Genomic DNA, 223,150 nt, shown 5'->3' with positions numbered 1-223,150 from the left:
CTGGCTGTCCCTTGATCGGGACCCTTGCACTTGCCGATGAGTCTAGGCGGGTCGATTCGTGTCACCTGTAGGAGCCGAGGCCTGACGATTGTGGTGAACCAGGCTGAAGGCGCTCGCTGCGAGCCGTCTCCGCGGCTCCCCACCCTCAGACCGTGCGGAACTGCCTGCGGTACCCCAGCGGCGACACCTGGAGGTTGGCCGCGAAATGCTGGCGCAGCGAGGCTGGGGTGCCGAAGCCCGCTTTGTCGGCCACCGCGTCGATGGATTCCTCAGTCGTCTCCAGCAGGCGCTGGGCCAGGGCCAGGCGCTGGTGCAGCAGCCACTGGCCCACGGTGGTGCCCATGGCCTCGCGGAAGTTGCGCGTGAAGCTCCGGCGGCTCATGAGGGCGCGCTGGGCCAGGGCATCCAGGTCTTGCGGCTGCTGCAGGTTCTGCAGCATCCAGTCGACCACGGGGCCCAGGCGGTCGCGCTCGGGCGCGGCGCGCACGGGGGTCTCGATGTACTGTGCCTGGCCACCCTGGCGGTGCGGGGCCACGACCATGCGGCGGGCAGCTCGGTTGGCCGCATCCGCACCGTGGCGCACACGCAGCAGGTGCAGGCAGCAGTCGATGCCGGCTGCGGTGCCTGCGGATGTGAGCACGTCGCCGTGGTCCACGTACAGCACCTCGGGCTGCAGCACCACCTGCCGGTAGCGCTCGGCAAATCGCCCGGCCAGTTGCCAGTGGGTGGTGGCCGTGCGCCCCTCCAGCAGGCCTGCCTCGGCCAGCACGAAGGCCCCCAGGCACAGGCCCACGATGGTGGCGCCGCGGCGGTGGGCTTTGCGCAGCGCGTCCAGCAGCTCCGGTGGTGCAGCGCGCGTGTCGTCGAACCACGAGGGTACGACGATGATCTGCGCCCGGCGCAGTATCTCGAGCCCATGCGCGACATGGATCGCAAAGCCCGCGTTGGTGCGCAGCGCGCCGGGCGTTGCGGCGCAGACCGAGAGCGCGAAGCGGTGGCTGCGGTCCTCGTCGCGGTCCTCGCCGAAGACCAGGCACGGCACCGAAAGGTGGAACGGGCTGATGCCGTCGAAGGCGACCACGGCGACAGTTTCGGGCTGGGGGGCGATCATGGCCCGATTCTATCGATGATTGGCGTTCGGGCCGGTATCGGCAAAGGGCGCCGCTGCCTAAGATCCACTCCATCGCAACCCCAATGGAAACACCGACCATGTCCACCGCACCCCGCCGCGCCCTGATCGTCATCGATGTCCAGAACGAATACTTCGAGGGTGGCCTGCTGCCCATCGAATACCCGCCCGTGGCGCAAAGCCTGCCCAACGTCCTGCGCGCCATGGATGCCGCGCATGCCGCCGGCATCAAGGTGGTGGTGGTGCAGCACCATGCGCCCAAGGGCGCACCGGTGTTCCAGGCCGATGCCCACAACGGCCAACTGCACCCCGAAGTGGCGCGCCGCCACCGCGACCACCTCATCACCAAGGCTACGCCCAGCGCGTTCACGGGCACCGACCTGGCGCAGTGGATCGCCGACAACGGCATCGACACGCTGAGCATCGCCGGCTACATGACGCACAACTGCGATGCGTCCACCGTCTTCGAGGCCATGCACCGCGGGCTGGCGGTGGAGTTCCTCTCCGATGCCACGGGTGCGCTGCCGTACGAGAACGCGGCCGGTTATGCCAGCGCCGAGGAGATCCACCGGGTCTTCAGCGTCGTCTTCCAGAGCAATTTCGCGGCGGTGGCCAGCACCGAGGGCTGGCTGGCGGCGGTGCGCGATGGGCATGCCCTGGCCAAGGACAATGTCGTGGTGTCGAACCAGCGCGGCCGTGCACGCGCAGCCCGCGCCTGAGTTCGCCTTCAACCAGCCAGGTCGCGCAGCGCCCCGGCCAGGGTCGGGTGCTGGAACCGGTAGCCGGCCTGCAGCGCGGCCCGGGGCACCAGGTTCTGCCCGTCCAGCAGCAGCGTGGACATTTCCCCCATCAGCCAGCGCAGGGGCGCCCCGGGCATGCGCAGGAAAACCCTGCGGCCGAAGGACTGCGCGAGGGCGCGGCTGAAGCCCTCCTGCGATGGGGTGTCCGGCGCCACGGCGTTGACGGCACCCTGCAGCGCCTGGTGTTCCAAGCCGAAGCGGATCAGCCCCAGCGCATCGTCGAGGTGGATCCACGGGGCCGGTTGCCGCCCGGAGCCGAGCACGGAGCCCATGCCAAACCGGGCCGCCAGAGCCAGCATGGGGTAGGCCCCATCGCCCCTGCCGAGCACCACGCCCAGGCGCAGCCGGACCACGCGCACGCCCAGCGCCTCCGCGCGCCGGGCCTCGTGCTCGATGGCCACGCACAGGTCGGACTGGAACTGGCCAGGCTGGGGCGGGCCATCCTCGGCGAGTGCCTCGGCAGACACAAGATTGGCCGCACCGTAGTAACCCACCGCCGATGCGCTGACCAGCACCTCGGGCACCTGCTGCAGCCGCCGCATCAGCTGCACGAGGGCCTGCGCCACCTTCACCCGGCTGTCCAGCAGCTCACGCCGCCGTGCCGCCGTCCAGGGCCGGCCCACCACCCGCGCGCCGGCAAGGTGGACCACGGCATGGATGCGGGTCTCGCTGGGGATCTGGTCCAGGTGCTCCACCACCCACACGCCTTGGCCGAGCAGGGCTTGCGCCTGCCGCGCGTCGCGCGACAAGGCGATGACGCGCCGGCCATCGGCCTGCAACTGCCGCACCAGGGCACTGCCCACAAAGCCGGTGGCGCCGGTGACCAGCACCGTAGGCCCCCGGGGCGATGTGTCCGCCATGGGGGCGGGCGACGGCTCCTGCCGCGCGGCTGACTGCCCCAGCCGACGCACGGCGCGTACATTGCGCACGCTCCAGGCGAGAACGCCCAGGCCATACAGCGTGAAAAGCCAGGAGACCCAGCCATGCGGGCGAAAGTGCAATGCGGTGTTCATGGAGGCCCAATCATGCAGCACCGGCACCATGAGTGCCACGAAGCCCCCATAGCTGATGGTCAGCACCGTGTGCAGCAGGCGTTCGAGCGGCGGCAGCCGGCGCGTTCGGTCTTCTTCCAGAAAGTCGGCCAGGGTGACCAGCACTTCCGCAGCCAGGATGAGGGCCAGCAGCCCCGCCATGGCGCCGCGCCATTCGAACCAGGCCAGGCCCAGGAAGACCAGGCCGTACAGCGCCTCGCGCGCCGCGTGCAGCGCCAGTTCGCGGCGGGCTGACACGCGCTGGGGCAGGCGGGCCTGCCATTCGTGGTGCCAGAGGTTGTCGAAGGCGCCCAGCACCGACTGGAAGGACAGGAGGATGAAAACGGCCTGCATGGTGGTCATTCGACTTGGAGGGGATCGGCAAAGATGCCCGACTGGTGGAAGGTCTCGCCCCACAGCGGGTGTTGCATGGAGAGGGTGAAGCGGAAGTCGCCCCCGCCCAGGTCGGTGTGGGTCACGCGGCACTGCCCGGGTGACAGCCATTGCGGCACCGGGATGCGCAGCGGGCCCAGCGCCAGGAAGAAGCGGCGGCTCTGGAAGACCAGGGCGCCGTCCTCTTCGAAGACATCCAGGGCCATGGCCAGGCCACCGTCCGTGCGCTCGGTCAGTTGGCCGCCGGGGCCACCCATGCCGGGTTCCTTGGTCGAGCGCACGGTGGCCGCGCCGGCGGCGCCATTGGCGGCATCGCCGAACAGCCGCTCCCACACCACCCCGCCCTGGCCATTGCCCCGCACCCGCACGGTGGCCGCCAGGCCCCGGGCCTGCAGGCCGGTGAGCGGGCTGCCGAAGGCGCGCGACAGGCAGGCGTAGATGCGGCCGATGCCCGAGCAGCGCAGGTCCATGCGGCCCGTGTAGTCCACGTCCGGGTGGCCGGCTCCGAAGCGCCGCCGCACGGCCGCCGGCAAGCGGGCCCAGCCCGCGGCGCCCACGTAGTCGGACAGGTCGAGATGGCGGGCGGCGTGGGCCGCGGGGGCGAAGGAGGTCAGGGAGGTGGAGGGCATGGCGGGTTTCCTGTGGGGCTGCTTGATCCCTCTTTTGCGAAAACCGGGCCAGCCCTTCACACCACTGCAAGTCGTTGATTCATTGGACTTTTCGCCAACGGCCTGCATACTTCGTTTACAGTGCGCGCAGGCTGTGTTGTCAACGCTGGCAACAGGTCACCACCCACGCCGGCACCGCTTTTCATCCCATGCTCATCCGCGCCGTCCTCGGCTTCTCCATCGTCGAAACCCTGGCCCTGGCCGGCATGCTGCTGTGGTGGGCCGACCGGGTGGCCGGGGCCCGGCTGCTGGCCGCCTTTTTGAGCGGCATTGCCCTGTGGATGGCGGGCAACGAGCTGCCCAACTGGCTGGGGCCAGGCAGCGGCGACATCGCCATGGCGATGATCGGCTTCTCGCCGTTGACGTCGGCCTTCTTCTTTCACTTCTGCGTGGTGTTCTGCGGTGTGCGGCTGCCGCGCTGGGGCGTGGTGGCGGCGTACCTGCTGGGGGGGGCGGCCACCCTGGCCGTGCAGTTGATGACGCCGGGCGAGCTGGTCTGGCGTGAGCACGTGGGTCTCATCGCCATCGCCAACACCGTGGGCATGGTCGCCAGCATGGCCTGGGTGCTGCTGGGCCTGGGCGGCATCGCCGTGCTGCTGACAGCGCTGGCACGCGCCCGGCGGCCGGCCTTCAACCAGATCGCGGCGGTCACCGCGTCCTGCCTGTGGGGTGTGGGCTGCCTGTCGGGCTACGGCATCGTGGTGCTGGATTGGCCGCTCTATCCCTTCCCCCTGCTGGGCCTGCCGCTCTACCCGGTGATCCTGGTCTACGGCATCCTGCGCTATGGCGTCTTCGTGTCCAACGCCTGGGCGCGCCGCGCACTGGCCTGGGCCCTGCTGCTGGCGCTGGGGGCCGTGGTGGTGGCGCTGACGCCGCTGTTGCCCATCGAGTCGCGCTGGATCGGCGGCTTCGTGGTGGCCATCAGCTGCATCGCGCTCAATGGGCCGGTGCGCCAGTTCGCCGAGCGCTTGGTGTACCCGGGCGGCGCGGTCTCGGCCGGCGACCTGCAAGCCTGGCGCCAGGCGCTGCAATCGGCCGACAGCATGGCGGCGCTGGAAAGCGAAGCCAGCACCCTGCTCAGCCGCCGCACGGGCACCGAGGTACGGGTGCTGCTGGGCGCCGAGGGCGTGCAGCCCCCGGCGGCCGTGCCCTGCCTGCTGGGCGCGCCGTCCAGCCAGGGTTGGACCATCACGCTGCACGGCTGGGAGGCCGCGCCCCCTGGGCCGCGGCGCGTGGCCGAGCTTTTCGGCACGGTGGTGGCCGATGCCGCCGAGCGCGTGGCCCAGGGCGAGCAGATCGCCGCGCGCGAACGCGAGCGCCAGCTGCAGGCGCGCCTGGCCGAGCTGGGCTCGCTGGCCGCCACCGTGGCGCACGACATCCGCAACCCGCTGAACATCATCGCCATGGCGGTGGCCACGGCCTCGCCCGAGGTGCGCCGCGAAGTGGCCGGCCAGGTGGGCCGCATCGCCCACCTGAGCAGCGACCTGCTGGACTACGCCAAGCCCTGGAAGCTGGTGCCCCAGCGCTACGACCTGGCGGCCCAGGTGCGCGCCGCCGCCGGCCGACTGCCGCACTGCACGCTGGGGGCCGCGCTGCAGGCGCCGCTGCTGATCGACGGCGACCCGCGGCGCGTGGAGCAGGCACTGACCAACCTGCTGGAAAACGCGCGCGCCGCATCCGGTGCCGACACCCCGGTCGCCGTGCACATCGACGCCGAGCAGCGCGCCGATGCCGTGCTGCTGCATGTCTGCGACGACGGCCAGGGCGTGCCCGAGGAAATCCGCCACCGGCTGTTCGAGCCCTTCGCCTCGCGCAGCTCCGGTGGCACCGGCCTGGGCCTGGCCATCGTGGCGCGCACCCTGGCCGCCCATGGGGGCTCGGTGGCGCTCACACAGCGGCCGCCGTGGACCACCTGCTTCACTCTGACCTTCCCCCTCAAAGATGCAAACCCCTCCTGACGCTGCAGACCGTGGCCGCATCCTGCTGGTCGACGACGAGCCGGCCTTCCAGCGCCTGGGCGCCAACTTTTTGCGCGGGTTGGGCCACGAGGTGGTGGTCGCCGGCGACGCCGAGCAGGCCCTGGCCGCCTTCGCCACGCAACCGGCGCCCGATCTGGTGCTGCTGGACCTGGCCATGCCCCCATCGATGGACCCCGAGGCCGGGCTGGCGCTGGTGCCCCGCTTCGCGCGGGTGCCGGTGATCGTCTGGTCCGGCCACGGCGACCACGAGCTGGCCCTGCGCGCGGCCGAACTGGGCGCCTGGGACTTCCTGACCAAGCCCATCGACCCGGACATGCTGCGATTCGTCATTGCACGCGCCATGCGCAAGGCCAAGCTCGACGCCGAGCTGCGCAGCCTGCGCGCGGCGCAGGCCGGCGACGACGACATGGGCCTGGCCGGCCAGGCGCATGCCACCGTGCAGCTGCGCGCCATGGTGCGGCGCGTGGGGCCTACGCGGGTCAGCGTGCTGGTGCTGGGGCCCACCGGCAGCGGCAAGGAGCTGGTGGCGCGCGCCCTGCACGCCAGCAGTCCGCAGTCGGCCAGCGCCTTTGTCGCCATCCACTGCGGCGCGCTGTCGGCCGAGCTGCTGGAGAGCGAGCTCTTCGGCCACCTCAAGGGCAGCTTCACCGGGGCCTACCGCGACCAGCCGGGCCTGGTCGAGGTGGCCCATGGCGGCACCCTGTTCCTGGACGAGGTGGGCGAAATGCCCCCGCCCATGCAGGTCAAGCTGCTGCGCTTTTTGCAGGAGGGCACTTTCGTGCCCGTGGGCGGGCGCAGCCAGAAGAAGGCCGAGGTGCGCGTGGTGGCCGCCACCCACCGCGACCTGGAGGCCATGGTGCGCGACGGCAGCTTTCGCGAAGACCTGTACTACCGCCTCAAGGGCGTGGTGCTGCGCACCCCCGCGCTCAGCGAGCGGCCGGCCGACGTGCCGCTGCTGGCCACCCGCTTCTTGCACCGCGTGGCGCCCCGTGCCGGCCTGTCGGGCGATGCCCTGGCCTGGCTGGCAGCGCGCGAGTGGCCGGGCAATGTGCGCGAGCTCAAGGCCCTGGTCGAGGCCGCGGGTGCGCTGCTGCTCAAGGACCAGAGCGAGGTCGATGCACCGCTGCTGCGGCTGGCCGCAGGCGAGGCGGACGAGGACCACGGCGCCACCGAATCCGCCGCGCCGCTGGAAGGCTTGGGGCCGCTCGATGCAGCGCTGGCCGAGCTGGAGCGCCGGTTGGTCCGCGATGCCCTCCAGTCGGCCGGCGGCAACCAGTCCGAAGCCGCGCGGCGCCTGGGCATCTCGCGCGTGGGCTTGATCAAGAAGCTGGCGCGGTTGGGACTTCGTTAGGGCGCAGCCTTGGCCTTGCCCGGCAACCGCGCCACGCGCTCGGCCAGAAACTCCACCATCACCCGCACGCGCTGCGGCTGGTAGGGGCGGGCCGCGTAGAGCAGGTGCGCCTGCTGCGCCGGGCCCGTGTACTTGGGCAGCACGCGCACCAGGCGACCGTCGGCCAGCAGTTCGGCCACCATCCAGGTGGGCTGCAGCGAGATGCCGGCGCCGGCCAGCACGCTCTCGAGCAGGGCCACGGCGTTGTTCACGCGATAGCGGCTGTGCACCGGCACGCTCACGGTGCCGGCAGGGCCTTGCAGCAGCACACCGTCGTCACCCGCCGCATAGCGCAGGTAGTCGTGCGCCGGCAGGTCCTGCGGCTGGCGCGGCTTGCCGCGTGCTGCCAGGTAGGCGGGCGAGGCCACCAGCACGCGCGGCCAGGTGCCCAGGTGGCGGGCGGTCAGGTCCGGCGGCAGGGGGCCGCCCAGGCGCAGTGAGACGTCGATGCGCTCCTCCAGCGGGTGGATGAAGCGGTCGTCCAGCACCAGCTCCAGCGCGATGTCGGGGTAGGTGGCGAGGAACTCGCTGGCCATGGCGTTGAGCCGGCACTGGCCCAGCGCCACCGGCGCGCTCACGCGCAGCAGGCCCCGGGGCTGCGTGCTGCGCTGGCGCACGTCGGCCACCGCCTCGTCGTAGCCCTCCAGCGTGCGCCGCGCATGCTCGTGAAAGCGCTGGCCTTCTTCCGTCAGGCTCAGCCCCGCCGGGGCGCGGCGCAGTAGGCGCACGCCCAGCGACTGCTCCAGCCCGGCCACCAGCTTGCTCACAGTGGGCTGGGTGGTGTCCATGGCGCGCGCCGCGCCCGAGAGGCTGCCCAGCTCCACGCTGTAAACGAAGGCCGCGAGCGCGCGCAGGGTGTCCATGGGTATTCCGAAATCGAATGAATGGCATGCCATTTTGCCGTCTGTTCATGGATTGTGGAATGCAAGACAGTGGGCCCTTCTTTCAGCCCCCACGAGGATCGTCCGACATGAACAAGCCCCGGAATCTCACCGCGCACCTGCGCCGCGCCGCTCTGGCGCTGGCCATGGCTGCTGCCGCGCTCCCCGCCGCCGCAGCCGCCGAACACTGGAGCCCGAGCTGGATGGCCGCCACCCAGCCCCTGTGGGGTGGCGACTTCGTGTTGCCGCTGGGCCTGCCCCTGCGGTACCAGCAGCACACCATCCGCCAGGTGGCGCGCTTGAGCGTGGGCGGCACGCAGCTGCGCGTGGTGCTCAGCAACGAGGGCAGCACCGTGCCGCTGCACATCGGCGCGGCCCGCGTGGCAAGGCATGCCCGGGGATCGGCCACCGTGCCGGGCACGGACCGCCCGCTGCTCTTCGGCGGCCAGGCCGCCACCACGCTGCCGCCTGGTGCCCGCTGGGTAAGCGACCCGGTGGACCTGCCCCTGCCCGCGCTGGCCGAGGTCGCCGTGTCGCTGTACCTGCCCCGGCCCAGCCAGCCCGCAGGCTTTCACTTCGATGCGCGGCAGACGGCCTATGTGGCCAATGGCGACCACACCGCCGCCCTGCAGTTGCCCGCATCGGCCACCGAATGGAGCACCCGCGCCTACGTGAGCGGCTTGCTGGTGCAGGCGGCAACGCCGCCGGTAGCCGTGGTCGTGCTGGGCGACTCCCTCACCGATGGCAACGGCGCCACGCCCGGCGCCCACGCGCGCTGGCCCGATGTGCTGGCCGAGCGCCTGGCGGGGCAGGGCGTGGCCGTGCTCAACGCCGGCATCTCCGGCGGCCGGCTGCTGCGTGACGGCATGGGCCGCGCGGGACTCACGCGGGCCGCGCAGGACGTGTTCGGCCAGCCCGGCGTGCGCGCCCTCATCGTGCTGCTGGGCACCAACGACATCGGCTGGCCCGGCGGCCCCTTCGCACCTGGGGAGCCTGCGCTGCGCGCCGAGGAACTGGTGCAGGGCTACCGCCAGCTCATCGCCATGGCCCGCGCACACAACGTGCGCGTGGTGGCCGGCACCATCCCGCCGTTCGGCGATGCGTTGGCCGGCACGCCGCTGGCCGGCCACTACTCGCCCGAAAAGGACGCCGTGCGCCAGGCGGTGAACCGCTGGATCCGCGAGGGCGGCGCCTTCGATGCGTTGGTGGACTTCGATGCGCTGCTGCGCGACCCGGCCCGCCCCTCGCACCTGCGCGCGGCCTTGGACTCGGGGGACCATCTGCACCCGGGCGATGCGGGTTACCGGGCCATGGCCCAGGCCATCGACCTGGAGGCGCTGCTGGGCTGGTGAGGGTTGCCCCACCAAGAACCTGCTACAACCCCCGGACGGCCTGCGTTCTGGTCGCGGCGTTTTTCTGGAGGAGCCGATGTCCCACCACCCCCGCTTCAACGTCTTCGGCCGCATCGTCGAAGTGCAGCGCCAGGGCGCGCAGTGGCAGTCCTATCTGATCGGCACGGACGGCAAGCGCGCACCGGCCGGCTGGGTGGTGCCAGATTTCATCGAGGCGGACGAGCTGGCCCAGTACCTGGCCGACCTGTTCCATGAAAGCGCCATGCCGCACAACGGCGAGGTGCATCGGATCAGCTAGTCCACCGAAGCCGAGAAATCGGCTGTGGGACTTGGGTGCGGGATCACCCTGCGTCGGCGAGGTACACGTACAGCCGGTTGCGCCCCATGGTCTTGGCCTGGTACATCGCGTTGTCGGCCTGGCGCAGCACCTCGTCCACCGTCTGGGTGTGGCCGGAAACCAGGCTCACCCCGATGCTGGCTTCGCAGTGGTAGGGCTCGTCTGCAAGCGCGTACGGTTCGCGCAGCGCTGCCAGCATGTTCTCGCCCACCGCCCGTGCCTTGGCCGTGGCCTCGGGGGCTTCCTTGCCCAGGTTCTGTAGCAGCACGACGAACTCGTCCCCGCCCAGGCGTGCCACGGTGTCCTGCTCGCGCACGCAGGTGCGCAGGCGGGTGGCCACCTCGCGCAGCAGCAGGTCGCCCATGGCGTGGCCCCGACTGTCGTTCAGGGCCTTGAAGTGGTCCAGGTCGACGAACAGGGCGGCGGCGATCTGGCCGCTGCGGCTGCTGGCGGCCATCACCTGCTCCAGGCGGTCGGTCAGCAGGCGCCGGTTGGGCAACTGGGTGAGGGTGTCGTAGAGGGCCAGGTGGCGCGCCTCTTCCTCGGCGGCCTTGCGCCGGGAGATGTCGATGTCGATGCAGAACATCTCTGGCTCCTGGCCTGGCACGTGCACATAGGCGTGGCTCGAAAACACGTCCACCGGTGAACCATCCTTGCGTTGCAGGCGCAGCTCGCCCGCGGGGATGGGCTCGCCCGAGCTGAACATGTGCGCGACATGGGCCGTCACGGCATCGTGCATGGGCGCGGGGATGATCAGCTCCAGCAGGTTCCTGCCCAGGGCCTCCTGTTCGGTGTAGCCGTACAGTTCTTCCGAGGCCTTGTTCCAGTACGTGGTGGTGCCGTCGGCCCGGTAGCCCTGCACCGACACCGAGGGGATGCCCAGCAGCAGCGAGCGAAAGCGCAGCTCCGATTCGTGCAGCGCCTGCTGCGCCTGCCAGCGCTCGGTGATGTCGCGCGCCAGAAAGAGGGCGGCTGCCTGGCCATCCACCTTCGTGCCCAGGGGCTGCGCCCGCCCTTCGAAGTACCGAATGCCCGATGCGGTGTACACCGTGTACTCGAGCTTGCGCGGCACGCCCGCAGCCAGCGTGTCCTGCAGCAGCTGCACCAGCCGCTGCGCCTCACTCGAGGGCAGTACATCGTGCATGCGCTGCCCGACACGCTGGGGGGCCCCCGCAGCATGCACGCCGTCGTTGCGCGAGAACAGCTCCATGCAGCGGCCCTTGCTGTCGAGCACCATCAGTGCATCGGGAATCGCCAGGGTGATGGCCCGCAGGCGGGCAGCACTGCCGGCCAGGGCGAAGTCGGTGGCCTGGCGCTGCTCCACGTCGCGCAGCAGCACACCCAGCAGGGCGGTGGCGACCGGAAAGATCATCAGGTAGGGAACGGCGACGGTGTCGTTGATGCGCGCCGCCACCTCGGCCGGCAGCCCCTGGAACAGCCCCACCACGGCCAGGTGCAGCAGCACGCCAAAGACCAGCAGGGGCCAGATGCCCACGCCCAGGTGCCAGCGGTGGCGCGCATAGCGGTAGGCCAGGCCGGCGGCCACGCAGGTGGTGATGGTCAGCACCCCGATGAAGGCCCCTGCGCCGCCCAGCCACAGCCGCCAGCCGGCCGCCATGGCCCCGGCCACCAGGGCCACTGTGGTGCCGCCGAACAGGCCCGCCATGCACAGCACCACTGAGCGTGCATCGATGATGACGCCCGGGGCAATGGTCAGGGGCGAGAGCATGCCCACGATGCAGATGCCGCCAAACAGCAAGCCCGAGAAAGCTTTGCCCACCCGTGGCTGCCTGCGCCACAGCCGCAGGTTGGCCCCGTGCAGAAAGCATAGGGCGAGCAGCAGGGCTGCGCCTTTGACCAGTTCGACGAACAAGGAACCTCCCCGTAGCCTGTGGCGACGTTCCATCATGTGGCAATTGCTGCCAGCGGTAAATGCAAATTTGGTGGGGTTTACGCCTCCCGGCGCCCCGATCAGGTCAGCAGCGCCTGGGCGAACTCGCGCGCGTTAAAGGTTTCGAGGTCTTCGAGCTTCTCGCCCACGCCGATGAAGTACACGGGAATCGGGCGCTCCTGCGCGATGGCGGCCAGCACCCCGCCCTTGGCGGTGCCGTCGAGCTTGGTGACGATGAGGCCGGTGAGCTGCAGCGCATCGTCGAAGGCGCGCACCTGGGCCAGGGCGTTCTGGCCGGTGTTGCCGTCGATCACCAGCAGCACCTCGTGTGGGGCGGTGGCGTCGGCCTTGGTCACCACGCGGCGGATCTTCTTGAGCTCTTCCATCAGGTGCAGCTGCGTGGGCAGGCGCCCGGCGGTATCGACCAGCACCACATCCTTGCCGCGGGCCTTGCCTGCCGTGACGGCGTCAAAGCTCACGGCGGCGGGATCGCCCCCCTCCTGGCTGACGATCTCCACGGTGTTGCGGTCGGCCCAGACGCCGAGCTGCTCGCGCGCCGCTGCGCGGAAGGTGTCGGCCGCCGCCAGCAGCACCGCCGCGCCTTCGCCAGACAGGTGCCTGGTCAGTTTGCCGATGGACGTGGTCTTGCCCGCGCCGTTGACCCCCGCCACCATGATCACGGTGGGCGTGTACTGGCCGATGACCAGCGCTTTTTCCAGCGGGCGCAGCAGATCGGCCAGGGCGTCGGCCAGCAGGCCCTTGACCAGGGCCGGGTCGGTGGTTTTGCTGTCCTTGACGCGGCGCTTGAGGTCGGCCAGCAGGTGCTGCGTGGCCTTGACGCCGGTGTCGGCCATGAGCAGGGCCTCTTCGAGCTCCTCGTACAGCGCATCGTCGATCTGCGTGCCGGTGAACACCGTGGCGATGCTGCTGCCGGTCTTGCGCAGGCCGAGCTTGAGCCGGTCGAGCCAGCCCTTGCGCTCGGCCACTACGGGGGCAGCAGGCACCGGGGCCACCACGGGCGGCGGTGCGGGAATCGGCACCGGGGGGGGCACCACCGGTGCAGAGGCCGCCACAGGTGCCGCAACCGGGCGCGGCGCGGTGGAGGGCACCCAGGCGACAGGTGCTGCCGGCGTGGGGGCTGGCGTGGACGGCGGCACAGCCGTGGCGGGCGCCGGCGCAATGGTGACAGGCGGTGTCCAGGGTGCGGGTGCCCCAGGCACTGGCGCTGCCAAGGGGGCAGTGGCCGGGGCGGGTACGGCAGGTGCCGGGGCGATCGGCGGCGCTGGCGCGGGCTCCGCCTTCCCGCCAAAGGGATTGCGCAGCCAGCCCAGGCCGGGTATGGCCGGTGCGGGCGCTGGGGCCGAGGCCGGTTGCGGCGCAGGAGGCTCGGGCTGGGCCACGGGTGCAAAGACTCCGGGCGCGGCCGCAGATGAGGGCTCATCGGCAGGGGCGGGCGAGGTGGGGGGCTTTTTCTTGAAAAAACTGAACATTGGCGGGTTCTTAGAATCAGCCATTCTATGAAACGCGCTTTCACCCTACTGGGCCTGCTGGCCTGCCTCGGCGCCGGAGCCACCACCACCGTGGTTTCTCCGGGTTCCCATCCATCGTCTGCAGCGGGCGGGGCCGTCGTGGCGCCGCCGGGGCCGGGAGGTGCCGGGCCGCGTGCCACGGCCTCCGGCGCGCAGCAATTCACGCTGGCCAACGGCATGCAGCTCATCGTGCAGCCCGACCACCGGGCTCCCACGGCGGTGCACATGGTCTGGGTGCGGGTGGGCTCCATCGACGAGGTGGACGGCACCTCCGGCGTGGCCCATGCCCTGGAGCACATGATGTTCAAGGGGTCGAAGAAGGTGCCGCCCGGCGACTTCTCGCGCCGCGTGGCGGCCCTGGGCGGGCGCGAGAACGCCTTTACCAGCCGTGACTACACGGGCTACTACCAGCAGATCCCGGCCAACCGGCTGGAGGACGTGATGCGCCTCGAATCCGACCGTTTCGCCAATAACCAGTGGCCCGACGCCGAGTTCAAGAAGGAAATCGAGGTCATCAAGGAGGAGCGCCGCATGCGCACCGAGGACCAGCCCCACGCCGTGCTGGCCGAGCAGCTGTTTGCCGCCACCTTCAACGCCTCGCCCTACCGCCGGCCCATCATCGGCTGGATGAGCGACCTCGACTCCATGACACCCGGCGACGTGCGCGCCTTCCACCGCCAGTGGTACACGCCCACGAATGCGGTGGTGGTGGTCGCGGGCGACGTGGACCCTGCCAAGGTCCGCGCCCTGGCCGAAAAATACTACGGCAAGCTGCCCACGCACGCGCTGCCCGAGCGCAAGCCGCGCACCGAGCCCGAGCAGAAAGGCATGCGCCGGCTGGAGGTGAAGGCCCCCGCCGAGCAGGCCTACGTGGCCCTGGCGTTTCGCGTGCCGGGCCTCTCCCGTGTGGAGAACCTGCAGGAATCCGACCGCGACGCGCTGTCGCTGATGGTGCTGTCGGCGGTGCTCAGCGGCTACGACGGGGCGCGCCTCGAACGGGCCCTGAGCCAGGGCGACAAGCGCGTGGCCGACAGCGCCGACAGCTCTGCCATGCTCACCGGGCGCGGTCCCTCGCTGTTCATGCTGACCGGGGTGCCGGCCGACGGCAAGACCGCCCGGCAGGTCGAGGACGGCCTGCGCGCCGAAGTGGCGCGCCTGGCCAGCGAAGGCGTGAGCGAGGCCGAACTGGCGCGCGTGAAGACGCAGTGGATCGCCTCCACCGTGTACGAGCGCGATTCGGTGCACAGCCAGGCCCAGGAGCTGGGCGGCAACTGGATACAGGGCTACCCGCTCGACGTGCAGGAGCGCCTGCTGGAGCTGCTGCGCACGGTGACGCCGGCCCAGGTGCAGGCCGTGGCCGCCAAGTACTTCGGCGACGATCAGCTGACCGTGGCGACGCTGCTGCCCCAGCCGCTGGCCGCCAATGCCCGTCCCCGCCCGGCCATCGCCCCCGGCGCTGCCGTTCATTGAGAAAGCTGGGTCCCCTTCCATGATCAAGTTCAAGAAATTCGCGGCCAGCGCCTTGCTGGCCAGCACCTGCGCACTGCTCGCCAGCCCGGCCTGGGCGCTGCTGCCCATCCAGCAATGGACCGAGGCCAACGGCGCCCGGGTGTGGCTGGTCGAAAGCCCGGTCATCCCCATGGTGGACGTGCAGATCGACTTCGACGCCGGCAGCCGCCGCGACCCGGCCGGCCAGTCCGGCCTGGCCAGCGCCACGGCCTCCATGGCCTCCAAGGGCGTGAAGGCGCAGGGCGCCGAGCCCGCCCTGGACGAGAACGCCCTGGGCGAGGCCTGGGCCGACCTGGGCGCCAGCTTCGGGGCCGGTGCCGACAACGATGCCACGCACTATTCGCTGCGTTCGCTGACCGACCCGCCGCTGCTGGACAAGGCCGCGCGCCTGGCCGCACGCCAGATCGCCGAGCCCAGCTGGCCCGCCGACATCTGGGAGCGCGACCGCGCCCGCTGGAGCGCGAGCATCAAGGAGTCGAACACGCGCCCCGCCACCGTGGCCGAGAACGCCTTCGGCGCGGCGGTGTACGGCAGCCACCCGTATGGCGTGCGCACGACGGAAGAGACGCTGTCGCGCATCACCGTGCCGGACATGCAGGCCTTCCATGCCAGCGCCATCGAGGCCTGCCGCGCCAAGGTGAGCATCGTCGGCGCTGTGACGCGGGCCCAGGCGCAGACGCTGGTGGCCACGCTGCTGTCGCGCCTGCCTGCATCGGCGTCCTGCGCACCTCTGCCTGCCGTGGGTGAGATTGCTGCGCTGACCGCACCGGTGGAGAAGACCATCCCCTTCGCCTCCGCACAGGCGCACGTGCTGATCGGGCAACCCGGCTTTCCGCGCCGCGACCCCGATTTCATCGCACTGCTGGTGGGCAACCACATCCTGGGCGGTGGCGGCTTCGTCTCGCGCCTGACCAACGAGGTGCGTGAAAAGCGCGGCCTGAGCTACAGCGTGTACAGCTACTTCGCGGGCGGCCTGCACTCCGGGGCCTTCACCATCGGCCTGCAGACGCGGCCCGACCAGGCGGCCCAGGCTGTGAAGGTCTCGCGCGACGTGCTCGCCCGCTTCGTGGCCGATGGCCCCACCGCAGCCGAGCTGCGCGCCGCCAAGGACAACCTGATCGGCGGCTTCGCGCTGCGCATCGACAGCAACAAGAAACTCTTGGGCAATGTGGCCAACATCGCCTGGAACGACCTGCCGCTCGACTACCTGGACCGCTGGACCGAGCGCGTTGACGCCCTCACCGTGGCCGACATCCGCGCCGCCATGCAGCGCAAGCTGCAGCCTGAGCGCATGGTGACCGTGGTGGTGGGAGGCAAGCCATGAGCCGCTCCATACTGCGCACAGGCGCCATCAGCGCAGAGATCCGCAAGGCCCAGGCCGCAGCCGCTGTCGCGCCCACGGCCAAGAACGCCAAGCAAGGCGCTGCCACCAAGGACAAGGCAGCCGCTGCGGCTGCGCCCAAGGGTGCGGGCGAAATCCGCATCATTGGCGGGCAATGGAAGCGCACCCGCCTGCCGGTGGCCCAGCGCCCGGGCCTGCGGCCCACGCCCGACCGGGTGCGCGAGACCCTGTTCAACTGGCTGGGCCAGGACCTGACGGGCTGGCGCTGCCTGGATGCTTTTGCCGGCACCGGCGCCCTGGGCCTGGAGGCCGCCTCGCGCGGCGCGGCGGCCGTGCAACTGGTGGAGAGCGATGCCGCGCTGGTGGCGCAACTGCACACCCTGCAGCAGCGCCTGGAGGCCAGGGCCGTGCGCGTGCAGCGCGGCGACGGCATTGCCGCGCTGCGCCAGGCCGCCCCCGGCAGCCTGGACCTAGTGCTGATCGACCCGCCTTTCGACAGCAAGCTGTTCGAATCGGCGCTGGAGGCGGCTGGCAAAGCCGTGGCCGCCAGCGGCTACGTGTACCTGGAGGCCCCGGTCGCCTGGACCGATGAAGGCCTGGCCGCCAGCGGCCTGGTGGTCTACCGCCACCTCAAGGCCGGTGCGGTGCACGCCCACCTGCTGCGGCCCGTGGGCGCCGCGGCTGTGCCTGGAGAGGCCGGCTGAGCTTCGTTCGCGCTGGCGCGCGCCTTGATGTGTCAACTGGTGGGGCGAGAGCCTGGCTACAGCCTTTTCGGCGCTGCGCATGTGCCTTGCCGGGATGGGATGCTAGGCGCGGTGCGCAGCCAATAGCGCGGCTATTGGCAAGCGCCGCAACGCCGCAGACCGCCCGGCAAGGCACTTGCCCGAAGGGTCGGGGCGAAATCGGCGATTGAACGCTCCGGCTGTTTGAACGAGCGTAGCCCATGCGGCGCACCCGCAGCATCCACCCCTCCCGATTTCGCTCCGACGCAGCGCCGAAAAGGCTGTAGCCAGGCTCCATGTTGCAGTGCACTGCATAATGCGCCCAAGCGGCCCGGCAGGCCCACAAGAGGCCGGGGCCAGTGCCAATTCCGCCGTACAGGAGACAACCCGCCATGGCCCAGAACGTGCTCGCCGTCTATCCCGGAACCTTTGACCCCATCACCCTGGGCCATGAAGACGTGGTGCGCAGAGCCACCCAGCTGTTCGAACGCGTCATCGTCGCCGTGGCGGCCGGCCACCACAAGAAGACCTTGTTCAGCCTGGAAGAGCGCATCGACATGGTGCGCGAGGCGGTCAAGGGCTACCCCCAGGTGCAGGTGGAGAGTTTCTCGGGCCTGCTGCGCGATTTCGTCGTGTCGCGGGGCGGCAAGGCCATGGTGCGCGGCCTGCGCGCCGTGACCGACTTCGACTACGAATTCCAGCTCGCCGGCATGAACCGCAGCCTGATGCCCCAGGTGGAAACCGTGTTCCTGACCCCCAGCGACAAGTACCAGTTCATCAGCAGCACCTTTGTGCGCGAAATCGCGGTGCTGGGCGGCGAGGTGACCAAGTTCGTCTCGCCCTCGGTGCAGGAGCGCCTGGCGGTGAAGGTGCGCAGCCTGGCGCCCCAGACCTGAGGGGTCAGCCCGTCCAGCCGCCGCGCTGCAGCCACTGGGTGAGCAGCGTGTTGACCACCTCGGGCCGCTCCATGGTCAGCATGTGGCCGCAGTCGGCCACCACCTCGAATTCGGCGCCAGGGACCAGGCCCGCGATCTCCTCGGAGCAGACCAGCGGCGTGAGCTGGTCCGCTTCGCCGCAGACCACCAGCACGGGGCATTTCACCTGGGGAAGGTGCAGGCGGGCGTCCGGGCGCACGATGACAGCGCGGTTCTGGCGCACCAGTTGCTCGGCGCCTGCGCGCAACACGAAATCCAGGTAGTCCTGCACCAGGTCGGCCCGCGCCGCGCCGCTGGGGTGAAAGGCGAAGGCCACGTTGGGCTCGATCACCTCGCGCACGCGCCCCTGCTCGAACAGCGCGATGGCCGCTTCGCGCAGCGCCTGCATCTCGGGGGTCTCCGGTCGGGCGCTGGTGCCCAACAGGGCCAGCCCGACCACGCGGCCCGGTGCCTGCCGGGCTGCTTCCATGGCGATCATGCCGCCCATCGAGGCGCCGCACAGCAGCAGGGGGCCGGGGTATTGCGCGAGCAACAGGGCCGCCATGGCCTGCACGGTCGTGGCCTCGGGCCGGGTGTGCACTTCGGTGATCTCCGGGCGCAAGGCCGCTGGCAGTACCGCGCGCTGAAAGCGCCACATGGTCGCGTCGCCCGCCAAGCCTGGAATCAGCAGCAGTTGCGGAGCAGGGCTGGGAGGCGGATTGGTCGTCATGGCAGTCATCGTCGTCGGGGTCGTCATCATCAGGGACAGCGCAGGGGCGGGGCCTTCCTGCCGCTCACCCCACTGCGCTGGTGGCCGGGTGGGCTGGCGCGTTGCTGCTGCCGCTGGACTGTGCTCCCTGCACGATGTCGTGCACGAAGCGCAGCTTGACCATGGCCCCGGAAGACAGGGCAAACGGGTAGGCATCGTCCTGCCCGAGGCTGCGGTTGAGGCTGTTGAGCAGCAAGGTCAGCGGCACCCATTGGCGCACCATGTCGTGAAAGTCCGGGTGGTTGGCCACGAACGGGTCGGTCACATGGTGGCGCATGGCCATGTGCGGGTCGGGCACGGTCACTGCGGTCTGGTAGCTGGCAGCGGTTTCCAGCAGGTCCACCATGTGCAGGTAGTGGGCCCAGGTTTCGGCCCAGTCTTCCCATGGGTGGGCGGCGGCATAGGCGCTGACATGGTTCAGGAACCAGTCGTTGCCATTGCTGCCCTTGGCATAGTGCGCATCGAGCGCGGCGGCGTAGTCCTGCCGCTCGTCACCGAACACTGCGCGGAACGCGTCCAGCCGGTGGCCATCGCGCACCAGCTGGTCCCAGTAGAAATGGCCGGACTCATGGCGCAGGTGGCCGATCAGGGTGCGGTAAGGTTCGCCCAGCGCGATGCGCCGGCGTGCACGCTCGTCGTCATCGGCTTCGGCCACGTTGAGGGTGATGGTGCCGCCCTGGTGGCCGGTGAGGATGGCGGGCCCCCCCAGCATATCGGCCAGGAACTCGAACACCGGCCCGTAGCGGCCTGGGGCCGGCTCCAACCCCAGGCGGGCGAGGGTGTAGAACAGCTGGCGCTTGGCGCCCTCGATCTGTTTCCAGCGGCGCAGGTTGGCCATGTCCGACAGATCAGGCAGCAGGCGCGTCTGCCGGCACGACACGCACAGCTGGGCATAGTCGTTGGACGGCACGGCGAAGTTGCATGCGTCGTAGGTGGTGTGGTTGTGGCACATGCGGTACAGCCGGCCGCTGTACTGCGCTGTACCCCGCTCACCCAGGCGCCGCCACAGGTCCGGGCCATCCTGGGGGGCCGGCGTCAGCGCCGCCATCGTCTGCTGGTCGGGCAGAAAGGCCAGCGCGCTGCCACAGTGCAGGCATTGCACGCTATCGAAAAACACCAGATGACCGCAGTGGTCGCAATTGAATACCCGCATGGGCTGAGCTTAAACCCAGACGCCGTGCGACAGTGGACTCAATGGAGGGTCTTCCATGCAAATGGGGCTCCAAGCCATGCCGCAATGGCAAAAGCAGGCCCGGCGGTGAAGCCGGAGCCTGCTTTTGGGCCATCAGCGGTTTTCACCGGCCGATGGCGGGCGTCGTTCAGGGACGAACGACGATGCTGTTGCGCACTTCGCGCACATGCTTGGTGTTGCGGGCAATGTTTTCAGCCTGGTTCTTCTCGGAGGCGGACTTGGCGAAGCCCGACAGCTGTACCGTGCCGTTGAGCGTTTCCACGCTGATCGAGGTGGCGGAAACGGACTTGTCTTCAGCCATCTTGGCCTTCACGGCGGTGGTGATGCCTGCGTCATCGACGTAGGAGCCCACAGTTTGCTGGTCGCGTGCCACCGAGCAGCCCGTGGCGGTGACGATGGTGAGGCCGGCAACTGCGGCAAAGGCGAGGGCACGTGCGTATTTCATGGTTTTTCCTTCTTCAGTGGTATTGGGAACGCGGGTGCTTTGGCAATTTCAATCAACCGGTCTTTTGCACCCTCCATGACCGGCTGACTGTAGGTTCTGGAACACTGGCCTGTGGCCCCTGTCCCAGTAAATTTCGGGTTCGTCGGCGGTTGCTTGCCCGCCGGCTGGATTCAATAGCTGCGGCGGCGCGATGCCCACAGGATCAGGCTGGCGGTCAGGGCCCCCACGCCGGCAGCGATGACGATCGACTTGCCGGGCTGCTCGGCCACGTACTTGCTGGTCGCATCGGCCACGTCCTGCACCTGGCGGCGGGCGCGGGCGCTGGCTTCGGCCGCGTAGTCGATGCTGCGGCTGGCCAGTTCCTGGGCGCGTGCGGCCAGATCGTCGATGGCAGGGTCGGCTTCCCGGCGCAGCGCACGGACCTTGCTTTCTGCCTTGTCCAGTGATCCATTGGCGAGGTTGCGCGTGCTTTGCACTGCATCCTGGGCGCTTTGCAGCACGTCGTCGGTCAGGGTGCGGGCGCTTTCGGCAACCTTGTTGGTGGCGGATTGGATGGTCATTGGTTCACTCCTTGGTGTAGACGATGGGATGGTCGGCAAGCTGGGAGGGGGCTTTCAGCCCCTTCGCAGCAGGCCCACGACGAAGGTGACAACGGCCATGATCACGAACACGAAGAACAGGATCTTGGCGATACCCACGGCACCTGCGGCAATGCCGCCGAAGCCGAAGAGGGCTGCGATCAGTGCGATGACCAGAAAAACGACGGCGTAGTGCAGCATGTGCTTCTCCATTGGGGCCGGACATCCGGCGAGAGGTTCAGTCAGCGCCTTTCGTTGGCGCCTGACTCCAATGTAGGTGGCCGGTGTCGGGCAGGATGCCGGTGGCCGGCGCGCCGTTTTGTCGGTGGCTGGACGCCCGCCTTGTAGGACAGCGGCTTGCTGGATGGAGCCGGGCGGGTCGTGGGCTGGCGAACCGGGGGATTGCCCTTTCCCCAGTCCTGCTGTTGCGGCAGGGGAAAAGGCTTTCAGGACGGGGCAGGTGCGCCTGCTGCGCGCCGGTCAGGCGGGGCTGTGCTGCAGCGGCAGAATGGCCGAGACCAGCGCGCCATTGCCAGGCCGCGAGGTGATGGTCAGGCGCCCGCCGGCCGCCTCCACGCGGTGGCGCATGCCGGCCAGGCCATGGGAGGACGGGCTCACGCTGGCCGGGTCGAACCCCTGGCCATCGTCGCGCACCTGCACGGCCACGTGCTTGGGGTGGCTGTGCACAGAGACCAGCACCTTCTGCGCCTTGGCGTATTTGCCGATGTTGGTGAGCGATTCCTGCACCAGCCGGTAGACGGTCAGTTGTGTGGTGTCTGGCAGCTGCACGGGCTCCAGGCTGGTTTCCACCTCGATGCCGGCGCGTTCGCCGTACTCGCGCGCAAGGATCTCGATGGCGGCCGTCAGCCCCAGGTTGGACAGCGACGAGGGGCGCAGGTCTTCGATGATGCGGCGCTTGAGCGCAATGCCGCTGTTGAGTGTCTCGGTCAGGTGGCGCAGGCGCTCGGCGATCTCGGGCACCTGGATGTCGATCTTGGATTTGAGGCGCGCCACGTCGAGCTTGGCCGCCGTGAGCAGGGCGCCCAGTTCGTCGTGCAGTTCGCGCGCCAGGTGCCCCCGTTCGTCTTCGCGCACCTGCTGCAGGTGGCTGGCCAGCTCGGACAGCGTGGCCGTGCGCTCGCGCACCAGGCCTTCGAGCCGGTCGCGCTCGCGCTCCAGCAGCAGTTGCTCGCGCAGGCTGAACTGCTGCAGCGCGGTGGCCTGGCGCAGGTACATGAAGAACGCCAGCAGCCCGATGGCGGTGACGGTGGCGATGCCGATGCGCGAGAGCATCAGCGAGCGCAGCACCTGCGCCTGCCCCTGCTTGACAACGACCGCGCTGCGGTCGATGAGGGCCTGTGCATGCTTGCGGATGGCCTCCATGTTCTCCATGCCCACGTCGGTGTGCAGGATGAACTTCCAGGCATCTTCGTTGCCCTGGCGGCGCAGTTTGAGGCTGAGCTCCATCTCGGCGAGCTTGCGCGAGATCTGGCGCGACAGCAGCGACAGCTCCTGCATGTCGTCGGGCGAGTCGAGGAACTGGTTGCGCAGGTTGTCGAGGTCCTGCTGCACGCTGGCCAGCGCCTTGTCGTAGGGTTCGAGGTAGCGGTCGTTGCCGGTGAGCAGGTAGCCACGCTGCCCGGTCTCGGCATCGAGCATGCTCTGCAGCAGCCGGTTCAAGGCCCCGTGCGTCACCTGGCCATGGGCCATCTGCGTGACGGCGCCCTGCGATCGCATGTGGCCGACCTCGTTGATCCCCACCAGCACCATGGCCGCGAGCAGTGCCATCGGCAGGCTCAGGGCCATTTTGCGGACTTTGGGAAGCAAGTCCTTGGAGATCTCATGCAAATTCATATGCGTTATTCTGGATAATGTCCACAGACCAGCTGACGGCGCTGCCAAATGGCGGGTGATCTGAACGCAGGTGCATTCAACAAAAATTGGGAGGGGCAAGCCTTCTCCCCGAAAGAACGCTCAATGATCAAGATCGGCATTGTGGATGACCATGCAATTGTTCGCTCCGGACTTCGCCAGTTCCTGTCCGAGCACGTGGACCTGCGCGTGGAAGGCGAGGCCTCCAACGGCCGCGAAGCCATCGACCTGGTGCGCACCCACGAAATCGACGTGCTGCTGATGGATCTGTCCATGCCCGGCCAGAGCGGCCTGGATGCGCTGGCCATGCTGCGCGCCAAGGCGCCCGACATGGGTATTTTGATCCTCAGCGGCTACCCGGAGGAGCATTACGCCATCAATCTCATCCGCCAGGGGGCCAGCGGCTACCTGAACAAGGAATGCGACCCCTCCGAGATCGTGGAAGCCATCCGCATCATCGCCCTGGGCAAACGCTACCTCACGCCCGCCGTGGCGGACCTGCTGGCCCAGCAGCTCAACCGCAAGGACGACGCCCCGCCGCACGAGCAGTTGTCGGAGCGCGAGTTCCAGGTGTTCCTCAAGCTGGCCAAGGGCGAGACGGCCGGTGACATCGCCAAGTCGCTGTCGCTGAGCGTGAAGACGGTAAGCACCTACCGCACGCGCCTGATGGAAAAGATGAGCCTGTCGTCCAACAGCGACCTGACCTACTACGCGCTCAAGAACCGCCTGATCGATTGAGCGCAAGGCCACCTGGCTGCAAGGGGGCCGCAGCTTCCGCGCCGCCCTTGCCCTGCCCAGGCAGGCGCGCTTCTTCATCAAGGCTAGAGTGCGTGCTGGCGGTGCGCCAGCGCGCTCAAGGCGTGCCGCGCACGGGCGTGCGGGCGTCGGGGGAGGGGTGTACGCTGCCATGCTCTATGCAGTAGTCCACCAGGGCATCGATTTCGTTGGATTTGTCGAACACCGCATCCACGCCCAGTTGGGCGCAGCGCATGCGGATGTCGGGGGTGGCATAGTTGCTCAGCACCACCATCTTCTGGTGGGGCCTGCGGTCGCGGCAGGCGGCCAGCACGCCCAGGCCACTGCCTTGGCGCAGGAACAGGTCCACGATGGCCAGGTCCCACTGCTCCTGGTGGCCGGTGAGCCAGCCCTTGCCTTCGTCTTCGGTTTCCGCCACCCCCACCGCCTCGACGGATGCCAGTTCTTCCAGAGTACCGATGAGGTTCTCGCGGATGGTGGCATTGTCTTCAACGATGTACGTGCGGAGTTTCACTACGGATCCAGGTGACGGTCGGTGCAGCCAAGCGTTGGCCCGGTTCTGAATTTAACCGAAGTGCCTCTTACATTCTGACAGCGGCCGCACGCAGGCCATGTAGGAGCGTTCCTACGGTGACGCACACACAACACATCCGGGTGCTCGCTCCACGTGCATGGCGCTCCATTCCATCGAGCGGCCGTCCAGCATCATCAGCCGCCCGGCCAGCGTGGTGCCCACTCCGGTGATCAGCTTCAGCGCCTCAGCCGCCTGCATGGTCCCGATGATGCCGACCAGGGGCGCGAACACCCCCATGAGCGCGCAGCTGACCTCCTCGAACTGCGCGTCCGGCGGGAAGATGCAGGCGTAGCAGGGTGCCTTGGCGTTGCGCGGGTCGATCACCGTGATCTGGCCATCGAAGCGGATCGCCGCCCCCGCCACCAGCGGCACGCCGTGGCGCACGCAGGCTGCGTTGACCGCATGGCGCGTGGCGTAGTTGTCGCTGCAGTCCAGCACCACGCTGGCGCCGGGCAGCAGTTCGTTGAGCAGGGCCGCATCGGCGCGGGCCTCGATGGGCCGGACCTGGACTTCGGGGTTGATGGCCGCCACCGCCTGCGCGGCCGACTGCACCTTGGGCGTGCCCACGCGCGCCGTGGTGTGGGCGATCTGGCGCTGCAGGTTGGTCAGGTCCACCGTGTCGTCGTCTACCAGCGTGATGCGGGCCACGCCAGCGGAGCCCAGGTACAGCGCCGCAGGCGAGCCCAGCCCCCCGGCGCCGATGATGATGGCATGGGCGGCCAGCACGCGCTCCTGCCCCTCGATGCCGATCTCGTCGAGCAGGATGTGGCGCGAATAGCGCAGGAGTTGGTCGTCGGTCATGGGGCGAGGTTGGGTGCTGCAGGTCGGGCTGCGATTGTGGGGGAGATTGCCTGCGCACGATGGCAGGCGTGAAAAAGGCCGGACTCCCTGGGGAGGCCGGCCTTGTGCGGGTTTGGGCTGCGCTCAGCGAAGAGCTCAGTTTTCCTTCTTGTCTTCCTTGCGCTCGGTCAGCGTCTTGCTGACCAGCACGGGGCGGCCCTTGAGCTGGTTCAGGGCCTGCACGAGCTGGAAGTCCTTGTCGGTGCCGAACTCGGGCGCCTTGCGGTCGGCGGCAGGCTTCTTGGCCTCTTCTTCCAGGCGTTTGCGGGCTTCTTCGCGGGCCTTTTCACGGGCGGCGTCCTTCTTTTCTTCGCCCTGGCCGCTGCCCAGGTGCTTGTCCAGGTCGGCTTCGCGCATGCGCAGGGCGGCGAACACGTTGCCTTCCTCGGACTCGTCGATCATCACGTCGGGCACGATGCCCTTGGCCTGGATCGACTTGCCGCTCGGCGTGTAGTAGCGCGCCGTGGTCAGCTTGATGCCCGTGTCCGGGCCCAGGGGGCGCACGGTCTGCACCGAGCCCTTGCCAAAGGTCTGGCTGCCCATGATGGTGGCACGTTTGTGGTCCTGCAGCGCGCCGGCCACGATTTCGCTGGCCGAGGCCGAGCCTTCATTCACCAGCACCACCATGGGCACCGACTTGATGGAGGCGGGCAGGCGGCGCAGCGGGTCGCCGCCGCTGCGGCGCTGGTAGTACTCGGGCGCTGCCTTGTAGGTAGACTTGCTTTCGGCCAACTGGCCGTTGGTGGTGACCACCGTGACGTTGTCGGGCAGGAAGGCGGCCGAGATGGCCACGGCCGCGTCGAGCAGGCCACCCGGGTCGTTGCGCAGGTCGAGCACCAGGCCCTTGATGTTGGGGTCCTGCTTGTACATCTCTTCCATCTTGCGCACGAAGTCGTCGACCGTGCGTTCCTGGAACTGCGACAGGCGGATCCACGCGTAGCCGGGTTCGATCACCTTGCCCTTGACGGACTGGGTCTTGATCTCTTCGCGCGTGATGGTCACCGGGAAGGTGCGGCTCTCGTCCTTGCGGAAGATGGTGAGCGTGACCTTGGTGTTGGGCTCGCCGCGCATGCGCTTGACGGCGTCGTTGAGCGCCAGGCCCTTCACGGCCGTTTCATCGATCTGGGTGATCAGGTCGTTGGGCTTGAGGCCAGCGCGGAACGCGGGCGAGCCTTCGATGGGGGAGACCACCTTGATGAGCCCATCCTCCTGCGTGATCTCGATGCCCACGCCGACGAAGCGGCCCGACGTACCTTCGCGGAATTCCTTGAAGGACTTCTTGTCGAAATACTGAGAGTGCGGGTCCAGGCTGGCCACCATGCCGGAGATGGCATCGGTGATGAGCTTCTTGTCGTCCACCGGCTCGACATAGTCGGTCTTGACCAGGCCGAACACGGCCGAGAGTTGCTGGATTTCTTCCAGAGGCAGTGGGGTCATGGCGCCGCGCGCGACGGTCTGCAATGACACCGTGGTGAGCGCTCCGGCCACCACGCCTACCGATACCCATCCTGCAATTTTGAGTTTTTGGCCCATAGAACACCTCTTGCCGCGTCAATATACACCTTGGAAGGGCCAAACCCGCCGCAGTTCCGCGCCGGGACTCGCTTTCAGGCGTTTTAAGGGTTTTATCAGCGGGCTTTACACCCGCTTCACGCCCTTTCTTACGCCTTGCCTTGCGAAGCGACTGCCGCAGCGGCCTTGGCCGCCGCTTCAGCGTCACCCAGATAGTAGTGGCGTATGGGCTTGAGGTCGGCATCGAGCTCGTATACCAGTGGAATCCCGTTGGGAATGTTCAGGCCCACGATCGCATCGTCCGAGATGTTGTCCAGGTACTTGACCAGGGCGCGGATCGAGTTGCCGTGCGCCGCCACCACCACGCGCTTGCCGCCCTGGATGGCCGGAGCGATGGATTCGCTCCAGAAGGGCAGCACGCGCGCCACGGTGTCCTTGAGGCATTCGGTCAGCGGCACCTGGCCGGCGTCCAGCCGCGCGTAGCGCACGTCGCTGCGCTCGCTGCGTGGGTCCGTGGCTTCCAGTGCTGGCGGGGGGGTGTCGTAGCTGCGGCGCCACACCAGCACCTGCGCGTCACCGTACTGCTTGGCCATGTCGGCCTTGTTCAGGCCCTGCAGGGCGCCGTAGTGGCGCTCGTTCAGGCGCCAGCTGTGCACCACGGGCAGCCAGGTGCGGTCCATCTCGTCCAGGGTGTGCCACAGCGTGCGCGTGGCGCGCTTGAGCACGCTGGTGTAGGCCACGTCGAACTCGTACCCCTCCGCCTTGAGCAGGCGGCCAGCGTTCTTGGCCTGGTCCACGCCGGTGGGGGTGAGGTCCACGTCGGTCCAGCCGGTAAAGCGGTTTTCCAGGTTCCAGGTGGATTCGCCGTGGCGGATCAGTACGAGTTTGTGCATGGTTTCCCTTGGAGAAGCGGGTCAAAACCATACATTCTAAAATTGCGCTGTTCGCCAACCCAAGGAATCCCCGTGAAATTCATTATCGACAACTGGTATCTGTTCTTCGTTGCACTGGCTTCGGGCGGCATGCTGATGTGGCCTTTGCTCAAGAACGCCAGTGGTGGCACGCTTTCGCCCGCTGGTGCCGTGCAGCTCATCAACCGCGAAAAGGCCGTCGTCATCGACGTCTGCGAGACCGAGGAATTCGCGGCCGGCCACGTGGGTGGTGCCAAGAACGTCCCCCTGAACCAGCTCGAAGAGCGCCTGCCGACCACGGTGAAGAACAAGGCCCTGCCGCTGGTGCTGGTATGCGCCACGGGCGCGCGCGCCAACCGCGCCGTGGGCATCGCCAAGAAGCTCGGCTACGAGAACGTCCAGGCCCTGGCCGGTGGCCTCAAGGCCTGGCGCGAAGCCAGCATGCCGGTTGAAAAGGTCTGAGAAGCCCCTAGATAAAAGGCATGGGCGCCTTGCGCCCCCCCGCCGCCGCAGCAGCCCCTCTACGAAAGATGCCCGCCATGCAACCCGTGAAGATGTACACCACCGCCGTCTGCCCCTACTGCATCCGTGCCAAGCAGATCCTCAAGTCCAAGGGCGTGGAGCAGATCGAGGAGATCCGCATCGACACCGACCCAGCGGCCCGCAACACCATGATGGAGATCACCGGGCGCCGTACCGTGCCCCAGATTTTCATTGGCGACACCCATGTCGGCGGCCACGATGACCTGGTGGCGCTGGATGGGCGCGGTGGCCTGATGCCATTGCTGGGTGCGCAGTGATCGTTTAGGCCCGTTCCCGGGCGCTGCATAATGCAGCCCCATGTGCCCGCTGCGGGAGCTCTTCCCCGGCGGGTTTTGTTTTGCCACACACGCTCGTTCTGAGCACAAGAGACTTGTCAACCATGGCCGACCAAGAGAACCCCGTTTTCCAGATCCAGCGCGTCTACCTCAAGGACATGTCGCTGGAACAACCGAACTCGCCCGGCATCCTGCTGGAGCAGGAACAACCCAGCGTGGACATCCAGCTGGGCGTGGAAGCCACTCCCGTGGCCGAAGGCATCTTCGAAGTGGCCGTGACCGCCACGGTGCAGACCAAGGTCAAAGACAAGACCGTGTTCCTGGTCGAAGCCAAGCAGGCCGGCATCTTCGAGATCCGCAACATTCCTGAAGACCAGATGGGCGCCATCATGGGCATCGCCTGCCCGCAGATCGTGTACCCCTACCTGCGCGGCAACGTGGCCGATCTGATCAACCGCGCCGGCTTCCCGCCTGTGCACCTGGCCGAAATCAACTTCCAGGCCATGTTCGAACAGCAACAGGCTGCGGCTGCGGGCAATCCGTCGCCCATCATCACGCAGTAAGCGTGGTTCGCGGGGACGCAGCATGCCGTCCCCGCCGCTTGATCTCCCTATCGCGATGAAAATCCTTGTTCTGGGCGCTGGCGCCTGGGGCTCTGCCGTGGCCATGAGCGCCGCGCAGCACCCTGCCGGCCATGCCGTCACGTTGTGGGCGCGCGACGCCGCGCAACTGGCCGGCATGCAGGCGGGCCGCGAGAATGCGCGCTACCTTCCCGGTATGGCCTTTCCCCCCACGCTGGCGCTGGCCGGCGGGGACTTTGCCGCGCCCGCAGGCGCGGCCGATCTGGTCATTGTGGCCACGCCCATGTCGGCCCTGCGTGGCATGCTGCAGGCGCTGCGCGACTGCGCGGCACCCGTGGCCTGGCTGTGCAAGGGCTTTGAATCGGTGGCTGGCGACGCGCCTGGCCGTTTCGGCCTGCTGGCCCACGAGGTGCGGGCCGAGGTCGCACCCCAGCTCAAGGCCGGGGCCCTGAGTGGCCCCAGCTTCGCCCAGGAAGTCGCCCGAGGCCAGCCCACGGCCCTGGTGGCGGCCAGCGAGCACGCCAGCGTGCGCGATGCCCTGGTGGATGCATTCCACAGCCCCAGCGTGCGCGTCTATGCCAACGAGGACATCGTGGGCGTGGAAGTCGGCGGGGCAGTGAAGAACGTGCTGTCCATCGCCACCGGCCTGTGCGATGGGCTGGAACTGGGCCTGAATGCCCGCGCTGCGCTCATCACGCGCGGCCTGGCCGAGATGACGCGGCTGGGCCTGGCGCTGGGCGCGCGGGCCGATACCTTCATGGGCCTGTCGGGCCTGGGTGACCTCGTGCTGACCGCCACAGGCGATCTTTCGCGCAATCGCCGCGTGGGCCTGCTGCTGGCGCAGGGACAGACGCTTGCGCAGGCCGTGGAATCGCTCGGCCATGTGGCCGAAGGCGTCTACAGCGCACGTACGGTGGCGCAGCGCGCCCGGTTGCTGGGGGTGGACATGCCCATCACCGATGCCGTGGTGGCCCTGCTCGATGGCCGGCTGCAGCCTGCAGAGGCGGTCGCGCAGCTCATGGGCCGCGGCCCGCGCGAAGAAATTTGATCAATTGCCCGCCGAGAGGCGGCGCAGCAGCCCCTCCTCGTCATCGGGGTGGAAGAAATAGGGATAGAAACTGCGCTCCTGCGCCGACAGGCCGGGCCGGCCGCCGAACTGGTCGATCAGGCGGCGCCCCTTGTTGCCATCCATGTGCAGCAGCACGGCCGGGGCGCCCACGCGCTGGCACAGGCGCGCCGATCCCACCGGGTCGAAGCGCAGCATGCGCATGTAGAACGGTGCATGGCGCGGGTTCACCTCGATCACGATATCGGTCGCCCGGCGTGCGCGGAAGGCCACGATGAAGGCGATGTGGAAGATGGCGCCCAGCACCTGCTTGGAGCGCACGCCCGGGTCCATGGCGAGCTTGCCGATCTCGCAGATGCGGGCGCCGCGCGCGCGCAACTCGCCGATGAATTCGGGAAACTGCTCTGCCGCAGCCAGGTCTCCGTCATCGACCCGCACGGAGATGGTGCCTGCGGGCTGACCATCGATCTGCACCACCAGGCTGCTCAGGTCGAAGTCGTGCGTCAGTGTGGCCTGCATTTTGTAGCCCCTGCTGGCGTACATGCGCGCCAAAAGGCCCTGGCCCTTGCGCGACAGGCGGATCTTGCAGGTCTTGGTCTCGGTAGTGCCCAGGCGGCTCAGGTACTCGCCCGGGTATTCCAGTTCGAAGATGGTCCGTTCGTCCACTTGCATGGCAGGCTCCTTGCGGTGTCTCCATGTACCTTGTCTGACGCGCCGAAAGGAGTGGACCAGGGCATGGAAGCAACCAGCGTAGCGGCGACGGGGGCCATCGGCAAACATTAAAACGCAGGTGGCGATCAATGGTGAAGTGGCCTGCGCAAACGGTGCTGCACAGCAAAAAAGCCGCATCCGCCCTTGGGAGGCGGATACGGCTTTGTGCGGTGGGCACGGTGCCCCGTGGGGCACGGGATCAAAGCACCCCGAACAGCATCAACAACAGGACGAGGGACAGTGGGACGCCGAGCAGCCAGAGAATGATGGGCATGGTGATCTCCTTGGAAACGGGTGGAAGTGGATAAGTGACTTCACTGTATTCCCGCCCCCTGGCCTCGCCTGTCCTCCAACGCGGCGCCCGGGCGTAGGCCCGAGCCTACCGGCCTTGCAGGGGGCGGCGCCATGCTTGCGCGCCGTGTTTACAGACCTTCTTCCAGTGCCAGCAGCTCCTGCACGGTCTGGCGCCGGCGGATCAGCCTGGCCTGGCCCCCGTCTACCAGCACTTCGGCGATCAGCGGGCGCGTGTTGTAGTTGGAGGACATGGAGGCGCCGTAGGCGCCCGTGTCATGGATCACCAGCAGGTCGCCCACCTGGGCCGCCGGCAGGTCGCGCGGCAGCACCACGCCGCCATCGCCCTGGGTGAACACGTCGCCCGACTCGCACAGCGGGCCAGCCACTACCGTGGGGCGCGCGGCTGCCGTGCCGCCATCGCGGCGCAGTACCTGCATGGCGTGGTAGCTGCCGTACATGGAGGGGCGCATCAGCTCGTTGAAGCCCGTGTCCACCAGAACGAAGTGGTTGTTGCCCGCGTTCTTGGTGGCGCGCACCTCGCCCAGCAGAACCCCCGACTCGGCCACCAGGAAGCGCCCGGGCTCGATCTCCAGCCCGAGCTTGTGGCCGACGATGGCCTCGGCCTGCTGGCGCGCCGTGTCCCACAGGCCATGGTAGTGCTGCGTGTCGATCACCGGGTCGCCGCTGCGGTACGGGATGGACAGGCCGCCGCCCGCCGAGATGGCGTGCAGGTCGTGTCCGGCCGCATGCGCCGTGCGCACCAGCTCCACCATGGCGCCGCAGACTTCAGCCAGGTGGACGTAGTCCACGCCCGAGCCGATGTGCATGTGCAGGCCCGTGAGCGCCAGGCCGTGCTGCCTTATGGCGGCCAGCGCCGCGGGCAGGTCGGTGTGCCAGATACCGTGCTTGCTGTGCTCGCCGCCGGTGTTGGTCTTGTTGCTGTGGCCATGGCCGAAGCCGGGGTTGATGCGCAGCCACACCGCGTGGCCCGGCGAGGCCTGGCCCAGCTGGTGCAGCATGTCGATGGAGCCGGCGTTGACCGGCACGCCATGCTCGACCACGCAGGCCAGGGTGTCGGCATCGAACAGGTCGGCCGTGAACACGATCTCCGAGGGCTCACCACCGGCCTGGTAGCCGGCCGCCAGCGCGCGCAAGATCTCGCCGCGCGAGACCGCATCCACCTTCACGCCCTGCTCGCGCATGAGCTTCAGGATATGGATGTTGGAGCAGGCCTTCTGCGCGAAGCGCACGGTGTCGAAGTTGGACACCTGGGCGATGCGCTGGCGGATGGTGGCGGCGTCGTAAACCCACAGCGGGGTGCCGAACTGGTCGGCCAGGGACCACAGTTGTTCAGGCGAGAAAGGGTTGGACATGGCGGGCAGGCTCCAGGCGCAAAAAGTGGGAAGGGGAGAACGTCTGGGCAGAATCATGCCCCGCTGAAGTCATTCAGTCCAATGCCTTGTTTTTCATATCCATTCATTTTAGATATGCTTCTTGGTCATGAACTCCAGCGACGACAACGCCCTTCGCATCACCCACCGCCACATCGAGATCTTTCGTGCCGTCATGGTGGCCGGCAGCGTGACCGGTGCCGCCGAGCTGCTGCACACCTCGCAACCGACGGTGAGCCGCGAGCTGGCGCGCCTGGAGTCCCTGCTGGGCTACACCCTGTTCGACCGCGTGCAGGGTCGGCTGCGCCCCCATGCCCGGGCATTGGCACTGTGGGACGAGGTGCAGCGCTCCTGGCAGGGCCTGGATCGTGTGGTGGACCGGGCCTTGGCCTTGGGGCGCTCTGCGGACGCCGCGCAGTCCCTGTCGGTGCTGTGCCTGCCAGCCCTTAGCCATGCCCTGCTGCCCGGCGCGGCCGCGCGCATGCTCGCCGCCCACCCGGGCGCCCGCGTCTCCGTCACACCCCAGGAGCCGCCTTTGCTGGAGGAGTGGATGACTGCCCAGCGCTTCGACATGGGCTTGAGCGAGCAGATCTCCAACCCGCCCGGCACGCGCTCGCAGCTGTTGCTGACCCTGGACGAGGTGGCCGTGCTGCCCGAAGGCCATGCGTTGGCCGCGCGGCCGGTGCTGCAGCTGGCGGATTTTGCCGACCAGCCGTTCGTGAGTCTTTCAGCGGATGACCCCTACCGCCGCCAGATCGACGCCCTGTTCGCCGAAGCCGGCGTACAGCGGCTGATGCGCATGGAGACGCACAGCGCGGTGGCGGTGTGCGCGATGGTGCAGCGCGGGCTGGGGGTGGCTGTTGTCAATCCGCTCACGGCGCTGGCCGTGGCGGAGCAGGGGGTGGTGGTGCGCAGGGTGGGATTTTCGGTGCCGTTCAGTGTGAGCCTGGTGTTGCCGTTGTACCGGGCGGCGTTGGAGGAGGTGGGGTGGATGGTGGAGGCTTTGGGGTTGGAGGCTGATGATTTGAAGGAGAGACTTGGGCGGTTGGTTTGATGGGATGTTCGTCTGTTCGTCTGTTCGTCTGTTCGTCTGTTTGGTGGTGGTAGGTGCAGGCCTGGATTGAGGGCGGGAGCCGGGATGTGCGCCCGGCGGCGCACCTACTTTCTTTTTGCGCAAAAAGAAAGTAGGCAAAGAAAGAGCGCCCCACAGTCTGCGTCCCTTCGCTTCGCTGCGGGCAACCTGCGATGCTCGGGCCTGGGGTGGTGCCGCAGAACTCACTGCGTTCTCCCTTCGGGCGAACTCCGTTCAAGCAGCTGCGGCAAGCCAGATCACGAAGTGCGTGTGCCCTGCGGCACACGCACCCACCCCAGGCCCTGCGCTTCTCGGCGCAGCCAGAAGGGGTGGGGAGCGGGTACCACCCGGCTGCTGCTGCGCAGCTACGCCTGGGGTCGGTTACGCGCTGCGCGCTGCCGACGGCTGGGGCACGGTCACCCTGGCGAGCCGAGCGCAGCGAAGGGCCACAGGCCGAGCGAAGCAATGGCCCGAATGGAGCCCGCTCCCACCCCCTTCTGACCGTGCCGAGAAGCGCAGGGCCTGGGGTGAGCGCGTGCCGAAGGACACGCGCATCGTCATCTGGCTCGCCGAAGCTGTTTGACCGAGCTGCCTCGCAGAGGCAGCGCAGGGAGTTCTTCGGCGTCACCCCAGGACCGAGCATCGCAGGCTGCCCCCTCGCCACCGGCGAGGGGGACACGGGCAGCGGGGTCGCCTTTTCTTGGCCTACCTTCTTTTGGAGGGTGTAGAAGAAATCTATTGCAGTCGCCCCAACAACATCCGGGCCTGCGCAAGCCACACCCACGCCGCCGCATAGAACGGCTTGCGGTCGTGGTGCATCACCAGCCTGCGGTTGCGCTCCAGCCATGCATGGGTGCGCTCCACCACCCAGCGCTTCTTGTAGATGGTGGCCGGCTGCTCTTCGCTCCACAGCGGCTGCTGGGCATCGTCCCAGCGGTGGCGGGCACTGTGGCGCACGATGCGCACCTGCACCTGGTGCGCCTTCTCGATCTGCTGCGCGCATTGCCCAGCGTACGCGCTGTCGGCCCACAACGTCTTGAACGAGCCGTCCGTGCGCTTGCACGCCTGCGCTACAGCTTGCGCGGCCGCGTCGCGGTCCTGCACGGCTGCGCTGGTGACTACTACCGCAAGCAGCAGGCCCAGCGTGTCCACGACCAGATGGCGCTTGCGCCCCTGCACCTTCTTGCCCGCATCGAAGCCCAGCGTGCCGCCTTGAGGGCTACCCCGGTTGGATTGCGAGTCGATGATGGCCTCGCTGGGCTGCGCAGCGCGCTCCAGGCGTTGGCGCCATTGCTGGCGCAGACGCTCGTGCAGCGCTTCGAACTTGCCTTGGCGGGCCCAGTTGACGAAGGCCTTCTGCACGGATTGCCAGGGCGGATAGATCTGCACCGGCAGGTTGCGCCAGGACGTGCCGGTGCGCAGCACATAGCAGCAGGCATCGACAACGCTGCGCCGCGAGTAGGTGGCCGGTCTGCCGCGCGAGCCCGGTTGTTGCTCGAACAGGTCTTGCGCCAGAGCCCATTCGGCATCCGTCAGGGCTCCTGCGATGGAGCTGCCCGCTGGGCTGGTGGGTCGATGCCGGGCGTTGTAGCCGTAACGGGTGCCAGGCTGGCCAGGCTGCGAGCGAGACAGCTGCGGCTTGGGCCGCGTTCGCTGCAGGCCGGCAGCCTTCAGTGCCGCACGCAGAGTCACCGTGCTGGGTGCGCTGCGGCCCATGTGATCGGCCCAGGCCAGCGCCAACTCGGGCAGCGTGGCCTGCGGGTTGTCGCGTACTACCTCGCGCAAGATGGCGTACTCGCCAGGGGGGATCACGGGTGGTCGGCCTGTCTTTGCCATTGCGTTGCTCCTGCTTGGTCAATGCGGCGCTATTATAATTTATTTCTTCTACACCCTCTTGGCGAAGCAAAAGAAGGTAGGTGCGCCGCCGGGCGCACACCCCGGCTCCCGCCCTTCAATCAAGCATGCCATCCCAACAAAGAGTCAGAACTCCAAGTTGTCAATCAATCTCGTAGCCCCCAACCGCGCCGCCCCCAACACCAACAACGCCCCCACAGCATCCCCAGCCGTGGCCGGCTGCAAATCCACCCGCCGCCTTACCGTCAGATAGTCCGGCTGCCACCCCCGCGCCCGCAACCCATCCATCGCCTGCTGCTCCCACTCCACCCCTGGCTGCTGTCCCCAGCGCACAGCCAGCTGGCGCAAGGCCTGCGACAAGGCCACCGCCTCCTGCCGCTCCTGCAGGCTGAGGTAGCCATTGCGCGAACTCAGGGCCAGGCCGTCGGGCGCGCGGCAGGTCTCGCCGGCGACCACGGTGATGGGCAGTGCGAACTGGCGCACCATCTGGCGGATCACCAGGAGTTGCTGGTAGTCCTTCTTGCCGAACACCGCCGTGCCGCCGCTCTGGCCCAGCACGCAGGCGAACAGCTTCATCACCACCGTGGCCACGCCCGTGAAGAAGCCGGGGCGAAAGTGCCCTTCGAGCATGTCGGCCAGGGCCGGGTCGGGGTGCACCTTGAAGGTCTGGGGCTCGGGATACAGGTCGGCCTCGCGCGGGGCGAAGAGCACTTTGCAGCCTGCGGCCTGCAGGCGGTTGCAGTCGGCCTCCCAGGTGCGCGGGTAGCTGTCGAAGTCTTCGTGCGGCAAGAACTGCAGGCGGTTCACGAAGATGCTGGCCACTGTGACGTCGCCCAGGGGCAGCGCCTGTTCGACCAGTGTGATGTGGCCGTCGTGCAGGTTGCCCATGGTGGGCACGAAGGCCGGGTGGCGGTAGGGGGCCAGGGCCTGGCGCAGGTCGTCGATGGTGTGGGCAATCAGCATGGCGAATCAGCAAGCAAGAAAGAAGAAAGAAAAGAGCAAGGGGAAAAGCGTGTACGCCCGGCTACCAGGCATGCAGGGCGTTGTCGGGAAAACGTCCCTCTTTGACGGCCATCACATAGGCCTCGATGGCGCCGCGCACGCTGCCGGCGTCCTGCATGAAGTTGTGGACAAACTTCGGGTTCTTGCCCAGGTTCATGCCCAGCATGTCGTGCAACACCAGCACCTGGCCGGCCGTGCCGTTGCCGGCGCCGATGCCGATGGTGTGGCAGCGCAGCAACTCGGCCGTGAGGTCGGCGGCCAGCACGGCGGGCACCATCTCCAGCACCAGCATGGCGGCGCCGGCGTCCTGCAGCTCGTGCGCGTGCTTTCGCAAGGTGCGCGCTGCGTCGTCGCTGCGCCCCTGCACGCGGTAGCCGCCCAGGGCGTGCACCGTCTGGGGAGTCAGGCCGAGGTGCGCGCAGACCGGTACGCCGCGCTGCACCAGGAATTCCACCGTGGGCGCGGTCCACCCGCCGCCTTCGAGCTTGACCATGTGCGCGCCCGCCTGCATCAGCACGCAGGCGCTGCGCAAGGCCTGCTCGCGGCTCTCGGCATAGGTGCCGTAGGGCAGGTCGGCTACCAGCCAGGCTGTGCCCTGCACCCGGTGCAGGCCGCGCGCCACGCTGGCCGTGTGGTAGGCCATGGCCTCCAGCGTCACGCCCACGGTGCTGGGCAGCCCCTGGCAGACCATGCCCAGCGAATCGCCGACGAGGATGCACTCCACGCCTGCGGCATCGGCCACCGCCGCAAAGGTGGCGTCGTAGGCGGTAAGCATGCACATCTTTTCGCCCGCATCCCGCATCTGCGCCAGGCGCGGCAGGCTCATGGGGCGGCGCTGGGGAAGGGGCGAGGCTGGCGGCAGCGTGCCGTAGGGGGTGGCAGAAGGCGTTGGATCGGTCATGGGGCTCCCCTGGACAAAATTGCGCGAGTGTAGGGGGTATGCAGTCGGGACAGCGGTGTCCCAAACCCCGGTCCCGGAAGCCGCTATGCTCGCGCCCCATGACCCATCCCAGCGACGATGAAAAAAGTGCCGACGTGGCCGCCCTGGCCCGTGCCGATGTGGCCCGCGCCTTGGCAGAAGACGTGGGCAGCGGTGACCTGACCGCCGGCTTGATCGACCCCGCACGCCGCGCCCGTGCGCGCATCCTGGCGCGCGAGGCCGCCGTGATCTGCGGCACGCCCTGGGTCGAATCGGCCCTGCGTGCCCTGGATCCGGATGTACAGCTCACCTGGCAGGTTGCCGAGGGCCAGCGCTGCGCGCCCGACCAGGTGGTGCTGGAGATCGAGGGCAGCGCCCGCGCGCTGCTCAGCGCCGAGCGCACGGCGCTCAACTTTTTGCAGCTGCTCTCGGCAGTGGCCACCAAGACGGCCACCTATGCCTACGTGGTCGCCGGCACCCGTGCGCGCATCGTGGACACGCGCAAGACCCTGCCGGGCCTGCGCCTGGCGCAGAAGTACGCCGTGCGCGTGGGCGGCGGCACCAACCACCGCATCGGCCTGCACGATGCCGTGCTGATCAAGGAAAACCACATTGCCGCGGCCGGCGGCGTCACCGCCGTGCTGCGCGCCGCGCAGCAGCAGGTGGGCGCGCGGGCCGCCTTCATCGAGATCGAGGTCGAGACGCTGTCGCAGCTGACCGAGGCGCTCGACGCGGGCGCCACCATGGTGCTGCTCGACAACATGCCCTTGCCCCTGCTGCGCGAAGCCGTGCGCGCCAATGCCGGCCGCGCCATCCTCGAGATCTCGGGCGGCGTCACGCTCGATGGCCTGCGCGAATTGGCCGAGACCGGCGTGGACCGCATCTCCATCGGCACGCTGACCAAGGATGTCAAGGCCACCGATTTTTCGATGCGGCTGCAGGAACTGTCATGAGCAACACGGCCACGCTGAACCGCATCGACGTCGAATACGACCAGCCCCTGGACGTGCTGGAAGAAGGTGGTGGTTCTGTCTGCTCCACCAAACACGCCTGGGCCCGCGTGCCACCCGAGCCCTCGCAGGCCGAGCGCGCCGCGCTCAAGGACCGCATCCGCCGCCTGCTCCAGGAGAAGAACGCGGTCATGGTCTCGCACTACTACGTGCACCCCGATCTGCAGGACCTGGCCGAGGAAACCGGTGGCCTGGTCAGCGATTCGCTGGAGATGGCGCGCTTCGGCCGCGACCATGCGGCGCAGACCCTGGTGGTCTCGGGCGTGCGCTTCATGGGCGAGACGGCGAAGATCCTCTCGCCCGAGAAGACCGTGCTCATGCCCGACCTCGATGCCACCTGCTCGCTCGACCTGGGCTGTCCGGTCGAAGAATTCAGTGCCTTCTGCGACGCCCACCCGGACCGCACCGTGGTGGTGTATGCCAACACCAGCGCGGCCGTGAAAGCGCGCGCCGACTGGCTCGTCACGTCGAGCTGCGCGCTCGAGATCGTCGGCGCGCTCAAGGCGGCGGGCCACAAGATTCTGTGGGCGCCCGACCGCCACCTGGGCGCCTACATCCAGCGCGAGACCGGCGCCGACATGCTGTTCTGGAACGGTGCCTGCATCGTGCACGACGAGTTCAAAGCCTTCGAGCTGGAGGCGCTCAAGCGCGAGCATCCCCAGGCCAAGGTGCTGGTGCACCCCGAAAGCCCTGCCGACGTGGTGGCGCTGGCCGATGCCGTGGGCTCCACCTCGGCCATCCTCAAGGCCGCGCGCGAGATGGATGCGCGCGAGTTCATCGTCGCCACCGACAACGGCATGATGCACAAGCTGCGCGCCCTCAACCCCGGCAAGACCTTTTACGAAGCCCCCACCGCCGGCAACAGCGCCACCTGCAAGAGCTGCGCGCACTGCCCCTGGATGGCGATGAACGGCCTGGCCGATGTAGCGCGGGTGCTGGAGACGGGCGCCAATGCCGTGCATGTGGACCCCGCGCTGATCCCGCGCGCCCGCCAGCCCATCGACCGCATGCTGGCCTTCACGGCCGCGCTCAAAAGCGGCCATCCCGCCGCGGGGCTGGTGCCGCACCTGGGCGCGGCCTGATCCTGCAAACATGGCTGCCCCGGGGAACCGGGCGGCGAGATTCCTTCCTGTGACCACCGTTCATTCCCGCATCGATTTCACCCAGCCGCAAGGGCCCGGCGCCCCGCGCCTGCGCCACGCCTTCGGCCCGCCGCGCGAGGTACTGGTGGCCCATGCGCTGAACGAGGTGCGCGGCGTGCTCGATGCGGTGCACGCCGCCGCACAGGGCGGGGCCTGGTGCGTGGGCTATGTACGCTACGAGGCTGCGGCGGCCTTTGACACCGCCCTGCAGACCCACACGGCGCAGGGCCCGTTGGCTTGGTTTTCGGTGCACGATGAAGCCCTGCCCTGGCCGGATGGACCACAGCCTGACGCAAGCGCCGAAGTGACATGGGCCGATGGCCTGCCGCGTGCCGACTTCGATGCCTCGCTGGCCCGCATCCACCAGGCCATCCGCGATGGCGAGGTCTACCAGGTCAACTACACCGCACCCCTGCAGGGCCGTGCGCAGGGCAGCGCCCAGGCGCTGTTCGAGGCGCTGCACCGCACCCAGCCCGAGGGCTACTGCGCGCACATCGACGCGGGCGACACCCAGGTGCTGTCGGTCTCGCCCGAGCTGTTCTTCGACTGGACCACCGATGCGGCGGGCGGCGACATCCTTGCTCGCCCGATGAAGGGCACGGCCCCGCGTGGCGCCACGCCCGACGCCGATGCCGCCCAGGCCGAGCACCTGCGCACGGCGCCCAAGGAGCGGGCCGAGAACGTGATGGTCGTGGACCTGCTGCGCAACGATATCTCGCGCATCGCGCAGCCGCACAGCGTGCGCGTGCCCCGGCTGTTCCACACCCAGGCCCTGCCCACCGTGTGGCAAATGACGTCCGACGTGCAGGCGCGAACGCGCCCAGGAACCACGCTGAGCGACGTGTTCGCAGCACTCTTCCCCTGCGGCTCGGTCACGGGCGCGCCCAAGGTGCGTGCCATGCAGCTGATCCGCGATCTGGAGCCCGCGCCGCGCGGCGTGTACTGCGGCGCCGTGGGCGTGGTACGCCCGCACGGGCCACCGGGCCAGGGCGGCGTGGCCGCGACCTTCAACGTGCCCATCCGCACCGTGGTGCTGCAGGCGCGCGATGGCACGGTGCAGGCCACCTGCGGCATCGGCAGCGGCATCACCTCGGGTGCCGAGGCCGAGGCCGAATGGCATGAATGGCGCCACAAGCGCGCCTTCGTGGAGCGCGCCAGCGCAGCGTTCGACCTGCTCGAAACCCTGGCGCTCGAGGGTGGGCAGTTCCGCCACCTGGGCGAGCACTTGGCGCGCATGGCCGTGGCCGCTGGGCACTTCGGCTATGGGTGGGACGCCGATCGCGTTCATGCCCGCCTGCAGGCGCTGGCCGCGCAGCACGCCAGTGGCGCATGGCGCGTGCGCCTGCTGCTGGACAGCCGGGGCGCACCCCGCGCCGAGGCCTTCGCGCTGCAGCCCACGCAGGTGCCTGTGCGCCTGCAGCTCGCCGGCCGTGCCTTCGACGAGGCCGACAGCGAATTCGTGCGCCACAAGACCACGCGCCGCGCGCACTACGCGGCGTTTGCGCCCACCGCGCCCGGCGTGTTCGATACGGTGCTGTGGAACCGTGCCGGCGAGATCACCGAGGGCACCTTCGGCAACCTGGCCCTGCGGCTCGATGGCCGCTGGGTCACGCCGCCGCTGGCCTGCGGCCTGCTGCCTGGCGTGGGGCGTGCGGTGGCCCTGCGCGAGGGCCGCGTGGCAGAGGCCGTGGTGCGGCTCGACGACCTGCCGCATGTCGATGGCTGGGCCTTCATCAACAGCCTGCGCGGCTGGCTGGCCGCGCAATTGATAGCCTGAGCCGCAGGGCTGCACGCGCTTGCGTGCACTGTGCACTCGCCTTCGCGCTCGGGCGCTTGCCTGTGCGTATACACCAGGCTGCGAGAGGATCGCTATGCATGCTTATTTCCCGCACTGGTATGCAAGGGTTTACCCCAGGACTGTCACACAGCTTTTTTCTAATGAGCCCAGCGCCCCACCATGGGGTGCCGACCGGTAAGACGCCTGCCCTGCGGTATGCCCATGTCCCGGTGATCTGCCCATTTCGAAGAAGTGAACTCCATGAAACTCAAGCTCCTTGCCCTCGCGGCCCTGACCCTTGCCGCCGGCGCCCATGCACAGTCCAGCGTCACCCTCTTTGGCGTGGTCGACGCCTCGGTGGTCCACATGTCCAGCAACACCAACAGCGTCACCGGCCTGTCCAGCGGCGGTCAGTCCAGCAGCCGCCTGGGCTTTCGCGGCGTGGAAGACCTCGGTGGTGGTCTGAAGGCCGGCTTCTGGTTGGAGGGTGGCCTGGCCGCCGACAACGGCACCGCCGCTGGATTCCGCTTCGACCGCCGTTCCACCGTGAGCATTTCGGGCGGCTTCGGTGAAGTGCGCCTGGGCCGCGACAAGTCGCCCGCCTACCTGAACATCGAAACCTTCGATCCCTTCGGCGACTCGGGCGTGGGCGGCATCAACGGTGCCAACCTGGTCGGCAGCGCCACCTCGGCCGCCGGCACGCCCGAAGGCAGCGCCCCCAAGCGCACCAGCAACGGCCTGAACTACCTGCTGCCCGAACTGGGCGGCTTCTACGGCCAGCTGCAGTACGCCCTGGGCGAGCAGCTGTCCAACCAGGTCAACGACCGCATGGGCAACTCGCTGGCCCTGCGCGCTGGCTATGCCAACGGCCCCCTGAACGTGGCCGTGGCCTTCGGCGAGACGCGCGGCGGCGCCGCTACTGCCAACTCGGTCGACTACAAGGCCAGCAACGTGGGCGTGTCCTACAGCTTCGGCGTGGTCAAGCCCATGGCCTTGTTCGCCACCGAGCGCGGTGCCGGCCGCCGCGTGGACATGTTCGGCCTGGGCGCCACCGTGCCGCTGGGCGTGGGCGAGCTGCGCGTGTCGTACACCAACTTCAAGCGCAAGGACGTGAACAACGCCGACTCGCAGAAGTTCGCCATTGGCTATGGCCACAACCTGTCCAAGCGCACGCAGCTGTACGCCACCGTGGCGCGCATCAGCAACGACGGCGCCGCCACGCGCGGTCTGGCCGTGTCCTCCTCGTCGCTCGGCAGCCCGACGATCGGCGCCGGCAACGACGTGACCGGCTACGAGTTCGGCGTTCGCCACACGTTCTGATGGCGGACGGGCCGGGGCACCTGTTGCAGCGGGTGCCCTGGCCTTGAGGCCGTGCTGTGCGCCTTCCACCTGGTGGGGATGCGAGGGGGGCGCAGCACGGACTTTCCTGCGTTACAGCAATGACAAAGCCGCCCAGGGCAGTGCCCGGGGCGGCTTTGTCATTGGGGACTGCCTGCCAGGCAGATTCTTACAGCTTTTCCTTGGCGTACGAGCCGCGGTCCATGTCCACGATCTCCACGCTCAGCTGCACCAGCACGCCCTGCGGCTTTGGGGTGAGTTCGCGCAGCACGCCGGCGATCAGGTCCGACAGCTCCTTCTTGGCCTCGGGCGTGCGGCCCGAGAGCACGCGCAGCTGCGCGTGCACGAAGGCGCGCTGCGCCGGGGCGGTGCCGATCTCGAAACTGTCGGCCACCACGAAGCGGGTCTTGAGGTCCAGCTCGTCCAGCACCTGGGGGTGGGCGCACAGCGCGGCATTGAGCGCGGTCAGCGCTTCGGCCTCGGGGTAGTGCGGCAGGTTGCCGGAGTACTCGACGATGAGATGGGGCATGGCGGTTCCACGAAAAATCGGTGCACCCGGCAGAGGGCCGGTGCGGTGGGCGAAGACGCCACGGGGTGCGCGGCGCAGGGCCCGCCAGTTTATCGGCTTATCGGGGTGGTGCCGACGTTGGCCTGTGCCGCCTGCGTCGGCGCGTCGATGGACTGCACGAAGCCGTGCAGCGCCCGCAGCATGGCCATCGGGGCCTCGATCTGCGGCCAGTGGCCGATGCCATCGAGCGCGACCACGTCCGCATGGGGGACCACCTCGCGGTAGCGCTGTGCCATGTGGGCGCCCGAGTTGGGGTCGGCGCTGCCGTTGACGAGGCGCACCGGCACCGCCCCGGCTACCAGCGGTGCCACCAGGCGATCGCGCAGGGCCATGCGCTCGATGTAGAAGCGCCCCACCTGGTGCGAGATGCGCCGCCCGTTGCCGTGGTTGACCAGAGCCCAGAAATCGTCGAGCAGCCCGGCCGTGGGCTGCGTGCGCGCGCCGAACAGGCCTGCCACCGTGCGCTCGAATGCTCGCTGCGGAATGCGCGGGCCGATCCACCGCCCCAGTGGGGACGACAGCAGGTGCTGTATGGGGCGCGGCGCATACGCTTCGGGGCACACGCCGCCGTTGAGCAACAGCAGCGATTCGATGCGGCACCCCTCCCTTGGCCGCTCCACCCGGCGTGCCAGCATCTCCTGCGCAATGCTCACGCCCAGGTCGTGGGCGACGATGTGGCAGCGGTGCACGCCCCGTTGCGCGAGCAGGGCATCGAGCAGATCGGCATGGTCCTGTATACGGTAGGCGTGCGCCACCGGTTTGTCCGAAAAGCCCATGCCCAGCAGGTCAGGGGCGATCACGCGGTAGCGTGCCGCCAGGGCATTCCACACGCCGTGCCAGTCGTAGGAGCTCGTGGGGTAGCCATGCACCAGCAGCAAGGTGCTGCCCTGGCCGGCCTCGGCAACGAAGAGGCGCTGGCCGCGCACGGTGGCGAACTGGCCGTGGTCATGCCAGCGCTGCAGGGAGGGGGTCAACTGGTCCATGCCGCTCGCACCAGGAGCAGGGTGGCCGCCAACTGGCACAGCAGCGTGAGCGCATGGGCCGCCTGGCGCCAGGGCAGGCGGCGGCCCAGGGCGGCCATGCAATAGAGGAGACGGGCCAAGACAAAGGTGGTGCAGACCGCTGCCAGCGCGGTGGCGGCTGTGCCATCGGCCTGTGCCAGCGCCAGCACGAGCAGGCCGAACAGCAGCGACTGCTCCAGCGTGTTGCCGTGCGTGCGCACCGCCACGGCCAGGTCCTGGTGCCCGCCATCGCCCCAGGTCTGGCGGTGGCGCATGCGCAGGCGAGAGACATGCAAGGACAGGGCCGTGAGCAGCAGGGCCAGGGTGGCCAGCGTGGCCGCCGCAATGGTGAAAAGTGGAGGCATGTTCAGGAAGGGGGCGAACCGGATGAAGGAATCCCGCCAAGCTTAGAAAACCCGTGGCCTGTTGCCAATAGCACCAAAGGGCAGGTCGGGTGGCTGCTTTGCCCACCCATGCCACGTTCAGACGGGCGGTTGGCTTTGCAGAAAGGCGCGCAGTTTCATGGGCGCAATCGGCTTGGGCAGCAGCGGCAGGCCAGCCGCTGCGGCACGGGCCTGCAGCTCGGGTGTCGCCTCGGCGGTGACCAGCAGGGCCGGCACGGCACGGCCGATGGCGCTGCGCAGGGCGGCGACCGCCTCAGGGCCCTGCACGCCGTGTGGCAGGTGCCAGTCGACCACCAGGGCGTCTGGCAGCGTCTGCCCTGGCCATGGCTGCATCGCCTCCTGCAGGCTGGCCGCTGCGATGACTTCGCAGCCCCAGCCCTGCAAGACCTCGGTCAGCGCGAGCCGCGAGCCGGCATCGTCTTCCAGTACCAGCACCCGCTGCGCCGGTGGCCCTGGCTGCGGCGTCGCTTTTTCTTCCACTGTGGTGGTGGTGACGGCGGCGCCTGCGACACGGGGCTCCGGCGCGGCCAGCGGCAGGCACAGCGCAAAGCGGCTGCCCTGGCCCGGTTGCGATTGCACGGTGAGTTCCAGCCCCAGCAAGTTGCACAGGCGCCGGGCGGTTGCCAGCCCCAGGCCCAGCCCTTGGCTGCGGTCGCGCTCCGGATGGCCGATCTGGTAGTGCTCGTCAAAGATGCGCGGCAGCTCGGCGGCATCGATGCCCACGCCCGAGTCGTGCACGCAGACCTCCACCATGGCGCCCTGCTCGCGGGCGTCCAGCCGCACAAAGCCTGCCGGCGTATAGCGGACGGCGTTGGCGACCAGGTTGGACAGCACGCGCGCCAGCAGCGCGCGGTCGCCCTCCACATGGGCGGTGGTGGGCTCCACCGTGAACGCCAGGCCCTTGGCCTGGGCCTGCACGCCGAAGGTGCCGGCCATTTCGTCGAGCAGTGCCTGCAGCGCAAAGCGCGTGGGGCGGGGCGTGATGGAGCGGGCGTCCAGGCGCGACAGCTCCAGCAGCCCTTCCACCAGCGAGCCCATGCTCTCGGCGCATTCCATGAGGGTGGCCGCGAGGTATTCCACCCGGTCGCGCGATGCGGGCTGCTGCAGCGTGTACGCCAGCAACTGCATGGCATTGAGCGGCTGGCGCAGGTCATGGCCCACGGCGGCAAGGAACTGCGCCTTGGAGGCGTGGGCCGCCTCGGCTTCCTGGCGTGCCAGCCGCGTGGCTTCGTTCTCGCGCTGCAGTGCGGCAATCAGCGCCTGCCGTTCGCGCTGCTGGGCGGCGGCCTGCGCGATGGTGCGCGCCTGGGCCCGGCCGGCGTGCCAGACGTACAGTGCCATCAGCACCGACGCCAGCGCCAGCAGGGTGTGCAGCGGTTCTCCCACCAGCAGGTCGCGCGCGGCCAGCGGGCCGAACACACCGATCGCATAGGCGCCCAGTGCGGGCAGGTGGTGTGCCAGGTGGGCCACGCTGCCCAGCACCACGGAGGCCAGGCCTATGTGCAGGGCCATCTCGGCCACCAGGTTGGCGGGCGCCCACAGCACCCAGCTGCCGACGCCCCAGGCCAGGGCCTGCGCCAGTGCGCTTACCACCACCCAGCGCGCCCAGCAGGCAGCGCGCGTGCCGGGTGCGGCAGCGCGGCGGCGGTAGGCCATGCCCAGGCCTATGCGCAGGCAGCGCACGGCCGCAAACGCCGCCAGCCACAGGGCGATGGCGGTGGCCGGCACATCGCGCCAGAACAGCACGCTCAGGAAGAAGGCCTCCACCACCCCCACCAGTGCCGACAGGGGCGCTCCCCGGTACAGGGTGTCCAGGGCCTGTGCGTCGGGCGGGGCGCTGGGCGCTGCAGCCATCTACAGCAGCCCTTTTTCGCGCGCCGCCACCACCAGGTGCGTGCGGTTGCGCGCCTGCAGCGCACCGAGCAGTGCCGTGACGTGCAGCTTGACGGTGCGCTCGGCGATGCCCAGCGCCTGGGCGATGCGCTTGTTGGGCTGGCCCTGGGCCACCAGCAGCAGCACTTCCATCTGCCGGGCCGTGGGGCCTGCCAGGTCGCTAGGCAAGTCGCCTGGCACTGCCGCAGGCTGCGTGTCGAATGCCATGCCACCTGCTGCGACGGTGCCCAGGGCGGCGGCCATGGCCTGCACGGACTGCGACTTGCCGAGAAAGCCGCTGGCGCCCGCACCACGCGCCGCCGCCTGCAGGGCCGGGTCTTCATCCCCCGAGATCAGCACCCGCGCCACCAGCGGGAACTGCCGGGCAAAAAGCGCCAGGCCCTGCAGCCCCGTGTGGGCCCCCAGGCGCTGGTCGAGCAGCACGATGTCCAGCCCCGGCTGGCCGGCGGCAGCCCGCAGACCTTCCTCCAGCGTGCAGGCCGTGTCCACGCGCGCGCCCGGCCAGGCATGGGCCAGCGCATGGGCAAAGCCGACGCAGAACAGGGGGTGGTCGTCCACCAGCAGGAGTTGGGGCATGGTGCGGATTGTGTGGCAAGCCAGTCCCGCCGGAGCCGCCCCGTATGCTTGACTTGGGTCAAGGGGCTCTCGCCCCCAGGGGCCGCAGACAGGGCGTTGGTGTACAGAATCGCGGCAGTCTGGGGTGGTCCCCAGGCTGGCAGCGCACGCCTCTTTGCGTTGTTGATCCACTTCTTCCGACTGCCTGTCCCCGCCACCCCTGAACGATGCCGGATGCGCGTGCGCGCATGTTTTTTGCTGGGGCAGCAGCGGTATCCACAACTCTCGTCTTCAATATAACCATGACACAACAGAAATTGATCCGACGCGTGACCTTTGCCTGCCTGGCGCTGTGTGCCACCCTGGCGAATGCCCAGGGCCCGCACGCGCATTGGGAGTACAAGGGCAAGCATGGCGCCGCCCATTGGGGCGCGCTGGAAGAGGGCTTCGAAGCCTGCGCCCGCGGCACGGCCCAGAGCCCTGTCGACATCCGCAAGACGGTCAAGGAGGCCTTGCCGGCGCTCGACTTCCAGTACGCATCCGGGGCACCCACCCTGGTCAACAACGGCCACACGGTGCAGGTCAACGTGCCGGCCGGCAGCAAGCTGGTGGTGGGCGGCCGGGCGCTGGAGCTGCTGCAGTTCCACTTCCATACGCCCAGCGAGGAGGCCGTGGGCGGCAAGCGCGCCGCGATGGTCGCCCACTTCGTGCACAAGGCCGAGGACGGCGGCCTGGGCGTGGTGGCCGTGCTGATCCAGCCGGGCAAGAAGAACCAGGCCTGGGAGCCCATCTTCGCGCACCTGCCGCGCGTAGGCGAGCAGGTCACGGTCGATGGCCTGGCGCTGCATCCCGCCGCCCTGCTGCCGGAAAAGCACGGTTACTACAGCTTCGAAGGTTCGCTGACCACGCCACCCTGCTCCGAAGGCGTGCAGTGGATGGTGCTCAAGGAGCCCGTCAAGCTAAGCGCGCAGCAGATCAAGTCGTTCCGCCGGGTCTACAGCGCCAATGCACGGCCGCTGCAACCGCTGCATGGGCGCGTGGTCAAAGAGAGCACCTAATTTGACAGGAAGATCCGTGCAGCCACTGGCTGCACGGACTCAAGCCACGGCGGGTGCGTGCGCCGCGTGCCGGTGCAATGCCTGCAGCAGTTGGTCGACGTCCTCGGCGGTGTGCGCTGACGACAGCGCAATGCGCAGCCGGGCAGTGCCGGCCGGCACCGTCGGCGGGCGGATCGCGGGCACCCACAAGCCCTCTGTGCGCAGGCTTTCCATCACCGCCAGTGCGGCCTCGTTGCTGCCGATCACCAGCGCCTGCACGGCGGTGTGCGAGGGCAGCAGGCGCCAGCCCAGTGCGTCAGGCAGGGCTGCAAGCCCGGCGCGCAGTTGCGCGATCCGGGCGTCAAGCTGCTGGCGCCGGTCGTCCGCAGCCGCGATCAGCTCCAGGCTCTTGCGCAGTGCACTGGCCAGCAGCGGTGGGGCGGCGGTGGCGAAGATGTAGGTGCGCGTCTTTTGCAGCAGCCATTCGATGAGCGCGCCATCGCCCGCCACGAAGGCACCCGCCACCCCGGCGGCCTTGCCCAGCGTGGCCATGTAGAGCACCCGGCGCGATGCGGTGGCACCCGTGAGGCCTGCCTCGGCGAGGCTGCCACGCCCCTGGGGGCCCAGCACGCCAAAGCCATGGGCGTCGTCCAGCAGCAGCAGGGCATCGAAGCGTTCGCACAGGGCCAGCAGGGCCGGGATATCGATGAGGTCGCCGTCCATGCTGAACACGGCATCGCTGACCACGAGTTTGCGCCGTGCGGGGCTGGCCGCCAGGGCCGCCTCCAGTGCTACCAAGTCGGCATGCGGGTAGCGGTGGATGGTGGCGCGCGACAGGCGCGCACCGTCGATCAGGCAGGCGTGGTTGAGTGCGTCGGAGAACAGCGCATCGCCATTGCCCACCAGCGCCGGGATGATGCCGGTGTTGGTGGCATAGCCGGCGTAGAAGTACAGGGCCCGGGGCAACTGCACGAAGGCCGCCAGTTCCTGCTCCAGCGCATCGTTGGCGGCGCTGTGCCCGCTGACCAGGGGCGAGCCGCCCGAGCCCACGCCAAAGGCATGGGTGGCTTCGCGTGCAGCCGCGGCCAGCGCCGGGTGGCTGGCCAGGCCCAGGTAGTCGTTGCTGCAGAAGGCCAGCATGGGCTGCCCGTCCACCAGCAGGTGGGCGCCGCCTGCAGGCTGCACCACGCGGCGGCGGCGCAGCAGATGGGCGTGCTCGATGTCGGCCAGCCGTGCCGGGATCTCGTCGAGCCAGGAGGGTGGGGAAGAGTGAGCCAAAGGGGTCGTCATAGCCAGTGGGCAGGCAGTTCGAAGACCAGGCCGCGCGCTTCCGGCAAGGTCTGGTACGGTACGTCGGCCAGCAGGGGAGCTCCCAGGCGCGCACCCAGGTAGGCCTTGTTTTCCTCCACGGCTTGCATCGCGGGGTCTACCTGGTTGGCCACCCAGCCGGCCAGCGTGAGGCCGCGCGCGCGGATGGCCTCGGCCGTCAGCAGTGCATGGTTCAGGCAGCCCAGGCGCAGGCCCACCACCAGCACCACGGGCAGGGCCAGGGCCAGGGCCAGGTCGGCGCCGGTCGTGGTGTCCGACAGCGGCACGTGAAAGCCGCCCGCACCTTCCACCACCACCGCGTCGGCCTGGGCCGCCAGTGCCTGGTAGCAGTGCACGATGGCGGCGATGTCGATCTGCACACCGGCGCGGGCCGCCGCGATGTGGGGCGAGAGCGGGTCGGGCAGCAGCACCGGGTTGTCCAGCGCGGCCGGCACCGCCACGGTCGATGCGGCGCGCAGCGCAATCGCGTCCTCGCTGGCCCAGTCCTCGCCCCAGGGCACCACGCCTGCCGCCACCGGCTTCATGCCGACCACGCGGCGGTGGTGCGGCGCCAGCGCATGCAGCAGGCCGGCGGACACCAGCGTCTTGCCCACGCCGGTATCGGTGCCGGTCACAAAACATCCAATCATCAACAGGTTTCCTCTTGCAGGGTGGCGTTCAGCGCGTCGAGCGCGCCGCTGGCCAGGCAGTCAACCGCCTCGCCGTCGAGCACATACGGTGGCATGGCATACAGCGTGTTGCCGATGGGGCGCAATACCAGCCCGCGCGCCATGGCCTGCTGGTGGTAGCGGCGCGAAAAATCGGGCAGGGTGGTGGCGATGTCCCAGGCCCAGACCATGCCCAGGCGGCGGGCGTGGCGCACACGCGTGTGCTGGGTGAGGGGTGTGCAAGCCGCGTCGATACGCTGCGCCAGTGCCACATTGGCCGTGAGCGCATCCAACTGGTCGAACAGCTCCAGCGTGGCCAGGGCTGCGCGGCAGGCCAGCGGGTTGCCGGTGTACGAGTGCGAGTGCAAAAAGCCGCGCGCCACCTCGTCGGCATAGAAGGCCTGGTACACCATGTCCGTGGTCAGCACCGCCGACAGCGGCAGGGTGCCACCCGTGAGGCCCTTGGACAGGCAGATGAAGTCGGGCCGGATGCCCGCCTGCTGGTGCGCGAACATGCTGCCCGTGCGGCCGAAGCCCGTGGCGATCTCGTCCACCACCAGGTGCACCTCGTAGCGGTCGCACAGCGCGCGCGCCAGGCGCAGGTATTCCGGGTCGTGCATGGCCATGCCGGCCGCGCACTGCACCAGGGGCTCCACGATCAGCGCGGCGGTGTCGGCATGGTGTTCGGCCAGCCAGGCCCCGAGCGCGGCGGCGCTGCGCCGCGCCACGTCCTCGGGGGTCTCGCCGGGCGCGGCCTGGCGCGCATCGGGGCTGGGCACGGTGGCGGCCAGGCGCACCAGCGGGGCGTAGGCCTCGCGGAACAGCGCAATGTCGGTCACCGCCAATGCCCCCACGGTCTCGCCGTGGTAGCCGCCAGCCAGGCCCACAAAGCGGCTCTTGCCCGGGCGGCCCGTGTTGCGCCAGTAGTGGGCGCTCATCTTCAGCGCGATCTCGGTGGCGGCCGCGCCATCGCTGCCGTAGAAGGCGTGGCCCAGGCCCGTGAGTGCACCCAGGCGCTCCGACAGCTCGACCACCGGCGCGTGCGTGAAGCCGGCCAGCATCACATGGTCCAGCCGCTCCATCTGGTCGGCCAGGGCTGCCTTGATGTGCGGGTGGCTGTGGCCGAACAGGTTGACCCACCAGGAGCTGATGCCATCGAGGTAGCGCCGGCCGTCGGTGCCGTACAGCCAGGGGCCTTGCGCGTGCGCGATGGCCACGGGCGGCTGGGCCTCGTGCCGCTTCATCTGCGTGCAGGGGTGCCAGACGTGGGCCAGGCTGCGAGCGACCAGGTCTTTCCTGGCCGTCTTGGGTGCGGTGGTGAACGCCATCACTGCAGCGTGAAGTCGAGCGCGCAGCTGTCGCCCAGCGCCTCGCGCCACACGCGCACGCGGCTCACGCGCGGGCGCAGCTCGGCCGGCAGGGCCTGCGCGATGAACAGGCACAGGTTTTCGAGCGTGGGAATGCCCAGCCCGGGCACCTCGTCGAGCATGTGGTGGTCGAGCAGCTCGCGCACCACTTCCAGCCCACGGCGCAATTGGCCCAGGTCCACCACCATGCCGGTGGCCGGGTCGCGCGGGCCGCTGAGCGAGACCTCGGCATGGTAGGTATGGCCATGGATGCGGCGGCTGCCTTCGGCCTCAATCTCGCGGCGCAGGGTGTGGGCCGCGTCGAAGAAGAAGCGCTGGGAAATCGTGAACTGCATAGCTATCGGATGCCGCTGATCTTGTGGGTCTGCAGGCTCAGCCGCCACGCCGGCTGCTCCATGCAGGTGGCGATGCACAGGGCGATGTGGGCGGCCTGGTCGGGCCCGTCCATGGGCTGCAAAAATCGGTGGGCGAACTGCCCGGTGGCGGCGATGGCTGCCAGGTCCATCCCCGACTGGGGCCAGACGAGCTTGAGCTCCTGGCCCTGCTGCTGCACCCAGGGCGCGCCAGCCTTGGGGCTCACGCACAGCCAGTCGATGCCCGGCGGTGCGGCCACCGTGCCATTGGTCTCCACGGCAATGCGGAACTGCCGTGCGTGCAGTGCGTCGATCAGGGCCGCATCGACCTGCAGCAGGGGCTCGCCACCCGTGAGCACCACCAGGCGGTGATCGGCATCGTGGGCCGGCCACTGGGCCGCAATGCGTTCCGCCAGGGCATCGGCCGTGGTGAACTTGCCGCCCAGGGTGCCGTCGGTGCCCACGAAGTCGGTGTCGCAGAAGCGGCAGATGGCGCTGGCGCGGTCGGCCTCGCGGCCACTCCAAAGGTTGCAGCCGGCAAAGCGGCAGAACACGGCGGGCATGCCTGCCTGCCCGCCTTCGCCCTGCAGGGTGTAGAAAATTTCCTTGACGCTGTAGGTCATACCTTGTCAGGCCACTGGGGGCACGAGGATGGTGGGCGCGGCCGGGGCGGCCAGCTCGGGGTAGTCGCGGCTGAAGTGCAGGCCCCGGCTCTCGCGGCGCATTTGCGCGCTGCGCACGATGAGCTCGGCCACCTGCACCAGGTTGCGCAGCTCCAGCAGGTCGCGCGTGACGTGGAAGTGCGAGTAGAACTCGTGGATCTCGCCCTGCAGCAGCGCGATGCGGTGGGCCGCGCGTTCGAGCCGCTTGTTGGTGCGCACGATGCCCACGTAGTCCCACATGAAGCGGCGCAGCTCGTCCCAGTTGTGCGAGATGACCACGCATTCGTCGGCATCGGTCACGCGGCTGTCGTCCCACTGGGGCAGCTCGGGCAACTCCACGGCCGGTGCTGCGGCGATGGCCTGGGCGGCCGCTCGCGCGAACACCATGCACTCCACCAGCGAGTTGCTGGCCAGCCGGTTGGCGCCGTGCAGGCCCGTGCAGGCCGTCTCGCCGATGGCGAACAGGCCCGGCAGGTCGGTGCGGCCCGCCAGGTCGGTGAGCACGCCGCCGCAGGTGTAGTGGGCGGCCGGCACCACGGGGATGGGCTCCTTGGTGATGTCGATGCCCAGTTCTGCACAGCGCGCGAGGATGTTGGGGAAATGCTCCTGCAAAAACGCCGGGCTCTGGTGCGAGATATCGAGGTGCACGCAATCGAGGCCGCGCTTCTTCATCTCGTAGTCGATGGCGCGGGCCACCACGTCGCGCGGCGCCAGTTCGGCGCGCTCGTCGTGCTGCGGCATGAAGCGCGTGCCGCCGACCGATGCAGGCAGCTTGAGCAGGCCACCCTCGCCGCGCACGGCCTCGGTGATCAAAAACGACTTGGCGTGCGGGTGGTACAGGCAGGTCGGGTGGAACTGGATGAACTCCAGGTTCGCCACGCGGCAGCCCGCGCGCCAGGCGGCCGCGATGCCGTCGCCCGTGGCCGTGTCGGGGTTGGTGGTGTACAGGTAGACCTTGCCCGCGCCGCCCGTGGCCAGGATGGTCTGGGGTGCGCGGAAGGTGAGGACCTCGTCGGTGGCTTCGTCCAGCGCGTACAGGCCCAGGCACCGGTCGGCCCCCTTGGCACCCAGCTTGCGTGCCGTGATCAGGTCCACCAGCGTGTGCTGCTCGAACAGCGTGATGCCCGGCATGGCGCGCACCACGTCGATCAGCGTGCGCTGCACGGCCGCACCGGTGGCGTCGGTGGAATGCACGATGCGCCGCGCACTGTGGCCGCCCTCGCGCGTGAGGTGCAAGGCGCCGTCTTCCAGCGAAAAGGGCACGCCCAGCTGCTGCAGCCAGGCAATCGCATCGGGCGCGTTCTCCACCACGAAGCGGGTGGCGGCCAGGTCGCACAGGCCGGCCCCGGCCACCAGGGTGTCTTCCACATGCGCGCCAAAACTGTCCCCGTCGGCCAGCACGGCGGCAATGCCGCCCTGGGCCCAGGCGCTGGCGCCATCGTGCAGCTGGCGCTTGGTGATTACCGCCACCCGGTGCGTGGGCGCCAGGTGCAGGGCCGCCGAAAGCCCGGCGAGGCCGCTGCCTACGATGAGAACGTCGAAGTCGTGAGATGCCATGGCTTGCTGGGAATGGAGAGGTGGTGGGACCATGGCCGCCCGCCATGGCCAGAAATCAGGCGGCGGTGATCAGGCGGGCGTGTACGCCAGGCGCACGTAGATGGGCGCAAACGCCTCGGCCTGGGTGATCTCGATCAGCGTCTCTTTGGCCAGTTCCAAGAGGGCGATGAAGGTCACCACCAGCACGGTGCTGCCGCGCTCGGGCTCGAACAGCTCTTCGAACTCCACGAAGCGGCGGCCCTGCAGCGTCTTGAGCACCATGCTCATGTACTCGCGCACCGAGAGTTCCTCGCGCGTGATCTTGTGGTGCTGCACCAGCTTGGCGCGCTTCATGATGTCGTGCCAGGCCTCCTGCAGCTCCACCACGTGCACATCGGGGAAGCGCGGCTGCAGGCTCTGCTCGATGTAGACCTGGGCCTTGAGGAAGTCGCGTCCGTACTGCGGCAGCTGCGACAGGCGCATGCCGGCCATCTTCATCTGCTCGTATTCGAGCAGGCGGCGCACCAGCTCGGCCCGGGGGTCCACGGGATCTTCGCCCTCGGCCTGCTTCTTGGGCGGCAGCAGCATGCGCGACTTGATCTCGATCAGCATCGCCGCCATCAGCAGGTACTCGGCGGCCAGCTCCAGGTTGCGGCTGCGGATCTCGTCCACATACGCCAGGTACTGCTTCGTGACCCCCACCATGGGGATATCGAGGATGTTGAAGTTCTGCTTTCTGATCAGGTACAGCAGCAAATCCAGCGGCCCTTCGAAGGCTTCGAGGAAGACTTCGAGCGCATCCGGCGGTATGTACAGGTCGGTGGGCAGCGCGAACAAGGGCTCGCCATACAGGCGCGCCAAGGCGACCTGGTCCACCACGTCGGGCATGCCCTGATCCTGGCGGGCCGCGTTGGCTTCGCTCACGCTGCTCATCAAGTGCTATGAAATAGAGAGCTTCAAACGCTTTTCAGGAAAGCGCTGGATGCCATTTTCATGCCGATAACTCGCTCAGTCTGCGTTGGTCTGGTAGACGTAGGGCTTTTGCTCGACCTGGCCTTCGCGGTACTCGCCCCAGATCTTGCGGTCCACCTGCTTGTCCCACAGCAGGGCGCGGCCTGCCACCTGCTGGGCGTCCAGCTCGGGCCGGCTCGCCTTGAGCTGGTTGATGAACTGCGTGGTGTCGGATTGGTAATCGGGGCGGCGGAAAATGGACATGGACTGGTAACCTCTTTTCCTTGATTTTACCGGGATGACCCCATGCCCTCATTTTTTCGTGCCGCGGCAGCCGCCATCACCACCCTGGCGCTGCTCGCCGCCGCTGGCTGCGACCCCCAGCGCATCAGCGAACTGCAGCCCGGCGTGTCCACCGAGGCGGACGTGCGTGACCGCTTCGGCGTGCCCGAAAACACCTGGAACGAGGCCGACGGCACCCGCACCTTCGAGTACAACCGCCAGCCCGCCGGCCAGGTCAACTACATGATCGCCATCGGGCCAGACGGCAAGCTGGTCGCCGTGCGCCAGGTGCTCACGCCCGAGAACTTCGCCAAGGTCCAGCCCGGCATGGGCATGGATGCCGTGCGCCGCCTGCTGGGCAAGGCGGCCAAGGTGGTGCCCTACCCGCTCAAGGGTGAAACCCATGTGCAGTGGCGCTTTGCCAACGCGCGCAACGAGCCGCAGGTGTTCACCGTGGTCCAGGGGCCGGGTGCCCAGGTGCTGCGCACCGAGACCGGGCCCGATCTGGATGCCCCGGAGTTCAAGGGCGGCAAATGAAGGGGATCAGACGCTGACGCCGGCAGCGCCCTGCGCGGCGAGCCGGTCGGCAAAGCCCGAGCGTTCCATCAGCGAGCGCGGCTGCTCGTGCAGGTGCACGATCTGCAGGTGGCCGCCGCGCTGCGCCACCGCCTTGAGCACCTGGCCGAGCGCATCGAGGCCGGTGGTATCGAGCGCCACGAGTTCGCTGGCGTCCAGCACCACGTCCATGCCGGCGGGGCCGGCCTCCACCGCCTGCACGATGGGGTCGACCTTGGCGGCCGCGCCGAAGAACAGGGCGCCGTGCAGGCGCCAGGTCTGGGTGGCCCGCGCCGGCGTTGCCGTGGCAGGCGGCTGCAGCTCGGCCCGGAACAGCCCGCTCATGCGCCGCACGAACAGCGCGCAGGCCATGAACAGGCCCACCTCCACCGCCACCGTGAGGTCGAACACCACGGTGAGGAAGAAGGTGCCCAGCATCAGCAGCCGGTAGTGGTTGCTGAAGTGGCGCAGGCGCACGAACTCGTGCCACTCGCCCATGTTCCAGGCCACGAACAGCAGGATGCCCGCCAGCACCGCCAGCGGGATGTGCAGCGCCAGAGGGGCCGCCGCGAGCACGATGACCGCCAGCGTGGCCGCATGCACGATGCCTGCGATGGGCGAGGTGGCGCCCGAGCGGATGTTGGTCACCGTGCGCGCAATGGTGCCCGTGGCCGGCATGCCGCCGAAGAAGGGCACGACCAGGTTGGCCAGGCCCTGGGCCATGAGTTCCTGGTTGGGGTCGTGCTTGCGGTGGTGGGGGTCGGTGGCCAGCTGGTCGGCCACCCGGGCGCACAGCAGCGATTCGATGGCGCCCAGCAGGGCGATGGTGAGCGTGGGCGTGACCAAGAGGCGCACCGTCTCCCACGAGAAGTCGGGCAGCGCGAAGGCCGGCAGGCCCTGCGGAATGCCGCCAAAGCGCGAGCCTATGGTCTCCACCGGGAATTCCAGGCCCCAGGCCAGCAGGCTCAGCGTGACCAGGGCCACCACCGGCGCGGGCACCCGTGCAAAGCTGCGCACCCGGTAGCCGTCCATGAGTTTGATCACCGGCGAGCCGCTCATGAACAGGCGCGGCCAGACGAACAGCCCCACTAGGCACACGGCGCCCAGGCCGAAGGCATGGGGGTTGAAGCTGCCGATGTGCTGCGCCACCGTGCCCACCTGCGAGAAGAGGTCGCCCGGCATGCGCGCGATGGACAGGCCCAGCCAGTCCTTGACCTGCGACAGCGCGATCAGCACGGCGATGCCGTTGGTGAAGCCGATGACGATGCTCACCGGCACGAAGCGCACCAGCGTGCCCAGCCGGAACAGGCCCAGCAGCACCAGCAGCACGCCGGCGCAGGCGGTGGAGATGAGCAGGTTGGCCACGCCATAGCGCTCGACGATGCCGTAGACGATGACGATGAAGGCCCCTGCCGGCCCGCCGATCTGGGCATTGGTGCCGCCCAGGGCCGAGATCAGGAAGCCGGCGATGATGGCCGTCCACAGGCCCGCGCCGGGTGGCAGGCCGCTGGCGATCGCAAAGGCCATGGCCAGGGGCAGGGCCACGATGCCCACGGTGATGCCCGCACCCACGTCGGCCAGGCAGCGGCTGCGGTTGTAGCCGCTCAGGGCATCGATCAGCCGCGGGTGGAAGGCGAAGGACAGCTGCATGGGATGTGGGTTCCAGTGTATTCCCCAGGCCGGTGAGTGCAACCACCGGGTCGCCGGCCCGAACGGGTGGCGGGTGCCCCGAGAATGCAAGCATGTCCCGTGCCGGAGCTTGCGCCGCCCTTCTGGCGCAGTGCTTGCTTGTGCAAATGCATGCCCACAGTGGATTGCCGCTGTATCCTGACGAACCGACCATGCCTGACACCCCCGCCCCGACCTCCGAAACCGACACCTCCCCGTCGCTGCGCCATGGCACCTACGAGGACGCCCAGGCCATCTTCGCCGGCACGCTGTTCGTGGCCATGGCGCTCATGCTGTTCAACCAGGCGGGGCTGCTGGTGGGTGGCACGGCGGGCATCGCCTTCCTGGCGCACTACGTCACGGGCGTGTCGTTCGGCAAGCTGTTCTTTCTGGTGAACCTGCCGTTCTACTGGTTCGCCTGGACGCGCATGGGGCGCGAGTTCACCCTCAAGACCTTTGTCTCGGTGGCGCTGCTGTCGGGGCTGACCGAACTCTTCCCCCATGTGATGCATGTGGACTACCTCAACCCGCTGTTCGCCTCGCTGCTCGGTGGCCTGCTGCTGGGTACGGGCTGCCTGTTCCTGGCGCGGCACCGCTCCAGCCTGGGCGGTGCCACCGTGCTGTCGCTGTACATGCAGGACCGCTATGGCATCCGCGCCGGCAAGGTGCAGATGGGCATCGACTGCGCCGTGGTGCTGCTGGCACTGTTCATCGTGCCCGTCGACCGGGTGGCCTACTCGGTGCTGGCGGTGCTGGTGATGAGCGGCTTTCTGTGGATCAGCCACCGGCCAGGCCGCTACGTCGGGCACTGACGATCAGAACCGGTACAGGTAGCCCGCCACCACCGCCGGCTGGCTGGATTTGTCGACCAATGGGCTGTTCCTGATGGCGCTGCCCAGGCGCGTGCTGCTCAGGTCCACGAACACCCATTGCCGCGGCGCCAGGGTGTAGCCCACGCGCACGCCGGCCTGCAGGTTCACGGCCGAGCTGCCCTCATAGGCCGGGCGGCCCAGTCGGGCCTCGGTACCCTCGACGCCATAGTAGTAGTCCACATATTTGCGGTCCTGCTGCTGCACCTGCACGCGCGGCGTGACGTCCCAGGCGCCCAGCTGGAAGCGGCGCTCGGCCTTGAGCGTGAACTGGCGGCCCTTGCTGTGGCCCGAGGCATCGGCCAGCAGCTCGGCCGACAACTGCACCAGCCCGGTGTCCCAGGTCGCTGCCGCGCCCAGCCACAGGCTGCTCTTGCGCTCGCGCATACCGGCGAGCCAGGTCGAATCCTCGGCCTCGTAGCCATCGAAGCCGAAGCGCGAGCGCAGCCGCAGGCCCACCGGGCCCAGCGAGGGCAGCTTGAGGTCCACGCCCGGGCCGGCAATCTGGATCCAGCGGTTTTCGTAGGTGAGCAGGGGCAGCGGCTGCAGCTTGTCGTCGAAGTCGCGGTAGGGCTTGCGGTCGGCGGCCACGGCCAGGCCCAGGCCCCAGGAGGAGGCGGCGCCTGCCTCCTGGGCCTGGATGCTGGCGGGCGCCAGCAGGGGCAGCGTGGTGGCCAGTGCCGCCAGGGGGCGGAGGAGGGAGTGCGGGAGGCGAAGCGTCATGGTCTCAATTCCACAAGAAGATAGGGATTCGGGGCAGGGCGGACCTGCGTGGACAGGGGACCGCCGCGGTGGTAGCTTAGAGCGGCGGTCCTGTGGACTGTAGGAAGGCTTTCTTAGCCCGCTGTTAGCCCTGTGCGCCCATGGTCTGGCAGCAAGGGCAGGCGCTGCTCATGCCCGGCTAAGAATTGCGCACTACGCTGTGCTTGGCCCCCTGTTTCGAAGGAGAACCCCGTTGCGCGCATTGCTGGTGGAAGACGACGACATGATCGGGCGCGGCCTCACGCACGCCCTCAAGGGCGCGGGCTGGTCAGTGGACTGGGTGCGCAATGGCGAACTGGCCCACAGTGCCCTGGCCGACGGTGATTACAGCTGTGTGCTGCTGGACCTGGGCCTGCCCGGGCTGGACGGCACCGAGGTGCTGCGCCGCGCGCGGGCGCGCGGCGACCTCACGCCGGTGGTGGTGCTCACGGCGCGCGACGGGGTCGAAGACCGGGTGCTCGGGCTCGATACCGGGGCCGACGACTACCTGCTCAAGCCCTTCGAGATGACCGAGCTGCTGGCGCGCATGCGCGCCGTGGTGCGCCGGCGCAGTGGGGCCGCCCAGTCCGTGCTGGGCAACGGGGCAGTGCAATTGGACCTGGCCACGCGCGAGGTGCTGCAGGACGGCGTGCGCGGTGCCCTCACGGCCCGCGAATTCGCGCTGCTGCACGCGCTGCTGGAGCGGCCCGGCGCCATCCTCTCGCGCGAGCAGCTCGAAAACCGCATCTACGGCTGGGGCGAGGAGGTCAGCAGCAACGCCGTGGACGTGCTGATCCACGGCATGCGCCGCAAGCTCGGGCCCGATGCGATCCGCAACGTGCGCGGCCTGGGCTGGCGGGTGGCGGCGCCATGACGGGCGCTGTGCCCGAGGCGGGCGCGCGCTGGTACCGCCCCCGGTCGCTGCGCGGGCAGATCGTGCTGTGGCTGGCGCCCTGGATCCTGGCGGGCGCCGTGGTGGCAGGCGGGGCCTTCTGGGCCAGCTACAGCGCGCTGATCCATACCTTCATGCAGTACCAGATGGAGATACTGGCGCGCTCGCACCTGGCCGGCGGGCCGGTGCGGGCAGGCCAGGCAGAGGCTGTGGTCGAGCCGCTGCCGATGCTCAGCCGCACCAACATCGTGGAATGGGGGGCCTTCGTCGTGCAGGTCTGGTCCGCCGACGGGCGCCTGCTCGCCACCTCCGGCCCAGACATCGGCGTGCCCCTGCAGGCAGCGCCCGGCCACCAGCGCCTGCACACCAGAGATGCCTGGGCGCCGGGGTGGCGCGCCTACACCACCCCCACGGCCGGGCCGCACCAGCACCGCGTGCAGGTGCTGCAGAGCGAGCAGTTCCTGCAGGAAGAAGTGGCCGTGCGCACCCTGTACGCCGTCGTGCCCCTGGCCCTGCTGGTGCCCGCGCTGCTGTTCACGCTGTGGCGGGTGGTGGGGCGCGCGTCGCGCTCGCTGCGCACAGTGGCCGACGAGGTAGCGCAGCGCAACGACCGCAGCCTGGGCGCCATCCCCATGGGCCGCGTGCCCGAGGAAATCGTGCCGCTGGTTGGCTCGTTCAATGCCCTGCTCGCGCGCCTGGACGAGGCCTTTGCCGCCCAGCGCCGCTTCGTGCAGGACGCCGCGCACGAGCTGCGCACCCCCATGGCCGCCATGGCGCTGCAGATGGAGAACCTGCAGCCCCTGCTGCCCCTGGGCGAGGCGCAGCAGCAGTTTGCCCAGCTCGATGCCGGCATGCGCCGGGGCCGGCACCTGATCGGCCAGTTGCTGCGGCTCTCGCGCCAGGAGGCACCGGCGTCCACGGGGCTGGCTGCGCAGCCGCTGGACATCACGGGCCTGCTGCGCGAGAGCGTGGGCCAACTCATGCCGCTGGCGGACCAGCGGCGCATCGAGGTGGGTTTCAGCGGTGCCTGTGCCGTGCATGTCGACGCCGTGGCCAGCGACCTGCGCAGCGTGTTCGACAATCTGCTGGACAACGCGCTGCGCTACACCCCCGAGGGCGGCAGCGTCGAGGTGCGCCTGCACCCGCTGGCCAGCGGCCCGGTGGTGGACATCATCGACACCGGGCCCGGCATTGCTCCCGAGCTGCTGGAGCGGGTGTTCGACCGCTTCTTTCGCGTGCCCGGTGCCGCCGCCGACGGCAGCGGCCTGGGCCTGGCCATCACCCGGGCCGCGGCGCTGCGCCAGGGGCTGCGGGTGGAACTGCTGGCGCGCGACGATGGTGCGGTGGGCCTGGTGGCGCGGGTGCACCTGCTTGCTCATTCAGCGGTAAGCCAGGGCTAATTCCCGCCTGAGTCGCGCTTTCTAGAGTGGATGGATTCCCATTCTCTCAAGGTATCTGCGATGAAAACACGCCTCTTTTCCTCCCCCGCCCTGGCCTGGTCCTGGGGCCTGCTGGCGCTCTCAGCGCTGGCCATCGGCCTCTTTTCGCTGCGCTATGCGCTGCCCGGCATGCCCTTGCCGTCGGACCTGCCCAGCCTCGCACTGTCGCCTCGGCCCTTCGTCGTGCATGCGGTCAGCGCCTCGCTGGCGCTGGTGCTCGGGCCGCTGCAGTTCGTTCCGGCCTGGCGTGCGCGGTTTCCGGCCCTGCACCGCTGGGTAGGGCGCGCCTATGTGCTGTCGGTCGCTGTCGCCTGGCTGTCGTCGCTGCCGCTGGCCGTGAACGCCATGACGGGCGCGGTGGCCGCCGCCGGCTTCTTCGCGCTGGGCCTGGCGTGGATCGTGGCGACCGGCATGGGCCTGGCACGCGCGCTGCAGCGGCGCTTCGCCGAGCACCGGCGCTGGATGCTGCGCAGCTTTGCGCTCACGGCGGCCGCCATCACGCTGCGCATCTACCTGGGCGCCAGCATGGCAGCCGACATCGACGAAGCGCTGTCCTACCCTTTCATCGCCTGGCTGTGCTGGGTGCCCAACATGCTCGTGGCCGAGTGGTACCTGCGGCAAGGAGGCCAGCCGCAGCGCCCGCAGGCGCTGCAGTTCTGAAGGTCAGCGCACCCGCATGCCCGGCGTGGCGCCGGGCCAGGGGTTGAGCACGTAGATGCCGGGGTTGGCCTTCTCGTCGCCATGGCTGGCGGCGAGCACCATGCCCTCGGAGACGCCGAACTTCATCTTGCGCGGGGCCAGGTTGGCCACCATCACCGTCTGCTTGCCGATCAGGTCGGCCGGCTGGTAGGCGCTGGCGATGCCGCTGAACACGTTGCGCGTGCGGCCTTCGCCCACGTCCAGCGTCAGGCGCAGCAGCTTGGTCGAGCCTTCGACGGGCTCGCAGTTCACGATCAGCGCGATGCGCAGGTCGATCTTGGTGAAGTCGTCGATGGTGATGGTCGGCGCCAGTTCCTCGCCGCCCGGGGCTGCCACTTCGGGCGCTGCCTCTACAGGCTGCGCCGGGGCTTCGAACAGCGCGTCGAGCTGTTCGGGCGCCACGCGCTGCATCAGGTGCTGGTAGGGCTTGATTACATGGTCTTGGGGGAGGCAAGTTTTAGCATCTTCCCAGGACAGTGGCGTTGCCTCCAATCCGAGCATTTCCTCCACCCGTGCGGCTACGTTCGGCAGAACAGGCTTCAAGTAAATAGTTAACAGCCTAAAGCAGTTGATCAAAACGCTGCAGACAATCTGCAGTTGACCAGAGTCAGACTCATTTTTTGCCAGTACCCAAGGCTTCTTTTCATCGGCGTACTGATTGACTGCGTCCGTGAGGGCCATGATTTCACGGGCTACTCTGCTGAACTCACGGTTTTCATAAGCCTCCTTGATTGAGGGGGCTGCGTTCATCACAGTAGTGATCAGGTAATCCAGCTCATCTTCAGGGGCTTGAGGTCGCGTGTTTCCTTCCAGAAACATCGCAACAAGTTTGCCTTCAAATTTTTTGGTAATGAAGCCCGCTGCACGGCTGGCGATATTGACGAACTTGCCGATCAGGTCGCTGTTCACGCGCGCCATGAAGTCGTCGGCGTTGAAGTCGATGTCTTCGTTGCGGTTGGACAGCTTGGCCGCCAGGTAGTAGCGCAGCCACTCGGGGTTCATGCCCAGGCCCAGGTACTTGAGCGGGTCCAGGCCCGTGCCGCGGCTCTTGCTCATCTTCTCGCCGTTGTTCACCGTGAGGAAGCCGTGTACGAACACGTTGTCGGGCGTCTTGCGGCCGCTGAAGTGCAGCATCGCGGGCCAGAACAGCGTGTGGAAGGTGACGATGTCCTTGCCGATGAAGTGGTACTGCTCCAGGGCCGGGTCGGCCATGTAGGCGTCGTAGCCCTCGCCACGCTTTTCCAGCAGGTTCTTGAGCGAGGCCAGGTAGCCCACGGGCGCGTCGAGCCAGACGTAGAAGTACTTGCCCGGCGCGTCGGGGATCTCGATGCCGAAGTAGGGCGCGTCGCGCGAGATGTCCCAGTCGCCCAGGCCCTCGCTGGTCGTGCCGTCCGGGTTGGTGCGCACGGTGAACCATTCCTTGATCTTGTTGGCCACCTCGGGCTGCAGTTTGCCGTCCTGGGTCCAGTTTTCGAGGAACTTCACGCAGCGCGGGTCCGAGAGCTTGAAGAAGAAGTGTTCCGAGCTCTTGAGCTCGGGCTTCACGCCCGACAGGGCCGAGAACGGGTTGATCAGGTCGGTGGGCGCGTAGACCGAGCCGCAGACCTCGCAGTTGTCGCCGTACTGGTCCTTGGCGTGGCACTTGGGGCACTCGCCCTTGATGAAGCGGTCGGGCAGGAACATGTTCTTCTCGGGGTCGAAGAACTGCTCGATGGTGCGGGTCTCGATCAGCGAGCCGTCGGCACGGTCGCGCAGGTCGCGGTAGATCTGGCGCGCCAGCTCGTGGTTTTCCGGGCCGTCGGTGCTGTGCCAGTTGTCAAAGCTGATGTGGAAACCGTCCAGGTACTGCTTGCGGCCGGCGGCGATGTCGGCCACGAACTGCTGGGGCGTCTTGCCGGCCTTCTCGGCCGCGATCATGATGGGTGCGCCGTGCGTGTCGTCGGCACCGACGAAGTTGACCGCGTTGCCCTGCATGCGCTGGAACCGCACCCAGATGTCGGCCTGGATGTATTCCATGATGTGGCCGATGTGGAAATTGCCATTGGCGTAGGGCAGGGCGGTGGTGACGAAGAGTTTGCGTGCGGAGGACGGCATGGGACGGACTTTCTCAGGCGGAACCCGCGATTTTAGGCGCTCGGAACCCCCGTTGGCACGGCAGGGGCAGATGCCACAATGCCCGCCTCAAGAACAACAGGGGGACACCATGGCAAAAACGTGGCCAGGCAGACTGGGGTGGGGTCTGGGAGGCGCCGTGCTGGCGGGGGCCGCCTACCTGGTCTGGTGGCCGGTGCCGATAGCACCCGTGGCCTGGAGCGCGCCGGCCGCGCCCGGCTACCAGGGCGTGCATGCGCCCAACCAGCGCCTGGCTGGGCTGCGGATGATTGACCTGAAAGGCGAGGTCGGCCCCGAGCACATTGCGCTGGGCAAGGACGGCAAGCTCTACACCACGGTGCTCAGCGGCAATATTCTGCGCATGAACCCGGATGGGACGGACCAGCAGGTCTTCGCCAACACCGGTGGGCGCGTGCTGGGCTTCGATTTCGACGCGGCAGGCAACCTGGTCGCGGCCGATGCGGTCAAGGGCCTGCTGTCCATCGCCCCCAATGGCACGATCCGCCTGCTCACCGACCAGGTGGCCCCGGGCGACCCCATCCGCTACGCCGATGGCGTGGTGGTGGCCCAAAGCGGCAAGATGTACCTGAGCGACGCCTCCACCCGCTTTGCGCCCAGGGACTGGGGCGGCACCTTCGAAGCCAGCGTGCTCGACATCCTGGAGCAGGCCAGCACCGGCCGCGTGCTCGAATACAACCCCGCCACGCGCGCCACGCGGGTGGTGGCCCGGGGCATCAGCTTTGCCAACGGCGTGGCGCTGAGCCAGGACGAGAAGAGCCTGTTCGTCAACGAGACCGGCAAGTACCGGGTGTGGAAGATCGCCGTGGACGCGAACGACCTGGACATCGGCCAGCTCCCGGCGGGTGCGCAGGCGCAGGCCCGGGTGCTGCTCGACAACCTGCCCGGCTACCCCGACAACCTGATGCGCGGGCAGGACGGCCGGATCTGGCTGGGCTTTGCCAAGCCGCGCGGCGCCGCCATCGACAACATGGCCGGCAAGCCCTGGCTGCGCCGCCTCACGCTGCGCCTGCCGCGCGCGTTGTGGCCGATTCCGAAACCCTACGGCCATGTGGTCGCGTTCAACGACGAGGGAAAGGTCGTGGCCGACCTGCAGGACCCGGCGGGCGCCTACCCCGAGACCACCGCCATCACCGAGACGGCGGACCGGCTGTATGTGCAGAGCCTGCACGCGCACGGCCTGGGCTGGCTGCCCAAGGGCATTCTCAAGGCGCCGTAGCCGGCCGCATCCTCAGCTGTGCATGAGCGTTTGCACCTCGGCACCAGTGTCGGTCCAGCCAAAGAACTTGCACACCTCGGCACGCATGGCCAGGGTGTCCTCGCGCCCCAGGGCCATCAGCTCGCGTGTATAGCCCGACTCGAACAGCAGGTAGCTGGCCAGGGCCGCGCCGCGCACGTCGGCCATGTTGGAGGTGACGCCCAGGGCGCCGAGCATGGCGCGCACGGGCGTGGGCAGGTTGCCCACGTGGCGGGCGGCCACGGCGTCCAGCCGCTGTGAGGGGGCGATCACCAGCAGCTCGATGGGGCGCAAGGCGCTCTTGGCGCGCACCTCGGGCGGGATCAGCGAGAGCGTCTGGTTCACGCGCTGCACGCGCTCCACGTCCACCGAGAGCGCGTCGAGGAAGATGTTGGACAGCGCGTGTCCGGCGATCTGCGCCAGCGAGGGGTAGGTCGGCGTGGGGTTGGCCGTGGCGTCGCCCTTGGGCTCGTGCATGCGGCCCGCGCCCACCACCAGGATGCGTTCGGCCCCCAGGTGGATGGCCGGCGCGATCGGGGCCGACTGGCGCATGGAGCCGTCGCCGAAGAACTCCATGTGGTCGCCGATGCTGATGGCCTTGGCCGGGAACACGAAGGGGATGGCCGAGGAGGCCAGCAGGTGCTCGTGCGTGATGCGGTCGCGTGCTGCCTTGCGCTGCGAGCGCACCCAGGGCTGCAGCGGGGCATCGGTCTCGAAGAAGGTCACGTGCTCGCCCGAGCTGTAGCTCGACGCCGTGACGGCCAGGGCCTTGAGGTGGCCCTTTTTCAAAAGGCGCGGCAGGCGCACCAGCGGCACCATCTTGACCAGCAGCTTCTCGAGCGGCGCGTTGTCCAGCAGCGAGCGCGGGCGCATGCGCCGCCAGCGCGCCAGGGCCCAGCCCAGCGACAGCAGCGAGAGCCAGCGCGCGCCGCTGCGCAGCACGCTCAGCGAGTCGGCCCGGTACACCTGCTGCGCATGGAAGTCGCGCCATACGCGGGCTATGCGGCGCACGGCCCGGTCGAAGTTGTCGGCCCCGCAGGCCAGCGCCGCCGCATTGATGGCCCCGGCCGAGGTGCCGGTGATGATGGGAAAGGGGTTGGGCTCGTCACCCGCGCCGCAGGCCAGGCGCAGATCGGCAATGGCTTCGAGCACCCCCACCTGGTAGGCCGCCCGGGCGCCGCCGCCCGTCAGCAGAAGGCCCGTGGCAAGGGGGGCGGGCGCGGCGGGGCTGTCGGGTGATTGCATCGGTGGACGGGGTGTGTGGCGTCAGGGCCCAGTGTGCTGCGTTGCCCGCAGGCCGCCACTTGGGGAAACCCGCATGGCGGGCGGCCAGATCAGGCCTTTGCGAGAAGGAGGGCGGCGACGCCCGGGCCCTGCAGCACGGTGATGCCGTTGTCGCGCGCAAACAGGCGGGCGTTGTCGGAGAGCTGTCCCTGGGTCATCACATAGATCCCTGCCGAGGCCCCTTGCGCCTGCATGGCGGCCTGCAGTTCGCGCATCGGCTCGACGCCATGGGTCGCGGCCTTCCAGCGTTTGGCGCTGACCAGGGTGGCCTGGCCGCCCTTGGCCACGCGCAGGTCCACGGGGCCGGACCGGGGCTTTTCCACCGTGCAGCCATCGCGCACCCAGGCGGCCTCCAGCGCATCGCAGAAGGTGCGCCAGGGCATGCTGTTGATGGCGCCCAGCATTTCCTCGACCTTGGCGGGGCTCGGGGCCCTGAGCTGGCGCCAGGCCGCAATGCAGCCCACCACGAAGATCGGCAGCGTGCCCACGGCGCCGACATAGGCGTACTCGCGCGGCAGCAGCGCGCCGGCCGCCAGTGCGATCACTCCCACCACCAGGAAGCTGACCCACCAGGGCGAGCGCAGCAGCACGGCGAACAGGGATTTCTCGGCCATCTTGAATTTCACGGGGCGTCTTTCGGGAGTCTGTAACGGGAGGGAAGCGGGTGGGCGACGCGCATTGTCCCGCACTTACGCAGGGCGGGGTCCGTTGGATAGACTACCCGTCCCACAGGAGTTAATTGCATGGCAGTCACCGAACAAGGCCTTCTGGCCGCACTTTCCAGCGTACAAGACCCGCACACGGGCAAGGACTACGTCAGCACGCGGGCGCTGCGCAATGTGCAGATCAACGGCGGCGACGTGGCGTTCGACGTGGAGCTGGGCTACCCGGCCAAGAGCCTGGTGCCCGAGCTGCGCCGCAGCCTCGTGGCGGCAGCCAAGGGCGTGGCCGGGGTGGACAACGTGTCCGTGAACATCACCACCAAGGTGGTGGCCCACGCCGTGCAGCGCGGCGTGCAACTGCTGCCCCAGGTGAAGAACATCATTGCCGTGGCATCGGGCAAGGGCGGGGTGGGCAAGAGCACCACCGCCGCCAACCTGGCCCTGGCCCTGGCCGCCGAGGGCGCCAGCGTCGGTGTGCTCGACGCCGACATCTACGGCCCGAGCCAGCCCATGATGCTGGGTATCAGCCGCCGCCCCGAGAGCGAAGACGGCAAGACCATGGAGCCGCTGGAGAACTACGGCGTGCAGGTCATGTCCATCGGCTTCCTGGTCGACCAGGACGAGGCCATGATCTGGCGCGGCCCCATGGCCACCCAGGCGCTGGAGCAGCTGCTGCGCCAGACCAACTGGAAGGACCTCGACTACCTCATCATCGACATGCCGCCCGGCACCGGCGACATCCAGCTCACGCTGTCCCAGCGCGTGCCCATGACGGGTGCCGTGATCGTCACCACGCCGCAGGACATCGCCCTGCTCGACGCCAAGAAGGGCATCAAGATGTTCGAGAAGGTGGGCGTGCCCATCCTGGGCATCGTCGAGAACATGGCCGTGCACGTGTGCACCAACTGCGGCCATGTGGAGCATATCTTCGGGGCCGATGGCGGCAAGAAGATGGCGGCCGACTATGGCATGGACTACCTGGGCGCCCTGCCGCTGGACATGCAGATCCGCCTGCAGGCCGACAGTGGCAAGCCCACTGTGGTGGCCGACCCCGACGGCGACGTGGCGCAGATCTACAAGCAGGTGGCACGCACCGTGGCCGTGAAGATCGCCCAGCAGTCCAAGGACTTTTCGTCCAAGTTCCCCAGCATCTCGGTCAGCAAGGACACCTGACGCTTGCCGTGGCCGCTGCCTGAATGGCCTTTTGGGCGGGAAGGATTCAGGCGCCTGTGTGCCGGGGTGCAGGCGTCGGTTATCTTCGGGCCCACTCCTATAGAGAAGGGCGCTTGATCCGATGAACCTGCTGGCTGCCATGCGCTACCTGGTGTCGCTCGACGAGCACCGCCACTTCGGGCGGGCCGCGCAGGCCTGCCACATCACGCAGCCCGCCCTGTCCAATGCCCTGCGGGCCCTGGAGGACGAGTTCGGTGTGGTCATCGTGCAACGTGCGCGCACCTATGCGGGCCTCACGCACGAAGGCGAAGCGGTGCTGGCCACGGCGCAGCGCATGCTGCGCGACAACGAGGTGCTGCGCCAGGAGCTGCGCAGCACCGAGGCCGCACCCCGCGGCAGGCTGCGCATGGCGGCCACGCCCACGGCCATCCCCATGCTCTCGCGCTTTGCGGCGCTGCTGCAGGCCCAGCACCCGGGCATCCTGCCGGTGGTGCTGTCCATGAGTTCGCGCGAGCTGGAGCAGGGGCTCGAAGACCTGTCGCTGGACCTGGCCGTGGGCTACAGCGAACGCATGCAGGCCAAGGAGGGCAAGCTGCGCTCCTGGCAGCAGTGCAACGAGCACTACTACCTGCTGCGCCGCGCCAGCACCCCCGCACCCGACCGCATGCGCATCGGCGAGCCCATGCGCTGGCGCGATGCCGGCCAGCTGCCCCTGTGCCTGCTCACCACCGACATGCACAACCGCTTCATCATCGACGAGGCGCTGCGCGAGGCCGGCGTGCCCACGCCGCCGGCCATCGAGACCAACTCGGTGCTGACCCTGGTGCTCTCCGTGCTCTCGGGCGAGGTATGCAGCGTCTTGCCTAGTGCCATGGTGGCTGCCGCGCGCAGCGAGCGCAGCCTGGAGGCGCTGCCCCTGGTGGCGCCCGAGGTGCGCACGCCCATCGGTTTCATGACCCAGCGCGGCCCGCGCGTCTCGCGGGCGCTGGAGGCAGCGCTGGTGCTGCTGGACCTGCCGCAGTGGCGCGACCACGTCACCGAGTACTGCGGCGAGCTGCGCGACTGAAGCCAGGCCATCCCCTGGGGGCGCTGGGCACCTTCACCGTCCCCCGTCTCGCTGTGCGGTGCGGGAGCGGGACGCTCCCCGCCCATTGGATGCTGATTTGTGTGCTGTTCTTCATTCATGAGTTGAATAGCTACATGTGCTGATTCAATTTGACGCTATGGCGCTCCTCTTCGGACACTGCGCTGGGCGTCTTGACCGGCGTCAAGAACACAGCGCGTACGCACCAACAAGGGAGAGAGAACATATGACTGCTTCATCGGCGGCGACTGCACCCATGCCTGGGTCTTCCGCATCCCCTGGGTTCCTGGACAAGGAACGCATCATTGCGGGGCCTGGCTTCAACCGGTGGCTGGTGCCCCCGGCGGCCCTTGCGATCCACCTGTGCATCGGCATGGCCTATGGCTTCTCGGTGTTCTGGCTGCCGCTGTCCAAGGCCCTGGCCACGGCCGGTACCGGTGCGGCCTGCCCCAAGGACATGGGCTTCTTTGCTGAACTGTTCGCCAGTGGATGCGACTGGCGTGTGGCCACGCTCGGGTGGATGTACACCCTGTTCTTCGTCTTCCTGGGCTGTTCGGCCGCCATCTGGGGTGGCTGGCTGGAGCGCTCGGGCCCGCGCAAGGCTGGCGTGGTCTCGGCCGTGTGCTGGTGCGGCGGCATGCTGCTGTCGGCACTCGGCATCCACCTGCACCAGTTCTGGCTCATGATCCTGGGCTCGGGCGTCATTGGTGGCATCGGGCTCGGGCTCGGCTACATCTCGCCGGTGTCCACGCTGATCAAGTGGTTCCCTGACCGGCGCGGCATGGCCACCGGCATGGCCATCATGGGCTTTGGCGGCGGCGCGATGATCGGCTCGCCCCTGGCCGTGGACCTGATGAAGAACTTCTCCAGCCCCACCGACGTGGGCGTGATGCAGACTTTCGTGGTGATGGCGCTGGTGTACTTCGTGTTCATGATGGCCGGTGCCCTGGGCTATCGCGTGCCCCCCACGGGCTGGAAGCCTGCCGGCTGGACGCCTCCACCCCCCTCGGCCAATGCCATGATCACCCAGCGCCACGTGCACGTGAAGCGTGTCTGGGGCATTCCCCAGTTCTGGCTGATCTGGGTCGTGCTGTGCATGAACGTGAGCGCCGGCATCGGCGTGATCGGCATGGCCTCGCCCATGCTGCAGGAAGTCTTCGGCGGTGGGCTGATCGGTGTGCAACAGAAGTTCGGCGAGCTTGACAAGACCCAGCTGGCAGCCATCGCGGCCGTGGCGGGCGGCTTTACGGCGCTGCTGTCGCTGTTCAACATCGGTGGCCGCTTCTTCTGGGCCAGCCTGTCCGACAAGTTCGGCCGCAAGATGACCTATGTGATCTTCTTCGTGCTCGGCGGCTTGATGTACGCCAGCATTCCCAGCTCAGCCGGCGCCGGCAGCAAGCTGCTGTTCGTGGGCGCGTTCTGCGTCATCCTGTCGATGTACGGCGGTGGCTTCGCCACGGTGCCGGCCTACCTGGCCGACCTGTTTGGCACCCAGTTCGTGGGCGCCATCCATGGCCGCCTGCTCACCGCCTGGGCCACGGCCGGCATCCTGGGCCCCGTGGTCGTGAACTACATGCGCGAATACCAACTGGGCCTGGGCCTGCCGCGCGAGCAGGTGTACAACCAGACCATGTACATCCTGGTGGGCATGCTGGTCATCGGGCTCATTGCCAACCTGATGGTGCGCCCCCTGGCCGACAAGTGGTTCATGAGCGACACGGAACTGGCGCACGAGAAGAAGCTGGCGCACGAAAAGAGCGTGGCGGCCGAAGTGGGCGGCGGTACCGGTGGCGGCGGCACGACCAGCCCGGCGGTGGTGGCCTTCGCCTGGGCGGCGGTGGGCATTCCTCTCCTCTGGGGCATCTACAAGACCCTGGTGAGCGCCGCCAAGTTCTTCCAGTAGGCAGGCGACTGCATGCTGGTGCTGCCTGGCTCACTCAAGCGTCGGATCAATGCTGCGGCCGGGCGCTTTGCGGCCGAGCACAACGGAGTGTTCAGTCTGGCCGCACCGGCGGCTGCCGGGCAGGCGCCCGCGCTGCTGTGCAGTGGCCGGGCGCTCAATGGCGATTTCGCGGTGGCGGACCGCTTCACGGCCCAGACGGGGGTGCGCGCTACCGTCTTCGCCCGCCAGGGTGAGGATTTCGTGCGCATCGCCACGTCGGTGCGCAAGCAGGATGGCGAGCGTGCCGTGGGCACGCTGCTCGACCGCTCGCACCCTGCCTACCGCCAACTGCTGGCGGGCCAGCCCTACGCCGGCTACGCCACTGTCTTCGGGCGCCAGAACATGACCCGCTACGACCCGGTGCGCAACGCCACCTGCGAGGTGGTGGGCGTGCTCTACGTGGGGCTCGACGTGAGCGAGATCCCCTCCCTCGGGATGGCCGGGCGCCTGGCGCTGTGGGTGCTGGGCGGACAATACCTGCTGTGGACGCTGGCCTGGCTGGCGCTGCCTGCGCTGCCGACCGCCTGGCTCGCCTTCGGGGTGTGCCAGCCGTTGCTGCTGGCAGCGCTGGTCCATGGCCTGGTGCAACGCACCATCTCCACGCCGGTGGCACAGGGCCGCAGTGCCGCGCAGCGGCTCGCGGCGGGCGATCTCACCACGCAGATGCATGTCGCGCAGCGCGACGAGGTGGGGCAGATGCTGCAGGCCATCAACGGCATCGGCGTGGGCCTGGCCGGCCTGGTGGGCAACGTGCGGCGCGGGGCCGAAGGGCTGCGCCTGTCCACCCGCGAGATCGCCGACGGCAACAATGACCTGGCCACCCGCACCGAGCAGCAGGCCGGCGAGGTGAACACCACCGCATCCGCCCTGGAGCAATTGACCGCCACCGTGGCGCAGAACGCCGAGCATGCGCGCCGTGTCAATGGGCTGATGGGCGCCGTTGCCCAGGCCAGCGGCGAGAGCGGTGCGGCGGTGGAGCGCGTGGTCACCACCATGGCCGAAATCCGCGACGGTGCCCACCGCATCCGCGACATCATCGGCATCATCGACTCGATTGCCTTTCAGACCAACATCCTGGCGCTCAATGCGGCAGTGGAAGCCGCCCGTGCGGGCGAGCAGGGCCGGGGCTTTGCGGTGGTGGCCTCGGAGGTGCGGGGCCTGGCCACGCGCTCGGCGGGCGCTGCGCGCGAGATCCGGGGGCTCATCTCCACCTCGGTGGATCGTGTGGATGCCGGTGGGGGCTTGGTGCAGGCCGCTCGCACATCCATGCAGGGCATTGCACAATCCATCGGTGAGGTGACCCGGCTCATCGAGGGCATTGCCACCGCCAGCGGGCAGCAAAGCCATGGCATCGAAGACATCCACCACAGCGTGGGGCGCATCGAGCAGATGACGCAGCAGAACGCCGCCCTGGTGGAAGAAGCCGCCGCTGCCGCCATGCGCATGCGCGAGCAGGCGGCCACGCTGGCCGATGCGGCCGCCACGTTCAAGACCCCCACATAGACGACAGCAGGGGGTGCCGGGGACGCCGCAGGCGCAGCGGTGCGGCCGGCAACCTCAGTCCAGGAGACCATGATGAAACAGGAAAAGATCGAGTTCTACACAGGCCCCGCAGGCGGCTGGGGGGCGCTCAACAGCGTCAAGAATGCGCTGCTGCGCCAGGACATCCCGATCAAGGGCGCCAGGACGCTGCTGTCGGCCAACCAGCCCGACGGCTTTGATTGCCCGGGCTGTGCCTGGCCGGACCGCAACCATGCCTCTACCTTCGAGTTCTGCGAAAACGGCGTCAAGGCCGTGGCCGCCGAGGCCACGGCCCGGCGCGCGGGCCCGGGCCTGTTTGCCCAGTACACGGTGGCCGAGCTGGCCGAGCAGAGCGATTTCTGGCTCGAAGACCAGGGCCGGCTCACGCAGCCCATGGCCTACCATGCGCCCAGCGACCAGTACCGCCCCATTTCGTGGGACGACGCCTTTGCGCTGATCGCGCGCCACCTGAACGCGCTGCCCGACCCCAACCAGGCCATCTTCTACACCTCGGGCCGGGCCAGCAACGAAGCGGCCTTCCTGTACCAGCTGTTCGTGCGGCAGTACGGTACGAACAACTTCCCCGATTGCTCCAACATGTGCCACGAGCCCAGCGGCAGCGGCATGCGCCCGCAGATCGGCGTGGGCAAGGGCACGGTGACCCTGCACGACTTCGAGTGCGCGGACGCGATCTTCATCTTCGGCCAGAACCCCGGCACCAACCACCCGCGCATGCTCGGCGAGCTGCGCGAGGCGCACAAGCGCGGCGCGCGCATCGTGAGCTTCAACCCCCTGCGCGAGCGCGGGCTGGAGCGCTTTGCCGACCCGCAGGACAAGCTGGAGATGGCCACCTTCGGCTCCACCCCCATCAGCACGCACTACTTCCAGCTGCGCGTGGGCGGCGACCTGCCGGCCGTCAAGGGCATGATGAAGCATGTGCTGGAGCAGGAGGACGCGCGTGGCGGCGTGCTCGACAAGGCCTTCATCGCCGAGCACACCACGGGCTTCGAGGTGCTGGTGGAGAATCTGCGCGCGGAATCCTGGGCGCTGCTGGAGCAGGAGTCGGGCCTGACCGAGGAGCAGATGCGCTCTGCAGGCGACATCTACATTGGCGCCAAGAACGTGATCGCCTGCTGGGGCATGGGCATCACGCAGCACAAGCACGCGGTGGACACCATCCAGGCCATTGTGAGCTGGCTCATGCTGCGCGGCAACATCGGCCGCGAGGGTGCCGGCCCCTGCCCGGTGCGCGGCCACAGCAACGTGCAGGGCGACCGCACCATGGGCATCTGGGAAAAGCCCCCGGTGGCCCTGCTGGACAGGCTGCGCGACGTGTTCGGCTTCGAGCCGCCGCGCGAGCACGGCGTGGACACGGTGGAGGCCATCCGCCACATGCTGGACGGCAAGGGCAAGGTGTTCTTCGCCCTGGGCGGCAACTTTGCTGCCGCCACCCCCGACACCTACGAGACCTGGAAGGCGCTGCAGCGCTGCGACCTCACGGTGCACGTGACCACCAAGCTCAACCGCAGCCACATCGTGCATGGCAAGGAGGCGCTGATCCTGCCCTGCCTGGGCCGCACCGAGATCGACGTGCAGGCCAACGGCCCGCAGGGCGTGACGGTGGAGGACTCGATGAGCATGGTGCACATCTCGGTGGGCATCAACCCGCCTGCGTCCGAGCACCTGCTGTCCGAGCCGGCCATCGTGGCGCGGCTCGCTGCCGCCACGCTGGGCGCGCGCAGCAGCGTGCCCTGGGCCTGGCTGGTCGAGGACTATGCGCGCATCCGCGACCAGATCGAAAAGGTCTTCCCCGATTTCAAGGACTTCAACCAGCGCGTGGCCGTGCCCGGTGGCTTTCGCCTGCGCAACACGGCCAGTGAGCGCGTCTGGGCCACGGCCTCGGGCAAGGCCAGCTTCCATGCGCCCCTGGTGCCGCAGGACACGCCTTCGCACAAGGCGCGCGAGCGGTTCAAGGATTCGATCGTCTTCACCCTGCTCACCACGCGCTCGCACGACCAGTACAACACCACCATCTACGGCATGGATGACCGCTACCGCGGCGTCTACGGCCAGCGCCGGGTGGTCTTCATCAACGAGAAGGACATCCGCGCTTTGGGCATGCAGGACGGCGACTGGGTCGACATCCAGACCGTGTGGAGCGACGGCCAGGAGCGCCGGGCCGACCGCTTCAAGCTGGTGGCCTACGACATCCCGCGCGGCAACCTCGCGGCCTACTACCCCGAGACGAATCCGCTGGTGCCGCTGTCTGCCGTGGCCGACACGGCGGGCACGCCGACCTCCAAGTCCATCCCTGTGCTGCTGGAGCCGCACGTGCCGGGCGGGGCCGCCCTTGCGGCGTCTGCCGTGCCGGCGCAGGCCGAGGCCCCATGAGCGCGGTGGACCGCAGAAAGCCCATGCCATGACGGCCGTGCAAGAGACGCTGGCGGGCGCCATCCTGCGTGCGCTGGCCGAAGAGTCCCCGGACACGCCGGCCGGTGCGCCCGGCGTGTCGCTGCCGCGCCTGGGCAAGCGCCTGGGCCAGGGCGTGAGCGTGCTCCTGCGCGAGCTCACGCTGATGAGCGATGCCTCGGTGGGCGGCCAGCGCGGCCCCGGCTGGGTGCGCGTGGACCAGGTGGGTGAGCGCTGGGTGGCCCACCTGACCGACGCCGGCCGGGCCGTCGCCCGGGAGCTGCCTGCGGCGGGGGCGGCGCCATGAGCGCGCAGGTGTCCACGCCGCTCGATGGCGATGGGGGCGCCGTGGCGGACCTGTCGGCACTGGCCCAGCGCTCCGTGCGGGTGTTTGGCGAGGCGGGTGTGCCGCAGGGCGGGGCCCTGCGCTTCGACACCCTGGCGGCGGAGATCCCGGTGGCCCTGGTGTTCAACGGTGTCTCGCATGCGGTGATGATGGCCACGCCGGAAAGCCTTGGCGATTTTGCGATCGGTTTCGCGCTGAGCGAGGGCATCCTCGACCATGCGCAGGACTGCCGGGGCACCACGCTGCAGCTGGCCGATGCCGGCGCGGCGCACCTGCCACCCGGCGTGCCGGGGGTCGAGGTGCACCTGGAGATTTCGGCGCGCAGCTTCGAGCGCCTCAAGAACCGGCGCCGCAGCATGGCCGGCCGCACGGGCTGCGGTGTGTGCGGGGTGGAAAGCTTTGCGGCGCTGGATCTGGCCCCTGAGTGCCTGCCGGCGCGCGACTGGTTGGAGCGGGTGGACCTGCCCACCGTGCTGCGCGCCTTTGCCGACCTCAAGGCACTGCAGCCGCACAACGCGCAGTCGGGGTCGTTGCATGCCGCCGGCTGGGCCACGCTGGACGGGCGCCTGGCCCAGGTCTGCGAAGACGTGGGCCGGCACAACGCGCTGGACAAGCTCATCGGCTGGCTGTCGCGCAACGCGCGCCTGGCCGAGCCCGGCTTTGTCGTGCTCAGCAGCCGGGGCAGCCACGAGCTGGTGCGCAAGTGCGCCCGCGTGGGCCTGTCGGCACTGGCCACCATATCCGCACCCACCGCCACCGGCGTGCAGGTGGCCGAGCTGGCCGGGCTGCGGCTGTGGGGCCTGTGCCGCGCGCCGCGCGCGGTGCTGTACGCGCCGGGCGCGCAAGCGGGGTAAAAACCCTGACCCCTGCACGGCGCAGTACAGTCGGGCCATGTCTCTGCGCCCCACCATCGAAGTCGCCGTCATCATGCGCCGCGAGCGCCTGGACAACCGCTGGCAGCCCTGGCGCTGGGTGCTGGACGACGTGGTCCCCGCAGAAGCGGCCTTTGGCGATGTGCCGCGCCTCTTGCGCCAGGACGAGAACCAGGCCCTGTGGCTGTTCCCGGGCTTTGCCGTGGAACTGTTCAAGGACGACGGCGAGGGCTACCACCTGAACCTGTCCGCGCCCGCGCCCTGCTGGTTCGTGCTGTGGCGCATGGACGAGGAGGGCAGCGTGCCCGAGCCGCTGGCCCGCCCCGTGGCCGTGAGCCTGAGCTACCACGATGCCGGCCGCTGGCTCGATGCGCAGGAAACGGTGGAGCAGGTGCCCGCGCCAGCGGCCGTGCTGCAGGCGCTGCAGGCCTTCGTCGACGAGCACTACGCGCCCGAGCCCAAGCGCCGCAGGCGGCCCGACAGCTTCCAGTCGCTGACCGACCGCTTCGGCAACCCGGCATCGGTTTCCACCGACAAACAGCGTGGTGGCCGGGGTGGCCCACACCATGGCTGACGGCTTTCTCTCGCGCTGGTCGCGCCGCAAGCAGGAGGTGGCGGCGGGCAGGCCCGTGCAGGAGCCGGAGCCATCGCCCCCAGCAGAGGTCTTGCCATCCGCCGCCGCCATGCCTGCCCCGGAGCCGGTGGACGTGCCTGCCGCAGCCGAGCCGGAGCTGCCCACGCTGGCCGATGCCCAGGCCCTGACGACCGAGTCCGACTTCAAGCCCTTTATGGGCCGCGGCGTGGCGCCCGATGTGCGCAACACGGCCATGAAGAAGCTGTTTGCCGACCCGCATTTCAATGCCATGGACGGCCTGGACACCTACATCGACGATTACTCCAAGCCCGATCCGCTGCCTGAAGGCATGCTGCGCCAGATGGCCAGCGCCCATTTCATGGGCTTCTTCGACCATGAAAAAGACGCGGCCGGGGAGGCCGTGCCAGAGGCCGCGCAGGCAAAGGCCCCGCAAAATCCTCAGCCTCGGGATGATGCGGAGACGCCAGCGCTGCCAGACGTGGCACAGTCCGAGGTATGCACCGCCATTCCTAGCTCGCCAGAACTGGCCTCAGTCGACCCCGCAGGGGGCGATGGGGCCAGGGTAGCCAGCCATATCGAACATGACCACGCTGATCTGCGACTGCAACCAGACGATGCCCCTCGACGCGAAGGCGTTGGGCGCGGCCCTGCATGAGGAACTGACCCTCCATTCCACGCTGTGCCGGCGCGAGGCCGGCGCCTTCCAGGATGCGATCCGCACCGGCCAGGAGGTGGTGGTGGCCTGCACCCAGGAGCAGCGCCTTTTCGGCGAACTCGGCACGCAGACCGAAGGCGCGGTCTCACCGATCCGCTTCGTGAACATCCGCGAAACCGGCGGCTGGAGCCGCGATGCCCGCGATGCCGGCCCCAAGATCGCCGCCTTGCTGGCCGCAGCCCGGCTGCCCGAGCCGCCGCCGGTGGCCACCGTCAGCTACAAGAGCATGGGCCGCCTGCTGGTCATCGGCCCGCTCGATGCCGCCGAACAGGCTGCCGCCCTGGTGGCCGACGTGCTCGATGTGACCCTGTTCGCGCAGGGCCCGGGGCAGGCAGGCGGCGCGCAGGCGCGGCGTTTCCCCGTGCTCGGCGGGCGCCTCACCGGCCTGTCGGGCTGGCTCGGGGCCTTCGACGTGCAGTGGGCTGCCGACAACCCCATCGACCTGGACCTGTGCACGCGCTGCAACGCCTGCATCGTGGCCTGCCCCGAGAACGCCATCGGCCTGGACTACCAAGTGGACCTGTCCGCCTGCGATGCGAACCGCGCCTGCGTGCGCGCCTGCCAGGTGGCGGGCGCCATCGACTTCGGCCGCGAGGCCAGCGCACAGCAGGAACGCTTCGACCTGGTGCTGGACCTGCGCCCGGCCACGGCCGAGCCCACCTTCGTGCAGCATGCGCCGCCGCAGGGCTACTTCCGCAGCGACGGGCGCGACATGGCCGTGCTGCTCAAGCTGCGCGAGATGGTGGGCGAGTTCGACAAGCCCCGCTTCTTCGCCTACAAGCAAAAGCTCTGCGCCCACAGCCGCAACGAGACCGTGGGCTGCAATGCCTGCATCGACATCTGTTCTGCCGAGGCCATTTCCAGCGACAAGAGCCGCCAGCAGATCAAGGTCAACCCCCACCTGTGCGTGGGCTGTGGTGCCTGCACCACGGTGTGCCCGACGGGTGCACTCTCTTTTGCCTACCCGGGTGCCACAGAGCAGGGCGCGCGCTTCAAGGCCTTGCTGTCCACCTATGCGGCCGCGGGCGGCCAGAGCGCCGTGCTGCTGCTGCACAGCCAGGAGCAGGGCCAGGCCCTGGTCGAAGAATTGGGCCGTGCCGCCCAGCTGCGGCGTGCCCAGGGCGTACCCGCCAATGTGATCCCGGTGCCGCTGTGGCACACCGCCAGCACCGGCGTGGACCTGTGGCTCAGTGCGCTGGCCTATGGTGCTTCGCAGGTGGTGGTGCTGGCCACGCACGAGGAGGCGCCCCAGTACCTGGATGGTGTGCAGGCGCAGATGGAGGTGGCCCAGGCCATCCTGCATGGGCTGGGCTACACCGGCAGCCACCTGCGGCTGCTGCGCGCGGGCGATGTGGCGGCGCTCGATGCCGCCCTGCAGTCCCTGTGCAACACCCGCCAGCTGCGGCCGCCGGTGGCGGCGCGCCATGGCGTGGCCCAGGAAAAGCGCGCCACGCTGGAGATGGCGCTGGACCATTTCATCGCCCATGCGCCACTGCTCCAGGAGGGCTTGCCCGAAGCCATCGCCCTGCCCGCAGCCGGTGCGCCGCTCGGGTCCATCACGGTCGACAAAAACCGCTGCACGCTGTGCCTGAGCTGCGTGAGCGCCTGCCCGGCCGGTGCCCTGCAGGACAACCCGCAACTGCCCCAACTGCGCTTTCTGGAAAAGAACTGTGTGCAGTGCGGCCTGTGCGCCACCACCTGCCCCGAAGACGCCATCACCCTGCAGCCGCGCCTGCTGCTCACGCCCGAACGGGCGCAACTGCGCGTGTTGGCCGAAACCCAGCCCTGGGCCTGTGTGCGCTGCAGCAAACCGTTTGGCACGCTCAAGGCCATCGAAGCCATGCTGGAGCGGCTCTCGGGCCACGCCATGTTCCAGGGCGAGGCGCTGGAGCGCCTGAAGATGTGCGGCGACTGCCGCGTCATCGACCTCTATTCTTCCCAGAGCGAAGCGAAAGTGACGGACCTGTGAGCGCCACCGCACCCCTGACCATGGCCGCCAGCGCCGCCCTCGACGAGGAAACCGCGCGTGCCGAACTCTATGGCCTGCTGGCGCAGCTGTACTACAGCGCCCCGGCGCCCGGCCTGCTGGCCACCCTGCGCGTGGCCGTGACCCAGGCGCCGGCCGAAGGTGGCTTGCTGGAGGAGCCCTGGCAGCAACTGGTGGGGGCCGCCCGTGCGCGGGAGGACGCGGCCATTGCCGCCGAGTTCGAGCGCCTGTTCGGCGGCATGGGCAAGCCCGAGGTCTTCCTCTACGGGTCGCACTACCTGAGCGGCTTTCTCAACGAGAAGCCGCTGGCACGCCTGCGCAGCGACCTGGATGCCCTGGGCCTGGCGCGCAGCGAGGCCATGCCCGAGACCGAGGACCACCTGGCCTACCTGTGCGAGGCCATGCGCTACCTGATCGCTGGTGACGACATGGCGGTGTGCAACCTTACGACACAACGGGACTTTTTTGCCGCCCACCTGCAGCCCTGGGTGCCGGCCCTGTGCGATGTGCTGGAGGCCCACCCCGCCGCCCCCTTCTATGGCGCGCTGGCCCGCTTCACACGGGCTTTCGTGGCTGTGGAAGCCCAGGGTTTCGACATGCTGGAATGAGCCGCTGCGGGCGCCTGCGAAGGTGTGCCAAACCCGAGTGAAGTTCCATGGGGTGGCCATACCCGATTGCAGTGGGCCAGACACTCGCATAGACTGTATGAACGACATTGCATAGCCGCAAGCCCTCCTGGAGACAATGATGCAGGACAGCCAGCCCCAACCTTCTCGCCGCCGGTTCTTTGCAGGTGCAGCCACTGCGGGGGCTGCTGCTGCCGCCGTCGTGGCCTTGCCCCACATTGCAGCCCCAGGTGCCACCGCTGCAGCCGAGCCCGTGCCAGCACCGCCTGAGCGCGGTGGCGGCTACCGCCTCTCGGCACACGTGCAGCAGTACTACAAGACCACCCAACTCTGACCGCGGGGCGCGCCATGTTGCTCACCAAGAAGTCTTCCCACGCCCGAGAGGGCGCTGCGGCCACCTCCTCGTCCTCTCCCTTCGTCCACAGCCTGCAGCGCGGCCTGGCCAAGGCCCTGCCCACCATGGACCGGCGCGCCTTCCTGCGCCGCTCGGGCCTGGGCGTCGGCGTGGGCATCGCTGCCTCGCAGCTCACCCTGGTCAAGAAGTCCAGCGCCGCGGAGGGCGCCAAGGTCGGCCTGGGCGACAGCAAGATCGAGGTGCGCCGCACCATCTGCACCCACTGCTCGGTGGGCTGCGCGGTGGACGCCGTGGTCGAGAACGGCGTCTGGGTGCGCCAGGAGCCGGTGTTCGACTCCCCCATCAACCTGGGCGCGCACTGCGCCAAGGGCGCCGCGCTGCGCGAGCACGGCCATGGCGAGTACCGCCTGCGCTACCCGATGAAGCTGGTCAACGGCAAGTACGAGCGCATCAGCTGGGACACGGCGCTCACCGAGATCACCGCCCGCATGCAGGACCTGCGCAAGGCCAGCGGGCCCGACAGCGTGTACTTCGTGGGCTCGTCCAAGCACAACAACGAGCAGGCCTACCTGCTGCGCAAGTTCGTGAGCTTCTGGGGCACCAACAACTGCGACCACCAGGCCCGCATCTGCCACTCCACCACGGTGGCCGGGGTGGCCAACACCTGGGGCTACGGGGCCATGACGAATTCGTACAACGACATGCAGAACAGCAAGGTCGCCATGTACATCGGCTCCAACGCGGCCGAGGCCCATCCGGTGAGCATGCTGCACATGCTGCACGCCAAGGAGACCGGCTGCAAGATGATTGTGGTGGATCCGCGCTTCACGCGCACGGCGGCCAAGGCCGACGAGTACGTGCGCATCCGCTCGGGCACCGACATCCCATTCCTCTTCGGCCTGCTGTACCACATCTTCAAGAATGGCTGGGAAGACAAGCAGTACATCAACGACCGTGTCTACGGCATGGACAAGGTACGCGAGGAGATCCTGGCCAAGTGGACGCCCGACAAGGTCGAGGAGGCCTGCGGCGTCAAGGAAGAGCAGGTGTTCAAGGTCGCGAGCCTGCTCAACGCCCACCGCCCCGGCACCGTCGTCTGGTGCATGGGCCAGACGCAGCACACCATCGGCAACGCCATCGTGCGCGCCTCGTGCATCCTGCAGCTGGCGCTGGGCAACGTGGGCAAGACCGGTGGCGGCACCAACATCTTCCGCGGGCACGACAACGTGCAGGGCGCCACCGACGTGGGCCCCAACCCCGACTCGCTGCCCGGCTACTACGGCATTGCCGAAGGGGCCTGGAAGCACTTCGCGGCGGTCTGGGGCGTGGATTTCGAGTGGATCAAGGCCCGCTATGCGAGCCCGGCCATGATGACCAAGTCGGGCCTCACGGTCTCGCGCTGGATCGATGGGGTGCTCGAAAAGAACGAGCTGATCGACCAGGACTCCAACCTGCGCGGCGTGTTCTTCTGGGGCCATGCGCCCAACTCCCAGACCCGGGGGCTGGAGATGAAGCGCGCCATGGACAAGCTCGACCTGCTGGTGGTGGTCGACCCTTACCCTTCGGCCACGGCCGCCATGGCGGCCATGCCCGGCCGCGCTGAAGACCTGAATCCGAACCGTGCGGTCTATCTGCTGCCTGCAGCCACGCAATTCGAAACCAGTGGTTCGTGCACGGCATCCAACCGCTCGCTGCAATGGCGCGAGAAGGTGATCGAGCCGCTGTGGGAGAGCCGCTCGGACCACATGATCATGTACCAGTTCGCGCAGAAACTGGGTTTCGACAAGGAACTGGTCAAGAACTACAAGCTGCAGAAGGTGCAGGGCATGGACGAGCCCGTGATTGAGGACATTCTGCGCGAGATCAACCGCAGCGTCTGGACCATCGGCTACACCGGCCAGAGCCCCGAGCGCCTGAAGGCGCACATGAAGAACATGCACCTGTTCGACGTGAAGACCCTGAAGGCCAAGGGCGGCAAGGACAAGGAAACCGGCTACGACTTCACCGGCGACTACTTCGGCCTGCCCTGGCCGTGCTACGGCACGCCCGAGCTCAAGCACCCCGGCTCGTCCAACCTCTATGACACTTCCAAACATGTCATGGATGGCGGCGGGTGCTTCCGCGCCAACTTCGGTGTCGAAAAGGATGGCCAGAACCTGCTGGCCGAGGACGGCTCCTACTCGCTGGGCTCCGACATCACCACCGGCTACCCCGAGTTCGACCATGTGCTGCTCAAGAAGCTCGGCTGGTGGGACGAGCTCACCGACGCGGAGAAGAAGGCCGCCGAAGGTAAGAACTGGAAGACCGACCCCACGGGCGCGATCATCCGCGTGACCATGAAGAACCATGGCTGCCACCCCTTCGGCAACGCCAAGGCGCGCGCCGTGGTGTGGAACTTCCCCGATGCCATTCCGCAGCACCGCGAGCCGCTGTATGGCACCCGGCCCGACCTGATGGCCAAGTACCCCACGCACGATGACAAGAAGGCGTTCTGGCGCCTGCCCACCCTCTACAAGAGCGTGCAGGACAAGAACATCGCCGACAAGGTGCACGAGAAGTTCCCGCTGATCCTGACCTCGGGCCGTCTGGTCGAGTACGAAGGCGGCGGCGAGGAAACCCGCTCCAACCCCTGGCTGGCCGAGTTGCAGCAGGAGTCGTTCGTCGAGATCCACCCCAAGACCGCCGGCGAGCGTGGCGTGCGCAATGGCGAGCGGGTGTGGCTCAGTTCGCCCACGGGCGCCCGCATCAACGTGCAGGCCCTGGTGACCGAGCGCGTGGCGCCCGACACGGTGTGGATGCCGTTCCACTTTTCGGGCCGCTGGCAGGGCGCGGACATGCTGGACCACTACCCCAAGGGCGCAGCGCCCATCGTGCGCGGCGAGGCCGTGAACACGGCCACCACCTATGGCTACGACAGCGTGACCATGATGCAGGAAACCAAGACCACGATCTGCAACGTGGAACGGGCATGAACACGCAGCAGCGACCAGGAGACACCCCATGGCACGAATGAAATTCATCTGCGATGCAGAGCGCTGCATCGAATGCAACGGCTGCGTCACCGCCTGCAAGAACGAGCACGAAGTGCCCTGGGGCGTGAACCGCCGCCGCGTGGTCACGCTCAACGACGGCGTGCCGGGCGAAAAGTCCATCTCGGTGGCCTGCATGCATTGCAGTGACGCCCCCTGCATGGCCGTGTGCCCCGTGAACTGCTTTTACCGCACCGACGAAGGCGTGGTGCTGCACGACAAGGACGTCTGCATCGGCTGCGGCTACTGCAGCTATGCCTGCCCGTTCGGCGCCCCCCAGTTCCCCTCGCAGGGCACCTTCGGCGTGCGCGGCAAGATGGACAAGTGCACCTTCTGCGCCGGCGGCCCCGAAACCCACGGCAGCCAGGCCGAGTTCGACAAGTACGGCCGCAACCGCCTGGCCGAGGGCAAGCTGCCGGCCTGCGCCGAGATGTGCTCCACCAAGGCCCTCTTGGCCGGCGATGGCGACGTGGTGGCGGACATCTTCCGCAACCGCGTGGTGCAGCGCGGCAAGGGTGCCGAGGTCTGGGGCTGGGGCACGGCCTATGGCTCCAAGCAGGCCGGCCAACCCACCCCGGGAGCCAAGTCATGACCGGGCGCACTGTACTGATCCTGGGCGCAGCCTGTGGGCTGCTGGCGCTGGTGGCCTGCACCGAGAAGCCGCAGACCGGCGGCGGCGTGCGCATCGATGCGCCGCCCTATGCCGGCACAGGCAGCAATTTCACGCAGCCCGGCTGGAAGGCCGGCGACAAGGCTGGCTGGGAGCAGCAGCTCAAGGCGCGCCAGCAGTACGGCCAGAACGAATACACCCGCACCACCCGGTAGAGCGAGGCCTGCCATGAAAAACTTCCTGTGCAGCATGGCGCTGTTGGCCGGCCTGGCCTGGGGCACGGCAGGGGCCCAGGCCCCGGCCAGCGCGCAAGCGGCCTCTGCCGCGACGCCAGCGGCGGCGCCCGCGGTCGGCGGCATCCAGGGCCAGAACATCTTCCAGGTCAAGCCCGATGCCAGCGAAGAGCCGGGCTACGCCCAGCAGAACAACGGCGAACGCGCCAAGGTGCAGCCGGGCAACAACGCGCCGATGTGGCGCCAGGTGGGCGAGGGCGTCACGGGCTACAGCAGCCTGCCCAAGAGCCAGGCGCCCGAGGCCGGCAACCTGATCCAGCCCTTCGTGCAATACCCGGGTTCGCGCGTGACCAACGCGGGCGAGGCCTGGCGCCAGGTGCGCAACCAGTGGATCATTCCCTACGGCGGCTCGCTGCTGCTCATCGTGGCGGGGGCCATCGCCCTGTTCTATTGGCGCAAGGGCACGATGCAGCTGCACGGCGCCGAGACGGGCCGCAAGATCGAGCGCTTCACGCCCTTCGAGCGCTCCGCCCACTGGGCCAATGCCATCGCCTTCGTGGCACTGGCCATCTCGGGCCTGGTGATGGCCTTCGGCAAGTTCTTCCTGCTGCCTATCCTGGGTGGCACGCTGTTCGGCTGGCTGGCCTATGCCCTCAAGAACCTGCACAACTTCGCCGGGCCGCTGTTCGCGGTGTCGCTGGTCATCGTGTTCTTCACCTTCCTCAAGGACAACTTCCCGCGCCGGGGCGACCTCACCTGGCTGCTCAAGGGCGGCGGCATGCTTTCGGGCACGGAGGTGCCTTCGCACCGCTTCAATGCCGGCGAGAAGCTGGTCTTCTGGGGTGGGGTGCTGTTCCTGGGCGCCATCGTCGTGGCCTCGGGCCTGGTGCTGGACAAGCTCATTCCCGGGCTCATCTACGAGCGCGGCACGATGCAGATCGCACACATGGTCCACGCCGTGGCCACGGTGGTGATGATGGTCATGTTCATGGGCCATATCTACCTGGGCACCATCGGCATGCAGGGCGCCTACAAGGCCATGAAGACCGGCTACGTGGACGAAGCCTGGGCCAGGGAGCACCACCAGCTCTGGTACGACGATGTCAAGGCCGGCAAGATCCCATCGCAACGCAGCAGCAGTGCAGAGCCCGCGGGCGAGGCCGCTGCCGCCAAGCCCGTTCAGGCATGAGGCCCACCATGACGATGAACAACAAGCCTTCTTTCCTTCGCCCCTTGCTGCTGGCCCTGTGCGCCGCCTGCGCCTGCAGCGCCGCGCTGGCCAAATTGCCGCCGCCTGCGCCCGAGGCAGCCGCCAAGGCGGCCGAAGCCGCTGCCAAGGCCGCCTGGGCCGGCAAGGTCGACAACTACAAGCTGTGCCAGTCGCAGGACCGGGTCGCGGCCCACTACCGCAAGACCAACACCGCCGCCAAGCCTGCCGCCGCAGTGGGAGCCGCCTGTGCGGACCCGGGCCCCTTTGTCTACACACCGCCCGAGGCCAAGCCCCTGGAGGCCGCCGGCGCGCACTCGCCACCGGGCACGGCCAGCAGCCCGCCCAGCACCCAGACGCCTGCAGCGGCCGCTTCGGCGCCCAAGTCCTGAGCACCGCCCGGCACTGGCGGGTGCCTGTCCGCTGCATCGCGCGGGGATGCGCTACGCTGTCCCCATGACCATGCCCGTGCCCGCCACCGCCGCCCCCCGCCTGCCGCGCCTGACCCAGGCGCAGGCGCCGCTGACCCACCGCGTCGAGGTGGTCAACGAGCATGGCGAGCGCGAAGAGCTGTCCATCCCCGCCGAGCGCCCGCTGACCGTGTATGTCGACAACCGCGAGCTGGTCACGCTGATGACCCTGGGCGCGCACCCCGAGCTGCTGGTGCTGGGCTACCTGCGCAACCAGCGCCTGGTGGAGTCGGCGCAGGACATCGAGTCGATCACGGTGGACTGGGAGGTCAACGCCGCCGCCGTGCGCACGCGCCACGGCATCGCGCGCATCGAGGAGCGCACGGCCAGCAAGGTGGTCACCACCGGCTGCGGCCAGGGCAGCGTGTTCGGCGGCCTGATGGACGAGGTGGACCGCATCGTGCTGCCCGAGGCGCGGCTCACGCAGGGCCAGCTGTACGGCATCGTCAACGCCATCCGCCTCAAGGAGAGCACTTACAAATCGGCCGGCTCGGTGCACGGCTGCGCGCTGTTCCAGGGCGAGGAGCTGCTGGTCTTTGTCGAGGACGTGGGCCGCCACAACGCCATCGACACGATTGCGGGGTGGATGTGGATGGCCGCCGGGGACGCGGCACCGATGGTGGGCGCCGACAAGGTGTTCTACACCACGGGCCGGCTGACCAGCGAGATGGTCATCAAGTCCGCCCAGATGGGCGTGCCCATCGTGGTCTCGCGCAGCGGCATGACGCAGATGGGGCACGCCGTGGCCGAGCAACTGGGCCTGTGCGCCATCGGCCGCGCCACCAACCGGCGCTTCGTCTGCTACAGCGGCATGCAGCGGCTGGTGCTGCAGCCTGAACTGGCGCAGGCCACCACCCCTTCATCCTCCGCCACCTGACACCGGGCCGCCGCGCGGCGATGGCATGATCGGGCGATGCGCGATCAGAAATCCCCCAACGCATGGCCGGACACCCTGCCCAGCCAGTTTGGCCCCTACGACCCCGACGAGGTGCCGGACACCCATCGCATCCCCGTGCCCCAGGGGCCCGGGGAGCCCGATGCGCCCGTATCCGCGGTGACCGAAGCGGTAGATTTGCCGCGCCTGCCGCTCGGGCAGTGGTGGTGGCAAGGGCTGCGGGCCGCCGTGCTGTTGGCGCCCCGAACGGGTGCGGCCGTGCCCAGGCCCCTGCAGTTGATCGTTCTGGTGCTGCTGTGCAGCGGGGTTTTGCTGGGGTTGGAGCGTCTGCATGTGGCGGGCCCGGCCCATTTCAACCTGCGCGGCTGGCTGCTGACATGGTGGTCGCTGCCGCTGCTTGCCTGGTGTGCCTGGTGGGCGCTATCTCCCGCTCGGCGCCAGGATTCACCGGCGCAGGTGACCGGTGGCCTGGCTGCCTGGCTAGCGCTCACCAGCGTGGCCGTGCTGCCCGCGTCGGTGGTGGCCTACGCATTGATGGCGTGGGGGGCGCACCAGCCTGCTCGCTGGTCTTCGGGATACGGCCCCACGGTTTTCTGGGTCATCTATGCGGCGACGCTGCTGTGGATGCTGGCGGCCGATGTCCGGGTGCTGTCCCGCTTCGTGCGTTCGCATGTGCGCACGGGCTTGTACGCACTGTTGCTGCTGGCTGTGCTCGGGGTGGGTATGCAGTACGCATCCAGCCGCTCCTGGGTGCCCGACACCTCCGGCGACGACACGCCCGCCCCAGCCCGCCTGCATCTGTCCCAATCGCTGTTCGAATCTCAGCAGGACCTGATGCAGCAGCAGGTCGACGCCCTGGTGCCCGAGCGTCCTGGCGTGACCGATGTCTATGCCCTGGTGTTCGCTCCCTACGCCCGCGAGAACGTGTTCCGCCGCGAGAGCACCATGGTCAGCGACCTCTTGCAGGAGCGCTTCGACGCGCAGGGCCGGGTGCTGCACTTGCTGAACCACGCCGAAACCGCCGACACCCATGTCTGGGCCACGCCCGAGAACCTGGACCGGGCGGTGACGGCCCTGGCCGCACGCATGGACAAGGAGAACGACGTGCTTGTGGTCTACATGACCTCGCACGGCGCCCAGAACCACCAGCTCGCCGCCTCGCACTGGCCGCTGGAGGTGCCTCCCATCAGCCCCGAGATGCTGCGCGAGGCGCTGGACACGGCGGGCATACGCCACCGGGTGATCGCGATCTCGGCCTGCTACTCGGGCGGCTGGATCGACACCCTGGCCACGCCCTCGACGCTGATCATGACGGCGGCGGACGCGACCCACACCTCCTACGGCTGCGGCGCCCTGTCGGAGCTGACCTTCTTTGGCCGCGCCGTGTTCGACGAACAGCTGCGCAGTACGCATTCCTTCGAGGAGGCGTTCAAGAAGGCCGTGCCCCTGATCCAGCAGCGCGAGATCGAGGCCGGCAAGAGCGACGGCTTCTCGAACCCGCAGATCCGCGTGGGCGCCGAGATCACCCCGGTGCTCAAGGGCCTGGAAGAGCGGTTGAACGTCGCTCCCCGTTAGGGTAGAGGGCCCTTAGAGCCTGTTCAATGTCTTTTTGCAGCCGCGTTGGGGCGCAATCGGGATGAGTGGATGCTTCGGATGCGCCGCATGGGCTCATGCCCATGCAAGCAGCCTGGGCGTCCAATCGCCCGATTTCGCCCCAACCCTTCGGGCAAGTGCCTTTTCGGGCGGTCTGCGGCGTTGCGGCGCTTGCCAATAGCCGAGCTATTGGCTGCACTCCGCGCCTTGCATCCCATCCCGAAAAGGGACTTGCGCGGCTTCAAAAAGACGTTGAACAGGCTCTTAAAGGGCCTGCACGCCGGCTGGAAATGTTTCATTGCCGCGGATTGGCGGGCTTTTGCGCTAATGTCACGCCCATGAACCTTTCTTTTATCCGCCTGGGCTGGCGCACCTTGTTGCGCGACCTGCGCGCGGGCGAGCTGCGCCTCCTGGTCGTGGCCGTGACATTGGCCGTCGCCGCACTCACCTCGGTGGGCTTCTTTGCCGACCGCCTGCAGGGCGGCCTGCAGCGCGACGCCTTGCAACTGCTGGGCGGAGACGCCGTGGTGGCCAGCGACAACCCCACGCCTGCCACCTTCGTGGAGCGCGCCAAGGCCCTGGGCCTGCAGAGCGTGACCACCATGGGCTTTCCCACCATGGGGCGGGCCACCGATGCCAAGGGCGGTGCCAGCAAGCTGGTGGCCCTCAAAAGCGTGCAGCCGGGCTACCCGCTGCGCGGCACCCTCACCGTGGCCGTGGGCCCGGGGGCGGCCGAGCAGACCACGCGCGACATCCCGGCGCGCGGCGAGGTGTGGGTGGATGCGCCGCTGCTCGAATCGCTGGGCCTGGCCATGGGCGACCAGTTGCTGCTGGGCGATGCGCAGCTGCGCATCACCCGCATCATCGTCATCGAGCCGGATCGGGGCGCCGGCTTCATGAGTTTTGCACCACGCGTCATGCTCAACGAGGCCGACGTGCCCGCCACCGGCCTGGTGCAGCCCGCCAGCCGGTTGACCTACCGGTTTGCCGTCTCCGGCGCCCCGGCCGCCGTCAAGGCTTTCAGCCAGTGGGCTGCCGACGAGGCCAAGAAGCCCGAGCAGCACGGCGTGCGCGTCGAGTCGCTCGAAAGCGGCCGCCCCGAGATGCGCCAGACGCTGGACCGGGCGCAGAAATTCCTGAGCCTGGTGGCCCTGCTGGCCGCGCTGCTTTCGGCGGTGGCCGTGGCGCTGGCCGCGCGCGGCTTTGCCGCCGACCACCTCGATGCCTCGGCCATGCTGCGCGTGCTGGGGCAGAGCCAGCGCACCATCGCCGGCGCCTACACCACAGAGTTTGCGCTGATCGGGCTGTTCGCCAGCGCGCTGGGCGTGGCCGTGGGCTACCTGGTGCACTACGTCTTCGTGCTGCTGCTGGCCGGGCTGGTGGAGTCGGCCCTGCCCGCCGCCAGCCTGTGGCCCGTGGCCTTCGGGCTGGGCATGGGGCTCACGCTGCTGTTCGCCTTTGGCCTGCCGCCCGTGCTGCAACTGGCCCAGGTGCCGCCGCTGCGCGTGATCCGGCGCGATGTGGGTGGGCTCAAGCCGGCCTCCATGGCCGTGCTGGGCGTGGGCGTGGCCGGCTTTGCGGCCCTGCTGCTGGCCGTGAGCAGCGACATCAAGCTGGGCCTGATCGCCGTGGGCGGATTTGCCGCTGCCGTGGCGCTGTTCGCGGGCCTGAGCTGGGTGGCCGTGAAGCTGCTGCGCCGCAGCGTCAACGAGGCCACCGCACCACGCTGGCTGGTGCTGGCCACGCGGCAGATCTCGGCGCGCCCGGCCTACGCCGTGGTGCAGGTCAGCAGCCTGGCCGTGGGCCTGCTGGCTCTGGTGCTGCTGGTGCTGCTGCGCACCGACCTCATCAGCAGCTGGCGGCAGGCCACGCCGCCCGATGCGCCCAACCGCTTCGTGATCAACGTCATGCCCGAGCAGTCCGACGCCTTCCAGCAGAGCTTGAAGGATGGCGGCGTGAAGCGCTACGACTGGTACCCCATGATCCGCGGCCGCCTGCTGGCGGTGAACGGCAAGGCCGTGGGCCCGGCCGACTACACCGACGACCGCGCCAAGCGCCTGGTGGACCGCGAGTTCAACCTCTCCACCGCCGTGCAGCAGCCGCCCCACAACCAGATCGTGGCCGGCCAATGGACCGAGAACGAGCAGGGCACCATCAGCGTGGAAGAGGGCATTGCCGAAACCCTGGGCCTGAAGATGGGCGACAGGCTGCAGTTCGACATCGGCGGCGTGCAGAACGAAGCGCGCATCACCAGCCTGCGCAAGGTGGACTGGGGTTCCATGCGCGCCAATTTTTTCGTGATGTACCCCGTGGAGCACCTCGAAGGCGTGGCCGTGACCTACCTGGCGGCCTACCGCGCACCCGACAAGGCCGGTTTCGACAACGCGCTGGTGCGCCAGTTCCCCAACATCACCAATGTGGACATGGGCGCCACCATCACCCAGGTGCAGCGCGTGCTCGATCAGGTGATCCGCGCGGTGGAGTTCCTCTTCGCCTTCACCCTGGCCGCCGGCCTGGTGGTGCTGTTCGCGGCCGTCACCGCCACGCGCGAGGAGCGCGCGCGCGAGTTCGCCATCATGCGCGCCGTGGGGGCCCGCGCCAGCCTGCTGCGCCAGGTGCAGCGCGCCGAACTCATGGGCGTGGGCCTGCTCGCGGGTTTTCTGGCCAGCACGGTGGCCGTGGTCGTGGGCTGGGCGCTGGCGCGCTTCGTGTTCGATTTCACCTGGACGGCATCGCCCTGGGTGCCGCTGGCCGGTGCGCTGGCCGGTGCCGTGCTGGCGCTGGCTGCAGGCTGGTGGGGGCTGCGCGATGTGTTGCGCCGCCCCGTGGTGGAGACCTTGCGCCGCGCCTCGGAGTAGGGCGACCGGAGGCAGCACGCAGGCTACCCTTGGCAGCCCGGCGAGGTCTCCTTCCGGTGCATCGGCCAGGGCGGCTTCCAACTGAGAAATATGAACATCCCTGCTCTTGCAACCAAGCTCGCCAGACATGCCTGGCGCAGACTGTGACCCCCATGGACGACGACACCCCCGACAACACCACCCCCGCCACCACGCCCTTCGAATGGATCGGCGGCGAAGAACGCGTGCGCGCCCTGGTCGAGCGCTTCTACGACCTGATGGACCTGGAGCCCGGCTATGCCGAGCTGCGTGCCGCCCATGGCAGCGACCTCGCCAGCGCGCGGCAAAAGCTGTTCTGGTTCCTGTGCGGCTGGCTGGGCGGGCCGTCCTACTACACCGACCAGTTCGGCCACCCGCGCCTGCGTGCGCGCCACATGCCGTTTTCCATCGGCACGCAGGAGAGCCGCCAGTGGGTGGCCTGCATGGACCAGGCCATGGGCGAGACGGGCGTGCCCGAGGCGCTGCGCACGCGCTTGCGCGAGAGCTTCACGGGCACGGCGGACTGGATGGTCAACCAACCTCTGGTGACCAAGAAGCTGATGTGACCGGCACCAGCACGGCGACCGATTTTGTCGGTCGGCCTTGCGTCGGGGCATGTGCCCGCAGGCATACTGCGAGTCCATTCCACCGAAGGAGCCCGTGCCATGAAGCGTTCCGTTGTCCTTGCCGCCAGCTTGCTGGCCTGTGCCCTGACGCATGCCCAGCCGGCCCCCGCCGCTGGAGACACCTGGGGCAGTGCGCCGCCCGCGTCGGACGACCGCTTCACCAACCCCAAGAGCAAGCTCTACTCGGGCCCCAACGGCTGGCACAACTTCGGCGAGGTGCGGGCCGAGGTGGCCAACGCCGCCAAGACCCGCTATGCGTTCAAGACCGGGCTCAACTATCTGGCCACCTCCAAGTCCTTCGTGTTTGCCACCAACTCCCAGACGCAACTGGTCGAGGTGGACTTTGGCACCGACCAGCCCGCACCGGGCACCTACGAAGTGGCTGCCAAGCCCGATCCCGCCCAGAAAAAGGCGCTGGTCTCGCTCACCGATGCATCGGGCGGCAAGCTGCTGGGCTGGCAGAGCGGCGACAAGGCCGGCACCGTCACGGTGTCCAAGGTCAACGGCTACCTGTACTTCACCGCGCGCAACCTGCGCCTGGCGCCCGTGGGCATGAGCAACAAGGGCGATCTCAAGCAGCCCATGTCGCTGGGCTTCGAGGGCGCTGTCGCACCCGAAAAATGATCCTTGTTGGAAAGCACCCCGCCCATGTCATGCGATGAACGCTTCGCCCAGGAGGCCCAGGCGCTGGGCTACAGCTTCGACGGCGAGATCAAGATCGGCGGCAACTACGTGCCTTTGGTGCGCGATGGCCGCCATATCTACCTGAGCGGCCAGATCCCCCGCGTGGGCGACACCGTGGTGGTCACGGGTGCTGCCGGGGCCGATGCCTCGCTGCAGGACGCGCAGCGCGCCGCCAAGGTCTGCGCCATGCGGGCCCTGGCGCTGCTGCAGCGCGCCCTGGGCACGCTCGATGCGGTCACTGCCGTGCTGCGCATCACCGTCTACGTGCAGTCGGCCCCGGGCTTCACGCAGCAGAGCGAGGTGGCCGATGGCGCCTCGGAAGTGCTCTACCGCGTGCTCGGCCCGGTGGGCGCGCACACCCGCACCTCGGTGGGGGTGCTGCAGTTGCCCAAGAACGCCACGGTCGAGGTAGACCTGATCGCCGCAGCGGATTGACACCGGGGCGCAGTGCGCGCGAGCCCACCGCGCCTTCACGGGCCACTGCCCGAGGCGCGCGCGCGCCTATGGATTGCGTGGCCCCACGGGCTGCAACAGCACCAGCAATGCGCCTGCGCCACCATCGACGGGCCGGGCCTGCACGAAGGCCAGCACCTCGTTCTTCTGCACCAGCCAGCGCTGCACCCGGCCCTTGAGCACGGGGCTCTTGCCGGGCGAACCCAGGCCCTTGCCGTGCACCACGCGCACGCAGCGCAGCCCGTTGCGGTGCGACTGGCGGATGAACTGGCCCAGGGCCTCGCGCGCCTCGTCTACGCGCAGGCCATGCAGGTCGAGCTGGCCCTGGATGCTCCAGTAACCCGCGCGCAGCCGCTGCGTGACCTGCACGCCGATGCCATGGCGCCGGTAGCTCAGCGCGTCGTCGGTGTCGAGCAGGGTGCTCACGTCGAAGTCGTCGCTGATGGATTCGAGCAGCACGCGCTCCTCGTCCAGCCAGTGCTGCAGCGGCAGCGGCTGGGGCAGGCGGCGCTGCAGGCGCGCCAGGTTGCGCACGCGCAGCGGGGTGATGGGGCCCACGCTGCGGCTGAAGAACTGGTTCTCGGCCTCCTGGCGCGCGGCGGCCTCGCGCCGGGCCTTCTCTTCGGCCTGCTCGCGTTCGTGCTGCTCGCGCAGCTGGCGGGCCACCGTGGCCAGCTCCTGCAGATCGGCGATGCGCTGTCCGGCGCGCCGGGGCGCGGGGGCCGTCCGTCGTTTGGGTGTGGCTGTGGGACTCGGTGCTGTGGCGGGTGGCCTGGGCACGCGCGCCGGTCGGGCCGCCGCCAGCCGTGCCGCTGCCGATGCGCGCCGGGCGGCGCGCGTGGGTTCGGGCACCGGTGGCACCGGGACGGGCAGGGCTGCCGCCAGGCTGGGGGGCAGGGCTTCCTTGCCTGCGGTATCGGCGGCGCGGGCCAGGGCGGTCTGCAGCGCGGTGGGGGCCGCGGGCCGTGGACTGGGCGAGGGCGGGCGCGCCGGTGGTGCCGGGCTCACATCAGCCCCTTCTCGGCCATCGACAGCGCCTGGCCCGGCGCCACGATGACATGGTCGAGCACGCGCACGTCGATCAGCGCCAGCGTGGTCTTGAGCGTCTGGGTCAGCGCCTCGTCGGCGCGGCTCGGTTGCACGCTGCCGCTGGGGTGGTTGTGGGCCAGCACCACGGCGGCGGCCTGGTGGTGCAGTGCGCGCAGCACCACCTCCCGCGGGTAGACGCTGGCCTGGGTCAAGGTGCCGCGAAACAGTTCTTCGAGCGCCAGCAGGCGGTTCTGGCTATCGAGGAACAGCACGGCGAACACCTCGTGCCCCTTGGCGGCCAGGTGCAACTGCACATAGTGCTTGACGGTGTCGGGCGAGTCGAACACCTCGCGTTCGCGCAACTGCTGGGCCAGGGCGCGGCGTGCCAGCTCCAGCACGGCCACCAGCTCGGCGCGTTTGGCGGGGCCCAGGCCCTTGATGCGCGCCAGGTCGTCCGCACTGGTGTGCAGCAGGCCGGCGATGCCGCCGAAACCGCCCGTGAGCTTGCCGGTGGCGGCATCCAGCACCGGCGGGTCGAGCAGCTCCTGCGCCATCTGCAGCACGCCCTTGCCCACAATGCCGGTGCGCAGCAGAATGGCCAGCAGCTCTGCATCGGCCAGCGCGGCGGGGCCGCGCGCGAGGAGTTTTTCGCGCGGCTGGGCGTCCGGGGGGAGGTCTTTGATGGCCATGGCGTGCAGGAAATAAGGAGTCTCGGACACCCAGCCATGGGGGCTTGCCCGTTTTTCTACAATAGAGGCCAGTTTATCGGGACTTTCATGACCTCTACCGCCACAGCCCTTCCCACCGTACAGCCGGGCTCCTTTCTCACGCTGCACTATCGCCTGGCAGGCCCGGCGGGGGATGTGATCAACACCTTTGCCGACAAGCCGGCCACGCTGTCGCTGGGCACGGGCGAGCTGTCGCCCGCCATGGAGCAGCACCTGCTGGGCCTGGTGGAGGGCACGCGCGCCACCTTCGAGCTGCCTGCGGGCGAGGCCTTTGGCGAGCGCAACCCCGACATGCAGCAGTGGGTGGCCAAGAAGCTGCTCAACGAGCTGGGCAGTGCCGACGAAAAATACAGCCCTGGCGATGTGGTGCAGTTCCCCACTCCCGACGGCATGGGCAGCTATGCCGGTGCGGTGATGCAGGTGCGCGAGGACGGCGCCGTGCGTTTTGACTTCAACCACCCGCTGGCCGGCCAGCCCGTCACCTTCGAAGTGCTCGTGATCGGAATCCTCTGATGCAGACCCCCCAGGAAATCCTGCTGGCCGAGCCGCGTGGCTTTTGCGCCGGCGTGGACCGTGCCATCGAAATCGTCGAGCGCGCGCTGCAGAAATTCGGCCGCCCGATCTACGTGCGCCACGAGATCGTGCACAACACCTATGTGGTCAACGACCTCAAGGCCAAGGGTGCGATCTTCATCGAGGAGCTCTCGGACGTGCCCCCGGGCGCCACGCTGATTTTCAGCGCCCACGGTGTGAGCAAGGCCGTGCAGGAAGAGGCCGTGGCGCGCGGCTTTTCGATCTTCGACGCGACCTGCCCGCTGGTGAGCAAGGTGCACGTCGAAGTGGCCAAGCTGGCCAAGGAAGGCTACGAGTTCATCATGATCGGCCACAAGGGCCATCCCGAGGTGGAGGGCACCATGGGCCAGCTCGACCATGGCATCCACCTGGTGGAAGACGTGGCCGACGTGGCCCGCGTGCAGCCCAGGCAGACCGCTAAGCTCGCGGTAGTCACCCAGACCACCCTGAGCGTGGACGACGCCGCCGAAATCTCTGCCGCGGTGCGCGCGCGCTTCCCCCAGGTGCGCGAGCCCAAGCACCAGGACATCTGCTACGCCACGCAGAACCGGCAGGACGCAGTCAAGGTGCTGAGCCCGCAAGTGGATGTGGTCATCGTCGTGGGCAGCCCCACCAGCTCCAACAGCAACCGCCTGCGCGAACTGGCCGCCAAGCTGGGCACCACGGCCTTCATGGTCGACAGTGCCGAGGAACTGCAGGCCGAGTGGTTCACCGGCGTGGCGCGCGTGGGCCTCACGGCTGGCGCCTCGGCGCCCGAAATCCTGGTCAAGCAGGTCATCGACCGCATCAAGGCGCTGGGCGCCGTGTCGGTGCGCACCATGTCGGGCATTGAGGAGACCATCAAGTTCCCGCTGCCCAAGGGGCTCAAGATCGATGCTGCCACAGGCTTCGAGATCAAGGAGCGCCAGCCCGAGACAGGGCCGACCGGCCATTGACGCAACGCAAGTAGGCGCTCACAGCGCCACTGCCGGACCGCTCCACAGGTCCAGCGGCGGGTCGGCCGCCACGGCGCGCAGGATGTCGGTGCGCGAGATGAAGCCGGTGAGCCGGCCCGAGTCATCCGTCACCGGCAGGCCGGGCAGGCCCGTGTCCAACAGCACGGCCGCCACGCGGCGCAGTTCGGTGTCGGCCGCCACGGCGGGCACGGGGCTCACCATCACCTCGGCCACGGGCCGTCGGGCCAGGTCGATGGCCTGTTTCACCGCGCCGGGCTCGGGCAGCAGGTCCAGCGGCGCCATGTCGGCGCGCAGCAGCAGGCCCACCACGCGGCCCTGGGCGTCCACCACCGGCGCCTGCGCCACATGGTGCTCGGCCAGCGTCTGCCAGGCGGCGTTTACCATGGCGTCGGGCTGCACGGTCAGCGCCTCATGGGTCATCACGTCGCTCACCAGCGTCAGCGGCTTGCGGGCTTGCTGGGGGCCCTGTTCGGTCTGGGCATAGGCGCTCACCGCATCCTGCAGGCGCAGGTTCACTGGCACCGCAACGGAGGGTGACGGCTGGGCAGGCACCTCGGGCTGGGCCTGCTCGTCGAGCGAGCGGGTGCGCAGGGCCTGGGGGCGCTGCACGCGCCGCACCGGAGCCACGCTGGAGAGGTTTTCGGCCCCGCCGCGGTACATCTGCCCCGAAGGGCCGAACACAAAGAACATGCCACCAACCTCCTCGGGGCTGGCCTGCAAAAAAGTGTCGCCCCTGCCCATGTTATCGGCAGCAAAAAGGCCCGGGCACAGCCCAGGGTGTATCCGTGTGTGCGCCTGCATTGCGCAACGGGCATCTACACTCACCGATTGTCCTGAATCCGGCCCTTTCGGGCCCTTCGCACCCCATGATCGATCGCGCCGCCATCTCCGCCGCCCGCCAGCAACTGGCATCCCGCCCCGACTTCCTGCGCACCACGCCGCTGCTGCGCCTGAGCGGCCGATCCCTGGGCGTGGACTGCGCCGAGGTCTGGCTCAAGCTCGAGCACCTGCAGGTGGGCGGCAGCTTCAAGGCCCGCGGCATGCTGTACCGGCTGATGGCCAACCCCGTGCCCGAAAGCGGCGTGATCATCGCCTCCGGCGGCAACGCCGGCATTGCCGTGGCGGCGGCCGCCAAGGCCCTGGCCGTGCGCTGCGAAGTCTTTGTGCCCGAGGTCTCGCCCGAGGCCAAGCGCGCCCGCCTGCGCGCCCTGGGGGCCGACGTCGTCGTCACCGGTGCAGCATATTCCGAAGCCTTCGAGGCCTGCGTGGCGCGCCAGAAGACCACCGGCGCGCTGCAGGCCCATGCCTATGACCAGCCTGAGGTGGTGGCCGGTGCCGGCACCCTGGCGGCCGAGATCGAGGAGCAGGGCGGGCGCTTGCCCGACACCGTTCTCGTCAGCGTGGGCGGCGGCGGCCTGATCGGCGGCGTGGCCGCCTGGGTGGAAAGCCGCGCCCACGTGGTGGCGCTGGAGCCCGAGCGTGCCCCCACCCTGCACGCGGCCCGCGCAGCCGGCATGCCGGTGGACGTGGAGGTGGGCGGCATCGCCGCCGATTCGCTGGGTGCGCGCCGCATCGGCGCCATCGGCTGGGAGGTGAGCCAGCGCCATGTGCACGAATCCCTGCTGCTGCCCGACGAGGCCATCCGCTCGGCCCAGCAGTGGCTGTGGAAGGAGCTCAAGCTGGCCGTGGAGCCGGCGGCCGCGCTGGGCCTGGCAGCCCTGCAGACCGGCGCCTACAAGCCCCAGCCGCAGGAGACGGTCGCCCTCATTTTGTGCGGTGCCAATTTCGATCCCGCGAACCTGTAACCCCCTGAGTCGCTTCGCGCCTTCCCCCTGAAAGGGGGACGCCCCCAGTGCGGCGGGGCGGCCCTTGCACGGGGGCACTGGCTTGGGGCGCGCCAGTTGCAACGGTTGCGCGCGATGCTTGTCGCCATCACCCTGAATCAGGCTTTTTTGCCAGCCCTCTAAAATCCCCCCATGCTAGACATTCTTCTTCTCCGCAAAGACCTCGACACCGCCATCGCGCGCCTGGAAACCCGCAAGAAGCCCCAGGCCTTCCTGGACGTTGCCGCCTTCCAGGGCCTGGAATCCGAGCGCAAGACCCTGCAATCGCGCACCGAAGAGCTGCAGTCGCAGCGCAACCAGCTCTCCAAGCAGGTCGGCATGCTGATCAGCCGTGGCGACAAGGACGGCGCCGAGGCCGCCAAGGCCCAGGTCACCGCCTCCAAGGCAGAGCTGGAGCAATCGGCCGCGCGGCTGGAGCAGATCCAGGCCGAGCTGCAAACCATGCTGGCCGCCGTGCCCAACCTGCCGCACGAGAGCGTGCCCGTGGGCGCTGACGAATCGGGCAACGTCGAGGTGCGCAAGTGGGGCACGCCCGGCACCTACGCCTTCGAAGTCAAGGACCATGTCGACGTGGGCACGCCCCTGGGCCTGGACTTTGACATGGGCGTCAAGCTCTCGGGCTCGCGCTTCACCGTGATGAAGGGCAACATCGCCCGGCTGCACCGCGCGCTCGCCCAGTTCATGCTCGACGTGCAGACCCAGGAGCATGGCTACACCGAGTGCTACGTGCCCTACGCCGTCAACGCCGACTCGCTCAAGGGCACGGGCCAGTTGCCCAAGTTCGAGGGCGACCTGTTCGCCGCCAAGAAGGGTGGCCAGGACGGCGAGCCCGTGCCCGACAACGCGGCGCTCTACCTCATCCCCACCAGCGAGGTGCCGCTGACCAACTTCGTGCGCGACGTGGTCGTGGCCGAGACCGAGCTGCCGATCAAGCTCACGGCGCACACGCCGTGCTTTCGCTCCGAGGCTGGCAGCTATGGGCGCGACACGCGAGGCATGATCCGCCAGCACCAGTTCGACAAGGTCGAGATGGTGCAGATCGTGCATCCCGACAAGAGCTACGAGGCGCTCGAAGCCATGACCGGCCACGCCGAAGCCGTGCTGCAGAAGCTCGGCCTGCCCTACCGCGTGATGAGCCTGTGCACCGGCGACATGGGTTTCGGCGCCGCCAAGACCTATGACCTCGAGGTCTGGCTGCCCGCGCAGAACACCTACCGCGAGATCAGCTCGGTGAGCAACTGCGAGGCCTTCCAGTCGCGCCGCCTGCAGGCCCGCTTCAAGAACGCCCAGGGCAAGAACGAGTTGCTGCACACCCTGAACGGCTCGGGCCTGGCCGTGGGCCGCACCCTGGTGGCGGTGCTGGAAAACTACCAGCAGGCCGACGGCAGTGTGGCCATCCCCGAGGTGCTGCGCCCCTACATGGGCGGCCTGGCCGTGCTGGCGCCGCAGGCCTGAGCTGGATTCCTGCGCTCTTGGGGCAACGGGCCTTCTGGCCCGTTTTTCATGCCCGCTGCGGGTCTTGAGGCGCCGCGAGCAGCATCCGGCGCGTTGTGGTGCAATGCGCTTCCGACAGCGTGCCAGGCTCTGAGAGCGCGCGTCGTTCCCCTCACCCCCTTTCAGGATAGACCCTCCATGACCTACCCCATGCACACCTCCAGCATCCCCGTGTTCCGCCAGATGCTGGGCGCCCTGAAGGACGTGCTCGCCAAGACCGAGGCCCATGCCACTGCACGCAAGATCGAACCCGACGCGCTGCTGCAGGCCCGCCTGTACCCCGACATGTTCCCCATGGCGCGCCAGGTGCTGATCGCCTGCGACTTCGCCAAGGGCGTGTGCGCCCGCCTGGCTGGCGTCGAGGTGCCCTCGTTCCCGGACGGCGAGCACCCCGGCTTTGCCGACCTGAACGAGCGCATCGACACGGTGCTGGCCTTCATCGAAGGCCTGCCCGCCGAGAACTTCGCCGAGGCCGCCACGCGCCAGATCACCCTGCAACCCGGCACCCCGCGCGAAAAGCAGTTCGTGGGCCAGGCCTACCTGCTGCACTACGGCCTGCCGCAGTTCTTCTTCCACGTGACCACGGCCTACGCCCTGGCGCGCCACAACGGGGTGGAGCTGGGCAAGCGCGACTACATGGGCAAGGCCTGAATCTCAATGCACGCCGCGCTCGTTGCAGAGCGCAAAAAAAGCCTGCTATAATCGCAGGCTTCGACACACAGGAGAGGTGGCAGAGTGGTCGAATGTACCTGACTCGAAATCAGGCGTAGTGGCAACACTACCGTGGGTTCGAATCCCACCCTCTCCGCCACTGACAAAGCCCCGATGCTATCTAAACCATAGCTCGGGGCTTTTTCTTTTGCCGGGCTGCTGGCGACGGGGCTGGCCTGCCAGTTGGCCAGTTGGCCTGTTGGCAGTAGCCATGCCTTCACTGTCAAGAGCCAGCCCACGGGCCAGCGTTGCACGGTGGCGAGGGGCACAGGAGCACTGTCAGCGGACTCCCCTTCAGTGCTGCTCGAGTGCGCGCAACTGCCCAACGAGCGCAACACCCTGGGCGGCATCATCAGCGGCGTGCCCACTGGAACCTCAGTGGTATTGGCCAATGGCCGGGAAGATCTGCCGCCCACCGCCGACGGCGGCTTCACCTTCACCACTCCGTTGGCCGCAGGTTCTGCCTATGCGGTCACCGTCAAGACCCAATCTCAGGGCACTGGCTGCGTGGTGCGCAATGGCACGGGTGTCATCGGCGCCGCCTCTGTGGACACGGTTGCGGTGCGGTGCGCGGTCCTGGGATCCTTGCAACTGGCTTCTGGGAGCAGGACCAGTGCGTCCCCGGCCCGGACGGCACTGGCCTGAAGAACGGTTGGAGCCTATCGCAGGCCATGCCGGTGGTACTGGTGCGCAAGGGAAATCACCTGTGCTTGCTGGATCAAACAGCCACCCCCTCGATCTACCCCAATGTGGCCAGTACGGCGAGTGCGGTCACGGCGGCGATCGCGTCAGGCGCGTGCTACACGCCCCGTTGACCGCGGGGCACGCAGGGTGCGGCCATGTGCAAAAGGCCGTATGAAGATAGTGCCCACCGTGGCTTCCGCGCGGGCCTGGCTCGCCCATCGCCCGGCATCACCCAAATGGGTGTGCGCACCTCTTTGTGACACCCGGCACAGACGGATCACCACTGTTCGACAAAGATCGGTGCAGCCCTGCCTTGTGTGCGGGACTCACCGCACCGCCGCACCGCCGCACTGCTGCACTGCTGCACTGCTGCACGCGCTGCACAGGTGGACTGTCTTTTTTATCTTTTGAACCGAGAGGGTTTCGACCATGTCAGTGACGACCACCACACCGCCCCGATTACCCAGCCCTTCTCGCGGTCTCGCCAGCAGCAACAGCACCGCCGCAGCGGCCGCGTGACTGCAGCCCGCGTAGCGCTGGCGGCACTGCCGCTGCGTGAAAGACAGATATCCCATACAAGGCGACTCATGACACAACAAGCACCCAAAAAGCGACTGCAACGCGTCGGCCTTTTAGCCGTATTGATTCCCATGCTCTCCGCATGCGGAGGCGGTTCCGACAGTTCGGTCGAATCGCCTGCCCCACCACCCGCTTCTTCGGCCACCTTGTCCCTTCTTGCCGGTTATACGCTCAGTGAAGGCAATCAGGACGGCCCCACAAGCACGACCGCGAGCTTCAGCACGAACGTGGGGGGAATGGCCTTGACCAGTTCGGGGGAGGTGGTCATCGCAGATACCAACAATAACCTGGTACGCAAGCTAAGCGCCAATGGCGAGCAAGTCACTACCTTGGCCGGAGGCTGGGTGCCTTCGGGCGCCACTCCCGGCACCCCATCCAGTTATTCGGACGGCAATGGCCAGAACGCGCGGCTCTACCGCCCCGCTGCGGTTGCCGTGGACGCAGCAGGAAACACCTATGTGGCCGATACCGCGAACCACCTGGTGCGCAAGATCAGTGCAGCAGGACTCGTGACCACCCTGGCTGGCCGGGCAGGGGTATGTGGCAATCAGGATGGTGTGGGCAACGGCGCCGCCCTGTGCAACCCCAGCAGCATCGCCGTAGACAAGACAGGTACAGTCTATGTGTCAGAAGCTTATCTCCCTGGTCAAACTCAAACAGGGCGAATCCGCAAGATCACTGCGGATGGTGCAGTGAGCACAATCGCCAGCCAAACCAGAGGACGCAACCCACTCCTCGCCACTGATTCTGCGGGGACTCTCTACGCAGCAGACTCCGGACTGATCCTCAAGTACTCGGCAAACGGCCTGGCCACTGCGGTGTCGGGCACTGAAGGCCAGCTCGGCAACACCATCGTGGCCATCACATTCGACCCAGCGGATCGCCTGATCGTGCTGGACAAGGAGGTGACCACCCAACTTATGCTCGGCCCTCCGTCCATACGGTATGTACGGCTTGGCATTCGCCATGTCGGCAGCGATGGACGTGTCACGACCCTGGTCAGCGCCCCATCCGACTGCCACAATTACAGCGGACGCAGCAACGATGACCTGTGCCAGGCCATTACCATGGTGGCCAAAGCCGATGGCCAATTCCTGGTGGCCGAAGGCATCGGCGGCAGCAGTACCTCCTATAAATACGTGCAGTTGCGCAACTACACACAGCGGGGCACGTACACGGTGGTCGCAGGCCCGGTTTCTCCCACAGGTGCCAAAGATGGGCCAGGCGATGCCGCGCGCTTTGACCAGCCTTCGGCGCTGGCCTTCGATCCATCGGGGATGCTGTATGTGCGCGACAAGGGCAACGACACCATCCGCACTGTGCAAGCAGACGGTCTGGTAGGCACCCTGGGCCGGCCTGGAGGGCGGTGCACTTCGATCACAGGCCTGGCCAAGGAATTTCTTCCAAGTGGAATAGCCACAGTCCCCGGATCGGCCTTGGCCGCTGACGGAGCAGGCAACCTTTACACCTATATTGATTCCCGCATTCTGAAGTTGCGCAATTGCGAGGCCGTGCTTCTGGCGGATGTGAATCCATTGCTGATTGTGGATCCATCGACGGGCACGGGCAGACCCGCCGTCAACCCCATCACCGGCATTGCTGCGGACAGCACAGGCAACGTCTATGCGTCCTCCTACCAAGGAGTCATTTTCAAAATAGATACCAAAGGGACAGCCACATTGTTCGCAGGCAGCGAAGCGCAGTGGGGGCACAGGGATGGTCAAGGCCAAGCCGCAAGATTTTCGTGGCTGGGCAACATGACCACCGATGCAGCCGGTAACCTCTATGTGGTCGATAGCCTGAATAACTTCAAGAGCTTGGGTCCAACCATCCGCAAGATCACTCCGTCTGGGCTCGTCAGCACTTTGGCAGGTAACCCTGATGCCCCCCCCGGCCATGCCGATGGCCTTGGTTCAGCGGCACTGTTCTCGGTTGATTGGCAAGAGGAGCCAAAGACCGCCAGCCTCGCGGTGGACAACAAAGGCAACGTGTATGTCTCCGACCCTGCCAACAGTGTGATCCGCAAGATCACTCCTGACGGCCAGGTCAGCACCCCCGTGGGACAGGTGGGACGCCGGGGATTTGCTGCAGTGGATCTGCCAGGCAGCATCGGCCGCCCCGCCGGTATTGCAATCCGTGATTCCAGGCTCTACATCTCCGTCCCCCATGGGGTGATCCAGGTCAGGCTTCCTGATTGATCCCAGGAAACCGAATCTCCTCGATGGCTTCCTTCATGGGAGCCAGCGAGTGTCCCCCGGAGTACGGTCCGTAGGTGATGCGTGGCTTCTCATGGCCCAAGTCGGTCGCCATACGTGTTGAAGCTCAGGTTGGATAGGATGCATCGCCCTTTTGTCGGATGGCGGGGTTGGGTGAAAAGATGCATCCTTGGGTTCCTGTGCGTGACGCATGAACGGGCGGTTCTGCGCTGGTTGGGTTCGGGCCGCCCGCCTGCATGCTGGCTTGTGCAAGAATTTGTAGTTGCCGATACGTTTCACTTCACCGTTTCTTTCCCCGCAAAGGATGTGCTTCATGATCTCCCTCCGGAATTCCGCTCTCGCACTGGCCCTCGCCATGGCTGGCCTGGCAGCAGCACCCGCGCATGCGGCCGACCCTGCCGTGTTCGACGCGGCCACGGGCCGCCTGCGCTTTCCCATCCTGCAGATCGACGGCAACCTGAAGTTCCGCGACGTGGTGATTCAGCTGGTCTCGCCCGGCCAGTTGCGCCTCAACGATGCCAGCGTGGGGGCGGACATCAGCTTCACCTCGGCGGGCAATGTGCTGCGCATTCCGCAGCTGAGCTTCGGTGGCGTGGTCTACCCCGCCGTCAGCCTCACCAGCCCTGCCTTCTCGCTGGTGAGCTTCGGTGATGTGGTGATCGATGCAGGTTCGCCCAGCAACTACACGCTGGATGTCCGGGTGACGGCCCAGGGTACGCCCGTGCCCCTGATCACGATCAACAACGTGCCCAAGCCCGCGAACCAGACCGCGTTCTGCAACGACCCGGCGCTGCAGCAGACGGTGCTGCAGAACGCAGGCGCGGCGCAGGCCACCTGGACCATGTCGGGCTGCACCTTCAACGGCAACTCGGGCAGCATGACCGGCACGCTGACCATCACCACCCCCGTGGCGGCCGCCATCCCCATCGTCGCGAACTTCACCTACCGCTGATCGGCCGGCGCATCACCGAGGCGTGGGCCATTGCGGGGCAGGTCCACCTGCCCGGTTACGGGCCCCGTTCAGCCACTTCCGCCGCCTGCACCAGCGCCTTGTGCAAGGCCTTGGCAAAGCGCGGGTCGGTTACCGCGCCCACGTTGAAGCGCGACCAGCGCGAAGTCGCCGCGAAGTCCACCGAGAAGATGCGCCCCGGCGCCATGACGATCTTGCGCGGCAGCATCTGCTGGGCAAAGGCCAGCGAGTCCTGCACGCCCGGCAGGGCCACCCATTGGTACAGCGACTGCGGGTTGCGCGTGAACACCTCGGCGCCCACGGCGTCGAAGATCTGCAGCGCGCTCTGGGTGGCTGCGGCCAGACGCTCGCGCAGGCGCTGGATGTGGCGCTGGTAGTGGCCCTCGCTCAGGATCACGTCCACCGTGCGCTCGCTGTACTCCGAGCTGCTCACGTGGATCAGCGCCTTGAGGTCGGCAATGTCGCTGGCCAGGTCGGCACCGCAGGCGATGTACCCCACGCGCAGCGCCGCGGAAAATGACTTGGAGAAGCTGCCGATGTAGATCGTGCGTTCGAGCTGGTCCAGCGAGGACAGGCGTGGCGCGCTGGTGGGCTTGAAGTCGGCCAGCGGGTCGTTCTCCACGATCATCAGGTCGTACTTCTGCGCCAGCTGCAGCACCCGGAAGGCCTTGGCTGCGGTCAGATCCGACCCCGTGGGGTTGTGCGCCACCGACTGGGTGAAGAACAGGCGGGGCTTGTGCACGATGAGCAACTGCTCCAGCGCCTCCAGGTCCGGCCCGTCGGCCAGGCGCGGCACGCCCACGATGTGCGCCCCCGCCAGCTTGAGCTTGCCGAACAGCGGGTAGTAGCCCGGGTCGTCCACCAGCACCGGCGCGCCGGGCGGAACGAAGTAGCGGATGACGATGTCCATGGCCTCGTTGGCCCCGTGGGTCAGCACGATCTGCCGCGGCTCGGTACCGATGCCCAGGTCCGCCAGCTTGCGCACCAGGTGCTGGCGCAGCGGTTCGTAGCCGAAGCGGTTGCCGTAGCGGAACAGGGCCCCCAGGCCCGTGCGCACCACCTTGTGGTGGAACTTGTCCAGGCGCACGTCGGCCAGCCATTCCACGGGCGGGAAGCCATCGCCCACAGCCAGGGCCCCCGGCTCGGACTTGAGCTGCTCGCGCATCAGCCAGACGATGTCCATGGCGCGGCCGAGCGAGCCGGCTTCTTCCTCCTTGGCCTGGGCCCTGGGCTGCGCGCGCACGAAGTAGCCCGAGCCCCGGCGCGGCTCGATCAGGCCCCGGGCCACCAGCACCTCGAAGGCCGCGACGATGGTGTTCTTGGCATAGCCGTGCAGCTGCGCCAGCTCGCGCAGCGAGGGCAGCTTGTCACCCTCCTGGTAGGCGCCGTCGCGTATCTGCCGGTCGATGGAATCGGCCAGGGTGAGGGTCAGCGAGGCGGTCTTGGGCGCGGCTTTCATGGGGCATCCGGAGAGGTCTGACCACTATGACACAGCCCATGTGTACCTGGACAGTTGGCCCGACTGTCCCTTGAAACTGTACCCATTGCGACTGGTACAGATGGCCTAGAGTCCGCTCCATCACATCCCGAGGACATCCCACCATGGTCGCCGACTCCCGCCTCCCCAACTTTCGCGCACTGAGCCCTGCACAGCGTTTCGACCACGTGGTGCAGGCCGCCGGGCTCACGGCTGACGAGGCCGCGCTGCTCGGCCAGCCGGGCGCCCTGGGCGTGGAGCGGGCCAACGGCATGATCGAAAACGTGATCGGCACCTTCGAGCTGCCGTTGGCGGTGGCTGGCAACTTCCAGGTCAATGGCCGCGATGTGCTGGTGCCCATGGTGGTGGAGGAGCCTTCAGTGGTGGCCGCCGCCTCCTACATGGCCAAGCTGGCACGCGAGTGCGGGGGCTTCCAGGCATCGAGCACCGGCCCGTTGATGCGTGCCCAGGTACAGATCCTCGGGCTGGCAGACCCGCACGGCGCGCGCCAGGCCCTGTTGCTGCAGCGCGACGCAATCCTGGCCGTGGCCAACAGCCGCGACAAGGTGCTGATCGGCCTGGGTGGCGGCTGCCGCGACATCGAGGTGCATGTGTTCGACGATGCGCCGCGCGGCGCCATGGTGGTCATGCACCTCATCGTGGACGTGCGCGACGCCATGGGCGCCAACACCGTCAACACCATGGCCGAGGCCGTCTCGCCGCTGGTGGAGAAGATCACCGGCGGCACGGTGCGCCTGCGCATCCTCTCGAACCTGGCCGACCTGCGCCTGGCGCGGGCGCGGGTTCGCCTCACGCCCGAGGTGATGGCCACGGCAGAGCACAGCGGCGAGCGCATCATCGAAGGCATCGTCGACGCCTGCACCTTCGCCGTGATCGACCCCTACCGTGCGGCCACGCACAACAAGGGCATCATGAACGGCATCGACCCCGTCATCGTTGCCACCGGCAACGACTGGCGCGCGGTGGAGGCCGGCGCCCATGCCTATGCCTGCCGCAGCGGGCGCTACACCTCGCTCACGCGCTGGGAGAAGGACGCCAGCGGCGCCCTGGTCGGCACCATCGAGATGCCCATGCCCGTGGGCCTGGTGGGCGGCGCCACCAGGACCCATCCGCTGGCGCGCCTGGCGCTGCGCATCCTCGGCGTGCAGTCGGCGCAGGAACTGGGCGAGGTGGCCGTGGCCGTGGGCCTGGCGCAGAACCTGGGCGCCCTGCGCGCGCTCTCCACCGAAGGCATCCAGCGCGGCCACATGGCGCTGCATGCCCGCAACATCGCGCTGGTGGCAGGGGCCACGGGCGAGGAGATCGACCGCATCGCCAGGCAGATGGCGCAGGAGCACGACGTGCGCGTGGACCGCGCGCTGGTGTTGCTGGCAGAGATCCGGGGCTAGGGCGTCAACACGTTCTGGCCCGGCCGGGCAGGCCCGCAAGGGGCCGCCATTTTTACGATAACGACAGGAGACAAGACATGAAGCTGAACCCCCGCATCCCTTCCCTTGTGCGGCCGCTGATCGCGGCGGCTGCGCTGGCCCTCGGCCTGTCTGCGGCCCAGGCGCAGGACATCCGCTTCGGCTTCAATGCCGACCAGTCGGGCACCGGCGCGGCCGAGCTGGGCGTGGCCGCGCGCCACGGGTTCGATCTGGCCATCGAGGACATCAACAAGGCTGGCGGCCTGTTGGGCCGCAAGGTCGTGGGTATCGTGCGCGACGACACGGGCCAGCCGCCCAAGTCCATCCAGAACATGACCGAGCTGATCGACAGCGAGAAGGTGGCCGCCGTGGTCGGGCCCACCAACTCGGGCAATGCGCTGGCCTGGCTGCACATACCGCAGCAGAAGAAGGTGCCCGTGATCGTGCCCGTCGCCACGGCCACCGACATCACCCGGCGCTACGCCAATGAAGCGCAGAACTACATCTACCGCGTCTCCATGGTGGACCGCGAGCAGGTCGCGCTCCTGATCGCCTACGCCGTCAAGGCCACGAAGAACCAGAAGATCGCCTTCATCGCCGATTCCACGGGCTTTGGCCAGCAGGGCGTGAAGGACCTGACCGAGGTGCTGGCCCTGCACGGCAACAAGGCCGTGGCGGTGGAGAAGTTCGGCCCCAAGGACACGGACATGACCTCGCAGCTGGCCAAGATCCGAGACGCCGGGGCCGACACGCTCATCGTCTACGGCCTGGCCGACGCCAATGCCCAACTGCTGCGCAGCATGGAGAAGATCAACTACATGCCCACCACGCTCGGCACCTGGGGCAACATGAGCACGCCGCTGCTCAACACGGCCGGCAAGAAGCTGGCCGAGCACATCATCTTCGCCACCTCCACGGCCGAAGACAGCAACCCGCGCGCCGTGGCGCTGGCCGCCCGCGTGCGCGAGCGCTACCCGCAACTGCCCACCTTCGTGGCGGCCGCGCAGTCCTACGACTCGGTGATGCTGCTGGCCGCCGCCGTGAAGAAGGCCGGAAGCACCGATGGCGAGAAACTCGCCGCCACGCTGGAGAACGGCGTGCCCGACACCCAGGGCGTCGTGAAGCTCTACCAGAAGCCCTTTGCCAAGGGCGACCACGAGGCGCTCTCGGTGGCCGACTTCCACCTGGCCCGGTGGCGCGATGGCAAGGTGTCGGCCTATGAAGACGCCATCACCAAGGCGCTGACGCCGGCAGACTACAAGAAGTAAATCTGCCCCAGCATCGCAGGCCCCGGAGACAGCACCATCACCATGACCAACGTACTGCAAGCCTTGCTGAGCGGCCTGGCCCTCGGCGGAATCTATGCGCTCGTCGCCCTGGGTTTCAGCATCACCCACACGACGACCAAGACGCTCAACTTCGGCCAGGGCGAGTTCCTGGTCGCGGGCTCCTTCATCGCGGTCGCCACCCTGCTGCTGCTCTCGGGCAAGGGGCACACCGGGGTGCTGGCTGCAGCGGATGTGACCTTCGCCCGCTACGGACTGGCGCTGCTGGTCTCGCTGGTGGTGCTGGGCCTGCTCGGCGTGGTGCTGTACTTCACGGCGGTGCGGCCCTTCGTGGGCGCCACCGGCATGGCCTGGGTCATGAGCACCATCGGCTTCGGCATCATTGTGCAGAACACGGCGCTGGCCATCTGGGGGCCTGGCTCCATGGCCATGCCCTCGCCGCTGGGCGATGAGGTCATCCGCATCGCCGGGGCTGGTATCCGCGCGCAGGAGATCCTGGTGCTGGGCGTCACGGCGGTGGTCATGCTGGTGCTGGACTACGTGCTGCGGCGCACCAAGGTCGGCAAGGCCGTGCGCGCCGTGGCAGTGAACAAGCAGGCCGCGGCCCTCATGGGCATCAACGTGGGCGCCATCGTGGTGCTGGCCTTCGTGATCTCGTCGAGCCTGGCGGGGCTGGCCGGCCTGCTGATTGCGCCCATCACCACGGCCTCGGTCTTCATGGGCCTGGCGATCGCGCTCAAGGCCTTCTCGTCGGCCATCGTGGGCGGCCTGACCAACCCGCGCGGCTGCATTGCGGGGGGTTTCATGCTCGGCTGCATCGAGGCGCTGGTGGGCCTGTGGCGCGCGGAGATGCGCGAGATCACGGTCTTTGCGCTCATCATTCTGGTGCTGGTGGTCAAGCCCGAAGGGCTGTTCGGCCAGAAGCCGTTCGAGAAGGTGTGAGGCCGCCATGCGCATTTCCACCCATAACCTGGCGTTCATTGCGGTCGCCGCCGTTGCCGTGCTGGCGCCGCTGGCGATCAGCAACGACTTCTATCTCAAGATCATCTTCACGGCAGGCATGTACTACCTGGCCGCAGCCGGCCTGAACGTGCTGGTCGGCTGGAGCGGGCAGAAGTCGCTGGGCCATGCCGGCCTGTTCGCTGCCGGGGCCTACACAGCCGCCTTGCTCACGACGCAGGCGGGCTGGAACCCCTGGCTGGCGCTGGTGGCCGCGGCCGTAGTGGCGGGGCTCTTCGGTGTGCTGATCGCGCTGCCCTCGCTGCGCGTCAAGGGGCCCTCGCTGGCCATGGTGACCATCGGTTTCGGCATCGTGGTCGAGAAGATCGTGACCGAATGGCAGGTGCCCTTTGGCGGCCAGCAGGGCATCTACGGCATCGTGCCGCCGTCCATCGGCGGGCGCATGCTGGACATGCGCGGCTGGGCCTGGCTGGTGCTGGCCTTCGCCCTGGCCACGCACCTCATGCTGCGCACGCTGCTGGGCGGCAAGTACGGCCGGGCCTTCCAGGCCGTGCAGGCGGCCGAGGTGGCCGCCGAGAGCGTGGGCATCGACGTCTACCGCACCAAGGTGTTGGCCTTCGTCATCAGCGCCGTGACCTGCGGCGTGGCCGGGGCGCTGGTGGCTCAGCAGAACCAGTACATCAACTCCGACTTCATCAGCTTCAACCTGTCGATCTTCCTGCTGCTGATCGTGCTCTTCGGCGGGCCCTCCATCATGGGGCCGGCGGTGGGTGCTTTGGCGCTCACCTTGCTCGATGCCTTCCTGGCGCGCTGGCCGGGGCTGCAGCATTTCACCTACGGCGCGCTGCTGCTGTTTGCGCTCTATGCCATGCCGCAGGGCCTGGCCGGTGCGCTGCAGCGGCTGGGGCGGCGCCTGTGGCCTCGGCTGCACCAAGCGCCGCCATTGCCGGTGGTGCAGGGCGAGTGGTTGCCGCGCCAGGCGGCGGGTGCCCCTGCCGAGGGCGTGGTGCTGAGCGCCAGTGGGCTCTACAAGGCCTATGGCGGCGTGGTGCCGACCAACGGTGTCAGCCTGTCGCTGCGCTCGGGGCATGTGCATGCGTTGATCGGCCCCAACGGCGCGGGCAAGACCACGCTGCTCAACATCCTGTCGGGCATCGTGGCGCCAGATCGGGGGAGCATCGAATTCGCCGGGCAGAGCATCGCCCGCGTGCGCGCCAGCCAGATCTGCCGGCTGGGCATAGGGCGCACCTTCCAGAACCTCAAGCTGTTCACGCACATGAGCGTGCTCGACAACGTGCTGGTCGGCCTGCACCCGCACCTGCGCGTGGGTTTTGCGGCCAGCCTGTTCGGTCTGCCCGCGGCAAGGCGCGAAGAGCGCCAGGCGCGCGAGGAGGCCGTGCGCCTCTTGCAGTTCGTGGGCATGCTGGACCGTGCCCACGACGAGGCCGGCAGCCTGCCCTATGGCCTGCAGCGGCGGCTGGAACTGGCCCGTGCGCTGGCCACGCAGCCGCGCCTGCTGCTGCTCGACGAGCCGGCTGCGGGCCTGAACCCGCAGGAAACGCAAGAGCTGACGGAGCTGATCCGGCGCATCGGCGCCAAGGGCATCACCGTGCTGCTGATCGAGCACCACATGGACCTGGTGATGGCCGTGTCCGACCATGTGGTGGTGCTCGACTACGGCGCCAAAATCGCGGAGGGTGCGCCCGCCGCCATGCAGGTGGACCCCCGCGTGATTGCCGCCTACCTGGGTGTGGATGACGAGGACGAGAGCCCCGCTACACCAGACCATGCCCTAGCCTGAGGCGACCAATGCTCCACATCGAACAACTCGCAGTGAACTACGGCGCTATCCATGCCTTGAAGGGCGTGAGCCTGGAGGTGGCCGCCGGGGAGGTGGTCACCCTCATCGGCGGCAACGGCGCGGGCAAGAGCACGCTGATGAAGGCCATCTCGGGGCTGGAGCCCTGTGCTGGGGGCCGCATCGTGTTCGAGGGCCAGGACCTCGCGCGCACGCCGGCCCACCGGCGCGTGGCCCTGGGCATTGCCCAGTCGCCCGAGGGGCGCCAGGTGTTCCCGGACCAGAGCGTGCGCGACAACCTGCTGCTGGGCGCCTACCTGCGGCCTGCGGCCGATTCCGCGATCGAATCGGACATCGAGGAGCAGTTCACCACCTTCCCGCGCCTGCGCGAGCGCCAGCACCAGATGGCCGGCACCCTGAGCGGCGGCGAGCAGCAGATGCTGGCCATCAGCCGCGCGCTGATGGCGCGCCCGCGCCTGCTGCTGCTCGACGAGCCCTCGCTGGGCCTGGCGCCGCTGATCGTCAAGGAGATCTTCGGTGTGATCCGCGCGCTCAAGCAGCGCGGCATGACCATCCTGCTGGTGGAGCAGATGGCCAACCAGGCGCTCAAGGTGGCGGACCGCGCCTACGTGCTCAAGACCGGGGAGATCGCGTCTTCGGGACCGGCGCAGGCCTTGCTGGCGGATCCTGCCGTGCGCGAGGCCTATCTGGGCAAGCACTGATCGCGCTCCTTCGCGCCCGGTGGTCGCAGTCCTACAGGCCTATGCGCCTTCGAAGAGGTGGGAAAACCCGCAGTCGAAAATACGATGGAGCCAGCACACACAGACCTTGTGGTCGAAAGGCTCCTATGAAAAGTTGGTACAAATTGTCGCTGGGCAACGATGCCCAGGCCTTCGAGCCCACCCAGCGCATCCAGCAGATGTTCATGTCGCAGTTCCTGATTTCGCCGGCAGGCTCCAGGCGGGCGCTGTTCTCGTGCTACGACAAGCAGGCCGACAAGCTGTGGCTGTTCTTCTCGCCCGCCGCGCAGGACATTGCCTTGCGCGTGTACGCTGAGCCTTGCGATCCGCCCACGGCCCTCGATTGCATCGGTCTGCTGGCCGGTGAAGGCGATGCCCTGGCCGACCAGGTGCACCTGGAAGCCGAAGCCACGGCCTGATCGGCCTCGCTGCGATTCAATCGGGCGGTGCCTCGCCCTGCGGCAGCACCAGCCTGAACTCCGCGCCCTTTCCTTCGTCGCTCTCGACCTCGATGCTGCCGCCATGGCGCTGCACCACGGTGCGCACCAGGGCCAGCCCGAGGCCCACGCCGGCAATGCCGGGGTGGCTGCGGTCATGCAGCCGCTGGAACGGGGCGAACAGCTTGTCCTGCAGAGCCGGCGCAATGCCCGGGCCTTCGTCGCGCACGGCAATGGCCCAGTGACCCGGTCGAGCCACCAGGGCGCAGCGCACGGTGCTGCCGCGTGGGCTGTACTTGATGGCGTTGTTGACCACATTGGCCAGCGCCCGGCACAGCAGCGAGCGGTCGCCCATGCACGGGGCGGTTTCCGGCGCATCGGCCACCAGCACCTGCACGTCGGCATCGCGCGCCAGCACCCAGGCCTCGTCCACGGTCTGGTGCAGCACGTCGGCCAAGTCCAGGGGTTCCCGCCGCATCGCCTGTGACTCGGCGCTGGCCAACTGAATGAAATTCTCGGCCATGCCCAGCGAGCTCTTCGCGTAGCGCGCGATGAGCTGCATGAGTTCCGCGTCCGACATGCGGCCCGGGTAGGCCTGGTGCATTTCGAGCAGGGTGAGGATGGACGCATTGGGCGCGCGGATGTCGTGCGAGATGAAGTGCATGGCCTCGTCGCGCTGCTGCAGTGCGCTGCGTATCTCGGTCAGGTCCACCAGGGTCACGAGCCAGCCCGATTGCGCCAGGTCGGTGAACTGGCGGCTTTGCACCAGCACGCTGCGGCCCTTGGCATCGCGCCCCTCCCGGCGGGCCGGGAGGTTGCCGTTGGCCAGCCGCTCCTGCGTCACCAGTGGCTGTTCGGTGGCGATGTCGATCAAGTCGCCCAGCACGTCAGTGATCTGGCGGCCCTGCAGGGGCCAGACCATGGGGTCGCCCTCGACCTCGGCCATGCCCAGCACATGGCGCCGCGCAGCCGTGTTGGCCAGCAGGATACGGCCTTCGGTGTCGCAGACCATGGTCGGCGACGGCAGCTGTTGCAGGCTCTCGCTCACGAAATGGTGCATGTCGCGCAGCTGGCGCGAGGCGTATTCCACCGCGTTGATGCGCCGCTCCAGGAAGTCGCCGCTGCTGGCCGCCGGACCACGCAGCGGAATCACCAGGCCCTGGCGCTGCAGGGTCTCCATCTGCAGCCTGAGGAACTGGGCGGCTGCACTCAGGCGCCGCCAGCTCCACAGCGGATAGGCCAGCACCAGCCCGATGAGGGCGGCGGCGGGCGCGAACTGCAGGCCGCTCCACACCGGCAGCACCACGGCCATGGCCAGGGTCAGCGCGCCCAAGGCAATGCTGGTGAGCAGGGCCGCGAAGGGCCCGAGCAGCAGCAGCGCCACCAGCGCCAGCACCACCGGCAGCAGGTTGAAAGCCATGTTCAGCGCGGCCGGCGCGCTGTGGATCTGCACCCCCGCCAGGTCGGCGTCGAGCACCTGGGCGATCACTTCCACACCCGGCATCAGGCGCGATTCCTGGCCTACCGGGGTGGCGAACATGTCGCCCAGCCCGGCGGCAATCGAGCCCACGAGCACGTATTTGCCGCGAAAGGCATCGGCTGGCACTTCGCCGCGCAGCACGTCGATGTAGGAGTAGGTGGTGAAATGCCCCGGCCCGCCCGCATAGGGGATGAGGCGACGGCCTGCACGCTCCCAGCGGGCGCCATCCGCAGGCGGATCGCTCCAGCGCGCTGGCGGGCAGCCACCAAGCGACGGCGTGGCCACGCAGCGCATGGCGATGCTGAAGTGCTGCCAGGGTGCACTGGCCGGCCCTTCGCGCGCGTACAGGCTGCGCACCACGCCATCCTCGTCCGAGGCCACGTGCACATGCCCCAGCCGGGCGGCGGCCTGCTCCAGTGCAGGAATGGGGCGGTCCGCCCCGTCGCCCGGCTCGGACGGGCCCTGGCGCTGCATCACCGGCAGTACCACCCGGCCGCTTCGGGCCACGGCATCGGCCAGCAGCAGGTCGTCCTCGGGGTAGTCGAGGTCTTCCTCGTTGAACAGCACGTCCATGCCGATCACCCGCGGTGCCTGGCGCGACACGTTCTGGATCAGCTGTGCGTGCAGTGCGCGCCGCCAGGGCCAGCGGCCGATCACGCCGATGCTGCGGTCGTCCACCGCGATCACGGCGATATCGGCTTGCGCCGGGCGCGACACCAGGCGCAGCCCGGTGTCCTGCACCAGGTGGTTGGTGCGCGGCAGCATGCTGGGCGTGCTCAGCCAGGCGACCAGGGCCAGCAGCGTCAGCGCGATGGCGGCCCATTCGACCCGCCGCTGCTGGTTTCGCGTGCGGGAATGCGGCGTGGGCATCGACCGCAAGGGCTCAGGGGCGGCGCACGGGCTCACCGCCCATGGTGGACAGGGGCAGCCCGGAGCTGGTATTCAGCCCCGTGCCCACGCGGATGCTGCGCGGCGGTGAGAACTCGCTTTGCAGCCCCGAGGGGTCCAGCACCTGGATGCGCACGAAGTAGGTGCCTGCAGCCAAGCCATCCGCAGAGGTCCAGCGGGGCTCGTCGAGCTGGATGTCCTGGATGATGGTCTTGAACTCCAGGTCCGGTGCCAGCTGCACGCGAAAGCGCTGGCCGGCCTGGGCGGGCCAGTGCAGGCGCACGATGGTGTCGCCATCCGTCGCCTGCATGGCCGACAGGTCCAGCGCAGCGGGCTGCTGGGCCACGGCGAAGGGCTGCGCGGGTGCGAACGGTCCCTGGTCCAGTGCGCCACCGGCGGGCTCTGCGATGGTGGCCGCGCGCCAGAAGTAGTTGCCCAGGGGCAGTGTGGCCAGCGTCAGCTGGCAGGTGCCGAGGCGGCCCTCGTCCAGCAACGGCGTGGCGAAGTCGGCGCTGGCCGCCACCTGGATGCGGTACCAGCGGGCACCCGGGACCTCGGTGCAGCGCAGCGCGCCGGTCACGCGCGGCAGCACGGCGCCGGGGGCCGGCTGCTGGTACAGCGGCGGCACCGGCCGGGTCTTGATGGTGATGGGGCGCGTGGCCGGCAGGCCGGCAATGCCGGCCTCGTCAACGGCGCGCACGGCCAGGTGGTAGCTGCCATCGTCGAGTGCCGCCCAGCGCAACTGGCCATCGGCAAAGCGGCCGCTGCGCAGCACCTGCGTCATGGCCGCATCGCGCGCCACCTGGGCGGTGAAGGCCGTGGCGCCAGGGGTCGCAGGGACATTGATGGCCAGCAGGCCCAGGTCGTGCAGCTGGGCGGGTACGGTGGACAGATCGGGCGGCGCCAGCAGGTTGCGTGGTGCACCCAGCGTCCCATCGGGCGCGACGGACAAACCCTGGCCACGGGCCAGCAAGGTGGTGTCGGGGGCCGGTTGCGCGGCATTCTCGGCACGCGACTGCACGGCCACCGAGCCTTCCAGCACCGAGGCCGTGGCCTGGCCCGAGGCCGCCAGCGCCACGCCGAACTCGGTGCCGCGCACGCTGGTCACGGCGCGCGGCGTGCGGATCTCAAAACGGCGCAGGGCATCGGCGCTGGGCGTCACGCTCGACTCCACACTGCCGGCGCGCATCTCCAGCACCGATTGCACGCTGCCTGCGCGCCCGCGGCGGCGCAACTGGCGCAACTGCAGGTCGGACTGGGCCTGCACGCGCACCAGCGTGCCGTCGGCCAGGCGCACGGCGATATAGCTGTCCGGCCCCACCTGCAGGCGGGTGCCTTCGTCCAGGCGGGCACCTGGCGCCACAGGCTGGGCTGCGGCCTGGGCGCCGGGCTGTGCCGTGGCGCTGCCGTGCACGAATTCCACCTGGGCCGAGGCCTTGGGCTGCAGGCGCACGGGGATCCACACGGTGGAGCCCGGCTGCAGGCGCCTGGGGTTGGCCACCTTGTTGCGCTGCTGCAGCAGCAGCCACTGGCGTGGATTGTCCAGGTAGGTGTTGGCCAGGCCTTCGAGCGTGTCGCCGGCCCGCACGGTGTGCGGGATTTCGTCCGTCTGCGTGTCGGGGGTGGTTTGCGCATGCGCGCAACCGAGGCCCGCCGTGAGCAGGGCAACGGCCGACAAGGGCAATGCAAGGCGGTGGATGACCACGTCAACTCTCCTAGGTGCCGCAGAGGGCGGCAAAGCTTCATTCAGAACCGTTGTATCCATGGCGCCATGGGACGCCAGGTGCAGCACTAGCGACCAGGCTCGACCGCTTCGAACCGGTAGCCCACACCATACACGGCGGTGATGAAGTAGCCGTTGGCCGGGCGCAGGTCCAGCTGGGTGCGAAGGCGCGAGACATGGGTGTCGAGCGAGCGCGACAGCACGTCCGAACCCTGGCCCCAGATCACCTCCTTGAGGTGGTCGCGCGAGAGCAGGCGCCCCATGTTCTGGAACAGGAACAGGGCCAGGTCGTATTCGCGGTTCTTGAGTTCGGCAGGCGTGCCATTGATCTCCAGCGAGCGCGATTCGGGGAAGAACCTGTAGCGCCCGAAATCGAGCGCGCCACCGGTGCTCTGCGGGTAGGCTCGGCGCAACAGCGCGGCCACGCGCGCATTGAGCTCGCCAATGCGCACGGGCTTGACCATGAAGTCGTCCGCCCCGCTGCCCAGGCCTTCGACGATGTCGCGCTCTTCCTGCCGGTTGGTCACGAACAGGATGGGCAACTGCTTGCCCACGTTCTCGCGCACCCAGCGCACCACCTCGGGGCCGGTGGTGTCGGGCAGGTGCCAGTCCACGATCAGGAGGTCGAAGGTTTCGCGGCGCATCTCGCGCATCAGCGCGGCACCGGTCAGGTGGGTATGGCACACATGCCCCATCGCTTCGGTGGCCTGTTTGATCAGATCCAGCTGAAGCGCATCGTCGTCTAACGCCGCTATGCGCATGGTTCGTTCCATTCAAGATTAACTGTGCATTATTCGCGATGTGCGGCGGCCCATTCCATGCCCCATCTTGGGGATCGCCAGGTTTGACAGTTGTTCACCGTGCCACGGGCGATGACAGGCGGTGCGTGGCTGCCGGGCGCGGGCCGGGCCGGGCGGCTGCGGAGGGCGCGATTTCGCGCAGCAGCCGCATGCCCACCAGGGTGTAGCGGGTCTGCGGGCTGTTCCAGTTGCGGTAGCCACAGCGTGCGTAGAAAGACCAGGTGTGCCAGGAGCCCCCGCGGCGCACGCGCACGCTGCCCTCGGCCGGGCCCCCGGGGTCCACGACCGGTGATTCGGCGTAGTAGCTGTCCCCATGCCAGTCGGCCACCCACTCCCAGGCATTGCCCAGCATGTCCTGCAGGCCGAAGGCATTGGGCGCGTAGCTGCCTACGGGGGCGGTGAAGGCGTGGCCGTCGCTGCCGCGCAGCGCATGCTGCTGCCAGCGCAGCCAGTAGGGGGCTGCGTCCTGGTCGAAGGTGTTGGCGTTCTTCAGCAGCCCCTCCGGGTCGTCGCCATGCGGGTAGCGGGTGCGCGTGCCGGCGCGGCAGGCGTATTCCCACTCGGCCTCGGTCGGCAGGCGGTAGCGGTGGCCTTCGGTGCGGCTGAGCCACTGGGCCAGGGCCTGGGCGTCGTTCCAGGTGACGTTGACCACGGGGTGGTCGTCACCCTGCGGGAAACCCGGGTTGTGCCACGAGTAGCGCGGGTCGCGCCCTTCGAAGGCATCGCCGCGCCGCGTGGTGGCCGGGTCGTACAGAGCGTTGTAGCCATAGCCGCCGGTGCCGTCGGCCTCCGATTCGGGCTGGTAGCCCGACGCTGCGAGGAAGCGCCGGAACTGGCCTACCGTGACTTCGTGCTGCCCCAGGTAGAAGGCCTGGCCGATTATCACGCGGTGGGCCGGGGCCTCATCGGTCAGTTCGGCAAAGCGCTTGGGCTCCAGCAGCGGATAGGCTTGTGCGAGCACATCGGGGGCCTCGACACCGCCCATCACGAAGCTGCCCGCGGGCACCTGCACGAATGGCATGCCCAGGCTGTTGGTCCACACCGGGTGTTGCCGGTCGTGGCGCACCTGGGCCAGCGCGGGCAGACCCGTGGCCAGCGCGAGCACAGCGGCGACGGCAGCAGTTCGGCACCTGGCCATCGGGCTCAGCGATTGGGGTTTTCGCTCACGCACTCGAAGACGAGGCGCGAGCCCTCGTTGCGCAGCAGCTTGGGGAACAGGGCCAGCTTCTGGCATTCGCGGGTGGCCGCGTTGTAAGCCGGCGAGGCGTCGGCGCCATACACCGGTACGCTGAAGGTCCGGTCCCGGCCCGAGGCCATGGGGCCCGAGGGCGGGCGGGTGGTGGCCGATTCGCAGCCCGCGAGCAGAGCCAGCAGGGCGGCGGATGCAATCAAGGTTTTCATGGAAGTCTCCGGTAGGCGTCGGGCCAGTCTAAGCCAGTGTGGGCGGATAGACAGCAGGCTTTGCTGCAGCGGCGCCCTGGGATACAGTGCGTTACATATGATGGGAGTTGTATGGCCTGGATCCGGTCGGCGTTGGCAGGGGATGCGGGGCGCCAGTGGGCGCTGCGCCTGCTGGTGCCGCTGGTGCTGCTGGCCGTGCTGCACCTGCTGCCGGTCTGGCAGCCGCTGCAGCGCCTGGAATACGATCTTTTCAGCAGCCTGACGGCGCCCGTGCGGCCCGATGCCGGTGTGGTGGTCGTCGGTATCGACGAGCCCAGCCTCGCGGCCCTGCAGGCCGCGCCTCCGCTGCCCCGGCGGCTGCATGCGCAATTGGTCGACGCGCTTTCCGCGTCCGGCGCAGCGGGGCTCGGCATCGACCTGCTGCTGTCCACCGCCCAGTCCCCTGAGGACGACGCGGCCCTGGGCCGAGCCCTGCAGGGGCGTATGCCGGTGGTGCTGGCCAGCGCCCAGGTGGCCGTGCAGAGCGGGCAGGTGGCGCAGTACCAGCAGACGGTGATGTCCGTCTTCGACCAGGCGCGCCACGGCGACGTGGGCATGCACCCCGACGATGACGGCGTGCAGCGCAGCGCACCCGGGCACAGCGATGCCATGTGGCGTGTGCTCGCGCAGGCGGCGGGCCGCACCATCGTGGCACCGCCACCCGGCGCGCTGCTGCGCTACTACGCCCCCGAGGTGGCATTGCCTTACGTGCACTACACCCAGGCGCTGGACCCGGCGCGGCAGCTGCCGCCTGGCGCACTGCAGGGGCGCCTGCTGCTGCTCGGCCAGAACACACCGGTGGGCGGGGTGGACCAGTTCACCACGCCGCTGCGGGCGCTGGGCCAGGGCACGCAGTCGGGCGTGCTGCTGCATGCCACGGCACTCATCAACGGCCTGACCGGTGACTGGATCGTGCCCGCGCACCCGGCGGGCCCGCTGCTGCAGGCGGCAGCGGCCATTGCCCTGGTGGCGGCGCTCACGCGGCGCTGGCGCGCCTGGCTGGCCGTGTGGCTGAGCGTGGCACTGGCCCTGCTGGCGCTGATCGGCGGGCTGTGGGCCTACCTGCAGGGCGTGTGGTGGCCCACGCTGCCCACGCTGGTGGCGCTGGCGCTGCACTTCAATGTGGGCGCGACCGACAGCTACTGGCGTGAGCGGCGCCAGCGCGAGCGTCTGCGGCTGGATTTCGGGCGCTACGTGCCGCCGGCCGTGGTCAGCGCGCTGATCGCCAGCGGCGCCGCGCCGGCCATCAGCGGCGAGCGGCGCGTGCTCACGCTGCTGTTCTCGGACCTGGCGGGCTTCACCTCGGCCAGCGAGCACCTGCCACCCGAGGCGGTGGCGCGTGCGCTCAACGCCTACTTCACGCGCATGACCCATGCCGTGCACCGCCATGGCGGCACGCTCGACAAATTCATCGGTGATGCTGTGATGGCCTTCTGGAATGCACCCGTGGCCGAGCCGCAGCACGCGGCACGCGCCCTGGCCTGCGCGCAGGAGATGCAGGTGGAAATGAACGCCTTGCGCAGTCAGTGGGCAGGAACCCCCTTTGCCGGGCTGCAGCTGCGCATTGGCCTGCACACGGGCGAGGCGGCCGTGGGGCACCTGGGCTCCGAAGGCCGCTTCACCTACACCGCCGTGGGCGACGCGGTGAACACCGCCGCCCGGCTGGAAGGCGCCAACAAGGCCTTCGGCACCGGCATCCTGCTGTCCGAAGCCACGCGCAGCGCGCTGCCGCAGGAGGGGGACCAACCACTGCCCTTGCTCTGGCTCGACGCCGTGGTGCTGGCCGGCCGCAGCAGCGGCATCAATGTCTACACCCCGTGCGACGACGCGCCGCTCGTGGCCACCAGCCTGGCTTTGCAGGCCCATGTGCATGCGGGCCACTGGGACGAGGCCCTGGCGTGCTGCGCCGAATGGCGGGCACGGGCCGTGCACCTGGCGCCGCTGTGGGCCGCCCAGGCCGACCGGCTGCAGGCGCACGTGCAGGGCCTGGCCGATGCCCAGGGACCTGCTGCGGCCGGTGCTGAAGCATTTGCGCACGCGCTGGAAAAATAACCCTGAAAGGCCCGCTATGCCGTCGACACGCTTGTGGATCACGACCCCGGTTGCCCTGGGAGCGTGCGCCTTGTGCCTGCCCGGCGCCTGGGCCCAGTGCGCGGGGGTGTCCGCTGCGCCAGACGCCGTGGCTGCGCAGGTCGTGGCCCTGGCCGGGCAAGGCCAGACTCGGCCGGCAGGCCAGGGCCCCTGGTCACCGGCCGCACTGGCCCAGCAACTGGGCGCGGGTGCGGGCGTGCGCACGCTGGAGTTGTCGTCGGCCGCGCTGCTGCTGGCCGACCGCACGCAGATCCGCATGTCGGCCAACGCGCAGCTGCGCCTGTGCGAGTCGCAGCCCGAGCGCACCCTGCTGGAGCTGGCCGCCGGCCGGCTGTGGGCGCGCACCAAGAAAACCCCGGCCTCGCTGCAGCTGCAGACCCCGGCAGCCCTGGCCGTGGTGCGCGGCACCGACTGGGACGTGGAGGTGGATGCGGCGGGCCGCACGACGCTCACCGTGCTCTCGGGCCAGGTCGACCTGTCCAACGATTTCGGCCGGGTGGAGCTGGGCCCGTCGGAGCAGGGCACTGCGGAGCCTGGCAAGGCACCGGTCAAGCGCGTGCTGGTGCGCCCGCGCGACCGGGTGCAGTGGGTCATGGCCAACCCGGTGGATGCCGCGCGCTGGGCCGAGCTGCAGGGCCCCGATGTGGCGCCCCCGTTGTCCTCCATCCGCGACGACCTGCGCACGGGCCAGTGGCCGCGCGCACGCGAGCGGCTGCTGGCGTTGTCCGCCAGCGGGCAGGGCGGGGCTGTGGCCGAGCTGCTGCTGGCCGATCTGGAGGTTTTCGACGACCGCATGGACGCGGCCCAGCAGCGCCTGGCCAACGCCTGGCAGCGCACGCAGGACCCGCGCACGGCAGCGCGCCGGGCCGAGCTGCTGATGGTGCTGGACCAGGGCGCACAGGCACGCGCCTGGCTCGATGCCGCGCGCGCCCGGGCACCCGAGGCCACGGCGCTGTTGCTGGCCGATGCCGATTGGCACCGCCTGGAAGGGCGTGGCGAGGAGGCCATCGCCCTGTACCGGCGTGCCGTGGCCGGTGCCGAGGCACGCCAGGAGCCCGCTACCGACCAGGCCGCTGCCCAGTGGGGCTTGGGGCGCGCCCTGCGTGAGCGCGGCGACCTGCGCGGTGCGCGCCAGGCCCTGGCAAGCGCTGTAGCGCTGGCGCCAGAGCACCCGGCCTACCAGGGCGAGCAGGCCACGCTGGCGGCCGAGGCCTTGAGGTTGCTCGATGCCCAAAGCGGTTTCGCGGCAGCCCTGGCCCAGGCGGGTGACGACTATGTGAGCCTGGCAGGCGCGGGCCTGCTGGCACTGCAGCAGGGCGACCCCGCCGCCGCCCGCACCCAGTTGCTCAAGGCCCTGGTGATCGAGCCGCGCTACGCCCGCGCCCAGGTGTGGCTGGCCGTGGCCGAGTACCAACTGGGCGAGCGCGCGGCTGCGCTCGACTCGCTGGCGCGCGCCCGCGTGGCCGACCCGAACGACCCGCTGCCCTGGCAGATCGAGTCGGTGCTGCGCAATGACCAGGGTGAGCCGGTGCAGGCCATTGCCGCCGCGCGCGAGGCGCTCATGCGCCTGCCCTACCTCAAGTCGCTCGACCCGCTCACCAGTGACAGCCAGGGCTCGGCCAACCTGGGCAAGGCGCTTGGTGACTTCGGCATGGAGCACTGGGCGCGCGCCTATGCCAGCGCCTCGTACTACCCGCTGTGGGCGGGCAGCCACTTCTTCCTGGCCAATCGTTACGAGAGCGATTTCAGCCGCAATTCCGAGCGCTACCAGGGCTACCTGAGCGACCCGACGGCCTTCGGCGCCAGCGAAAAGCAGGCGCCGCTGATGCTCACGCAGGGGGGCGAGTGGCTGTGGATTGCCAGTGCCGAGCGCGGCCCGGTGCAGGACAAACTGGCCGCCGATGTCGGCCACCACGGTTTCTCTGCCGCGCCGGTGCCCCTGGCCTGGCAGGTGCGCACCAACGGCGTGCAGATGTGGCCGAACAACGGCGGCGCTCCCAGCTACCGCCTGTCCTCGCCGGGCTTCGATCTGGCGCTGGGCATGCGCCCCACGGAGAGCCTGGGCCTGTTCCTGCTGCACACCGAGGACCGGCTGCGCTACAGCTTTCCGCAAGGGCGCGATTTCGGCAACGGCATCACCTTCAATGGCCTGGCACGCCAGCGCTCTGAGCGCACGGACCTGGGTGGCTCCTGGCGCTGGTCACCCGATGCGCAGACCTGGCTCAAGCTGCACCGCGCACGCTTTGGCCAGGGCCTGGTGCTCGACGATGCCACCTACGGCCCGCAGGATTCACGCATCACCGATTCGGACGACGGCGTGCTGCTGCGCCACACCGTGCAGTGGGGCCCCCGTCGCCTGAGCCTGGGCTGGGAGGGTACCCGCGGGGCTTCCGACTCGGGCCTGTCCGACCCGGTGGTCACCTCCACCCAGCGCACGCAGGCGCGCTTTCAGATGCCCTGGCTGGCCGGCGAGTGGCGCGATGGCCCCTGGACCTGGCATGCCGAAGCCTACTGGCCGCGCCTGGCGGTGCGCTACGGCGAGCGCTTCTACGATTCGCTGACCGACGAGGACCTGGCGGACCCCACTGCCGAGCGCGGCGGCCACGCGCGCCACCCCTTGCCCCGGCTGGGCATGTCCTACAGCATGGGGCCGGGCCGGGCGCTGCACCTGGCCTACGTCGAAAACGTGCGTTCGCCGAGCGCGCACACGCTCTCGCCTGTCGCGCTGGGGGCCATCGCCATCGACCACCATTACCAGTTGCCCGGCAGCTTCGGGCGCAAGCGCGCGGCGCAACTGGATTGGGAGTTCGATGAACGCACCTTCGGCTTCGCCATGCTGTCCAGCCAGGACATCGTGAACCCCACGTTTGCCAACGGCAGCCTGGCGCTGCCGCCCCGGGGCCTGGTGAACCTGGACCGCGTGGGCAGCCTGGGCGCGCAGATCCAGACCGGGCAGACCGTGGTGGACCCGTACAACGAGAACCCGGTGTTCAGCCAGGGCCGGTTGCACCAGGCGGGCGTGGCGCTCAACCGGGTGCTGGCGCCGCGCTGGAGTGTGCTGGGCAGCTACGGCTGGGCGCAGTCGCGCAACCTGGGCAACCAGTTCGGGGGCAATGCGCTGCCGGGATTTTCACGGCATACACTGGCGTTGGCCAGCGTATGGAAGCATGGCGGGCGCGACCTGTCGGCCGGCTCGCTGGTCTACAGGGGCTCGCGTTTTGCGGACGAAGCCAATGGCATTGCCCGCAGGCCGGGCTGGGATCTGGTGCTGGTGCACTCCATGGATTCGGCGGACCGGCGCTGGTCCTTTATCGCCACGGCGCAGGCACCGCTCAATGGCGACACCCGGCCGACCCTGTGGGCGCGCGTGCGCTACAGGGATTGAAGGGGCGCGGCTGTATCAGCTGGCAGTGGCTGCATCCGCCAGTGCCTGCAGCGCCGCCGTCACATCGGCCGGTTCTACTCCGTCCACTTGCGCCAGCCGGGGTGCCAGCGCCTGCAGGGCATCGCCACCCTTTTGCAGTTGGCCGATGGCCTGGCCGGCCTCCTTGGGGGCGTCAAAGCCTGTGCTCTGCAGCAGCAGGCGGCCGTCGGCCGCCACGAGCTTGAAGTAGAACTTGCCATCGGCCTCGCGGTACTGCTTGAACGAGGGCAGGGCCACCTTGGCTGTCTTGGCCGCTTTGGTGGCTGTGCCGGCCTGCACCAGGCTGCGCAGGCCCACGGCCGAGCGCAGCTCGCGGATGAAGGGAGTTGCCAGCGCGCGGGCACGCTCGGCGCCGGCAAGCAGAGTCTGCTCAATGCGGGCGGGGTTGTTGATCAGCTCTTCGTACTGCGCACGCATGGGGGCGATCACCTGGTCCACGCGTTCGAGCAGCACCTGCTTGGCATCGCCCCAGGCAATGCCGTCGGCGTACTGCTGGCGCAGCGCGGCGGTCTCGGCCTCGGTGGCGAAGGCCTGGTAGATCTGGAACAGGGCCGAGCCCTCGACTTCCTTGGCCTCGCCAGGCGAGCGCGAGTCGGTCAGGATGCCGCCGATCAGCTTCTTGAGCTGCTCGCGCGAACTGAACAGCGGGATGGTGTTGTCGTAGCTCTTGCTCATCTTGCGGCCGTCCAGGCCGGGCAGGGTGGCCACATGTTCGTCGATCGCGGCCTCGGGCAGCACGAAGTGCTCGCCGTACAGGTGGTTGAAGCTGGCCGCCATGTCGCGCGCCATCTCGATGTGCTGGATCTGGTCGCGGCCCACCGGCACCTTGTGCGCCTTGAACATCAGGATGTCGGCACCCATGAGCACCGGGTACATGAACAGGCCGGCCGTCACGCCGTCGTCGGCATCGCGCTCGGCCGCCGTGTTCTTGTCCACGCTGGCCTTGTAGGCGTGGGCGCGGTTGAGCACGCCCTTGCCGGTCACGCAGGTCAGCAGCCACGTCAGTTCGGGAATCTCGGGGATGTCGGACTGGCGGTAGAACGTGACCTGCTCGGGGTTCAGCCCCGCCGCCAGCCAACTGGCCGCGATCTCCAGGGTGGAGCGCTGGATGCGTGCCGGGTCCTCGCACTTGATCAGTGCGTGGTAGTCGGCCAGGAAGTAGAAGCTCTGCACGCCGGGCGTGAGGCTGGCCGCCACCGAGGGGCGGATGGAGCCCACGAAGTTGCCCAGGTGGGGCGTGCCCGTGGTGGTGATACCGGTGAGAAAGCGCGTGGTGCTCATGGGGGAAACGAATTCAGCGAAAAGAGGGGAAAAGACAAGGCGCTCAGCGCAGCAGTGCCATCAAGGGCGTGAGCAGCAGGTTGATGGCAGCGTAGCCCAGGGTCATCAGCGGGCGCAGCCAGATCGTGCCCACCACGCCGGCCACTACCAGGCCCATCACGATGAAGAAGCCGAAAGGCTCGATGCGCGAGACCATGTGGGCCGCCTTCCAGGGGAGCAGGCCAACGAGGATGCGGCCGCCATCGAGCGGGGGCAACGGAAACAGGTTGAACGCCCACATCACGAGATTGACCAGCATGCCGGCGCGCGCCATCTCGATGAAAAAGCGCTCCTGTACTCCGGCACCGATCAGGCCCACCAGGACCAGGCCCCAGAAAACGGCCTGAACGAAGTTGGATGCCGGTCCTGCCAGTGCCACCCAGACCATGTGCCGCTTGGGGTTGCGCAGGTTGCCAAAATTCACCGGCACCGGCTTGGCATAGCCAAAAAGGAAAGCCCCCGAGGTCGCAAAGTACAGCACCAGCGGCATCAGGATGGTGCCGATGGGGTCGATGTGCTTGAGCGGGTTGAGGGTGATCCGGCCCATCATGTACGCGGTGTTGTCGCCAAAGTGGCGTGCCGCATAGCCATGGGCTGCCTCGTGCACGGTGATTGCGAAGAGCACCGGCAAGGTATAGATCAGAACGGTTTGGATGAGATTGGAGATGTCCACAGGGCCAATTGTCTCAGACGCGCGACATCCGCTCTTGCAAGCAGGTTCCTGGCGGGATTGTTACCATGCCATGGCTGTTTCAAATGGATACAGGCGTGGCAGACTGGGCGCAGGCCCTGCCCGCGCTACATTGAGCGCGACGGTCGCCGTATATATACATACAACATTGATATCGGAGATGAATCCCATGGGCCTGGATCGTTTGAAGATTGGAACCCGCCTCATATTGGCGTTCGGCCTCATCGGCCTGATGGTGGCCATCCTGATGGCCGTGGCCCTGAGCGGGGTCGGCAATGCGGAAGATGCGTACAGGGCCTCGGTGGCGGCCGCCACTGGTCTGACCGACGCGCAGCGCGGTCCGCTGGAGCAGGCCATCCGCCAGGGCCATGGCCACCTGCAGAGTGTGCGCACCTGGGTCTCGGTGCTGGGCGCGGGCGTGTTCTTCGTGGCGCTGGCGGCCTTCGTGCTGCTGCGCAACGGCATCGTGGCACCGCTGAACCAGGCCATCCTGATCGCCGAGACGGTGGCTTCAGGCGATTTGAGCCAGGAATTCTCGTCCGAACTCGAAGGCGACTTCGGCCGCCTGCTCACGGCGCTGGGCACCATGGAGGACACGCTGACCGAGCTGGTCTCGGGCATCAAGCAGTCCACGGACTCGATCACCGAGGCGGCGGCGGACATCGATTCGGGCAATTCCGACCTGGCGCGCCGCACCGACGACCAGGTCAGCTCCCTTGCCGACACGGCCGGCAGCATGGCCGAGTTGACCACCACCGTGCGCCAGAACGCCGAGCGTGCCCGCTCGGCCAGCAGCCTGGCCGTAAACGCCTCGCAGATCGCCGAGCGCGGTGGCGCCGTGGTGGGTGACGTGGTGCAGACCATGCAGGCCATCAGCGGCAGCTCGCGCAAGATCGTGGACATCATCCAGGTCATCGAAGGCATTGCCTTCCAGACCAACATCCTGGCGCTCAATGCCGCCGTGGAAGCCGCCCGCGCCGGCGAGCAGGGCCGGGGCTTTGCCGTGGTGGCCAGCGAGGTGCGCAGCCTCGCGCAGCGCAGTGCCGTGGCGGCCCGAGAGATCAAGACCCTGATCAGCCAGTCGGTGGACCAGGTCGAGAGTGGCGCCGGCCACGTGGGCCGCGCCGGCAAGACCATGGAAGAGATCGTGGGCGCGGTCGGTCAGGTCAGCACGCTGCTGGGCGAGATCTCGGGTGCGCTGCACGCCCAAAGCTCGGGCATCGAGCACGTGAACGGCGCCGTGGCGCAGATGGACAGCGCCACGCAGCAGAACGCGGCCCTGGTCCAGCAGGCAGCCAGCGCCGCTTCGGCCCTGTCGTCACGCGCACAAGACCTGCAGCGCGCCGTGGGCGCCTTCAAGCTGGATTGAGGCGGCAGGCCCTAGGCCTACAGGCCCAGCGCCTGCAGGCTGCCGCGGCCTTCGCGCACCACTTCGGGGTCGCCGCCCGTGCCCATGGGCGTCAGGTCCACCACCGTGGTGGGCTCGCGGGGGCAGGCCCCGGCATCCACGATGGCATCCACCAGCTTTTCGTAGCGCTCGCGGATTTCTTCCGGGTCGTTCAGGGGTTCGGTTTCGCCGGCAGGGATCAGCGTGGTGGCCAGCAGCGGGGCACCATGCAGCTCCAGCAGCAACTGCAGGCCCTTGCGGTCGGGCACACGCAGCCCGATGGTCTTGCGCGAGGGGTGGCTCACGCGGCGTGGCACTTCCTTGGTGGCTTCGAGGATGAAGGTGTAGGGCCCGGGCGTACCCAGCTTGAGCAGGCGGTACTGCCGGTTGTCCACGCGCGCGTAGTTGGCCAGCTCCGAAAGGTCGCGGCACAGCAGGGTCAGGTGGTGCTTGTCGTCGACCTGGCGGATGCGGCGCAGCCGGTCCACCGCATCCTTGTCATCGAGGTGGCACACCAGCGCATAGCTCGAATCGGTGGGTACGGCGACGATGCCGCCTTTTTGCAGCAGTGTCGCCGCCTGCTTGAGCAGCCGGGGCTGGGGGTTGTCGGGGTGGACTTCGAAGTACTGGGCCATGGAAAAGAAGAATTCAGGTCAGGCGGCGGCCGCCTGGCGGATGCGGTCGGCCAGCAGTTCCCACACGGGGGTCAGCGTGCCGGGCAGCGGGGGCAGCGTGCCCAGGTCGGTGTGCGACTCGTCCGGGCTGTGGAAATCGCTGCCGCGCGACGCGGCCAGGCCGAACTCCTGGGCCATCGCGGCGTAGGTCACATACTCCGGCGGGCTGTGGCTGCCGGTCACCACCTCCACGCCGCGCCCGCCATGGGCCTTGAATTCCGAGAACAGCGCATACTCTTCGTTCGCACTGAACTTGTAGCGTGCCGGGTGGGCAATCACCGCCACGCCCCCGGCCTCGGTGATCCAGCGCACGGCATCGCCCAGGCTGGCCCAGCGGTGTGGCACATAGCCGGGTTTGCCCTCGGTGAGAAAGCGGCGAAACACCTCGGAGGTGTCCCGGCAGACCCCCGTCTCGACAAGAAAGCGCGCGAAATGCGTGCGCGAGATCAGCGCCGGGTTGCCCACGAACTGCAGCGCACCCTCGTAGGCACCTGCGATGCCGACCTGGGCCAGTTGCTGCGCCATGTCCTGGGCGCGTTCGCCGCGCCCGCCGCGGGTGGCTGCCAGACCGGCGGCCAACTGGGTGTTGTCGGGATCGAAGCCCAAACCTACGATGTGGACGGTGGTGTCGGCAAAGGTCACCGAGATCTCCACACCCGTGAGGTAGGCCATGCCCTGTGCGCTGGCCGCCACTGCGGCCCGGTGCTGGCCGCCGATTTCGTCATGGTCGGTCAGCGCCCACAGCTCGACCCCGTTGGCCTTGGCACGGGCAGCCAGGTCTTCGGGGGTCATGGTTCCGTCGGATACCACGGAATGGCAATGCAGGTCGGCGTTGAGCAGGGTGGTCACGGGGTCATTTTAGGGCTTGTACCGATAACGCGGCGTGCTGATTCCAGCAACACTGGTTACAAGCAGGCCAAGGCACCTCCCGGTGCCCGCTTGCTGTCTTGGCAGCTATCGCTGGTTTGACGGTTTTCCTAAGGCAAATACCCACAGAGCCGGGCCAGTCCCCTGTCCCGGCAGAGCGTAAGGATCAACCATGAATTTCAACAACCTGCGCGTAGCCCACAAGATGTGGAGCGTGATCCTGGGCCTGCTGGCACTGATGCTGGTCACGGCCATCTGGACGCAGTGGTATGGGCGGCAGGTGACCGCCGAGACCGAGATGGCCGTCGGGAAATACGAGTCCGCCATCACCACGGCAGTCAGCTGGCGGGGGCTGGCCGAGGTGGCCGTCACCATGTCGATGGCCAGCTTCGTGACCACGGACGCAGCGCTCAAGGCCGATTTCGACACGCGCGTGGCGGCCCTCACGGCCCGCATCACGCCGGTGCAGGAAAAGATCGGCAAATCCTCGGTGTCGGCCGACGACAAGGCGGCCCTGGCCCAGGTGGCGGCCACGCGCGCCGACATCCGTGGCCAGACCGACAAGCTCAAGGCGCTGACCGATGCCGGTGACGCGGCCGCCAAGCAGGAGTACCTGGCCAGCGTCTACCGCCCGAAGGCGGTGGCCTACCTGGAGTCGATCGACAAGTTCGTGGCGGTCCAGGAGCGCCAGCGCGACCAGGCTGTGCAGGCAGCGCGTGATTCGCGCGCCAACTTGGTGCTGATCGCTGCTGCTGCAGCCCTCGCCGTGGTGGTTCTGGGCATGCTGATGGCCGCTCTGCTTGTGCGTTCCATCACGCGGCCGCTCGACCGGGCAGTGACCCTGGCCGAGGCCATTTCTGCGGGAGACCTGACGCAGGACATCCAGGACGAGCGCAAGGATGAGCTGGGGGTGCTGACCCGGGCCCTGTCCACGATGTCCACCCGCCTGCGCTCCGTGGTGAGCGAGGTACGGGTCGGCGTGAATTCCGTCTCTTCGGCCTCGGTGGAGATTGCCAACGGCAACCACGACCTGTCGGCACGCACCGAGCAGACGGCGTCCAACCTCGAAGAAACAGCGGCCAGCATGGAGCAGCTGACGGCCACGGTGTCGCAGTCTGCCGATACGGCGCGCCAGGCGAACCAACTGGCCGGCACGGCCGCTCAGGCCGCAGCGCGCGGTGGCGAAGTGGTGGGCCAGGTGGTCAGCAGCATGCAGCAGATCACCGACAGCTCGCGCAAGATCGCCGACATCATCGGCACCATCGACGGCATCGCCTTCCAGACCAACATCCTGGCGCTCAACGCGGCGGTGGAAGCAGCCCGCGCGGGCGAGCAGGGCCGTGGCTTTGCCGTGGTGGCCAGCGAAGTGCGCAGCCTGGCGGGCCGCAGCGCCGAGGCTGCCAAGGAGATCAAGGCCCTGATCAGCGCCAGCGTGGAGAACGTCGAATCGGGCTCGGCCCAGGTGGCGCAGGCCGGTCAGAGCATGGAAGAGATCGTCTCGAGCGTGCGCCGGGTGAGTGACCTGATCGGAGAGATCACGGCCTCGTCCACCGAACAGCGCGACGGCATTGCGCAGGTCAACCAGGCGGTGACGCACCTGGACCAGATGACGCAGCAGAACGCGGCGTTGGTGGAGGAGTCCACGGCGGCAGCGGCGTCGATGCGCGACCAGGCACAGAAGCTGGCCGAGGTGGTGGCGGTGTTCAACGTGGGGGCGATGCCTGCGCGGGCACCTTCGGCAGCCCCGCGTGCTGCCGCACCACGCCCCGCACCCGCCCCAGTCCGCCCTGCGGTCGCAGGCAAGCCCGCAGCGCGTCCGTCCGCCCCCGCGACTGCACGGCTGACGACTTCGGCGCCCAAGCCGGCAGCGGCCCACAAGCCTGCCGCTGCGGGGCCAGCCCCCGCACCGGCCCCGCGCGCCACCGCCAAGGGCGGAGACGACGACTGGGAAAGCTTCTGACCCAGGAGGGCAGGTGCCTCAGCAACCGGGTGGTGGTCATCCGCGGCCCAGCCCAGCTTGCGTGAGCCCGGCCTTCTTGGGCGGCCTTCTATCGAATTGGGGTTTGTCCCGGTGACCTGAAGCCCGTTGCACGCCCGTGGCTAGCGTAGGCTATGCCTGTTTGATGTAATTGAATGTTTCCGCCAATAAAGGTGGGAAATGCCAAGGCATCACAGGTCCACAAGGAAAAGAGCCATGCAATTCGACAATATCCGTGTCTCCCGCAAGCTGTGGGGGGCATTTCTGGGTCTGATGATCGCGATGCTGCTGCTCTCCAGCTTCGCCCAGAACCGGGGCAACAACTCCATGTCAGCGGCACTCGATGCCGTGGTCGAGGTCGAGGCCCGCATTTCTACCGCCATCCGCTGGCGAGGCGCCACCGAGACGGCCGTGAACATGGTCGTGGGCGGTGCGGTTACCACCGATGCTGCGCTGTCCGAGCAGTATGGCGTGAAGGTCAAGGAGATCATCGGCGCCATCAACAAGCTGCAGGAGAAGATCGTCGCCTCGGCCACGGACCCACAGGAGAAGGCGGCTGTCGACAAGGTCCTGGAGGCGCGCAAGGCGGTGCTGGCGGCCACGGCCCGAACGGGGGAGCTCAAGAAGGCGGGCGACGATGCGGCCACGCGTCAGTACGCGGACAAGGAGTTTGCGCCCCTGGTCACCTTGTACCTCAAGGCCCAGGACGACTTCGTGGCGGTGCTGGAAAAGCGCCGTGACGCCATCCGCGCCGAGGTGGTTACGCGGCGCATCGAGTACGCCATTTCGAGCATCATCCTGTCGCTGCTGCTGCTCGCGGTGGGCATCTTCCTGGCCTGGAGGCTGGTGCACTCCATCAGCGACCCGCTCAACCAGGCGGTGACCACCATCGACGCCATTGCCGCAGGCGACCTCACGCGCGAGCTGCAGTCCACCCGCAAGGATGAGTTCGGCCACATGCTGCGCTCGCTCTCGGCGATGTCGGCGCGCCTGCGCGGCGTGGTCAGCGAGGTGCGCTCGGGCGTCGACTCGGTGTCTTCTGCGTCCGTGGAGATTGCCAACGGCAACCACGACCTGTCGGCACGCACCGAGCAGACGGCGTCCAACCTCGAAGAAGCAGCGGCCAGCATGGAGCAGCTGACGGCCACGGTGTCGCAGTCTGCCGATACGGCGCGCCAGGCGAACCAACTGGCCGGCACGGCCGCTCAGGCCGCAGCGCGCGGTGGCGAAGTGGTGGGCCAGGTGGTCAGCAGCATGCAGCAGATCACCGACAGCTCGCGCAAGATCGCCGACATCATCGGCACCATCGACGGCATCGCCTTCCAGACCAACATCCTGGCGCTCAACGCGGCGGTGGAAGCAGCCCGCGCGGGCGAGCAGGGCCGTGGCTTTGCCGTGGTGGCCAGCGAAGTGCGCAGCCTGGCGGGCCGCAGCGCCGAGGCTGCCAAGGAGATCAAGGCCCTGATCAGCGCCAGCGTGGAGAACGTCGAATCGGGCTCGGCCCAGGTGGCGCAGGCCGGTCAGAGCATGGAAGAGATCGTCTCGAGCGTGCGCCGGGTGAGTGACCTGATCGGAGAGATCACGGCCTCGTCCACCGAACAGCGCGACGGCATTGCGCAGGTCAACCAGGCGGTGACGCACCTGGACCAGATGACGCAGCAGAACGCGGCGTTGGTGGAGGAGTCCACGGCGGCAGCGGCGTCGATGCGCGACCAGGCACAGAAGCTGGCCGAGGTGGTGTCCATGTTCAACGTCGGCGCCGTGGCTGTGCGCGCGCCTGCCGCGCCGCCGCGTGCGGCCGCCGCACCACGCCCCGCGCCGGCCGCCAGCCGGGCCGTGCCGGCACCGGCGCGCACGGCCCTTGCCGGCAAGCCCGCCGCACGGGCCGCTGCACCGGCCACTGCACGCCTGACCTCGTCCGTGCCCAAGAAGGCGACGGCTGCCCACAAGCCCGCTGCCGCAGGGCCCGCACCGGCGCCAGCCCCCCGCGCCACGGCCAAGGGCGGGGACGACGACTGGGAAAGCTTCTGACCGCAGGCGTTGCAACGGGGCAGCGCTCCCGCAGACAATCCACGAAGGCAGCGCAGGCTGCCTTTGTCCTTCCTGAGACAAAAAAACCCTCGACAGAAAGCCTTCCCATGCCCCTGATCAACATCCGCCTGGCCAACCGCGACATTCCCACCACCTCCGCCCAGAAGGCCGCGCTGATTGCCGGCGTCACGCGCCTCATGCAGGAGGTGCTCGACAAGAAGCCCGAGACTGTGACCGTCATCATCGATGAGATCGACCCCGACAACTGGGGCGTGGGCGGTGAGCAGGTCACGGTGGTGCGCCAGCGCGCGAAAGGCCCGTTGCAGGCCTGAGAGCGCCGCGCAATACGCTGGTCGTGCGTAGCGCAGTTGCCTCAACCTCGACCTTCAAGCCAAAGTGCAGTGGCCCCGTCGGCACCACTGCGCGTGCTGGGCGCGCAGAGCCGGCCCACTTTTCGTAGAGCTGATCGAACATGGGCCAGTTCGCAATGCCATCGACGTACACCCGCACCTGAAGCAGTTGGTCTATGCTTGAACCTGCGGCAGCCAGTACGGCCTGCAGATTGGACAGCACCTGCTTTGCCTGGTCCTCAAACGAGGCGTCGACCAGGCGCTCGCCATCGGGTGTGATGGGCAGTTGGCCAGAAATGAAGACCAGGTTCTCACTGGTGCAGGCATGGCTGTAGTGACCACTCGGCTTGGCAAGAGCCGGAACCTCGACATAGTCAGGCCGCGAGTTTTCGATCCCTGAAGCGCGCTGTTTACCAGCCATGAAAGCGCCCCCAGGTCTGAAGGGAGCCATCATCGGACAGCGCCTGGTACTCAGGAAACTGTGCACCGGTGGCGCAGGCATGGTTGGGCAGGATGCGAAGACGGGTGCCTGTCGGGAACCGCTCGGCGATGTCTGCGGACACCCCGCTGCTGAGGGAAAGAATGCCGTGCTCCTGGTTGGCGGCGGTCAGCAAGTAGCCCTCGATGGGCTGGCCATCTAGCGTGCACACCTGTCCGTAGCCGAAGTCGCGTTGCTGCTTGGCCGTGCCCCGATCCCGGCTCATCGCCATCCAGCCCGCATCGACAATTGCCCAGCCCTTGTCCTCCTGATGACCGATGACCGTTGTGAGCACGCTCAGGGCCAGTTCATCTCCACTGCAGACACCCACGTTGCGCATGACCAGATCGAAGAGCACGTACACCCCGGCGCGCAGTTCGGTGACACCTTCAAGCGACCTGGCTTCCAGGGCGGTCGGGGTGGAGCCGACGGACACCACCTGGCATGGCAAGCCCGCGCTGCGCAGCCGTTCGGCGGCCCTTACACAGCCGGCGCGCTCCTGCTCGGCCAGGTCTGCGAGCGCCTGGGGGGTGTTGAACTCGTAGCTGGAGCCCGCATGCGTGAGCACGCCGGCCAGCTTCATGCCTGCCTCATGGAGCACACGGCCCACCGGCAGCAGCGCTGCATCCTCAGGCTTGATGCCCGAACGGTGCCCATCGGTGTCGATTTCAATGAGCACCTCGAAGACATGCCGATGTTCGCGGCCGAAGTCGGCGATGGCCTGTGCACCTTGGATACTGTCCGTCAGGATCTGAAGCGCGCACCCGAGCTGGCGCAACTCCAGGGCGTGGGCAAGGCGATGCGGGGCCATCCCCACCGCGTAGAGAATGTCCGTGAAGCCGCGGGCGAAGAACTGGTCGGCTTCCTTGAGCGTGGATACCGTGATGCCGGTGGCTCCCGCATCGCGCTGCAGTGCTGCCACTTCAGCGCACTTGGTTGTCTTGACGTGGGGACGCAGGCGCACGCCCAGGCTGTCCGCTTTCTCCTGCATGCGCAAGATGTTGTGCCGCAGTTTGCGCTGGGAGATGACCGCGGCGGGGGTATCGATAGTAGCAAGGGTGTTCATGTGGTGAGATCGTCAATCAATCAATCAATCGAGGTATTCGCCCTTGGCCTTGAGCGCGGGAACGTCTTCGCGAAGGCCGCGCGCTATGAGCGCAGAGACCGTGGCGGGTGTCGTTTCGGCGGGCTTGGGAAGGTCTACGCCCAAGGCATCCATCTGCTTGCGAAGGCCCCCATCGGCGACTGCATGCTGGAGCGCTCCAGTCAAGCGGGCCACCACGGCTTGGGGCGTGTTCCGGGGAGCGAACAGTGCGTTCCATGAACGGACATCCAGTGCATAGCCAGCCTCCGATGCCGTGCCGGTTTTAGGCAGCTGTGCCAGGCGGGTTCTTGAAAGGGCCGCAATGGCCTTGATGCGGCCCCCTGCAATTTGCGGGAGAGCGGTGGTGGTCTGGTCGCACATGAAGTCGGTCGTCTGGCCACCCATCAAGTCGTTCATCGCGGGAGCGACGCCTTTGTAGGGAATATGCGTGACGTTCTGACCCATGGAAGACAACAGCAGCACACAGCCGTAGTGAGAAATCGAACCCACGCCCGCGCTTCCATATGTGGCTTTGTCCTTGTTCTTGGCAACCCATTCCACAAACTCTTTCAGGTTCGTGACCGGAAGGTTCGAGCGGGCCAACAGCACTATCGGAGCAGACCCAGCAGGACCGATGGGAGCGAAGTCCGCGACGGGGTCATAGGCAAGTTTCTTGTAGATGGCGGCATTGGCCACGTGGGTGCCGATGCCACCAAACGCAATGGTGTAGCCGTCGGGGCTGGCCTTGATGGCTTTCGTCAGCCCTATTGCGCCGTTGGCGCCTCCGATGTTCTCGATGACGATTGCCTGACCAAGGCTCTCCCCCATCTTCTGCGCGACCGCTCGCGCCAATGCGTCGCTAGGTCCGCCGGCAGGAAAAGGAACAATGAGAGTGACTGGCCGGCTTGGGAACGCAGGCTCTGCTGCGCTGCTCAGAAGCGGGAGTAGGCAGGCGCACAGGCTTGCGGCCGCCAGGGTCAATAGTTTGAAACGATTCATGTTCAATCCTTTGTGGGCAACGAGTCACCGGGCGCCAGCCGCAGAAAATCCTTGGAGCCAGGCCAGGGCTGCATCCAGGGTCGGTGATTCAACCTCTGCCAGCGGTGCCCCCGCAGGGAGAGCCAGGCCAACCCGGTTGTGCCAGTAGGTGCGAAGCCCCATCTTGGCCGTTCCAAACAGGTCGTAGCCCGAGCCCGCGACAAAGGCGGCGTCTTTCGCTTCCACGCCAAGATGGTCCAGCGCAAGCTGGTAGGGCCTGGGGTCGGGTTTGTAGAAGCCGGCCTCTTCCGAGGTGACGACCACGTCCCAGTCGATGCCCAGCCGAGATGCAGCACGTTCACCCAGATGGCGCGAGCAATTCGTGACCACGGCGAGCTTGCAGTGCGGCTTGAGCGCCACGAGCAGCTCCTTGGCACCACTCCACACGGGCAACTGGTCCCACAGCTCTTCAAGCGCCTGTGGTGCGCTTGCCGGCAGCCCGGTGTTCGCAGCGGCTTGCCGAACCAGTTGCTCATAGGGTTCGTAGGCGCCGCAGCCGTAGGTCAGCCGAAGGTACTCGGCGCGCCAGGTGCGCCCGAGCGCCTCCGAGCCTGCGGCGCCATTCCAAACCGTCCAGGAGTCCAGCAATGCGGTCAGCAGGTCGAAGAGAACGGCGCGCGGGTAGTGCGCATCCGTTGCGATGGGGGTGGAAGTGGTGTTCTGCATGGCGTCACTTTAGGTTGTCGCAGCGCCGCTGTCTCTTCACTATTGGGTCATCAATCGTTAAGCTCTGCTGAATATGCAAATCGATGACCTCCGCCTGGCGGCCGCACTCCTGAGGGAACGCTCCCTCAGTGCGGCGGCACGCTCATTGGGCGTAACCCCTCCCGCTCTGTCGATGCGCTTGCGCAAGCTGGAGGCCACTTTGGGCATGACCCTCGCCAACCGAAGTGCCCGCAAGCTGCACCTGACGTCGGAAGGCGAACGATTCGGCCGCGAGGCCTATGACCTCCTGCAGAAACTCGATAGCCTTCGGGAATCGCTCCAGCGCGACGACCATCGGCTCACGGGCACCGTGAAAATCGCGGCCCCCTTCGGTTACGGCCGGATCCACGTCGCACCGCTGCTGTCCCGGTTCTCGCGGCTTCACCCCGGCCTGCTCTTGCAGCTCGACTTGCGCGAGACCCCCTGGCCAGATCGGCACGACTCCGACGCGGTCGTGCACGTGGGGGTGATCAAGGACTCGTCCTGGGTGGCGCATCCCCTGGCAGACAATGAGCGGTGGCTCTGCGCGAGCCCGGCATACCTGCGTGAACACGGCACGCCACGCAGTCCCACCGATCTGGCCTATCACTCCTGCATCTGCATCCGGGAAAACGACGAGGACGTGACGCTATGGCACCTGCGCCCCCTTGATGGCAAGCGAAAGGGCGAGAGCCTGCGCATCCATCCCGCGTTCATCACCAATGACGGCAGCGTCGCGCGGCAATGGGCAGAGGATGGCATGGGTCTGGTGCTGCGCTCGCAGTGGGATGCAACTGCCGCTGTCGCAACCGGGCGGCTTGAACGCGTGATGGCGGACTGGAGCTTTGGTGCCGCTCCGGTGGTGGTCTTGGTGCCAACTCGAAAAGGACGTAGCCCCCGGATTCACGCGCTTCTTGCTTTCTTGCGGGAAGCGGGCACGGCATCAGGCGCATAGCCGAGGGCGCGCGAGGCTTTGAAGCCGCGCACAATGTGCGGCTTCTCCCATACGGCTCATGGCAGGGCCGCAGGGTATGGGGAGCTTTTTCGGGTTCCAACAAGAATCAAGCACCGCACTAGATTTCAGCGCCCTCGACCAGGAACTGCACCTTGCGCTCGCCACGCCATTCGTTCACATCCAGGCGAAAGGCCAGCAGCACGCGGGCGGGCAGTTGGTCGGTGTGGCCGAACCAGATGGCGTCGACGGGGTTGCCCTGGTGCATGAGCTTGATGGACAGGTGGTTCTTGCCCTCGCCCACCAGCCGCTGGCTCAGCACCACGACCTCTTCGCTGAAGGTGGGTGGCGCAAAGCCCTGGCCCCAGACCTCGCGGTGCAGGGTGTCCACCACATCGGCGCTGCAGTATTCGGGCGCCAGCGGGCCATCGGTCTCGATGCGGCGCGTGAGCGTTGAGGCATCCAACCATTCCTGCGCCACCTGGGCCAGGGCCTGTTCGAAGGTATCGAAGGCCTCTGCGGCCACGGTGCAGCCGGCCGCCATGGCATGGCCGCCGAACTTGAGCAGCACGCCGGGGTGGCGCTTGGCCACCAGATCCAGCGCATCGCGCAGGTGAAACCCGGGAATGGAGCGGCCCGAGCCCTTGAGTTCGTGCTCCTTGCCCGGCGCGCTGCTGGCGGCGAAGACGAAGGTCGGGCGGTGCAGCTTGTCCTTGATGCGCGAAGCGACGATGCCCACCACGCCCTCGTGGAAGTCGGGGTCGAAGACGCTGATGGCGGGCGGCGGGTCCTCGCTCTCGTCGAACAGGTTCTCGGCCATCAGCATGGCCTGTTCGCGCATGCCGCCCTCGATCTCGCGGCGCTCGCGGTTGATGGTGTCCAACTGGCCGGCCAGATCACTGGCGCGGCCCGCGTCGTCGGTGAGCAGGCATTCGATGCCCAGCGTCATGTCCGCCAGGCGCCCGGCGGCGTTGATGCGTGGGCCCAGTGCAAAACCGAAGTCGAAGGTGGTGGCCACGGGTGCCTTGCGGCCCGCCGCCGTGAACAGCGCAGCCACGCCTGCCGGCATGGCGCCGGCGCGGATGCGCCGCAGGCCCTGGGCCACCAGGCGGCGGTTGTTCGCGTCCAGGCGCACCACGTCGGCCACGGTGCCCAGGGCCACCAGCGTGAGCAGCGGCTCCAGCCTGGGCTGGCTGTCCATGTCGAACACCCCGCGCCTGCGCAGCTCGGAGCGCAGTTCCATCAGCACATAGAACATCACGCCCACGCCGGCCAGGAACTTGCTTTCGAACGTGCAGCCTGGCTGGTTGGGGTTGACCATGGCGTCCGCTGCGGGCAGTTCGGGGCCGGGAAGGTGGTGGTCGGTCACCAGCACCAGGAGGCCCAGGGCCTTGGCTTCGGCCACGCCCTCGACGCTGGCGATGCCGTTGTCCACGGTGATCAGCACGTCGGCGCCGCGCTCCTTCACGCGGCGCGCGATCGGCGGGGTGAGGCCATAGCCATCGGTCACGCGGTCGGGCACCAGGTAGTCCACGTGCTTTGCGCCCAGCAGGCGCAGGCCGCGCACGGCCACGGCGCAGGCGGTGGCGCCGTCGCAGTCGTAGTCGGCCACCACGCACAGGCGCAGGTCCTGCGCCATGGCGTCGGCGAGCAGGGTGGCGGCCTGCTGGATCCCTTTGAGCCCGGCGGGCGGCAGCAGGCGGTCCAGCCGCTCGTTCAGTTCCTCCTTGTCGCGCACGCCGCGCGCGGCGTACAGGCGGGCCAGCAGCGGGTGCACTCCGGCCTGCTCCAGCGCCCAGGCGGCGCGCGGGGGAATGTCTCTTGCCGTGATTTTCATAGCTGGGGTGCCACCTGGGCAAAACGGGTGGGCTGGAAGTAGGCATTTATGCGCTGCAGCAGGCCGCGCGGGGCGGTGTGGAAGGCCAGCGCAGCGCGTTCGCCGCACAGGGTCAGGCGCACGGCGGCGCCTTGCTCGGCCTGGCGCAACAGGTCGGCCAGCGGGCCCGCATCCAGCGCGCTCCAGGCGGCCGCCCAGGCACGCCAGTCCTCACGCAGCGCGGCGTTGCGCAGGGCCAGGGGCATCTGGGGCGCGGGTGCGGGCGCCGTGGCCGGCAAGGCGCCTGCGCCGTGCACCCAGAAGGAGTTGACCATGGGCAGGCCGCGCTCGGCCCGCTCGTCGTTGAAGGCATGGGTGTACAGCAGCATCTGCATCTCGCTGTTCAGGCGGTGCAGGGTGCGGGCTTTGGCGGCATCGGGCATCCAGGCACGCACGTCGCGCAGCAACACGCGGTCGAGCGAGGCGGTGGCCAGGTGGGCGAACAGGGGGCCTTCGGCAAGCCAGCGGGTGGGCTGGTCGTAGTGCAGGTGGATGCCGTCCTCGGCGAACCAGGGCGAGACGATGGCCAGCAGGGCGCGCGAGGATGCTTCGGTGAGGCCCAGGGCTTCGGGGTCGCGCAGCGTGATGTGGTCGGTCGTCACCTGCCACTGGCAGGGGGCGACAAAGGCCCAGGCCTTGCCGTCCGCAGGCTGGCCTTGCTGCAGGCGGTACCAGGCGGCCCAGGGCGTAAGCCCGTCCTCGGCGGGCAGGCCCAGGGCCTCGGCCAGGGCGCGCTCGTGGGGGGCAGAGAAACTGGTCTCCTCGGCCGTACTGGAGCCTGCAGGATCGGGCGCGAGGCGCGCCAGCAGGCGATCCAGGTGCGGCAGATCGAGCGTTGCCAGCGTTTGCCGGCACCCCTCGGAGGCGCTGGCAGCGTAGGGGATGAGCAAATGGGGGATGTCCGACATCCCTCTATTGTCCGGGATGCCACAATCGCTCCCGCCGGGCTCTGCTATCCCATCAGGGTCCAGGCACTTTTTTCCCATCCATGCAACTTCCCTACGAACTGGCCCTGGGCCTGCGCTACACCCGCTCGGGCCGGGCCACGCGGCGCAACGGCTTCATTTCCTTCATCTCCGGTGCGTCCATGCTGGGCATCGCCCTGGGCGTGGCGGCACTGATCGTGGTGCTCAGCGTCATGAACGGCTTTCAGAAGGAGGTGCGCGAGCGCATGCTGGGCGTGGTCGCCCACATCGAGGTCTTTGCACCCCAGGGCGCCGCCATGCAGGACGCGGCACGCACCATGGCCGAAACCCGCAAGAACCCGGCCGTCACTGGCGCCGCCCCGTTCGTGGCGGCCCAGGCACTGATCGCGCATGGCGACGACATGAAGGGGGCGCTGGTGCGCGGCATCGATCCCGCGCTCGAAGGCAGCGTGACCTCGCTGGCGCAGGCCAACGCCGAGGTGCTTGCCACCCTGGTGCCCGGGCAGTTCCGCGTGGTGCTGGGCAGCGAGCTGGCCAAATCGCTGGGCGTGAAGGCGGGCGATGCGGTGACCATGGTGGTGCCGGTGGCCCAGGGCGGCAGCGGCAACCAGGGCGGCCCGCGCTACCAGCCGCTCACGGTGGCGGGTACGGTGGATTCGGGCCATTTCCAGTACGACTCCACGCTGGTCTGGATGCACCAGGACGATGCCCTGGCCATCTTCGGCCTGCGCGGCCCCACGGGCATCGGCCTGAAGCTGCAGGACCTGCAGCAGGCCAATGCCGTGGCCATCGAGCTCGCGCGCACGCTCAGCGGCGATCTGCTGCTGCGCGACTGGACGCAGCAGAACCGTACCTGGTTCGAGGCGGTGCGCCTGCAAAAACGCATGATGTTCATCATCCTGGCGCTGATCGTCGCGGTGGCGGCCTTCAACCTCGTCTCCACGCTGGTGATGACGGTCAACGACAAGCGCGCCGACATCGCCATCCTGCGCACGCTGGGGGCCAGCCCGAAAAGCATCATGACCGTCTTCGTGGTGCAGGGCGCCATGGTGGGCGTGATCGGCACCCTGGCCGGCCTGGCGCTGGGCCTCTCCATCGCCTACAACATCGACGTGATCGTGCCGGCCATCGAGAAGGCGCTGGGTGCCACCTTCCTGCCCAAGGACATCTACCTGATCGACCGCATGCCCAGCGAACCGCAGGGTACCGATATCGTGCCCATCGCCCTGATCTCGCTGGCGCTGGCCTTCGTGGCCACCCTGTACCCGAGCTGGCGCGCCAGCCGCGTGAACCCCGCAGAAGCACTGCGCTATGAATGAATGAGCGCGGCCTGAACTAGCTATGCAAATCCCCTACGAACTGGCCCTGGGCTGGCGCTACACCCGCGCGGGCCGTGCCACGCGGCGCGATGGCTTCATCTCGTTCATTTCGGGCGTGTCCATGCTGGGCATCGCCCTCGGTGTGGCGGCGCTGATCATCGTGCTGTCGGTGATGAACGGCTTTCAGCGCGAGGTGCGCGACCGCATGCTCAGCGTGGTCTCGCACATCGAGATCCTGGCACCCCAGGGTGCGCCGCTGCCGGACGTGGCCACCACCCTGGCCGAGGTCCGGCGCAATCCGAACGTGACCGGGGCTGCGCCCTTCGTCTCGGCCCAGGCGCTGCTCTCGCGCGGCCAGGACATGCGCGGCGCGCTGGTGCGCGGCATCGACCCGGCGCTCGAAAGCTCGGTGACCGACCTGGCCGCAGGCAATGAAAAGACACTCAAGCTCCTGGTGCCCGGTGAATTCCGCGTGGTTCTGGGGGGCGAACTGGCCCGCTCCCTGGGCGTGCGCGCCGGGGATGTGGTGACGCTGATCGCGCCCGCCGGCCAGGTCACCCCGGCCGGCGTGGTGCCGCGCCTCAAGCAGATGACGGTGGCCGGCACCTTCGACTCGGGCCACTACGAGTACGACTCGGCCCTGGTGCTGCTGCACCACGAGGACGCGCAGCGCATCTTCCGCCTCGAATCGCCGACCGGCATCCGCCTGAAGCTCAAGGACGTGCACCAGGCGCGCGCCGTGGCCGCCGAGCTGGCGGGCACCGTGAGCGGTGGGCTGGTGGTGCGCGACTGGACGCAGCAGAACCGCACCTGGTTCGCCGCCGTGCAGCTCGAAAAACGCATGATGTTCATCATCCTCACGCTCATCGTGGCGGTGGCGGCCTTCAACCTCGTCTCCACCCTGGTGATGACGGTGACCGACAAGCGCGCCGACATCGCCATCCTGCGCACCCTGGGCGCCAGCCCCAAAAGCATCATGGGCGTGTTCGTCGTGCAGGGGGCCATGGTGGGCGTGATCGGCACGCTGGCCGGCCTGGCGCTGGGCCTGATCATCGCCTTCAACATCGACGTCATCGTGCCGGCCATCGAGCACGCGCTCAACGCGAGCTTCCTGCCCAAGGACATCTACCTCATCAGCAAGATGCCCAGCGAGCCGCAAAGCTCGGACATCGTGCCCATCGCCGTCATTTCCCTGGTGCTGGCCTTCGTGGCCACCCTGTACCCCAGCTGGCGCGCCAGCCGTGTGAACCCCGCCGAGGCGCTTCGCTATGAATAAGAACAACGCTCCATCCGCCGCATCCCTGCCCGCAGCATCGCCCGCCCGTGGCGAGGTGGTGCTGCAGGCCCAGGGCCTGACCAAGCGCTTCACCGAAGGCCGGCTGGACGTGACCGTGCTGCACGGCGTGGACCTGCAGGTGCATGCGGGCGAAACCCTGGCCATCGTCGGCGCGTCGGGCTCGGGCAAGAGCACCATGCTGCACCTGCTGGGCGGGCTGGATGCGCCCACGGCAGGCAGCGTGCGTCTCAAGGGGCAGCAGCTCTCGGCGCTGTCGCCTGAGCAGCAGGGCCGGATGCGCAACCAGCACCTGGGCTTCATCTACCAGTTCCACCACCTGCTGCCCGAGTTCACAGCGCTGGACAACGTGGCCATGCCGCTGCGCATCCGCCGCATGCCGCAGGAGCAATGCCGCGAGGAGGCAGCGCGCGTGCTGACGTCGGTGGGCCTCAAGGAGCGGCTGCACCACCGGCCAGCCGAGCTGTCGGGCGGCGAGCGCCAGCGCGTGGCGATTGCCCGCGCCCTGGTCACGCGCCCGGCCTGCGTGCTGGCCGACGAGCCCACCGGCAACCTGGACCGCAATACGGCGGACGGCGTCTTCGCGCTCATGCTGCAGCTGGCGCGCGAGCAGGGCACGGCCTTCGTGATGGTCACGCACGATGAATCGCTGGCCGCGCGCTGCGACCGCGTGGTGCACCTGGTGCTGGGCAAGCTGGGATAGCGCATATCCCCGGGCATGGCCCGGAGTGCCAGCGCACGGCATCCTTGCCGCTGTGATCGAAAAGTCTCCATCTGCGCCAGGACACTCTAAGATGGCCGAAATCCGCTCCAGGAGAGCCCGCAGATGACGGTTCCGGCATCCATCCCTTCCGACGAAGCGCGCAGGCTTGAGGCATTGCGCGCCCTGATGGTGCTGGACACCCCGGCCGAGCCTCTGCTCGATTCCATTGCGCGCATGGCGGCCGAGGTGTGTGGCGTGCCCATCGCGCTCATCAGCCTGATCGATGCCGAGCGCCAGTGGTTCAAGGCCAATGTCGGCCTGCCGGGGGTGAATGAAACCCCGCGCGACGTGGCCTTCTGTGCCCACGCCATCCACATGGACGACGTGATGGAGGTGCCCGACGCCACGCTGGATGCGCGTTTTGCGCACAACCCGCTGGTCACGGGTGCGCCGGACATCCGTTTCTACGCCGGTGCGCCGCTCATGACCGGCGACGACGGCGACCGCGTGGGAACCCTGTGCGTCATCGACCGCAAGGCGCACCAGCTCACGGCGCACCAGCGGGCCCTGCTGCGCTCGCTCTCGGCCATGGTGTCGCAGGCCCTGGACATGCGCCGCGACCTGATCGAGCGCGCGTTTTCCGTGCGCCAGGAGTATGAGAAGGCCCTGTCCGAAAGCGAGCGGCGCTACCGCACCATGGTCGAGGCGCAGACCGAGATGCTGTCGCTGGCCTGGCCCCATGGCGAGGTGTTCTACGTGAACCAGGCCTATGCCCGCCACTTCGGCCAGGAGCCGCAGGACATGGTGGGCAAGGACCTGTTCGCCTATGTCGAACCGGCCGACCGGGCGCTGGTCCGGGAGCGCATCGCCGAGGTGTTTCGCGGCGAGGGCAGCACGCAGGGGGAAAACCGCATGGTCAGTGCCGACGGTATCGAGCGCTGGATGGCCTAGACCAACAGCTGTCTGCTCGACAGCGAGCAGCGGCCCTATCTGCATTCCGTCGGGCGCGACATCACCGCCCAGAAGGCGGCCGAACGGGCACTGCTGGCCAGCCAGCAACTGCTGGAGCGCACCGGCCGCGTGGCCCGGGTGGGCGGATGGGAGTTCGATGTGCGCAGCGGCAGCATCTCCTGGTCCTCCGAAACGCGGCGCATCCACGAGGTGGGCCCCGACTACCTACCCACGCTGGAGAATGCGCTGGGCTTTTATGCTCCCGAGGCCCGGGATGCCATGACCGCGGTGGTGCGCAGCGCGCTGGATGCCGGCCAGGCCTGGGATCTGGAGCTGCCCCTGGTCACTGCCAACGGACGCCGCATCTGGGTGCGTGCCGTGGGCGAGGCCGAGTACGAGAGCGGTGTCGTGGTGCGCCTGTTCGGTGCCTTCCAGGACGTGACGGAGCGCCGTCGCATGGCCCAGCAACTGGCCGACAGCGAGCGCTTCGTTCGGCTGGTCACGGATGGCCTGCCGATCCGCATCGGCTATGTGGACCGGGAGCTGCGCTTTCGCTTCGCCAACCAGGCGGCTTGCCAGCGCTTTGGCTTGGGCCGCGAAGACGTCATCGGGCGCACCCGTGAGGATCTGCTCGGCGAGCCTACGCCGCCGGAGGTGGCGCAGCGTGTGCAGCAGGTGCTGGCGGGGACGGCGCAGCGCTATGAGTCCGATGAAGTGCGCCATGGAGTGCTGCACCGCATCGAAAGCCAGCTCGTACCCGACATCTCGGACGACGGCACGGTGCGCGGCTTTTTCTCCACCGGCATCGACATCACCCAGCGCGCTGCCGCCGAGCGTGGCCTGCGCGTGCTGACAGCCATCCTGGAAAACACCTCCGACTTCGTGGTGCAGACCGACCTCCGGGGCCAGGTCACCTACATGAACCCTGCCGCACGCCGCGCGCTGGGGTTTGCACCCGACGAAGACGTGGCCGGCCATGTGTTCACCGAGTTCAACACACCCGAGACGAATGCGCTGTATGCCCAGGCCATCTTGCCTGCCGTCCGGACTCACAGCATGTGGGTGGGCGAAACCACGGTGTACGCGGCCCACCGGCGGGTGGTGCCGGTGAGCCACATGGTCATCGCCCACCGCGACGGGGAGGGGCGCATCCAGCACTTCTCGGCCATCATGCGCGACATCTCGGAGGCGGCGCAGGCGCGCGCTGCCTTGCTCAAGCAGACCGCCACGCTGCGCTCCATCACCGAGGCGCTGCCCTCGCTGGTGGCGGTGGTGGGGCCGGATGAGCGCTACCAGTTCGTCAACAGCGCCTTCGAGCGCTGGCACCGCGTGCCGCGCGAGCAGATCGTGGGCCGCAGCATGGAAGAATTTCTCGGGGCCGCGGAGTACGCGCGCAGCAAGCCCATGGTGCAGAAGGTGCTTGGCGGCGAGACGCTCACCTTCGACAAGGATTTTCCGCAGCGCGTGCCAGCCGGCCACGTCACCATCCACCTCATCCCGCTGTGGTCCGAGCCGGGTGCGGTCGATGGCTTTGTGTCCATGGCCCAGGACGTCACCAGCTACCGCCAGGAGGCCGGCCGCCTGCTGGCACTGGCGCAGCACGATCCGCTGACGGGCCTGCTCAACCGGGCCGGGCTGCAGGCCTATGTGGGGCAGAAGGACCTGGCGGTGGAAGGCCCCCTGCTGGCCTTGCTGTACATCGACCTGGACCATTTCAAGCCCGTCAACGACCAGCATGGCCATCCCGTGGGCGACCAGTTGCTGCAGGCCTTTGGGCAGCGCCTGCTGGCGCTGGTGCGGCCCACCGATGCGGTGGCACGGCTCGGAGGCGACGAGTTCGCCGTGGTGCTGGCCGGCGTGCGTGCGCCGGCCCATGCCGAAGCCGTGGCCGGCAAGATCCTGGAGGCGGCGCACACGCCGTTCGAGATGGGCGGGCTGCGGCTGTCGGTGGGCGCCAGTGCGGGGCTGGCGCTGGGCACGGACGCTGCCAAGGGCTGGGCCGACCTCATGGCCCGCGCGGACGACCAGCTTTACCTGGCCAAGCGCTCCGGCCGGGGCCAGTTCAAGGGCGGCTGACGCACAGGGCGGTGTCTACATCACCCGCCCGTACCACCATACCGACAGGCTGGCTGCGAGCAGCGCCAGCACGGCCCCGGCCAGCGCCAGCAGCGCCGAGATCTCGGTTTCCTTTTTCTCTACCGTGAGGCGCGAGCTCAGGGTCTCGTAGACCTTCTTGAGGTCGGCTGCCGTGGCGGCGTGGAAGTATTCGGCGGCGGTGCGGGTGGCCACGGCCTTCAGGGTCTCTTCGTCCAGCCGCACGCGCATGGACCAGCCCTCGAAGCCGATGGTTTCGCCCTGCAGCGTGCCCACGCCCACGGTGTACACGCGCACGCCCCGGTCGGCAGCCCACTTGGCGGCTTCGAGCGGGTCCACCCCGGTGGTGCGCTGGCCATCGGTCAGCATGATGATGGCGGCCGAGTTGTAGGAGCCCGGGGCCACGGGGGTAAAGGGCTTGGCGGGGTCCTGCTTGTTGAGTTCTTCCAGGGGCCGTGGCTTCATCGCCTGGCGCCCGCCCAGGGCCGAGATGTCGATGCCGGCATCGGGGAAGAGGGTGGCCAGCGACAGCATGATGCCGTTGCCCGTGGCCGTGCCGCGCTGCAGCTGAAAGCTGTCGATCGCCTTGACCAGGTCGTCGCGGCTCTGCGTGGGCAACTGCGCCAGCTGGGCGCTGCCGGCAAAGGCCACGATGCCCACGCGCACATGGCGCGGCAGCTCGGCGATGAAGGCCTTGGCGGCGTCCTGCGCGGCAGTGATGCGGTCGGGCTGCACATCGGTGGCGCGCATGCTGCCCGAGACGTCCATGGCCAGCATGATGGTCTGGTCCTGCGAGGGCAGGGTGATCACCGCCAGCGGCCGGGCCGCGGCCAGCAGCAGGGCCACCAGCGCCAGCAAAAAGAGAAACGGCGGAATGTGCCGGCGCAGGTGCTGCGCCGGGCCCATGGCTTCGCGCACCAGCGACAGGCTGGAGTAGCTCAGTGCGGTTTTCTTGCGCCGGTGCAGCAGCCACCAGTACAGCAGTACCAGCAGCGGCACGGCCAGCAGCAGCCAGAGCAGGGAGGGCCAGAGAAAGACCATGGTGGCGTGTCCTGTGGTAGTCAGGCGGCGGCCCGTGGGGCCGTCCATTGGAAAAAGGGGTGCGTGGGGGGGCGCACGCGGTGCTGGCGCAGGTCCATGAAGCGCAGCAGTGCATCCACCAGGTCGTCGTCGGTGCGCAGCTCCAGGGTGTCGGCACCGGCCTTGGCCAGGCCCTCGCGCAGCACGGCCTCGCGCTGCGCCGCCAGGCGGGCAAAGCGGTGGCGAAAGCCGCTGTCATGCGTGTCCACCTGCAGTTGCTCGCCGCTCTCGGCGTCGCGCAGCGTGACCAGGCCCACGTCGGGCAGCTCCAGCTCCAGCGGATCGAGCAGGCGCACGCTCACCACGTCATGCCGGCGGGCCAGTTGGGCCAGGGGCTTTTCCCAGCCGGGGGCGCTGATGAAGTCGGACACCACGAACACCGTGGAGCGCCGGCGCAAGGTGCCCAGCGCCCCCTGCAAAAGCAGGTGCAGTTCGGTGCTGCCCGATTGCAGTGGGGGCGCGGGCTTGAGCAACTGATGCACCAGGTGCAGCACATGGGCGCGGCCGCTGCGCGGGGGCAGCACGGTGTCCACGGCGCGCGTGTCGGCACCCCCTGCGCCGTAGAGCATGGCGCCCACGCGGTTGCCGTGGCGCGTGAGCAGGCGCGAGAGCACGGCCACGAAGCCGGTGAGGATGTCGCGCTTGGCGTTGCCCTGCGGGCCGAAGTTGACCGAGGGGCTCAGGTCCAGCAGGAACCAGGCGGACATCTCGCGGTCTTCGGTGAACACGCGCACATGGGGGGTGTTCAGGCGCGCCGTCACATTCCAGTCGATGTGGCGCACGTCGTCGTGGGGCTGGTACTCGCGCAGGTCCATGAGGTCCAGGCCGGCCCCGCGCATCAGCGTGCGGTAGTCGCCCTGCAGCAGCCCGTCGAGCCGGCGGATGACACTCCACTCCAGCTGCCGCAGCAGGCGGTCGGCCTGGCCGGGCAGGGTGGGCAGCGCGCGCGCGGCGGTGGCTGCGGTGTCAGGCGGCTTTTTGCTCATGGTGCAAGGGCTTGGCAGGGGCGGGCACCTTGGCCATGATGCGCGTGATCAGCGCATCGGCGTCCAGGCCCTCGGACAGTGCTTCGTACGACAGCGACAGGCGGTGGCGCAGCACGTCGGCCGCCAGGTCGGTCATGTCCTCGGGCAGCACGTAGCTGCGTCCGCGCAGCATGGCCAGGGCCTGGGCGCCTTCGGCCAGGCAAATGGTGGCGCGCGGGCTGGCGCCGCAGGCGATGAAGGGCGCCAGGTCCTTGAGGTCGTGCCGGGCCGGTGCGCGCGTGGCGGCCACCAGCTTCACGGCGTATTGCAGCAGCGAAGGGTCGACATACACGCTGCGGCATTCGGCCTGCAGCGTGGCCAACTGGGCCGTGGTGGCCACGGGAAGCACCTGCACGGGATCAGCGAGCGCGCGCTGGGCGATCACGAACTCCTCTTCCTCGGTGGGGTAGTCGAGCAGCACCTTCATCATGAAGCGGTCCACCTGGGCTTCGGGCAGGGCGTAGGTGCCTTCGGTCTCGATGGGGTTCTGCGTGGCCATCACCAGAAAGGGCGAGGGCACCTTGTGTGTTTCGCCGGCAATCGTCACCTGGCGCTCCTGCATCACTTCGAGCAGCGCGCTCTGCACCTTGGCGGGTGCGCGGTTGATTTCATCGGCCAGCAGCAGGTGGGTGAATACCGGGCCCAGGGAGGTGCTGAACTCGCCCGTCTTCTGGTTGTACATGCGTGTGCCCACCAGGTCGGCGGGCACCAGGTCGGGCGTGAACTGGATGCGCTTGAAGCTGCCCTGGATGGTGCTGGCCAGGGTCTTCACGGTGAGCGTCTTGGCCAGGCCCGGCACGCCCTCGACCAGCAGGTGGCCCTGGGCCAGCATGGCTACCATCACGCGCTCCAGGAAGCGGTCCTGCCCGACCACGACGCGCTTGACTTCGTAGAGCACCTGCTCCATCAGCGTGGCGGTGGCGGCGTTCGATGCAAACGGCTGCGGGGTCGGTTCCATGGGACTCCTTGCGAGGATGGGGTGCGTATTGAAGGGTGGTCAGAAGGGCGACATGCCCACGGCCGACGCCGCGTTCTCGATGGGCACGGCAAAGCCGATGCCGATGAAGGTGCGTGCTGGCGTGGGGTTCAGGATGGCGGTGACGATGCCGATCACCTCCCCATCCATGGTGACCAGCGGGCCGCCCGAGTTGCCGGGGTTGGCCGCCGCGTCGAATTGGATCAGGTTGCCCAGCTCGCGCTTGCCTTCGGGCGAGGTGAACTGGCGCCCCAGGCCCGAGATCACACCCGCCGAGGCCGATGGGCCGATGCCGAAGGGAAATCCCACCACGGCGACCTGGTCGCCGGGGCGCAGGTCGTTGGTGGAGCGCAGGGAGGCGGCCTCCAGGTCGTCGGGCACCTTGTGGGCCTGCAGCACGGCCAGGTCGTTCTCGGGCTGTACGCCGGTGATGGTGGCCGTGGTCTGCAGCCCGTCGTGGAAGGTCAGCTGGATGCGGTCGGACCCCTGCACCACGTGCAGGTTGGTGAGGATGATGCCTTTGTCGACGATCACCACGCCCGTGCCCACGCCGCGCTCGACCTCGTCCTTGCCGTTCTTGCTGCGCCCGAAGCCCACCACGCGCACCACCGAAGGCGCGATGGTCTCCACGGCGCGTGCGGCCGCCGAGGGCAGGGTGGTGGTTTCCAGCGTGCGCAGCACCGCCTGGTCGATGTCTTCCTGGGTGAGTTTGCGGGGCACGCTGCGCTGGTTCAGCCACACGCTGGTGACGAGCAGGGCCGCCAGCACCAGCAAGGCGCCCCACAGGGCGTAGAGGTTGCGGCGCGAAAGGGTGACCGCCTGGGGCCTGCCGGCGGGCTGGCTGGTGGCTGGCGCCGTCGGGGCTACCGGTTCCGAGGGCGCAGCATCGCTCGGGGCCGCAGCCCCGGCAGGGCGGCGGGCGGGGCGGGAGCTGCTGTAGACAGTGGGTCTGGGCATCCTGTCACCTTCCGATACACCATGGCATGGCGCATGTTTTCACAGTAGCACGGATCGCGCCCCTGTGCATACCCCGGGGGTTTCCATCGTGCATCATGTTTGCCATGAACTTCTGGATAGATACCCATTGCCACCTGGATGCACCCGAACTGGCCTCCGACACCGACACCGTGCGCGAGCAGGCCCGCCAGGCCGGCGTTGGGCATTGCGTGCTGCCTGCGGTGGAGCAGTCCAACTGGGATGCCGTGCGCGCCCTTGCGCACCAGTATGGGGACAGCTACGCCTTGGGCATCCATCCCTTGTACACCGGACATGCCGCAGATGGAGACCTTGAACTGCTCGGGCAAGCGCTGGAGCAGCATCGGGAAGACCCGCGCCTCGTCGCCGTGGGCGAGATCGGGCTCGACTATTTCGTGCCGGGGCTGGATCCGGCCCGGCAGGAGCACTTCTACCGTGCGCAGCTCCAGCTGGCACGGCGCTTCGGGCTGCCGGTGATCCTGCACGTGCGCCGTTCGGCCGACAAACTGCTCAAGGGCCTGCGCGAGGTCCGGGGCCTGTCGGGCATCGCCCATGCCTTCAACGGCAGCGAGCAGCAGGCGCAGGCCTTCGTGGACCTGGGCTTCAAGCTCGGCTTCGGTGGGGCGGTCACCTACGACCGGGCCCTGCAACTGCGCCGCCTGGCCGCCCAGTTGCCGCTCCACTGCCTGGTGATGGAGACCGACTCTCCCGACATTCCCCCGCACTGGCTCTACACCACCGCCGCCGAGCGCGAGGCGGGCCGGCCCCAGGGGCGCAACACCCCGGGCGAGCTGCCACGCATCGGCGAGGTGGTGGCCGAACTGCGCGGCATGACCGTGCAGGCGCTGGCCGAAGCCTCCACCGCCAACGCGCTGGCGGCCCTGCCGCGCGTGGCCTCGCTGCTCCAGACCCGGCAAGGGGTGTCACGGTCTTTTACCGATTCGTGACGATAAATCTGGGTTTTTAGCTATATATTTGATAGTGATCGGGTGCCCGTGCATCCGGCCCTCCACGCCGCATGCCTGCCCCCACCACCCCGTTGCCACCCCACGATACCGACGCTCCCGCTCTCCGGCTGGTCGGACTGCCCGCCGTGGTGTCCGCCAGCACCGTCGTCCTGGTGCTGGGCAGCTTCCCTGGTGCCGCCTCGCTGCGCGCGCAGCAGTACTACGGCCATCCGCAGAACCACTTCTGGAGCATCCTGCAGGCCATCTGGCCGCAGCACCCCCTGCCCGGTCCTGCCGGACCCGCCAGCTATGCCGGGCGCTGCGAATGGCTGCTGGCGCGCGGCCTGGGCCTGTGGGACGTGTATGCCAGCTGCGAGCGCGAGGGCAGCCTGGACGCAGACATCCGCCATGCCGTGGTGAACGATTTCGCCTCGCTGCGCGCCGTGGCGCCGCGCCTGGCCGCCATCGCCCACAATGGGGGTGAGAGCTTCAAGCACTCCGCGCGCACCGCAGCCCTGGGCGTGCCGGTGTACAAACTGCCGTCCACCAGCCCGGCCAATGCCTCCTGGAGCTTCGAGCGCAAACTGAACGCGTGGGCCGAACTCATGGCCCGCCACCAATTGACCTGAATGACCCGCAAGAAAACCAGCCCCATCGAACTGCCCGAAGTCAGCGTCTCCGACGATGGCGAGGTGCGCCACCTGCACCTGGGAACGCCCTGGATCCAGGGCTCCATGCGCGTGGCCGAACCCTTCGCGCTGGAGCTCGAATACGTGCAGCGCATGATGGCCTGGCTGCTTTTCGTCGAGCCCGCTTCGGTGGGCAAGCGCCACGCCATGCAACTGGGCCTGGGTGCCGGGGCCATCACCAAGTTCTGCCACAAGAAGCTGCGCCTGTGCGCCACCGCCATCGAACTCAACCCGCAGGTGGTGGCCGTGTGCCGCCAGTGGTTCAAGCTGCCGCCCGACGGCCCCAAGCTGCGCGTGGTGCTGGCCGATGCGGCCCAGGAGATCCAGAACCCCATGTGGCTCGGCACGGTCGATGCGCTCGCCGTGGACCTGTACGACCACGATGCCGCCGCCCCCGTGCTCGACAGCCCCGACTTCTATGCCGATTGCCGCGCCCTGCTGTCCGAGGACGGCAGCATGACCGTGAACCTGTTCGGTCGCTCCTCGAGCTACGAGAAGAGCCTCAAGAGCATGGCCAGCGCCTTTGGCGACGATGCGCTGTGGGCCTTCAAGCCCACGCGCGAAGGCAACACCGTGGTGCTGGCCCAGCGCACGCCCAGGCGGCCCAAGCGCACCGAGCTGGCCGCCCGGGCCGAGGCCATCCAGGAGCGCTGGGGCCTGCCCACCACCAAGTGGATGCGCGTTTTCAAGCCGGTTGCCTGAACATGGTGCACCCGACTCCTTCGTCCTGCCCCGTCCACCCCCTCTGAGAGGTCTGCAGACATGAGCACCGCCGTCATCCCCCCCATCCCCGCCGCCAAGGCGGCCATCAAGCCGGTCAACCACATCGGGCCCGTGGACTGGCGCCGCATGGTCGAATGGCTGAGCGCCGATGGCGTGATCTCCCAGGAGGAGGCGCAGCGCACCATTGCCCGCTGCTCGCAGGCCGAAAGCTCGCAGCCGGCCCTGGTGCGGCTGGCTGCGGTGGCCATGACGCGCGCCTCCGATGGCAAGCCGCTGGACATCGAACTGCTCACCGAGTACCTGGCGCAGCGCGCCGGCCTGCCGTACATGCGCATCGACCCGCTTCGGGTGGACGTGGGCCGGGTCGCCGACACCATGAGCGCCACCTATGCCGAGCGCCACAAGGTGCTGCCTGTGCAGGTGACCCCCAAGGAGGTGGTGGTGGCCACGGCCGAGCCCTTCGTCGATGACTGGGTGGCCGAGGTCGAGCGCCAGGCGCGCCGCACGGTGCGCCGCGTGGTGGCCAACCCGCAGGACATCCACCGCTTCACGGCGGAGTTCTTTGCGCTGGCCAAATCCGTCCGCGCCGCGCAGAAGGCGGGTGGCGCATCGGGCGGTAGCAGCTTCGAGCAACTGGTGGAGCTCGGGCGCAGCAACAAGCAGCTCGATGCCAACGACCAGGGCGTGGTCAAGGTGGTGGACTGGCTCTGGCAGTACGCCTTTGACCAGCGAGCCAGCGACATCCACCTGGAGCCACGGCGCGAGCAGGGGGTGATCCGCTTTCGCATCGACGGTGTGTTGCACCCGGTCTACCAGATGCCCATGGGCGTGCACAACGCGATGATCTCGCGCATCAAGCTGCTGGGCCGCATCGACGTGGTGGAAAAGCGCCGCCCGCAGGACGGCCGCATCAAGACCCGCAACCAGCGCGGCGACGAGGTGGAAATGCGTTTGTCCACGCTGCCTACGGCCTTTGGCGAAAAGATGGTGATGCGGATCTTCGATCCCGACAACACCGTCAAGGACCTGGACGCGCTGGGCTTTGCGCAGCACGACGCGGCGCGCTGGGAGGCGCTGGTCAAGCGGCCGCACGGCATCATCCTGGTGACCGGGCCCACGGGCTCGGGCAAGACCACCACGCTGTACTCCACGCTCAAGCGCGTGGCCACGGAAGAGGTCAATGTGAGCACGGTGGAGGACCCGATCGAAATGATCGAGCCGAGCTTCAACCAGACCCAGGTGCAGCCGCAGCTCGATTTCAATTTCGCCGAAGGCCTGCGCGCGCTGATGCGCCAGGACCCGGACATCATCATGGTCGGCGAAATCCGCGACCTGGAAACGGCCGAGATGGCCATCCAGGCGGCGCTCACGGGCCATCTGGTGTTCTCCACGCTGCACACCAACGACGCGCCTTCGGCCATCACCCGCATGATGGAGCTGGGCGTGCCCTCGTACCTCATCAACGCCACGCTGCTCGGCGTGCTCGCGCAGCGTCTGGTGCGCACCTTCTGCAAGCAGTGCAAGCAAAAGGACGAGTCGGCCGACCGCGAGGCGCTCAGCGCCTTCATCAAGCCCTGGAAGCTCAGCGGCGCCTACCAGCCCTACAAGGCCGTGGGTTGCGTGGACTGCCGCATGACCGGTTTCCAGGGCCGCATGGGGCTGTACGAACTGCTCACGGTGAGCGAGGCGCTCAAGGACAAGATCACCACGGCGCCCTCGATGGAAGCCCTGCGCCGCCAGGCCATCACCGACGGCATGCGGCCCCTGCGCCTGGCCGGTGCGCTGCGGGTGGCGGAGGGGCTCACGACGATCGAGGAAGTGATGTCCGCAACGCCACCCATGGACTGATTTTCGCGCTTCGTACAGAGGGAAAACGCGCGGTCCCGAGTGTTACCGGGTGTAGGTGGAATCCACATCCGATAAGCCTCCTGTTGCCAGCACAATCGCACGGTTGTGAAATCCGCATAGGAGACATATCTTGCAAATCAAGAGTCAGAAAGACTTTTTTTCCGGCCTCATGTTCATGGGTGTCGGAGTCGCGTTTGCGTGGGGTGCCACCACGTACAACGTTGGCAATGGCGCCCGCATGGGACCCGGGTACTTCCCGCTCATGCTGGGGATCCTGCTGGCCATCATCGGCAGCGTGATCACGTTCAAGGCCACTGTGGTCGAAACAGTGGACGGCGACAAGATCGGCAAGTGGGCCTGGAAGCCCCTGTTCTTCATCCTGGCCGCCAACTTTGCCTTCGGCATTCTGCTGGGCGGCTTGCCCAGCCTGGGCATCCCGGCCATGGGCCTCATCGTCGGCATCTACGCACTGACCTTCATCTCCAGCCTGGCTGGCAATGAGTTCAAGGCCCGCGATGTTTTCGTTCTTGCCACCGTGCTCGCCATCGGCAGCTACGTCGCCTTCGTCTGGGCGCTGAAGCTTCAGTTCCCGGTGTGGCCCAGTTTCATTTCCGGTTAAGCCAGGAGCACCCACACCATGGAATTGTTTGACAACCTGTCGCTTGGCTTCAGCGTCGCGTTCACCTTTCAGAACCTGATCTATTGCTTTGTCGGCTGTCTCTTGGGCACGCTGATCGGCGTGCTGCCGGGCATCGGCCCCGTGGCCACCATCGCCATGCTGCTGCCCGCCACCTACGCTCTGCCCCCCGTGGCGGCGCTGATCATGCTGGCCGGTATCTACTACGGCGCACAGTACGGTGGTTCCACCACCGCCATTTTGGTCAACCTGCCGGGCGAGTCGTCCTCGGTGGTGACCGTGATCGACGGCTACCAGATGGCGCGCAAGGGCCGGGCAGGTCCGGCGCTTGCGGCGGCCGGCCTGGGTTCGTTCTTCGCCGGTTGCGTGGGTACGCTGATCCTGGCGGCCTTCGCTCCTCCGCTGACCGAAGTGGCCTTCAAGTTCGGCCCTGCCGAATACTTCTCGCTGATGGTGCTGGGCCTGATCGGTGCCGTGGTGCTGGCCTCGGGTTCGCTGCTCAAGGCCGTGGCCATGATCGTGCTGGGCCTGCTGATGGGCCTGGTGGGTACCGACGTGAACTCGGGCGTGGCCCGCTTCAGCTTCGACATCCCTGAACTGACCGACGGTATCGGCTTCGTGACCATCGCCATGGGCGTGTTCGGCTACGGTGAAATCATTGCCAACCTCTCGCGTCCCGATGACGAACGCGAAGTGTTCACGGCCAAGGTCGAGGGCCTGTTCCCCACCAAGGAAGACTTCAAGCGCATGATCCCTGCGGTGCTGCGCGGTACGGCCCTGGGCTCTGCCCTCGGTATCCTGCCCGGCGGTGGTGCCCTGCTGGCTGCTTTCGCTGCCTACACCATCGAAAAGAAGACCAAGCTCAAGCCCGGCGAAGTGCCGTTCGGCCAAGGCAACATCCGCGGCGTGGCATCGCCCGAAGCGGCCAACAACGCCGGTGCGCAGACCTCGTTCATCCCGCTGCTGACGCTGGGTATCCCTCCCAACGCCGTGATGGCGCTGATGGTCGGTGCCATGACCATCCACAACATCCAGCCTGGTCCCCAGGTGATGACGAGCAACCCCGAACTGTTCTGGGGCCTGATCGCTTCGATGTGGATCGGCAACGCCATGCTGATCATCCTGAACCTGCCGCTGATCGGCATCTGGATCAAGCTGCTCACCGTGCCTTACCGCTGGCTGTACCCTTCCATCGTGCTGTTCTGCGCGGTCGGCGTGTACTCCACGAACAACAACACCTTCGACATCTGGATGGTGGGCGCGTTTGGCCTGGTGGGTTACATCTTCCACAAGCTGGGTACAGAGCCTGCGCCCTTGCTGCTGGGCTTCATCCTGGGCCCGATGATGGAAGAAAACCTGCGCCGCGCGCTGCTGCTGTCGCGCGGCGACTGGAGCGTGTTCGTCACGCGTCCGCTGTCGGCCGGCTTGTTGGCGGCTGCCGCCCTGCTGCTGGTGATCGTGCTGCTGCCTGCGGTGAAGAACAAGCGCGAAGAGGCCTTCGTCGAGGACTGATAGCCTTGGCCTGCTCTGACTGTTGACACAACGGCGCCTTCGGGCGCCGTTGTTTTTTGGCGAGCCTGCCGGGCAGGGCCTGCAGGAGCCCGGTACACAATGGCGCAACGTTCCCAGAACTTCGCATGCCCACATCCACCACCGGTTTCCTGCAGCACCCGCACCGGACCCTGCTGCACAACGAGATCCACGCCCGCCCGCCGGAGGCCATGGCGGCGCCGCTGGCGATTGCCCACATCGTGATGCTGGCGGATGCCGCCGGGCGCGAGGCCAGCCGGGCCCATGTGGCCGCGCTCCTGCGCGACCACCACATGGCGCTGCCCGATGCCCAGACCACGCACCTGCGCATGGACCTGGGGGCCTTTCGCATGCGCTGGGAGCTGCACACGGAGTTCATCTCCTGGACCTTCATGGTGCCTGCGCAAGTGGACGCCTTCGGCGAGCGTGATCCGGCGGGCGCCACCGATGCCGTGCCCCAGGAGTGGCTTGCCGCCTTGCCCGGCCAGTGCCTGTGCAGCCTGAACCTCTGGGTGCTGCCCACGCACACCTTCGGCTCGGGCTCGCTGGTCAAGCATGTGCTGCACGAGGACACGCTGGTGGCTTCCACCGTGGCCGATGGCCATGGCGAGGTGTACACCGACTTTGCGATCCATGCGGACGGCTTCTCGCGCATGGTGCTGCTGGCCGGCGGCATGACGCCGCGCCGCCTGGGCCGGCTGGTGCAGCGCCTGCTGGAGATCGAGACCTACCGCATGGCCGCGCTGCTGGGCCTGCCCGCTGCGCGCGAGGCTGCCAGCGAACTGGCCTTTGCCGAGCGCGAACTGGCCGAGCTGGCCGATGCCATTCGCACCGCCAACCGCGATGCCGAGCCGGCGCTGCTGGACCGCCTGACGCGGCTGGCCGGGCAGGTGGAAAGCCAGTACGCGGCCACGCATTCGCGGTTTTCCGCCAGCAGCGCCTACTTCGAGTTGCTGGACAAGCGCATACAGGACATTGCCGAGTCGCGCCTGGCGGGCATGCAGACCATCCGCGAGTTCATGGACCGGCGCCTGACCCCTGCCCGCAGCACCTGCGAATGGGCGGCCCGGCGCCAGGATGCGCTGTCGCAGCGCGTCTCGCGCATGAGCAACCTGCTGCGCACGCGCGTGGAGATCGAGCAGCAGCAAAGCAGCCAGGCGCTGCTGGCCACCATGAACCACCGCCAGGACCTGCAGCTCAAGATGCAGTCCACGGTGGAGGGCCTCTCGGTGGCGGCCATCACCTACTACATCGTGGGCCTGGTGAGCTACCTGGCCAAGGGCGCGCAGAAACTGGGCTGGCCCCTGTCGGCCGAGACCACGGCGGCCGTGGCGATTCCACTGGTGGCGCTCGGGGTGTGGTGGTCGCTGCGGCGACTGCACCACCGCTTGTTCCGCAACCGGCACTGAGCAGGGTCTCGCTGGCCATCGCCGATGGCGGGGCCGCCCGCGCGCAGGTTCGATGGCACAAGCCCAGCTTCCCATGCCAAACTCATAGGCATGCACACGATGCAGGAGCGGCCACCGGCGCCTGCCATGCCCCTGATCTGAGAGAACCTTTTCTTGTCGAACCCCTCACCGCCCCAGCCACCGCAGCCCGCTGCGCACGCCAAAGCCGCCAGCAAACCCATCGCATCAGGCCTGCTGCTGGCGCTGTTCGGTTCGATTGCCTTCAGCGGCAAGGCCATCATCGTCAAGCTGGCCTACCGCCACGGGGTGGATGCGGTCACGCTCATCATGTACCGCATGCTGTTCGCGCTGCCCATCTTTGCCGCCATGGGCTGGTGGGCCAGCCGGGGCAAGCCGCCGCTGTCGCGCAAGGACTGGCTGGGCATTGCGGGCCTGGGCATCACGGGCTACTACCTGGCCAGTTTCCTGGACTTTGCCGGGCTGGCCTACATCAGTGCCAGTCTGGAGCGCCTGATTCTGTACCTCAACCCCACCCTGGTGATGATGCTCGGCTGGGTGCTGTACCGCCGGGGCATCCGCTGGGGCCAGGCCCTGGGCATGCTGGTGAGCTACTGCGGCGTGGTGCTGGTCTTCGGCCACGAGGCCAATCTGCAGGGCAGCAACGCCGCGCTGGGCGCGCTGCTGGTGTTCCTGAGCGCGGTGAGCTATGCCGTCTACCTGGTGTACAGCGGCGAGATGGTCCGGCGCATCGGCTCGCTCAGGCTCGTGGGCCTGGCGACCACCGTGGCCTGCCTGTGCTGCCTGCTGCAGTTCGTGGTGCTGCGGCCGTTCTCGGCGGCCATCGTGGCGCCCGAGGTGATCTGGCTATCGGTGCTCAATGCCACGCTGTGCACGGCGGTGCCGGTGCTCATGGTGATGATGGCCATCGAGCGCATCGGTGCCGGCACGGCCGCGCAGATCGGCATGGTGGGGCCCCTGTCCACCATCCTCATGGGCATCTGGATCCTGGGGGAGCCCTTCACCGTGTGGGTGGCGTGCGGCACGGCGCTGGTGGTTGCGGGCATCTTCGTCTTCACCCGCCCGGCCCGCCAGCCCGCCTGAGGGCCGGGGCAGTGCCCCGTTGTGGGCAGGGCCGTCCAAGTCCACTTATGATTTGGCGAGCGGGGGTGCGGTGTGCACCTCCTCATGAATCACGGAGTTGGACATGGATCTGGGTATTGCAGGCAAGTGGGCGTTGGTGTGTGGTGCGAGCAAGGGCCTGGGCTTCGGCTGTGCCCAGGCGCTGGTGAACGAGGGGGTTCATGTCGTCATCAATGCCCGCAATGCCGATGTGCTGGCCCAGGCGGTGTCCCGCCTGCAGGCGCAGGGCGCGGCCGGCAAGGTGCAGGTCCTGGCGGTGGCCGCTGACATCACCACGCCCGAGGGTCGGGCCGCCGTGTTCTCGGCCGCCGGTGGCCCGGGGCAGGGCTTCGACATCGTGGTCACGAACGCGGGCGGGCCGCCCCCGGGCGATTTCCGCAACTGGGACCGCGATGCCTGGATCAAGGCCGTGGACGCGAACATGCTCACCCCCATCGAGCTCATCAAGGCCACGGTGGATGGCATGGCAGAGCGCGGCTTTGGCCGCATCGTCAACATCACCTCCAGCGCCGTGAAGGCGCCCATCGACATCCTGGGCCTGTCCAATGGCGCGCGCAGCGGGCTCACGGGCTTCGTGGCCGGCGTGGCGCGCAGCAAGCTGGCTGCGGGTGGGGTGACCATCAACAACCTCTTGCCGGGCAAGTTCGATACCGACCGGCTGGCCACCACCATCGGCACCGCCGCTGCCAAGTCCGGCACCAGCGTGGAAGAATTTCGCAAATCGCAGCAAGCCCAGATCCCGGCCGGGCGCTATGGCACGGCCGAAGAATTCGGCGCCATCTGTGCCTTCCTGTGCAGCGTGCAGGCCGGCTACATGACGGGCCAGAATGTGCTGGCGGATGGGGGCGCGTACCAGGGCACGTTCTGAGGGGCTGCTGTCCGGCCTGGATGCCTGGGACATTCCAGCAGGGAGCACCCGGGCAGTGCCCTGCAGCCCCTTGATACCCATCAAGGGGTGTGGAGGGAGGCACGCCCTGTGTGTTGCAAGGGGCGCATTCCCGCGTGTTTTCCCGGTATCCAGTGGGGTTTGCAAAGGCACAATGGACTGATGGCCCTACCGTGGTCCGTTGTGTTTTGCGCACATTTTTTCCATACTTTGGGAAATTAGGACGAAAAATAAGGCCGGAGATACCAACGCCATGAACCTGTCCCGTGTCCTGACAAGCCGATTCGCCGCACTGGCCCTGCTGGGGGCCAGCGTGTGGGCGTGTGGCAGCGGCGCTGCCTGGGCCCAGGCGGGCGGGGCCGCACCGGCCGCCAAGACCCCTGCGCCCTACAAGCTGCGCATCGTGGGTGGCCTGGCCAGCATCAACCAGTACACACGGCAGGAAGAGCCTTTCTGGAGCAAGGACCTGGCGCGCCTGAGCGGCGGCAAGTTCGAGGCCGAGATCGTGCCTTTCGACCGCGCTGGCGTGCCCGGCGGGGAGATGCTGCGCCTGCTGCAGCTCGGGGTGGTGCCCTTTGGCACCACGCTGATGAGTTCCTTCTCGGCCCAGTACCCGGAGTACACGGCGCCCGACCTCGCGGGGCTCAACCCCGACATTGCCACGCTCAAGAGCACCGTGACCGCGTTTCGTCCCTATCTGGAAAAGGCCCTGCGTGACCAGCACGGGGTCGAGGCCCTGGCCATCTATGTCTACCCGGCCCAGGTGGTCTTCTGCAAGAAGCCACTGCGCAACCTGGCCGACCTGTCGGGCCGGCGCATCCGTGTGTCCTCGTCCAGCCAGGCCGATTTCGTCGGGGCGCTGGGCGGCATTCCTGTGCTCACGGGCTTTGCGCAGATCGTGACCAGCCTGTCAGCTGGCAACACCGAGTGTGCGATCACCGGCACCATGTCGGGCAACACCCTGGGCCTGCACACCATGACCTCGCACCTGCACGCATTGCCGGTGAACTGGGGCCTGGCGGTGTTTGCCGCCAACCAGGCCGCCTGGGAGGCCTTGCCGCCCGAGTTGCGGGCACTGCTGCGCCGCGAGCTGCCCCGCCTGGAGGCCGCGATCTGGGAGGAGGCCGAGCGCGAGACGGCAGACGGCATGGCCTGCAACCGCGGAGCGGCCAGCTGCAGCGGCGGGCGCAAGGGCAGCATGGTCATCGTGCCCGTGTCGGAGCAGGACGAGAAGAGCCGCCGCGAGATCCTGGCCTCCACGGTGCTGCCGCGCTGGGTGCAGCGCTGCGGCCCGCGCTGCGCCGATATCTGGAACCGAACCATCGGGCCCGTGCGCGGCCTGGCCGCGGCGCCTGGCAAATGAACCCATCCTCGCCCGCACGCATCAAGATCTACGTCTCGGGGGCGGTGGCCTTCTTCCTCGCGTCGGTGGCCCTGGTGGCGGCCGCGCTGGTCTGGAATGCACGCCAGGTGGCGCTGGCCGACAGCGCCACGCAGGCCACGCGCTTCGTGGCCGGGGCCGAGGCGGCGCTCAACCGTTCGCTGCTCTCCGTGGACGTGCTGCTGGCCAGCATGGACGAACTGCTGGGGCTGTCGGCCGCCATGGTGGACTGGATCGACTCCGACAGCGCCAGCCAGCGCCTGCGCAGCTCGGCCCGCCAGAACCTCATGGTGCGCTACGTGGCGCTGGTGGATGCCCAGGGCAAGGTGATCGCGTCTTCCGACGCGGCCGGCAGCCGGCTCGCGCTGGACCTGCCGTCCGGCTTTCTGGACGAGGTGCTGCGCCAGTCGGTCTCCACCCTCATGGTCAGCCAGCCGGTGGTGAGCTTTGCCAGCGCCGAGCGGGTGCTGTATTTTGCGCGCCACCTGAAGATGGCCGACAGCTCGCGCGTGGTGGCGCTGGCCGAGTTGCCCGTGGCCTCGCTCAGTTCGGTGCTGGTGCAGGGCGTGGACATCAGCGGCCTGCAGGTCACGATGGAGCGGGCGGGCGGGCAGATGCTGCTGAGCGTGCCCAGCCGCGAGGACGTCGTCACCCACACCCTGTCACCGCCGCTCGATACCCTGGACGAGAGCGGCCCGCAATGGCGCGCGCCGGCGCGCTTGAGCGGCGAGGTCGCGCTGGTGGTGTACCGGCCCATCCTGTACCAGGACCTGCGCATCTCGGCCAGCATTCCGCAGAGCGATGCCCTGGCCTCCTGGCGCACCGAGCGCAATGCCGTGGCCTTCACGGCGTTCGCGTTTCTGGCCATGATCCTGGCGGCAGGCGGGTTCGCCCTGCGCTACATTGACCGGATGACGCAGGCACGCCTGGCCATTGCCCAGAGCAAGGCCACGCTGGACCAGGCCCTGGAGTCCATGGTCAGCGGCTTTGTGCTGCTCGATGGCGCGCAGCGCGTGGTGCAATGGAACCGGCGGTTCGAAGAGATCTTTCCCTGGCTCCAGCCCATGCTGGCGCCGCAGGTGCCGTTCCGCAAGGTATTGGAAGAAAAGGCCCGGCACCACCTGCCGCACGCCTCCGATTCGGAGCGTGCGCTGTGGATAGAGCACCGCCTGGCGCTGCAATTGCAGCCGCAGGGGCCGCACGAGCAATCGCTGCCCGATGGCCGCGTGATCCAGATCACCGAGCGGGTGACGCCGGAGTCGGGGCTGGTCATCACCTACCACGACGTGACCGAATTGCGCCAGGCCAGTGCCGAGATCGAGAGCCTGGCCTTCTTCGACCCCCTGACCAACCTGCCCAACCGGCGCCTGCTGATGGACCGCATGCAGCAGGCCACGGCCGCCAGCGTGCGCAGCGGCCAGCATGGCGCCCTGCTGTTCCTGGACCTGGACCACTTCAAGACCCTCAACGACACCCTGGGCCATGAGGTGGGGGACATGCTGCTGCGCCAGGTGGCGCAGCGCCTGAAGGCCTGTGTGCGGCGCGAAGACACGGTGGCCCGCCTGGGCGGGGACGAATTCGTGGTGATGCTCAGCGACCTCTCGGAGCACAGCAGCGAGGCCGCCGCCTATGCGCGCCGGGTGGGCCAGAAGATCCTGCGCAAGCTCAACCAGCCCTACACGCTGGGCACCCACACTTACCACAGCACCCCCAGCATCGGCGCCACGCTGATGGGGGGCGCCATGCAGCCTTCGGTGGACCTGCTCAAGCAGGCCGACATCGCCATGTACCAGGTCAAGTCCCAGGGCCGCAATGCGTTGTGCTTCTTCGACCCGCAGATGCAGATCGCGATCAGCCAGCGTGCGCAGCTTGAGAGCGATCTGCAGGCGGCGCTGACCGGCCGCCAGTTCGTGCTGCACTACCAGCCCCAGTTCCACCTGGATGGCCGCATCGTCGGGGCCGAGGCGCTGATCCGCTGGCGCCACCCCGAGCGCGGCCTGATCGGGCCGGGCCACTTCATCGGCGTGGCCGAGGAGAGCGAGCTCATCGTGCCCATGGGCCACTGGGTGCTGCGCACGGCCTGCGAGCAGCTGGCCGCCTGGCAGGGCGACGCGCGCTACCGCCACGTGCAACTGTCGGTCAACGTCAGTGCGCGGCAGTTTCGCCAGCGCGATTTCGTGGCCCGGGTGGTCGAGGTGCTGCGCGAGACCGGGGCCCGCCCGCACCTGCTCAAGCTGGAACTCACCGAGTCCCTGGTGCTCGACAACGTGGACGACACCATCGCCAAGATGGGCCTGCTCAAGACCAAGGGCGTGCGCTTCTCGGTGGACGATTTCGGCACCGGCTACTCCTCGCTTGCCTACCTCACACGCCTGCCGCTGGACCAGCTCAAGATCGACCAGTCCTTCGTGCGCAACCTGGGCGTCAAGCACACCGACGACGTGATCGTGCAGACCATCATCGGCATGGCGCGCAACCTGGAGCTCGACGTGATTGCCGAAGGCGTCGAGACCCAGGCGCAAAAGGATTTTCTGGCCCTGCACGGCTGCCAGTTCTTCCAGGGCTACCTGATGGGCCGCCCCGTGCCCGTGGCCGACCTGGAGAGCCTGCTGGGCGCCAGCAGCACCGCGCTCACTGCCTGACCTCTGGGGATCGGCCCGGTCTTCAGCGCCGCGAGGAGACGACGATCCCGCCGACGATCAGCGCGAAGGCCACGCCGTGGAACAGCTGCGGCGTGTCGCCCAGGAAGGCCGCCGACAGCAGGGCCGCGAACAGCGGCGTGAGGTTCACGAAGAAGCTGGCCATCGCCGGCCCGGCCCGCTGCACCCCCACGCCCCAGAAACGGTAGGCCAGCACGGCCGGCCCCACGGCGATGAAGGCCAGCGCGGCGATCAGGGGCCAGCCCCATTCGATGTGCGTGCGCCCGGTGGCCCACTCGAGCCCCGCGAACGAGCCCGACCAGGCCAGGCCGAAGACCATCTGCGCCATCAGGAAGGCCGCCCAGTCGCCGCGGATGGCGGCCGGCTCGCGCGTGCCCGAGAGCATCCAGCTGTAGAACGCCCAGGAGATGGTGGCCAGCACCATGAACAGGTCGCCCAGCACCAGGCGCAGGGCCAGCAACTGGCCCCACTCGCCACGGCTGAGCACCAGCAGCACCCCGCACATGGACAGAAAGGCCCCTGCCACCTGGCGGCGCGTGACTGGCGCGCCGAAGAACAGCGCGCCCACGGCCAGCATCCAGACCGGCATGCTCGACCCTACCAGGGTGGCGTTGATGGGGGTGGAAGTCTGCAGTGCCATGTACTGCAGCGCGTTGTACAAGCCCACGCCGAGCAGGCCCAGCAATGCATAGCGGCGCCAGTGCGGCCACAGCGGGCTGTCCCGGCGCAGCACGCCGTGCGCCAGGGGCAGCAGGATGAAAAAGGCCAGCACCCAGCGGATGAAGTTCAGGGTGAGGGGCGGAATGAGGTCGTGCACCAGCCGGCCGACCACGGCATTGCCGGCCCAGAGCAGTGGCGGTACCACCAACAGCGCTGCAGTGCCGGGCGAGAGTCTTTGCGTCATGCCGTGACTGTATCTGCCCGCGGCGGGCAAGACTTGCAGATTCATGGCAGGATGGCCGCCGTTTGTCCCACCCGTTACAGGAGACCGATCCCATGAGCCTCGCCGTCCAGATCCGCCAGCATGGCGGTCCCGAAGAACTCCACCTCGTCGATGTCACTGTGGGCGAGCCCGGCCCGGGCGAGATCCGCATCCGCCACCATGCCATCGGCCTGAACTTCATCGACGTGTACCACCGCACGGGCCTGTACCAGTTGGGCATGCCCGCCACCATCGGCATGGAGGCCGCTGGCATGGTCGAAGCCGTGGGTGAGGGCGTGACGCACCTGAAGGTGGGCGACCGCGCCGCCTATGCCAGCCAGCCGCCAGGCAGCTACTGCGAACTGCGCGTGCTGCCAGCCAAGTGCGTCTGCAAGCTGCCCGATGCCATCAGCTTCGAGACCGGCGCAGCCATGATGCTCAAGGGGCTCACGGCGCAGTACCTGCTCAAGAAGACGCTGCCGGTGCAGGGCCTGCAGGCCGGCGACCACGTACTCTTCCACGCCGCCGCTGGCGGTGTGGGCCTGATCGCCAGCCAGTGGGCCAAGGCCCTGGGCCTGCAGCTCATCGGCACCGCCGGCACCGATGCCAAGTGCCAGCTGGCGCTGGCCAATGGTGCGGCCCACGCCATCAACTACAACACCGAAGACTTTGCGGCGCGCGTCAAGGAGATCACCGGCGGCCAGGGCGTGAAGGTGGTGTACGACTCGGTGGGCAAGGACACCTGGGACAAGTCGCTCGAATGCCTGCGCCCCTTCGGCCTGATGGCCAGCTTCGGCAATGCCTCGGGCCCCGTGCCGCCGTTCGCACCGGGCTCGCTCGGTGCCAAGGGCTCGCTGTACGTCACGCGCCAGACCCTGTTCACCCACATCGCCACGCGCGAAAGCACGCAGGCCATGGCCGACGACCTGTTCGCCGTGGTGGCCAGCGGCCAGGTGAAGATCCACATCGACCAGCGCTACCCGCTGGCCGAGGTGCAGCAGGCACACCGCGACCTCGAAGGCCGCAAGACCACCGGCTGCACCATCCTCACGCTGTGAGCACGCCCGCGCAGACCTTTGCCGGTTGGCTGGCGGCGGCCCGGGTGGCCGCGCAGCAACCTCCGGCGCAGGCCCGGTTGCCGCTGCTCGTGGCAGGGCAGGTCGTGGGCTCGGTGGCCGAAGGCGTGCTGGACACGGTCGCCCCCGCGCTGGAGGGCGGCCATCGCCTGCACAGGGAGGCGGGCGGCTGGCACCTCGACGTACCAGCGGGCCAGGCCACCGCAGGCCTCAATGCCATCGCCGCCGCGCTGCGCGCCCGGAGCCTTTGCGGCCCGTGGCGCAATGAGCAGTTGGCCGTGCCCAACGCCCAGGGCGAGGTGATCGCCACCGTGGAGCGTGGTGCCGTGCGCGTGCTGGGCATCGCCACGCGGGCCGTGCACCTGGTGGGCCTGGCGCCCGACGGGCGCATGTGGGTGCAGCTGCGCTCGCGCACCAAGCCCAACAACCCGGGCATGTGGGACACGCTGATGGGGGGCATGGTCTCGGCCGCCGATACGCTGGACGAAGCCTTGGCCCGAGAGACCTGGGAAGAGGCGGGGCTGCATGTGTCGGACCTGGCACAAGTCGCCCACGGTGGCCATGTGCTCTTTGGCCGCCCCAGCCGCGAGGGCGGCGGCATCGGCTACATGGTCGAGCGCATCGACTGGTTCCGGGCCACGGTGCCCGAGGGCATGGATCCTGCCAACCAGGATGGCGAGGTGGAGCGCTTCGAGTTGCTGGACCTCGGCGAAGTACGGCAACGTGTGGCCCAGGGTGGCTTCACCCAGGAGGCCGGGCTGGTCATCGGCGGCTTCCTGGATTCCAGCGCCTGACGGCGATCGCCGCCGTGCCTCAGTCGGTCGTGGTCGCCGCGCGCAGCCGACTCGGTGCCAGCGCCCCGGCCGATTCCAGGATCGGGTAGGCCACCGAGCACAGCAGCGAGTTGATGCGCTTGAGCTCGCTGATCAGGTCGATGTGCAGCGAGCTGGTCTCGATGCTCTGCACCGTGTTGTCCGACAGGCGCACCAGGTGGGTGGCCGAGTAGGCACGCTCCAGGTCGCGAAAGCGCGCCTTCTCTTCCAGCAGCTTCTGCGCATCGCGCACGTTGCCGTTGAGGAAGACGCTCATTGCCAGGCGCAGGTTGTCCAGCAGGCGGGCGTGCAGCTCGTTGATCTCCTCCATCCCGGCCTCGGAGAAGTGGCGGCCCTTCTTGATCTTCTTGTCCTCGATGTCGATCAGCACGCGCTCGATGATGTCGCCGATCTGCTCCATGTTGATGGTGAAGCTGATGATGTCGGCCCAGCGCCGGCCTTCGCGTTCGTCCAGGGCCTCGCGCGAGATCTTGGTCAGGTAGTACTTGATGGCCGAGTACAGGCCGTCCACCTCGTCGTCGAGCTTGCGCAGGTCCTGCGCGAGCTTGAGGTCGTCGGTGCGGATCACGGTGTGCAGGCCGATCATCATGGACTCGACCACGTCGGCCTGGTGCAGGGCCTCGCGTGCCGCGCACGAGATGGCCAGCGATGGGGTGGCCAGCGCCGAAGGGTCCAGGTGCTTGGGGCGTGCCCCGGCGGCGGACGCCTGTGCGTCCGGCTGCGGCAACAGCCGCTGCACGGCGCGGGCGACGGTGCCGGTCAGGCCGATGCAGATGATGCCCACCACCACGTTGAAGGCCAGGTGGAACAGCACCACCAGCGTGGCCGTGTCGGGAACGTACGGCCGCACATGCTGCAGCCACAGGCCGGTGAGGGGCGTCATGATGGCCACGCCGATGATCTTGAAGAACAGGTTGCCCAGGGGCACCTGGCGCGTCTGCACATTCGCCTTCATGGTGGTCAGCACGGCCAGCAGGCCACTGCCCAGGTTGGCGCCGATCACCAGGCCCAGCGCCACGTCCACCGGAATGCCGCCGGAGCCGGCCAGGGTGGCGGTCAGCAGCACGGTGGCCAGGCTGGAGTAGGCCACCACGGCCAGCACGGCGCCCGTGAAGATCTCCAGCAGCAGGTCGCTGGTGAGCGCGCCCAGCAAGGTGCGCACCGTGGGCGACTGGGTCAGCACGGTGGTGGATTCGGTGATCAGGCGCAGCGCCAGCAGCATCAGGCCCAGGCCGATCAGCACCCGGCCCACGCGGCCTGCGGCGGTGTCCTTGCGGGTGATGAACAGCACCACCCCGACGAAGATGAACAGCGGCGACAGCCACGACAGGTCCATGGCGAAGACCACGGCCATCACGCTGGTGCCCACGTCGGCCCCGAGCATCACGGCCAGGGCGGCGGGCAGGGTGACCAGCCCCTGGCCGACGAAGGAGGACACGATGAGCGCGGTGGCCGTGCTCGACTGCACCAGCGCCGTGACCCCGATGCCCGACAGCACGGCGGTGATGCGTGTGCTGACGCTGTGGGCGATCAGCTGGCGCAGGTTGGCGCCGAACACGCGCAGAATGCCGGTGCGCACCAGGTGCGTGCCCCAGATCAGCAGCGCAACGGCGGCCAGGAGATTCAGGAGATGCTTCATGAGTAAACGCTAACTTTTCTTATTTTTGACCTGCACTGTGAAGCACGTGCCATGCCCGCTGCGGCTGCCTTGGGGGCAGGCTGGTGTGGCCCGGAAGCGGGCGCGGGAAAGGTTTGCGAGGCCGAAAGGCCGGCACTGCAGCAAAAACGGCAGACCGCAAACCAGGGAAGCGCCCGTTTTAGTCACAAAACTGTCACATTGCGGACGCTCTAGCATACTCCTGAATCCATAGCACAGGAACCATGTCCATGACACGGCAAGGTGTGTTGCTCCGGCCAGGCTGGAAAAAGGGTGCGGTGCCCCCGGTGCCGGGCGGCCTCAGTCAATCAGCTGCCCACCGTCGTGGAAGGGGTAGGGCCCTTCGTACAGCCCGCTGGCAACGGTATGGCTCACCAGGCGCCCTCCCTGGGGTAGCGCATGCAGGCCGAAGCCGGGGGGCTCCAGCGTCCAGGCCGAGGCCGCATCGGGCGCCAGGTCCAGGCAGACCTGGTGGGCCGGCGAGGGCACGGTCATGGCGATGGAGCCGCCAAAGCGCACCTGGATGCTGCGGTGCAGGTGGCCGCAGACGATGCGCTCCACGTTCGGGTGGCGCGCCACCAGGGCTTCGAGTTCTGCCGCACCGCTCAGCAGCCCGATGGCGTCCATGTGGCCGATCAGCGTCTGGAAAGGCGGGTGGTGCATGGCGATCACCACGGGGCGGTGGCGGTGCGCATCGAGCGCTTGGGCCAGCCAGGCCAGCCGCGCATCGCACAGGCTGCCCTCGCTGGCGCCGGGTACCACGGTGTCGAGCGCGATCAGGGTCAGGTCGCCGACCGGCACGCAGTACTGCACGAACCCGTCCGTGCCCAGGTAGCCGTGCTCCGCAAAGCTCTGGCGCAACTGGGCGCGTTCGTCGTGGTTGCCGGGCAGCAGGTAGGTCGGCATGGCACCCAGCGGTGCCAGCAGCGCGCGCAGGTGTTCGTATTCCGCAGCCCGGCCGAAGTCCGTCAGGTCGCCGGTGATCACCAGCGCGTCGGGCCGTTGTGGCAGGCGCAGGATGGCCTGTACCGCTTGTGTGAGGTAAGGCGCGGTGTTGATGCGGCCATAGGCCAGGCGCCCAGGCTCGCGGATGTGCAGGTCAGACAGTTGCAGCAGCAGGGTGTTCATGGAAGTGCGTGGCAGGGGTCAGGAAGCCCCGTGGCTGGGCATAAGGTGCTCGGGGCGGATGCGGATGGCCACCTGTTGGCCCTGGCGGGCCGGGTGGTCCCGGGGCACCTCGGCCTGCATCGGGGGCTGGCCGTTCAGCGCCAGGGTGAGCTGTACGCGCTCGCCCAGGAAGCTGCGGCGCGTGACCTCGGCGCGGCCCCAAGCTTCGTCTCCTGGGTGGTCCAACTGGACTTCGATGTCCTCGGGCCGCACCAGCAGCACCGTGTCGGCGGCGCAGGCCGCGGGGCAGGGCAGCTCGATCCCGCCCAGGGGCAGCACCTGGCGCTGGCGGGCCGCCTCGTCGCGTTGCAGCCGGTTCACGCGGCCCAGGAAGGCGGCCACGAAGGGGTGGGCCGGCGTACGGTACAGCGTTTCGCCGTCGCCCACCTGCACGATGCGGCCGGCCTGCATCACCGCCAGGCGGTCGGCAATGACCAGGGCCTCCTGCTGGTCGTGCGTGACGTGGATGGCCGTGATGTGCAGGCGGCGCAGCAGCTCGGCCAGCTCGTCGCGCAGCGACTCCTTGAGCTTGGCGTCCAGTGCGGTCAGCGGTTCGTCCAGCAGCAACACGCGCGGGCGCACGGCCACGGCGCGTGCCAGGGCCACGCGCTGGCGCTGGCCGCCCGAAAGCTCGGCGGGGCGCTTGTTCTCCAGCCCATTCAGGCGCACCAGGTCCACCAGTTCGCCCACCACGCGGCGCTCTTCGGCCGCATCGGTGCTGCGGATGCGCAGGCCGTAGCCGATGTTGGCAGCCACCGTCATCTGCGGGAACAGGGCGTAGTGCTGGAACACCATGCCGATGCCGCGCCGCTCGATGGGCAGCTGCGTCACGTCCGTGCCGCCAAAGGCGATGCGGCTGCCCGCGTCGGGCGACTCCAGTCCCGCGATCAGGCGCAGCAGCGTGGTCTTGCCGCAGCCCGAAGGGCCCAGCAGCGCCAGCACCTCGCCGGGCTCCACCGTGAGGTCGGTGGGCTGCAGGCCGCGCGTGCCGTCGGCATAGGTTTTCGCGCACTGGACCACGTCCACGCGCGTGCGTTCAAGTTCCATGGTGTTTCTCGATGAAGGTGCCGACGGCCTGCAGGCCCCACAGCACGGGCAGGATGACGATCAGGAAGACCAGGGTGTAGGCCGAGCCGATCTCGATGCGCATGGAGGCATAGCTGTCGGCCAGGCCCACGGGCAAGGTGCGCGTGAGCGGGGTGTGCAGCATCCAGGTCAGGTTGAACTCGCCCACCGAGAGCGTGAACACCATCAGGCTGCCCGCCACGATGGCCGGCAGCACGGCGGGCACCAGCACACCGAGGAAGCGCTGCGCGAAGCTGGCTCCCAGCGAGCGCGCGGCCTCTTCGAGCGAGCGCAGTTCGTCCTTCTGGAAGGCCGAGCCCACGGTACGCACCATGAAGGGCAGCGTGAACACCATGTGCCCGACCAGGATGAAGGCGAAGCTCTGGCGAAAGCCCGAGAGCGTGCCGTAGGCCAGTATCAGTGCCAGCGCGCTGGCCAGCCCGGGCACGGCTACGGGCAGGGTCAGCAGTTCCTCGAACAGCCGCGCCCAGCGCGAGCGGCTGCGCGCCAGCGCATAGGCGCAGGGCACACCGATGAGCAGGTTGCCCAGCACGCACAGCAGCGCCAGCAGCAATGATGCACCGACGGTGCCGCCATAGTTCTCCCACACCTCGGAGAGCCAACGAAGCGTGAGACCGCTTTTCAGGCCCGCGCTGTAGTTGTTCACCAGCCCGGCCATGACCGACAGGGCGATGGGCGCCAGCATGAACAGGGCCACCAGCGCTGTGAGCGCCACCAGGGACCAGGGGGCTTGTCGTGCGTTTCTCATGGTCGATGCTTCAGAAGCCCGGGGTGCCGGACGCACGGCGGGCGGCCCAGAGCACCAGCCAGGTGATCAGCCCCAGCGTGATCGACAGGCTGGCCGCCAGCGCGAAGTTGGCGTAGTTGGTGAACTCGTTGTAGATGGTGATGGGCAGCACCTCGAACTTGCTGGCCAGCGTGAAGGCCGTGCCGAAGGCGCCCATGGCGGTGGCGAAGACGACGGCGCCGCAGGCCAGCGTGGTGGCGGCCAGTTCGGGCAGCCACACGTCGCGCGCCACACGCCAGCGCGAGGCACCCAGCGACCGCGCGGCCTCTTCCAGCGCTGCGTCCATGGCGCCCGCCGCTGCGGTATAGGTGGCAATCGCACGCGGCAGCGAGAAATACAGGTAAGCCAGGAACAGGCCCGTGAGCCCGTAGGCGAAGGTGGTGCGGCCCATGCCCAGGTGGTCCGAGATGTCGGCCACCAGCCCCTGGCGTCCGCCCAGCAGGATCATGAAGAAGCCCACGATGACCCCGGGGAAGGACAGTGGCAGTGTGAGCAGCGACAGCAGCAGCTGCCGCCCGCGAAAGCGCTGGCGCGCCAGCGTGATGCCCACCAGGGCGCCCAGCACCAGCGTGGCCAGCGTCACGGCAAGCGACAGGCCCAGGGTCTGCAGCAGGCTCTGCAGGTAGCGGGCATTGGTCAGCACCGCGAAATAGCTGGCCCAGCCCTTGCCTGCCGGCAGCGCCAGCAGCAGGGCCACGGGCAGCAGCCAGAAGGCCGCGAAGAAGGCCACGGCCGGCGCGGCGCAGGCAAGCAGCAGCGTGCGCGAGGGAGCGAAGCCGTGGCGCATCAGGATCACTTCACTTCTGCGAGGTAGCGGTCCGAGAACGCCTTCTGCACTGCGGCCATGCGGCCATAGTCCACCGTCTTGGCGCGTGCGTATTCGCTAGCGGGCAGGAAGCGCGCCTGCACCTCCTTGGGCATGGCGCTGGCGCGCACCGGGCGCAGGTAGGCATTCCCCCACAGCGCCTGGCCTTCGTCGGAGAGCACGAAGTCCAGCACCTTCTTGCCTTCGGCGGCGTGGGGCGCGCCGGCCACCAGGCTCATCACGTAGGGCACGACCAAGGTTCCTTCGGCAGGGATCACGAACTGCACGTTGGCCTGGTCCTTGTACTTGGCGCGGTAGGCGTTGAAGTCGTAGTCCAGCAGGATCGCGATTTCACCCGAGAGCACGCGCGCATACGAGGTCTGCTTGGGCACGATGGGCTCGTTCTTCTGCAGCGCCTTGAAGTAGTCGATGCCGGGGCCGAAATTCTCCAGCGTGCCGCCGCGCGCCTGGTTGGCTGCTACCGCACCCACGTAGCCCACGAAGGCCGAGGCCGGGTCCAGGTAGCCGATGAGGCCCTTGTAGTCGGGTTTGAGCAGGTCGGCCCACGACTGCGGCACGGGCTTGCCCTTGAGTGCATCCACGTTGACCATGAAACCGAGCGTGCCCGAGTGGATGGTGAACCAGTGGCCGGCCGGGTCCTTGAGGCCATCGGGAATTTCCTTCCACGCTGCGGGCGGCTGGTAGGTGGTGACCAGGCCATCCTTTTGCGCCTGGATCGCGAAGGTCACGCCCAGGTAGGTCACGTCGGCCACGGGGCTGGCCTTCTCGGCCGTCATCTGCGCCAGCGACTGGCCGGAGTTCTTGTTGTCCGGCGGCACGGTGATGCCGGTCTTGGCCTTGATGGCCTTGATCTGGCTGCCCCAGTCGGCCCATTCGGGCGGGCAGTTGTAGCAGATGGCCGTTTGCGCCATGGCCGCGCCGCTGGCCGCCAGGCCGAGGGCGAGCGCCGCGGCGCGCATGAAGGGGGTGAGCGGGAATGTCATCGAGAACTCCTGTGATCAGAGGTGGCGGGAAACGTGGGTGAAAGGGGTCAGGCGTGCGCGCAGGATTCGCCGGTGCGAAAGTGGTGGGCCAGCGTGAGCCCGGCGTCCGGTGCCAGCGGCGTGCCGCTGGCCATGGCCTGCACCAGCAGCTGCACGCTGCAGCGGCCGATGTCGGCGTTGGGCTGGGCGACGGTGCTCAGCATGGGCGTGAGGTCTTCGCCCAGGGCGATGCCGTCGAAGCCCGCCACGCTCAGGTCGCGCGGCACGGCCAGCCCGGCCAGGTGGGCAGCGCGGATGCTGCGGATGGCCAGCAGGTCGTTGGAGCACACCAGGGCCGTGGGGCGGCCCGGCGCCTGCAGCAGGGCCGTGACGTCCTGCACGGCGGTCTCGACAAAGGGCACTTCGAGCACCGGCCCCTCGGGCAGGCCGGCGGCGGCCATGCCGCTGTGAAAGCCCCGGCTGCGCTGCTGCGCCCGGTCCGATGCGGCGAGCTGGCCGCTGACCATGGTGATGCGCCGGTGCCCGAGCGAGACCAGATGGGCCACCAGTTCGGCCACGGCCTGCTCGCCATCCACAGAGACGCAGGGATGGTCCGGGTGCCGGTTATAGGCCAGCACGTAGGGCAGCCCGGCTTCGGCCAGGCGCTGCAGCGCGCTCGAAGTGGCGGGGTTGGAGACCACGAGGACCATGCCGTCCACGTTGCCGGCCAAGAGCAAGTGCACGGCACGGTCTTCCTGGGCGATCTGGTAGTCGGTGGCAAACGGCAGGATGGCGTAGCCGGCCGAGACGGCCGCCTGGGCGAGGCCCTGCAGGCATTCGGCAAACACCGGGTTGAGCAGGGTGGGCAGCACCACGCCGATGACGCGGCTGCGCTGGGTGCGCAAGGTGCGCGCGCTGGCGTTGGGCAGGTAGCCCAAGGCCTGGGCGACCTGCTGCACATGCCCGCGCGTGGCCGGCGTCACCTTGTCCGGCAGGTTGAAGACCCGCGACACGGTGGCGACCGACACGCCCGCCTGGCGGGCCACGTCCTGGATGCTCATGGAACCTCGTTGCAATGTAAACGTTTACATTGGAGCGAAGCCGTGTGACGCCCTTGTGACCAAGGCCCATGAAAAACGGCCCTCGATGGGGCCGTTCAGAAATGAAGTCGCGAGAGGTTTACTTCGACTTCTTCATCCGCAGCAACTCGTCCAGCACCAGGCAGACCGCACCCACGGTGATGGCCGAATCGGCCAGGTTGAAGGCCGGGAAATGGTAGCCGCGTGCGTAAAAGTCCAGGAAGTCGACCACGTAGCCGTGCATCAGCCGGTCCACCACGTTGCCCACCGCGCCGCCCAGAATGCTGGACAGTGCAAAGCAGAACAGCTTCTGTCCGGGGTGCGCGCGCAGCTGCCAGACGATGAACACCGTGGCCGCCACACCGATGCCGGTGAACGCCCAGCGCTGCCAGCCGCCCGCGTCTGCCAGGAACGAGAAGGCCGCGCCGGTGTTGTGCGCGCGCACGATGTTGAAGAAGCTGGTGATGGGGGTCGCATCCCCCAGCCGGTAGGCATCCAGAATCAGCATCTTGGTGACCTGGTCGGCGATGAAGATCACCGTCGCCCAGGCCAGCCACGGCCACATTTTGCCCAAGGCAGATCCGGCGGGCGCCGTTGTGCTGCCCGACATCACGCGTGCACCCGGCTCTCGCCGGCGCCGTACAGGTTGCTCGTGCAGCGGCTGCAGATCGTCGGGTGGGCGGCATCCTGGCCCACGTCGGCGCGGTAGTGCCAGCAGCGGTCGCACTTGGCGTCGGCGCTGGGCTTGACGCTGATCTGCAGGGCATCGCCCGCCACCAGCTCGATGGCCGAGGTGATGAACACGAACTTGAGGTCATCGCCCAGGCTGGCGAGCAGGGCATGGTCCTCGGGGGCTGCCGTGAGCACCACGCTGGCCTGCAGCGACGAGCCCACCTGGCCGTCGGCGCGCAGCACCTCGATCTGCTTGTTCACCGCATCGCGGATCTCGCGCAGGCGCGCCCACTTGGCCAAGAGGCCTTCGTCGCCACCGGCGATGGAGCCGTAGGTTTCCACGAAAATGGAGTCGGACTTGCCGAACACCTTCCATGCCTCTTCGGCCGTGAACGACAGGAACGGTGCCATCCAGCGCAGCATGGCGTGCGTGATCTGGTACAGCGCGGTCTGCGCACTGCGGCGCGCCAGGCTCTTGGGCGCCGTGGTGTACAGGCGGTCCTTGAGCACGTCGAGGTAGAAGCCGCCCAGGTCTTCCGAACAGTACAGCTGCAGCTTGGCCACGACGGGGTGGAACTCGTAGACCTTGTAGTGCGCGAGCACGGTGGCCTGGAACTCGGCCGCGCGCGTCAGGGCGTAGCGGTCGATCTCCAGCATCTGGTCGAACGGCACGGTGTCGGTGGCGGGGTCGAAATCGCTCACGTTGGCCAAGAGGAAGCGCAGCGTGTTGCGGATGCGGCGGTAGGCGTCGACCACGCGCGCCAGGATCTTCTCGTCGCCCGCGATGTCGCCCGAGTAGTCGCTGGCGGCCACCCACAGGCGGATGATCTCGGCGCCCAGCTTTTTGTTGATCTCCTGCGGATCGATGCCGTTGCCCAGCGACTTGCTCATCTTGCGGCCCTGGCTGTCCACGGTGAAGCCGTGGGTCAGCAGGCCGCGGTAGGGCGCGCGGCCTTCGAGCGCGCTGGCCAGCAGCAGCGAGCTGTGGAACCAGCCGCGGTGCTGGTCATGGCCTTCCAGGTACAGGTCGGCCTCGGGGCCGGTGTCATGGTGCACGCCGGGGTGCGTGCCGCGCAGCACGTGGAAGAAGGTCGAGCCCGAGTCGAACCACACCTCCAGGATGTCGGTGCTCTTGGTGTAGCAGGCCGCGTCCTCGGCGCCCAGGATCTCTTCGGGCGTCACACGGCTCCAGGCTTCGATGCCGCCCTTCTCGACGATGTCGGCCGCCTGGTCCATGATTTCCATGGTGCGCGGATGCAGCTCGCCCGAATCCTTGTGCAGGAAGAACGGGATGGGCACGCCCCAGCTGCGCTGGCGCGAGATGCACCAGTCGGGCCGTCCGGCGATCATGTCGTGCAGGCGGGTCTTGCCGTTCTCGGGGTAGAAGCTCGTGTGCTCGATGGCATCCAGTGCCGTCTGGCGCAGGGTCTTCTCGGCCTTGTCCTTGGTGAACACGCCTTCGCCTTCGTCCATGCGGATGAACCATTGGGCTGCGGCGCGGTAGATCACCGGCGTCTTGTGGCGCCAGCAGTGCGGGTAGCTGTGCGTGATCTCCTTGGTGGCCATCAGGCGGCCGGCACCGCGCAGCGCCTCGATGACGACCGGCACGGCCTTCCAGATGTGCTGGCCGCCGAACAGCGGGAAGTCTGGCGCGTAGGTGCCGTTGCCTTGCACGGGGTTCAGGATGTCGTCGAGCGCCAGGCCGTGGGACACGCAGGAGTTGAAATCCTCCAGCCCGTAGGCGGGCGAGGAGTGCACGATACCGGTGCCGTCATCGGCCGTGGCGTAGTCGGCCAGGTACACAGGCGACAGGCGGCGGTAGCCGGCATCCACGTCATACAGCGGGTGCTCGAACTCCAGGCCGCCGAGCTTTTCGCCCAGGGCCGTGGCCAGCACCTGGCCGGTCAGGCCGTAGCGCACCATGCAGTCCTCCACCAGCGACTCTGCCAGCACCAGCAGGCCGCGCTCGGTGTCCACCAGCGCATAGGTCAGCGCGGGGTTCAGGTTCAGCGCCTGGTTGGCGGGGATGGTCCAGGCGGTGGTGGTCCAGATCACCACGAAGGCGTCCTTGGCCAGCGCCGGCAGGCCGAAGGCGGCGGCCAGCTTCGCGGGCTCGTGTGCCTTGAAGGCCACGTCCAGCGTGGTGCTCTTCTTGTCGGCGTATTCGATCTCGAACTCGGCCAGCGAGCTGCCGCAGTCGAAGCACCAGTACACGGGCTTGAGGCCGCGGTAGACGAAGCCGCGCTCCATCACGCGCTTGAAGGCCCGGATCTCTCCCGCCTCGTTGGCGAAGTTCATGGTCTTGTAGGGGTTGTCCCATTCGCCGAGTACACCCAGGCGCTGGAAGTCGCCCATCTGCTGCGCGATCTGCTCGGTGGCAAAGGCGCGGCTCTTGGCCTGCATGTCGTCGCGGCTCAGGTTGCGGCCGTGCTTCTTCTCGATGGCGTTCTCGATCGGCAGGCCATGGCAGTCCCAGCCGGGCACGTACAGCGCGTCGAAGCCTTCGAGCTGGCGCGCCTTGGTGATCATGTCCTTCAAGATCTTGTTGACCGCGTGGCCCATGTGGATCTGGCCGTTGGCATAGGGCGGGCCATCGTGCAGGATGAACTTGGGCGCGCCGCAGCGTGCGTCGCGCAGGCGCTTGTACAGGCCCTTGTCCTCCCACTCCTTGACCCAGCCCGGCTCGCGCTTGGGCAGGTCGCCGCGCATGGGAAAGGGGGTGTCGGGCAGGTTCAGGGTGCTGCGGTAATCCGGGGCGGTGGATTCGGTGGTACTGGCGTTGTCGGACATGGGGGAGCCTTAAAACGGGGCAATCCGGGGCAGGCCCGGAGCAAAGCGGGAAAAGAGGAGGCGTGGAGAGGTGTCGGGCCTGCGGGGCAGGCGCTGCGCAGGCAGCCCCCTCAAATTCGGTCGCGCGTGGTCTGGCGCCGGGTCTCGGTGTGGTTGGTGGGTGCGTGGGCCGACGCGAAATAGGCGCGCGCGTCCGCACAGTCCTTGGCAATGCCCGTCGTCAGGGCATCCAGACCGTCGTATTTGAGCTCGTCGTGCAGTTTGTGCAGCAGTTCCACCCGTACGATTTTACCGTACGCCCCTTCGGCCCCCAGATCGGCGGGCCATTGCAGGCAATGCGTCTCCAGCAGCACGCGTCCGCCGTTCACGTCATCGGGGTCCAGCGAAGGGCGCACGCCCAGGTTGGCCACGCCTTGCAATGGGAACTCGCCCAGGCCATGCACCAACACGGCAAAGATGCCGCTGGCAGCGGGTTTCCAGTGGGCAAAGCGCAGGTTCAGCGTGCGAAAGCCATCCCCAACCCCTTCGGCCGTGGCCCCCAGCTCGCGCCCGAGCTTGCGCCCATGCACCACGTGGCCCGATATCGTGTAGGGCCGGCCCAGCAGGCGGGCGGCGGCCTCCATGTCTCCCTTGCCCAGCGCCTGGCGCACGGCCGAGCTCGACACGCGCAGCCCGTGCACCTCGTAGCTGTTCATGCGCGCCACGTCGAAGCCCCGGGCCTGGCCCGTGGCATCGAGAAGCGCGTAGTCGCCCGCGCGCTGGGAGCCGAAGCGGAAATCGTCGCCCACCAGCACGTAGCGCGCACCCAGGCCCTGGAGCAGCACCTCGTCGATGAAGGCCTGGGGCGACTGGGCCGCCAGCCGTGCATCGAAGGGCAGTACCACCGTCTGCTGCACGCCACAGCGCGCCAGCTCGGTGAGCTTGTCGCGCAGCGTGCCGATGCGTGCGGGCGCCAGCTCCGGCTTGTGCAGGGTCCCGGCGAAGTAATCGCGCGGGTGGGGCTCGAAGGTCAGCACGCAGCTCTCCACCCCGCGGTGGGCGGCCTCGCTGTTGAGCAGGGCCAGCATGGCCTGGTGGCCCCGGTGCACGCCGTCGAAGTTGCCAATGGTCAGCGCGCAGGCACGGGCAATGCCGGGGTGGTGGAATCCGCGGAAGATCTTCATTGCTTTGTTATCTTTTTGATAGCAGCGTGGGCCGATGGGTAAAGCACCAGACGCCAATCTGTCATGAAAACAGAGTATATTGTGTACTACGGACTTCACAGCGCAGTGGGGTCCGCGAGACATCCGCGTTCCGATTCCTTGTGTTCATTCTTGTTCCAGGAGGCGTGTTTTGAAGGTCTTGAAGCTGTCAGCCCAGGGGCTGCCCCAGTCGTGGATATCGCTGGAGCAGGCGGTCATCCACTACGCCGCGGGGGAGGTGCGCTGGGAGTCCGGCGGCCACATCGCGCGCTTTCGGGGTGGCTACAACGCCGTCACGGGCGAACAATCGGTGATTGCCATCAACAGCATCATCGGTACCAAGGGTGTGCCCAGCATCAACCCCTTCGATCTCAAGCCGGGCCTGACCAACAGCAAGCTCTTCGTTCGCGACCGCAACGTGTGCGCCTACTGCGGCGGGCACTTCCACGAAGACAACCTCACGCGCGAGCACATCGTGCCCTTTGCCCGCAACGGGCAGGACCACTGGATGAATGTGGTGACGGCCTGCCGGCCCTGCAACCACAGGAAGGGGCCGCGCACACCGGAGCAGGCGCACATGCCGCTGCTTTACGCGCCCTATGTGCCCAGCCTGTGGGAAGACTTCATCCTGCGCAACCGACGCATCCTGGCCGATCAAATGGAATTCCTGATGGCCCACGTCCCCAAATCTTCGCGTCTTCTTGCCTAGCGGGCGGAGCGGCCAATACGGCCCTTCTGGCGTCGTTGTTCCGTCTTGCCGTACTAGCGTACTGTCTGCGACATAACGCCTAGCCATAGGGGCCGTCTTGACCACTCTTGGGGATGTGCTGCACGGAATTCGGGTACCGCGCAGCGTCTGCTCATCAATACGTCAGTTCCAGAAACACCAGGTGCCCGCTGGCTGCGGGCCATGTCTGCCCCACCACCCGTTCGCCGTTGAACTGCGCTGCCACGCTGCGTTGTGCAGAGCCTTCGGGCTTGATCTTGGCCGATGCGGCGCCGGCGCCTGCCGGCACGCCCACGGGGGGCACGCCGTCGAACAGCATCTGGTCGCGTGCCGGGTCCAGGTAGCCGCGGGGGCGGGTCATGGTGACCACGGTGGCGGCCGCCTTATCGGCGTCGGCGATGCGTTCGGCGCGCAGGTGCACGATGGTGCTGCTGCGCGGGAAGCCGCTGCGGTAGATGTGGGTGGTGGCGTAGCCGTGCGCGGCGATGGCGAATTCCAGCGGGGAGCCGGTGGGTACGACCAGCGGGCCCCACTGGCCGTCGGCCGCCACGGTGGTGCGCAACAGGGCGTTGCCGGTGCGGGCACCCGTGGCCGGGTCGGTGGCATACACCTCCAGCTGCGCACCGGGCAGGGGCAGGTTGTTGCTGAAATTGCCGGTCTTGGCGTCCAGCGGGTCCACGCCCAGGCCGGTGACCTTGCCCGAGATCGCCACGCGCGCTTCGCTGGCGATGGCGGTGGCCGCAGGGGCCTTGCCGGTGATGAACTGGTAGGCCGCCGCAAAGGCGGCGGGTGAGAACGAGGTCTCTCGGTGGTCGATGCGCGGGATCACCACATTGGTCGCGCCCTTGAGTTCGGGGCCTGCCGCGGTGACGTTGGTGGCCGTTCCCTTCTGGCCGATCCACAGGCCGTCGGGTTGGGCGAACTTGTCGTTGCTGTCCGAGCGCACGGTCATCCACTGCACGGGGCCGGTGACTTCGTCGCCTGCGGCGTTCTTGGGTGCATTCAGGCCTTTGAGGAAGGGGCCGGTGCCGGCGAACTCGCTGCCTTCGCGAAAGCCGGGAATCGCCCACACCCCGTGGTTGGGCGTGCCGCCCAGGATGGCGTGGCTCACGGTCTGCTCGCCGCCGCCGTTCTGGATGTAGTTGCGGATGGCATTGCCGCCGCGCGAGTTGCCCATGAGCACGACCTTGCGCGCGCCCGTGGCCTTGAGCACCTTGTCCACTTCGGCCTTGAGGTAGGCCATGTGCTCGGCCGCCGAGGTGCGTCCGGGCTGGGCCTTGGTGTCGTCGTCACGGTTGATCGGGTAGGGCACGTCGATGGCGTGCAGGCGCTCGCGCGGCCAGCCGTTGGACTCGAATCGCCAGGCCGTGGTCTGCCACAGCGCAGCCGTGTCGCCATTGCCGTGCACGAAGACGATGGGGGGCAACGCCTGCTGTGAAGGGCCTTGCGTGGCGCAGCCGGCGAGGGCCATCACGGCAGTGGCTGCGGCGATCAGTGCGAACCGGCGTTGCAGGGGAATCATCATCATGGTGTTCTTCTCAGGAAATAAAAAATGCCCGTGGATCGGTCAAATCCACGAGCATGATCGATGGGTGTTACGCCCTTGCGTCAGTGGTTCTCAGGCAAACACGCCGGCCGTGTCCTGCATGCGGGCCGACACTTCACCGAGGTGGTGCAGCGTGTCGCCAAAGGTCATTTCAAGTTGCGTGAGCTTCTTGAAGTAGTGGCTGCCGATGTACTCGTCGGTCACGCCGATACCGCCGTGCAGCTGTACCGACTGCTGGCCCACGAAGCGCATGGACTGGCCCAGTTGCACCTTGGCGCGCGCCATGGCGGCGCGGCGCTCGGCAGCAGGCGCGCCCAGCTTGAGGCTGGCGTAGTAGCTCATCGAGCGGGCCAGTTCGAGCTGCATCTTCATGTCGGCCACTCGGTGGCGCAGGGCCTGGAAGCTCGAGATCAGCACGCCGAACTGCTTGCGCTGGTTCATGTACTCCACCGTGGCGGCCACGGTCTTGTCCATCACGCCCACTGCTTCGGCGCAGGTGGCGGCAATGCCGGTGTCCACGGCCAGTTCCAGCGCGGCCAGGCCGTCGGTGGTCACCAGGGTGGCGGGGGCGTTGGCCAGTTGCACTTCGGCGGCGCGGCTGCCGTCCTGCGTCACATAGCCCTTCGTGACCACGCCGCTGGCAGAGCGCTCCACCAGGAACAGCGCGATCTTTCCGTCCAGCTGGGCGGGCACGAGGAAGGCATCGGCCTGGTCGCCCGTGGCGACGATGCTCTTGGTGCCGGTCACGCTGTGGCCGCTGCCCGCTGCCGTGGCCTTTGCATCGCACACATCCAGGCGGTAGCGCGCCTTGCGCTCCTGCTGGGCCAGCACCACCAGGGCTTCGCCGCTGGCAACGCGGGGCAGCCAGGCACCCTGCACCTCGGCAGAGCCGTACTGCGAGAGCACGGCACTGGCGATGAAGGCCTGGGCGAGGGGCTCGAGCACCATGCCGCGCCCCAGCTCCTCGGCCACCACCATCGCGTCGATGGCGCTCTGGCCCAGGCCGCCGTTGTCCTCAGGCACGGTCAGCGCCGTCAGGCCCAGCTCGGCCAGTTCGGTCCAGGCGTCGCGCGAGAAACCGCCGGCCTCGACCGCCGCGCGGCGGCGCTCGAAGGTGTAGCCCTTGTCCACCCACTTGCGCACGGCGTCGCGCAGCTGTTCCTGGTCGTCAGAGAAATCGAAATCCATGTTTTTGTCTCCTTAGCCCAGAACTGTCTGCGCCACGATGTTGCGCTGCACTTCGTTCGAGCCGCCGTAGATGGTGGTCTTGCGCAGGTTGAAGTAGGTCGATGCCAGGGGCGCATTGGCCACCTCGCCGCCGGGAAAGTCGCCTTGCCAGCCGGCTTCCATGGCCTCTTCGATGAAGGGCAGGGCGAAGGGGCCGGCGGCCAGCATCATCAGCTCGGCGTAGCGCTGCTGGATCTCGCTGCCGCGGATCTTGAGCAGGCCGGCGATATCGAGCGAGTTCTTGCCCGACTTCTCGGCTGAAAGCACGCGCAGTACCAGCATTTCCAGGGCCACGATGTCCACTTCCAGCAGGGCGACCTGGTCGCGAAAGCGCGCGTCGTCCCACAGGCCTTCGGCCTTGGCGATGCGCTTCAAGCGCTCCAACTCGCGCTTGCTGCGGTTCACGTCGGCGATGTTGGTGCGCTCGTGGCTCAAGAGGTGCTTGGCGTAGGTCCAGCCCTTGTTCTCTTCGCCGATCAGGTTCTCGGCCGGCACTTCGACGTTGTCGAAGAACACCTCGTTGACCTCGCACTCGCCGTCGAGCAGCTTGATCGGGCGCACGGTGACGCCGGGCGACTTCATGTCCAAGAGCAGGAAGGAGATGCCGGTCTGCGGCTTGCCCTCGGTGCTGGTGCGCACCAGGTTGAACATCCAGTCGCCGTACTGGCCCAGCGTGGTCCAGGTCTTCTGCCCGTTGACGATGTACTTGTCGCCCACGCGCTCGGCGCGGGTCTTGACCGAGGCCAGGTCCGAGCCCGAGCCCGGTTCGCTGTAGCCCTGGCTCCACCAGACTTCGCCGCTGGCGATGCCGGGCAGAAAGCGCTTTTGCTGCTCGGCATTGCCGAAGGCCATGATCACCGGGGCCACCATCACGGGGCCGAAGGGGATGATGCGCGGAGCGCCGGCGAGGGCGCACTCTTCTTCGAAAAGGTGCTTTTGCACGGCGGTCCAGCCGGGGCCGCCGAACTCCTTGGGCCAGCCAAAGCCGAGCCAGCCCTTCTTGCCCAGTATCTTGGCCCAGCCCTGCAGGTCGTCACGGGTCAGGCGCAAGGCGTTGTGCACCTTGTGGGAAATGGCGGGCGGCAGATTGCTGTGGACCCATGCGCGAACTTCGTCGCGGAAGGCCTGTTCTTCGGGGGTGAATGCGAGATCCATGCGGCTTGTCTCCTGAGAAGTCGTGTTTGTAGCACGGTCGTTCGTTTTATTCCTGTCCGGGTGGCGACATCGCCGGCGCCACCGGCTCGATGCCCAGCTCGGCGCACAGCCGTTCCACCGTGGCGCGCAGACCGGCCACCTCGGTCTCCAGCGCCGCCACACGCGATTGCAGTGCCCCGGTTGCCCCGCCCGTGGCGGGCGCGGCAGCACTGCTGCTGGTGTCCACCGGCCCGCACAGCAGGTGCGTCCAGCGTGGCTCGCGTGCGCCCGGTGCGCGCGGCAGCAACACCACCAGCGGGCCGCCTTTCTCGGCACTGCGCTCCTGCAGCTCGTCCAGGAAGGCCTCGACCGAGGAGATATCGGCAAACCGGTACCAGCGCTCGGCGTTGATGCGCAGCTCGCCCGCCGTCTGCGGGCCGCGCAGCATCAACAGGCCCAGCAGCACCGCCGATTGCTCGGGCACGCCCACCCCGCGCTGGAAGTTGTGCTCCCAGCGCGTGGTGCGGTTGCCGCTGGTCTCGAATGCCAGGGTCAGCTGGCGCAGGGAATCGAGGGCCTCCTGCGCCTCGGCATCGCTCAGCGTCATCACCGGCTCGCGGCTGGTCTTCTGGTTGCAGCCGGTGAGCAGGCCGTTGAGCGACATCGGGTAGCTGTCGGGCACGGTGCGGGCTTTCTCCATCAGCGTGGCCAGCACGCGGGCCTCGTTCGCGGTCAGGGGGCGGTTTGCGGGGTCGAAGGGCATGGCAGGGATAATCCGGGGTTGAGCGTCGTCGTGCAATTTATGAAGAACATCGTGATTTTGATCTCCGGCAGCGGTTCCAACATGGCCGCCATCGTCCGGACTGCGCAACAGGAGGACTGGGCCCGCCGGTATGGCGCCCGCGTGGCCGCCGTGCTCAGCAACAAGGCCGACGCGGCGGGCCTGGCGTTTGCCCGCAGCGAAGGCATCGCCACCGAGGCGCTCGACCACAAGGCCTTCGACAGCCGCGAGGCTTTCGACACCGCGCTCGCGCAGGCCATCGACAGGTATGAACCCGCCCTGGTGGTGCTGGCCGGTTTCATGCGCATTCTCACACCGGGATTCGTGGCGCGCTATGCGGGCCGGCTGATCAACATCCACCCGTCCCTGCTGCCCGCCTTCACGGGCCTGAACACCCACCAGCGCGCGATCGATGCGGGCTGCAAGGTTGCGGGCGTGACGGTGCACCAGGTGACGGACGAATTGGACGTGGGCCCCATCCTGGACCAGGCCGTGGTCCCCGTGCTGCCTGGGGACACGGCCGAAGCGCTGGCGACCCGGGTGCGGGCGCAGGAGCATGTGATCTACCCGCGTGCCGTGCGGGCCTTCATGGCGGCCCTGGCGTAATCCCGGGCTACAGGGTGCGCACCACCTGGGCTTCGCTGCTGTCCAGCAGGTCCTGGGCCAGTGCCGCCTGGTGCGAATCGCTCGGGTGCGCCACCACCACCCATTGGCGCTTGCGCAGTGCAGACCGCACCCGGTTGACGACCCAGACGCGGTCGGGCCGCAGCGCGTTCAGCGCCCCCAGCATGAGGCCGAAGGTGGTGCCGAAACCCACGATGGCGAGGAAGGCCAGCAAGGGGTTGTTCAATAGGGCGGGATCATGGGTGGCGATCAGGTAGCAAAACGCCGTGAGGCCCAGCACTGTGCCCACCATGCCGGCAATGGCATGGGTACGCACCAGGGTGGTGAACACGCCGCGGGCTTCTGGCTCCAGCGCCCGGCTGAGCAGATCGCGGTTGCGCAGGTCCGCGTGCTGTGGCCCCAGCAGCCGGACCTGGCCGGGCTCCATGCCAGGCAGTCGCAGCAACCGGCGCACGGCAATGTCCGCATCGGCCTCCCGTAGGAAAAATCCGACGACCTTGTTCAGCGACTTTTCGCTGAACATTCCTTGCAATAGATAGTCCATGGTGTGCTCCGTGCCATGCGCACAAGGTGCGAGGCGTGCAGTGCTCCCGGCCTGGACTGGCGGGTCATTTCCGCGTTCAACCCGTGGCAGCATGGGACGTTGTGGGTGATGGCTCCCAAGATAACCCGGGCATAGCGCCCGGGCTGTAGGACAGTGCGGCATGGGGGCGCAAGCCCATTCCCTGCCTGCCTTCACCCATGCCTTCCTATCCTCAGGCCAGGGCGCTCAGCGTGCTACCGGTGCTCGACCAGGATCCTGCGGCGGCCTCGTACTGGCTGCGTGCGAATTGGGCCAGTTTCATCAAGTCCGTCTTCTGCCCGCTATCCGTGGTCTGGCCACCGGTACCGGTGTTGCTGACACTGGTGAGCTGGCTGGTCAACTGGTCGATGAAGGAGCGGGCCTCCTCGCTGCTGATACTGCTGTCGCCGTCGGTGTCGATGGTCTTGAACAGTGCCGTGATGGCGTCCGTCTGGGCGGCACCCGCAGCCTGCTCTGCGGCGGACACCACCCCGTCCTCGTTGGTATCGAGCGGGTCGTAGGTGGTGCCGCTGCTGGCCGAGGCGCCGCCGGGACCGCCTGGCCCACCGGGCGGCGGCGGGGGCATGCCGCCCACGGCACCGCCACCGACCTCGCCCGACGGCCGGCCGGCGTCGAATTCGGCCTCCGAAAGGCTGCCGTCGCCGTCCGCGTCGAGCTGGCTGAACAGTTCGTCACTGCTGACACCCGTCTTGCTGGCCGTGCCGCCGGACATCTTCTCCAGCAAGGCCTGCAGCTCGGTCTGGCTGACTGCGCCGTCGCCATCGCTGTCCACCTTGCCGAACAGGTCGTCGCCAGCCTGGCCTGTGGCACCCGTGCTGCTGCCGCTGTCGCTGCGCGACTGGGCAAAGGCCATGGTCGAGGGCGGTGGGGGCATGGCGCTGTGCATCGTCTTGCCCAGCTCGTCGGCATTGAGGCTGCCGTCCCCGTCGCTGTCGTACTGCTGGACCAGGTCGGCAGCGCTGGCCTGGCTGCTCACGCCGGTCTTCTTGGCCACATCGTCCAGCAGGCCCTGCAGTTCGGTACCGCTCACGCCGCCGCTGCCGTCGGCGTCTATTTTGGCCAGCAGCCGCTCCGGCGAGGGCCCCGGGCGTGGCGCCCGCTGCACACTTGCACTGGACCAGGCACTGCTGACGCTACTGATGCTCGTCATCGTCGTTCCTTCCAAGGGTTGCGGGCTGCGGCCCGTGCTCCCCGAAGTGGCGAACAATGCCGGCAACGGCCCGGATCCCATTCTTCAAAGGCCAGGTCAAGGCGGTTTGTACTGTTTGTGTCCATGGGGACACAATGGCGGCATCCATCTGCCGAACTGGCGGATGATTGCCGGCCAGTTCGGCGTTTTGGCCCCGTGCGGTTGTGCAGGTTGGCGATCAGGCCGGTGCCGACGGTGGGGGCAAAGCCTCGTCGGCGCATTTCTCGAAGCGCGGGCGCATGCGGCCGTCGATCAGCACGTCTTCGGCGAACATGGCCGCCGGGCGTACCCACAGGCCGCGCTGGCCGTACAGTGCGCGGTACAGCGTCATGGGCTCCAGGGTTTCGCTGTGGCGCACGGTGTCGATCACCTCGTACAGCATGCCCTTGTAGTGCCGGTACAGGCCGGGTGGGGTGGGGGTGATTTGGGGCAGGTCGTCGTCGGTCATGTTGGTTAGGATGGCAGGTGGTCAAAAAACAAGGTTGAGGGGGAAATCCAGTGGATCAGGCAGATTTTGTGCACCTGGTGCGCATGAGCGAGCATGCCAGCGCCGACAACAGCCGCCGTTATCGGCTCGGCGTGGCTGCGTTCGCCGCGCTGGGCTATGCCTGGGTGCTCGGTTGCCTGGCCGTGGGGGCCGGCCTGATCGCCTGGGTGATACCGCAGCTGTTCAATGGCCGGTTCCGGCTGGTGCTGGTGTTGGTGCTGCTGGGTGCGGCCAGCCTGCTGTGGGTGAGTATCCGCGCGCTGTGGGTGCGCGTGGACGAGCCCAAGGGCATGGAGATCACCGCGCTGGAGGCCCCCGAGCTGTTCGAGGCGCTCGAGCGCATGCGCCGCAAGATCAAGGGCCCGCCCATCCACCATGTGTACCTGAACGACGAATTCAATGCCAGCATCCAGCAACTGCCCCGCTACGGGCTGCTGGGCGGGGCGGTGAACTACCTGACCATCGGCCTGCCGCTGCTGCTGGCGCTGGACCGGCCGCGCTTTCTGGCCGTGCTCGCGCACGAATACGGGCACCTGCGGGGCGACCATGGCCGTTTTGCGGCCTGGATCTACCGCACCCGGCTGACCTGGATGCGTTTGAACAGCAGCCTCGAAGACGATGAAGGCGCCGTGGCCGTGGCCACCCAGGCCTTCATGCGCTGGTATTTCCCGCGCTTCGTCGCCAAGACCTTTGCGCTGGCGCGCCAGGACGAGTACGAAGCCGATCGCATCGCAGGCCGCCTGCTGGGGCGCGATATCACGGCGGCCGCGCTGATCGAGATCGAGGTGCGCGGAGAATGGCTGCACAGCACCTTCTGGGGTGACCACTGGTGCGCCGCAGCCGGCAATCCCTTGCCGGTGGGGCCTTACCGCGCCATGCGCAAGCGCCTGGCCGAAGTGCCGGATGCGGCCTTTGCCAATGATGCCCTGCGCCAGGCGCTCAAGCGCATCAGCAATGTGGACGATACCCACCCGGGCCTGCGCGACCGCATCGAGTCGCTGGATGCGGTGCCCACCGTGCCTGCCGAGTGGTCGCGCGGCAGTGCGCTGGCCCTGCTGGGCCCCGAGGCCAAGCGCTGGGTGGCGCATTTCGACAAGCAGTGGTGCCGCGACAACGCCAGTGAATGGAAGCGCCACCACGGCTGGCTGGGCCGGGTGCGCGACCGGGCCCAGACCCTGCAGGCGGGCATGCCCCAGGCCAGCGCCGCAGAACTGGTGGAGCTGGCTCGCCTGCAGCGCCACCTGGACCCACGGGCCGATGTGCGCGGCCTCTACGCCACGGCACTGCAGCGCAGCACCGACCACCCCGGTGCCCTGCGCGGCCTGGTGCAGAGCCTGCCCGCCGACGACCGCGAGGGCCGCATGGCCCTGCTGCACCGCCTGTGGGAGGCCGGCAGCAGCGACCGCTATTGGACCGCACGCACGGCCCTGGCCGAGCTCGAAACCCCGCGCATTGGCTATGACCACGACGCCACGGCCTTCAAGCAGTGGCGCAAGCGCCTGGAGCGCGCGCAGGAGTCCGAGGAGCGCGCCTGGGAGGAGCTTTCGGGCACCTCGTTCTTCAGCCAGACCACGCGCCACGACCTGAGCCCGTTCGAGCTCGAAGAACTGCAGGCCGAGCTGGTGCGTTATGCCGACGTGGAGCGCTGCTGGCTGGTGCGCAAGAACCTGCGCGAACACCCGCAGCGGCGCGCCTACCTGGTCTTCGTGGACCTGCCCGACCTGGACGACGGCAGCCGCTACCAGCTGTGCCGCGCCATGGAGCGCCAGCTCGGCTTGCCCGGCCCGGCGCTGGTGCTCTGGGCCGGTGAATCGCCCACACTCAAGGAAATCCAGCGCTCGGCATTCGATCCCGTGTTTACCCGCTGATTGAAGGTAGCTGATGCCGTAAAAGCGGGCGTTGGGGCCACAGTGGGACAATCGGGGGATGCATCCCAAAGTTCTTCTCGACGCCTGTGCCGAACTCGTCAGGCTCACCCTCACCTTTGAACACCCCGCCGACGCGGTGGTGTCGCGCTTTTTCCGTGACAACCGGGGCCTGGGGCCCCGCGAGCGGGCCACGCTGGCCGAAACGGTCTACACCGTGCTGCGCAAGAAGCTGTTGTTCGACCACATGGCGCCCTCGGGCTCCGGCCCCAAGGAGCGCCGCCTGGCCATTTTGGGCTTTTACGGCCCGCGCGATTTTCTGGAGGGCGCCCTGACCGACCAGGAGCGCAAGTGGCTGGACCAGTGCGATGGCGTCACGGTCGACGATCTGATGGAGCGCCACCGCCACAATTTGCCCGAGTGGCTGGTGCAGCCCCTCAAGGACCAGTTGGGCACCGGTTTCTGGCCGCTGGTGGAAAGCCTGTCGAATGCCGCGCCGCTGGACCTGCGCGTCAATGCCCTGCAGGACAAGCGCGCCGATGTGCAAAAAGAGCTGGCCAAGGCCGGCATCAAGGCCGTTGCCACGCCGTACTCGCCCTGGGGCCTGCGCATTGACGGCAAGCCGGCGCTGGCCAAGCTCGACGTCTTCACCCGCGGTGCCGTGGAAGTGCAGGACGAAGGCTCGCAGTTGCTGGCCTTGCTGCTCGATGCCAAGCGCGGCGAGATGGTCGTCGATTTCTGTGCCGGAGCGGGCGGCAAGACGCTGGCCATCGGTGCCACCATGCGCAACACCGGTCGCCTGTACGCCTTTGACGTGTCGGGCCACCGGCTCGACGCCCTGAAGCCGCGCCTGGCGCGCAGCGGCCTGTCCAACGTGCACCCGGCCGCCATCGCGCACGAGCGCGACGACCGCATCAAGCGCCTGGCCGGCAAGATCGACCGGGTGCTGGTCGATGCGCCGTGCTCGGGCCTCGGGACCCTGCGCCGCAACCCCGACCTCAAGTGGCGCCAGTCGCCCCAATCGGTCGAAGAGCTCGTGGCCAAGCAAACCGCCATCCTTGCCAGCGCCGCACGCCTGCTCAAATCCGGTGGCCGGCTGGTGTATGCCACCTGCAGCATCCTGCCGCAGGAGAACGAGGCGATTGCCGAGGCCTTCAGCGCTGCCCACCCTGATTTCGTGCCGCTGGATGCAGGCGAAACCCTCGCGCAGCTCAAGGTGGAGGGTGCTGAAAAATTGTGCAGTGGCGGTGCCTCGGGCACTGGTTATCTGCGCCTGTGGCCCCATATCCACCAGACAGACGGGTTTTTTGCCGCGGTCTGGATAAGGAAGTAAGCACCCCCTGAGGCGCTTCGCGCCTTCACCCCTCTCTCGACTCGCTGCGCGAGTCGGGAGGGGGACGCCCCCGGCGCGGCGGGGCGGCCCTTGCGCGGGGGCACTGGCTTGGGCCGCGCCAGTTTCGACGGTCTTGGGCGAGTGCTCGTTCTGGCAGAGGGGTTGCCTGGCCTTGTCGTCCAGGCGACGCAGGGGCCAATTCACTCTGGATACTGTGGATAACCTCTAATCAAAAAGAGGGGCCGCGCTTTAAAATCGCAGTACCCGCCATCGCTGGTGGCCGGGTACTTTGTACAAGGTTCTGTTGAATATGCTGTTACCCGACTGGGTTGTACTGAACGCGGCCATCGACTGGCTCGGCCATGGCCTGTGGAATCTCGCCTGGTGGGAGATCGTTCTGTACACGCTGGCCACCACGCACATCACGATTGCGGCGGTCACCATCTTTCTGCACCGTGCGCAGGCCCACCGCTCGGTGGACCTGCACGCGATTCCTTCGCATTTTTTCCGCTTCTGGCTGTGGCTCGGCACCGGCATGGTGACCAAGGAGTGGGTGGCCATCCACCGCAAGCACCACGCCAAGTGCGAGACCGTGGACGACCCGCACAGTCCGCAGACGCGCGGCCTCGATACCGTGATGTGGCGTGGCGCCGAGCTGTACCGCGCGGAGTCGAAGAACCTCGAGACAATGAAGAAGTTCGGCCACGGCACGCCCTATGACTGGATCGAGCGCAACGTCTACACCCGCTTCAGCTGGCAGGGCGTGGGCCTGATGCTGGTGCTCAATCTGGCGCTGTTCGGTGCCGTGGGCGCCGCCGTCTGGGCCGTGCAGATGCTCTGGATCCCGTTCTGGGCCGCCGGTGTGGTCAATGGTGTGGGCCATTATTGGGGCTACCGCAATTTCGAGGCGCAGGACGCCAGCACCAACCTCTCGCCCTGGGGTCTGGTCATCGGTGGCGAAGAGCTGCACAACAACCACCACACCTACCCCACCTCGGCCAAGTTCTCGGTCAAGCCCTACGAGTTCGACATTGGCTGGGCCTACATCAGCCTGATGAAGTCCATCGGCTGGGCCACCGTGAAGAAGGTGCCGCCCAAGCTGCAACGCGGCGACGTGAAGCCCGTGGCCGACGAGAAGACGCTGGAGGCGCTGATCGCCAACCGCTACGAGGTCATGGCCGGCTATGCCCGCGGCGTGCGCCAGGCGTGCAGGGAAGAGATCGCCGCGCTGCAGGCCCGCCAGGCCGACGCCTCGGTGCTCAAGGCCGCCAAGCGCTGGCTGCACCGCGACGCCGAGAAGGTGCCCGCCGGTGCCTTGCCCCAGCTGGCCCAGGTGCGTGCCGCCCATCCGGCCCTGGACAAGATGGTGACCATGCGTGAAGAGCTGCGCCAGCTGTGGCTCAACACCACGCAGTCGCGCGAGCAGCTCACCGCCGACCTGCAGGCCTGGTGCCGCCGGGCCGAAGAGAGCGGCATTGCCGCGCTGCGTGATTTCTCGATCAGCCTGCGGGCTGCGCGCGCCTGACGAGCAGTTTCCTCAGGCTGCGCCAAAGCCGCTGCAGGGCCCCGTGCCCTGGGCGGCTTTTTTCATGGGCCCCCGGTGATTCGGCAGGCTGCGTGAGGTCGGCGCCCGCTGGCATGGTCAGTGTGAGCGCGGCGGGTGACGACCCCTGGGCCTGAACGCCCACCCACATGCCCTGCGGGCTGCGCCAGGCCGCATGGGGTGGCAGGCAGGCCGGAGGCGCGGCACCCAGGTGGCCCGGCGCCGTGCTTTGCAGCAGGGCCGTGCCCGAGAGGCTGCGCAGTTCGCAGCCCGCGTCCAGCCAGACGAGGCGGCCCTGGCCAGCGGCCAGTGGCAGGTGCAGGACCTGCGGCGGGCCGCCGCTGGCCGCGAAGGAGGGGGTGGAGTGGTGGTGCTGTTTCATGCCTCCAGCGTAGGGTGGCAGCCTGCATCGCAACAGGCACAGAAACCGGCTGGGGGATGCAGAGCAGCGGATTGATTTTTGCTCTGTTCTGGTCGGTTTTCGGTAGTCCTGTATCTGTTCTGGTTGGCGGTTCGGGCGCATCATGGGCAGGCCATGCCCGTCACATCCACAGCGAACCTTCCCCTGTACCGCCAACTGGCCGACCACTACCAGCAGGCGGTGGCCCAGGGTGTGCTGCTGCCCGGTGCGCGCATGCCGTCGGTGCGCGAGCTGATGCAGCGCCACGGGGTGAGCCTTTCGACCGCGCTGCAGGCGCTGCGCACCCTGGAGGAGCAGGGTAGCGTGCAGGCGCGCCCCCGGGTCGGCTACTTCGTGCAGGACCCGCACGTGCACCTGCTGGACCACAGCAGCGAACCCGACCCCTGTTGCCCGGTGCAGCAGATCGATGGCACCCAGTTCGCGGGCATCAACGAACGCATTTCGCTGTGGCTGGAGCAGGGGCGGCGCGCGCAGGTGCGCGTGGACCTGGGGGCCGCCATGCCCGCGCCCGAACTCTTCGACCACCTCACCCTCAACCGGGTGGGCGCCGCGCTGCTGCGCGAGTTTCCCGACGTGCTGGTGCAGGGCCATTCGCGGCCCGGCACGCACCCGCTGTTCCAGGCTGTGATGGCCCGGCAGGCGCTGGAAGTAGGCGTCCACGTGGCGCCACAGGACGTGATGGCCACGCTGGGCAACTCGGATGCGGTGAATCTGGCGCTCGCGGCGGTGACCGAGCGCGGCGATGTGATAGCCGTGGAATCCCCCACCTTCTACGGCGTGCTGCAGGCCGTGGAAACGCAGAACCTGCGCGCGCTGGAGATCCCCAGCAGCTCGCGCACCGGCATCTCGCTCGATGCGCTGGAGCTGGCCGTGCAGCACGAGCCCCGCCTGAAGGCCGTGGTCGTCGTGCCGCACCTGCAGATGCCCAATGGCGCGCTCATGCCCGACAGCCACAAGGAGCGGCTGGTGGCGTTCTGCCGGCGCCACGGGCTGGCGCTGATCGAGGACGATATCTACCGCGAGCTGGTCGATGTGCCCGAGCTCCAGCGCCCGCTCAAGGCCTGGGACGAGACGGGCCAGGTGATCTACTGCGTGTCCTTCAACAAGACCCTGGCGCCGGGCCTGCGCCAGGGGTGGATGAATGGGGGGCGGTGGCATGAGCGCATCCAGATCCTCAAATTCGCCCGCACGCGCAACATGCAGGTCTGGTCCCAGTTGCTGGCGGCACGCACCGTGGGCACTGCCGCGCACGAACGCCACCTGCGCCGCTTTCGCAGTGCGCTGCGGGTGCAGCGCGAGCGCGGCGTGCAGATGGTGGCGCGGCATTTTCCGCAGGGCACGCGCCTGTCCGTGCCGCCCGGCGGGCTCAGCCTGTGGATCGAGCTGCCCGCAGGGGTGTCCTCGTCGCTGCTGTTCGAGCAGGCGCTGGCCCTGGGCATCCGCGTGGCGCCGGGGCCCATCTTCTCCAATTCGGGGCGGTACGAGGGTTTTCTGCGCCTGAGCTGCGGCCTGCCGTTCTCGCCCGAGGTGGAATGGGCCTACGGCGAACTCGGGCGCCTGCTGCATGGGCAGGTCCGGGCGCTGCGGCAGGCCGCCTGACGATGCAGCCAAAGAAAAAGCCGCCAGGCAGACTGCCGGGCGGCTTTTTCGGGGAGAACCAGCGCTGAATTACTTCAGCTTGATTTCCTTGTATTCGACGTGCTTGCGTGCCTTGGGATCAAATTTCATGATCAGCATCTTTTCAGGCATCGTCTTCTTGTTCTTGGTCGTGGTGTAGAAGTGACCGGTACCCGCAGTGGATTCCAGCTTGATCTTGTCGCGTCCGCCTTTGCTTGCCATGGTGTTTCTCCTTAAGCCTGGCCACGTGCGCGCAGGTCTGCGAGCACCGAGTCAATACCGTTCTTGTCGATCAAACGCAGGGCAGCGCTCGAAACGCGCAGGCGAACCCAGCGGTTTTCGGTCTCGACCCAGAAACGGCGGTATTGCAGGTTCGGCAGGAACCGGCGCTTGGTTTTGTTGTTGGCGTGGGAAACATTGTTCCCGACCATGGGCTTCTTGCCCGTTACGTCGCAGACGCGTGCCATGAGGACACTCCGATACTTTTTAACGGCCGTTCGCTGCGTGCTCGCGGGATGTTTCCCAAAAGCACAGCTTGCGACCTCACCTCGCCAGAAAGGGTGGCGGTAACCCCGGGCAGACCGATGTGGCCGGCCCGATTGGATTTTTGCCTGCAGAAAAAGCGGGTACGAAAATACCCGCCTGAATTCAGGAAAGCCTTGGATTATAGCGGCCCGCGCGCCGGGGCGTCAAATTGCGTCCCGGGCAGCGGTTTTCAGTCCTGCTGTTCGAGGAAGCGCTGGGCGTCGAGCGCGGCCATGCAGCCCGTGCCGGCGCTGGTGATGGCCTGGCGGTACACATGGTCTGCCACGTCGCCGGCCGCGAAGACGCCCGGCACGCTGGTCTGCGTGGCAAAGCCCTTGAGCCCGCCCTGCGTGATGATGTAGCCGCCTTCCATCTCCAGCTGGCCCTGGAAGATGTCGGTGTTGGGCGAGTGGCCGATGGCGATGAAGCAGCCGTGCAGCGTGATGTCCTCGGTGCTGCCGTCCTTGGTGCTCTTGATGCGGATGCCGGTCACGCCGGTGGCGTCGCCCAGCACCTCGTCCAGCGTGTTGAACAGCTTGAGCTCGATCTTGCCGGCGGCGACCTTCTCGTTGAGCTTGTCCACCAGGATGGGCTCGGCCTTGAACTTGTCGCGGCGGTGCACCACGGTGACCTTGCTGGCGATGTTGGAAAGATACAACGCTTCTTCGACGGCCGTGTTGCCGCCGCCGACCACGGCCACGGGCTTGTCGCGGTAGAAGAAACCATCGCAGGTGGCGCAGCCCGACACACCCCGGCCCATGAAGGCTTCTTCGGAGGGCAGGCCCAGGTACTTGGCCGAGGCGCCGGTCGCCAGGATCAGCGCGTCGCAGGTGTAGGTGCCGCTGTCACCGGTGAGGGTGAACGGGCGCTTGCTGAAGTCGACCTTGTTGATGTGGTCGAAGATGATCTGCGTCTTGAAGCGCTCGGCATGCTCCAGAAAGCGCTGCATCAGCTCCGGCCCCTGCACGCCATGCACGTCGGCGGGCCAGTTGTCGACCTCCGTCGTGGTCATCAGTTGGCCACCCTGGGACATGCCGGTGATCAGCACCGGGTTGAGGTTGGCACGGGCGGCGTAGACCGCTGCGCTGTAGCCGGCCGGGCCGGAGCCTAGGATCAGAACTTTCGCGTGTTGGGTGGTAGACATGGTAAAAGCCTGTGTTTTGCGCCCGCTGCACGGGGCGCTGTTGGGAAAGCTGGGGGGCAGGGCGCCAAGTATCAACTGCGCACGGTCTTCACACGCAGGCCCATTTTCAATCACGGCGATTGTAAGAACCCATCAGGGAGTGCGATGGCGCGCCCCTGTGATAACCCCGCTGCGGCACCGGTGGAGCCGCACCTTTTTGAGAGGAGAAGTTTCCATGTCAACAATGTTGTCCAACCTGGACCTGCTGCGCCGGGTACCGCTGTTCTCGCTGCTCACCGTGGCACAGGCCGAGGTGATCAGTGGCGCCGTTGTCAAGAAGCGCTTCAAGCGCGGGGAGGCGCTGGTCGAGCAGGGGCAAAAATCCAACGCACTGTTCATCCTGCTCACCGGGCGGGCGCGCGTGCTGACGACCGACAGTCGGGGCCGCGAGGTGATCCTGGCCAACCTGGCGCAGGGCGACTACCTGGGCGAGATGAGCATCATCGACAACGAACCGCACTCCGCCACGGTACGCGCCGAGGTGCAGACCGACGTGCTGATGCTCGGGCGCACCGAGTTCGCGCGCTGCCTGACCGAGAACGCCTCGATGTCACTGGTGGTCATGCGCGGCCTGGTCAAGCGCCTGCGCCATGCCGACCGCAAGATCGAATCCCTGGCCCTGCTGGACGTGTACGGCCGCGTGGCCCATGCGCTGCTGGATTTCGCGGTCACCGATGCGCAGGGCCAGCGCGTCATCCGCGACAAGATATCGCGCCAGGACCTGGCCAAGATGGTCGGCGCCTCGCGCGAGATGGTCAGCCGGGTCATGAAGGACCTGGAGGAGCGCGGTTTCATCGAGGTGCTGGCCACCGGCGCGACCGTGCTCAAGGACCGCCTGGACGCGCTGGGCTGATCCTGCGCGCCGGTTCCGGGCGGTGCTTGGGGTAAGCTTGCCCGGCTCCTTATGACCTATTCACTCAATACCCTGAACGCATCGTCCGCCGCGAAGTCGCCGCCCCGCACGGGAGCGGCCCGCTTCGGGCATGAAATCGGCCTGGTGCTGGGCCTGCTGGCCCTGGTTTTCTGGCTGCTGGCGCTGGTCAGCTACTCGGCGCAGGACGCCGCCTGGTCGTCCTCGGGGCCCTCGGACTCGCGTGCCGTGCTCAACTGGGCCGGGCGCATCGGTGCCTGGCTGGCCGACGGCAGCTACTTCGCCCTGGGTTTCTCCGTCTGGTGGTGCGTGGCGGCGGGCGTGCGCTCGTGGCTGTCGTCGCTGGCGCGCTGGATGCGCGGCGGCGAGGTGCTGCCCGGTGCCGTGAGCCCCATGGCACGCCGCGGCCTGTTCTGGGGCGGTCTGGTGGTGCTGATGTGTGCCAGCACCGCGCTCGAATGGTCGCGCCTGTACCGCTTCGAATCGCTGCTGCCCGGCCATGCCGGTGGCGTGCTCGGCTTCCTCACGGGGCCGGCCAGCGTCAAGTGGCTGGGCTTCACGGGTTCGGCCCTGCTGTGCATCGTGCTCGCCGTGCTGGGCGCGGCGCTGGTGTTCCGTTTCTCCTGGGGCCATGTGGCCGAGGTGCTGGGCGGGCGCATCGATGCGCTGGTGCAGTCGCGCCGCACGCAGCGCGAGGTGGCCAAGGACGTGGCCGTGGGCCGCAAGGCTGCGCGGGAGCGCGCCGTGGTGGTGCTGGAAGAGAAGACCGAGAGCGAGGAGCACCACCCGCAACCGGTGCAGATCATCGAGCCGATCCTGGTCGACCCGCCGCTGAGCGCCCGCGTGGTCAAGGAGCGGCAAAAGCCCCTGTTCACCGAGATGCCCGACAGCAAGCTGCCGATGGTGGACCTGCTCGACGGCCCGCTGCAGCGCCAGGAGACGGTGGCGCCCGAGACGCTGGAGATGACCAGCCGCCTGATCGAGAAGAAGCTCAAGGATTTCGGCGTGGAGGTGCGCGTGGTGGCGGCCATGCCCGGCCCGGTGATCACGCGCTACGAGATCGAGCCCGCCACCGGTGTGAAGGGCTCGCAGATCGTGGGCCTGGCCAAGGACCTGGCGCGCTCGCTGAGCCTGGTGTCCATCCGCGTGGTGGAGACCATCCCCGGCAAGAACTTCATGGCGCTGGAACTGCCCAATGCCAAGCGCCAGTCGATCCGCTTGTCCGAGATTCTGGGCTCGCAGGTCTACCACGAGGCCAAGAGCATGCTCACCATGGGCCTGGGCAAGGACATCGTGGGCAACCCGGTGGTGGCCGACCTGGCGAAGATGCCGCACGTGCTGGTGGCCGGTACCACCGGCTCGGGCAAGTCGGTGGGGATCAACGCCATGATCCTCTCGCTGCTGTACAAGGCCGAGGCGCGCGACGTGCGCCTCTTGATGATCGATCCGAAGATGCTGGAAATGTCGGTCTACGAGGGCATTCCGCACCTGCTGGCGCCCGTGGTCACCGACATGAAGCAGGCCGCCAACGGACTGAACTGGTGCGTGGCCGAGATGGAGCGCCGCTACAAGCTCATGAGCAAGCTCGGGGTGCGCAACCTGGCCGGCTACAACGTCAAGATCGACGAGGCCAAGGCGCGCGAGGAGTTCATCTACAACCCCTTCAGCCTCACGCCCGAGGAGCCCGAGCCGCTGCAGCGCCTGCCGCACATCGTGGTGGTGATCGACGAGCTGGCCGACCTGATGATGGTGGTGGGCAAGAAGATCGAAGAGCTGATCGCGCGCCTGGCGCAGAAGGCCCGCGCCGCCGGCATCCACCTGATCCTGGCCACGCAGCGCCCCAGCGTGGACGTGATCACCGGCCTGATCAAGGCCAACATCCCGACCCGCATCGCTTTCCAGGTGAGCAGCAAGATCGACAGCCGCACCATCCTCGACCAGATGGGCGCCGAAGCGCTGCTGGGCATGGGCGACATGCTCTACATGGCCAGCGGCACCGGCCTGCCGATCCGGGTGCACGGCGCCTTCGTGTCGGACGAGGAAGTCCACCGTGTCGTCCATTACCTCAAGGAGCAAGGGGCGCCGGACTACATCGACGGCGTGCTCGAAGGTGGAACTGTGGACGGCGACGGGGATCTGTCAGGGGAGGGCGGTGGCGGTGAAGGGGGTGAAAAAGACCCCATGTACGACCAGGCCGTGGAAGTGGTCCTCAAGGACCGCAAGGCCAGCATCTCCTACGTGCAACGCAAGCTGCGCATCGGCTACAACCGGTCCGCGCGCCTGCTCGAAGACATGGAGAAGGCGGGCCTGGTCAGCGGCCTGACCACCAGCGGCCAGCGCGAAGTGCTGGTGCCCGCGCGCCCCGAGTAAGCGGCGCAGCGGCTGCGAAACATGCGTTTCGCGGCCTGCAACCCCACAGACAGGAGCTTTTGTTGAAAAAAATTGTGACAGCCATCGTGATCGCCGCCAGTGCCCAGTGGGCCAGTGCGGACGGACTCAAGAGCCTGGAAGCGTTCATGAAGAGCACCCAGACCGGCCGTGCCGATTTCACCCAGGTGGTGACCTCGCCGCCCAAGGAGGGGCAGACGGCGCGCACCAAGAACTCCAGCGGCTCCTTCGAGTTCCAGCGCCCCGGGCGCTTCAAGTTCGTCTACAAGAAGCCGTTCGAGCAGACCATCGTGGCCGATGGCCAGACCCTGTGGCTGCACGATGTGGACCTGAACCAGGTCACGCAGCGCGCACAGGCGCAGGCCCTGGGCACCACGCCGGCTGCGCTGCTGGCGTCGGCGCCCGACCTGTCGGCGCTCAAGGCGGATTTCACGCTGGAGTCGGCGCCCGAGGCCGATGGCCTGCAGTGGGTGCTGGCACGCCCCAAGGCCAAGGACGGGCAGCTGCAGAGCGTGCGCGTGGGCTTTGCGGGTGAGCAGCTCGCCGCGCTGGACATCCTGGACAGCTTCGGCCAACGCTCGGCCATCCGCTTCAGCGGCATGCAGGCCAATGCGGCGCTGCCGGCCGGCACCTTCCAGTTCAAGCCGCCCGCTGGGGCGGACGTGGTCAAGCAGTAAATCTGCGGGCGGCGCTGGCGCCTACTTCTTCTGGATGACGCCGCGCGCGTAGCCCCCATGGGCGGAGGGCAGCACCATGCAGATCATGGCGCGGCCCTGCTGCTTGTTGAGCTGCTGCACCACCTTGTGCTGGTCGTCGTAGTCCTCGCCCGCGCGCAGGTCTGCTGCCGTCTTCTTGATGCGCTTGAGCAACTCTTGCACCTTGTCGTCATTGATGGCGAGGTTTGGGCAGTTCTTGGCCGCGAAATCAGCCGACGCGAGGGCCGAGCCCAATTGGGCCTCGATGGCTTCGGCTTCCGTCACATCGGCATGGGCGGTGCCGCACAGCAGTGCGAGAGACAGGCCGATCTGCAGGCAGGGTTTGGCGAGGCTTGGTGGGTGCGTCATGGTGCAGTTCTTGTGGGACAGGTGGGGAGCATGAAAAGGGGCCGTCGTCACCAGCGGTAGACGGCAGGCAACGGGCCCGAATGCCTGCGGTGCCGGGTTTTCTTCGCGCCGTTTTCGGTGAGGACCATCTCTGGCCCTTCAAAGGATATCTGCGCGCTGCGATTCAGGGTGCGCCCGAGAACGGTGAATACCATCTCGATGGTGGTCTGGTTGTTCTCCAGCTTCCAGGTGCCGTCCAGGGTGCGCAGCGCGCCGATCTCGTCCTTCTTCAGGTAGAGCCTGACGGTGCCATCGGGCAGGAACTGCACGATGTTGGACGAGGGAGAGTACTCCTCCCACCAGCCCGCCAGGGCGGTGGCCGCATCCGGTGTGCTGGCCCGGGTGGTGGGCTCCTGCGCATGGGCAGGGAGCATGGGCTGCAGAAAGCCCAGCAGGGCCAGTACGAGAAGTCGCAGGGCCCGGTGCCAGGGTGTCATGGTCATGGAAAAAACGAAGCCGGTGGTTGTTCTGCCGGGCTTTATAAGCGATGCAGGCACCGCCTGCCGCCAGTGCCTGCAAGCTTCTGTGACATTCTCGGCGTTTGGGGCATGTGCCTGTGTTGGAATCGGGGCCTGCCACCGGCTTGCAGTTTGCCGCCGGGCCTTCACCTGAATGCCATTCGCTGTTCCCTTTCTGCTCTTTCCATGAGTCCTTCCCGCAGTCCTTCGCCATCTCCCTCCTCTGGCGCAGCCCACCAGCCGCTGGCCGAGCGCCTGCGCCCGCGCACGCTGGGCGAAGTGATCGGGCAGCAGCAGGTGCTGGGGCCGGGCATGCCGCTGCGACTGGCGTTCGAATCGGGCCGTCCGCACAGCTGCATCCTGTGGGGCCCGCCGGGCGTGGGCAAGACCACCATCGCGCGGCTCATGGCCGACGCCTTCGACGCGCAGTTCATCAGCATCAGCGCCGTGCTCGGCGGGGTCAAGGACATCCGCGAGGCGGTGGAGCGGGCCGAGCTGGCACGCGATGGACTCATGCAGCAGCGCACCATCGTCTTCGTTGACGAGGTGCACCGCTTCAACAAGAGCCAGCAGGACGCGTTTTTGCCGCATGTGGAAAGCGGCCTGTTCACCTTCATCGGGGCGACCACCGAGAACCCCTCGTTCGAGGTCAACTCCGCGCTGCTTTCGCGCGCCGCCGTGTACGTGCTGCAGCCCCTGTCGACCGAGGACCTGCAGCAGCTCGTGGCGCTGGCCCAGGCGCAAGGCGCACTGCCCACTATCGAACAGGAGGCCATCGACCGCCTTGTGGCCTATGCCGACGGCGATGCCCGGCGCCTGCTCAACACGCTGGAAACGCTGGCCATGGCGGCCACGCAGGAGCAACTGGCCGAGATCACGGACGCCTGGCTGGTCAAGGTGCTGGGCGAGCGCATGCGCCGCTACGACAAGGGGGGCGAGCAGTTCTACGACACCATCAGCGCGCTGCACAAATCCGTGCGCGGCTCGGACCCCGATGCGGCGCTGTACTGGCTGGTGCGCATGCTCGACGGTGGTGCCGACCCGCGCTACATGGCCCGGCGCCTGGTGCGCATGGCCAGCGAGGACATCGGCCTGGCCGATCCGCGCGCGCTGCGCCTGGCGCTCGATGCGGCCGAGGTCTACGAACGCCTGGGCACGCCCGAGGGCGAGCTGGCGCTGGCCGAGTGCGTGGTCTATCTGGCCGTGGCGCCCAAGTCGAATGCCGTCTACAAGGCCTACAACGCCGCGCGCGCCTGGGTCAAGCAGGACGGGACGCGCCCGGTGCCCATGCACCTGCGCAATGCACCGACAAAGCTCATGAAGCAGCTCGACTACGGCAAGGGCTACCGCTACGCACATGACGAGGAAGGCGGCTTTGCGGCGGGCGAAAACTACCTGCCCGAGGGCATGCCGGCGCCTGGTTTCTACCAGCCGGTGGAACGCGGGCTCGAAATCAAGATCGCACAGAAATTGCGTGAGCTGCGCAATCGCAATACCACCGCCGATGGCGCCGACCTCCCCGAGGACTGATTGGCCGCAGGAGGAATAGCGAAAAATCGACGTTATGCCGATTTTGCATGATTCTGGTAATAAGTTTGCTCAGCAATATTCTTGCGTGTATCAAAAATACTTATGTGCCCGGCCCGTCACTGATGGACCCGCAACCCGAGGGAAAACCCCGCCAATCCTGAAGAGGGGCTCCTGACACTACTGGCTACAATCCCGTCCACAAACCCGCACAGCTGCATTTCTGGCGGGTTTTTTGCTAGATGGCAGTCGGGCCCACAAGGCTGTACCGATTCCGGTGCCTGCGCTTGGGGTGCGTTACAAACGAAGGACTTCTCTTATGGACATTTTGCTGCAACAGATCATCAACGGTCTGGTTCTCGGCAGCATGTACGCCTTGATAGCCTTGGGCTACACGATGGTGTACGGCATTATTCAACTGATCAACTTCGCCCACGGCGAGGTGCTCATGATCGGTGCACTCACCAGTTGGAGCTGTATCGGGTTAATGCAAGGGGCCATGCCTGGCGCGCCCGGCTGGCTCATCCTGCTGCTGGCCACCATCATCGCGTGCGTGGTCGCTGCCACCCTGAATTTCGTGATCGAGAAAGTCGCCTACCGGCCACTGCGCAGCAGCCCGCGCCTGGCGCCCCTGATCACCGCCATCGGCATGTCCATCCTGCTGCAGACGCTGGCCATGATCATCTGGAAGCCCAACTACAAGCCGTACCCGACGATGCTGCCCAGCACGCCGTTTGAGGTCGGTGGCGCTTACATCACCCCCACCCAGATCCTGATCCTGGGCGTGACCGCAGTGGCCCTGGCCTCGCTGATGTACCTGGTGAACCACACCAACCTGGGCCGCGCGATGCGTGCCACGGCAGAGAACCCCCGCGTGGCCTCGCTGATGGGCGTCAAGCCCGACATGGTGATCTCGGCCACCTTCATCATCGGTGCCATCCTGGCGGCCATCGCCGGCATCATGTACGCCTCCAACTACGGCACGGCGCAGCACACCATGGGCTTCCTGCCCGGTCTCAAGGCCTTCACGGCCGCCGTGTTCGGCGGCATCGGCAACCTGGCCGGCGCCGTGGTTGGCGGCATCCTGCTGGGCTTGATCGAAGCCATCGGCTCGGGTTACATCGGCACCCTCACGGGTGGCCTGCTGGGCAGCCACTACACCGATATCTTTGCTTTCATCGTGCTGATCATCATCCTCACGCTGCGTCCTTCGGGTCTGCTGGGCGAGCGTGTGGCCGACCGAGCCTGAGGACCTTGTCATGAAAAACAACAACCTTGCCAAATGGGTCATGGGCGGCATCGCGCTGCTGATTCTCCCGCTCATCCTCCAGTACTTCGGCAACGCCTGGGTGCGCATCGCCGACCTGGCCCTGCTGTACGTGATGCTGGCCCTGGGCCTGAACATCGTGGTCGGCTACGCCGGCCTGCTCGACCTGGGCTATGTGGCGTTCTATGCCGTGGGTGCCTACCTGTTCGCGCTGATGGCATCGCCCCATCTGGCCGATACCTTCACCGCGTTTGCCGCCATGTTCCCCAATGGGCTGCACACCTCGCTGTGGGTGGTGATACCGTTGGCGGCACTGGTTGCGGCGCTCTTCGGGGCGGTGCTCGGGGCGCCGACGCTCAAGCTGCGCGGCGACTACCTGGCCATCGTGACATTGGGCTTCGGTGAGATCATCCGCATCTTCCTGAACAACCTGGACCACCCCGTCAACCTGACCAACGGCCCCAAGGGCCTGGGGCAGATCGACTCGGTCAAGATCTTCGGCCTGGATCTGGGCAAGCGGCTGGAGCTGTTTGGCTTCGAGATCAACTCCGTCACGCTGTACTACTACCTGTTCCTGGTGCTGGTGATCATCAGCGTCATCATCTGCTACCGCCTGCAGGACTCGCGCATCGGCCGCGCCTGGATGGCCATCCGCGAAGACGAGATCGCCGCCAAGGCCATGGGCATCAACACCCGCAACCTCAAGCTGCTGGCCTTCGGCATGGGCGCTTCGTTCGGCGGCGTCTCGGGTGCCATGTTCGGTGCCTTCCAGGGCTTCGTCTCGCCCGAGTCCTTCAGCCTGATGGAGTCGGTCATGATCGTCGCCATGGTGGTGCTCGGCGGCATCGGCCACATCCCGGGCGTGATCCTGGGTGCCGTGCTGCTGTCGGCCCTGCCCGAAGTGCTGCGCTACGTGGCCGGCCCGCTGCAGGCCATGACCGACGGCCGCCTCGACTCCGCCATCCTGCGCCAGTTCCTGATTGCCGTGGCCATGATCGTCATCATGCTGATGCGCCCCCGTGGTCTGTGGCCTGCGCCCGACCATGGCAAGAGCCTCACGCAGAAGTCCTGAACACCACCGAAAGTTAGAACATGGCAGAGAAATCCAACGAAGTGGTGCTGAAGGTTGCCGGCATTTCCAAGCGCTTTGGCGGCTTGCAGGCCCTCTCCGACGTCGGCATCACGATTGAACGCGGCCAGGTTTACGGCCTGATCGGACCCAACGGCGCTGGCAAGACCACGTTTTTCAACGTGATCACCGGCCTGTACACCCCCGACGCCGGCACGTTCGAACTCGCAGGCAAGCCCTACGAGCCGACAGCCGTGCATGAGGTGGCGAAGGCCGGCATTGCCCGTACCTTCCAGAACATCCGCCTGTTTGCGGAGATGACGGCGCTAGAGAATGTGATGGTGGGCCGCCACATCCGCACCAAATCCGGCCTGCTGGGCGCGATATTGCGCACCAAGAGCTTCAAGGCAGAGGAGCTGGCCATCGCCAAGCGCGCGCAGGAACTGCTCGACTACGTGGGCATCGGCAAGTTCGCCGACTACAAGGCGCGCACCCTGAGCTACGGCGACCAGCGCCGCCTGGAGATCGCCCGCGCCCTGGCGACGGATCCCCAGCTGATCGCGCTGGACGAGCCCGCAGCCGGCATGAACGCGACCGAGAAGGTGCAGTTGCGCGAGCTGATCGACCGCATCCGCAACGACAACCGCACCATCCTGCTCATCGAGCATGACGTGAAGCTGGTGATGGGCCTGTGCGACCGCGTGACGGTGCTCGACTACGGCAAGCAGATCGCCGAAGGCACGCCTGCCACCGTGCAGAAGAACGAAAAAGTGATTGAGGCCTATCTGGGCACCGGAGGACATTGAGAATGGCCGAAAAATCCAACAAGGTACTGCTGCAGATCAAGGGCCTGAAAGTGGGCTATGGCGGTATCCAGGCCGTCAAGGGCGTGGACTTCGAAGTGCGTGAAGGCGAGCTGGTCTCGCTCATCGGCTCCAACGGTGCCGGCAAGACCACCACCATGAAGGCCATCACGGGCACGCTGCCCATGGGCGATGGCGACATCGAGTACCTGGGCAAGAGCATCAAGGGCAAGGGCGCCTGGGACCTGGTCAAGGACGGCCTGGTGATGGTGCCCGAAGGCCGTGGCGTGTTCGCGCGCATGACCATCACCGAGAACCTGCAGATGGGTGCCTACATCCGCAAGGACAAGGCGGGCATCCTGGCCGACATCGAGAAGATGTTCACCATCTTCCCGCGCCTGCGCGAGCGCAAGGACCAGCTGGCCGGCACCATGTCGGGCGGTGAGCAGCAGATGCTGGCCATGGGCCGCGCGCTGATGAGCCAGCCCAAGGTGCTGCTGCTGGACGAGCCCTCCATGGGCCTGTCACCCATCATGGTGGACAAGATCTTCGAGGTCGTGCGCGATGTGTACGCCCTGGGCGTGACCATCCTGCTGGTGGAGCAGAACGCCAGCCGCGCGCTGGCCATTGCCGACCGCGGTTATGTGATGGAGTCGGGCCTGATCACCATGACCGGGCCGGGCCAGGAGCTGCTGAGCGACCCCAAGGTGCGTGCCGCCTACCTGGGCGAGTAAGGGCTTGCCTGCGCCAGCAAAATGCCGTCCCTCGGGACGGCATTTTTCATGGAGAGGACGCAAGTCCTCCCGTTGCAGGTCAGTACTTGTACTGCACGCCCAGCGTCGTCATCTTCACGCCCGAGTTCTCATCCGAGAAGTGGAACTTGTGGCGCTCCCACTCCACCACGGCGGCCCATTGCTGGTTGAAGTTCCAGCGTGCGCCCACGCCGTAGGACAGCCCGAAGCCGCTGTCTTTGCCCGTCGCCACGCCCAGGCCCGAGAAGCCTGAAGTGCGCGTGCGGCCATAGGTGGTGCCGACCTTGCCGAACAGGTCGAACTGCTCGTTCAGCGGGGCGCGCCCGATCAGGCTCAGGTTGACGCCCTCGGCCTTGGTGGTGCCGCCCAGGCGGTGGGCCTTGCCGGCATTCAGGTAGCTCAGCTCCACGCCGGCATTGGGGTGGAAATAGCCCCCGGTGGAGAGTTTCCAGGCCGAGTCGGAGTCATCGAAGCCCAGGCCGGTGCCCGGCGGGCCGGCATTGAGGTCGTAGTTGGCGCGGCCGCCGCTCAGGCCGAAGTAGCCTTGCTGCGTATACGGAATGAAGGAATCGCGCTGCTTGGGCGAAGCGCTGCTGGTCTGTGCCTGCACGCCCGTGGCGGCGCAGGCGGCTGCAACCAGCCAGGGGATCAGGCGGAACGAGGATGGCATGGAAGGTGTCCTTGGAACGTGGGGAAATTCGGCGGGCAACGGATGCCCGCGGGGCGAACGCCCAATCTAAGGTGCTGCACCGACGCTTGCTGTAGGACGGAGGGTCTCCGGCGGGTAGGCCTCGCCCGGGGATGCCACCCCGGGCGAAGCCGCTGCCATCGACCCTGGGCCTGGTTGCAACGGCCCGGCGGTTAAACTCCCGGCAGTCACGTTGGCGTCATGGTTTTGTCATGGCACCGTCATTTCCAAGAAATCCGACCCCCCGTTCCAGGAGCCTCCCCCATGCTGTTTGCCAAGCTGTTGCCACGCGAAGGCAATTTTTTCGAAATGTTCAACCAGCATGCGGACCGCATCGTGGAAGCGGCCCGCGCCTTTTCGCAACTGGTGGCCAACTACAACGATCCCCACCTGCGTGACAAGTACAACCAGGATGTGGACAACGCCGAGCGCGCTGCCGACCGCGTGACGCACGAGGTCAACAAGGCCATCCACAAGACCTTCATCACCCCCATCGACCGTGAGCAGATCCACACGCTCATCAACACCATGGACGATGTGGCCGATCTGATCCAGGACTCGGCGGAAACCATGGCGCTGTACGACGTGCGCCACATGACGGACGAGATCACGCGCCTCACCGACCTGAGCCTCAAGTGTTGCGAGCGCTTGCGCGACGCCGTCAAGCTGCTCGACAAGATCGCCGACCCTGCCGTGGCCGAGGCCGCCCTCAAGACCTGCGAGGAGATCGACAAGCTCGAATCCGACGCCGACCGCGTGATGCGCAGCGCCATGAGCAAGCTGTTCCGCGAGGAGCCCGATGTGCGCGAAGTGATCAAGCTCAAGGCCATCTACGAGCTCCTGGAAACCATCACCGACAAGTGCGAGGACGTGGCCAACTGCATCGAGGGCATCGTCCTCGAGAACTCCTGATCGGCAGGGCCCAGCAGCATGGAAACCGTACAAGCAGCCCTGTGGGTTGTCGTTCTGCTCGTGGCGCTTGCGATCCTGTTCGACTTCATGAACGGGTTCCACGACGCCGCCAACTCGATTGCCACGGTGGTCTCCACCGGCGTGCTCAAGCCCGCGCAGGCGGTGCTGTTCGCGGCATTCTTCAATTTCGTGGCCATCTTCGTGTTCCACCTGAGCGTGGCCGCCACGGTGGGCAAGGGCATCGTGCAGCCCGGCATCGTGGACACGCACGTGGTGTTCGGCGCCCTGGTGGGCGCCATCACCTGGAACGTGATCACCTGGTACTACGGCATCCCCAGCAGCTCCTCGCATGCGCTGATCGGCGGCATCGTGGGCGCGGTGATCGCCAAGGCTGGCGCGGGCGCGTTGATCTCGGCCGGCATCCTGAAAACCGTGGCCTTCATCTTCGTCTCGCCGCTGCTGGGCTTTCTGCTCGGCTCGCTGATGATGGTGGCCGTGGCCTGGATCTTCCGGCGCGCCAGGCCGAGCAAGGTGGACAAGTGGTTCCGGCGGCTGCAGCTCGTTTCCGCAGGCGCCTACAGCCTGGGCCACGGCGGCAATGATGCGCAGAAGACCATCGGCATCATCTGGCTGCTGCTGATCGCCACGGGCTACGCTTCGGCCAGCGACGCATCGCCGCCCACCTGGACCATCGTGAGCTGCTACGTGGCCATTGGCCTCGGGACCATGTTCGGTGGCTGGCGCATCGTCAAGACCATGGGCCAGAAGATCACCAAGCTCAAGCCCGTGGGGGGCTTCTGTGCCGAAACGGGCGGGGCGATCACGCTGTTCCTGGCCACCACGCTGGGCATCCCGGTCTCCACCACGCACACCATCACCGGTGCCATCGTGGGCGTGGGCTCCACCCAGCGCGCCAGCGCCGTGCGCTGGGGCGTGGCCGGCAACATCGTCTGGGCCTGGGTGCTCACCATCCCGGCCAGCGCCTTTGTGGCGGCCATTGCCTACTGGGTGAGCCTGCAGTTGTTCTGAGTGCTCTGCAGCTCCATGAAGAAAGCCCTCCGGGAACTGTTTCCCGGAGGGCTTTTTGCGTTGTGGCGGATGCCTATTGCGAAATCTTGCGCGCTTCCTCGATCTGGTACTCGAAATAGCGCTGGAAGCTGAACGCCAGGCTGGCCATCAGCACCGTGGTGCCCATCAGCAGGGCCAGGACGATGGCGCCGATGGTGATCCACTGCGTCTGGCCGGCGGGCGCTTCCACCGGGGCGCTGGGGTTGTAGCGGGCATTCCAGCGTTCGGGCGTCATCAGGCCGTACAGGATGGCGCGCAGGGCGCAACCCGCGATCGTGAATCCCAGCAGGGGGATCAGGATCCAGCTGTAATGGTCGTCCTGCCCCAGTTGCTGCACGCGCTGGATGCCGTAGATCCCCAGTGCCGTGGGGATGGGCAGCAGCCAGCCCAGCATGTCCCCCATGCCGTGCAGGTAAAAGCGGTGCAGGCCCAGCGGGCCGCCCAGGAAGGCCAGCCAGGCAGCCAGTGTTTTGTTTTTCATGGGGGGATTATTCAGGCGAAGTGGTGTCGCCTGCGCCCAGGGTCTTTTCCATGAGCACGATGTCGCGCCAGGCGCCGAATTTCCAGCCCATGGAGCGCATCACGCCCACGTCCGTGAAGCCCACGGCGCGGTGCACGCCGATGGAGCCGGCATTGGCCGAATCGCCGATCACCGCCAGCAGCTTGCGCACGCCGGCCGCCTCGGCCTGCACCATCAGTTCGCTGAGCAACTGCCGGCCCAGGCCCATGCCGCGTGCGCTGTCGGCCACGTAGATCGAGTCTTCGGCCGAGAAGCGGTAGGCCGGGCGCGGCTTGAACCAGTTGGCGTAGGCAAAGCCCAGCACCTGGCCGTCCTGCTCGGCCACCAGCCAGGGCAGGCCCCGGCCCAGCACGTCGGCTCGACGGCCGGCCATGTCGGTTTCGGTGGGGGGATCGATCTCGAAAGTACCCGTGCCATGCAGCACGTGGTGGGCATAGATGGTGGTGATCGCGGGCAGGTCAGCGTCGGTGCTTGGACGAATAATGGGCATGGAATGGGGAATTGGATATAATCGCGGGCTTTGCAGCGTGTCGCTGGCCGGGTGGCCATGTCGCGTGTCTCAAGCGTTGCGAGAATATGGTTGCGAACACTGCGGCTTTCGGCAGGTATTGCCGGAACCCAACACCCGAAGGATAAATCATGGTCGTCATTCGACTTTCCCGCGGCGGCTCCAAGGGCCGTCCTTTCTTCAACATCGTCGTTGCTGACAAGCGCGTGCGCCGCGATGGCCGCTTCATCGAGCGCCTGGGCTTCTACAACCCCACCGCCAAGGAAACCGAAGAAGGCCTGCGCATTGCACAGGACCGCCTGACGTACTGGCAGAGCGTTGGCGCCCAGTCCTCGCCTACCGTGGACCGCCTGATCAAGCAAGCTGCCAAGAAGGCTGCTTAAAGCTCCCTGAAAAGGGCGGGTTCCGTCGGCTTGTCTGGCGGAACCCGCCCTTTTCCTATTTCCGAGACCCATTCCATGGCCACGAACCTGACCCTCGCACCCGCAGAACTGCCTGCCGACGCCGTCGAAGTGGGCCGCATTGCCGACGCCTGGGGTATCAAAGGCTGGTTCAAGGTGGTGCCCCACAGCAGCAACCCCGAGGCGCTGTTCTCTGCCAAAAGCTGGTACCTGCAGCCCTCCGAGCGCGGTGCCAAGACCTTCTCCGGCACGGTGCTGTTGCCGATTCGGCAGGCCAAGGACCACTCGGACACCGTGGTGGCCTGGGCGCAGGGCATCGACGACCGCAACGGCGCCGAGGCGTTGCGCGGCGCGCGCATCTTCGTGCCGCGCTCGGGCTTTCCGACCACCGCCACCGACGAATACTACTGGGTGGACCTGATCGGCCTGGCCGTCGTCAACCGCGAGGGCCTGGTCCTGGGTACCGTGCGCGAACTGCTGTCCACTGGCCCGCAGACCGTGCTGGTGCTCGAGTACGAGGAGGCAGGCAAGGTGCAGGAGCGCATGATTCCCTTCGTGGCCCATTTCGTCGACAAGGTGGAACTGCCCGAAAAGCGCATCACCGTCGACTGGCAGCCCGACTACTGAGCGACCGGTTGCGGTCCGCTGCGCACCATGCGCTTTGACATCATCACCCTGTTCCCCGAGCTGTTTGCGCCCTTTCTGGCCAGCGGCGTGACGCGGCGTGCCTATGCCGGTGGCCAGGTCGACGTACGGCTGTGGAACCCCCGCGACCAAGCCGAGGGCAACTACCGCCGCGTGGACGACCGGCCCTTTGGCGGTGGCCCGGGCATGGTGATGCTGGCCGAGCCGCTGGCGCGCTGCCTGGCAGCCATCCGCGCCGAGCGCGCCGAGCCTGCCGAGGGCCAGGCTCCGCTGGTGCTGTTTTCGCCCATCGGAGCGGCGCTCAACCACGCGGCGGTGGAGCGGTGGTCTGCCAGCACGGGCGCCGTGCTGTTGTGCGGGCGCTATGAAGGCATCGACCAGCGTTTCATCGATGCCCATGTGGACCTGCAGATCAGCCTGGGCGATTTTGTGCTCTCGGGTGGCGAGATTGCCGCCATGGCCCTGCTCGATGCCGTGGCGCGCCTGCAGCCCGGCGTGCTCAACGACGAGGGCAGCCACCAGCTCGACAGCTTCAACCCCGCGCTCGACGGCCTGCTCGACTGCCCCCACTACACCCGCCCCGAAGAGTGGGCGGGCCAGGCCGTGCCGGCCGCGCTGATGTCCGGCCACCACGCGCAGATCGAGCGCTGGCGGCGCGACCAGCGCCTGGCCATCACCGTGCGCCACCGCCCCGACCTGATCGCCGCAGCGCGCCAAGCGGGTCGCATCACGCCTGCCGACGAGGCCGTATTGGCCAAGTTGCGCTGACTTGTTATAATCAAAGGCTTTTCGATCCTCTGGCCGGCCGTTTTGCTGAGCAAACATGTGGAGCATGCAGGCTCCTGCCGTTTGTGCGAAACACTGAGACGTCAATCCCGACGCTGCCATTTTTGGCGCGGACATGATCGTTGGATGTAAAAATGAACTTGATTCAAACCCTGGAAGCGGAAGAAATCGCCCGCCTCAACAAGACCATTCCCGCATTTGCGCCTGGTGACACCGTCATCGTGAGCGTGAACGTGGTGGAAGGTACCCGCAAGCGCGTGCAGGCTTACGAAGGCGTGGTGATTGCCAAGCGCAATCGCGGCCTGAACAGCGGCTTCACCGTGCGCAAGATCTCCAGCGGCGAAGGCGTGGAGCGTACGTTCCAGACCTACAGCCCGCTGATCGCCGGTATCGAAGTCAAGCGCCGCGGTGACGTGCGCCGTGCCAAGCTGTACTACCTGCGTGACCGCAGCGGCAAGTCGGCACGTATCAAGGAAAAGCTGCCACAGCGCGTCAACAAGGCGGCTGTTGCCGCCGCCGCAGCAGCAGCTACTGCCGCCTGAGGACTGGACCCGTCCAGGCAAGCCGCTACAGCCAGCCTGTAGCGGCTTTTTGCATTGTGCCGCCTCACCAGCGTTCCCTTGGCCCCCTCATCCCGACTGCAGTGAAACCACCGATCAGCCCCGTGTCCTCCATCATCCCGCCCCTGTCCACGCTGCCCGATTTCGATCCGCGCAAGGTGCCCGTGGTGGGGGTGGATACGCACCTGGCAGCGGTGCCGCTGGCGGCCCAGACCCCCGAGGCGCTGCGCTTGCGCTTTGCGCACCCGCCGCAGTGGGAGCCCGAGGTGGTGCTGGAGCGCAAGTTCGCCCAGCGCGAGCCGGCCCATGCCTCGGTGCTGCTGGCCATCGTCCTGCGCGAGCAGCCCATGGTGCTGCTGACCGAGCGCACGGCGCATCTGTCCACGCACTCAGGGCAGATCGCCTTTCCCGGTGGCCGGGCGGACCCCGAGGACGCCACCCCGGCCGACACCGCGCTGCGCGAGGCCTTCGAGGAAGTGGGCCTGGAGCGCCAGTACGTGGAGGTGTTGGGTTCCTTGCCCATCTACGTGACGGGAACCTCCTTCATCATCACGCCCGTGGTCGCGCTGGTGCAGCCCGACTGCGTGCTCACACCCAATCCCTACGAGGTGGCGGATCTGTTCGAGGTGCCGCTGGCCTTTCTGCTCGACCCGGCCAACCACCAGCGCCACCGGCTGGAGTGGGAGGGCGTGGCCCGCGAATGGTTCTCCATGCCCTACCAGGACGGTGAGAAGAACCACCACATCTGGGGCGCCACCGCCGGCATGCTGCGCAATTTCTACCGCTTCATGCAAGCCTGACCTTATTGGTGCACGGCGGCATGCAGCGCCAGTATCATTGGCGACCATGAGTTTCTTCGCCATCCTGTTCGCTCTGCTGATCGAGCAGGCCCGCCCGCTGGCCCGCAGCAACCCCATCCATGCAGGCCTGCGTGCCTGGGCTCTGTCGGTAAGCCGCAATTTCGACGCCGGCAAGTCGCACCACGGCTGGGTGGCGTGGGGCCTGGCGGTGCTCGTCCCTTCCCTGGTCGTGCTGGCCATCCACTGGCTGCTGCTGTGGGGGCTGGGCTGGCCGTTCGCCGTGCTCTGGAGCGTGGCGGTGCTGTACGTCACCCTCGGTTTCCGCCAGTTCAGCCACCATTTCACCGGTATCCGCGATGCGCTGGAAGAAGGCGATGAAGACGCCGCCCGCGAGCGCCTGGCCCATTGGCAGCAGGTGGACGTGGGCCTGCTGCCGCGCAGCGAGATCGTGCGCCACGTGATCGAGTATTCGGTGCTGGCCGCCCACCGCCACGTGTTCGGTGTCCTGGCCTGGTTTTCGGTGCTCGCGGCGTTGGGTCTCGGCCCCACGGGGGCGGTGCTGTACCGGTTGGCCGAATTCGCCTCGCGCTACTGGCATTACCGCCAGCGCATGGGCGCCCAGCCCGCGAGCGAATCGCTGCAGCGGGCTTCGGCCCAGGCCTGGACGGTGATCGACTGGGTGCCTGCGCGCCTGACCGCGCTGAGCTTTGCGGTGGTGGGCAGCTTCGAGGAGGCCATCGAGGGCTGGCGCTTCCATGCCCAGCGCTTTCCCAATGACAACGATGGGGTGGTGCTGGCGGCTACTGCCGGGGCCATCAACGTCCGGCTGGGGGGCGAGGCGCTCAAGGCCCGGTCGGTGTTGCATACGCCGCAGGGGCTGGAGATCGATGCTGATATGGGGGACAGTGACTCCACCCCTGGGCGGGAGCCTGAAGTCGGGCATTTGCGCAGTGTCGTGGGGTTGGTTTGGAGGTCGGTGGTGGTGTGGATGCTGCTGCTGGCTTTGCTGACGTTGGCTCGGTTGTTGGGCTGATCTCGGGTCTCTCCTCGGGTTTTCGCTGGCTGGCAGGCTTGTTTGTGCGGCATGCCTGTGCTGAGTGCGGAGGCCGGGATGTGCGCCCGGCGGCGCACCTACTTGTCTTTTGCTTCGCCAAAAGAAAGTAGGCAAAGAAAAGGCGACCCCCAGTCTGCGTCCCTTCGCTTCGCTGCGGGCAACCTGCGATGCTCGGATCTGGGGTGGGCGTCGCTGAACTCGCTGCGTTCTTCGAACTCCGCTCAGACAGCAGCGACGAGCTAGACAACGAAGTGCGTGTGTCCTTCGGCACACGCACCCACCCCAGCCCCTGCGCTTCTCGGCGCAGCCAGCAGGGGTGGGGAGCGGGGTCAAAAACGGCTGCTGCTTCGCAGCTGCGCCGGGGGTCGGTTCGCGCTGCGCGCTGCCGACGCCGATGCGCAGCGAAGGCGCAACGGGCCGAGCAAAGCAATGGCCCGTATGGAGCCCGCTCCCACCCCCTTCTGACCGTGCCGAGAAGCGCAGGGCCTGGGGTGAGCGCGTGCCGAAGGACACGCGCCTCGTTGTCTGGCTCGCCGAAGCTGTTTGACCGGAGCTGCCTCGCAGAGGCAGCGCAGGGAGTTCTTCGGCGTCACCCCAGGACCGAGCATCGCAGGCTGCCCCACTTGCCGCCAGGCGAGTGGGGACACGGGCAGCGGGGTCGCCTTTCTTTTGGGTACTTTTCTTTGGCGAAGCAAAGAACAAGTACCTCGGCCGCGGGGCCGAGACCCGGCTTCCGCCTTCAGCAAAGACATGCGGCTAAAAAAAGCACTGTGCCGCCGGAAGCGCACCCCGGCTTCCGCCGCCAGCACACAGCAGAAGCAACCAAGAAGCCGAAACTTCAATACCGCGTATGGCTCAACTCAGCAAACAGATCCCCATAGATCCGGTACCGGTTCTCGCTGATCCCATCATCCGCAGGCCCGCGCTTGACCGCATCGATCACCCCACAGCCCGGCTCGTGCAGATGCGTGCAGTTGTAGAACTTGCAATCCGTGGCATGCGCCGCGATGTCGGGCATGCAGGCCGCCAGCTGCATGGGTGCAATGTGGTGCAGGCCGAATTCCTGGAAGCCCGGCGAGTCGATCAGCGCCGTGGTGCGCTCCTTGTCCATCCAGTACCAGTGCGTGCTGGTGGTGGTGTGCTTGCCGGAGTTCAGCGCCTGCGAGATCTCATTCGTGAGTACCGTGGCGCCGGGCACCAGGAGGTTGATCAGGGTGCTCTTGCCCGAGCCTGACGGGCCCAGCACCAGTGTGATCTTGCCCTTGAGGTGCTCCATCAGCAGGGCCCGGTCCACGTCGCTCGACAGGCGCAGCGACAGCGGCAGCACGCCGTAGTGCTTGCCTGAACCCATGTGGCGGTAGGGCAGCAGCCGCTCCCAGGCCCGTGCGAAGGGTTCGACCAGATCGCTCTTGTTGAGCGCGATGATGGGTTGGATGCGTGCCGCCTCGGCCGCGATCAGTGCGCGCGAGAGCTGGCTTTCGGAGAACACCGGTTCCGCTGCAATCAGGATCAGCACCTGGTCCAGGTTGGCGGCAAACGACTTGGTGCGGATCTCGTCCTGGCGGTAGAACAGGTTGCGTCGCTCCTTGACCTTTTCGATGGTGCCTTCCTCGCCCTGGCCGGGTGGGGGTGCCTGCCAGAGCACATGGTCGCCCACCACGGCCTGGCTCTTCTTGCCGCGAGGATGGCAGATGCGGCGCTCCCCATCGGGGGTTTCAACCATGCAGTGGCGCCCGTGGCTGGCGACCACCGTGCCTTCCATGAGGGCGCTGCGCTCAGCCATGGTGTTGCGGCCTCATGAGGAAGTGACCAGTGCGTCGAAGCGCGTGGCGCATTCGAAGTCGGTGCTGGAGATGCCTTTCACGTCGTGCGTGTTCAGGCGCACCACGCAGCGGTTGTAGTGCACCGACAGGTCGGGGTGGTGGTCTTGCACGTTGGCCACGAAGGCCACCGCATTCACGAACGAGATGGTCTCGTGGTAGTTGGCGAAGTAGTAGGTCTTCTCGATGGCCACGTTGGCGCCATCGCCGGTCAGGCTCCAGCCCTCCAGCTTGGCAAGCTGGGTGACCACTTCGGTCGCCGTCAGCGCGCGGCGCGTGATGGCCGACCAGTCTTTTTTCTTGAGCATCGAGGAGGGGGCTGTCATGGGGTCAGAGTCGGTGTGTGCATGCGTGCCAGCCGTTCGGTGGCAGGCGGGTGTGAATAGTAGAAACTCACGTAGAGCGGGTCTGGCGTCAGCGTGGAGGCGTTGTCCTCGTACAGCTTGAGCAGGGCCGAGGACAGATCCGCACCACTGGCCTGGGCGACGGCATAGGCGTCGGCCTGGAATTCATGGCGGCGCGATTGCCGTGCGAAGAGCGGGGAGATGAAGAAGGTGAACACCGGCACGGCCAGCATGAACAGCAGCAGTGCCAGGGCATCGTTCGGGGCGGACGCCACACCCGCGTCGAGCGAGATGCTGGGCCGCACGCCCAGGCCCGTGTAGAACCACACCTGGTTGGAGAGCCAGCCCAGCAGCGCGAAGCCCGCCAGGCTCATGGCGAACAGGCCCACAATGCGCTGGATGATGTGGCGGTGCTTGAAGTGCCCCAGTTCATGGGCCAGCACGGCTTCCACCTCGCCGGGCGCGAGCTGGCGCAGCAGCGTGTCGTAGAACACCACCCGCTTGGCCGCGCCAAAGCCCGTGAAGTAGGCGTTGGCGTGCGCGCTGCGGCGGCTGCCGTCCATCACGAACAGGCCCTTGGCCGAGAAGCCGCAGCGCTGCATGAGGGCGGTGACGCGTGCCTTGAGCGACTCGTCTTCGAGTGGCTGGAATTTATTGAACAGCGGGGCGATGAAGGTCGGGTAGACCACCATCAGCAGCAGGTTGAAGCCCATCCAGAAGCCCCAGGCCCACAGCCACCACATCGGGCCGGCAGCCCCCATGAGCCACAGGATCAGCGCCGCGATGGGCAGCCCGATGAGGGCGCCCACCAGCAAACCCTTGAGCGCGTCGGCCAGCCACAGGCGCAGCGTCATCTTGTTGAAGCCAAAGCGCTCCTCCACCACGAAGGTCTGGTACAGCGAGAGCGGCAGGTCGATGAGCCCGCTGATGGCCGCAAACGCCGCCAGCAGGGCGAGCTGCTGCCACATGCCGCCGCCCAGCACGGCGAGCAGGGCCTGGTTCAGGGCATCCAGGCCGCCAAGCAGCGTCCAGCCCAGCAACACGGCGGCACCGAGTGCCATTTCCAGCAGCCCCAAGCGTGCCTTGGTGATGGTGTAGTCGGCCGCCTTCTGGTGCGCGGCCAGGGGAATGCGTTCGGCAAACGCCGCTGGCACGCTGGCACGGTGGCCTGCCACGTGGCGGATCTGCCGGCTGGCCAGCCAGAACTTGAGCGCCAGGCCGATGACCAGGGCCGCGGCAAAGGCCAGCGTGAGCAGCATCGAGGGGGAGAAGTCTTCTGTGTTCGGCATGTACCGGGGAGTTTAGGGGATAGGAGACAATGCGCGCCATGTCAGAAGCCAACAACCCCACCCCCGCAAAGCTCGCCAAATCGGACCAGAACCTGGTCTGGCTCGATTGCGAAATGACCGGCCTGGAGCCCGACACCGACCGCCTGCTGGAGATCGCCGTGGTCGTGACCGGTCCCACCCTGGAGCCCCGCGTCGAAGGCCCGGTGTTTGCGATCCACCAGTCGGACGAATTACTCAATGGCATGGATGCCTGGAACAAGGGTACCCACGGCCGCAGCGGCCTGATCGACAAGGTCAAGGCGTCCACCGTGACCGAGGCCGAGGCCGAGCAGCAGATCATCGCCTTCCTCGCCCAGTACGTGCCCAAGGGCAAGGCGCCCATGTGCGGCAACAGCATCGGGCAGGACCGGCGCTTTCTGGTGCGCTACATGCCCAAGCTGGAACAATTTTTCCACTACCGCAACGTCGATGTGAGCACCCTCAAGGAACTGGCCAAGCGCTGGAAGCCCGAGGCCTACACCAGCTTCAAGAAGGCGCAAAAGCACACGGCCCTGGCCGACGTGCATGAATCCATCGACGAGCTCGCGCACTACCGCCAGCACCTGCTGTCGGTGGAGGTGAAGTAGATCTCCTAGGCGCTCGGGTTCCCTTCCCGGTCATGGGAGGGGCCGTGCGGCTTGCAAGTTTTCGAAGTTGAGGGGTATTGCGGGGAAACCCTTAATCGTGCCATAATCGCTGGCTGCGCAGGAATCCCTCGCAGATTGTGCATCTCCCCTCACACACCGGGCTTGCCAGCCGACTGTCCAAGACAGTGCAGGACTGGCGAATAACGCCCACCCGCCTTGACCTTCTGAGTCAGCGCAGGTTTCGTTTGATGGTTGATGTTTTTTAACCATTTAACGAAGCCAACCGTGGGCTCCGCCTGCGGCCGTCTTCGTGAGAGAAAAATCATGACCGACACCTCCTTGGTGCAGGGCGAATTCGCGCCTGCCGACACTTCCTTTGCTGCCGACATTTCCGTGCAGTCCTCCCCCCTCGACGCCGTGGTGGAATCCGCCGCTGAAGCCGATGCCGCCGTGACCGCCGAACCCAATGGTTTCGTGGAACTGGGCCTGGCCCCTGAACTCGTGCAGGCCGTGGCCGACCTGGGCTACACCCAGCCCACCAGCGTGCAGCTCAAGGCCATTCCCCTGGCCATGGGCAGCGATGCCTCGAAGTTCATCGACCTGATGGTCTCCAGCCAGACCGGCTCGGGCAAGACCGCCGCCTTCCTGCTGCCCGTGCTGCACACGCTGATCAACCAGCAAGCCGCTGCCGAAGCCGAAGAACGCGCTGCCTTTGATCGTTCCGTGGCCGAAGCCGCCGAGCGTGGCGAACCTGCTCCCAAGCGCGCCAAGCGCAAGGACCCCACCAGCTCGCGCAACTTCAAGGCCGCCACTCCTGGCGCCCTGATCCTGTGCCCCACGCGTGAACTGGCGCAACAGGTGGCGCACGACGCCATCGACCTGGTCAAGCATTGCCGTGGCCTGCGCGTTGCCAACGTGGTGGGCGGCATGCCTTACCAACTGCAGATCGCCAAGCTGCAGAACGCCGACCTCGTGGTCGCCACCCCCGGACGCCTGCTGGACCTGCAGCGCTCGATGCAGATCAAGCTCGACAAGGTGCAATTCCTGGTCGTCGACGAAGCCGACCGCATGCTCGACCTGGGCTTCTCGGACGACCTGGCCGAACTGAACCAGCTGACCAGCCAGCGCAAGCAGACCATGATGTTCAGCGCCACGTTCGCGCCGCGCATCCAGCAACTGGCCATGCGCGTGATGCACGACGGCGGTTCGTCGGTGCAGAAGGTGACCATTGATTCTCCACAAGAGAAGCACGCCAACATCAAGCAGATGCTGTACTGGGCCGACAACGCCCAGCACAAGCGCAAGCTGCTGGACCACTGGCTGCGTGACACCACGATCAACCAGGCCATCGTTTTCGCCAGCACCCAGGTGGAGTGCGACGGCCTGGCCAACGACCTGCAACAGGAAGGCTTCTCGGCCGTGGCACTGCACGGTGCCCTGAGCCAGGGCCTGCGCAACCGCCGCCTGATGGCGCTGCGCGCCGGCCAGGTGCAGATCCTGGTGGCGACCGATGTGGCTGCCCGCGGCATCGACGTGCCCACGATCACCCACGTGTTCAACTTCGGCCTGCCCATGAAGGCAGAGGACTACACCCACCGCATCGGCCGTACCGGCCGTGCCGGCCGCGACGGCCTGGCTGTGACCTTCGCCGAGTTCCGCGATCGCCGCAAGATTTTCGACATCGAAAGCTACAGCCGCCAGCAGTTCAAATCGGAAGTGATCGCCGGCATGGAACCCACGCAGCGCTCGCCCCAGGCACCGCGCGGTGGCGACTTCGGCGGTGGCCGTGGTGCCCCAGGCCGTTCGTACGACAACCGTGAAAACCCATCGCGCGGCCGCTTCAATGGCCCCGCACGTGGTAATGACCGCGGTGGCAACGACCGTGGCGGTTTCGGTGGTGGCTTTGGCGGCGGCTTTGCCGGCCGTGGCAGCGACAACCGCGGCGCCCCCCAGGGTGGCGGCCGTGAAGGTGGCTACCAGGGTGGCAACGGTGGCGGCGGCTACGGCGCTCCCCGTGAAGACCGTGGCTTTGGTGGTGGCGCTCCCCGCCGCGATGCCGATGGCTATGGCCGCAAGCCAGGCTTTGGTGACGCGGGCCAGGGCCGCTTTGCCCCCCGTGCCGACGCCGGTGCACCGCGTGGTGACTTTGCTCCCCGCAAGCCCGCATTCTCCAAGCCAGCCGGCGCTGGCGGCGCCAAGCCGTTCGTGGCCCACGACGCACGCAAGCGTCCTGCCCGTCCTGCACGCTGATCACACAGACACCCTGGTCTGAAGGTCATGAAGGGCTGGCACCGCAAGGTGCCAGCCCTTTTTTGCGTCGGCAGATTGCACAGGCCCGGTTTTCCCTGGCCATGTCGTCAATAATTGCCCACGGAGGAAATTGTCGTGGTGTCATCTCTATCCTCGGGGGCCGACTACGAGCACATGTTCGAGTTGACGCCCGTGTCGTTGTGGCTTGAGGACTTCAGCGAACTCAAGCAGCTGTTCGACGGCTGGCGCGCGCAAGGGGTGACCGATATCCGCGCGCACCTGTCCGAGGACCGGGCCCGCCTGCGCCAGTGCAGCGCATCGCTGCGCGTCCTGCAGGTCAACCGCCGCACACTCGAGCTGTTCTCTGCCAACAGCCTGGAGCACCTGGTCGCCAACCTGGACAAGGTCTTTCGCGACGACCGGCACGACACCGCCGCGCACGAGCTGGCGCAGCTGTGGGACGGGCAGCTGGAGTTCTCCAACCAGACCGTGAACTACGCGCTCGATGGCCGGCGCCTGGACGTGCAGGTGCGTGCGCGCATCCTGCCCGGCCACGAGCACGACTGGAGCCGCGTGCTCGTTTCGCTCGAAGACAACACCGTGCAGTTCAACGATGCGCGCCGCATCCAGCGCAGCGAGCAGTACGCGCGCGACCTGTTCGAGCATTCGCCCGTGTCGCTGTGGGTCGAGGACTTCAGCGCGGTCAAGAACCTGCTCGATGGCGTGCGTGCCCAGGGCATCGGCGATTTCAAGACCTTCCTCAAGGTGCACCCGGACTTCGTGGCCCGCTGCATGCAGGAGATCCGCGTCATCGACGTGAACCAGCAGACCTTGCGCATGTTCGGTGCCTCCAGCAAGGAGATGCTGCTCAACAGCATCGGCCGCGTGTTCCGGGGCGAGATGCACGAATCCTTCGGCGAACAACTGCAGGACCTGTGGGAGGGCAAGACCTTCCAGCAGCGCGAGGTGGTGAACTATTCGCTCTCGGGCGATGCGGTGAACATCCACATGCAGTTCTCGGTGCCCGACAGCCACCGGCACGACTGGGGCCTGGTGCTGCTGTCGCTGGTGGACATCACCGCCCGCAAGAAGGCCGAAGCCTACCTC

At 67.9% G+C, this 223,150-nt stretch carries 206 protein-coding genes and 1 tRNA gene (1 of these 207 cut by a window edge); 114 read left to right on the top strand and 93 right to left on the bottom strand.

The genetic code is table 11. The features are described 5' to 3' along the window. Positions 1-145: 145 nt before the first annotated feature. On the bottom strand, positions 146-1,111 hold the full coding sequence (locus ACSQ3Y_RS28185) for a GlxA family transcriptional regulator (RefSeq protein WP_436179560.1): 966 nt from the start codon (positions 1,109-1,111) through the stop codon (positions 146-148). A 98-nt stretch (positions 1,112-1,209) separates the two neighbouring features. Here ACSQ3Y_RS28185 and ACSQ3Y_RS28180 point away from each other — a divergent pair, with 98 nt between their 5' ends. Continuing rightward, positions 1,210-1,848: a cysteine hydrolase family protein gene (locus ACSQ3Y_RS28180; protein WP_436179559.1), complete on the top strand. Its 639-nt coding sequence runs from the start codon at positions 1,210-1,212 to the stop codon at positions 1,846-1,848. 8 nt (positions 1,849-1,856) lie between these two features. Here the strand turns inward: ACSQ3Y_RS28180 and ACSQ3Y_RS28175 are convergent, their stop codons facing one another. Both ACSQ3Y_RS28175 and ACSQ3Y_RS28170 read right to left on the bottom strand, forming a co-directional pair. After that, complete coding sequence (locus ACSQ3Y_RS28175) at positions 1,857-3,314, bottom strand: TIGR01777 family oxidoreductase (RefSeq protein ID WP_436179558.1); 1,458 nt, start codon at positions 3,312-3,314, stop codon at positions 1,857-1,859. Positions 3,315-3,319: 5 nt separating this feature from the next. After that, a complete protein-coding gene (locus ACSQ3Y_RS28170; protein ID WP_436179557.1) occupies positions 3,320-3,982 on the bottom strand; it encodes a DUF4166 domain-containing protein in 663 nt (220 codons plus the stop codon). 188 nt (positions 3,983-4,170) lie between these two features. On the opposite strand from ACSQ3Y_RS28170, the gene ACSQ3Y_RS28165 reads away from it, so the two are divergent. Both ACSQ3Y_RS28165 and ACSQ3Y_RS28160 read left to right on the top strand, forming a co-directional pair. Then, positions 4,171-5,979, top strand: a complete 1,809-nt coding sequence (locus ACSQ3Y_RS28165) for a sensor histidine kinase (RefSeq protein ID WP_436179556.1) — start codon at positions 4,171-4,173, stop codon at positions 5,977-5,979. Continuing rightward, the gene (locus tag ACSQ3Y_RS28160) at positions 5,963-7,351 is read left to right on the top strand and encodes a sigma-54-dependent transcriptional regulator (RefSeq protein WP_436179555.1); all 1,389 of its coding nucleotides are present in this window, start codon (positions 5,963-5,965) and stop codon (positions 7,349-7,351) included. Before ACSQ3Y_RS28165 ends, ACSQ3Y_RS28160 begins: the two co-directional genes overlap by 17 nt. Here ACSQ3Y_RS28160 and ACSQ3Y_RS28155 read toward each other — a convergent pair. Then, complete coding sequence (locus ACSQ3Y_RS28155; protein ID WP_436179554.1) at positions 7,348-8,253, bottom strand: LysR substrate-binding domain-containing protein; 906 nt, start codon at positions 8,251-8,253, stop codon at positions 7,348-7,350. The two genes, ACSQ3Y_RS28160 and ACSQ3Y_RS28155, sit on opposite strands and share 4 nt — an antisense overlap. A gap of 107 nt (positions 8,254-8,360) precedes the next feature. On the opposite strand from ACSQ3Y_RS28155, the gene ACSQ3Y_RS28150 reads away from it, so the two are divergent. Both ACSQ3Y_RS28150 and ACSQ3Y_RS28145 read left to right on the top strand, forming a co-directional pair. After that, the gene (locus ACSQ3Y_RS28150; protein WP_436179553.1) at positions 8,361-9,623 is read left to right on the top strand and encodes an SGNH/GDSL hydrolase family protein; all 1,263 of its coding nucleotides are present in this window, start codon (positions 8,361-8,363) and stop codon (positions 9,621-9,623) included. Between the two features lie 76 nt (positions 9,624-9,699). Continuing rightward, positions 9,700-9,921: a DUF7661 family protein gene (locus ACSQ3Y_RS28145; protein ID WP_322596870.1), complete on the top strand. Its 222-nt coding sequence runs from the start codon at positions 9,700-9,702 to the stop codon at positions 9,919-9,921. A gap of 43 nt (positions 9,922-9,964) precedes the next feature. Here ACSQ3Y_RS28145 and ACSQ3Y_RS28140 read toward each other — a convergent pair whose 3' ends face one another. Together ACSQ3Y_RS28140 and ftsY are read right to left on the bottom strand one after the other, a co-directional pair. Further along, positions 9,965-11,833: a diguanylate cyclase domain-containing protein gene (locus ACSQ3Y_RS28140; protein WP_436179552.1), complete on the bottom strand. Its 1,869-nt coding sequence runs from the start codon at positions 11,831-11,833 to the stop codon at positions 9,965-9,967. A gap of 98 nt (positions 11,834-11,931) precedes the next feature. Further along, positions 11,932-13,341: a signal recognition particle-docking protein FtsY gene (ftsY, locus tag ACSQ3Y_RS28135; RefSeq protein ID WP_436179551.1), complete on the bottom strand. Its 1,410-nt coding sequence runs from the start codon at positions 13,339-13,341 to the stop codon at positions 11,932-11,934. A 27-nt stretch (positions 13,342-13,368) separates the two neighbouring features. Between ftsY and ACSQ3Y_RS28130 the strand changes: the two genes are divergently transcribed. The 4 genes from ACSQ3Y_RS28130 to coaD all read left to right on the top strand — a co-directional run bounded on the left by ACSQ3Y_RS28130 (position 13,369) and on the right by coaD (position 17,849). Next, the gene (locus ACSQ3Y_RS28130; protein ID WP_428003708.1) at positions 13,369-14,850 is read left to right on the top strand and encodes a M16 family metallopeptidase; all 1,482 of its coding nucleotides are present in this window, start codon (positions 13,369-13,371) and stop codon (positions 14,848-14,850) included. 19 nt (positions 14,851-14,869) lie between these two features. Beyond that, positions 14,870-16,213, top strand: coding sequence for a M16 family metallopeptidase (locus ACSQ3Y_RS28125; protein WP_057268007.1), 1,344 nt, complete (start codon positions 14,870-14,872; stop codon positions 16,211-16,213). Continuing rightward, complete coding sequence (gene rsmD, locus ACSQ3Y_RS28120) at positions 16,210-16,935, top strand: 16S rRNA (guanine(966)-N(2))-methyltransferase RsmD (protein WP_057268008.1); 726 nt, start codon at positions 16,210-16,212, stop codon at positions 16,933-16,935. The genes ACSQ3Y_RS28125 and rsmD overlap by 4 nt, the downstream gene beginning before the upstream one ends. A 410-nt stretch (positions 16,936-17,345) precedes the next feature. After that, the gene (coaD, locus tag ACSQ3Y_RS28115; protein WP_057201858.1) at positions 17,346-17,849 is read left to right on the top strand and encodes a pantetheine-phosphate adenylyltransferase; all 504 of its coding nucleotides are present in this window, start codon (positions 17,346-17,348) and stop codon (positions 17,847-17,849) included. 4 nt (positions 17,850-17,853) lie between these two features. Here coaD and ACSQ3Y_RS28110 read toward each other — a convergent pair whose 3' ends face one another. From ACSQ3Y_RS28110 to ACSQ3Y_RS28085, 6 genes are all read right to left on the bottom strand, one after another. Further along, the gene (locus ACSQ3Y_RS28110) at positions 17,854-18,597 is read right to left on the bottom strand and encodes an alpha/beta fold hydrolase (RefSeq protein WP_436179550.1); all 744 of its coding nucleotides are present in this window, start codon (positions 18,595-18,597) and stop codon (positions 17,854-17,856) included. Positions 18,598-18,661: 64 nt separating this feature from the next. Continuing rightward, positions 18,662-19,789 (bottom strand): zinc-binding metallopeptidase family protein, encoded by a 1,128-nt coding sequence (locus ACSQ3Y_RS28105; RefSeq protein ID WP_057201859.1) that lies wholly within the window; start codon positions 19,787-19,789, stop codon positions 18,662-18,664. A 166-nt stretch (positions 19,790-19,955) separates the two neighbouring features. Beyond that, positions 19,956-20,273, bottom strand: a complete 318-nt coding sequence (locus tag ACSQ3Y_RS28100; protein ID WP_057201860.1) for a BON domain-containing protein — start codon at positions 20,271-20,273, stop codon at positions 19,956-19,958. Positions 20,274-20,443: 170 nt separating this feature from the next. Next, positions 20,444-20,833 carry a DUF883 family protein gene (locus ACSQ3Y_RS28095; RefSeq protein ID WP_057201861.1) on the bottom strand — a complete coding sequence of 130 codons (390 nt, stop codon included), beginning with the start codon at positions 20,831-20,833 and terminating at the stop codon, positions 20,444-20,446. 54 nt (positions 20,834-20,887) lie between these two features. Further along, positions 20,888-21,052 carry a DUF1328 domain-containing protein gene (locus ACSQ3Y_RS28090; RefSeq protein ID WP_082604153.1) on the bottom strand — a complete coding sequence of 55 codons (165 nt, stop codon included), beginning with the start codon at positions 21,050-21,052 and terminating at the stop codon, positions 20,888-20,890. A gap of 279 nt (positions 21,053-21,331) precedes the next feature. Further along, on the bottom strand, positions 21,332-22,705 hold the full coding sequence (locus ACSQ3Y_RS28085; protein WP_057201862.1) for a sensor histidine kinase: 1,374 nt from the start codon (positions 22,703-22,705) through the stop codon (positions 21,332-21,334). Positions 22,706-22,828: 123 nt separating this feature from the next. On the opposite strand from ACSQ3Y_RS28085, the gene ACSQ3Y_RS28080 reads away from it, so the two are divergent. Beyond that, positions 22,829-23,461, top strand: coding sequence for a response regulator (locus ACSQ3Y_RS28080; protein WP_057201863.1), 633 nt, complete (start codon positions 22,829-22,831; stop codon positions 23,459-23,461). 115 nt (positions 23,462-23,576) lie between these two features. Here ACSQ3Y_RS28080 and ACSQ3Y_RS28075 read toward each other — a convergent pair whose 3' ends face one another. The 4 genes from ACSQ3Y_RS28075 to gpmA all read right to left on the bottom strand — a co-directional run bounded on the left by ACSQ3Y_RS28075 (position 23,577) and on the right by gpmA (position 27,298). After that, complete coding sequence (locus ACSQ3Y_RS28075; RefSeq protein WP_057201864.1) at positions 23,577-23,993, bottom strand: response regulator; 417 nt, start codon at positions 23,991-23,993, stop codon at positions 23,577-23,579. Between the two features lie 111 nt (positions 23,994-24,104). After that, on the bottom strand, positions 24,105-24,854 hold the full coding sequence (locus tag ACSQ3Y_RS28070; protein WP_436179549.1) for a HesA/MoeB/ThiF family protein: 750 nt from the start codon (positions 24,852-24,854) through the stop codon (positions 24,105-24,107). A gap of 135 nt (positions 24,855-24,989) precedes the next feature. Further along, entirely contained in the window at positions 24,990-26,426 is a 1,437-nt protein-coding gene (locus tag ACSQ3Y_RS28065; protein WP_057201866.1) for a S41 family peptidase, read from the bottom strand. Between the two features lie 128 nt (positions 26,427-26,554). Next, entirely contained in the window at positions 26,555-27,298 is a 744-nt protein-coding gene (gpmA, locus tag ACSQ3Y_RS28060; RefSeq protein ID WP_057268010.1) for a 2,3-diphosphoglycerate-dependent phosphoglycerate mutase, read from the bottom strand. Between the two features lie 72 nt (positions 27,299-27,370). Here gpmA and ACSQ3Y_RS28055 point away from each other — a divergent pair, with 72 nt between their 5' ends. From ACSQ3Y_RS28055 to ACSQ3Y_RS28040, 4 genes are all read left to right on the top strand, one after another. After that, on the top strand, positions 27,371-27,778 hold the full coding sequence (locus ACSQ3Y_RS28055) for a rhodanese-like domain-containing protein (RefSeq protein WP_057201868.1): 408 nt from the start codon (positions 27,371-27,373) through the stop codon (positions 27,776-27,778). 77 nt (positions 27,779-27,855) lie between these two features. Further along, positions 27,856-28,116: a glutaredoxin 3 gene (gene grxC / locus ACSQ3Y_RS28050; protein WP_057202502.1), complete on the top strand. Its 261-nt coding sequence runs from the start codon at positions 27,856-27,858 to the stop codon at positions 28,114-28,116. 122 nt (positions 28,117-28,238) lie between these two features. Further along, positions 28,239-28,697, top strand: a complete 459-nt coding sequence (gene secB / locus ACSQ3Y_RS28045) for a protein-export chaperone SecB (RefSeq protein WP_057201869.1) — start codon at positions 28,239-28,241, stop codon at positions 28,695-28,697. Positions 28,698-28,752: 55 nt separating this feature from the next. Further along, positions 28,753-29,763: an NAD(P)H-dependent glycerol-3-phosphate dehydrogenase gene (locus ACSQ3Y_RS28040; RefSeq protein ID WP_057268012.1), complete on the top strand. Its 1,011-nt coding sequence runs from the start codon at positions 28,753-28,755 to the stop codon at positions 29,761-29,763. Here ACSQ3Y_RS28040 and ACSQ3Y_RS28035 read toward each other — a convergent pair whose 3' ends face one another. Continuing rightward, positions 29,764-30,453: an N-acyl amino acid synthase FeeM domain-containing protein gene (locus tag ACSQ3Y_RS28035; protein WP_436179548.1), complete on the bottom strand. Its 690-nt coding sequence runs from the start codon at positions 30,451-30,453 to the stop codon at positions 29,764-29,766. A 461-nt stretch (positions 30,454-30,914) separates the two neighbouring features. After that, a complete protein-coding gene (gene lysA, locus ACSQ3Y_RS28030) occupies positions 30,915-32,159 on the bottom strand; it encodes a diaminopimelate decarboxylase (RefSeq protein WP_436179547.1) in 1,245 nt (414 codons plus the stop codon). Positions 32,160-32,286: 127 nt separating this feature from the next. Between lysA and ACSQ3Y_RS28025 the strand changes: the two genes are divergently transcribed. Further along, the gene (locus tag ACSQ3Y_RS28025) at positions 32,287-33,231 is read left to right on the top strand and encodes a LysR family transcriptional regulator (protein ID WP_436179546.1); all 945 of its coding nucleotides are present in this window, start codon (positions 32,287-32,289) and stop codon (positions 33,229-33,231) included. Between the two features lie 753 nt (positions 33,232-33,984). Here ACSQ3Y_RS28025 and ACSQ3Y_RS28020 read toward each other — a convergent pair. From ACSQ3Y_RS28020 to panB, 3 genes are all read right to left on the bottom strand, one after another. Then, positions 33,985-35,085, bottom strand: a complete 1,101-nt coding sequence (locus ACSQ3Y_RS28020; protein WP_436178131.1) for an IS5 family transposase — start codon at positions 35,083-35,085, stop codon at positions 33,985-33,987. Positions 35,086-35,229: 144 nt separating this feature from the next. Next, positions 35,230-36,066 (bottom strand): pantoate--beta-alanine ligase, encoded by an 837-nt coding sequence (gene panC / locus ACSQ3Y_RS28015; protein WP_436179545.1) that lies wholly within the window; start codon positions 36,064-36,066, stop codon positions 35,230-35,232. 61 nt (positions 36,067-36,127) lie between these two features. Beyond that, the gene (gene panB / locus ACSQ3Y_RS28010) at positions 36,128-37,006 is read right to left on the bottom strand and encodes a 3-methyl-2-oxobutanoate hydroxymethyltransferase (RefSeq protein WP_436179544.1); all 879 of its coding nucleotides are present in this window, start codon (positions 37,004-37,006) and stop codon (positions 36,128-36,130) included. Between the two features lie 98 nt (positions 37,007-37,104). On the opposite strand from panB, the gene nadC reads away from it, so the two are divergent. The 4 genes from nadC to ACSQ3Y_RS27990 all read left to right on the top strand — a co-directional run bounded on the left by nadC (position 37,105) and on the right by ACSQ3Y_RS27990 (position 42,273). Beyond that, the gene (nadC, locus tag ACSQ3Y_RS28005) at positions 37,105-37,977 is read left to right on the top strand and encodes a carboxylating nicotinate-nucleotide diphosphorylase (RefSeq protein WP_436179543.1); all 873 of its coding nucleotides are present in this window, start codon (positions 37,105-37,107) and stop codon (positions 37,975-37,977) included. Beyond that, positions 37,974-39,116, top strand: a complete 1,143-nt coding sequence (gene nadA / locus ACSQ3Y_RS28000) for a quinolinate synthase NadA (RefSeq protein ID WP_436179542.1) — start codon at positions 37,974-37,976, stop codon at positions 39,114-39,116. The genes nadC and nadA overlap by 4 nt, the downstream gene beginning before the upstream one ends. Positions 39,117-39,126: 10 nt before the next feature. Next, positions 39,127-40,953 carry a chorismate-binding protein gene (locus tag ACSQ3Y_RS27995; protein ID WP_436179541.1) on the top strand — a complete coding sequence of 609 codons (1,827 nt, stop codon included), beginning with the start codon at positions 39,127-39,129 and terminating at the stop codon, positions 40,951-40,953. Between the two features lie 261 nt (positions 40,954-41,214). Continuing rightward, complete coding sequence (locus ACSQ3Y_RS27990; RefSeq protein WP_436179540.1) at positions 41,215-42,273, top strand: porin; 1,059 nt, start codon at positions 41,215-41,217, stop codon at positions 42,271-42,273. A gap of 187 nt (positions 42,274-42,460) precedes the next feature. On the opposite strand, the gene ACSQ3Y_RS27985 is transcribed toward ACSQ3Y_RS27990, so the two are convergent. The 5 genes from ACSQ3Y_RS27985 to ACSQ3Y_RS27965 form a co-directional block, all read right to left on the bottom strand. Then, a complete protein-coding gene (locus ACSQ3Y_RS27985; RefSeq protein WP_057201879.1) occupies positions 42,461-42,820 on the bottom strand; it encodes a 5-carboxymethyl-2-hydroxymuconate Delta-isomerase in 360 nt (119 codons plus the stop codon). An 89-nt stretch (positions 42,821-42,909) separates the two neighbouring features. After that, entirely contained in the window at positions 42,910-43,842 is a 933-nt protein-coding gene (locus tag ACSQ3Y_RS27980; RefSeq protein WP_057201880.1) for an alpha/beta fold hydrolase, read from the bottom strand. Then, entirely contained in the window at positions 43,830-44,225 is a 396-nt protein-coding gene (locus tag ACSQ3Y_RS27975) for an MAPEG family protein (protein ID WP_436179539.1), read from the bottom strand. Before ACSQ3Y_RS27975 ends, ACSQ3Y_RS27980 begins: the two co-directional genes overlap by 13 nt. A gap of 117 nt (positions 44,226-44,342) precedes the next feature. Next, positions 44,343-46,118, bottom strand: coding sequence for an ATP-binding response regulator (locus tag ACSQ3Y_RS27970; RefSeq protein ID WP_057201882.1), 1,776 nt, complete (start codon positions 46,116-46,118; stop codon positions 44,343-44,345). Further along, positions 46,119-46,733, bottom strand: coding sequence for a response regulator transcription factor (locus tag ACSQ3Y_RS27965; RefSeq protein WP_057201883.1), 615 nt, complete (start codon positions 46,731-46,733; stop codon positions 46,119-46,121). It lies immediately after the preceding gene. Between the two features lie 281 nt (positions 46,734-47,014). Here ACSQ3Y_RS27965 and ACSQ3Y_RS27960 point away from each other — a divergent pair, with 281 nt between their 5' ends. After that, a complete protein-coding gene (locus ACSQ3Y_RS27960; protein ID WP_057201884.1) occupies positions 47,015-47,770 on the top strand; it encodes a carbonic anhydrase in 756 nt (251 codons plus the stop codon). A 39-nt stretch (positions 47,771-47,809) separates the two neighbouring features. On the opposite strand, the gene bioF is transcribed toward ACSQ3Y_RS27960, so the two are convergent. From bioF to ACSQ3Y_RS27920, 8 genes are all read right to left on the bottom strand, one after another. Then, the gene (bioF, locus tag ACSQ3Y_RS27955; protein WP_436179538.1) at positions 47,810-49,039 is read right to left on the bottom strand and encodes an 8-amino-7-oxononanoate synthase; all 1,230 of its coding nucleotides are present in this window, start codon (positions 49,037-49,039) and stop codon (positions 47,810-47,812) included. Further along, on the bottom strand, positions 49,036-49,707 hold the full coding sequence (gene bioD / locus ACSQ3Y_RS27950) for a dethiobiotin synthase (protein ID WP_436179537.1): 672 nt from the start codon (positions 49,705-49,707) through the stop codon (positions 49,036-49,038). The genes bioF and bioD overlap by 4 nt, the downstream gene beginning before the upstream one ends. After that, positions 49,707-51,053 (bottom strand): adenosylmethionine--8-amino-7-oxononanoate transaminase, encoded by a 1,347-nt coding sequence (gene bioA / locus ACSQ3Y_RS27945; RefSeq protein WP_436179536.1) that lies wholly within the window; start codon positions 51,051-51,053, stop codon positions 49,707-49,709. Before bioA ends, bioD begins: the two co-directional genes overlap by 1 nt. After that, positions 51,053-51,427, bottom strand: coding sequence for a 6-carboxytetrahydropterin synthase (locus ACSQ3Y_RS27940; protein WP_436179535.1), 375 nt, complete (start codon positions 51,425-51,427; stop codon positions 51,053-51,055). Before ACSQ3Y_RS27940 ends, bioA begins: the two co-directional genes overlap by 1 nt. 2 nt (positions 51,428-51,429) lie before the next feature. Then, a complete protein-coding gene (queE, locus tag ACSQ3Y_RS27935) occupies positions 51,430-52,068 on the bottom strand; it encodes a 7-carboxy-7-deazaguanine synthase (protein ID WP_436179534.1) in 639 nt (212 codons plus the stop codon). A gap of 6 nt (positions 52,069-52,074) precedes the next feature. Next, positions 52,075-53,664 carry an L-aspartate oxidase gene (gene nadB / locus ACSQ3Y_RS27930; RefSeq protein WP_436179533.1) on the bottom strand — a complete coding sequence of 530 codons (1,590 nt, stop codon included), beginning with the start codon at positions 53,662-53,664 and terminating at the stop codon, positions 52,075-52,077. A gap of 69 nt (positions 53,665-53,733) precedes the next feature. After that, entirely contained in the window at positions 53,734-54,576 is an 843-nt protein-coding gene (locus tag ACSQ3Y_RS27925) for a segregation and condensation protein A (protein ID WP_436179532.1), read from the bottom strand. Between the two features lie 75 nt (positions 54,577-54,651). Continuing rightward, positions 54,652-54,858, bottom strand: a complete 207-nt coding sequence (locus ACSQ3Y_RS27920) for a DUF3460 family protein (RefSeq protein WP_007861239.1) — start codon at positions 54,856-54,858, stop codon at positions 54,652-54,654. 42 nt (positions 54,859-54,900) lie between these two features. Here ACSQ3Y_RS27920 and ACSQ3Y_RS27915 point away from each other — a divergent pair, with 42 nt between their 5' ends. Beyond that, on the top strand, positions 54,901-55,413 hold the full coding sequence (locus ACSQ3Y_RS27915) for an outer membrane protein assembly factor BamE (protein WP_436179531.1): 513 nt from the start codon (positions 54,901-54,903) through the stop codon (positions 55,411-55,413). A 6-nt stretch (positions 55,414-55,419) separates the two neighbouring features. On the opposite strand, the gene ACSQ3Y_RS27910 is transcribed toward ACSQ3Y_RS27915, so the two are convergent. Further along, positions 55,420-57,081, bottom strand: a complete 1,662-nt coding sequence (locus ACSQ3Y_RS27910; protein WP_436179530.1) for a SulP family inorganic anion transporter — start codon at positions 57,079-57,081, stop codon at positions 55,420-55,422. Between the two features lie 191 nt (positions 57,082-57,272). Here ACSQ3Y_RS27910 and ACSQ3Y_RS27905 point away from each other — a divergent pair, with 191 nt between their 5' ends. Beyond that, a complete protein-coding gene (locus ACSQ3Y_RS27905; RefSeq protein WP_436179529.1) occupies positions 57,273-57,911 on the top strand; it encodes a YitT family protein in 639 nt (212 codons plus the stop codon). 3 nt (positions 57,912-57,914) lie between these two features. Here the strand turns inward: ACSQ3Y_RS27905 and ACSQ3Y_RS27900 are convergent, their stop codons facing one another. Then, the gene (locus tag ACSQ3Y_RS27900; RefSeq protein ID WP_436179528.1) at positions 57,915-58,691 is read right to left on the bottom strand and encodes a MipA/OmpV family protein; all 777 of its coding nucleotides are present in this window, start codon (positions 58,689-58,691) and stop codon (positions 57,915-57,917) included. Positions 58,692-58,923: 232 nt separating this feature from the next. Here ACSQ3Y_RS27900 and ACSQ3Y_RS27895 point away from each other — a divergent pair, with 232 nt between their 5' ends. Genes ACSQ3Y_RS27895 through ACSQ3Y_RS27885 form a run of 3 tightly spaced genes read left to right on the top strand, consistent with a single transcriptional unit; the run spans position 58,924 to position 61,700 of the window. Then, positions 58,924-59,583: a response regulator gene (locus ACSQ3Y_RS27895; RefSeq protein ID WP_436179527.1), complete on the top strand. Its 660-nt coding sequence runs from the start codon at positions 58,924-58,926 to the stop codon at positions 59,581-59,583. Next, a complete protein-coding gene (locus tag ACSQ3Y_RS27890; RefSeq protein WP_436179526.1) occupies positions 59,580-61,001 on the top strand; it encodes a sensor histidine kinase in 1,422 nt (473 codons plus the stop codon). The genes ACSQ3Y_RS27895 and ACSQ3Y_RS27890 overlap by 4 nt, the downstream gene beginning before the upstream one ends. 60 nt (positions 61,002-61,061) lie before the next feature. Then, complete coding sequence (locus ACSQ3Y_RS27885; protein ID WP_162262273.1) at positions 61,062-61,700, top strand: DUF2306 domain-containing protein; 639 nt, start codon at positions 61,062-61,064, stop codon at positions 61,698-61,700. A 3-nt stretch (positions 61,701-61,703) separates the two neighbouring features. Here ACSQ3Y_RS27885 and metG read toward each other — a convergent pair whose 3' ends face one another. Continuing rightward, entirely contained in the window at positions 61,704-63,833 is a 2,130-nt protein-coding gene (gene metG, locus ACSQ3Y_RS27880; RefSeq protein ID WP_436179525.1) for a methionine--tRNA ligase, read from the bottom strand. Between the two features lie 109 nt (positions 63,834-63,942). Here metG and ACSQ3Y_RS27875 point away from each other — a divergent pair, with 109 nt between their 5' ends. Further along, entirely contained in the window at positions 63,943-65,088 is a 1,146-nt protein-coding gene (locus tag ACSQ3Y_RS27875; protein ID WP_436179524.1) for an SMP-30/gluconolactonase/LRE family protein, read from the top strand. Between the two features lie 12 nt (positions 65,089-65,100). Here ACSQ3Y_RS27875 and ACSQ3Y_RS27870 read toward each other — a convergent pair whose 3' ends face one another. Together ACSQ3Y_RS27870 and ACSQ3Y_RS27865 are read right to left on the bottom strand one after the other, a co-directional pair. Next, positions 65,101-66,351: a patatin-like phospholipase family protein gene (locus ACSQ3Y_RS27870; RefSeq protein WP_436179523.1), complete on the bottom strand. Its 1,251-nt coding sequence runs from the start codon at positions 66,349-66,351 to the stop codon at positions 65,101-65,103. An 89-nt stretch (positions 66,352-66,440) separates the two neighbouring features. Continuing rightward, positions 66,441-67,016, bottom strand: a complete 576-nt coding sequence (locus ACSQ3Y_RS27865) for a restriction endonuclease (protein ID WP_436179522.1) — start codon at positions 67,014-67,016, stop codon at positions 66,441-66,443. Positions 67,017-67,133: 117 nt separating this feature from the next. Between ACSQ3Y_RS27865 and apbC the strand changes: the two genes are divergently transcribed. The 23 genes from apbC (at position 67,134) to ACSQ3Y_RS27750 (ending at position 93,335) form a co-directional block, all read left to right on the top strand. Beyond that, positions 67,134-68,225 carry an iron-sulfur cluster carrier protein ApbC gene (gene apbC / locus ACSQ3Y_RS27860; protein ID WP_057201899.1) on the top strand — a complete coding sequence of 364 codons (1,092 nt, stop codon included), beginning with the start codon at positions 67,134-67,136 and terminating at the stop codon, positions 68,223-68,225. A 121-nt stretch (positions 68,226-68,346) separates the two neighbouring features. Next, positions 68,347-69,291 carry a LysR family transcriptional regulator gene (locus tag ACSQ3Y_RS27855; RefSeq protein ID WP_436179521.1) on the top strand — a complete coding sequence of 315 codons (945 nt, stop codon included), beginning with the start codon at positions 68,347-68,349 and terminating at the stop codon, positions 69,289-69,291. A gap of 244 nt (positions 69,292-69,535) precedes the next feature. Beyond that, positions 69,536-71,212: an OFA family MFS transporter gene (locus tag ACSQ3Y_RS27850; RefSeq protein ID WP_436179520.1), complete on the top strand. Its 1,677-nt coding sequence runs from the start codon at positions 69,536-69,538 to the stop codon at positions 71,210-71,212. A gap of 12 nt (positions 71,213-71,224) precedes the next feature. Then, positions 71,225-72,754, top strand: a complete 1,530-nt coding sequence (locus tag ACSQ3Y_RS27845; RefSeq protein WP_436179519.1) for a methyl-accepting chemotaxis protein — start codon at positions 71,225-71,227, stop codon at positions 72,752-72,754. Between the two features lie 72 nt (positions 72,755-72,826). Then, positions 72,827-75,163, top strand: coding sequence for an FdhF/YdeP family oxidoreductase (locus ACSQ3Y_RS27840; protein WP_436179518.1), 2,337 nt, complete (start codon positions 72,827-72,829; stop codon positions 75,161-75,163). 28 nt (positions 75,164-75,191) lie between these two features. Continuing rightward, the gene (locus tag ACSQ3Y_RS27835) at positions 75,192-75,488 is read left to right on the top strand and encodes a hypothetical protein (RefSeq protein ID WP_305742051.1); all 297 of its coding nucleotides are present in this window, start codon (positions 75,192-75,194) and stop codon (positions 75,486-75,488) included. Beyond that, positions 75,485-76,381, top strand: a complete 897-nt coding sequence (gene fdhD, locus ACSQ3Y_RS27830; RefSeq protein WP_436179517.1) for a formate dehydrogenase accessory sulfurtransferase FdhD — start codon at positions 75,485-75,487, stop codon at positions 76,379-76,381. Before ACSQ3Y_RS27835 ends, fdhD begins: the two co-directional genes overlap by 4 nt. A 37-nt stretch (positions 76,382-76,418) precedes the next feature. Continuing rightward, positions 76,419-76,973 carry a DUF3305 domain-containing protein gene (locus tag ACSQ3Y_RS27825; RefSeq protein ID WP_436179516.1) on the top strand — a complete coding sequence of 185 codons (555 nt, stop codon included), beginning with the start codon at positions 76,419-76,421 and terminating at the stop codon, positions 76,971-76,973. Then, positions 76,966-77,649, top strand: coding sequence for a DUF3306 domain-containing protein (locus ACSQ3Y_RS27820; RefSeq protein ID WP_436179515.1), 684 nt, complete (start codon positions 76,966-76,968; stop codon positions 77,647-77,649). Before ACSQ3Y_RS27825 ends, ACSQ3Y_RS27820 begins: the two co-directional genes overlap by 8 nt. Further along, entirely contained in the window at positions 77,609-79,678 is a 2,070-nt protein-coding gene (locus ACSQ3Y_RS27815; protein ID WP_436180183.1) for a 4Fe-4S binding protein, read from the top strand. The genes ACSQ3Y_RS27820 and ACSQ3Y_RS27815 overlap by 41 nt, the downstream gene beginning before the upstream one ends. 20 nt (positions 79,679-79,698) lie before the next feature. Continuing rightward, complete coding sequence (locus ACSQ3Y_RS27810) at positions 79,699-80,304, top strand: TorD/DmsD family molecular chaperone (RefSeq protein WP_057268481.1); 606 nt, start codon at positions 79,699-79,701, stop codon at positions 80,302-80,304. 139 nt (positions 80,305-80,443) lie between these two features. Next, on the top strand, positions 80,444-80,656 hold the full coding sequence (locus tag ACSQ3Y_RS27805) for a formate dehydrogenase (protein ID WP_057202518.1): 213 nt from the start codon (positions 80,444-80,446) through the stop codon (positions 80,654-80,656). A 14-nt stretch (positions 80,657-80,670) separates the two neighbouring features. After that, the gene (locus ACSQ3Y_RS27800; protein ID WP_436179514.1) at positions 80,671-83,649 is read left to right on the top strand and encodes a formate dehydrogenase subunit alpha; all 2,979 of its coding nucleotides are present in this window, start codon (positions 80,671-80,673) and stop codon (positions 83,647-83,649) included. Between the two features lie 28 nt (positions 83,650-83,677). Beyond that, positions 83,678-84,298 (top strand): formate dehydrogenase FDH3 subunit beta, encoded by a 621-nt coding sequence (fdh3B, locus tag ACSQ3Y_RS27795; protein WP_007861300.1) that lies wholly within the window; start codon positions 83,678-83,680, stop codon positions 84,296-84,298. Next, positions 84,295-84,531 (top strand): hypothetical protein, encoded by a 237-nt coding sequence (locus tag ACSQ3Y_RS27790; RefSeq protein ID WP_057201908.1) that lies wholly within the window; start codon positions 84,295-84,297, stop codon positions 84,529-84,531. Before fdh3B ends, ACSQ3Y_RS27790 begins: the two co-directional genes overlap by 4 nt. Positions 84,532-84,544: 13 nt before the next feature. Next, positions 84,545-85,738, top strand: a complete 1,194-nt coding sequence (locus tag ACSQ3Y_RS27785) for a formate dehydrogenase subunit gamma (RefSeq protein ID WP_436179513.1) — start codon at positions 84,545-84,547, stop codon at positions 85,736-85,738. Between the two features lie 8 nt (positions 85,739-85,746). Continuing rightward, a complete protein-coding gene (locus ACSQ3Y_RS27780; RefSeq protein ID WP_200961106.1) occupies positions 85,747-86,148 on the top strand; it encodes a hypothetical protein in 402 nt (133 codons plus the stop codon). 64 nt (positions 86,149-86,212) lie between these two features. Beyond that, positions 86,213-87,103 carry a formate dehydrogenase accessory sulfurtransferase FdhD gene (locus tag ACSQ3Y_RS27775; RefSeq protein ID WP_057268310.1) on the top strand — a complete coding sequence of 297 codons (891 nt, stop codon included), beginning with the start codon at positions 86,213-86,215 and terminating at the stop codon, positions 87,101-87,103. A gap of 36 nt (positions 87,104-87,139) precedes the next feature. Then, positions 87,140-88,696 (top strand): C13 family peptidase, encoded by a 1,557-nt coding sequence (locus ACSQ3Y_RS27770; RefSeq protein ID WP_436179512.1) that lies wholly within the window; start codon positions 87,140-87,142, stop codon positions 88,694-88,696. Between the two features lie 356 nt (positions 88,697-89,052). Continuing rightward, positions 89,053-91,572 carry an ABC transporter permease gene (locus ACSQ3Y_RS27765; RefSeq protein ID WP_057268312.1) on the top strand — a complete coding sequence of 840 codons (2,520 nt, stop codon included), beginning with the start codon at positions 89,053-89,055 and terminating at the stop codon, positions 91,570-91,572. 152 nt (positions 91,573-91,724) lie between these two features. Further along, positions 91,725-92,156: a group II truncated hemoglobin gene (locus ACSQ3Y_RS27760; RefSeq protein ID WP_057201912.1), complete on the top strand. Its 432-nt coding sequence runs from the start codon at positions 91,725-91,727 to the stop codon at positions 92,154-92,156. Between the two features lie 99 nt (positions 92,157-92,255). After that, positions 92,256-92,840 (top strand): hypothetical protein, encoded by a 585-nt coding sequence (locus ACSQ3Y_RS27755; RefSeq protein WP_427999572.1) that lies wholly within the window; start codon positions 92,256-92,258, stop codon positions 92,838-92,840. A 24-nt stretch (positions 92,841-92,864) separates the two neighbouring features. Further along, positions 92,865-93,335: a RidA family protein gene (locus tag ACSQ3Y_RS27750; protein WP_057201914.1), complete on the top strand. Its 471-nt coding sequence runs from the start codon at positions 92,865-92,867 to the stop codon at positions 93,333-93,335. 66 nt (positions 93,336-93,401) lie between these two features. On the opposite strand, the gene ACSQ3Y_RS27745 is transcribed toward ACSQ3Y_RS27750, so the two are convergent. Beyond that, the gene (locus tag ACSQ3Y_RS27745; protein WP_428003795.1) at positions 93,402-94,037 is read right to left on the bottom strand and encodes a Smr/MutS family protein; all 636 of its coding nucleotides are present in this window, start codon (positions 94,035-94,037) and stop codon (positions 93,402-93,404) included. A gap of 320 nt (positions 94,038-94,357) precedes the next feature. Continuing rightward, on the bottom strand, positions 94,358-95,071 hold the full coding sequence (gene radC, locus ACSQ3Y_RS27740; protein ID WP_057268314.1) for a RadC family protein: 714 nt from the start codon (positions 95,069-95,071) through the stop codon (positions 94,358-94,360). Between the two features lie 87 nt (positions 95,072-95,158). Here radC and ACSQ3Y_RS27735 point away from each other — a divergent pair, with 87 nt between their 5' ends. Continuing rightward, on the top strand, positions 95,159-95,623 hold the full coding sequence (locus ACSQ3Y_RS27735) for an FKBP-type peptidyl-prolyl cis-trans isomerase (protein ID WP_057268315.1): 465 nt from the start codon (positions 95,159-95,161) through the stop codon (positions 95,621-95,623). Next, the gene (gene ispH, locus ACSQ3Y_RS27730; RefSeq protein WP_057268316.1) at positions 95,623-96,618 is read left to right on the top strand and encodes a 4-hydroxy-3-methylbut-2-enyl diphosphate reductase; all 996 of its coding nucleotides are present in this window, start codon (positions 95,623-95,625) and stop codon (positions 96,616-96,618) included. The genes ACSQ3Y_RS27735 and ispH overlap by 1 nt, the downstream gene beginning before the upstream one ends. A gap of 18 nt (positions 96,619-96,636) precedes the next feature. Here ispH and ACSQ3Y_RS27725 read toward each other — a convergent pair whose 3' ends face one another. Continuing rightward, positions 96,637-97,329: a CBS domain-containing protein gene (locus ACSQ3Y_RS27725; protein ID WP_436179511.1), complete on the bottom strand. Its 693-nt coding sequence runs from the start codon at positions 97,327-97,329 to the stop codon at positions 96,637-96,639. Positions 97,330-97,505: 176 nt separating this feature from the next. Between ACSQ3Y_RS27725 and ACSQ3Y_RS27720 the strand changes: the two genes are divergently transcribed. From ACSQ3Y_RS27720 to ACSQ3Y_RS27700, 5 genes are all read left to right on the top strand, one after another. Continuing rightward, entirely contained in the window at positions 97,506-98,444 is a 939-nt protein-coding gene (locus ACSQ3Y_RS27720) for a threonine/serine dehydratase (protein ID WP_436179510.1), read from the top strand. Between the two features lie 171 nt (positions 98,445-98,615). Continuing rightward, complete coding sequence (gene serS / locus ACSQ3Y_RS27715; RefSeq protein ID WP_436179509.1) at positions 98,616-99,938, top strand: serine--tRNA ligase; 1,323 nt, start codon at positions 98,616-98,618, stop codon at positions 99,936-99,938. A 177-nt stretch (positions 99,939-100,115) separates the two neighbouring features. After that, complete coding sequence (locus ACSQ3Y_RS27710) at positions 100,116-100,628, top strand: DUF1993 domain-containing protein (protein WP_057268320.1); 513 nt, start codon at positions 100,116-100,118, stop codon at positions 100,626-100,628. 70 nt (positions 100,629-100,698) lie between these two features. Beyond that, a tRNA-Ser gene (locus tag ACSQ3Y_RS27705) sits at positions 100,699-100,788 on the top strand. A 197-nt stretch (positions 100,789-100,985) separates the two neighbouring features. Continuing rightward, the gene (locus tag ACSQ3Y_RS27700; RefSeq protein ID WP_436179508.1) at positions 100,986-101,333 is read left to right on the top strand and encodes a hypothetical protein; all 348 of its coding nucleotides are present in this window, start codon (positions 100,986-100,988) and stop codon (positions 101,331-101,333) included. 365 nt (positions 101,334-101,698) lie between these two features. Here ACSQ3Y_RS27700 and ACSQ3Y_RS27695 read toward each other — a convergent pair whose 3' ends face one another. After that, positions 101,699-101,947 (bottom strand): hypothetical protein, encoded by a 249-nt coding sequence (locus tag ACSQ3Y_RS27695; protein WP_436179507.1) that lies wholly within the window; start codon positions 101,945-101,947, stop codon positions 101,699-101,701. A 12-nt stretch (positions 101,948-101,959) separates the two neighbouring features. On the opposite strand from ACSQ3Y_RS27695, the gene ACSQ3Y_RS27690 reads away from it, so the two are divergent. Together ACSQ3Y_RS27690 and ACSQ3Y_RS27685 are read left to right on the top strand one after the other, a co-directional pair. Then, a complete protein-coding gene (locus ACSQ3Y_RS27690; protein ID WP_436179506.1) occupies positions 101,960-104,149 on the top strand; it encodes a hypothetical protein in 2,190 nt (729 codons plus the stop codon). Between the two features lie 331 nt (positions 104,150-104,480). Beyond that, entirely contained in the window at positions 104,481-105,119 is a 639-nt protein-coding gene (locus tag ACSQ3Y_RS27685; RefSeq protein ID WP_157412456.1) for a hypothetical protein, read from the top strand. Positions 105,120-105,174: 55 nt separating this feature from the next. Here the strand turns inward: ACSQ3Y_RS27685 and ACSQ3Y_RS27680 are convergent, their stop codons facing one another. Continuing rightward, a complete protein-coding gene (locus ACSQ3Y_RS27680; protein ID WP_436179505.1) occupies positions 105,175-106,596 on the bottom strand; it encodes a PLP-dependent aminotransferase family protein in 1,422 nt (473 codons plus the stop codon). Positions 106,597-106,739: 143 nt separating this feature from the next. Here ACSQ3Y_RS27680 and ACSQ3Y_RS27675 point away from each other — a divergent pair, with 143 nt between their 5' ends. From ACSQ3Y_RS27675 to ACSQ3Y_RS27650, 6 genes are all read left to right on the top strand, one after another. Further along, on the top strand, positions 106,740-108,023 hold the full coding sequence (locus ACSQ3Y_RS27675; protein ID WP_436179504.1) for a hydroxymethylglutaryl-CoA reductase, degradative: 1,284 nt from the start codon (positions 106,740-106,742) through the stop codon (positions 108,021-108,023). A 77-nt stretch (positions 108,024-108,100) separates the two neighbouring features. Then, positions 108,101-109,309 (top strand): ABC transporter substrate-binding protein, encoded by a 1,209-nt coding sequence (locus ACSQ3Y_RS27670; RefSeq protein ID WP_436179503.1) that lies wholly within the window; start codon positions 108,101-108,103, stop codon positions 109,307-109,309. A gap of 42 nt (positions 109,310-109,351) precedes the next feature. After that, the gene (locus ACSQ3Y_RS27665; RefSeq protein WP_179681775.1) at positions 109,352-110,269 is read left to right on the top strand and encodes a branched-chain amino acid ABC transporter permease; all 918 of its coding nucleotides are present in this window, start codon (positions 109,352-109,354) and stop codon (positions 110,267-110,269) included. A 7-nt stretch (positions 110,270-110,276) separates the two neighbouring features. Further along, positions 110,277-112,088 (top strand): branched-chain amino acid ABC transporter ATP-binding protein/permease, encoded by a 1,812-nt coding sequence (locus ACSQ3Y_RS27660; RefSeq protein WP_436179502.1) that lies wholly within the window; start codon positions 110,277-110,279, stop codon positions 112,086-112,088. Positions 112,089-112,096: 8 nt separating this feature from the next. Further along, complete coding sequence (locus tag ACSQ3Y_RS27655; RefSeq protein ID WP_436179501.1) at positions 112,097-112,807, top strand: ABC transporter ATP-binding protein; 711 nt, start codon at positions 112,097-112,099, stop codon at positions 112,805-112,807. Positions 112,808-112,932: 125 nt separating this feature from the next. Further along, positions 112,933-113,244 carry a hypothetical protein gene (locus ACSQ3Y_RS27650; protein WP_057201932.1) on the top strand — a complete coding sequence of 104 codons (312 nt, stop codon included), beginning with the start codon at positions 112,933-112,935 and terminating at the stop codon, positions 113,242-113,244. Positions 113,245-113,260: 16 nt separating this feature from the next. Here ACSQ3Y_RS27650 and ACSQ3Y_RS27645 read toward each other — a convergent pair whose 3' ends face one another. The 5 genes from ACSQ3Y_RS27645 to ACSQ3Y_RS27625 form a co-directional block, all read right to left on the bottom strand. Continuing rightward, positions 113,261-115,612 carry a CHASE2 domain-containing protein gene (locus ACSQ3Y_RS27645; protein WP_427999586.1) on the bottom strand — a complete coding sequence of 784 codons (2,352 nt, stop codon included), beginning with the start codon at positions 115,610-115,612 and terminating at the stop codon, positions 113,261-113,263. Between the two features lie 13 nt (positions 115,613-115,625). Next, positions 115,626-117,335, bottom strand: coding sequence for a FecR domain-containing protein (locus ACSQ3Y_RS27640; protein ID WP_082608186.1), 1,710 nt, complete (start codon positions 117,333-117,335; stop codon positions 115,626-115,628). A gap of 86 nt (positions 117,336-117,421) precedes the next feature. Beyond that, entirely contained in the window at positions 117,422-118,114 is a 693-nt protein-coding gene (locus tag ACSQ3Y_RS27635) for a response regulator transcription factor (RefSeq protein WP_057201934.1), read from the bottom strand. Positions 118,115-118,208: 94 nt separating this feature from the next. After that, complete coding sequence (locus ACSQ3Y_RS27630; RefSeq protein WP_436179500.1) at positions 118,209-119,291, bottom strand: formylglycine-generating enzyme family protein; 1,083 nt, start codon at positions 119,289-119,291, stop codon at positions 118,209-118,211. A gap of 5 nt (positions 119,292-119,296) precedes the next feature. Beyond that, a complete protein-coding gene (locus tag ACSQ3Y_RS27625; RefSeq protein WP_057201936.1) occupies positions 119,297-119,554 on the bottom strand; it encodes a hypothetical protein in 258 nt (85 codons plus the stop codon). Positions 119,555-119,665: 111 nt separating this feature from the next. Between ACSQ3Y_RS27625 and ACSQ3Y_RS27620 the strand changes: the two genes are divergently transcribed. After that, positions 119,666-121,645 (top strand): CHASE2 domain-containing protein, encoded by a 1,980-nt coding sequence (locus ACSQ3Y_RS27620; protein ID WP_436179499.1) that lies wholly within the window; start codon positions 119,666-119,668, stop codon positions 121,643-121,645. A gap of 16 nt (positions 121,646-121,661) precedes the next feature. Next, complete coding sequence (locus tag ACSQ3Y_RS27615; RefSeq protein WP_436179498.1) at positions 121,662-125,069, top strand: FecR domain-containing protein; 3,408 nt, start codon at positions 121,662-121,664, stop codon at positions 125,067-125,069. Positions 125,070-125,084: 15 nt separating this feature from the next. On the opposite strand, the gene ACSQ3Y_RS27610 is transcribed toward ACSQ3Y_RS27615, so the two are convergent. Both ACSQ3Y_RS27610 and ACSQ3Y_RS27605 read right to left on the bottom strand, forming a co-directional pair. After that, positions 125,085-126,389 (bottom strand): tryptophan--tRNA ligase, encoded by a 1,305-nt coding sequence (locus ACSQ3Y_RS27610; protein ID WP_436179497.1) that lies wholly within the window; start codon positions 126,387-126,389, stop codon positions 125,085-125,087. A gap of 43 nt (positions 126,390-126,432) precedes the next feature. After that, positions 126,433-127,101: a site-2 protease family protein gene (locus ACSQ3Y_RS27605; RefSeq protein ID WP_436179496.1), complete on the bottom strand. Its 669-nt coding sequence runs from the start codon at positions 127,099-127,101 to the stop codon at positions 126,433-126,435. A gap of 187 nt (positions 127,102-127,288) precedes the next feature. Here ACSQ3Y_RS27605 and ACSQ3Y_RS27600 point away from each other — a divergent pair, with 187 nt between their 5' ends. Next, on the top strand, positions 127,289-128,488 hold the full coding sequence (locus tag ACSQ3Y_RS27600; RefSeq protein ID WP_436179495.1) for a methyl-accepting chemotaxis protein: 1,200 nt from the start codon (positions 127,289-127,291) through the stop codon (positions 128,486-128,488). Between the two features lie 17 nt (positions 128,489-128,505). Here ACSQ3Y_RS27600 and ACSQ3Y_RS27595 read toward each other — a convergent pair whose 3' ends face one another. Beyond that, positions 128,506-129,141: an L-threonylcarbamoyladenylate synthase gene (locus ACSQ3Y_RS27595; RefSeq protein WP_057268335.1), complete on the bottom strand. Its 636-nt coding sequence runs from the start codon at positions 129,139-129,141 to the stop codon at positions 128,506-128,508. Between the two features lie 18 nt (positions 129,142-129,159). Continuing rightward, positions 129,160-130,029: a 3',5'-nucleoside bisphosphate phosphatase gene (locus tag ACSQ3Y_RS27590; RefSeq protein WP_057268336.1), complete on the bottom strand. Its 870-nt coding sequence runs from the start codon at positions 130,027-130,029 to the stop codon at positions 129,160-129,162. A 190-nt stretch (positions 130,030-130,219) separates the two neighbouring features. On the opposite strand from ACSQ3Y_RS27590, the gene ACSQ3Y_RS27585 reads away from it, so the two are divergent. The 3 genes from ACSQ3Y_RS27585 (at position 130,220) to ACSQ3Y_RS27575 (ending at position 134,388) form a co-directional block, all read left to right on the top strand. Further along, entirely contained in the window at positions 130,220-132,007 is a 1,788-nt protein-coding gene (locus ACSQ3Y_RS27585; protein ID WP_436179494.1) for a methyl-accepting chemotaxis protein, read from the top strand. 234 nt (positions 132,008-132,241) lie between these two features. After that, on the top strand, positions 132,242-134,056 hold the full coding sequence (locus ACSQ3Y_RS27580) for a methyl-accepting chemotaxis protein (RefSeq protein ID WP_436179493.1): 1,815 nt from the start codon (positions 132,242-132,244) through the stop codon (positions 134,054-134,056). A gap of 107 nt (positions 134,057-134,163) precedes the next feature. Then, positions 134,164-134,388 carry a tautomerase family protein gene (locus ACSQ3Y_RS27575; RefSeq protein WP_436179492.1) on the top strand — a complete coding sequence of 75 codons (225 nt, stop codon included), beginning with the start codon at positions 134,164-134,166 and terminating at the stop codon, positions 134,386-134,388. Here ACSQ3Y_RS27575 and ACSQ3Y_RS27570 read toward each other — a convergent pair. From ACSQ3Y_RS27570 to ACSQ3Y_RS27555, 4 genes are read right to left on the bottom strand one after another with little or no spacing between them, the layout of a single operon-like run. Further along, positions 134,345-134,827: a RidA family protein gene (locus ACSQ3Y_RS27570; RefSeq protein ID WP_436179491.1), complete on the bottom strand. Its 483-nt coding sequence runs from the start codon at positions 134,825-134,827 to the stop codon at positions 134,345-134,347. The two genes, ACSQ3Y_RS27575 and ACSQ3Y_RS27570, sit on opposite strands and share 44 nt — an antisense overlap. Then, positions 134,817-135,950 (bottom strand): DSD1 family PLP-dependent enzyme, encoded by a 1,134-nt coding sequence (locus tag ACSQ3Y_RS27565; protein ID WP_436179490.1) that lies wholly within the window; start codon positions 135,948-135,950, stop codon positions 134,817-134,819. Before ACSQ3Y_RS27565 ends, ACSQ3Y_RS27570 begins: the two co-directional genes overlap by 11 nt. A gap of 24 nt (positions 135,951-135,974) precedes the next feature. Continuing rightward, complete coding sequence (locus ACSQ3Y_RS27560) at positions 135,975-136,967, bottom strand: tripartite tricarboxylate transporter substrate-binding protein (protein ID WP_436179489.1); 993 nt, start codon at positions 136,965-136,967, stop codon at positions 135,975-135,977. 24 nt (positions 136,968-136,991) lie between these two features. Continuing rightward, on the bottom strand, positions 136,992-137,672 hold the full coding sequence (locus ACSQ3Y_RS27555) for an HAD family hydrolase (RefSeq protein WP_436179488.1): 681 nt from the start codon (positions 137,670-137,672) through the stop codon (positions 136,992-136,994). Between the two features lie 73 nt (positions 137,673-137,745). Here ACSQ3Y_RS27555 and ACSQ3Y_RS27550 point away from each other — a divergent pair, with 73 nt between their 5' ends. Further along, positions 137,746-138,645, top strand: coding sequence for a LysR family transcriptional regulator (locus ACSQ3Y_RS27550; RefSeq protein WP_436179487.1), 900 nt, complete (start codon positions 137,746-137,748; stop codon positions 138,643-138,645). 118 nt (positions 138,646-138,763) lie between these two features. Here the strand turns inward: ACSQ3Y_RS27550 and recJ are convergent, their stop codons facing one another. Next, positions 138,764-140,479 (bottom strand): single-stranded-DNA-specific exonuclease RecJ, encoded by a 1,716-nt coding sequence (recJ, locus tag ACSQ3Y_RS27545; RefSeq protein ID WP_436179486.1) that lies wholly within the window; start codon positions 140,477-140,479, stop codon positions 138,764-138,766. After that, on the bottom strand, positions 140,476-141,426 hold the full coding sequence (locus tag ACSQ3Y_RS27540) for a phosphoglycerate mutase (RefSeq protein ID WP_436179485.1): 951 nt from the start codon (positions 141,424-141,426) through the stop codon (positions 140,476-140,478). The genes recJ and ACSQ3Y_RS27540 overlap by 4 nt, the downstream gene beginning before the upstream one ends. Positions 141,427-141,506: 80 nt before the next feature. On the opposite strand from ACSQ3Y_RS27540, the gene ACSQ3Y_RS27535 reads away from it, so the two are divergent. From ACSQ3Y_RS27535 to ACSQ3Y_RS27515, 5 genes are all read left to right on the top strand, one after another. Continuing rightward, entirely contained in the window at positions 141,507-142,763 is a 1,257-nt protein-coding gene (locus ACSQ3Y_RS27535; protein WP_057268340.1) for a lipoprotein-releasing ABC transporter permease subunit, read from the top strand. Between the two features lie 22 nt (positions 142,764-142,785). Beyond that, positions 142,786-144,039 (top strand): lipoprotein-releasing ABC transporter permease subunit, encoded by a 1,254-nt coding sequence (locus ACSQ3Y_RS27530; protein WP_057268341.1) that lies wholly within the window; start codon positions 142,786-142,788, stop codon positions 144,037-144,039. Then, positions 144,032-144,760, top strand: coding sequence for a lipoprotein-releasing ABC transporter ATP-binding protein LolD (gene lolD / locus ACSQ3Y_RS27525; protein ID WP_436179484.1), 729 nt, complete (start codon positions 144,032-144,034; stop codon positions 144,758-144,760). Before ACSQ3Y_RS27530 ends, lolD begins: the two co-directional genes overlap by 8 nt. Before the next feature lie 123 nt (positions 144,761-144,883). Beyond that, the gene (locus ACSQ3Y_RS27520) at positions 144,884-145,711 is read left to right on the top strand and encodes a GAF domain-containing protein (RefSeq protein WP_436179483.1); all 828 of its coding nucleotides are present in this window, start codon (positions 144,884-144,886) and stop codon (positions 145,709-145,711) included. 129 nt (positions 145,712-145,840) lie between these two features. Then, entirely contained in the window at positions 145,841-147,787 is a 1,947-nt protein-coding gene (locus ACSQ3Y_RS27515) for a PAS domain-containing protein (protein WP_436179482.1), read from the top strand. 15 nt (positions 147,788-147,802) lie between these two features. Here the strand turns inward: ACSQ3Y_RS27515 and ACSQ3Y_RS27510 are convergent, their stop codons facing one another. The 4 genes from ACSQ3Y_RS27510 to ACSQ3Y_RS27495 are packed head-to-tail and all read right to left on the bottom strand — an operon-like array spanning position 147,803 to position 151,843. Then, entirely contained in the window at positions 147,803-148,846 is a 1,044-nt protein-coding gene (locus ACSQ3Y_RS27510) for a VWA domain-containing protein (protein ID WP_057268485.1), read from the bottom strand. A 20-nt stretch (positions 148,847-148,866) separates the two neighbouring features. Beyond that, the gene (locus ACSQ3Y_RS27505) at positions 148,867-149,871 is read right to left on the bottom strand and encodes a DUF58 domain-containing protein (protein WP_427999597.1); all 1,005 of its coding nucleotides are present in this window, start codon (positions 149,869-149,871) and stop codon (positions 148,867-148,869) included. Next, positions 149,852-150,868: an AAA family ATPase gene (locus tag ACSQ3Y_RS27500; protein ID WP_057201951.1), complete on the bottom strand. Its 1,017-nt coding sequence runs from the start codon at positions 150,866-150,868 to the stop codon at positions 149,852-149,854. The genes ACSQ3Y_RS27505 and ACSQ3Y_RS27500 overlap by 20 nt, the downstream gene beginning before the upstream one ends. A gap of 39 nt (positions 150,869-150,907) precedes the next feature. Next, positions 150,908-151,843: a S1C family serine protease gene (locus ACSQ3Y_RS27495; protein ID WP_057268344.1), complete on the bottom strand. Its 936-nt coding sequence runs from the start codon at positions 151,841-151,843 to the stop codon at positions 150,908-150,910. Between the two features lie 104 nt (positions 151,844-151,947). Between ACSQ3Y_RS27495 and ACSQ3Y_RS27490 the strand changes: the two genes are divergently transcribed. From ACSQ3Y_RS27490 to ACSQ3Y_RS27440, 11 genes are all read left to right on the top strand, one after another. Next, entirely contained in the window at positions 151,948-152,808 is an 861-nt protein-coding gene (locus ACSQ3Y_RS27490; RefSeq protein WP_057268487.1) for a TatD family hydrolase, read from the top strand. A gap of 71 nt (positions 152,809-152,879) precedes the next feature. Beyond that, a complete protein-coding gene (locus tag ACSQ3Y_RS27485) occupies positions 152,880-153,437 on the top strand; it encodes a DNA-deoxyinosine glycosylase (RefSeq protein WP_427999598.1) in 558 nt (185 codons plus the stop codon). Next, positions 153,438-154,199, top strand: coding sequence for a spermidine synthase (locus tag ACSQ3Y_RS27480; RefSeq protein WP_436179481.1), 762 nt, complete (start codon positions 153,438-153,440; stop codon positions 154,197-154,199). A gap of 60 nt (positions 154,200-154,259) precedes the next feature. Continuing rightward, positions 154,260-156,068, top strand: coding sequence for a GspE/PulE family protein (locus tag ACSQ3Y_RS27475; protein WP_057201955.1), 1,809 nt, complete (start codon positions 154,260-154,262; stop codon positions 156,066-156,068). A gap of 130 nt (positions 156,069-156,198) precedes the next feature. Beyond that, positions 156,199-156,687, top strand: a complete 489-nt coding sequence (locus tag ACSQ3Y_RS27470) for a tripartite tricarboxylate transporter TctB family protein (protein WP_057201956.1) — start codon at positions 156,199-156,201, stop codon at positions 156,685-156,687. An 18-nt stretch (positions 156,688-156,705) separates the two neighbouring features. After that, on the top strand, positions 156,706-158,217 hold the full coding sequence (locus ACSQ3Y_RS27465) for a tripartite tricarboxylate transporter permease (protein WP_057201957.1): 1,512 nt from the start codon (positions 156,706-156,708) through the stop codon (positions 158,215-158,217). A gap of 125 nt (positions 158,218-158,342) precedes the next feature. Continuing rightward, positions 158,343-159,644 carry a DUF3422 family protein gene (locus tag ACSQ3Y_RS27460; protein ID WP_057201958.1) on the top strand — a complete coding sequence of 434 codons (1,302 nt, stop codon included), beginning with the start codon at positions 158,343-158,345 and terminating at the stop codon, positions 159,642-159,644. Between the two features lie 153 nt (positions 159,645-159,797). After that, a complete protein-coding gene (locus ACSQ3Y_RS27455) occupies positions 159,798-160,745 on the top strand; it encodes a DMT family transporter (RefSeq protein WP_057201959.1) in 948 nt (315 codons plus the stop codon). A 103-nt stretch (positions 160,746-160,848) separates the two neighbouring features. Continuing rightward, positions 160,849-161,652 carry an SDR family oxidoreductase gene (locus tag ACSQ3Y_RS27450; protein WP_057201960.1) on the top strand — a complete coding sequence of 268 codons (804 nt, stop codon included), beginning with the start codon at positions 160,849-160,851 and terminating at the stop codon, positions 161,650-161,652. 271 nt (positions 161,653-161,923) lie between these two features. Continuing rightward, the gene (locus ACSQ3Y_RS27445) at positions 161,924-163,033 is read left to right on the top strand and encodes a TRAP transporter substrate-binding protein (protein ID WP_436179480.1); all 1,110 of its coding nucleotides are present in this window, start codon (positions 161,924-161,926) and stop codon (positions 163,031-163,033) included. Beyond that, a complete protein-coding gene (locus ACSQ3Y_RS27440) occupies positions 163,030-165,693 on the top strand; it encodes a bifunctional diguanylate cyclase/phosphodiesterase (RefSeq protein WP_057201962.1) in 2,664 nt (887 codons plus the stop codon). Before ACSQ3Y_RS27445 ends, ACSQ3Y_RS27440 begins: the two co-directional genes overlap by 4 nt. Before the next feature lie 22 nt (positions 165,694-165,715). On the opposite strand, the gene ACSQ3Y_RS27435 is transcribed toward ACSQ3Y_RS27440, so the two are convergent. Further along, positions 165,716-166,615 (bottom strand): DMT family transporter, encoded by a 900-nt coding sequence (locus tag ACSQ3Y_RS27435; protein WP_436179479.1) that lies wholly within the window; start codon positions 166,613-166,615, stop codon positions 165,716-165,718. A 92-nt stretch (positions 166,616-166,707) separates the two neighbouring features. Between ACSQ3Y_RS27435 and ACSQ3Y_RS27430 the strand changes: the two genes are divergently transcribed. After that, positions 166,708-167,691, top strand: a complete 984-nt coding sequence (locus ACSQ3Y_RS27430; RefSeq protein ID WP_436179478.1) for a quinone oxidoreductase family protein — start codon at positions 166,708-166,710, stop codon at positions 167,689-167,691. After that, positions 167,688-168,503 carry an NUDIX hydrolase gene (locus ACSQ3Y_RS27425; protein ID WP_436179477.1) on the top strand — a complete coding sequence of 272 codons (816 nt, stop codon included), beginning with the start codon at positions 167,688-167,690 and terminating at the stop codon, positions 168,501-168,503. Before ACSQ3Y_RS27430 ends, ACSQ3Y_RS27425 begins: the two co-directional genes overlap by 4 nt. A gap of 19 nt (positions 168,504-168,522) precedes the next feature. Here ACSQ3Y_RS27425 and ACSQ3Y_RS27420 read toward each other — a convergent pair whose 3' ends face one another. The 10 genes from ACSQ3Y_RS27420 to ACSQ3Y_RS27375 form a co-directional block, all read right to left on the bottom strand. Continuing rightward, positions 168,523-170,181 carry a Na/Pi cotransporter family protein gene (locus ACSQ3Y_RS27420; RefSeq protein WP_057201966.1) on the bottom strand — a complete coding sequence of 553 codons (1,659 nt, stop codon included), beginning with the start codon at positions 170,179-170,181 and terminating at the stop codon, positions 168,523-168,525. A 318-nt stretch (positions 170,182-170,499) separates the two neighbouring features. Beyond that, a complete protein-coding gene (locus tag ACSQ3Y_RS27415) occupies positions 170,500-171,327 on the bottom strand; it encodes a phosphodiesterase (protein WP_427999603.1) in 828 nt (275 codons plus the stop codon). Positions 171,328-171,345: 18 nt separating this feature from the next. Beyond that, on the bottom strand, positions 171,346-172,413 hold the full coding sequence (locus ACSQ3Y_RS27410; RefSeq protein ID WP_436179476.1) for an ABC transporter ATP-binding protein: 1,068 nt from the start codon (positions 172,411-172,413) through the stop codon (positions 171,346-171,348). Next, complete coding sequence (locus ACSQ3Y_RS27405) at positions 172,403-173,200, bottom strand: ABC transporter permease (protein WP_436179475.1); 798 nt, start codon at positions 173,198-173,200, stop codon at positions 172,403-172,405. The genes ACSQ3Y_RS27410 and ACSQ3Y_RS27405 overlap by 11 nt, the downstream gene beginning before the upstream one ends. A 10-nt stretch (positions 173,201-173,210) precedes the next feature. Then, positions 173,211-174,026: an ABC transporter permease gene (locus ACSQ3Y_RS27400; RefSeq protein WP_436179474.1), complete on the bottom strand. Its 816-nt coding sequence runs from the start codon at positions 174,024-174,026 to the stop codon at positions 173,211-173,213. A 5-nt stretch (positions 174,027-174,031) separates the two neighbouring features. Next, positions 174,032-175,048, bottom strand: coding sequence for an ABC transporter substrate-binding protein (locus ACSQ3Y_RS27395; protein ID WP_436179473.1), 1,017 nt, complete (start codon positions 175,046-175,048; stop codon positions 174,032-174,034). A gap of 47 nt (positions 175,049-175,095) precedes the next feature. Continuing rightward, entirely contained in the window at positions 175,096-176,088 is a 993-nt protein-coding gene (locus ACSQ3Y_RS27390) for a LacI family DNA-binding transcriptional regulator (RefSeq protein WP_436179472.1), read from the bottom strand. Positions 176,089-176,206: 118 nt separating this feature from the next. Next, entirely contained in the window at positions 176,207-176,716 is a 510-nt protein-coding gene (gene lspA / locus ACSQ3Y_RS27385) for a signal peptidase II (protein ID WP_436179471.1), read from the bottom strand. Next, a complete protein-coding gene (ileS, locus tag ACSQ3Y_RS27380; RefSeq protein ID WP_436179470.1) occupies positions 176,716-179,568 on the bottom strand; it encodes an isoleucine--tRNA ligase in 2,853 nt (950 codons plus the stop codon). The genes lspA and ileS overlap by 1 nt, the downstream gene beginning before the upstream one ends. A gap of 110 nt (positions 179,569-179,678) precedes the next feature. Further along, entirely contained in the window at positions 179,679-180,731 is a 1,053-nt protein-coding gene (locus tag ACSQ3Y_RS27375) for a bifunctional riboflavin kinase/FAD synthetase (RefSeq protein WP_436179469.1), read from the bottom strand. Between the two features lie 169 nt (positions 180,732-180,900). On the opposite strand from ACSQ3Y_RS27375, the gene ACSQ3Y_RS27370 reads away from it, so the two are divergent. Continuing rightward, a complete protein-coding gene (locus ACSQ3Y_RS27370; RefSeq protein ID WP_057201975.1) occupies positions 180,901-181,458 on the top strand; it encodes an HNH endonuclease in 558 nt (185 codons plus the stop codon). A gap of 154 nt (positions 181,459-181,612) precedes the next feature. On the opposite strand, the gene ACSQ3Y_RS27365 is transcribed toward ACSQ3Y_RS27370, so the two are convergent. From ACSQ3Y_RS27365 to ACSQ3Y_RS27350, 4 genes are all read right to left on the bottom strand, one after another. Then, positions 181,613-182,998 (bottom strand): alpha/beta fold hydrolase, encoded by a 1,386-nt coding sequence (locus ACSQ3Y_RS27365; RefSeq protein WP_436180182.1) that lies wholly within the window; start codon positions 182,996-182,998, stop codon positions 181,613-181,615. A 96-nt stretch (positions 182,999-183,094) separates the two neighbouring features. Then, entirely contained in the window at positions 183,095-184,210 is a 1,116-nt protein-coding gene (locus ACSQ3Y_RS27360; RefSeq protein ID WP_436179468.1) for an acyl-CoA dehydrogenase family protein, read from the bottom strand. A 12-nt stretch (positions 184,211-184,222) separates the two neighbouring features. After that, positions 184,223-185,404, bottom strand: coding sequence for an acyl-CoA dehydrogenase family protein (locus tag ACSQ3Y_RS27355; RefSeq protein WP_057201977.1), 1,182 nt, complete (start codon positions 185,402-185,404; stop codon positions 184,223-184,225). A 46-nt stretch (positions 185,405-185,450) separates the two neighbouring features. After that, positions 185,451-186,146 carry a YceH family protein gene (locus tag ACSQ3Y_RS27350; protein WP_436179467.1) on the bottom strand — a complete coding sequence of 232 codons (696 nt, stop codon included), beginning with the start codon at positions 186,144-186,146 and terminating at the stop codon, positions 185,451-185,453. 39 nt (positions 186,147-186,185) lie between these two features. Here ACSQ3Y_RS27350 and purN point away from each other — a divergent pair, with 39 nt between their 5' ends. Further along, complete coding sequence (purN, locus tag ACSQ3Y_RS27345) at positions 186,186-186,770, top strand: phosphoribosylglycinamide formyltransferase (RefSeq protein WP_436180181.1); 585 nt, start codon at positions 186,186-186,188, stop codon at positions 186,768-186,770. A 7-nt stretch (positions 186,771-186,777) separates the two neighbouring features. Here the strand turns inward: purN and ACSQ3Y_RS27340 are convergent, their stop codons facing one another. From ACSQ3Y_RS27340 to ACSQ3Y_RS27330, 3 genes are all read right to left on the bottom strand, one after another. Further along, entirely contained in the window at positions 186,778-187,332 is a 555-nt protein-coding gene (locus tag ACSQ3Y_RS27340) for a hypothetical protein (RefSeq protein ID WP_436179466.1), read from the bottom strand. A 211-nt stretch (positions 187,333-187,543) separates the two neighbouring features. Continuing rightward, entirely contained in the window at positions 187,544-188,521 is a 978-nt protein-coding gene (gene xopAW / locus ACSQ3Y_RS27335; RefSeq protein ID WP_436179465.1) for a XopAW family type III secretion system calcium-binding effector, read from the bottom strand. Between the two features lie 217 nt (positions 188,522-188,738). After that, positions 188,739-189,008 (bottom strand): DUF1653 domain-containing protein, encoded by a 270-nt coding sequence (locus ACSQ3Y_RS27330; protein WP_436179464.1) that lies wholly within the window; start codon positions 189,006-189,008, stop codon positions 188,739-188,741. A 50-nt stretch (positions 189,009-189,058) separates the two neighbouring features. Between ACSQ3Y_RS27330 and ACSQ3Y_RS27325 the strand changes: the two genes are divergently transcribed. The 3 genes from ACSQ3Y_RS27325 (at position 189,059) to ACSQ3Y_RS27315 (ending at position 193,770) form a co-directional block, all read left to right on the top strand. Further along, on the top strand, positions 189,059-190,915 hold the full coding sequence (locus ACSQ3Y_RS27325; protein WP_436179463.1) for a M48 family metallopeptidase: 1,857 nt from the start codon (positions 189,059-189,061) through the stop codon (positions 190,913-190,915). 58 nt (positions 190,916-190,973) lie between these two features. Beyond that, the gene (locus ACSQ3Y_RS27320; RefSeq protein ID WP_057268368.1) at positions 190,974-192,245 is read left to right on the top strand and encodes an RsmB/NOP family class I SAM-dependent RNA methyltransferase; all 1,272 of its coding nucleotides are present in this window, start codon (positions 190,974-190,976) and stop codon (positions 192,243-192,245) included. Between the two features lie 310 nt (positions 192,246-192,555). Continuing rightward, positions 192,556-193,770, top strand: a complete 1,215-nt coding sequence (locus ACSQ3Y_RS27315; protein WP_436179462.1) for a DesA family fatty acid desaturase — start codon at positions 192,556-192,558, stop codon at positions 193,768-193,770. Here the strand turns inward: ACSQ3Y_RS27315 and ACSQ3Y_RS27310 are convergent. After that, positions 193,745-194,170 carry a hypothetical protein gene (locus ACSQ3Y_RS27310; RefSeq protein ID WP_057201986.1) on the bottom strand — a complete coding sequence of 142 codons (426 nt, stop codon included), beginning with the start codon at positions 194,168-194,170 and terminating at the stop codon, positions 193,745-193,747. The genes ACSQ3Y_RS27315 and ACSQ3Y_RS27310 overlap by 26 nt on opposite strands. Positions 194,171-194,323: 153 nt before the next feature. Between ACSQ3Y_RS27310 and ACSQ3Y_RS27305 the strand changes: the two genes are divergently transcribed. Further along, positions 194,324-195,808, top strand: coding sequence for a PLP-dependent aminotransferase family protein (locus tag ACSQ3Y_RS27305; protein ID WP_436179461.1), 1,485 nt, complete (start codon positions 194,324-194,326; stop codon positions 195,806-195,808). Between the two features lie 69 nt (positions 195,809-195,877). Here the strand turns inward: ACSQ3Y_RS27305 and rpmG are convergent, their stop codons facing one another. From rpmG to trxB, 3 genes are all read right to left on the bottom strand, one after another. Next, entirely contained in the window at positions 195,878-196,048 is a 171-nt protein-coding gene (rpmG, locus tag ACSQ3Y_RS27300; RefSeq protein ID WP_007859760.1) for a 50S ribosomal protein L33, read from the bottom strand. An 11-nt stretch (positions 196,049-196,059) separates the two neighbouring features. Continuing rightward, entirely contained in the window at positions 196,060-196,293 is a 234-nt protein-coding gene (gene rpmB / locus ACSQ3Y_RS27295; protein WP_007859763.1) for a 50S ribosomal protein L28, read from the bottom strand. A gap of 248 nt (positions 196,294-196,541) precedes the next feature. Continuing rightward, positions 196,542-197,495, bottom strand: a complete 954-nt coding sequence (gene trxB / locus ACSQ3Y_RS27290; RefSeq protein WP_057201988.1) for a thioredoxin-disulfide reductase — start codon at positions 197,493-197,495, stop codon at positions 196,542-196,544. A gap of 214 nt (positions 197,496-197,709) precedes the next feature. Between trxB and ACSQ3Y_RS27285 the strand changes: the two genes are divergently transcribed. The 3 genes from ACSQ3Y_RS27285 to lolA all read left to right on the top strand — a co-directional run bounded on the left by ACSQ3Y_RS27285 (position 197,710) and on the right by lolA (position 201,470). After that, on the top strand, positions 197,710-198,387 hold the full coding sequence (locus ACSQ3Y_RS27285) for a Crp/Fnr family transcriptional regulator (protein ID WP_436179460.1): 678 nt from the start codon (positions 197,710-197,712) through the stop codon (positions 198,385-198,387). Positions 198,388-198,438: 51 nt separating this feature from the next. After that, the gene (locus tag ACSQ3Y_RS27280; RefSeq protein WP_305742135.1) at positions 198,439-200,775 is read left to right on the top strand and encodes a DNA translocase FtsK; all 2,337 of its coding nucleotides are present in this window, start codon (positions 198,439-198,441) and stop codon (positions 200,773-200,775) included. Between the two features lie 62 nt (positions 200,776-200,837). After that, entirely contained in the window at positions 200,838-201,470 is a 633-nt protein-coding gene (gene lolA, locus ACSQ3Y_RS27275) for an outer membrane lipoprotein chaperone LolA (RefSeq protein ID WP_057268372.1), read from the top strand. A gap of 21 nt (positions 201,471-201,491) precedes the next feature. Here the strand turns inward: lolA and ACSQ3Y_RS27270 are convergent, their stop codons facing one another. Beyond that, complete coding sequence (locus ACSQ3Y_RS27270; protein WP_436179459.1) at positions 201,492-201,857, bottom strand: hypothetical protein; 366 nt, start codon at positions 201,855-201,857, stop codon at positions 201,492-201,494. Positions 201,858-201,904: 47 nt separating this feature from the next. Continuing rightward, positions 201,905-202,339 carry a hypothetical protein gene (locus ACSQ3Y_RS27265; protein ID WP_436179458.1) on the bottom strand — a complete coding sequence of 145 codons (435 nt, stop codon included), beginning with the start codon at positions 202,337-202,339 and terminating at the stop codon, positions 201,905-201,907. A gap of 201 nt (positions 202,340-202,540) precedes the next feature. On the opposite strand from ACSQ3Y_RS27265, the gene ACSQ3Y_RS27260 reads away from it, so the two are divergent. From ACSQ3Y_RS27260 to ACSQ3Y_RS27240, 5 genes are all read left to right on the top strand, one after another. After that, complete coding sequence (locus ACSQ3Y_RS27260) at positions 202,541-203,884, top strand: replication-associated recombination protein A (RefSeq protein ID WP_436179457.1); 1,344 nt, start codon at positions 202,541-202,543, stop codon at positions 203,882-203,884. A gap of 316 nt (positions 203,885-204,200) precedes the next feature. Continuing rightward, positions 204,201-205,130: a branched-chain amino acid ABC transporter permease gene (locus tag ACSQ3Y_RS27255; RefSeq protein ID WP_057201994.1), complete on the top strand. Its 930-nt coding sequence runs from the start codon at positions 204,201-204,203 to the stop codon at positions 205,128-205,130. A 10-nt stretch (positions 205,131-205,140) separates the two neighbouring features. Continuing rightward, entirely contained in the window at positions 205,141-206,220 is a 1,080-nt protein-coding gene (locus tag ACSQ3Y_RS27250) for an ABC transporter permease subunit (protein ID WP_179681707.1), read from the top strand. A gap of 20 nt (positions 206,221-206,240) precedes the next feature. Next, on the top strand, positions 206,241-207,023 hold the full coding sequence (locus tag ACSQ3Y_RS27245; protein WP_057201996.1) for an ABC transporter ATP-binding protein: 783 nt from the start codon (positions 206,241-206,243) through the stop codon (positions 207,021-207,023). A gap of 2 nt (positions 207,024-207,025) precedes the next feature. Next, a complete protein-coding gene (locus tag ACSQ3Y_RS27240) occupies positions 207,026-207,754 on the top strand; it encodes an ABC transporter ATP-binding protein (RefSeq protein WP_057201997.1) in 729 nt (242 codons plus the stop codon). A gap of 79 nt (positions 207,755-207,833) precedes the next feature. On the opposite strand, the gene ACSQ3Y_RS27235 is transcribed toward ACSQ3Y_RS27240, so the two are convergent. Then, positions 207,834-208,442 carry an outer membrane beta-barrel protein gene (locus ACSQ3Y_RS27235; RefSeq protein ID WP_305742144.1) on the bottom strand — a complete coding sequence of 203 codons (609 nt, stop codon included), beginning with the start codon at positions 208,440-208,442 and terminating at the stop codon, positions 207,834-207,836. A 282-nt stretch (positions 208,443-208,724) separates the two neighbouring features. Between ACSQ3Y_RS27235 and ACSQ3Y_RS27230 the strand changes: the two genes are divergently transcribed. Together ACSQ3Y_RS27230 and ACSQ3Y_RS27225 are read left to right on the top strand one after the other, a co-directional pair. Then, the gene (locus ACSQ3Y_RS27230) at positions 208,725-209,372 is read left to right on the top strand and encodes a DUF47 domain-containing protein (RefSeq protein ID WP_057201999.1); all 648 of its coding nucleotides are present in this window, start codon (positions 208,725-208,727) and stop codon (positions 209,370-209,372) included. A gap of 18 nt (positions 209,373-209,390) precedes the next feature. Next, a complete protein-coding gene (locus ACSQ3Y_RS27225) occupies positions 209,391-210,401 on the top strand; it encodes an inorganic phosphate transporter (RefSeq protein ID WP_057202000.1) in 1,011 nt (336 codons plus the stop codon). Between the two features lie 73 nt (positions 210,402-210,474). On the opposite strand, the gene ACSQ3Y_RS27220 is transcribed toward ACSQ3Y_RS27225, so the two are convergent. After that, positions 210,475-210,921 carry a TM2 domain-containing protein gene (locus ACSQ3Y_RS27220; protein ID WP_057202001.1) on the bottom strand — a complete coding sequence of 149 codons (447 nt, stop codon included), beginning with the start codon at positions 210,919-210,921 and terminating at the stop codon, positions 210,475-210,477. Between the two features lie 7 nt (positions 210,922-210,928). Next, positions 210,929-211,450, bottom strand: coding sequence for an N-acetyltransferase family protein (locus ACSQ3Y_RS27215; protein ID WP_436179456.1), 522 nt, complete (start codon positions 211,448-211,450; stop codon positions 210,929-210,931). A 149-nt stretch (positions 211,451-211,599) separates the two neighbouring features. Here ACSQ3Y_RS27215 and rpsP point away from each other — a divergent pair, with 149 nt between their 5' ends. The 6 genes from rpsP to ACSQ3Y_RS27185 all read left to right on the top strand — a co-directional run bounded on the left by rpsP (position 211,600) and on the right by ACSQ3Y_RS27185 (position 215,693). Next, a complete protein-coding gene (gene rpsP / locus ACSQ3Y_RS27210; protein WP_007859791.1) occupies positions 211,600-211,851 on the top strand; it encodes a 30S ribosomal protein S16 in 252 nt (83 codons plus the stop codon). 75 nt (positions 211,852-211,926) lie between these two features. Continuing rightward, the gene (rimM, locus tag ACSQ3Y_RS27205) at positions 211,927-212,496 is read left to right on the top strand and encodes a ribosome maturation factor RimM (protein ID WP_057202003.1); all 570 of its coding nucleotides are present in this window, start codon (positions 211,927-211,929) and stop codon (positions 212,494-212,496) included. A 27-nt stretch (positions 212,497-212,523) separates the two neighbouring features. Beyond that, complete coding sequence (trmD, locus tag ACSQ3Y_RS27200) at positions 212,524-213,282, top strand: tRNA (guanosine(37)-N1)-methyltransferase TrmD (protein WP_436179455.1); 759 nt, start codon at positions 212,524-212,526, stop codon at positions 213,280-213,282. A 152-nt stretch (positions 213,283-213,434) separates the two neighbouring features. Beyond that, positions 213,435-213,842 (top strand): 50S ribosomal protein L19, encoded by a 408-nt coding sequence (gene rplS / locus ACSQ3Y_RS27195; RefSeq protein ID WP_057202005.1) that lies wholly within the window; start codon positions 213,435-213,437, stop codon positions 213,840-213,842. A 122-nt stretch (positions 213,843-213,964) separates the two neighbouring features. After that, positions 213,965-214,660: a CoA pyrophosphatase gene (locus ACSQ3Y_RS27190; protein WP_235516186.1), complete on the top strand. Its 696-nt coding sequence runs from the start codon at positions 213,965-213,967 to the stop codon at positions 214,658-214,660. Positions 214,661-214,706: 46 nt separating this feature from the next. Then, positions 214,707-215,693 (top strand): CobD/CbiB family protein, encoded by a 987-nt coding sequence (locus ACSQ3Y_RS27185; RefSeq protein ID WP_436179454.1) that lies wholly within the window; start codon positions 214,707-214,709, stop codon positions 215,691-215,693. Between the two features lie 859 nt (positions 215,694-216,552). On the opposite strand, the gene rsgA is transcribed toward ACSQ3Y_RS27185, so the two are convergent. The 3 genes from rsgA to ACSQ3Y_RS27170 are packed head-to-tail and all read right to left on the bottom strand — an operon-like array spanning position 216,553 to position 219,167. Continuing rightward, positions 216,553-217,497: a ribosome small subunit-dependent GTPase A gene (gene rsgA / locus ACSQ3Y_RS27180; RefSeq protein WP_057268378.1), complete on the bottom strand. Its 945-nt coding sequence runs from the start codon at positions 217,495-217,497 to the stop codon at positions 216,553-216,555. A 12-nt stretch (positions 217,498-217,509) separates the two neighbouring features. Then, complete coding sequence (locus ACSQ3Y_RS27175; RefSeq protein WP_436179453.1) at positions 217,510-217,860, bottom strand: 4a-hydroxytetrahydrobiopterin dehydratase; 351 nt, start codon at positions 217,858-217,860, stop codon at positions 217,510-217,512. Further along, on the bottom strand, positions 217,857-219,167 hold the full coding sequence (locus ACSQ3Y_RS27170) for a M48 family metallopeptidase (RefSeq protein WP_057268379.1): 1,311 nt from the start codon (positions 219,165-219,167) through the stop codon (positions 217,857-217,859). The genes ACSQ3Y_RS27175 and ACSQ3Y_RS27170 overlap by 4 nt, the downstream gene beginning before the upstream one ends. Positions 219,168-219,205: 38 nt before the next feature. Here ACSQ3Y_RS27170 and orn point away from each other — a divergent pair, with 38 nt between their 5' ends. From orn to ACSQ3Y_RS27155, 3 genes are all read left to right on the top strand, one after another. Continuing rightward, positions 219,206-219,793 (top strand): oligoribonuclease, encoded by a 588-nt coding sequence (gene orn / locus ACSQ3Y_RS27165; protein WP_427999627.1) that lies wholly within the window; start codon positions 219,206-219,208, stop codon positions 219,791-219,793. Positions 219,794-220,117: 324 nt separating this feature from the next. After that, positions 220,118-222,043, top strand: coding sequence for a DEAD/DEAH box helicase (locus tag ACSQ3Y_RS27160; protein ID WP_057268380.1), 1,926 nt, complete (start codon positions 220,118-220,120; stop codon positions 222,041-222,043). A gap of 135 nt (positions 222,044-222,178) precedes the next feature. Next, a protein-coding gene (locus ACSQ3Y_RS27155; RefSeq protein WP_200961107.1) for a sensor domain-containing diguanylate cyclase crosses the window boundary here: on the top strand, positions 222,179-223,150 show its 5' portion. The gene runs 498 nt beyond the window's last position; the window shows 972 of its 1,470 coding nt (coding positions 1-972); the start codon lies at positions 222,179-222,181; its stop codon lies beyond the right edge, outside the window.

The sequence above is a fragment of the Acidovorax sp. LjRoot66 genome, from assembly GCF_964253305.1.
In the GTDB taxonomy this organism is placed as follows: Bacteria; Pseudomonadota; Gammaproteobacteria; order Burkholderiales; family Burkholderiaceae_C; genus Acidovorax.
This window is presented reverse-complemented; position numbering and strand designations above follow the sequence as displayed.

Coding starts and splice junctions, on each gene's coding strand:
- ACSQ3Y_RS27985 (WP_057201879.1), bottom strand. CDS start 42,820: ATGCCCCATCTCATCGTCGAGTACTCCGGCAACCTGCCGCACTACCCC.
- ACSQ3Y_RS27835 (WP_305742051.1), top strand. CDS start 75,192: ATGACGGCCGTGCAAGAGACGCTGGCGGGCGCCATCCTGCGTGCGCTG.
- ACSQ3Y_RS27225 (WP_057202000.1), top strand. CDS start 209,391: ATGGAAACCGTACAAGCAGCCCTGTGGGTTGTCGTTCTGCTCGTGGCG.
- ACSQ3Y_RS27815 (WP_436180183.1), top strand. CDS start 77,609: ATGCCCCTCGACGCGAAGGCGTTGGGCGCGGCCCTGCATGAGGAACTG.
- ACSQ3Y_RS27840 (WP_436179518.1), top strand. CDS start 72,827: ATGAAACAGGAAAAGATCGAGTTCTACACAGGCCCCGCAGGCGGCTGG.
- ACSQ3Y_RS27940 (WP_436179535.1), bottom strand. CDS start 51,427: ATGCAGTTCACGATTTCCCAGCGCTTCTTCTTCGACGCGGCCCACACC.
- metG (WP_436179525.1), bottom strand. CDS start 63,833: ATGCCGTCCTCCGCACGCAAACTCTTCGTCACCACCGCCCTGCCCTAC.
- ACSQ3Y_RS27415 (WP_427999603.1), bottom strand. CDS start 171,327: ATGAACACCCTGCTGCTGCAACTGTCTGACCTGCACATCCGCGAGCCT.
- radC (WP_057268314.1), bottom strand. CDS start 95,071: ATGGCCATCAAAGACCTCCCCCCGGACGCCCAGCCGCGCGAAAAACTC.
- xopAW (WP_436179465.1), bottom strand. CDS start 188,521: ATGACGAGCATCAGTAGCGTCAGCAGTGCCTGGTCCAGTGCAAGTGTG.
- ACSQ3Y_RS27410 (WP_436179476.1), bottom strand. CDS start 172,413: ATGGAACTTGAACGCACGCGCGTGGACGTGGTCCAGTGCGCGAAAACC.
- ACSQ3Y_RS27575 (WP_436179492.1), top strand. CDS start 134,164: ATGCCCCTGATCAACATCCGCCTGGCCAACCGCGACATTCCCACCACC.
- ACSQ3Y_RS27270 (WP_436179459.1), bottom strand. CDS start 201,857: ATGACGCACCCACCAAGCCTCGCCAAACCCTGCCTGCAGATCGGCCTG.
- ACSQ3Y_RS27540 (WP_436179485.1), bottom strand. CDS start 141,426: ATGTCGGACATCCCCCATTTGCTCATCCCCTACGCTGCCAGCGCCTCC.
- ACSQ3Y_RS27400 (WP_436179474.1), bottom strand. CDS start 174,026: ATGCGCCACGGCTTCGCTCCCTCGCGCACGCTGCTGCTTGCCTGCGCC.
- serS (WP_436179509.1), top strand. CDS start 98,616: ATGCTAGACATTCTTCTTCTCCGCAAAGACCTCGACACCGCCATCGCG.
- ACSQ3Y_RS27440 (WP_057201962.1), top strand. CDS start 163,030: ATGAACCCATCCTCGCCCGCACGCATCAAGATCTACGTCTCGGGGGCG.
- ACSQ3Y_RS27390 (WP_436179472.1), bottom strand. CDS start 176,088: ATGAGCATCCAGGACGTGGCCCGCCAGGCGGGCGTGTCGGTCGCCACC.
- bioA (WP_436179536.1), bottom strand. CDS start 51,053: ATGGCGTTCACCACCGCACCCAAGACGGCCAGGAAAGACCTGGTCGCT.
- ACSQ3Y_RS27650 (WP_057201932.1), top strand. CDS start 112,933: ATGAAAAGTTGGTACAAATTGTCGCTGGGCAACGATGCCCAGGCCTTC.
- ACSQ3Y_RS27220 (WP_057202001.1), bottom strand. CDS start 210,921: ATGAAAAACAAAACACTGGCTGCCTGGCTGGCCTTCCTGGGCGGCCCG.
- ACSQ3Y_RS27615 (WP_436179498.1), top strand. CDS start 121,662: ATGCCGTCGACACGCTTGTGGATCACGACCCCGGTTGCCCTGGGAGCG.
- ACSQ3Y_RS27160 (WP_057268380.1), top strand. CDS start 220,118: ATGACCGACACCTCCTTGGTGCAGGGCGAATTCGCGCCTGCCGACACT.
- nadC (WP_436179543.1), top strand. CDS start 37,105: ATGACCCATCCCAGCGACGATGAAAAAAGTGCCGACGTGGCCGCCCTG.
- ACSQ3Y_RS27810 (WP_057268481.1), top strand. CDS start 79,699: ATGGCCGCCAGCGCCGCCCTCGACGAGGAAACCGCGCGTGCCGAACTC.
- ACSQ3Y_RS27885 (WP_162262273.1), top strand. CDS start 61,062: ATGAAAACACGCCTCTTTTCCTCCCCCGCCCTGGCCTGGTCCTGGGGC.
- ACSQ3Y_RS27850 (WP_436179520.1), top strand. CDS start 69,536: ATGACTGCTTCATCGGCGGCGACTGCACCCATGCCTGGGTCTTCCGCA.
- ACSQ3Y_RS27360 (WP_436179468.1), bottom strand. CDS start 184,210: ATGGATTTCGATTTCTCTGACGACCAGGAACAGCTGCGCGACGCCGTG.
- ACSQ3Y_RS27265 (WP_436179458.1), bottom strand. CDS start 202,339: ATGACCATGACACCCTGGCACCGGGCCCTGCGACTTCTCGTACTGGCC.
- trmD (WP_436179455.1), top strand. CDS start 212,524: ATGCGCTTTGACATCATCACCCTGTTCCCCGAGCTGTTTGCGCCCTTT.
- ACSQ3Y_RS28105 (WP_057201859.1), bottom strand. CDS start 19,789: ATGCGGGTATTCAATTGCGACCACTGCGGTCATCTGGTGTTTTTCGAT.
- ACSQ3Y_RS27450 (WP_057201960.1), top strand. CDS start 160,849: ATGGATCTGGGTATTGCAGGCAAGTGGGCGTTGGTGTGTGGTGCGAGC.
- ACSQ3Y_RS27680 (WP_436179505.1), bottom strand. CDS start 106,596: ATGAAAGCCGCGCCCAAGACCGCCTCGCTGACCCTCACCCTGGCCGAT.
- purN (WP_436180181.1), top strand. CDS start 186,186: ATGAAGAACATCGTGATTTTGATCTCCGGCAGCGGTTCCAACATGGCC.
- ACSQ3Y_RS27975 (WP_436179539.1), bottom strand. CDS start 44,225: ATGCCTCCACTTTTCACCATTGCGGCGGCCACGCTGGCCACCCTGGCC.
- panC (WP_436179545.1), bottom strand. CDS start 36,066: ATGCTGATTGCCCACACCATCGACGACCTGCGCCAGGCCCTGGCCCCC.
- ACSQ3Y_RS27905 (WP_436179529.1), top strand. CDS start 57,273: ATGCCTGACACCCCCGCCCCGACCTCCGAAACCGACACCTCCCCGTCG.
- ACSQ3Y_RS27775 (WP_057268310.1), top strand. CDS start 86,213: ATGACCATGCCCGTGCCCGCCACCGCCGCCCCCCGCCTGCCGCGCCTG.
- ACSQ3Y_RS27760 (WP_057201912.1), top strand. CDS start 91,725: ATGGACGACGACACCCCCGACAACACCACCCCCGCCACCACGCCCTTC.
- ACSQ3Y_RS27330 (WP_436179464.1), bottom strand. CDS start 189,008: ATGACCGACGACGACCTGCCCCAAATCACCCCCACCCCACCCGGCCTG.
- ACSQ3Y_RS27600 (WP_436179495.1), top strand. CDS start 127,289: ATGGGCCTGGATCGTTTGAAGATTGGAACCCGCCTCATATTGGCGTTC.
- secB (WP_057201869.1), top strand. CDS start 28,239: ATGGCCGACCAAGAGAACCCCGTTTTCCAGATCCAGCGCGTCTACCTC.
- gpmA (WP_057268010.1), bottom strand. CDS start 27,298: ATGCACAAACTCGTACTGATCCGCCACGGCGAATCCACCTGGAACCTG.
- lspA (WP_436179471.1), bottom strand. CDS start 176,716: ATGTCGGGCAGCACAACGGCGCCCGCCGGATCTGCCTTGGGCAAAATG.
- ACSQ3Y_RS27755 (WP_427999572.1), top strand. CDS start 92,256: ATGAAGCGTTCCGTTGTCCTTGCCGCCAGCTTGCTGGCCTGTGCCCTG.
- ACSQ3Y_RS27475 (WP_057201955.1), top strand. CDS start 154,260: ATGAGCACCGCCGTCATCCCCCCCATCCCCGCCGCCAAGGCGGCCATC.
- ACSQ3Y_RS28095 (WP_057201861.1), bottom strand. CDS start 20,833: ATGACCATCCAATCCGCCACCAACAAGGTTGCCGAAAGCGCCCGCACC.
- ACSQ3Y_RS27710 (WP_057268320.1), top strand. CDS start 100,116: ATGACCTACCCCATGCACACCTCCAGCATCCCCGTGTTCCGCCAGATG.
- ACSQ3Y_RS27230 (WP_057201999.1), top strand. CDS start 208,725: ATGCTGTTTGCCAAGCTGTTGCCACGCGAAGGCAATTTTTTCGAAATG.
- ACSQ3Y_RS27240 (WP_057201997.1), top strand. CDS start 207,026: ATGGCCGAAAAATCCAACAAGGTACTGCTGCAGATCAAGGGCCTGAAA.
- ACSQ3Y_RS27965 (WP_057201883.1), bottom strand. CDS start 46,733: ATGCCCCAACTCCTGCTGGTGGACGACCACCCCCTGTTCTGCGTCGGC.
- queE (WP_436179534.1), bottom strand. CDS start 52,068: ATGACCTACAGCGTCAAGGAAATTTTCTACACCCTGCAGGGCGAAGGC.
- ACSQ3Y_RS28170 (WP_436179557.1), bottom strand. CDS start 3,982: ATGCCCTCCACCTCCCTGACCTCCTTCGCCCCCGCGGCCCACGCCGCC.
- recJ (WP_436179486.1), bottom strand. CDS start 140,479: ATGAAAATCACGGCAAGAGACATTCCCCCGCGCGCCGCCTGGGCGCTG.
- ACSQ3Y_RS27655 (WP_436179501.1), top strand. CDS start 112,097: ATGCTCCACATCGAACAACTCGCAGTGAACTACGGCGCTATCCATGCC.
- ACSQ3Y_RS28145 (WP_322596870.1), top strand. CDS start 9,700: ATGTCCCACCACCCCCGCTTCAACGTCTTCGGCCGCATCGTCGAAGTG.
- ACSQ3Y_RS27505 (WP_427999597.1), bottom strand. CDS start 149,871: ATGAGCAAAAAGCCGCCTGACACCGCAGCCACCGCCGCGCGCGCGCTG.
- ACSQ3Y_RS27320 (WP_057268368.1), top strand. CDS start 190,974: ATGCATCCCAAAGTTCTTCTCGACGCCTGTGCCGAACTCGTCAGGCTC.
- ACSQ3Y_RS27460 (WP_057201958.1), top strand. CDS start 158,343: ATGCCCACATCCACCACCGGTTTCCTGCAGCACCCGCACCGGACCCTG.
- bioF (WP_436179538.1), bottom strand. CDS start 49,039: ATGACGACCCCTTTGGCTCACTCTTCCCCACCCTCCTGGCTCGACGAG.
- ACSQ3Y_RS27695 (WP_436179507.1), bottom strand. CDS start 101,947: ATGGGATATCTGTCTTTCACGCAGCGGCAGTGCCGCCAGCGCTACGCG.
- ACSQ3Y_RS28175 (WP_436179558.1), bottom strand. CDS start 3,314: ATGCAGGCCGTTTTCATCCTCCTGTCCTTCCAGTCGGTGCTGGGCGCC.
- ACSQ3Y_RS27635 (WP_057201934.1), bottom strand. CDS start 118,114: ATGCGCATAGCGGCGTTAGACGACGATGCGCTTCAGCTGGATCTGATC.
- ACSQ3Y_RS27960 (WP_057201884.1), top strand. CDS start 47,015: ATGACACAACAGAAATTGATCCGACGCGTGACCTTTGCCTGCCTGGCG.
- ACSQ3Y_RS28155 (WP_436179554.1), bottom strand. CDS start 8,253: ATGGACACCCTGCGCGCGCTCGCGGCCTTCGTTTACAGCGTGGAGCTG.
- ACSQ3Y_RS27245 (WP_057201996.1), top strand. CDS start 206,241: ATGGCAGAGAAATCCAACGAAGTGGTGCTGAAGGTTGCCGGCATTTCC.
- rpmB (WP_007859763.1), bottom strand. CDS start 196,293: ATGGCACGCGTCTGCGACGTAACGGGCAAGAAGCCCATGGTCGGGAAC.
- ispH (WP_057268316.1), top strand. CDS start 95,623: ATGCAGACCCCCCAGGAAATCCTGCTGGCCGAGCCGCGTGGCTTTTGC.
- grxC (WP_057202502.1), top strand. CDS start 27,856: ATGCAACCCGTGAAGATGTACACCACCGCCGTCTGCCCCTACTGCATC.
- ACSQ3Y_RS27735 (WP_057268315.1), top strand. CDS start 95,159: ATGACCTCTACCGCCACAGCCCTTCCCACCGTACAGCCGGGCTCCTTT.
- lysA (WP_436179547.1), bottom strand. CDS start 32,159: ATGTCCAACCCTTTCTCGCCTGAACAACTGTGGTCCCTGGCCGACCAG.
- trxB (WP_057201988.1), bottom strand. CDS start 197,495: ATGTCTACCACCCAACACGCGAAAGTTCTGATCCTAGGCTCCGGCCCG.
- ACSQ3Y_RS27690 (WP_436179506.1), top strand. CDS start 101,960: ATGACACAACAAGCACCCAAAAAGCGACTGCAACGCGTCGGCCTTTTA.
- ACSQ3Y_RS27915 (WP_436179531.1), top strand. CDS start 54,901: ATGCCCTCATTTTTTCGTGCCGCGGCAGCCGCCATCACCACCCTGGCG.
- ACSQ3Y_RS27340 (WP_436179466.1), bottom strand. CDS start 187,332: ATGGACTATCTATTGCAAGGAATGTTCAGCGAAAAGTCGCTGAACAAG.
- ACSQ3Y_RS27670 (WP_436179503.1), top strand. CDS start 108,101: ATGAAGCTGAACCCCCGCATCCCTTCCCTTGTGCGGCCGCTGATCGCG.
- ACSQ3Y_RS28180 (WP_436179559.1), top strand. CDS start 1,210: ATGTCCACCGCACCCCGCCGCGCCCTGATCGTCATCGATGTCCAGAAC.
- ACSQ3Y_RS28110 (WP_436179550.1), bottom strand. CDS start 18,597: ATGACGACCAATCCGCCTCCCAGCCCTGCTCCGCAACTGCTGCTGATT.
- nadA (WP_436179542.1), top strand. CDS start 37,974: ATGAGCAACACGGCCACGCTGAACCGCATCGACGTCGAATACGACCAG.
- ACSQ3Y_RS27430 (WP_436179478.1), top strand. CDS start 166,708: ATGAGCCTCGCCGTCCAGATCCGCCAGCATGGCGGTCCCGAAGAACTC.
- ACSQ3Y_RS27420 (WP_057201966.1), bottom strand. CDS start 170,181: ATGAAGCATCTCCTGAATCTCCTGGCCGCCGTTGCGCTGCTGATCTGG.
- bioD (WP_436179537.1), bottom strand. CDS start 49,707: ATGATTGGATGTTTTGTGACCGGCACCGATACCGGCGTGGGCAAGACG.
- ACSQ3Y_RS27185 (WP_436179454.1), top strand. CDS start 214,707: ATGAGTTTCTTCGCCATCCTGTTCGCTCTGCTGATCGAGCAGGCCCGC.
- ACSQ3Y_RS28035 (WP_436179548.1), bottom strand. CDS start 30,453: ATGCAAGTGGACGAACGGACCATCTTCGAACTGGAATACCCGGGCGAG.
- ACSQ3Y_RS27800 (WP_436179514.1), top strand. CDS start 80,671: ATGTTGCTCACCAAGAAGTCTTCCCACGCCCGAGAGGGCGCTGCGGCC.
- rimM (WP_057202003.1), top strand. CDS start 211,927: ATGGCCACGAACCTGACCCTCGCACCCGCAGAACTGCCTGCCGACGCC.
- ACSQ3Y_RS27445 (WP_436179480.1), top strand. CDS start 161,924: ATGAACCTGTCCCGTGTCCTGACAAGCCGATTCGCCGCACTGGCCCTG.
- ACSQ3Y_RS27355 (WP_057201977.1), bottom strand. CDS start 185,404: ATGGATCTCGCATTCACCCCCGAAGAACAGGCCTTCCGCGACGAAGTT.
- ACSQ3Y_RS27435 (WP_436179479.1), bottom strand. CDS start 166,615: ATGACGCAAAGACTCTCGCCCGGCACTGCAGCGCTGTTGGTGGTACCG.
- ACSQ3Y_RS27980 (WP_057201880.1), bottom strand. CDS start 43,842: ATGGACCAGTTGACCCCCTCCCTGCAGCGCTGGCATGACCACGGCCAG.
- ACSQ3Y_RS27350 (WP_436179467.1), bottom strand. CDS start 186,146: ATGCCCTTCGACCCCGCAAACCGCCCCCTGACCGCGAACGAGGCCCGC.
- ACSQ3Y_RS27855 (WP_436179521.1), top strand. CDS start 68,347: ATGAACCTGCTGGCTGCCATGCGCTACCTGGTGTCGCTCGACGAGCAC.
- ACSQ3Y_RS27995 (WP_436179541.1), top strand. CDS start 39,127: ATGGCTGCCCCGGGGAACCGGGCGGCGAGATTCCTTCCTGTGACCACC.
- ACSQ3Y_RS27770 (WP_436179512.1), top strand. CDS start 87,140: ATGCGCGATCAGAAATCCCCCAACGCATGGCCGGACACCCTGCCCAGC.
- ACSQ3Y_RS27580 (WP_436179493.1), top strand. CDS start 132,242: ATGCAATTCGACAATATCCGTGTCTCCCGCAAGCTGTGGGGGGCATTT.
- ACSQ3Y_RS27480 (WP_436179481.1), top strand. CDS start 153,438: ATGACCCGCAAGAAAACCAGCCCCATCGAACTGCCCGAAGTCAGCGTC.
- ACSQ3Y_RS27255 (WP_057201994.1), top strand. CDS start 204,201: ATGGACATTTTGCTGCAACAGATCATCAACGGTCTGGTTCTCGGCAGC.
- ftsY (WP_436179551.1), bottom strand. CDS start 13,341: ATGTTCAGTTTTTTCAAGAAAAAGCCCCCCACCTCGCCCGCCCCTGCC.
- ACSQ3Y_RS27555 (WP_436179488.1), bottom strand. CDS start 137,672: ATGCAGAACACCACTTCCACCCCCATCGCAACGGATGCGCACTACCCG.
- ACSQ3Y_RS27610 (WP_436179497.1), bottom strand. CDS start 126,389: ATGAGCACCACGCGCTTTCTCACCGGTATCACCACCACGGGCACGCCC.
- ACSQ3Y_RS27725 (WP_436179511.1), bottom strand. CDS start 97,329: ATGTTCTTTGTGTTCGGCCCTTCGGGGCAGATGTACCGCGGCGGGGCC.
- ACSQ3Y_RS28080 (WP_057201863.1), top strand. CDS start 22,829: ATGATCAAGATCGGCATTGTGGATGACCATGCAATTGTTCGCTCCGGA.
- ACSQ3Y_RS27910 (WP_436179530.1), bottom strand. CDS start 57,081: ATGCAGCTGTCCTTCGCCTTCCACCCGCGGCTGATCGATGCCCTGAGC.
- ACSQ3Y_RS28040 (WP_057268012.1), top strand. CDS start 28,753: ATGAAAATCCTTGTTCTGGGCGCTGGCGCCTGGGGCTCTGCCGTGGCC.
- ACSQ3Y_RS27925 (WP_436179532.1), bottom strand. CDS start 54,576: ATGAGCAGCGTGAGCGAAGCCAACGCGGCCCGCCAGGATCAGGGCATG.
- ACSQ3Y_RS28130 (WP_428003708.1), top strand. CDS start 13,369: ATGAAACGCGCTTTCACCCTACTGGGCCTGCTGGCCTGCCTCGGCGCC.
- ACSQ3Y_RS27595 (WP_057268335.1), bottom strand. CDS start 129,141: ATGGCCCAGTACTTCGAAGTCCACCCCGACAACCCCCAGCCCCGGCTG.
- ACSQ3Y_RS27250 (WP_179681707.1), top strand. CDS start 205,141: ATGAAAAACAACAACCTTGCCAAATGGGTCATGGGCGGCATCGCGCTG.
- ACSQ3Y_RS27560 (WP_436179489.1), bottom strand. CDS start 136,967: ATGAATCGTTTCAAACTATTGACCCTGGCGGCCGCAAGCCTGTGCGCC.
- ileS (WP_436179470.1), bottom strand. CDS start 179,568: ATGTCCGACAACGCCAGTACCACCGAATCCACCGCCCCGGATTACCGC.
- nadB (WP_436179533.1), bottom strand. CDS start 53,664: ATGGCATCTCACGACTTCGACGTTCTCATCGTAGGCAGCGGCCTCGCC.
- ACSQ3Y_RS27620 (WP_436179499.1), top strand. CDS start 119,666: ATGGCCTGGATCCGGTCGGCGTTGGCAGGGGATGCGGGGCGCCAGTGG.
- ACSQ3Y_RS27660 (WP_436179502.1), top strand. CDS start 110,277: ATGCGCATTTCCACCCATAACCTGGCGTTCATTGCGGTCGCCGCCGTT.
- ACSQ3Y_RS27490 (WP_057268487.1), top strand. CDS start 151,948: ATGAACTTCTGGATAGATACCCATTGCCACCTGGATGCACCCGAACTG.
- ACSQ3Y_RS28185 (WP_436179560.1), bottom strand. CDS start 1,111: ATGATCGCCCCCCAGCCCGAAACTGTCGCCGTGGTCGCCTTCGACGGC.
- ACSQ3Y_RS28165 (WP_436179556.1), top strand. CDS start 4,171: ATGCTCATCCGCGCCGTCCTCGGCTTCTCCATCGTCGAAACCCTGGCC.
- ACSQ3Y_RS27790 (WP_057201908.1), top strand. CDS start 84,295: ATGACCGGGCGCACTGTACTGATCCTGGGCGCAGCCTGTGGGCTGCTG.
- ACSQ3Y_RS27820 (WP_436179515.1), top strand. CDS start 76,966: ATGGCTGACGGCTTTCTCTCGCGCTGGTCGCGCCGCAAGCAGGAGGTG.
- ACSQ3Y_RS27920 (WP_007861239.1), bottom strand. CDS start 54,858: ATGTCCATTTTCCGCCGCCCCGATTACCAATCCGACACCACGCAGTTC.
- ACSQ3Y_RS27750 (WP_057201914.1), top strand. CDS start 92,865: ATGTCATGCGATGAACGCTTCGCCCAGGAGGCCCAGGCGCTGGGCTAC.
- ACSQ3Y_RS27550 (WP_436179487.1), top strand. CDS start 137,746: ATGCAAATCGATGACCTCCGCCTGGCGGCCGCACTCCTGAGGGAACGC.
- ACSQ3Y_RS28160 (WP_436179555.1), top strand. CDS start 5,963: ATGCAAACCCCTCCTGACGCTGCAGACCGTGGCCGCATCCTGCTGGTC.
- fdh3B (WP_007861300.1), top strand. CDS start 83,678: ATGGCACGAATGAAATTCATCTGCGATGCAGAGCGCTGCATCGAATGC.
- ACSQ3Y_RS28125 (WP_057268007.1), top strand. CDS start 14,870: ATGATCAAGTTCAAGAAATTCGCGGCCAGCGCCTTGCTGGCCAGCACC.
- panB (WP_436179544.1), bottom strand. CDS start 37,006: ATGACCGATCCAACGCCTTCTGCCACCCCCTACGGCACGCTGCCGCCA.
- ACSQ3Y_RS27665 (WP_179681775.1), top strand. CDS start 109,352: ATGACCAACGTACTGCAAGCCTTGCTGAGCGGCCTGGCCCTCGGCGGA.
- ACSQ3Y_RS27765 (WP_057268312.1), top strand. CDS start 89,053: ATGAACCTTTCTTTTATCCGCCTGGGCTGGCGCACCTTGTTGCGCGAC.
- ACSQ3Y_RS27465 (WP_057201957.1), top strand. CDS start 156,706: ATGGAATTGTTTGACAACCTGTCGCTTGGCTTCAGCGTCGCGTTCACC.
- coaD (WP_057201858.1), top strand. CDS start 17,346: ATGGCCCAGAACGTGCTCGCCGTCTATCCCGGAACCTTTGACCCCATC.
- ACSQ3Y_RS27235 (WP_305742144.1), bottom strand. CDS start 208,442: ATGCCATCCTCGTTCCGCCTGATCCCCTGGCTGGTTGCAGCCGCCTGC.
- ACSQ3Y_RS27645 (WP_427999586.1), bottom strand. CDS start 115,612: ATGCCCACGCCGCATTCCCGCACGCGAAACCAGCAGCGGCGGGTCGAA.
- lolD (WP_436179484.1), top strand. CDS start 144,032: ATGAATAAGAACAACGCTCCATCCGCCGCATCCCTGCCCGCAGCATCG.
- ACSQ3Y_RS27685 (WP_157412456.1), top strand. CDS start 104,481: ATGATCTCCCTCCGGAATTCCGCTCTCGCACTGGCCCTCGCCATGGCT.
- rpmG (WP_007859760.1), bottom strand. CDS start 196,048: ATGGCAAGCAAAGGCGGACGCGACAAGATCAAGCTGGAATCCACTGCG.
- ACSQ3Y_RS27630 (WP_436179500.1), bottom strand. CDS start 119,291: ATGGCCAGGTGCCGAACTGCTGCCGTCGCCGCTGTGCTCGCGCTGGCC.
- ACSQ3Y_RS27875 (WP_436179524.1), top strand. CDS start 63,943: ATGGCAAAAACGTGGCCAGGCAGACTGGGGTGGGGTCTGGGAGGCGCC.
- rsmD (WP_057268008.1), top strand. CDS start 16,210: ATGAGCCGCTCCATACTGCGCACAGGCGCCATCAGCGCAGAGATCCGC.
- ACSQ3Y_RS27900 (WP_436179528.1), bottom strand. CDS start 58,691: ATGACGCTTCGCCTCCCGCACTCCCTCCTCCGCCCCCTGGCGGCACTG.
- ACSQ3Y_RS28085 (WP_057201862.1), bottom strand. CDS start 22,705: ATGAATTTGCATGAGATCTCCAAGGACTTGCTTCCCAAAGTCCGCAAA.
- ACSQ3Y_RS27785 (WP_436179513.1), top strand. CDS start 84,545: ATGAAAAACTTCCTGTGCAGCATGGCGCTGTTGGCCGGCCTGGCCTGG.
- ACSQ3Y_RS27720 (WP_436179510.1), top strand. CDS start 97,506: ATGATCGATCGCGCCGCCATCTCCGCCGCCCGCCAGCAACTGGCATCC.
- ACSQ3Y_RS27375 (WP_436179469.1), bottom strand. CDS start 180,731: ATGAAGATCTTCCGCGGATTCCACCACCCCGGCATTGCCCGTGCCTGC.
- ACSQ3Y_RS27535 (WP_057268340.1), top strand. CDS start 141,507: ATGCAACTTCCCTACGAACTGGCCCTGGGCCTGCGCTACACCCGCTCG.
- ACSQ3Y_RS27500 (WP_057201951.1), bottom strand. CDS start 150,868: ATGGAACCGACCCCGCAGCCGTTTGCATCGAACGCCGCCACCGCCACG.
- ACSQ3Y_RS27215 (WP_436179456.1), bottom strand. CDS start 211,450: ATGCCCATTATTCGTCCAAGCACCGACGCTGACCTGCCCGCGATCACC.
- ACSQ3Y_RS27520 (WP_436179483.1), top strand. CDS start 144,884: ATGACGGTTCCGGCATCCATCCCTTCCGACGAAGCGCGCAGGCTTGAG.
- ACSQ3Y_RS27990 (WP_436179540.1), top strand. CDS start 41,215: ATGAAACTCAAGCTCCTTGCCCTCGCGGCCCTGACCCTTGCCGCCGGC.
- ACSQ3Y_RS27485 (WP_427999598.1), top strand. CDS start 152,880: ATGCCTGCCCCCACCACCCCGTTGCCACCCCACGATACCGACGCTCCC.
- ACSQ3Y_RS27395 (WP_436179473.1), bottom strand. CDS start 175,048: ATGACATTCCCGCTCACCCCCTTCATGCGCGCCGCGGCGCTCGCCCTC.
- ACSQ3Y_RS28100 (WP_057201860.1), bottom strand. CDS start 20,273: ATGAAATACGCACGTGCCCTCGCCTTTGCCGCAGTTGCCGGCCTCACC.
- ACSQ3Y_RS27780 (WP_200961106.1), top strand. CDS start 85,747: ATGACGATGAACAACAAGCCTTCTTTCCTTCGCCCCTTGCTGCTGGCC.
- ACSQ3Y_RS27805 (WP_057202518.1), top strand. CDS start 80,444: ATGCAGGACAGCCAGCCCCAACCTTCTCGCCGCCGGTTCTTTGCAGGT.
- ACSQ3Y_RS27825 (WP_436179516.1), top strand. CDS start 76,419: ATGTCTCTGCGCCCCACCATCGAAGTCGCCGTCATCATGCGCCGCGAG.
- ACSQ3Y_RS27870 (WP_436179523.1), bottom strand. CDS start 66,351: ATGCAATCACCCGACAGCCCCGCCGCGCCCGCCCCCCTTGCCACGGGC.
- ACSQ3Y_RS27845 (WP_436179519.1), top strand. CDS start 71,225: ATGCTGGTGCTGCCTGGCTCACTCAAGCGTCGGATCAATGCTGCGGCC.
- ACSQ3Y_RS28020 (WP_436178131.1), bottom strand. CDS start 35,085: ATGGCAAAGACAGGCCGACCACCCGTGATCCCCCCTGGCGAGTACGCC.
- ACSQ3Y_RS27585 (WP_436179494.1), top strand. CDS start 130,220: ATGAATTTCAACAACCTGCGCGTAGCCCACAAGATGTGGAGCGTGATC.
- rplS (WP_057202005.1), top strand. CDS start 213,435: ATGAACTTGATTCAAACCCTGGAAGCGGAAGAAATCGCCCGCCTCAAC.
- ACSQ3Y_RS27310 (WP_057201986.1), bottom strand. CDS start 194,170: ATGAAACAGCACCACCACTCCACCCCCTCCTTCGCGGCCAGCGGCGGC.
- fdhD (WP_436179517.1), top strand. CDS start 75,485: ATGAGCGCGCAGGTGTCCACGCCGCTCGATGGCGATGGGGGCGCCGTG.
- ACSQ3Y_RS27510 (WP_057268485.1), bottom strand. CDS start 148,846: ATGGTCTTTCTCTGGCCCTCCCTGCTCTGGCTGCTGCTGGCCGTGCCG.
- ACSQ3Y_RS27285 (WP_436179460.1), top strand. CDS start 197,710: ATGTCAACAATGTTGTCCAACCTGGACCTGCTGCGCCGGGTACCGCTG.
- ACSQ3Y_RS27495 (WP_057268344.1), bottom strand. CDS start 151,843: ATGCCCAGACCCACTGTCTACAGCAGCTCCCGCCCCGCCCGCCGCCCT.
- ACSQ3Y_RS27365 (WP_436180182.1), bottom strand. CDS start 182,998: ATGATTCCCCTGCAACGCCGGTTCGCACTGATCGCCGCAGCCACTGCC.
- ACSQ3Y_RS28025 (WP_436179546.1), top strand. CDS start 32,287: ATGAACTCCAGCGACGACAACGCCCTTCGCATCACCCACCGCCACATC.
- ACSQ3Y_RS27890 (WP_436179526.1), top strand. CDS start 59,580: ATGACGGGCGCTGTGCCCGAGGCGGGCGCGCGCTGGTACCGCCCCCGG.
- ACSQ3Y_RS27675 (WP_436179504.1), top strand. CDS start 106,740: ATGGTCGCCGACTCCCGCCTCCCCAACTTTCGCGCACTGAGCCCTGCA.
- ACSQ3Y_RS27260 (WP_436179457.1), top strand. CDS start 202,541: ATGAGTCCTTCCCGCAGTCCTTCGCCATCTCCCTCCTCTGGCGCAGCC.
- ACSQ3Y_RS28065 (WP_057201866.1), bottom strand. CDS start 26,426: ATGGGCCAAAAACTCAAAATTGCAGGATGGGTATCGGTAGGCGTGGTG.
- ACSQ3Y_RS27565 (WP_436179490.1), bottom strand. CDS start 135,950: ATGAACACCCTTGCTACTATCGATACCCCCGCCGCGGTCATCTCCCAG.
- ACSQ3Y_RS27315 (WP_436179462.1), top strand. CDS start 192,556: ATGCTGTTACCCGACTGGGTTGTACTGAACGCGGCCATCGACTGGCTC.
- ACSQ3Y_RS28150 (WP_436179553.1), top strand. CDS start 8,361: ATGAACAAGCCCCGGAATCTCACCGCGCACCTGCGCCGCGCCGCTCTG.
- ACSQ3Y_RS27305 (WP_436179461.1), top strand. CDS start 194,324: ATGCCCGTCACATCCACAGCGAACCTTCCCCTGTACCGCCAACTGGCC.
- ACSQ3Y_RS27175 (WP_436179453.1), bottom strand. CDS start 217,860: ATGACAGCCCCCTCCTCGATGCTCAAGAAAAAAGACTGGTCGGCCATC.
- ACSQ3Y_RS27280 (WP_305742135.1), top strand. CDS start 198,439: ATGACCTATTCACTCAATACCCTGAACGCATCGTCCGCCGCGAAGTCG.
- ACSQ3Y_RS28070 (WP_436179549.1), bottom strand. CDS start 24,854: ATGACCGACGACCAACTCCTGCGCTATTCGCGCCACATCCTGCTCGAC.
- rsgA (WP_057268378.1), bottom strand. CDS start 217,497: ATGGCTGAGCGCAGCGCCCTCATGGAAGGCACGGTGGTCGCCAGCCAC.
- ACSQ3Y_RS27530 (WP_057268341.1), top strand. CDS start 142,786: ATGCAAATCCCCTACGAACTGGCCCTGGGCTGGCGCTACACCCGCGCG.
- ACSQ3Y_RS28090 (WP_082604153.1), bottom strand. CDS start 21,052: ATGCTGCACTACGCCGTCGTTTTTCTGGTCATCGCACTGATCGCAGCC.
- apbC (WP_057201899.1), top strand. CDS start 67,134: ATGGCAGTCACCGAACAAGGCCTTCTGGCCGCACTTTCCAGCGTACAA.
- ACSQ3Y_RS27970 (WP_057201882.1), bottom strand. CDS start 46,118: ATGGCTGCAGCGCCCAGCGCCCCGCCCGACGCACAGGCCCTGGACACC.
- ACSQ3Y_RS27570 (WP_436179491.1), bottom strand. CDS start 134,827: ATGGCTGGTAAACAGCGCGCTTCAGGGATCGAAAACTCGCGGCCTGAC.
- rpsP (WP_007859791.1), top strand. CDS start 211,600: ATGGTCGTCATTCGACTTTCCCGCGGCGGCTCCAAGGGCCGTCCTTTC.
- orn (WP_427999627.1), top strand. CDS start 219,206: ATGTCAGAAGCCAACAACCCCACCCCCGCAAAGCTCGCCAAATCGGAC.
- ACSQ3Y_RS27170 (WP_057268379.1), bottom strand. CDS start 219,167: ATGCCGAACACAGAAGACTTCTCCCCCTCGATGCTGCTCACGCTGGCC.
- ACSQ3Y_RS27405 (WP_436179475.1), bottom strand. CDS start 173,200: ATGAGAAACGCACGACAAGCCCCCTGGTCCCTGGTGGCGCTCACAGCG.
- ACSQ3Y_RS27625 (WP_057201936.1), bottom strand. CDS start 119,554: ATGAAAACCTTGATTGCATCCGCCGCCCTGCTGGCTCTGCTCGCGGGC.